Origin of the sequence: Paenibacillus sp. FSL P2-0121, from assembly GCF_037975345.1 — a bacterium.
Taxonomy (GTDB): domain Bacteria; phylum Bacillota; class Bacilli; order Paenibacillales; family Paenibacillaceae; genus Paenibacillus_AQ; species Paenibacillus_AQ odorifer.
Map to the genome: position 1 here is coordinate 2,076,176 of NZ_CP150245.1, position 230,686 is coordinate 2,306,861.

194 protein-coding genes and 3 pseudogenes (2 of these 197 cut by a window edge) are annotated in these 230,686 nt (G+C 44.3%); 134 read left to right on the forward strand and 63 right to left on the reverse strand.

What is annotated here, in order from left to right:
- From serC to MKY54_RS09060, 3 genes are all read left to right on the forward strand, one after another.
- Positions 1-308 carry the final stretch of a 3-phosphoserine/phosphohydroxythreonine transaminase gene (gene serC / locus MKY54_RS09050; protein ID WP_036684441.1) on the forward strand. The gene continues 781 nt to the left of window position 1, outside the view, so 308 of the gene's 1,089 nt are visible here — the last part of the coding sequence; the start codon falls outside the window, past its left edge; it ends in the stop codon at positions 306-308.
- Between the two features lie 124 nt (positions 309-432).
- Entirely contained in the window at positions 433-897 is a 465-nt protein-coding gene (gene trmL / locus MKY54_RS09055) for a tRNA (uridine(34)/cytosine(34)/5-carboxymethylaminomethyluridine(34)-2'-O)-methyltransferase TrmL (protein WP_076218323.1), read from the forward strand.
- Between the two features lie 126 nt (positions 898-1,023).
- The gene (locus MKY54_RS09060; RefSeq protein WP_036684437.1) at positions 1,024-1,278 is read left to right on the forward strand and encodes an AbrB/MazE/SpoVT family DNA-binding domain-containing protein; all 255 of its coding nucleotides are present in this window, start codon (positions 1,024-1,026) and stop codon (positions 1,276-1,278) included.
- A 347-nt stretch (positions 1,279-1,625) separates the two neighbouring features.
- Here the strand turns inward: MKY54_RS09060 and MKY54_RS09065 are convergent, their stop codons facing one another.
- A complete protein-coding gene (locus MKY54_RS09065; protein ID WP_339190253.1) occupies positions 1,626-2,690 on the reverse strand; it encodes a phosphodiester glycosidase family protein in 1,065 nt (354 codons plus the stop codon).
- Positions 2,687-3,094 carry a hypothetical protein gene (locus MKY54_RS09070; RefSeq protein WP_036684435.1) on the reverse strand — a complete coding sequence of 136 codons (408 nt, stop codon included), beginning with the start codon at positions 3,092-3,094 and terminating at the stop codon, positions 2,687-2,689. The genes MKY54_RS09065 and MKY54_RS09070 overlap by 4 nt, the downstream gene beginning before the upstream one ends.
- Before the next feature lie 284 nt (positions 3,095-3,378).
- Between MKY54_RS09070 and MKY54_RS09075 the strand changes: the two genes are divergently transcribed.
- A complete protein-coding gene (locus MKY54_RS09075) occupies positions 3,379-4,035 on the forward strand; it encodes a response regulator transcription factor (RefSeq protein ID WP_036684433.1) in 657 nt (218 codons plus the stop codon).
- A 144-nt stretch (positions 4,036-4,179) separates the two neighbouring features.
- Positions 4,180-5,397 carry a PLP-dependent aminotransferase family protein gene (locus tag MKY54_RS09080; protein ID WP_036684431.1) on the forward strand — a complete coding sequence of 406 codons (1,218 nt, stop codon included), beginning with the start codon at positions 4,180-4,182 and terminating at the stop codon, positions 5,395-5,397.
- A gap of 971 nt (positions 5,398-6,368) precedes the next feature.
- Here the strand turns inward: MKY54_RS09080 and MKY54_RS09085 are convergent.
- Entirely contained in the window at positions 6,369-7,343 is a 975-nt protein-coding gene (locus tag MKY54_RS09085; protein ID WP_339190254.1) for a DUF2161 family putative PD-(D/E)XK-type phosphodiesterase, read from the reverse strand.
- Positions 7,344-7,537: 194 nt separating this feature from the next.
- Between MKY54_RS09085 and MKY54_RS09090 the strand changes: the two genes are divergently transcribed.
- The 3 genes from MKY54_RS09090 (at position 7,538) to MKY54_RS09100 (ending at position 11,701) form a co-directional block, all read left to right on the forward strand.
- A complete protein-coding gene (locus MKY54_RS09090; RefSeq protein ID WP_036684429.1) occupies positions 7,538-9,433 on the forward strand; it encodes a PrkA family serine protein kinase in 1,896 nt (631 codons plus the stop codon).
- 554 nt (positions 9,434-9,987) lie between these two features.
- Positions 9,988-10,914, forward strand: a complete 927-nt coding sequence (locus MKY54_RS09095; RefSeq protein ID WP_248547664.1) for an AraC family transcriptional regulator — start codon at positions 9,988-9,990, stop codon at positions 10,912-10,914.
- 346 nt (positions 10,915-11,260) lie between these two features.
- Entirely contained in the window at positions 11,261-11,701 is a 441-nt protein-coding gene (locus MKY54_RS09100) for a GNAT family N-acetyltransferase (protein ID WP_339190256.1), read from the forward strand.
- 62 nt (positions 11,702-11,763) lie between these two features.
- Here the strand turns inward: MKY54_RS09100 and MKY54_RS09105 are convergent, their stop codons facing one another.
- The 3 genes from MKY54_RS09105 to MKY54_RS09115 form a co-directional block, all read right to left on the reverse strand.
- Positions 11,764-13,155, reverse strand: a complete 1,392-nt coding sequence (locus MKY54_RS09105) for a SpoVR family protein (RefSeq protein WP_339190258.1) — start codon at positions 13,153-13,155, stop codon at positions 11,764-11,766.
- 626 nt (positions 13,156-13,781) lie between these two features.
- The gene (locus MKY54_RS09110; protein WP_339190259.1) at positions 13,782-14,795 is read right to left on the reverse strand and encodes a bifunctional glycosyltransferase family 2/GtrA family protein; all 1,014 of its coding nucleotides are present in this window, start codon (positions 14,793-14,795) and stop codon (positions 13,782-13,784) included.
- On the reverse strand, positions 14,792-15,763 hold the full coding sequence (locus MKY54_RS09115; RefSeq protein ID WP_339190261.1) for a phosphodiester glycosidase family protein: 972 nt from the start codon (positions 15,761-15,763) through the stop codon (positions 14,792-14,794). The genes MKY54_RS09110 and MKY54_RS09115 overlap by 4 nt, the downstream gene beginning before the upstream one ends.
- A 158-nt stretch (positions 15,764-15,921) precedes the next feature.
- Here MKY54_RS09115 and MKY54_RS09120 point away from each other — a divergent pair, with 158 nt between their 5' ends.
- From MKY54_RS09120 to MKY54_RS09140, 5 genes are all read left to right on the forward strand, one after another.
- Positions 15,922-16,638 (forward strand): response regulator transcription factor, encoded by a 717-nt coding sequence (locus tag MKY54_RS09120; RefSeq protein WP_036684414.1) that lies wholly within the window; start codon positions 15,922-15,924, stop codon positions 16,636-16,638.
- A complete protein-coding gene (locus tag MKY54_RS09125) occupies positions 16,638-17,573 on the forward strand; it encodes a sensor histidine kinase (protein ID WP_339190262.1) in 936 nt (311 codons plus the stop codon). The genes MKY54_RS09120 and MKY54_RS09125 overlap by 1 nt, the downstream gene beginning before the upstream one ends.
- A gap of 117 nt (positions 17,574-17,690) precedes the next feature.
- The gene (locus MKY54_RS09130) at positions 17,691-18,611 is read left to right on the forward strand and encodes an ABC transporter ATP-binding protein (RefSeq protein WP_076126453.1); all 921 of its coding nucleotides are present in this window, start codon (positions 17,691-17,693) and stop codon (positions 18,609-18,611) included.
- On the forward strand, positions 18,595-19,296 hold the full coding sequence (locus MKY54_RS09135; RefSeq protein ID WP_339190264.1) for an ABC transporter permease: 702 nt from the start codon (positions 18,595-18,597) through the stop codon (positions 19,294-19,296). Before MKY54_RS09130 ends, MKY54_RS09135 begins: the two co-directional genes overlap by 17 nt.
- Before the next feature lie 209 nt (positions 19,297-19,505).
- A complete protein-coding gene (locus MKY54_RS09140; RefSeq protein WP_076281056.1) occupies positions 19,506-21,143 on the forward strand; it encodes an ATP-binding protein in 1,638 nt (545 codons plus the stop codon).
- Between the two features lie 64 nt (positions 21,144-21,207).
- Here MKY54_RS09140 and MKY54_RS09145 read toward each other — a convergent pair whose 3' ends face one another.
- The 6 genes from MKY54_RS09145 to MKY54_RS09170 all read right to left on the reverse strand — a co-directional run bounded on the left by MKY54_RS09145 (position 21,208) and on the right by MKY54_RS09170 (position 29,561).
- Entirely contained in the window at positions 21,208-22,059 is an 852-nt protein-coding gene (locus MKY54_RS09145) for a DegV family protein (RefSeq protein WP_076126458.1), read from the reverse strand.
- Positions 22,060-22,217: 158 nt separating this feature from the next.
- Positions 22,218-23,081, reverse strand: coding sequence for an AraC family transcriptional regulator (locus MKY54_RS09150; RefSeq protein WP_175618914.1), 864 nt, complete (start codon positions 23,079-23,081; stop codon positions 22,218-22,220).
- Between the two features lie 145 nt (positions 23,082-23,226).
- Positions 23,227-24,909 (reverse strand): alpha-glucosidase, encoded by a 1,683-nt coding sequence (locus MKY54_RS09155; protein ID WP_036684397.1) that lies wholly within the window; start codon positions 24,907-24,909, stop codon positions 23,227-23,229.
- Positions 24,910-24,997: 88 nt separating this feature from the next.
- Complete coding sequence (locus MKY54_RS09160; RefSeq protein WP_076184663.1) at positions 24,998-27,316, reverse strand: glycoside hydrolase family 65 protein; 2,319 nt, start codon at positions 27,314-27,316, stop codon at positions 24,998-25,000.
- Positions 27,317-27,635: 319 nt separating this feature from the next.
- Positions 27,636-28,292, reverse strand: coding sequence for a beta-phosphoglucomutase (pgmB, locus tag MKY54_RS09165; protein WP_076279393.1), 657 nt, complete (start codon positions 28,290-28,292; stop codon positions 27,636-27,638).
- 222 nt (positions 28,293-28,514) lie between these two features.
- A complete protein-coding gene (locus MKY54_RS09170; RefSeq protein ID WP_076195090.1) occupies positions 28,515-29,561 on the reverse strand; it encodes a LacI family DNA-binding transcriptional regulator in 1,047 nt (348 codons plus the stop codon).
- Between the two features lie 688 nt (positions 29,562-30,249).
- Here MKY54_RS09170 and MKY54_RS09175 point away from each other — a divergent pair.
- Positions 30,250-38,103 (forward strand): pullulanase, encoded by a 7,854-nt coding sequence (locus MKY54_RS09175; protein WP_339190267.1) that lies wholly within the window; start codon positions 30,250-30,252, stop codon positions 38,101-38,103.
- 163 nt (positions 38,104-38,266) lie between these two features.
- On the opposite strand, the gene MKY54_RS09180 is transcribed toward MKY54_RS09175, so the two are convergent.
- Complete coding sequence (locus tag MKY54_RS09180) at positions 38,267-40,012, reverse strand: alpha-glycosidase (protein WP_076126468.1); 1,746 nt, start codon at positions 40,010-40,012, stop codon at positions 38,267-38,269.
- Positions 40,013-40,891: 879 nt separating this feature from the next.
- Between MKY54_RS09180 and MKY54_RS09185 the strand changes: the two genes are divergently transcribed.
- The 6 genes from MKY54_RS09185 (at position 40,892) to MKY54_RS09210 (ending at position 49,344) form a co-directional block, all read left to right on the forward strand.
- A complete protein-coding gene (locus MKY54_RS09185; protein WP_076126469.1) occupies positions 40,892-42,223 on the forward strand; it encodes a maltose ABC transporter substrate-binding protein in 1,332 nt (443 codons plus the stop codon).
- Between the two features lie 107 nt (positions 42,224-42,330).
- Positions 42,331-43,644 carry a sugar ABC transporter permease gene (locus MKY54_RS09190; RefSeq protein ID WP_036684375.1) on the forward strand — a complete coding sequence of 438 codons (1,314 nt, stop codon included), beginning with the start codon at positions 42,331-42,333 and terminating at the stop codon, positions 43,642-43,644.
- Positions 43,641-44,483, forward strand: coding sequence for a sugar ABC transporter permease (locus MKY54_RS09195; RefSeq protein WP_076126471.1), 843 nt, complete (start codon positions 43,641-43,643; stop codon positions 44,481-44,483). Before MKY54_RS09190 ends, MKY54_RS09195 begins: the two co-directional genes overlap by 4 nt.
- Positions 44,484-44,580: 97 nt before the next feature.
- Positions 44,581-46,635: a methyl-accepting chemotaxis protein gene (locus MKY54_RS09200; protein WP_081390573.1), complete on the forward strand. Its 2,055-nt coding sequence runs from the start codon at positions 44,581-44,583 to the stop codon at positions 46,633-46,635.
- A 167-nt stretch (positions 46,636-46,802) separates the two neighbouring features.
- On the forward strand, positions 46,803-47,720 hold the full coding sequence (locus MKY54_RS09205; protein WP_076279416.1) for an AraC family transcriptional regulator: 918 nt from the start codon (positions 46,803-46,805) through the stop codon (positions 47,718-47,720).
- 118 nt (positions 47,721-47,838) lie between these two features.
- Positions 47,839-49,344 carry an alpha-glucosidase/alpha-galactosidase gene (locus MKY54_RS09210; RefSeq protein ID WP_280752681.1) on the forward strand — a complete coding sequence of 502 codons (1,506 nt, stop codon included), beginning with the start codon at positions 47,839-47,841 and terminating at the stop codon, positions 49,342-49,344.
- A gap of 1,184 nt (positions 49,345-50,528) precedes the next feature.
- On the opposite strand, the gene MKY54_RS09215 is transcribed toward MKY54_RS09210, so the two are convergent.
- The 7 genes from MKY54_RS09215 to MKY54_RS09245 all read right to left on the reverse strand — a co-directional run bounded on the left by MKY54_RS09215 (position 50,529) and on the right by MKY54_RS09245 (position 62,659).
- A complete protein-coding gene (locus tag MKY54_RS09215; RefSeq protein WP_339190268.1) occupies positions 50,529-51,161 on the reverse strand; it encodes an IS3 family transposase in 633 nt (210 codons plus the stop codon).
- 6 nt (positions 51,162-51,167) lie between these two features.
- Complete coding sequence (locus MKY54_RS09220) at positions 51,168-51,350, reverse strand: IS3 family transposase (RefSeq protein WP_339190269.1); 183 nt, start codon at positions 51,348-51,350, stop codon at positions 51,168-51,170.
- 53 nt (positions 51,351-51,403) lie between these two features.
- On the reverse strand, positions 51,404-51,721 hold the full coding sequence (locus MKY54_RS09225; RefSeq protein WP_036683594.1) for a transposase: 318 nt from the start codon (positions 51,719-51,721) through the stop codon (positions 51,404-51,406).
- 418 nt (positions 51,722-52,139) lie between these two features.
- Positions 52,140-53,303: a sporulation protein YhbH gene (yhbH, locus tag MKY54_RS09230; RefSeq protein ID WP_036684553.1), complete on the reverse strand. Its 1,164-nt coding sequence runs from the start codon at positions 53,301-53,303 to the stop codon at positions 52,140-52,142.
- A 173-nt stretch (positions 53,304-53,476) separates the two neighbouring features.
- On the reverse strand, positions 53,477-55,162 hold the full coding sequence (locus MKY54_RS09235) for a hypothetical protein (protein WP_339172642.1): 1,686 nt from the start codon (positions 55,160-55,162) through the stop codon (positions 53,477-53,479).
- Positions 55,159-61,896 (reverse strand): hypothetical protein, encoded by a 6,738-nt coding sequence (locus MKY54_RS09240; protein ID WP_339190270.1) that lies wholly within the window; start codon positions 61,894-61,896, stop codon positions 55,159-55,161. Before MKY54_RS09240 ends, MKY54_RS09235 begins: the two co-directional genes overlap by 4 nt.
- Before the next feature lie 118 nt (positions 61,897-62,014).
- Positions 62,015-62,659, reverse strand: a complete 645-nt coding sequence (locus MKY54_RS09245; RefSeq protein WP_076126477.1) for a methyltransferase domain-containing protein — start codon at positions 62,657-62,659, stop codon at positions 62,015-62,017.
- A 200-nt stretch (positions 62,660-62,859) separates the two neighbouring features.
- Between MKY54_RS09245 and MKY54_RS09250 the strand changes: the two genes are divergently transcribed.
- Positions 62,860-63,348 carry a hypothetical protein gene (locus MKY54_RS09250; RefSeq protein ID WP_036684361.1) on the forward strand — a complete coding sequence of 163 codons (489 nt, stop codon included), beginning with the start codon at positions 62,860-62,862 and terminating at the stop codon, positions 63,346-63,348.
- Between the two features lie 1,191 nt (positions 63,349-64,539).
- Here MKY54_RS09250 and MKY54_RS09255 read toward each other — a convergent pair.
- Positions 64,540-65,001, reverse strand: coding sequence for a hypothetical protein (locus MKY54_RS09255; protein ID WP_076124771.1), 462 nt, complete (start codon positions 64,999-65,001; stop codon positions 64,540-64,542).
- A 170-nt stretch (positions 65,002-65,171) separates the two neighbouring features.
- Here MKY54_RS09255 and MKY54_RS09260 point away from each other — a divergent pair, with 170 nt between their 5' ends.
- The gene (locus MKY54_RS09260) at positions 65,172-65,555 is read left to right on the forward strand and encodes a DUF423 domain-containing protein (RefSeq protein WP_076305977.1); all 384 of its coding nucleotides are present in this window, start codon (positions 65,172-65,174) and stop codon (positions 65,553-65,555) included.
- Between the two features lie 77 nt (positions 65,556-65,632).
- Here MKY54_RS09260 and MKY54_RS09265 read toward each other — a convergent pair whose 3' ends face one another.
- A complete protein-coding gene (locus MKY54_RS09265) occupies positions 65,633-66,160 on the reverse strand; it encodes a hypothetical protein (protein ID WP_036684355.1) in 528 nt (175 codons plus the stop codon).
- Positions 66,161-66,374: 214 nt separating this feature from the next.
- On the opposite strand from MKY54_RS09265, the gene MKY54_RS09270 reads away from it, so the two are divergent.
- From MKY54_RS09270 to sufB, 7 genes are all read left to right on the forward strand, one after another.
- Entirely contained in the window at positions 66,375-66,677 is a 303-nt protein-coding gene (locus MKY54_RS09270) for a DUF1805 domain-containing protein (RefSeq protein WP_036684352.1), read from the forward strand.
- 239 nt (positions 66,678-66,916) lie between these two features.
- On the forward strand, positions 66,917-67,378 hold the full coding sequence (locus MKY54_RS09275; protein ID WP_036684350.1) for a Dps family protein: 462 nt from the start codon (positions 66,917-66,919) through the stop codon (positions 67,376-67,378).
- A 279-nt stretch (positions 67,379-67,657) separates the two neighbouring features.
- Positions 67,658-68,440 (forward strand): Fe-S cluster assembly ATPase SufC, encoded by a 783-nt coding sequence (gene sufC / locus MKY54_RS09280; protein ID WP_036684347.1) that lies wholly within the window; start codon positions 67,658-67,660, stop codon positions 68,438-68,440.
- Between the two features lie 26 nt (positions 68,441-68,466).
- The gene (gene sufD, locus MKY54_RS09285; protein WP_036684344.1) at positions 68,467-69,768 is read left to right on the forward strand and encodes a Fe-S cluster assembly protein SufD; all 1,302 of its coding nucleotides are present in this window, start codon (positions 68,467-68,469) and stop codon (positions 69,766-69,768) included.
- The gene (locus tag MKY54_RS09290) at positions 69,765-70,991 is read left to right on the forward strand and encodes a cysteine desulfurase (protein ID WP_076191063.1); all 1,227 of its coding nucleotides are present in this window, start codon (positions 69,765-69,767) and stop codon (positions 70,989-70,991) included. Before sufD ends, MKY54_RS09290 begins: the two co-directional genes overlap by 4 nt.
- Positions 70,978-71,409, forward strand: coding sequence for a Fe-S cluster assembly sulfur transfer protein SufU (sufU, locus tag MKY54_RS09295; protein WP_036684339.1), 432 nt, complete (start codon positions 70,978-70,980; stop codon positions 71,407-71,409). The genes MKY54_RS09290 and sufU overlap by 14 nt, the downstream gene beginning before the upstream one ends.
- A 24-nt stretch (positions 71,410-71,433) precedes the next feature.
- Positions 71,434-72,831, forward strand: coding sequence for a Fe-S cluster assembly protein SufB (sufB, locus tag MKY54_RS09300; RefSeq protein ID WP_036684335.1), 1,398 nt, complete (start codon positions 71,434-71,436; stop codon positions 72,829-72,831).
- Positions 72,832-72,976: 145 nt separating this feature from the next.
- On the opposite strand, the gene MKY54_RS09305 is transcribed toward sufB, so the two are convergent.
- Together MKY54_RS09305 and MKY54_RS09310 are read right to left on the reverse strand one after the other, a co-directional pair.
- A complete protein-coding gene (locus tag MKY54_RS09305; RefSeq protein WP_076191066.1) occupies positions 72,977-73,417 on the reverse strand; it encodes a hypothetical protein in 441 nt (146 codons plus the stop codon).
- A gap of 168 nt (positions 73,418-73,585) precedes the next feature.
- Positions 73,586-74,131: a hypothetical protein gene (locus MKY54_RS09310; RefSeq protein ID WP_076277536.1), complete on the reverse strand. Its 546-nt coding sequence runs from the start codon at positions 74,129-74,131 to the stop codon at positions 73,586-73,588.
- 452 nt (positions 74,132-74,583) lie between these two features.
- Here MKY54_RS09310 and MKY54_RS09315 point away from each other — a divergent pair, with 452 nt between their 5' ends.
- From MKY54_RS09315 to MKY54_RS09325, 3 genes are all read left to right on the forward strand, one after another.
- A complete protein-coding gene (locus tag MKY54_RS09315) occupies positions 74,584-76,344 on the forward strand; it encodes an ABC transporter ATP-binding protein (protein ID WP_036684103.1) in 1,761 nt (586 codons plus the stop codon).
- Positions 76,345-76,370: 26 nt separating this feature from the next.
- The gene (locus MKY54_RS09320; RefSeq protein ID WP_339191144.1) at positions 76,371-78,209 is read left to right on the forward strand and encodes an ABC transporter ATP-binding protein; all 1,839 of its coding nucleotides are present in this window, start codon (positions 76,371-76,373) and stop codon (positions 78,207-78,209) included.
- Between the two features lie 153 nt (positions 78,210-78,362).
- The gene (locus tag MKY54_RS09325; RefSeq protein WP_339190272.1) at positions 78,363-78,674 is read left to right on the forward strand and encodes a hypothetical protein; all 312 of its coding nucleotides are present in this window, start codon (positions 78,363-78,365) and stop codon (positions 78,672-78,674) included.
- Between the two features lie 97 nt (positions 78,675-78,771).
- Here the strand turns inward: MKY54_RS09325 and MKY54_RS09330 are convergent, their stop codons facing one another.
- The gene (locus MKY54_RS09330; protein ID WP_076309107.1) at positions 78,772-79,020 is read right to left on the reverse strand and encodes a hypothetical protein; all 249 of its coding nucleotides are present in this window, start codon (positions 79,018-79,020) and stop codon (positions 78,772-78,774) included.
- A gap of 369 nt (positions 79,021-79,389) precedes the next feature.
- On the opposite strand from MKY54_RS09330, the gene MKY54_RS09335 reads away from it, so the two are divergent.
- Positions 79,390-79,623 carry a hypothetical protein gene (locus MKY54_RS09335; protein ID WP_143765066.1) on the forward strand — a complete coding sequence of 78 codons (234 nt, stop codon included), beginning with the start codon at positions 79,390-79,392 and terminating at the stop codon, positions 79,621-79,623.
- 37 nt (positions 79,624-79,660) lie between these two features.
- On the opposite strand, the gene MKY54_RS09340 is transcribed toward MKY54_RS09335, so the two are convergent.
- Positions 79,661-80,701, reverse strand: coding sequence for an HD-GYP domain-containing protein (locus tag MKY54_RS09340; protein ID WP_076219643.1), 1,041 nt, complete (start codon positions 80,699-80,701; stop codon positions 79,661-79,663).
- 77 nt (positions 80,702-80,778) lie between these two features.
- Positions 80,779-81,492, reverse strand: a complete 714-nt coding sequence (locus MKY54_RS09345) for a molybdenum cofactor biosynthesis protein MoaE (protein WP_339190273.1) — start codon at positions 81,490-81,492, stop codon at positions 80,779-80,781.
- A gap of 137 nt (positions 81,493-81,629) precedes the next feature.
- On the opposite strand from MKY54_RS09345, the gene MKY54_RS09350 reads away from it, so the two are divergent.
- From MKY54_RS09350 to MKY54_RS09410, 13 genes are all read left to right on the forward strand, one after another.
- Positions 81,630-83,069, forward strand: coding sequence for a bifunctional UDP-sugar hydrolase/5'-nucleotidase (locus MKY54_RS09350; RefSeq protein WP_339190275.1), 1,440 nt, complete (start codon positions 81,630-81,632; stop codon positions 83,067-83,069).
- A gap of 73 nt (positions 83,070-83,142) precedes the next feature.
- On the forward strand, positions 83,143-83,970 hold the full coding sequence (locus tag MKY54_RS09355) for an undecaprenyl-diphosphate phosphatase (protein ID WP_076124791.1): 828 nt from the start codon (positions 83,143-83,145) through the stop codon (positions 83,968-83,970).
- A 144-nt stretch (positions 83,971-84,114) separates the two neighbouring features.
- On the forward strand, positions 84,115-85,227 hold the full coding sequence (locus MKY54_RS09360; RefSeq protein WP_076187093.1) for an HD-GYP domain-containing protein: 1,113 nt from the start codon (positions 84,115-84,117) through the stop codon (positions 85,225-85,227).
- A gap of 221 nt (positions 85,228-85,448) precedes the next feature.
- Complete coding sequence (yfkAB, locus tag MKY54_RS09365; protein ID WP_036684078.1) at positions 85,449-86,585, forward strand: radical SAM/CxCxxxxC motif protein YfkAB; 1,137 nt, start codon at positions 85,449-85,451, stop codon at positions 86,583-86,585.
- Between the two features lie 20 nt (positions 86,586-86,605).
- Complete coding sequence (locus tag MKY54_RS09370) at positions 86,606-87,964, forward strand: hemolysin family protein (protein WP_339191146.1); 1,359 nt, start codon at positions 86,606-86,608, stop codon at positions 87,962-87,964.
- A gap of 164 nt (positions 87,965-88,128) precedes the next feature.
- The gene (locus tag MKY54_RS09375; RefSeq protein ID WP_076191082.1) at positions 88,129-88,809 is read left to right on the forward strand and encodes a response regulator transcription factor; all 681 of its coding nucleotides are present in this window, start codon (positions 88,129-88,131) and stop codon (positions 88,807-88,809) included.
- Complete coding sequence (locus tag MKY54_RS09380) at positions 88,806-90,560, forward strand: HAMP domain-containing sensor histidine kinase (RefSeq protein WP_339190276.1); 1,755 nt, start codon at positions 88,806-88,808, stop codon at positions 90,558-90,560. Before MKY54_RS09375 ends, MKY54_RS09380 begins: the two co-directional genes overlap by 4 nt.
- Before the next feature lie 42 nt (positions 90,561-90,602).
- Positions 90,603-91,127 carry a CDP-diacylglycerol--serine O-phosphatidyltransferase gene (gene pssA, locus MKY54_RS09385; protein ID WP_076301334.1) on the forward strand — a complete coding sequence of 175 codons (525 nt, stop codon included), beginning with the start codon at positions 90,603-90,605 and terminating at the stop codon, positions 91,125-91,127.
- 7 nt (positions 91,128-91,134) lie between these two features.
- Entirely contained in the window at positions 91,135-91,629 is a 495-nt protein-coding gene (locus MKY54_RS09390; protein ID WP_076100017.1) for a DedA family protein, read from the forward strand.
- 47 nt (positions 91,630-91,676) lie between these two features.
- On the forward strand, positions 91,677-92,702 hold the full coding sequence (locus MKY54_RS09395) for an AI-2E family transporter (protein ID WP_339190278.1): 1,026 nt from the start codon (positions 91,677-91,679) through the stop codon (positions 92,700-92,702).
- Positions 92,703-92,910: 208 nt separating this feature from the next.
- Complete coding sequence (locus MKY54_RS09400) at positions 92,911-93,129, forward strand: spore coat associated protein CotJA (protein WP_036684070.1); 219 nt, start codon at positions 92,911-92,913, stop codon at positions 93,127-93,129.
- A gap of 3 nt (positions 93,130-93,132) precedes the next feature.
- Entirely contained in the window at positions 93,133-93,399 is a 267-nt protein-coding gene (locus MKY54_RS09405) for a spore coat protein CotJB (protein ID WP_036684069.1), read from the forward strand.
- Positions 93,400-93,449: 50 nt separating this feature from the next.
- Positions 93,450-94,019 (forward strand): manganese catalase family protein, encoded by a 570-nt coding sequence (locus MKY54_RS09410; protein ID WP_036684067.1) that lies wholly within the window; start codon positions 93,450-93,452, stop codon positions 94,017-94,019.
- 61 nt (positions 94,020-94,080) lie between these two features.
- Here MKY54_RS09410 and MKY54_RS09415 read toward each other — a convergent pair whose 3' ends face one another.
- Complete coding sequence (locus MKY54_RS09415; protein WP_248547645.1) at positions 94,081-94,710, reverse strand: LysE family transporter; 630 nt, start codon at positions 94,708-94,710, stop codon at positions 94,081-94,083.
- A gap of 352 nt (positions 94,711-95,062) precedes the next feature.
- Positions 95,063-95,398: a potassium channel family protein gene (locus MKY54_RS09420; RefSeq protein WP_076124810.1), complete on the reverse strand. Its 336-nt coding sequence runs from the start codon at positions 95,396-95,398 to the stop codon at positions 95,063-95,065.
- 582 nt (positions 95,399-95,980) lie between these two features.
- Here MKY54_RS09420 and essC point away from each other — a divergent pair.
- From essC to MKY54_RS09590, 34 genes and pseudogenes are all read left to right on the forward strand, one after another.
- Positions 95,981-99,967: a type VII secretion protein EssC gene (essC, locus tag MKY54_RS09425; protein WP_339190280.1), complete on the forward strand. Its 3,987-nt coding sequence runs from the start codon at positions 95,981-95,983 to the stop codon at positions 99,965-99,967.
- Positions 99,968-99,987: 20 nt separating this feature from the next.
- A complete protein-coding gene (locus MKY54_RS09430; protein ID WP_076219072.1) occupies positions 99,988-100,695 on the forward strand; it encodes a hypothetical protein in 708 nt (235 codons plus the stop codon).
- A 20-nt stretch (positions 100,696-100,715) separates the two neighbouring features.
- Entirely contained in the window at positions 100,716-100,967 is a 252-nt protein-coding gene (locus MKY54_RS09435) for a hypothetical protein (protein ID WP_076104573.1), read from the forward strand.
- A 27-nt stretch (positions 100,968-100,994) separates the two neighbouring features.
- Positions 100,995-102,455, forward strand: a complete 1,461-nt coding sequence (locus MKY54_RS09440) for a hypothetical protein (protein WP_076219073.1) — start codon at positions 100,995-100,997, stop codon at positions 102,453-102,455.
- A 21-nt stretch (positions 102,456-102,476) separates the two neighbouring features.
- The gene (locus tag MKY54_RS09445; protein ID WP_076219074.1) at positions 102,477-102,836 is read left to right on the forward strand and encodes a hypothetical protein; all 360 of its coding nucleotides are present in this window, start codon (positions 102,477-102,479) and stop codon (positions 102,834-102,836) included.
- Positions 102,837-102,857: 21 nt separating this feature from the next.
- Complete coding sequence (locus MKY54_RS09450; RefSeq protein ID WP_339190281.1) at positions 102,858-103,907, forward strand: SAF domain-containing protein; 1,050 nt, start codon at positions 102,858-102,860, stop codon at positions 103,905-103,907.
- A gap of 5 nt (positions 103,908-103,912) precedes the next feature.
- Positions 103,913-104,482 (forward strand): hypothetical protein, encoded by a 570-nt coding sequence (locus tag MKY54_RS09455; protein WP_339190283.1) that lies wholly within the window; start codon positions 103,913-103,915, stop codon positions 104,480-104,482.
- Positions 104,483-104,488: 6 nt separating this feature from the next.
- Positions 104,489-105,322, forward strand: a complete 834-nt coding sequence (locus MKY54_RS09460; protein WP_339190285.1) for a hypothetical protein — start codon at positions 104,489-104,491, stop codon at positions 105,320-105,322.
- Positions 105,315-107,162 carry an ATPase, T2SS/T4P/T4SS family gene (locus tag MKY54_RS09465; protein ID WP_081387195.1) on the forward strand — a complete coding sequence of 616 codons (1,848 nt, stop codon included), beginning with the start codon at positions 105,315-105,317 and terminating at the stop codon, positions 107,160-107,162. Before MKY54_RS09460 ends, MKY54_RS09465 begins: the two co-directional genes overlap by 8 nt.
- Positions 107,159-109,240 (forward strand): hypothetical protein, encoded by a 2,082-nt coding sequence (locus tag MKY54_RS09470; protein ID WP_076279378.1) that lies wholly within the window; start codon positions 107,159-107,161, stop codon positions 109,238-109,240. Before MKY54_RS09465 ends, MKY54_RS09470 begins: the two co-directional genes overlap by 4 nt.
- Before the next feature lie 13 nt (positions 109,241-109,253).
- Positions 109,254-109,757 carry a hypothetical protein gene (locus MKY54_RS09475; RefSeq protein ID WP_076219079.1) on the forward strand — a complete coding sequence of 168 codons (504 nt, stop codon included), beginning with the start codon at positions 109,254-109,256 and terminating at the stop codon, positions 109,755-109,757.
- Positions 109,758-109,814: 57 nt separating this feature from the next.
- Positions 109,815-110,336, forward strand: coding sequence for a hypothetical protein (locus MKY54_RS09480; RefSeq protein ID WP_076279377.1), 522 nt, complete (start codon positions 109,815-109,817; stop codon positions 110,334-110,336).
- Between the two features lie 27 nt (positions 110,337-110,363).
- Positions 110,364-110,906: a hypothetical protein gene (locus MKY54_RS09485; RefSeq protein WP_076279376.1), complete on the forward strand. Its 543-nt coding sequence runs from the start codon at positions 110,364-110,366 to the stop codon at positions 110,904-110,906.
- A complete protein-coding gene (locus MKY54_RS09490) occupies positions 110,903-111,265 on the forward strand; it encodes a hypothetical protein (RefSeq protein ID WP_076279375.1) in 363 nt (120 codons plus the stop codon). The genes MKY54_RS09485 and MKY54_RS09490 overlap by 4 nt, the downstream gene beginning before the upstream one ends.
- Before the next feature lie 14 nt (positions 111,266-111,279).
- Complete coding sequence (locus tag MKY54_RS09495) at positions 111,280-111,831, forward strand: hypothetical protein (protein WP_076279374.1); 552 nt, start codon at positions 111,280-111,282, stop codon at positions 111,829-111,831.
- Entirely contained in the window at positions 111,818-112,798 is a 981-nt protein-coding gene (locus MKY54_RS09500; protein ID WP_076279373.1) for a hypothetical protein, read from the forward strand. The genes MKY54_RS09495 and MKY54_RS09500 overlap by 14 nt, the downstream gene beginning before the upstream one ends.
- Before the next feature lie 81 nt (positions 112,799-112,879).
- Positions 112,880-114,055 carry a copper amine oxidase N-terminal domain-containing protein gene (locus MKY54_RS09505; RefSeq protein WP_081387194.1) on the forward strand — a complete coding sequence of 392 codons (1,176 nt, stop codon included), beginning with the start codon at positions 112,880-112,882 and terminating at the stop codon, positions 114,053-114,055.
- 96 nt (positions 114,056-114,151) lie between these two features.
- Positions 114,152-117,379, forward strand: coding sequence for a DUF5704 domain-containing protein (locus MKY54_RS09510; RefSeq protein WP_081387193.1), 3,228 nt, complete (start codon positions 114,152-114,154; stop codon positions 117,377-117,379).
- 196 nt (positions 117,380-117,575) lie between these two features.
- Positions 117,576-117,872, forward strand: coding sequence for a WXG100 family type VII secretion target (locus MKY54_RS09515; protein ID WP_076104587.1), 297 nt, complete (start codon positions 117,576-117,578; stop codon positions 117,870-117,872).
- Positions 117,873-117,980: 108 nt separating this feature from the next.
- Positions 117,981-120,038: a hypothetical protein gene (locus MKY54_RS09520; protein ID WP_339190289.1), complete on the forward strand. Its 2,058-nt coding sequence runs from the start codon at positions 117,981-117,983 to the stop codon at positions 120,036-120,038.
- Between the two features lie 2 nt (positions 120,039-120,040).
- Positions 120,041-120,290, forward strand: a pseudogene (locus MKY54_RS09525) (hypothetical protein).
- A 264-nt stretch (positions 120,291-120,554) separates the two neighbouring features.
- Positions 120,555-120,911, forward strand: coding sequence for a hypothetical protein (locus MKY54_RS09530; RefSeq protein WP_076309320.1), 357 nt, complete (start codon positions 120,555-120,557; stop codon positions 120,909-120,911).
- A 188-nt stretch (positions 120,912-121,099) separates the two neighbouring features.
- A complete protein-coding gene (locus tag MKY54_RS09535; protein WP_076309321.1) occupies positions 121,100-121,381 on the forward strand; it encodes a hypothetical protein in 282 nt (93 codons plus the stop codon).
- 645 nt (positions 121,382-122,026) lie between these two features.
- Entirely contained in the window at positions 122,027-123,037 is a 1,011-nt protein-coding gene (locus tag MKY54_RS09540) for a hypothetical protein (protein WP_339190291.1), read from the forward strand.
- Between the two features lie 15 nt (positions 123,038-123,052).
- The gene (locus MKY54_RS09545) at positions 123,053-123,541 is read left to right on the forward strand and encodes a SitI3 family protein (protein WP_076220186.1); all 489 of its coding nucleotides are present in this window, start codon (positions 123,053-123,055) and stop codon (positions 123,539-123,541) included.
- Between the two features lie 667 nt (positions 123,542-124,208).
- Positions 124,209-124,671 (forward strand): annotated as a pseudogene (locus tag MKY54_RS09550) (SMI1/KNR4 family protein).
- A gap of 415 nt (positions 124,672-125,086) precedes the next feature.
- The gene (locus tag MKY54_RS09555) at positions 125,087-127,192 is read left to right on the forward strand and encodes an EndoU domain-containing protein (protein ID WP_339190292.1); all 2,106 of its coding nucleotides are present in this window, start codon (positions 125,087-125,089) and stop codon (positions 127,190-127,192) included.
- A gap of 29 nt (positions 127,193-127,221) precedes the next feature.
- Complete coding sequence (locus tag MKY54_RS09560; protein ID WP_076305700.1) at positions 127,222-127,635, forward strand: hypothetical protein; 414 nt, start codon at positions 127,222-127,224, stop codon at positions 127,633-127,635.
- A 1,241-nt stretch (positions 127,636-128,876) separates the two neighbouring features.
- Positions 128,877-129,083: a hypothetical protein gene (locus MKY54_RS09565; RefSeq protein ID WP_081388438.1), complete on the forward strand. Its 207-nt coding sequence runs from the start codon at positions 128,877-128,879 to the stop codon at positions 129,081-129,083.
- A gap of 56 nt (positions 129,084-129,139) precedes the next feature.
- Positions 129,140-129,433 (forward strand): hypothetical protein, encoded by a 294-nt coding sequence (locus MKY54_RS09570; protein ID WP_339190295.1) that lies wholly within the window; start codon positions 129,140-129,142, stop codon positions 129,431-129,433.
- A gap of 161 nt (positions 129,434-129,594) precedes the next feature.
- A complete protein-coding gene (locus tag MKY54_RS09575) occupies positions 129,595-129,843 on the forward strand; it encodes a hypothetical protein (RefSeq protein WP_339190297.1) in 249 nt (82 codons plus the stop codon).
- A gap of 221 nt (positions 129,844-130,064) precedes the next feature.
- Positions 130,065-130,271 (forward strand): annotated as a pseudogene (locus MKY54_RS09580) (zincin-like metallopeptidase toxin domain-containing protein); the annotation flags it as partial.
- Positions 130,271-130,624, forward strand: a complete 354-nt coding sequence (locus MKY54_RS09585) for a hypothetical protein (protein WP_339190298.1) — start codon at positions 130,271-130,273, stop codon at positions 130,622-130,624. The pseudogene MKY54_RS09580 and the gene MKY54_RS09585, both read left to right, overlap by 1 nt.
- 394 nt (positions 130,625-131,018) lie before the next feature.
- A complete protein-coding gene (locus tag MKY54_RS09590) occupies positions 131,019-131,357 on the forward strand; it encodes a hypothetical protein (protein WP_076281043.1) in 339 nt (112 codons plus the stop codon).
- 16 nt (positions 131,358-131,373) lie between these two features.
- Here MKY54_RS09590 and MKY54_RS09595 read toward each other — a convergent pair whose 3' ends face one another.
- Positions 131,374-132,063 (reverse strand): Crp/Fnr family transcriptional regulator, encoded by a 690-nt coding sequence (locus MKY54_RS09595; RefSeq protein WP_339190300.1) that lies wholly within the window; start codon positions 132,061-132,063, stop codon positions 131,374-131,376.
- A gap of 80 nt (positions 132,064-132,143) precedes the next feature.
- Here MKY54_RS09595 and MKY54_RS09600 point away from each other — a divergent pair, with 80 nt between their 5' ends.
- A complete protein-coding gene (locus MKY54_RS09600) occupies positions 132,144-132,896 on the forward strand; it encodes an HAD-IIB family hydrolase (protein ID WP_339190302.1) in 753 nt (250 codons plus the stop codon).
- A 311-nt stretch (positions 132,897-133,207) separates the two neighbouring features.
- Here the strand turns inward: MKY54_RS09600 and MKY54_RS09605 are convergent, their stop codons facing one another.
- The 3 genes from MKY54_RS09605 to MKY54_RS09615 form a co-directional block, all read right to left on the reverse strand.
- Complete coding sequence (locus MKY54_RS09605; RefSeq protein ID WP_076125131.1) at positions 133,208-134,407, reverse strand: MFS transporter; 1,200 nt, start codon at positions 134,405-134,407, stop codon at positions 133,208-133,210.
- A gap of 66 nt (positions 134,408-134,473) precedes the next feature.
- On the reverse strand, positions 134,474-135,091 hold the full coding sequence (locus MKY54_RS09610) for a sugar O-acetyltransferase (protein WP_076124819.1): 618 nt from the start codon (positions 135,089-135,091) through the stop codon (positions 134,474-134,476).
- 36 nt (positions 135,092-135,127) lie between these two features.
- The gene (locus MKY54_RS09615) at positions 135,128-136,036 is read right to left on the reverse strand and encodes an ROK family protein (RefSeq protein WP_076125133.1); all 909 of its coding nucleotides are present in this window, start codon (positions 136,034-136,036) and stop codon (positions 135,128-135,130) included.
- Positions 136,037-136,655: 619 nt separating this feature from the next.
- Here MKY54_RS09615 and MKY54_RS09620 point away from each other — a divergent pair.
- The 7 genes from MKY54_RS09620 (at position 136,656) to MKY54_RS09650 (ending at position 143,050) form a co-directional block, all read left to right on the forward strand.
- Positions 136,656-137,186 carry an RNA polymerase sigma factor gene (locus MKY54_RS09620; RefSeq protein WP_076187114.1) on the forward strand — a complete coding sequence of 177 codons (531 nt, stop codon included), beginning with the start codon at positions 136,656-136,658 and terminating at the stop codon, positions 137,184-137,186.
- Positions 137,183-138,007 carry a hypothetical protein gene (locus MKY54_RS09625; RefSeq protein WP_076187116.1) on the forward strand — a complete coding sequence of 275 codons (825 nt, stop codon included), beginning with the start codon at positions 137,183-137,185 and terminating at the stop codon, positions 138,005-138,007. Before MKY54_RS09620 ends, MKY54_RS09625 begins: the two co-directional genes overlap by 4 nt.
- Positions 137,997-138,860 (forward strand): ABC transporter ATP-binding protein, encoded by an 864-nt coding sequence (locus MKY54_RS09630; RefSeq protein ID WP_076187118.1) that lies wholly within the window; start codon positions 137,997-137,999, stop codon positions 138,858-138,860. The genes MKY54_RS09625 and MKY54_RS09630 overlap by 11 nt, the downstream gene beginning before the upstream one ends.
- A gap of 5 nt (positions 138,861-138,865) precedes the next feature.
- On the forward strand, positions 138,866-140,002 hold the full coding sequence (locus MKY54_RS09635) for an ABC transporter permease subunit (protein ID WP_076305664.1): 1,137 nt from the start codon (positions 138,866-138,868) through the stop codon (positions 140,000-140,002).
- A 254-nt stretch (positions 140,003-140,256) separates the two neighbouring features.
- Positions 140,257-141,417: an S-layer homology domain-containing protein gene (locus MKY54_RS09640; RefSeq protein ID WP_339190304.1), complete on the forward strand. Its 1,161-nt coding sequence runs from the start codon at positions 140,257-140,259 to the stop codon at positions 141,415-141,417.
- A gap of 143 nt (positions 141,418-141,560) precedes the next feature.
- Positions 141,561-142,052, forward strand: coding sequence for an RNA polymerase sigma factor (locus MKY54_RS09645; RefSeq protein ID WP_036684055.1), 492 nt, complete (start codon positions 141,561-141,563; stop codon positions 142,050-142,052).
- Complete coding sequence (locus tag MKY54_RS09650; protein WP_076309816.1) at positions 142,049-143,050, forward strand: anti sigma factor C-terminal domain-containing protein; 1,002 nt, start codon at positions 142,049-142,051, stop codon at positions 143,048-143,050. The genes MKY54_RS09645 and MKY54_RS09650 overlap by 4 nt, the downstream gene beginning before the upstream one ends.
- 657 nt (positions 143,051-143,707) lie before the next feature.
- Here MKY54_RS09650 and MKY54_RS09655 read toward each other — a convergent pair.
- The gene (locus MKY54_RS09655; RefSeq protein WP_036684053.1) at positions 143,708-144,052 is read right to left on the reverse strand and encodes a helix-turn-helix domain-containing protein; all 345 of its coding nucleotides are present in this window, start codon (positions 144,050-144,052) and stop codon (positions 143,708-143,710) included.
- 174 nt (positions 144,053-144,226) lie between these two features.
- Here MKY54_RS09655 and MKY54_RS09660 point away from each other — a divergent pair, with 174 nt between their 5' ends.
- The 6 genes from MKY54_RS09660 (at position 144,227) to MKY54_RS09685 (ending at position 150,117) form a co-directional block, all read left to right on the forward strand.
- Complete coding sequence (locus MKY54_RS09660; protein ID WP_038569620.1) at positions 144,227-145,159, forward strand: aldo/keto reductase family protein; 933 nt, start codon at positions 144,227-144,229, stop codon at positions 145,157-145,159.
- 31 nt (positions 145,160-145,190) lie between these two features.
- Positions 145,191-146,039 carry an NAD(P)-dependent oxidoreductase gene (locus tag MKY54_RS09665; protein ID WP_076278563.1) on the forward strand — a complete coding sequence of 283 codons (849 nt, stop codon included), beginning with the start codon at positions 145,191-145,193 and terminating at the stop codon, positions 146,037-146,039.
- Positions 146,040-146,074: 35 nt separating this feature from the next.
- On the forward strand, positions 146,075-147,097 hold the full coding sequence (locus tag MKY54_RS09670; RefSeq protein ID WP_339190306.1) for an SDR family oxidoreductase: 1,023 nt from the start codon (positions 146,075-146,077) through the stop codon (positions 147,095-147,097).
- A gap of 152 nt (positions 147,098-147,249) precedes the next feature.
- A complete protein-coding gene (locus MKY54_RS09675) occupies positions 147,250-147,909 on the forward strand; it encodes a class I SAM-dependent methyltransferase (RefSeq protein ID WP_076187130.1) in 660 nt (219 codons plus the stop codon).
- An 84-nt stretch (positions 147,910-147,993) separates the two neighbouring features.
- Entirely contained in the window at positions 147,994-149,046 is a 1,053-nt protein-coding gene (locus MKY54_RS09680; RefSeq protein ID WP_339190307.1) for a CapA family protein, read from the forward strand.
- Between the two features lie 816 nt (positions 149,047-149,862).
- Entirely contained in the window at positions 149,863-150,117 is a 255-nt protein-coding gene (locus tag MKY54_RS09685; protein WP_339190308.1) for a hypothetical protein, read from the forward strand.
- Here the strand turns inward: MKY54_RS09685 and MKY54_RS09690 are convergent, their stop codons facing one another.
- Together MKY54_RS09690 and MKY54_RS09695 are read right to left on the reverse strand one after the other, a co-directional pair.
- On the reverse strand, positions 150,118-150,951 hold the full coding sequence (locus MKY54_RS09690; protein WP_036684045.1) for a carbohydrate ABC transporter permease: 834 nt from the start codon (positions 150,949-150,951) through the stop codon (positions 150,118-150,120).
- Positions 150,951-151,841: a sugar ABC transporter permease gene (locus MKY54_RS09695; protein ID WP_036684044.1), complete on the reverse strand. Its 891-nt coding sequence runs from the start codon at positions 151,839-151,841 to the stop codon at positions 150,951-150,953. Before MKY54_RS09695 ends, MKY54_RS09690 begins: the two co-directional genes overlap by 1 nt.
- 197 nt (positions 151,842-152,038) lie before the next feature.
- Here MKY54_RS09695 and MKY54_RS09700 point away from each other — a divergent pair, with 197 nt between their 5' ends.
- The 4 genes from MKY54_RS09700 to MKY54_RS09715 all read left to right on the forward strand — a co-directional run bounded on the left by MKY54_RS09700 (position 152,039) and on the right by MKY54_RS09715 (position 159,185).
- The gene (locus MKY54_RS09700) at positions 152,039-153,901 is read left to right on the forward strand and encodes a histidine kinase (RefSeq protein WP_076184355.1); all 1,863 of its coding nucleotides are present in this window, start codon (positions 152,039-152,041) and stop codon (positions 153,899-153,901) included.
- Entirely contained in the window at positions 153,894-155,537 is a 1,644-nt protein-coding gene (locus MKY54_RS09705) for a response regulator (RefSeq protein ID WP_339190310.1), read from the forward strand. Before MKY54_RS09700 ends, MKY54_RS09705 begins: the two co-directional genes overlap by 8 nt.
- Before the next feature lie 125 nt (positions 155,538-155,662).
- Complete coding sequence (locus tag MKY54_RS09710; protein WP_076179646.1) at positions 155,663-156,973, forward strand: extracellular solute-binding protein; 1,311 nt, start codon at positions 155,663-155,665, stop codon at positions 156,971-156,973.
- Between the two features lie 130 nt (positions 156,974-157,103).
- Positions 157,104-159,185, forward strand: a complete 2,082-nt coding sequence (locus tag MKY54_RS09715) for a glycoside hydrolase family 36 protein (protein WP_339191149.1) — start codon at positions 157,104-157,106, stop codon at positions 159,183-159,185.
- A gap of 77 nt (positions 159,186-159,262) precedes the next feature.
- Here MKY54_RS09715 and MKY54_RS09720 read toward each other — a convergent pair whose 3' ends face one another.
- Both MKY54_RS09720 and MKY54_RS09725 read right to left on the reverse strand, forming a co-directional pair.
- On the reverse strand, positions 159,263-160,027 hold the full coding sequence (locus tag MKY54_RS09720; protein ID WP_339190311.1) for a GHKL domain-containing protein: 765 nt from the start codon (positions 160,025-160,027) through the stop codon (positions 159,263-159,265).
- Positions 160,028-160,053: 26 nt separating this feature from the next.
- The gene (locus MKY54_RS09725; RefSeq protein ID WP_076184252.1) at positions 160,054-160,803 is read right to left on the reverse strand and encodes a LytTR family DNA-binding domain-containing protein; all 750 of its coding nucleotides are present in this window, start codon (positions 160,801-160,803) and stop codon (positions 160,054-160,056) included.
- 182 nt (positions 160,804-160,985) lie between these two features.
- On the opposite strand from MKY54_RS09725, the gene MKY54_RS09730 reads away from it, so the two are divergent.
- From MKY54_RS09730 to MKY54_RS09765, 8 genes are all read left to right on the forward strand, one after another.
- On the forward strand, positions 160,986-162,713 hold the full coding sequence (locus MKY54_RS09730) for an ABC transporter ATP-binding protein (protein ID WP_076179649.1): 1,728 nt from the start codon (positions 160,986-160,988) through the stop codon (positions 162,711-162,713).
- Between the two features lie 77 nt (positions 162,714-162,790).
- Complete coding sequence (locus MKY54_RS09735; protein WP_036684027.1) at positions 162,791-162,970, forward strand: CLI_3235 family bacteriocin precursor; 180 nt, start codon at positions 162,791-162,793, stop codon at positions 162,968-162,970.
- Positions 162,971-163,010: 40 nt separating this feature from the next.
- Positions 163,011-164,468 carry a Cys-rich peptide radical SAM maturase CcpM gene (gene ccpM, locus MKY54_RS09740; protein ID WP_217904434.1) on the forward strand — a complete coding sequence of 486 codons (1,458 nt, stop codon included), beginning with the start codon at positions 163,011-163,013 and terminating at the stop codon, positions 164,466-164,468.
- 14 nt (positions 164,469-164,482) lie between these two features.
- Positions 164,483-165,589 carry a TIGR04066 family peptide maturation system protein gene (locus tag MKY54_RS09745; RefSeq protein ID WP_339190314.1) on the forward strand — a complete coding sequence of 369 codons (1,107 nt, stop codon included), beginning with the start codon at positions 164,483-164,485 and terminating at the stop codon, positions 165,587-165,589.
- A 16-nt stretch (positions 165,590-165,605) separates the two neighbouring features.
- Positions 165,606-165,890 (forward strand): hypothetical protein, encoded by a 285-nt coding sequence (locus MKY54_RS09750; protein WP_036684022.1) that lies wholly within the window; start codon positions 165,606-165,608, stop codon positions 165,888-165,890.
- Position 165,891: 1 nt separating this feature from the next.
- A complete protein-coding gene (locus tag MKY54_RS09755) occupies positions 165,892-166,527 on the forward strand; it encodes a DUF6033 family protein (RefSeq protein WP_076184254.1) in 636 nt (211 codons plus the stop codon).
- Between the two features lie 93 nt (positions 166,528-166,620).
- Positions 166,621-168,141: a S8 family serine peptidase gene (locus MKY54_RS09760; RefSeq protein WP_081387797.1), complete on the forward strand. Its 1,521-nt coding sequence runs from the start codon at positions 166,621-166,623 to the stop codon at positions 168,139-168,141.
- A gap of 604 nt (positions 168,142-168,745) precedes the next feature.
- Positions 168,746-169,003, forward strand: a complete 258-nt coding sequence (locus MKY54_RS09765; RefSeq protein ID WP_036684015.1) for an AbrB/MazE/SpoVT family DNA-binding domain-containing protein — start codon at positions 168,746-168,748, stop codon at positions 169,001-169,003.
- 104 nt (positions 169,004-169,107) lie between these two features.
- Here the strand turns inward: MKY54_RS09765 and MKY54_RS09770 are convergent, their stop codons facing one another.
- Both MKY54_RS09770 and MKY54_RS09775 read right to left on the reverse strand, forming a co-directional pair.
- Complete coding sequence (locus tag MKY54_RS09770) at positions 169,108-169,617, reverse strand: PadR family transcriptional regulator (protein WP_036684013.1); 510 nt, start codon at positions 169,615-169,617, stop codon at positions 169,108-169,110.
- Between the two features lie 96 nt (positions 169,618-169,713).
- Complete coding sequence (locus MKY54_RS09775) at positions 169,714-170,877, reverse strand: ABC transporter permease (protein ID WP_076124849.1); 1,164 nt, start codon at positions 170,875-170,877, stop codon at positions 169,714-169,716.
- A gap of 193 nt (positions 170,878-171,070) precedes the next feature.
- Between MKY54_RS09775 and MKY54_RS09780 the strand changes: the two genes are divergently transcribed.
- Complete coding sequence (locus MKY54_RS09780) at positions 171,071-171,796, forward strand: HAD hydrolase-like protein (protein ID WP_076184256.1); 726 nt, start codon at positions 171,071-171,073, stop codon at positions 171,794-171,796.
- A gap of 714 nt (positions 171,797-172,510) precedes the next feature.
- Here MKY54_RS09780 and MKY54_RS09785 read toward each other — a convergent pair.
- The 5 genes from MKY54_RS09785 to MKY54_RS09805 form a co-directional block, all read right to left on the reverse strand.
- The gene (locus MKY54_RS09785) at positions 172,511-173,062 is read right to left on the reverse strand and encodes a glutathione peroxidase (protein ID WP_076124855.1); all 552 of its coding nucleotides are present in this window, start codon (positions 173,060-173,062) and stop codon (positions 172,511-172,513) included.
- A gap of 389 nt (positions 173,063-173,451) precedes the next feature.
- On the reverse strand, positions 173,452-174,984 hold the full coding sequence (locus MKY54_RS09790) for a DUF3502 domain-containing protein (protein ID WP_076184258.1): 1,533 nt from the start codon (positions 174,982-174,984) through the stop codon (positions 173,452-173,454).
- 141 nt (positions 174,985-175,125) lie between these two features.
- The gene (locus MKY54_RS09795) at positions 175,126-176,010 is read right to left on the reverse strand and encodes a carbohydrate ABC transporter permease (protein ID WP_076191122.1); all 885 of its coding nucleotides are present in this window, start codon (positions 176,008-176,010) and stop codon (positions 175,126-175,128) included.
- Positions 176,011-176,022: 12 nt separating this feature from the next.
- The gene (locus MKY54_RS09800) at positions 176,023-177,003 is read right to left on the reverse strand and encodes an ABC transporter permease subunit (protein ID WP_051491306.1); all 981 of its coding nucleotides are present in this window, start codon (positions 177,001-177,003) and stop codon (positions 176,023-176,025) included.
- A gap of 321 nt (positions 177,004-177,324) precedes the next feature.
- Complete coding sequence (locus MKY54_RS09805; protein ID WP_339190318.1) at positions 177,325-179,532, reverse strand: helix-turn-helix domain-containing protein; 2,208 nt, start codon at positions 179,530-179,532, stop codon at positions 177,325-177,327.
- A 238-nt stretch (positions 179,533-179,770) separates the two neighbouring features.
- Between MKY54_RS09805 and MKY54_RS09810 the strand changes: the two genes are divergently transcribed.
- Positions 179,771-181,336, forward strand: coding sequence for a glycoside hydrolase family 43 protein (locus MKY54_RS09810; protein ID WP_076191126.1), 1,566 nt, complete (start codon positions 179,771-179,773; stop codon positions 181,334-181,336).
- A gap of 19 nt (positions 181,337-181,355) precedes the next feature.
- The gene (locus MKY54_RS09815) at positions 181,356-182,810 is read left to right on the forward strand and encodes a glycoside hydrolase family 28 protein (protein ID WP_339190319.1); all 1,455 of its coding nucleotides are present in this window, start codon (positions 181,356-181,358) and stop codon (positions 182,808-182,810) included.
- A gap of 6 nt (positions 182,811-182,816) precedes the next feature.
- Here MKY54_RS09815 and MKY54_RS09820 read toward each other — a convergent pair whose 3' ends face one another.
- Positions 182,817-183,698, reverse strand: coding sequence for an AraC family transcriptional regulator (locus MKY54_RS09820; RefSeq protein ID WP_076179655.1), 882 nt, complete (start codon positions 183,696-183,698; stop codon positions 182,817-182,819).
- A 73-nt stretch (positions 183,699-183,771) separates the two neighbouring features.
- On the opposite strand from MKY54_RS09820, the gene MKY54_RS09825 reads away from it, so the two are divergent.
- From MKY54_RS09825 to MKY54_RS09835, 3 genes are read left to right on the forward strand one after another with little or no spacing between them, the layout of a single operon-like run.
- A complete protein-coding gene (locus tag MKY54_RS09825) occupies positions 183,772-184,662 on the forward strand; it encodes a pectinesterase family protein (protein ID WP_076191130.1) in 891 nt (296 codons plus the stop codon).
- A complete protein-coding gene (locus MKY54_RS09830) occupies positions 184,637-185,701 on the forward strand; it encodes an alpha/beta hydrolase family protein (protein WP_248547632.1) in 1,065 nt (354 codons plus the stop codon). Before MKY54_RS09825 ends, MKY54_RS09830 begins: the two co-directional genes overlap by 26 nt.
- A 47-nt stretch (positions 185,702-185,748) precedes the next feature.
- Positions 185,749-186,876: a glycoside hydrolase family 88 protein gene (locus MKY54_RS09835; RefSeq protein WP_339190321.1), complete on the forward strand. Its 1,128-nt coding sequence runs from the start codon at positions 185,749-185,751 to the stop codon at positions 186,874-186,876.
- 67 nt (positions 186,877-186,943) lie between these two features.
- Here the strand turns inward: MKY54_RS09835 and MKY54_RS09840 are convergent, their stop codons facing one another.
- Positions 186,944-187,264 carry a cupin domain-containing protein gene (locus MKY54_RS09840; RefSeq protein WP_036683993.1) on the reverse strand — a complete coding sequence of 107 codons (321 nt, stop codon included), beginning with the start codon at positions 187,262-187,264 and terminating at the stop codon, positions 186,944-186,946.
- A 26-nt stretch (positions 187,265-187,290) separates the two neighbouring features.
- Positions 187,291-189,831 (reverse strand): heparinase II/III family protein, encoded by a 2,541-nt coding sequence (locus MKY54_RS09845; protein WP_339190323.1) that lies wholly within the window; start codon positions 189,829-189,831, stop codon positions 187,291-187,293.
- 236 nt (positions 189,832-190,067) lie between these two features.
- Here MKY54_RS09845 and MKY54_RS09850 point away from each other — a divergent pair, with 236 nt between their 5' ends.
- From MKY54_RS09850 to MKY54_RS09870, 5 genes are all read left to right on the forward strand, one after another.
- Entirely contained in the window at positions 190,068-190,964 is an 897-nt protein-coding gene (locus tag MKY54_RS09850; RefSeq protein WP_248547629.1) for a sugar ABC transporter permease, read from the forward strand.
- Between the two features lie 87 nt (positions 190,965-191,051).
- Positions 191,052-191,873, forward strand: a complete 822-nt coding sequence (locus MKY54_RS09855) for a carbohydrate ABC transporter permease (RefSeq protein WP_232061512.1) — start codon at positions 191,052-191,054, stop codon at positions 191,871-191,873.
- Between the two features lie 45 nt (positions 191,874-191,918).
- Positions 191,919-193,688 carry a sensor histidine kinase gene (locus MKY54_RS09860; RefSeq protein ID WP_248547628.1) on the forward strand — a complete coding sequence of 590 codons (1,770 nt, stop codon included), beginning with the start codon at positions 191,919-191,921 and terminating at the stop codon, positions 193,686-193,688.
- Between the two features lie 7 nt (positions 193,689-193,695).
- Positions 193,696-195,312 carry a response regulator gene (locus tag MKY54_RS09865; protein WP_339191152.1) on the forward strand — a complete coding sequence of 539 codons (1,617 nt, stop codon included), beginning with the start codon at positions 193,696-193,698 and terminating at the stop codon, positions 195,310-195,312.
- Positions 195,313-195,405: 93 nt separating this feature from the next.
- On the forward strand, positions 195,406-196,791 hold the full coding sequence (locus tag MKY54_RS09870; protein WP_076191140.1) for a sugar ABC transporter substrate-binding protein: 1,386 nt from the start codon (positions 195,406-195,408) through the stop codon (positions 196,789-196,791).
- A 77-nt stretch (positions 196,792-196,868) separates the two neighbouring features.
- On the opposite strand, the gene MKY54_RS09875 is transcribed toward MKY54_RS09870, so the two are convergent.
- Genes MKY54_RS09875 through MKY54_RS09900 form a run of 6 tightly spaced genes read right to left on the reverse strand, consistent with a single transcriptional unit; the run spans position 196,869 to position 203,553 of the window.
- Positions 196,869-197,999: a YheC/YheD family protein gene (locus tag MKY54_RS09875; RefSeq protein ID WP_076184268.1), complete on the reverse strand. Its 1,131-nt coding sequence runs from the start codon at positions 197,997-197,999 to the stop codon at positions 196,869-196,871.
- On the reverse strand, positions 197,981-198,499 hold the full coding sequence (locus MKY54_RS09880) for a GNAT family N-acetyltransferase (RefSeq protein ID WP_076124882.1): 519 nt from the start codon (positions 198,497-198,499) through the stop codon (positions 197,981-197,983). Before MKY54_RS09880 ends, MKY54_RS09875 begins: the two co-directional genes overlap by 19 nt.
- 26 nt (positions 198,500-198,525) lie before the next feature.
- A complete protein-coding gene (locus tag MKY54_RS09885; RefSeq protein ID WP_036683979.1) occupies positions 198,526-199,638 on the reverse strand; it encodes a YheC/YheD family protein in 1,113 nt (370 codons plus the stop codon).
- On the reverse strand, positions 199,635-201,008 hold the full coding sequence (locus MKY54_RS09890; protein ID WP_036683976.1) for a YheC/YheD family protein: 1,374 nt from the start codon (positions 201,006-201,008) through the stop codon (positions 199,635-199,637). The genes MKY54_RS09885 and MKY54_RS09890 overlap by 4 nt, the downstream gene beginning before the upstream one ends.
- On the reverse strand, positions 201,009-202,175 hold the full coding sequence (locus tag MKY54_RS09895) for a YheC/YheD family protein (protein ID WP_076278574.1): 1,167 nt from the start codon (positions 202,173-202,175) through the stop codon (positions 201,009-201,011).
- A gap of 10 nt (positions 202,176-202,185) precedes the next feature.
- The gene (locus MKY54_RS09900; RefSeq protein WP_076124889.1) at positions 202,186-203,553 is read right to left on the reverse strand and encodes a YheC/YheD family protein; all 1,368 of its coding nucleotides are present in this window, start codon (positions 203,551-203,553) and stop codon (positions 202,186-202,188) included.
- Between the two features lie 435 nt (positions 203,554-203,988).
- Between MKY54_RS09900 and MKY54_RS09905 the strand changes: the two genes are divergently transcribed.
- Entirely contained in the window at positions 203,989-204,327 is a 339-nt protein-coding gene (locus MKY54_RS09905; RefSeq protein ID WP_036683973.1) for a YlbF family regulator, read from the forward strand.
- Positions 204,328-204,445: 118 nt separating this feature from the next.
- On the opposite strand, the gene MKY54_RS09910 is transcribed toward MKY54_RS09905, so the two are convergent.
- Positions 204,446-205,021 carry a hypothetical protein gene (locus tag MKY54_RS09910; protein WP_076124891.1) on the reverse strand — a complete coding sequence of 192 codons (576 nt, stop codon included), beginning with the start codon at positions 205,019-205,021 and terminating at the stop codon, positions 204,446-204,448.
- 195 nt (positions 205,022-205,216) lie between these two features.
- Here MKY54_RS09910 and MKY54_RS09915 point away from each other — a divergent pair, with 195 nt between their 5' ends.
- Complete coding sequence (locus tag MKY54_RS09915; RefSeq protein ID WP_076202990.1) at positions 205,217-205,498, forward strand: hypothetical protein; 282 nt, start codon at positions 205,217-205,219, stop codon at positions 205,496-205,498.
- A gap of 851 nt (positions 205,499-206,349) precedes the next feature.
- On the opposite strand, the gene MKY54_RS09920 is transcribed toward MKY54_RS09915, so the two are convergent.
- On the reverse strand, positions 206,350-206,490 hold the full coding sequence (locus MKY54_RS09920; protein ID WP_175617313.1) for a hypothetical protein: 141 nt from the start codon (positions 206,488-206,490) through the stop codon (positions 206,350-206,352).
- A 130-nt stretch (positions 206,491-206,620) separates the two neighbouring features.
- Positions 206,621-207,451 carry a hypothetical protein gene (locus MKY54_RS09925; RefSeq protein WP_339190328.1) on the reverse strand — a complete coding sequence of 277 codons (831 nt, stop codon included), beginning with the start codon at positions 207,449-207,451 and terminating at the stop codon, positions 206,621-206,623.
- A 300-nt stretch (positions 207,452-207,751) separates the two neighbouring features.
- Between MKY54_RS09925 and MKY54_RS09930 the strand changes: the two genes are divergently transcribed.
- Positions 207,752-209,086, forward strand: coding sequence for a DRTGG domain-containing protein (locus MKY54_RS09930; protein WP_076124897.1), 1,335 nt, complete (start codon positions 207,752-207,754; stop codon positions 209,084-209,086).
- A 134-nt stretch (positions 209,087-209,220) separates the two neighbouring features.
- On the opposite strand, the gene MKY54_RS09935 is transcribed toward MKY54_RS09930, so the two are convergent.
- The 3 genes from MKY54_RS09935 to MKY54_RS09945 all read right to left on the reverse strand — a co-directional run bounded on the left by MKY54_RS09935 (position 209,221) and on the right by MKY54_RS09945 (position 210,448).
- Positions 209,221-209,535, reverse strand: coding sequence for a YtpI family protein (locus tag MKY54_RS09935; protein WP_076124899.1), 315 nt, complete (start codon positions 209,533-209,535; stop codon positions 209,221-209,223).
- Positions 209,536-209,618: 83 nt separating this feature from the next.
- Positions 209,619-210,119 (reverse strand): DUF4044 domain-containing protein, encoded by a 501-nt coding sequence (locus MKY54_RS09940; RefSeq protein WP_038569663.1) that lies wholly within the window; start codon positions 210,117-210,119, stop codon positions 209,619-209,621.
- A gap of 5 nt (positions 210,120-210,124) precedes the next feature.
- Positions 210,125-210,448: a YtrH family sporulation protein gene (locus MKY54_RS09945; protein WP_036678886.1), complete on the reverse strand. Its 324-nt coding sequence runs from the start codon at positions 210,446-210,448 to the stop codon at positions 210,125-210,127.
- 141 nt (positions 210,449-210,589) lie between these two features.
- On the opposite strand from MKY54_RS09945, the gene MKY54_RS09950 reads away from it, so the two are divergent.
- The 6 genes from MKY54_RS09950 (at position 210,590) to pyk (ending at position 218,859) form a co-directional block, all read left to right on the forward strand.
- On the forward strand, positions 210,590-214,231 hold the full coding sequence (locus MKY54_RS09950) for a DNA polymerase III subunit alpha (protein WP_339190330.1): 3,642 nt from the start codon (positions 210,590-210,592) through the stop codon (positions 214,229-214,231).
- 74 nt (positions 214,232-214,305) lie between these two features.
- Positions 214,306-214,806 carry a phosphatidylglycerophosphatase A gene (locus MKY54_RS09955; RefSeq protein ID WP_036678892.1) on the forward strand — a complete coding sequence of 167 codons (501 nt, stop codon included), beginning with the start codon at positions 214,306-214,308 and terminating at the stop codon, positions 214,804-214,806.
- Between the two features lie 146 nt (positions 214,807-214,952).
- Positions 214,953-215,141 carry a hypothetical protein gene (locus tag MKY54_RS09960; protein WP_036678895.1) on the forward strand — a complete coding sequence of 63 codons (189 nt, stop codon included), beginning with the start codon at positions 214,953-214,955 and terminating at the stop codon, positions 215,139-215,141.
- A gap of 72 nt (positions 215,142-215,213) precedes the next feature.
- The gene (gene accD / locus MKY54_RS09965; RefSeq protein ID WP_076124903.1) at positions 215,214-216,107 is read left to right on the forward strand and encodes an acetyl-CoA carboxylase, carboxyltransferase subunit beta; all 894 of its coding nucleotides are present in this window, start codon (positions 215,214-215,216) and stop codon (positions 216,105-216,107) included.
- Position 216,108: 1 nt separating this feature from the next.
- The gene (locus MKY54_RS09970) at positions 216,109-217,110 is read left to right on the forward strand and encodes an acetyl-CoA carboxylase carboxyltransferase subunit alpha (RefSeq protein ID WP_036678900.1); all 1,002 of its coding nucleotides are present in this window, start codon (positions 216,109-216,111) and stop codon (positions 217,108-217,110) included.
- 330 nt (positions 217,111-217,440) lie between these two features.
- A complete protein-coding gene (gene pyk, locus MKY54_RS09975; RefSeq protein ID WP_038569666.1) occupies positions 217,441-218,859 on the forward strand; it encodes a pyruvate kinase in 1,419 nt (472 codons plus the stop codon).
- Positions 218,860-219,045: 186 nt separating this feature from the next.
- Here the strand turns inward: pyk and MKY54_RS09980 are convergent, their stop codons facing one another.
- On the reverse strand, positions 219,046-219,747 hold the full coding sequence (locus MKY54_RS09980) for a G1 family glutamic endopeptidase (protein WP_339190331.1): 702 nt from the start codon (positions 219,745-219,747) through the stop codon (positions 219,046-219,048).
- Positions 219,748-219,875: 128 nt separating this feature from the next.
- On the opposite strand from MKY54_RS09980, the gene MKY54_RS09985 reads away from it, so the two are divergent.
- Genes MKY54_RS09985 through MKY54_RS09995 form a run of 3 tightly spaced genes read left to right on the forward strand, consistent with a single transcriptional unit; the run spans position 219,876 to position 222,021 of the window.
- On the forward strand, positions 219,876-221,060 hold the full coding sequence (locus MKY54_RS09985; protein ID WP_036678905.1) for an MFS transporter: 1,185 nt from the start codon (positions 219,876-219,878) through the stop codon (positions 221,058-221,060).
- 38 nt (positions 221,061-221,098) lie between these two features.
- Positions 221,099-221,626, forward strand: a complete 528-nt coding sequence (locus MKY54_RS09990; protein ID WP_038569667.1) for a thioesterase family protein — start codon at positions 221,099-221,101, stop codon at positions 221,624-221,626.
- Positions 221,623-222,021 (forward strand): FxsA family protein, encoded by a 399-nt coding sequence (locus MKY54_RS09995; protein WP_076124906.1) that lies wholly within the window; start codon positions 221,623-221,625, stop codon positions 222,019-222,021. The genes MKY54_RS09990 and MKY54_RS09995 overlap by 4 nt, the downstream gene beginning before the upstream one ends.
- Before the next feature lie 89 nt (positions 222,022-222,110).
- On the opposite strand, the gene ytvI is transcribed toward MKY54_RS09995, so the two are convergent.
- Positions 222,111-223,226 carry a sporulation integral membrane protein YtvI gene (gene ytvI, locus MKY54_RS10000; RefSeq protein ID WP_339172757.1) on the reverse strand — a complete coding sequence of 372 codons (1,116 nt, stop codon included), beginning with the start codon at positions 223,224-223,226 and terminating at the stop codon, positions 222,111-222,113.
- Positions 223,227-223,623: 397 nt separating this feature from the next.
- Between ytvI and citZ the strand changes: the two genes are divergently transcribed.
- The 4 genes from citZ to MKY54_RS10020 all read left to right on the forward strand — a co-directional run bounded on the left by citZ (position 223,624) and on the right by MKY54_RS10020 (position 227,757).
- Entirely contained in the window at positions 223,624-224,736 is a 1,113-nt protein-coding gene (gene citZ, locus MKY54_RS10005) for a citrate synthase (protein WP_036678915.1), read from the forward strand.
- A 147-nt stretch (positions 224,737-224,883) separates the two neighbouring features.
- Positions 224,884-226,179 carry an NADP-dependent isocitrate dehydrogenase gene (gene icd, locus MKY54_RS10010; protein ID WP_036678918.1) on the forward strand — a complete coding sequence of 432 codons (1,296 nt, stop codon included), beginning with the start codon at positions 224,884-224,886 and terminating at the stop codon, positions 226,177-226,179.
- 80 nt (positions 226,180-226,259) lie between these two features.
- The gene (gene mdh, locus MKY54_RS10015; RefSeq protein WP_076100099.1) at positions 226,260-227,201 is read left to right on the forward strand and encodes a malate dehydrogenase; all 942 of its coding nucleotides are present in this window, start codon (positions 226,260-226,262) and stop codon (positions 227,199-227,201) included.
- A gap of 127 nt (positions 227,202-227,328) precedes the next feature.
- Positions 227,329-227,757, forward strand: coding sequence for a hypothetical protein (locus tag MKY54_RS10020; RefSeq protein ID WP_036678923.1), 429 nt, complete (start codon positions 227,329-227,331; stop codon positions 227,755-227,757).
- Positions 227,758-227,832: 75 nt separating this feature from the next.
- Here MKY54_RS10020 and MKY54_RS10025 read toward each other — a convergent pair whose 3' ends face one another.
- Positions 227,833-228,717, reverse strand: coding sequence for an AraC family transcriptional regulator (locus MKY54_RS10025; RefSeq protein WP_339190333.1), 885 nt, complete (start codon positions 228,715-228,717; stop codon positions 227,833-227,835).
- 293 nt (positions 228,718-229,010) lie between these two features.
- Here MKY54_RS10025 and MKY54_RS10030 point away from each other — a divergent pair, with 293 nt between their 5' ends.
- On the forward strand, positions 229,011-230,686 hold the 5' portion of the coding sequence (locus tag MKY54_RS10030; protein WP_339190335.1) for a GDSL-type esterase/lipase family protein. Its footprint extends 391 nt past the window's final position; only the first 1,676 of its 2,067 coding nucleotides appear in the window; its start codon is at positions 229,011-229,013; its stop codon lies off the right edge, out of view.

A 230,686-nucleotide genomic window follows, 5' to 3' on the forward strand; every position in this document is an offset into this window, starting at 1 on the left:
TAGCTGGCATCCATTCCAAGAACCTTGAAAAATCGGGTCTGTTATATGATCACATCGATGGAAGTGACGGTTTCTACCGTGGTGTTGCAGAACAAGGCAGCCGCTCTATTATGAACGTTACTTTCCGGATGCAATCAGAAGAACTCGAAAAGCAGTTTGTCAAAGCTGCTGAACTGGAAGGTTTTGTCGGCTTAAAGGGTCACCGCAGTGTTGGGGGCTTGCGTGCTTCCATCTACAATGCAGTTCCTTACGAAAGTGTAAAAGCACTATCCGATTTCATGAACCATTTCCGGCAAACTCAAGGTTAATGAATTCTATCTATAACCTTCCGCCTTCTTGGTGGAAGGTTTTCAGTTTGTTTGGAGAAGCTATGGTTAGGCACTAGAGTAAAACATCTGGCTATTAAGCCTTTAGAGAGGAAGGAACCATATAATGGCACTCCATATCGTATTAGTCGAGCCGGAAATTCCGGCCAATACTGGCAACATTGCGCGTACTTGCGCCGCTACCGGCACTCATCTTCACTTGGTTCGTCCACTCGGATTCCGTACAGACGATGCTACATTAAAAAGAGCAGGATTAGACTATTGGCATGCTGTTACTATTGAATATCACGACTCCTTTGCTGAGGTTTTGGAGAAATATAGCGAGGGGCGTTTCTTTTACGCAACGACGAAAGCAGAGAAAAGATACAGCGACTTTAAGTTCCAAGATGGCGATTTTTTTGTTTTTGGCAAGGAAACGAAGGGGCTTTCTGCAGAGATTCTAGAAGCAGGTAAAGAAACAAAAATGCGCATGCCAATGAGTGATGCTGTGAGATCTCTGAATTTATCCAATTCGGCAGCTATTATTGTGTACGAGGCGCTTCGACAATTGGATTTCCCTAATCTTATTTAAAAAAAGACAAATTTTTTATTTTTTTCAGCAGGATTCGACAATTAGGTAACGAAATATATTGAAAGAGCCGAAATAAGTAGTAGCTACTAAATAATTTTTCTTGAACAGGAGAGGTGTACGTTAGTTATGAAACCTGCTGGTGTAGTTCGCAAAGTGGATCAGTTGGGTAGAATTGTTCTGCCTAAGTCCCTGCGTAAAAGGTATCAGATGAATGAAGGCGACCCGGTTGAAATTTTGGTACAGGGTGACCATATCATCTTGGAGCGTTACCGTCCAAAATGTGTTTTCTGTGGATCGATGGATGGTGTAAGCGAATATAAAGATCGTTATATTTGTTCTGCATGCCTTTCGGAAATGACTCAATTGCCAAGACATGCCTAAGAAGTACATATTTTGAATTTTGACAGCCAAGAGCTTATAAAAAAACTGTCCTCTTCGTAGAACTCTTCTACTTGGGGGGCAGTTTTTTTATGTATACGAAAAATGCCCCCGCACCAAGTGGCTGCAGGGACATATCGGCTTTATAGGCCTTTTGTTTTGTCGTCGTTGTAAGATGAGGTAAGGATGCCGACCGTAAATAACACAAATACGAACATTACGATCCAAAAGGTTAATGAGAACGACATACTGGCACCTCCAATAGCGAATGTATTCGTTATCAAGATTATAACCTGCAATTTAATAAAAATAAACGCAAATGTGATATGTTACATAGACAATTTACTATATTATTTAAAAAACAGAAAATTCGTTGGCACAGCTCTTAGATTTCCATCGGATGGTTTATTGATAACTCTTCCGTTAAAGATCAATGAGGAAGAGCCACCACCATCTAAATTATAAGCATCTACGAGACCCATATTCGATAATTTGTTCTGAATCTCCTCCAGCTGTGCACCAGAGCTGCCATACTCATTATATCCATCCGCTACAAAAAGCAGGATCTGATCATCTTTATATTTGCCGATCACGGTACGTGGTGCCCGATTAGGGGATGTTTTCCACTTTTCGGGTATGGGTGTTTTGATGTTGTTTTTAAGGAGGACAGGCACAAAGGTGGCGCCGAATACCGGATCTAGCTGATCTAATTGTGCGCGACTGTAGAATTTCCCGCCGATTAATTGCCCGGATTTGTTCAGCCCAACAAAACTTAGGTCCTTGTACGTGGGCTCAAAACCGTATAAATACTTTCCATCCACTACAGTTGTGCTTAAGGGATAACGTTTTCCGGATTGATCTGCAAAGCCGCCCGCATTAATACCAGCAATGGCACCATTACGCTGTACGGCATGCATAGTAGTTTCCGCACCGGAGGCTGTCTCCGCCAAGCTCATCTTCATAGCGGTCGGGTCCTTCAATTTGATTTTCAACGCATAAGCTTTGTAGTTTCCTGGATTCAATCGATATAACTCAACTCTTATACGGTCGCTGGTAACGATCTCTGAAGGTATACCAAGCTTGGCTGAAATCCTGCGGTTATAGATCAGTTCAGGCCGGTTCGCCTGAGTCTTTGCTGTTTCGACCAGCTTATTCATCGTAGTGGTAGTCTCTTTATATAGCTTGGCACTAACGCTGACAGCATCAATGGTGTAAGCTGCGGAGGCCTCTGCCAGCGTCAGCTCTTTTTTTAAGGAAGCTGTTTCATTCACTGGTCCAGCGCTTGGTGTGAATTGTCCTACATCAAGATCTAGCTGTAGCGGTGGTCGATACCACGACATACATATAAACAAGCCTATGAACGGTGCAGTTAGAAGCATGAAGAAGCGGTTTACTCTTTTGACTGGCGTCATCATTTGATCAGATCCATTTCTTTCTTCAAAGCTTCTAACTGTTTGCTTACCTCACTCAATTGCGTATATAGCTTGTTGCTGTTATCTGTCTTGGCACTAGCATTATCTTTAGTGAAGGTTAATAGTTCGTTAAAGCTTTGCACTGTATTCTGCAATTCCTTCACTTCTTCAGAGAGAACGGCAATTTTTGCTTCATAGTCGGTCTTCAAAACGGTAAGCTGCTGCTGGCTCTGAGTACTAAGTTCGGTTAGCACCTGTTGCTTCAGATGGTTCGTGTAGCTGTATACAGCATATACGCCGAGTCCGATCATCATAATCCAGAACAGTAAAAACCATTTTACGGAAGGGCCGTTTCTCGCAGTAGTAGAGCGCGAGCGTACCGGGGACGTTTCCGCTAGCGGTTGCATTTTATCACCTCGGGTTGGTCTTTTTTTCAAGTCCCCATTCTATCAGACTTTGACAAGATTCGCAAAAATGTAAGAGAGTATGAAAACTAGAAAAAGTAATTGCATCCTATTAAACTACTGCGATACAATTTCTATAGATTGGAATTCTGATAGACGTACACAAGGTAACCAGCTAGAGATTATACAGACAAGTCATCATACAGCCTTGCTTGCGTTTTAACCGGAAACGCTGCGGCGCTTTCCTTTCTAGATGATTATATATAGAGCAGGGGGTCAGGGCATTAATGATGAAGGTTTGGCAGGTGGTCATTGTGGGGTGTCATCCTACAAGTATGCTGGGGACAAAATTGATTTTGGAAGAGGAAGAGGGGCTTAAGGTTCTGGGAATGTATTCCACTTGGGACGAAGGCGCTACCATCGTAAGGGAAAAAAATCCCGAGCTAGTGCTAGTAGATTATCATATGCCTGAGGGGAATATTGAGAGTGTGCTGTTAAATATGAAAAAAAGCTCACCAAACTCACATTTTGTCGTGATGACAGACGAAGACGGGCGAGAACTGCTTCAGCCCCTCGTAGAACTAGGAGCCAGCGGGATATTCTCGAAGGGAGCTTCTCCCCGTCAGCTTTTACAGCTGATCCTGGGTTTACGGGAGGGTTTTCTTTCAATGCCGTTGGAATGGATTGAAAAAGGAGCTTGGCCGATTTCGACATTTAAAGGATTAGATGATGTTCTGCAACTGACGGAGACAGAGATGTTTATCATGGAGCGAATCGTTCAAGGGATTACCTACGATAAAATTGCGCTTGAAATTGCGGTAAGCCGTCGGTCCATTGATAATTATTTGCGCAAAATCTATGTAAAGCTAGATGTTTCGACCCGGGCACAAGCGATTGAGAAATTCGCGCTCTTCTCAAGACAAAACAGGCAAATCTACGCCTAACCCACGCTTTACGACATAATGACGTATGGGGTGGAATATTCTTGGAGTAGAAGTAAGGATATCATGTTGAATGGGTAACCATCCCATCCTTGGATGAGGATGACGAAGCCGTTTCTACTTGGTAACAGGGAAGGGGGATTTCGCATGATTTACGAATTTTCTGCTCGCGCACACACATTGTTGTCGTCATCGCTTCTTAGTATCCGCACCCAAACACGGAGAAGCTCCATGATATCGCTAGCTGAAGAATTACCAGCGGAAGAACTATTCCCATTGTCACTGCTTGCTGAAGCAGCATCTACGGTGATTTCAGCAGATGCGGGAGCACTGCAATATGGTGATCCTGCAGGGTACGGACCGCTTCGGGAGTGGCTTGCAGGGGATTGGCTTAAAGAAAAAGGGGTAAATGTTGTTGAAGGTGGAGTTCTGCTAACAACGGGTAGCCAGCAAGCCATTGATTTGTTGTCGCGGGTGTATATTGATCCAGGAGATCGTGTATTAGTAGAAAATCCGACCTCTCCAGGATTTTTGCAGACTCTTCGGATGCAGGGGGCCGTTATTATTCCTGTACAGGGTGATTTGGACGGGCTTGATCCGGAGCATTTGCGGAGCCAGATCGAGCTGCATAAGCCGAAAATGCTGTTCGCAACCCCTAGCTTTACCAATCCAAGCGGCATTTTATGGAGTTTGGAGAGACGCCGCGCAGTATTGGATTTATGTATCGCATATAACATCTTGATTGTGGAAGATGATTCTTATGGGGATTTGCACTTCCAGAAGCAGGGTGAACACAAGGCTAAAAGATATCCGTCTTTGTATGCACTGGAAAATATCAGCGATGGCGGACACGTGCTTTATATCGGTTCGTTCAGCAAGACCGTTGCGCCCGCGCTGCGGACGGGCTGGGCGGCAGGCAGCCGAGTCTTGATCAGAATGATGTCTGCGGCTAAGCAGATGGCCGATTGGCAGTCGAGCGCATTAAATCAGCGGCTGCTGCATCATTTATTGGATGTGTCTGCGTTTGATCTGCGTGAGCATATCGCGCAGCTGAATCGAGAGTATAACACCCGTCTGAAGCTTATGGTGGAACTGCTCAAGCGGCCTGCTTGGAAGGGCAGCTCCTATGACCTTCCATCAGGAGGCATGTTCCTGTGGGTCGCACCACCAGAGGGAATGGATGTTATGGCGTTGCTCAAATGTGCGCTGGGTAAGGGAGTGGCTTTTTTGCCAGGTCCGTTATGTAGTGTAGATGGAGTCAGCAATCACCTTCGCCTTAACTTTAGCCATCCCGGGCGGGATGAGCTGCTGCTTGGCATGAATCTGATGAGCGAAGCGGTTAAGGAGTTCACAGCACGGAGTTAGGTAGTGGAATGAAAGTTGTGAATGAAATGATTGAAATGATGAAAACACAACACAAGACACTTTTAGAGCTAAAACAAGGACAGAATTACAAGTCGGGCAAGACGAAGTTCGTGATGTGAGATTAATTAGGGAAATCCTCCCTAAAACTGGTCGATTTGAACTCTAAAATGGACTGTTTAGGGAATTTCTCCCTAAAAAATCAAGGGATTCCCCGTTTTAGGGGTAAATCTGGCGAAAATCAGGGAGGAATTCCCTAAAATGCAGTTTTTAGCGTGTGAATCGAAGAATATTGGGGAGGATTTCCCTAATAACTGAGTGTGCCCTTTTCGGAATGGTGTTTTTAAAGTTTATTTTGCTTTGAATGATTCAGCAAGAGTAGCTTGTTAAAGCAAGAGTAGAGAAAATAGTAATTAGTAAATAGCGCTCGTGTTCGAAGATTGTAAATAAGTTAGTTAAGTACAGTCAAGTAGAGCTGGATGAGGTACGCATGAGACATGAACGTGGTAAGAGTGAGATATGAACGTGGTACGAAAGAGTTACTAATGTGATGAGAATGATTTACGAATGTGGGAAGAGCGAGTTAAACACGCGGTAAGAATGCAATTCGAATGTGGTATGTATGAGATACTCATGAGATATGAGTGAAATAAGACATGACACGTATGAGATACTAGTGTATTAAAAATGTAATCTAAATGTGATATGAGTGTAGTAAGAGCGTGGTACGCACCAGATAATAATATGTTAAGTGTAAGTTAAGAACATGGAATGCACAGAGATAGGATTTAAATAAGATAAGACATACGAAAAAGCATCCCGTAGTTGGGATGCTTTTTGGCGTTATTTACACATGTTATGTGTGCATCAGAATAATAAGTTTAAAGTCTGAGTAAATGATTAGAACCGAGCTAAAAGAATAAGACCCGACTAAAAAGAAATAGTCGATAGAAGTACTGTCCAGGCTAGGTTAGCTAATTAATGGGATGATTGCTGTTATTGGGTACGCCGCTTGTTATCGCGGCATATTCCACCAGCGCCGCATGACCGGCTGGGGTTAGGGTGTAACGCCCACGGCTTACCCGGTGAAACCAGCCGTAGTAGTTATTCTGAAGCATAGCGGCGGCGGTGGGTACGCCGCTACGCTTCCGCAGCTCGGCCGGAGTGATACCGGCCGAGCGGGGAGCGCTTCCTGCGGCCAATACGGCCGCTGGAAGCGTGCTTGAGGCAGCGCTAGGGGCACCGCTTCGCGTGCCTGCCGCCGCTGCCTCCCGTGCTGCCGCGTCCCCGGCAGCACGGCTCTCCGGCGCTGAGCTCAGCGCCGGAACCTGTTCAGCGGTGCCCGCCGCTGAACGTTTGGCTGCTGCAGGCGAAGCCTTCGCAGCTGCCTTCTCTGCAGCGGCGGCGGCGTCCGCCTCCGCTGCTTGCAGAGAAAGCGCGACACGCAGCGCTTTCTCGCGATAGGCTGTCACGAGCTTGACGCGCGTGCTGCCGCCGGTGTTGTAGTCTCCGCTGCGCTCGCGGAACTCATAGAGCAGGCGTTCGCGCCGCCGCTTATTGCTGCGCTGCGCAGGCGGCTTCTCGTCTGGCTCTACGAGCACCTCGACCAGCGGTGCTTTGGTCTTATAAAAGATAACAGTGATCAGCCCAAGACCGAGCCGGCGGCATAATCCGCTAAGCTCGCCCCAGCGCTGGTTCACCGCTCCTTTTTTATCACGGACACGTTCCACTGCGAGATAGACGGTGGGACTGAGCTTCAACCGTTCTACCCCTTGCAGCAGTAAGGCGAGATTGAATGATTTTTTCATCTCCACGATCAGAGGCTGTTCAACGTCCTCCCGAATCCCCACCAAATCGCAGGTCCGAACCTCACCTTTGATGCTGTAACCCTGCTTTTCAAAAAAAATCTTCAAAGGAGCATATAGCTCCGTTTCATGTCGTACCGCCATCTTGTCACTCCCGTAGGCCTTTATTTTCGGGTTTCCCAATAAGGTTTTACAGCCATTTTCTGATTCTCTATTATAGCACAGTAAAAAAGAGGTCAACTATTCCGCGCTTGCCGCATAGGTATGTAATACACTTTTTAACGCTATAGGAGAGCAAGTAGAAGAGCAAGTAGGAGCGCAAGAGGAGGCAGCGAGCAATGGACATTTTTGAGCGTATAGCTTCGTATCGGGCTGAGAACGACCGGTTGGCGTGGAGCGGCACCTTCAAGCAGTATATAGAACTGTTGAGAAAAGACCCCTCTCCCGCAAAAACCGCTCACTCCCGCGTTTATGACATGATTAAGTCGCACGGCGTAGAGGACATAAACGGACGCAAACGGTATAAGTTTTTTGAACAGGAGATTTTTGGACTTGATCGTGCAGTCGAAAAGTTGGTCGAGGAATATTTTCACTCTGCAGCACGTCGGCTTGATGTTCGCAAACGGATTTTGTTATTGATGGGACCTGTCAGTGGGGGGAAATCGACCCTGGTCACGCTGCTTAAACGTGGTTTGGAACAGTACTCGCGGACAGATGCGGGTGCGGTATACGCAATAGAAGGCTGCCCGATGCATGAGGACCCGCTGCATTTGATCCCGCTGGAGCTCCGTCCGGAGATTGAGAAGGAACTTGGTGTACGTATTGAGGGCAACTTGTGCCCATCCTGCCAGATGCGTCTAAGAAATGATTATGCTGGTGACATTGAGCAGGTTAAGGTGACGCGTGTTATTCTGTCAGAAGAAGAGCGGGTAGGGATTGGTACTTTTAGTCCCTCTGATCCGAAGTCTCAGGATATCGCCGATTTGACAGGAAGTATTGATTTTTCGACCATTACTGAATTTGGTTCGGAATCTGATCCGCGTGCCTACCGTTTTGATGGGGAGTTGAACAAAGCTAACCGTGGGCTGATGGAATTTCAGGAAATGCTCAAATGCGACGAAAAGTTTTTATGGAACCTGCTGTCACTGACGCAAGAAGGCAATTTCAAGGCTGGCCGCTTCGCGTTGATAAGTGCGGACGAAATGATAATTGCTCATACAAATGAAACCGAGTATAAGTCGTTTATTTCTAATAAAAAGAATGAAGCGCTCCAATCCCGTATGATTGTTATGCCTGTTCCGTATAACCTCAGAGTTTCGGAAGAGGAAAAAATCTACGCGAAGCTGATCGCCCAGAGTGATATGAGTCATGTGCATATTGCACCACATGCGCTGCGTGCCGCCGCTATTTTTTCTATCCTAACCCGTCTTAAAGAAAGCAAAAAACAAGGTATGGATCTGATCAAAAAGCTGCGGATGTACGATGGCGAAGAGGTCGAAGGCTATAAAGAGGCCGATCTTAAAGAGATGCAAACGGAGTATTTAGATGAGGGCATGTCCGGAATTGATCCGCGTTATGTTATCAACCGCATTTCCAGCGCTCTGATCAAAGGAGATCTGCAGTGCATGAACGCACTGGATGTCCTGCGGGCGATAAAGGATGGCCTGGATCAGCATCCGTCGATTACAAAAGAGGAGCGGGAGCGTTATCTGAACTTCATCTCCATTGCCCGCAAGGAATATGATATTTTAGCGAAAAGTGAAGTACAAAAGGCATTTGTCTACTCCTTTGAGGAATCTGCGAAGACACTTTTCGAGAATTATCTAGATAATATCGAAGCTTTCTGCAACTGGTCGAAAATTCGTGATCCGCTGACGGATGAGGAAATGGAGCCGGATGAACGGTTAATGCGTTCGATTGAAGAGCAAATTGGAATCTCTGAGAATGCAAAAAAAGCGTTCCGTGAAGAGATCCTGATCCGGATTTCTGCGTATTCACGCAAAGGGAAGAAATTCGAGTACAACAACCACGACCGCCTGCGGGAAGCGATTGAGAAAAAGCTGTTCACAGATCTCAAAGATATTGTCAAAATCACCACCTCGTCCAAAACACCTGATGAAAGTCAGCTCAAACGAATTAACGAGGTATGCGCCAGACTTATTGATGGACATCACTACTGCCCAATTTGCGCCAACGAGCTGCTGAAATACGTGGGAAGTCTGCTTAACCGTTAAAAAAGAGTTCATTTATGCGGGGTGTTCCAAAAGCCATGAAAATGGCTGTGGAGCACTCTTTTTTTGCCCTCCCATGTTGTATTTTCTTCCTTTTACCCTCCTAATGTTAATCTAAACGCCGCAACCCGTCTGACTAATTTGGCTGTTGTGCGTAAGAAGTTGCTAAAGGACACAGGTGACCCTAAACGTAGATTTTGAGCATATTTCGCAGGCTATCGGACCCCATGGTCGCTATTAGCAGGAAAAACCCTAAATATGAGCCGTTTTTGACTAATAGCTGCACTGGAGTCCGAAACTCCGCTCAAAAGGCGATGTTTTTGCAATTAACGTCATCTGGGTCCTTTAGTCAGTCGTTGGGAGCAACAGAACTGAAGAGTAAGTAGTTACGTGGATCCAGCGTTGTCTACTTCGAGGCATACCCAAAATGATGGTGACTAAGAATACGCAGAGTTGTGATCCTTTTGTAAATGGAGGATCACTGCTCTGTTTTTCTATACAGGCAATAATGCAGCTCAGCAAAACAGGAACAGTCCATTTCCAGCGCAGTTGATATAATGAAATCACCGTACGGGGAAAGGCTGGTGCTGCACTTGAATTACAGTAAAGATATAGAAAAATGTGTTGAATATATAGAAGCTCATATTAAAGAAAATATAACGGTTGAAGAAATAGCGACGGAGGTCGGATATTCGGTGTATCATTTTTGCCGAGTGTTTAGCTTGTGCAAAGAAATGTCTGTGATGGAGTATGTGCGGAGCCGAAAATTATCCTTAGCCTCAATTGAATTATTTGCTGGAAAAAAGATCATTGATATTGCGCTGGACTATGGTTTTGAAACACAAAGTGGCTTTACTAAAGCTTTTCGCAAAACCTTTGGTTATAGTCCGACACAATATGCGGCACGGATGGATGGGTTTAGTAAAGGAAATTCAATATTTGATATCGGAGGTTATATTATGAATCCTGTTTTTGTTCGTAAGCCTGCTTTTAAGGTGGCTGGTTATGGTATCCAAACTAATGTTGCGGGTAGTATGTACACTAAGGATATTGCTTCTTTTTGGAGCCATTATGAGGGTGAAAACCTGGAGTCCAAAATGTATAAAATACTAAACCCGCCTAAACACGGAGAAGTTGGTTTATGTATTCCGTCTTCAGATAATGGCAATGCCACCTATCTTTTGGGTGTTATTGTTGAGGACTACTCCAAGGTGGAAGCTGATATGTTGACGATGGATGTGCCAGAAGCCGAATATGCCGTGTTTACAACACCTCCAGTGGATACTTCAACGGATACAGAGCAAATAGAGTTTGCCCAAGTCATAAAAAGCAGCTGGAAGTACATCTTCGAAGAATGGTTTAAGGACAGTGGTTACGTTTATGACGAGACTAAGCTGGATTTTGAGTTTTACGATGAACGCTGCCATTCGCGGCCAGATACAGTGATGGAGATTTACGTTCCTGTGAAAAAGTTGACTGAATAGTCGATAAGGGCAAAGACCGCGCGGTGATAATTGTAATTTCAGAAATGTTTGGACTTTAGGTCGCTGACAAAGGCGAACGCTACGCGCCTACATTTTCAAACTTCCTTACGTTACGTTCACCTGAGCATTTGCCATGTGCAGTTATTAAGTTGATATGAGGGTGTCGATGGAGGTCCGCAGCGTGTTACCGCTGTGGGTCTTCTTTTTTAGGAACTCCCAAATGGAAACCAATGATACTTTTGGGGTGTTTTTTTATCTAATCAGTTTATGTTTGACGAGTATGTTCTTCCGTAGTGTAATAGAGTCAATTAGAAAGGTAATTTGAAAATAACGGGGAGTGGGGCAGATGATTAGAGAAGCGAGAGCTGATGACTGGAAAGACATAGCGGAATTATTAGAACAGTTGGGATATCCGGATACAGAAGTGTTCATGCAAGAAAAAATAGAAAAGCTAATCCTACATCCGGACGAGGAATTATTGGTTTTTGAGGAAGATGATCAAGTGGTAGCTTGTATTTCCATGCATTACATATCCCAATTAGGTCTGGTAGGAGATACTGCAATTATAAGTTATCTTGTGGTGAGTAATTCCATTAGGAGCAAAGGAATTGGACGAAAGCTTGAGGAGTATTGCGCTGATTTAGCTAGAAAAAGAAACTGTGATAAAATTCAGGTTCATTGTCATTCCAGAAGAACTGATGCGCATAGATTTTATGCTCGACAAGGATTTGTTGAGGCTCCAAAATATTTCTCGAAGTCGTTAAAAGAATCTGAATCCTCATTTTAGTCATAGCAAAAAGCGGCAGACCAGGGTGTTAATACCCGTTTAGGTCTGCCGCTTTTTTTAGTTTAAATAAACTTCCGCTGCACCTTTTTGCCATCGTATGAAAAACGCGCCTTTTTGTCTTCCACAACCGTCTGTAGATGAACCGTCCGCCCCCATAAAGAGTAGATGTGAGGGAGTGTGCGCTCCAGATACTTCAGATCCAGCTCGATGCTTTCATAGCGATGAGTTATAAATAATTCACCATTCTTCTCGAAGTCTGCGTCCTCAATGACCAAGTAAGGAGACCCGCCATTGACCCGGGCGAGCACCAGTTGATCTCGTACATTTTCCCATGCTTTATCGGTGATTTTCCATTCGGGGCCTTTTTTCTCAAAAACATAAAGATCGAGGTCGTTCACCAATTCCTTCGACAGATAGCTGCGGATAAAGGAGGTATCGGATTCCAACTCACGTACTTCAAAGATTTTCTCACGGTCCCAGCGGCGTTCGATGTCTTCAAAGATTTTCAGCCCCAGATAGTAAGGATTCAGGCTTTGCCGTGAGGGCTGCACGACGGATGAATTCAATTTTGCGTATTCCACAGTTTCCTCTTCGGTCAGATCTAGTTCGCGAACGATGCGCTGATGCCAGTAGGAAGCCCAGCCTTCGTTCATGATTTTTGTCTCCATCTGTGGCCAGAAGTAGAGCATTTCGTCATGGAGCATCGTCATAATGTCACGCTGCCAATCCTCCAAAACAGTGGAATATTGCTGGATAAACCAGACCATATCTTTTTCTGGCTCCGGGGGGAAAGCACGGTTTCCAGAGGGTGCATCCTGTGGCCCGGTATTGCTTTTATCTAAATTCCATAATTCGTCATAAGGATTGGATGATTTCGAGCCGCCTGGAGGGGCGTCTTTGAGCTCCTTCATCTTAGCTTCCAGTAGGTGAGTTTTGCCCAGCTTGCGTGGCTGGATCAGACTGGGGTCTATATGCTCCTGGATAGCCAGCACTGAATCGATGAAGCTCTCCACAGCATCAGTTCCGTAAGTTACAGAATAACCGGCAATCCGATCTGCTGTAGCTGACATGCTCTCGACCATATCTCGGTTGGACATGGAGAAACGCATATTATTTTTGAAAAAATCACAGTGCGCTAGCACATGGGCAACGATCAGCTTATTCTGAATCAGTGAATTTCCATCCAGCAGGAAGGCATAACAAGGGTTGGAGTTAATAACGAGCTCGTATATTTTGCTCAGTCCGAAATCGTATTGGGATTTCATTTTATGAAAGGTTTTTCCAAAACTCCAGTGTCCAAATCGTGTAGGCATTCCATAAGCGCCGAATGTATAAATAATATCTGCGGGGCAAATTTCATAACGCATGGGATAAAAATCTAAACCGAAGCCAGTGGCTATTTCCGTAATCTCGGCAATGGCCCGCTCTAGCGCATTAATTTCTTCGCTTGGCATGAATCTTTCTCTCCCTCCAGCTTGGGCTTATGCTGCAACCTATTCTGACAAGGCTGCAAAGGTTCCGCGACAACGTCCGGGACTGTTCCATTTATATATATGGGGGAGAAGATGAGTGTATGACGTTCTGAATTTTTGAGCAAAGATAATGTGATTTTGCATACATTATTGGAAGGAAGCACTAGCTTTTTTGTATGCGAATTCTATCAACGGTATCCTTCTCGGTGAATTCGGACTCAGATGACGTTATTTGCAAATTTCCAGCCTTTTGAGCAGGGTTTCGGACCCCACAGACGCTATCCCACAAAACGAGGCTCATATGTGGTGTCTTTCTTACCAATAGCGGCTATGGGGTCCGTTAGCATACCAAAAGTGGAATAATACTGCGATTAGTGTCATCTGTGTCCGATAGGTGCCCAATAGGTGCCTAATAGATGCTCCATATGTGTTCGAGGAGCAGTTCCATAGGTGCCCGATAGAAGCTCCACAAGTATCCGATTAGTACTCCATAAGTGTTCGAAAAGTGCTCCACAAGTGTCCAATTAGTGCTTCACAAATTCCCAATTGCTCACCACACGAGCATAAGCAGTCGAGAGAACGTAACCTTCCCCATAGTTCCCAAACCCTCAGTACACAAACCTCCGTTGCGCCCAATAGCTGAATAGGAAGATTGAAGCCTCGGTCAGTAGCTTGGCGGCGACAAGCGGAATAATCAGCTTTTCATTATAGAAATAGAGTAGCCCATAGTTGAACAACAATACGAGGATCACCAGCGCAAAATATTTGGGAAGCGAAGCCTGAATCTTGGAGCGTTTGCCGCCTGTGAAGACGTATTTTCGGTTCATAGAATAGTTGAAGACAGAGCTGCACAATCTCGCGGCCGCGACGGACAGGAATAGGTTATGGCTGAGCCTCTGAAACAGGAATAAGAGTGTGAAGTCGAGCAGGGCTGACAGCAGCGAAGAAGTGCTGAATATCAGTATCGGCAGATAAATCCGGAAGGAGTCCATCAGAGGCCGGAAATGGGATGATTTATTATCGTCCAGATAGACGGTATCGATGTACTCTTCCGTAATGGTGTATCCCTCTTTATGGGCAGTCAGCAGCATGTTCATTTCATATTCAAACCGTTCGCCGGGAATCTGGCATAGCCAATCAAGCATTGATAGGGGGTAGCCGCGCAGCCCAGTTTGTGTATCATAAATCTTAGTACCTGTAGTTAAGGAAAAGACCGTCCGGGTTACAGAGTTGCCGAAGCGGCTGCGCAGAGGAATGGTTCCGGTGAACCGGCGGCTGCCGAGTACGATTCCCGGAGTAGTCTGGTTCCGCAGAGATTCAACGATCCGGTTAATATCATAAGGCAGATGTTGGCCGTCGCTATCCGCGCAGACTACATAATCCGGCAGACCGGCCTCCTGAATATACTGGAACCCTGTCTTCAGAGCACGTCCTTTTCCGAGGTTGACTTCATGGGTTAGGACAGTGCAGCCGAATGCTTCGGCCATATCGAAGATTCCACGGTAGTGCGGGCCGCTGCCGTCATCCACAAGAACAATAGGTTCAAGCTGGAAATTATGCAGCTGTAAAATCAAATCGAGCAGTCGTTCATCGGGCTCATAGGCTGGGATCAGTATAGTCATGATGTTGCATCCTCCTTGATATAAAGAATGTCGCTGACGCCCCGCTCCTTGTTTTTGCCCTGCGGATTATTTACGACCCGTCCCATGAAGTACATAGTGGATGAACCACCGCCGTCCAGATTGTAGGCTTCTGTGGCGCCAAGGTCGGACATTACATCAGCTAGCTCAGTAAGGGTCATCCCACGGCTGTACCCTTCATTGCGCCCGTCAACTACGACAAACACATAATGGTTTGGTGCGATCATACCAACTGCGGTGCGGGGATTCGCGTTCTGGATGGAATGGTTGCCGAAGTTGGTATCGATTTTGACATTGCTGAAATCACTGGCAATCTCCCCGTCCTGAATCAGAATCGGACCAAAGGAAAGGGTATCGGTGGCCCCTTGCGCCAGCAGTTCAGAGGAAGAAATCTCTTCCTCGTTATAGGTTTGCATTGTCCCATCATCGAACAGCGCCATTGCATCCCGCACAGGATCATCACGATACACCGTGCCGTTACGGATTATCACTCCGTCATTGCGGAAGCCATAGTAATCACCATTGATGGCAAAAATCGCATGGTTCGCGGAAGCAATGTCCGAGGTATCCTCAGTGATGTTTGTTCCAAAGCTGTTGTCGGCAAAAGCAGTGCGCAGACTGCTCGCTTCCTTGAGGACGATATCAGCGACAAAATAAGTGATCTGGTCTGAACCGGAACCGGTCTGCACTTTGTCGATCTGGATCTGAATATCATCGCTGGAGTAATTCCAGTCGTCAGAGGTTGCGTTAACTTCGGCAGTTGTAACGGCTGTAGCTCCTGAGCTGCTAGTTGTAGCTGCATCATCCGCAACTACGACTTCGACATGTTCGATTAAGTAACGATCTGCCAGACTATATATCACTGTGCCGAGAAGCAGGAGGACAATGATCATCACGATCAGCAGCTTTCGTTTGAAGCTCCAGGCTTGCTTACTTCTCTTGTTCAACATTGAAGCATCACCTCATTTTGTAAGTTGTTAAGGCCATAATACCTGGGCTACCTTTAATGAAACTGAAATAAAAGCTGAAATAAAAACCGAAATAGTAAGAGCTCCGGGAAATTGGTATAATTTAACGAAGAGGTTTTCGACTACGGGGAGGTTTGGACATGCCACAGCGTGTGCTGCTGATTGAGGACGACGAAGCAATCAGTGAAATGGTCAGGTCTTATTTGGTAAAAGAAGGTTATGAGATTGAAGCTGTATTTGACGGTGAAGTAGCGGAGAGAACATTTCGGACCGGTGGTCCATTTGATCTTGTACTGTTAGACCTTATGCTGCCGAAGCGTAGCGGGACTGACATTCTTCAGACTATTCGTGCGGGGAGTCTGGTTCCAGTGTTGATCATGTCCGCCAAAGACAGTGATGTAGATAAAGCGCTTGGGTTAGGCTTTGGGGCGGATGATTATATTACGAAGCCCTTTTCTATGATTGAGCTAGCGGCTAGGGTGAAGGCAGCGATCCGTCGTGCAGGTTATGCATCTCCCAGTATCCAAGTGGAAGATCAAGCTCCGGTGAAGCAAATGATCTCCATTGGCCGATTGACTGTAGATTTAGATAACTTCTCTGCGTTGAAGAACGGGGAAGAAGTAAAGCTAACGTCGAAGGAATTTCATATTCTTAAGCTGTTTGTGACGCATCCGGGCCGAGTATTTACCAAAGCGCAGATTTATGCGAGCGTATGGGAGGATGATTATTTCGGGGATGAGAACGTCATTAATGTACATATGAGAAGATTGCGTGAAAAAATAGAAGACGATCCCTCCCATCCCGAATACATTAAGACGTTATGGGGCATCGGGTATAAGCTGGGAGAACAGCTATAATGATTGCGGTGCTAGGTGTTGTCATTGTGCTCTTACTCGCCGTCATTGTGTGGCAATATCAGAATTCGTGTAAAGCTTCTAATGATTTGCGATATATGCATGACAAGTTAAGCAGCATTATGGAGGAAGGCTCACATGAAAGATTGCTGCTGTTCAGCGGTAATTTGGAGCTGCAGAGCGTGCTGATTGACCTGAACCGGCTGCTGGATATCAATCATAAAGGAAGCATTGAGCGCGTAAGGCTGGAGAAATCCATGCGTAATATGCTGTCTAATATTTCTCATGATCTTAAGACTCCGCTAACGGTTGTGCTTGGTTATATTGAGACCATTCAACAGGATGAGCATTTGCCGGCCGGGGAACGGGAACGGATGATGAAGATGATTCATCAAAAAGCCCATGAAGTGATCCAGCTGATGAACAAGTTTTTTGATTTGTCCAAGCTGGAATCTGGGGATCGGGAAATTGCGCTTTCACGAGTTGAGGCAGGTGAAGTATGCAGACGCAACATCCTTTCTTTCTATGATATCCTCAGCGCTAAGGGCAGTGAGGTAGAGATTGAGATTCCGGATGAGGCTGTTTACTTCATGGGAAATGAAGAGGCTCTTGATCGAATATTGTCCAATCTGTTGTCGAACGCAATTTCTTATGGCGACGCTGGGAGCGTATTAGGATTAAAGCTCTATAGTGATGAGAACAAAGTATACATAGAGGTGTGGGACCGGGGAAAAGGCATCAGTGAAGTACACCAGGATAAAGTATTTGAGCGTCTGTATACGCTGGAAGACTCAAGAAATCGGGCTTATCAAGGCAGCGGTCTAGGTCTGACGATCACCAAAAGATTAACGGAGCAAATGAATGGAACGATTACATTGGTTAGTCAGCCGTATGTGAGAACGGTGTTTACCCTTACTTTTCGCAGATTACGCTTCTAAGGAATAGAATTGTGCGCAGCTTAAGATTTTCGTAAGAAACGAGTAATAAAAAAGAAAATTCTGCTGTGTACAATAAGAACTAAGGAAGACGAGACGAAAACAAAGGGGAGCGCGGAATTGACTACAATACTTCGGACAAGAAATTTAACGAAAACCTATCAAGGTAAAGAAGTCGTCAGCAATGTGAATATGAATATTAAGCAAGGTGAAATTTACGGGTTTCTTGGACCCAATGGTGCTGGCAAAACTACCGTGATGAAAATGGTCACGAACCTCGTTAAACCTACGAGTGGAGAAATTGAATTTTTTAATGAAAAAATGACTGAGCATTCTTACGAAATGCTGAAGCGGATGGGCTGCATCATTGAATATCCAGTGTTTTATGATAAATTGACAGCCAAAGAAAATCTGATTTTGCACGGGGAGTACATGGGCTATTATGATCCGCAAGCGATTGGTGAAGCGCTGGAGCTGGTAAAGCTCACAGGTGTCGATAAAAAGCCGGTGAAGCAATTTTCACTTGGGATGAAGCAACGTCTGGGTATTGCCAGAGCCTTCATGACGAAACCTGAGCTGCTCATTTTGGATGAGCCGATTAATGGGCTAGATCCTGTGGGAATCAAGGAGATGCGTGAAGTGTTCCGGATGCTTAGCCGTGAATATGGAATGACGTTACTTGTATCTAGTCATATTCTGGGGGAAATAGAGCAGATTGCTGATACGATCGGTGTGATCCGGCAGGGTGCTCTGGTAGAAGAAGTGGCGATGGATTCCATTCGTGGCCAAAATACTGAATATATCGAAGTGGTTACGAATGAGATTAATAAAGCAGTGTATGTGTTGGAGCATAAGCTTGGGCTTAATAATTTCAAAGTGCTGGACCATATTACAGTTAGAATATATGACGGTGGAATCTCACAACGTGATCTGAATAAGGCGTTAGTGCTAGCAGATGTGGAAATTGAAAGTATCAGCAAAAAACAACATACGCTGGAAGATCATTTTCTGCAATTGATTGGGGGTGAAGGCATTGCTTAAATTAATATCTTTGGAGATTCGGAAGAATAAGCTAAAAACGCTTCTTACAGGTGCAGTAATCGTCAATCTTGCGATTCTTGCGTTTATGATTATGGTTTTATTCGTTGATCAAAATGAGAGCGAACCGTCATTTGCTTCTTATGCAGAGTTGTTTGAGGGCGTGTTCGTTTTTGTAAAGGCTGCTTATATTATTTTCGCTTCGGTTATTATTAGCAAGCTGGTGATTGATGAGTATAAGAACAACACCATTACTCTTCTCTTCATGTATCCTATCTCACGTAAAAAGCTGATGACTGCGAAAATATTGATAGTGTTCGCCTTCACATTTGTTGCCATAATCGTGGCAGACATTGTAGTCGGCGCTATCCTAATAGGATTCAATTCCTTTGCAGGGCTTATTCCGGGTGAACTGACCCTTCATATAATCACTTCAGAGCTGATTAAGTTAGGCGCAAACGCTTTTTACGCAGCGGGTATTGCTCTAATCCCATTGTACTTTGGAATGAAGAAAAAATCGGTCCCTGCCACCATCGTCTCAGCTGTGTTAGTTACCTCCTTAATTTCTGGGGGATTTGATCAAGCTCGCTTAGGTAATTTAGCGGCGGTGTCGATCTCACTTGGATTGCTAGGAGCAGGTATTGCCTATATGGCTATTCGCAACATTGAACATAAAGATATAGCCTAATAGATTCGGAATTCACCCCCTTTTATAACCCTTTTGTAACGATGAAAAAGCATCGTGATTGGGGTTATAAAGGGGGGATTTGACGTTTATCTACGACTGATTTCCGTAATTTTGATATAATAGATATGAAATATATTTTAAATTTTAGATGAACATTGCTCGTTTAGGGGTAATGATAATGGATGAGAGAGCCTGAGGGGATGTGAACTGTGGATAAAGACTGGACGTCCATTCTGAGACGGTTGCTTTCGGAAGAGAGCGCTTATAAATCGTTATATGACCAACATCCTGATTTGATATTCGTTCTGGATAGACAAGGTCGCTGCGTAGGAACCAACCGAACTTTTCATCTAGGCTTGAGCGCAGAAGCGAAGTTGCAAAATACAAGTCCGATATCAGCAAAGAGAAAAAATCTTGGCAATATTGCTAGTTTTGAGGCTGCTCTGCAGGGGAACTCCTCAAGCTTTGAGCTACAAGATTTAGAGAATCCCAAAAAAGGCTCGGATTGCGTAGGCGTTAAACTTTTACCCATCAGAACGGAAGAAGGGATCGCCGGGGTATTCGCAATTACCCAAGTGGCTAACGGAAGCGCTCTTTTACATGCGGAATTGTTACAAGACTGGCTAGATGAATTAGCGGACACCTTAGATACTGAATTACCTATCACGGGCGAAGTGGAGATAAGCTCCAAAGATAGCTCAATAGTAGCTGTGAAGGATCAACAATCGAGCCTCATTCTGAATTCCGTCTCCGCGGGAATCTTTGTGCTGGATACAACGGGGCGTGCTCTATTTATTAACCGTGAGGCAGCGGATATGTTAGGCTACCAACCAACAGAATTGATGGGTCTGAAGCTTATGGATTATATCCATCATATCCAAGGTGATGGTTCACGTTATTCGACACCTGATTGCCAGATTAGTCTTACGATAGAGGATGGAATCATCCGCAAGAAAGATGATGAGATCTTCTGGCGTAAGGATGGCACCAGTTTTTTTGTTAATTATCGGGTAGCACCTCTTATTGATGAAGGGCTGATCGCAGGTGCGGTTATTGCCTTCAGTGATATTACGAATGAGCGAGAAATCATTCGTGCGAAAGAATCAGCAGAGCAGGCAGCGCAAGCCAAATCTGATTTCTTAATGATGATGAGCCATGAAATTCGGACGCCGATGAACGGGATGATCGGAATGGCTGATCTATTGTTGGATACTGAACTTGGAGAAGAGCAGCGAGGTTATGCTGAGATTTTACGCAGCAGTAGTTATACGTTATTACAGATCTTGAATGACATTCTTGATTTCAGCAAAATGGAAGCAGGTAAAATGTCACTGCAATCCGAGAAGTTTGATCTCCGCGAGATGATCTCAGACGTCATTGATTTATTTGCACCGAAAGCGGAAGAGAAGAAGCTGGCATTACGTTGGTGGATGGATACTAGCGTTCCAACCATAATCATTGCTGATCCGATCCGCTTGCGGCAGATTGTCGTGAATCTGGTAGGCAATGCGCTGAAATTCACGGAACGTGGGAGCGTGACCCTATCGGTGAAGAACATTCCACTATCTGATGAACAAGAATTTTTGTTGGAATTTTCAGTGCGGGATACAGGTGTAGGAATTGCCGGTAACAAACTCAATCTATTGTTTCAATCTTTCTCACAGCTGCATCCGTCCATAAACCGTAAATATGGAGGCACAGGCTTGGGACTGGCGATTTGCAAGCAGCTTGTGGAGCTGATGGGTGGGACGATCTTTGTAGAAAGTGAAGAGAATCACGGTTCTACGTTTCGTTTTATGTTGCCTTGCAGAGCAGAAGATATAGAGCTGGAAGTAACTTCAAACTAGGGGGGTTACACACAAATCTCCGGTCCATTTGCTTAAGAAGCAATGGCCGGAGATTTGTGTGTTATTAGTCCTGAAGCATATACATGAGACCTACAGTATGCGGCCCACAATGGCTGCCAATTACACAACCCGCATGGAGGATTGCTATTTCATTAACTTGAGTTTTCTCTCGTAGTGCTGCCTCCAGATAGAGCGCATCTTCTTCCGCCAAGGTATGGACCACGATGAGCAACTCATTATCCATTCGATCGACATGAACCAAAGCGTTCTGGAGCATTTGTTCCACAGCTTTTTCTTTTTTGCCACGGATTTTGCTGGTAGGTATGATGCTTCCATCTACCAGTCTAAGAACAGGACGGATTTTGAGCAGACTACCGATGAAGTTCTGCATGCCTGAACAGCGTCCACCCATATATAAGTAATCTAGCGTATCCACAACGAATTCAGTTTCCACAAGGCTGCGGCTGTGCTCCAGCATGGCTGCAATCTCTACGGCAGAGTGGCCCTTTTCAGCAGCTCTGACAGCCTTCATAACAAGGAGGGCAATGCCTCCGCACAAGGTTTGTGAATCTATAACCTGTACGCGTCCCTCAGGAAATTCCCCGGCAGCCAAAAGTGCATTCTGATATGTAGAGGATAGTGAGGAGGAGAGACTGATATATACAATATCTTGTCCGCTGCTAATCACGGGTTGAAATGCAGCAATGAAATCTGCTGGCGAAGGTGCTGCCGTTTTCGGCAATACTCCACTAGCGGCTACACGGCGATACACTTCCTCGGGTGTAATATCTTCACCATCTTTGTAGGTACCTTCTTCAAATACAACATAAAGAGGAACGATGCCGATGTCATAAGTATCCTTCCAGTTTTGAGGTAAATCGGAAGTGCTGTCTGAAAATATTTTTACAGTAGACATGAAATTCTCCTTCACCGATAATTCGGATGACAATAATCAATAATCATTATAGAACTACATAATCTATTTATTATACCAAGACTATGCCAATTCTCAAAATGAAATAGTAGGCAATCACAAGAAAAAAGACTATCGGGATTTCGATAGTCTTTTTAGTTCTATTCTTTTTTCGTAACAGGGATCCATATCTCACAACGATAGTCCTCTGCGTCTGGTCTCCCTGGAAGATATAGCTCAAACTCAGGTCCGCCTGTGTGCTCGTAGCCTGTGGAAGGGAACCACTCCTGGAAAATGCGTGCCCATACCTGCTGGATCGCATCAGGCATTGGCCCTACTGAGGTGAACACAGCCCAACTTGCAGCTGGGATTGTTGTAGAAGCAAAGCCCTGTGCATCAGTCTCTGGAGTAGCTTCGACAGCGATCCAATAGGAGAAGGTTTCTTTATCATGGTTCATGTCAGAGCAGATGCCTAATAAATCCTTATCTTCACCGAGCTCAATCAGCTTATCTGACGTACCATTTTCATTAGCTTCTATCCACAACTGAGGGATGCGGCGCAGATTCTCCCCATCCTTCGTTGTCATTTCCTCTACTAGTCCGATAACATTAAAAGCGTCTCTTTTCTCAATTCTGTAGTCCATTTCTTTATCTCCCTTCAGTGATAGATGGAAGGAGAGTCTAGGGAAAGCCTTGAGCTGTACCCCTGACTCCCGCGCAGCAGAAGGAGTAATTCCATGTGCCTTGCGGAATGCTTTGGCAAACGACTCGGGCGAGTCATATCCGTATTTCAGTGCAACATCCAGCACTTTAACTTTAGAAATAGCAAGCTCCTGTGCAGCCAGAGTTAATCTGCGCTTACGGATATAGTCTTTAATAGATACTCCGGTAAGCATATTGAACATGCGCTGGAAATGAAAGGGGGAGGAGTAAGCAACCTTGGCGATTTCTTCAATGGTCACAGATTCCTCCATCTTGCTCTCCATATAATCTAAAGCTTCTTTCATGCGGATAAGCCATTCCAAGTCCGTCATCTCCCTTTAAGTTCATACTATCAGGCTGCATTTGCAAAATCCTGTTATTCCGTGCTCTCTAATGACAGGTAGCAGGCAGAAGGATAATCTCATAAAAAATCATCCTAAATAGTATAACTCAGGAAGATAGACAAAGTTAGTCTTTCAATCGATACACTCTTGCTTCATAAGGTCGTAATAATTCCCGTGTGGGTGCATCATCAGGGTAATTTCCAATAATAAGTTCCGTAGCCTTACTTAGCTCTGCGGAAAGATCAACAGTCTGTGGAACCTCATTGAAATTGAGCAGCACCAGCCACTTCTCGTCATCCAGAGTACGCGTATAGGCATAAATATCCTCATGCTCTGGCAAAAGTAGCTTGTATTCGCCATAAGCCATGATCGGATTTTTTTTGCGCAAAGCAAGCAGCCTTTGGTAATAATAGAAGATGGAATCCGAATCCGCCAGGGCCTGCTCCACGTTAATTTCCTTGTAGTTCGGATTAACTTTGAGCCACGGCTCCCCTTCAGTAAAGCCGGCATTCGCAGAATCATCCCATTGCATCGGAGTGCGCGCATTATCACGGCCTTTGATATGAATAGCGTTTAGCACGCTGTTAGGATCAGCGCCGCCTTCGGTAACCTTTTCGCGATACATATTGAGGATTTCAATGTCTTTATAATGTTCAATGGCTGTGAACTTTACATTAGTCATCCCGATTTCTTCGCCTTGATAAATATAGGGCGTTCCTTTCAGCGTGTGCAGTAAGGTAGCGAGCATTTTGGCAGAGATCACACGATACTTACCGTCATCCCCGAATCTTGAGACCATACGTGGCTGGTCATGATTGTTAAGATAAAGACTATTCCAACCCTTATCCGCCAGACCCACTTGCCATTTATGAAGAATATCGCGCAGCTTCGACAACGTCCACGGGGCTACGTCCCATTTGCCGTCAGGACCCGAGTCCACATCCATATGCTCGAACTGGAATACCATTTGCAGCTCTTTGCGTTCCTCGTCCGTGTAAAGGATGGCATCTTCAACTGTAGCACCAGGAGTTTCGCCGACAGTCATAATGTTATAGTTGGATAACACTTTGTCATTCATTTCATGTAAAAACTCATGAACACGTGGTCCATTCATATAATATTCGCCACCCCAAGCAAGTTCCCCGGGAGCAAGGCCGTCTCTATGAGAGGAAGGGAGACCTTCCACTTTGGAAATCATATTGATTACATCCATTCGTAGACCATCCACACCCTTGTCGAGCCAGAAGGTGATCATCTTGTATAACTCCTCACGCAGCTGCGGATTCTCCCAGTTGAGATCCGGTTGCTTGCGCGAAAACAGATGCAGATAGTATTCACCAGTGGTTTCATCCAGTTCCCAAGCCGGGCCGCTGAATACAGAACTCCAATTGTTGGGGCGCTCACCATCTGGTCCACCCGGACGCCAAATGTAGTAATCGCGATATGGATTATCTTTTGAAGAACGGGATTCTACGAACCAAGGATGCTCATCTGAGGAATGATTGATTACAAGGTCCATCATTAGTTTTATGCCACGGGCGTGCAATCCAGTCAGTAATTCTTCCCAATCCTGCAATGTGCCGAACTCATCCATAATATCTTGATAATCGCTGATGTCATAACCGTTATCGTCATTTGGTGATTTATATACAGGTGACAGCCAAACTACGTCGACACCTAGCTTTTGCAAATAATCCAGACGTGAAATGATTCCTTGCAGATCTCCAATCCCGTCACCATTGCTATCTTGAAAGCTGCGGGGATAGATTTGGTAGACAACGGCTTCTTTCCAAAAGGTTCTGTTCATTCAAAATCACTCCTTATATAAGTTATCTTCCTAAAAAATAAAGAGACCCCAAAAGCATTAAGCTTCAAGGGTCTCTTGGGTGTAAGTTTTATACTGTGACGGAATTGCTATCAGCAGTGATGCTGCTTAGTCCGTTTACGGTATATTCTTTGTCGTAGATAGTAATAGAAGCAGGGATATCAGTTTCATTCGTAACAGTAACTTGTGCATCCGTAACGCTTACTTTCAGACGGGAGCCGCGGAACATGATTTTAAAAGAGTAAGCGGTCCAGTGACCTGGGTTAGATGGGCTCAGTGTCAGTCTGCCGTCATGCACGCGGAGTCCGCCGAAACCATGTACGATTGACATCCAAGTACCAGCCATGCTAGTGCTGTGCAAGCCGTCTTCTGTATCATTGTTATAGTTATCAAGATCCAGTCTTGAAGTACGCAAGTACATTTCATAGGCCTTATCCTTATATCCCAGCTCACTGGCTAGAATGGAGTGGATACAAGGGGAAAGGGAGGACTCATGAACAGTGATCGGTTCATAAAAGTCGAAGTTACGTTTTTTGGTATCGAGATCGTAACGGTCACCCAGGAAATATAATCCCTGCAGAACGTCTGCTTGTTTAATGAAGCAAGAACGCAGGATACGGTCCCATGACCATTTTTGGTTGAGTGGCAGATGCTCACGTTCCAGATCTTTGACTTGAATGATCTCTTTGTCCAGGAAGCCATCTTGTTGTAAGAAGATACCCAGCTCTTCATCCGCAGGATAATACATCTTAGCAATGATGTCTTTCCATTTTGTAGTTTCGCTCTCTTGCAGCCCTAGTTTGTCAACTAGCTCAGCATAACGAGTAGGCTCATTTTCTTGCAAGTATGCCAGTGCTTCCATGGTATATTCCATAGTCCACGAAGCCATACGGTTCGTATACCAGTTATTATTAACGTTATTCTCATATTCATTCGGGCCCGTTACGCCGAGCATTACGTATTTGTCTTTGCGTGATGCATAGTGAACACGTTCTTCCCAGAAGCGGGAGATTTCCACGAGAACCTCAAGGCCATATTGTCCCAGATAGGCTTTGTCTCCGGTGTAGTTTACATAGTTGTAAATAGCGTAGGCAATGGCACCATTCCGGTGAATTTCTTCAAATGTAATTTCCCACTCGTTGTGGCATTCTTCACCGTTCATCGTAACCATTGGGTATAGCGCACCTTTTTTGAATCCAAGCTTACGGGCATTTTCTTTAGCTTTCTCTAAGTGCTTGTAACGGTAGATCAACAAATTGCGGGCAATGGAGGAGTCCGCCGTACTGAGATAGAAGGGAACGCAATACGCCTCTGTATCCCAGTAAGTGCTGCCGCCGTATTTTTCACCGGTAAAGCCTTTCGGGCCAATGTTCAGGCGGTCATCTTCACCATTATAGGTTTGATTGAGTTGGAAAATATTAAAGCGAATCGCTTGCTGAGCCGAAACGTCACCTTCAATGATGATGTCGCTTTCTTTCCATTTTTCTCTCCAAGCTTCAATTTGTTCGGTCAAAAGAGTTACAAATCCGGCTTCCTTAGCAGCTTGCAGAGCAGTTTGGGCGGCGTCGACCAATTGTCCCAGACCGTGATTCCGAGAAGTAACATTGGCTACATATTTATAAATGACGATTTGATTGCCTGCTTGTGCGGTTACGTCCAGTTTGCTGGCTACATATTTCTCTTGTTCGATGACTTCGGCTTCGGCAGTTACCTTCTCACCATTGACAAGGATATCAAAAGCCATAGCAGAGGTGACATGGAAGTCGAGTTTCTTAGTCTTAAGAGTGAGATGTCCATGATCAGGTCCCGCTTGTTTCTCAACTTCATTCCAGAATTTCTCGTCATAGTTGGAATCCTTGTTCTTCACATCACCATCAAGATAAGGAGTAATCGTAATCTTGCCTGAGAAATTAACAGGAATGATGGAATAGCGAATCGCGCCGATTTCTTGACGAGTCATGCTTACGAACCGGATACTTTCTACTTTAACTTCCTTACCATCTTCGAGAGTGGCAGTGAAGCTACGGGAGAGCGTTCCTTCTTTCATATTAAGTACACGGCGGAATTCGGAAACGGTGCACTTTGCCAGATCAAGGGGGGTACCCTCGATATCAATGTTAATACCGATCCAGTTCGTGCTGTTAAGTACTTTGGCAAAATATTCAGGATAGCCGTTTTTCCACCAGCCGACACGTGTTTTGTCAGGGTAGTAGACGCCCGCCATGTAGCTGCCTTGCAGGCTGTTGCCGCTATATTGCTCTTCGAAATTAGCCCGGCCACCCATAAATCCGTTACCAAGACTAAATACGCTTTCAGAAATTTCTTGCGTCTGTGGATCAAAGGATTCCTCAATAATGGACCATTCATCAATTGTTAAATATTGTTTCACGATAACCGCTCCTTTAAATATGTTAGGGGGATATATAAAATGAACAAATCTTTTGTTAAACTTCCGGTGATATAAAAGTGACTGCGATGAATCTTTGGACTTTCCATCGCTGTTATAATCAGATTTCTATATTTAAACCACATTTTGCGGATGAAATCTGATTATAAAGGCGAACGCTATGCTTCTACAGTTCCAAAATTCCTCTCCGTCACTTCATCACCAGAAAGTTAACGATTAATTATTAGTTCATTTAATCTCTGGTAGGAATGTCCATAACAACTCAAATCAGTACTATTTGAGTTCATTATGTTCACTATATTTATGCAAAAGATTCTTTGAGCATGGACACACTCATATGAGCGAGCGATGGAACCACAATATTGGCTGCACTGAGGGTTTCCGGCGAACCAATGCCAACACTGAACATACCGGCCCGGGTAGCGGCCTCAATTCCCGCTTCTGCATCTTCGAAGACTACACAATGTTCAGGTGCGGCATCCAGTGCTTTGGCTCCTAACAGGAACACTTCCGGATCTGGTTTAGCAGCACTAGTATGAGTTCCATCGATGATTGCATCAAAGTAAGGGGTTAATCCGGTATTATTCAAGATCGTCATAGCGTTTTTACTGGCAGAACCGAGAGCGACTTTGATGCCATTCGTACGGCACTCTTTTAGGAAATCAAGCGCACCTGGCAGAATCTCAGAACTGTCCATTTTCGCAATATATTCGACATAACGATTATTTTTCTGTTCCGCAAGCTTAGCTTTCTCTTCTTCAGCAATCGTTAGTCCACCGATTTCCAGCAAAATATTTAGTGAAGCCGTTCTGCTGACTCCCTTAAGGCGTTCGTTATCTTGTTCTGTGAAAAGAAACCCCAGTCCATCTGCAAGCTCTTTCCAAGCGATATAATGGTATTTGGCTGTATCGACGATTACTCCGTCCAAGTCGAACAAGCAGGCTTTAATTTCCGACATTGTAGTACCTCCTAAAAGTTTTGACAGCGTCGTGATCCAGCGGATGCCGTATTAGAATCTTATTAAACCGTTTAAACTTTGATTAAGATGTGTAAGTTTATCCTAACCTAAGATCCTAGAAATCACCCATAAAGAACTGGATCATTAAGTATTGTATGATTTAGCGCAAACGTTTGTACAGATTTTCAAAAAATAAATGAAGCGATTAAACGCTTCACTTATTCATTCGGTTTTATGCTTTGCCTGAGAGTGCATGGATGACTCTCTCACGATCAGACGATGGGGAATGACAAATCGGTTGGTATGACCTGAACCGTTATCCGGACTCTTGATATTTTGGATAAGTACTTGTGATGCGGTGTAGCCAAGATGATAAATTCCTATATCAATACTGCTGATCGGAGGACTAGATAATTCAGATAATGGAATATTGTTAAAGCTTACAATGGCGAGATCGTCTGGAACCTTGTATTTCAGTTCATTCAACCCGCGCAAAATTCCGAACGATACCATGTCATCCACCGCTACCAGCGCAGTGGGTCGATTCGGCAAATTCATGAAAAAGGACATCGCTCTATAGCCGCTATCCTGTAGAAATTCACCCTCTACAATCCATTCATCCCGCATTTCTAAACCGCTATTCTGCAATGCTTTACGATATCCGGCGAGACGGTCACGAGAAACGATTAGATTAGGTGGTCCACTTACGAAGCCAATACGTTTATGCCCCATGGAAATGAGGTGGTTCGTAGCATCGTATGCTGCCATCACATTATCATTATCGACTGATAAAATATTCTCATATTTATCACTCCGGCCAACAAGCACGAATGGATAATCGTTGCTCTCTAGAAAATCAATAACGGCATCATCCGTACGAGAGTAAAGCAGAATAACGCCGTCAACACGGCGACCCTTCAGAAGTCGTGAAACGGCTTCCAGTTCTTCTTTCTCGTTCGCTCCGGAGCTTATCAGCACATCATAACCGGAACGGCTGGCTTGTGTAACGATCCCGCGAATTAATTCCATAAAAAATAGATTAGAGAACAGCTCTTCAGCAGGTTTAGGAAGACTGAAGCAGATGCTGTTAGTAGTTTTCGACACCAAGCTCTTAGCCATCATGTTAGGGGTATAGCCCATATCCTCCATAATAGCTTTAACTTTGCGGGAAGTTTCCAGGCTGATTCTGGGATGGTTGGACAATACCCGGGATACCGTGGAGGGAGATACTCCCGCTTTCTTGGCCACATCCTTAATGGTAACTGTCATTGAAACCTCCTTATGGAACCGTTTGCTTTACACAGTAATATTAATCTAAGAGTTCTAAATTGTAAATAGATAAAGTCATTCAAAAGGAGGAAATTGCTACTTTTGGAAGGAACACAAGAAATTTCAATGCAATATTGTTGCTTTTCACCAAAAAAGTATGAATGATTCGGGAATTTTGATCTTAATATGTATAAATGCGGTCTGAATTTTGTGAAAAGAGCATTCGCTGAATGCAAACGTATGGCTTAAAGGATGCAAGAACTTAGCTGAAAGGAAGGGAAGAACAAGTTTCGTTTTTATTGCGGCTTTAAATTGAGCTTTTATTTTAGAAAATACTGGTTGACAATACCGTAAATTCGGCATTAGTATGTAAATCAAAATACAGCAAGCGTTTTCATTGGGTATTTTTAGGCTGTAATCAGTTGCACTAACGATCGGGTTTTATGGACTAGTGTTTGTGCATAGCTTTTTGCAAACGATTGCACTAATTTCGACATGATGTATCAAGCTTTTACTTTGATAGAAGGATGGTGACAGCGTTGAATTGGCTTGACGAGCCCTACATATAGACCTTCTTCACCTTCAGAAGGAATTCGCATGATTTATAATCTCATAAATTGGTGGGGTTTGTGAAATCATGTATCCGCTTGCAAAAAGGGAATTCATAATTATGGGAGGTTTTGCAAAAATGAAAATAACTTTATGGGGGAAGAGGGCATTTGCGATCTTTATGATCATTGCTCTCGTGTTCTCTGGTCTTGGACTACATCCTGTTAATGTTACAGCAGCAACGACGAAGGTTGTGTTGGTTGGGGATCTGCAGTCTAAATTTACATCGACAGATGCGGAAGCGCCGGGTAAGGATTGGGATGAGACATCGGTAGTTACCCAAATGACCTATTCAGATAATGGCCTATATTCTTTTACAGGCACACTGCCGGCAGGAGAATATAACTACAAGGTTACTCTAAATGATTTATGGGATGAGAACTATGGATTCACAAGTTACACCAATCCTCAGGGGAGCAATGATGGGGAGAATATTCATATCAAGCTAGAAACAGAGACTGCCGTGACCTTTTATTATAATGACTTAACTCATAAAATAGCCGATTCCACGTATTACACACCGATTGCTTCCGCTAAACTACCAAGATTGACAGGAAACCTGCCGGCAGAAGCACTTACCACATTATCTGATCCTGATTTTGATGATGTTTACAGTACGGTGGCCACCCTTCCTAAGGGAGATTACACCTACCAAGTTTCTGTTCCAGGAGACGGTGAAGCCGGGGATCAATTGTATCGCGAAACTGCTAATAATCTGAGTCTTCCTTCCGATCTGCCGGTTACCTTTAAATTTAATCCACTGGATGGCAGTGTGACAGCTGAATATAAAATTCCTTCTGAACCTGTTGAGGTTACCCCTGTTCCGGCTGGACACATCCGTATTCACTACAATCGGACAGCTGGTGACTATGAAAATCAGGGATTATGGACATGGGATGATGTTCAATCCCCTTCCGCAAATTGGCCAACAGGGGCAACTTCATTTCCTGAAGGGCAAATCGATTCTTATGGTGCTTATGTTGACGTGCCAGTGAAGGATGGAGCCAAGAAAATTTCGTTCCTTGTGGTAAACCGAGTCACTCAGGCTAAGGATGAAGGCGATAAACTCTTTGCCATTAACACGCCTGAGACGAATGAAATTTGGATCAAGCAAGGGTCAAATGATGTAACACCGTATGAACCAGTTGCACTTGCTCCTAATACAGTGCGAATTCACTATACCAGAGCTGATACAAATCATGATCAATACGGACTGTGGCTGTGGGATGACGTCGTAGCCCCATCCGAAAATTGGCCGTCTGGTGCCACTCCTTTTGTGGCAGATCAAACAGATCGTTATGGTGCATATGTTGATGTTCCGCTTATTGAGAACGCGAAGAAAATTGGCTTTATTGTGATGAAACCTTCGAACGGTGATAAGGACGGTGACAATAAAACCTTTAGCCTGCTGGATCGATACAATCAGCTATGGGTTAAAGAAGGAGACAACAATGTTTATGTTTCTCCGTTTGGAGAGACACCAATTGGCTTAGTATCCGCAGAGGTGTTGTCGACGAGCAAAATCCTTCTCGGCTTCACACTGACTGACGGTTTGGATCCAGCAGCCTTAAAGTCAGCAATTACAGTTAAGGATAAAGAGGGTGCTGCAGTCCCGATTACTGCGGTAACCCTTACAAGCAAAACTTCAATCGAAGTGGATACAGAAGCTTTTGATTTGGAAAAAGTTCCGCTTAGCGTTACTTATTCAGGTAAAACAGTCTCCGCCGCAAGTGGCTGGAGAATGCTTGATGAAATGTACAATTATACCGGAGACGATCTTGGAGCTACGTATAATGCTGACAAAACAGCCACATTGAAATTATGGGCACCTAAAGCAAGCGGAGTCGTTGTAAATCTTTACGATAAGAATGACTCTAACGTGCAAGTGGGTAGTGTTGCTTTAACACTCGGCGAGCAAGGGGTTTGGTCAGTCCAGCTGAAGCCAGCTGATTTGACAGGCACAACGGCAACAGATGTAAGGGGCTTCTTTTATCAATACGAAGTAACGAATGACGGTGTAACCCATAAGGTCCTTGATCCTTATGCTAAATCAATGGCGGTATTCACTGTGGATACCACAGGTGCTGCTGGTGCCGGCGGGGATACAGTGGGCAAAGCGGCTATCGTTGATTTAAGCCAGACGAACCCTGATACCTTTGGGTATGCTGATATAAAAGGCTACGAAAAACGTGAGGACGCCATCATCTACGAAGTCCACGTGAGAGATTTTACATCGGATGTATCGATCGAGGATAGTCTGAGTGGGGAAAGATGGGGTTCTTATAGCGCTTTTGAAAAGAAACTTGATTATATTAAATCTCTTGGTGTAACGCATGTTCAGTTGCTTCCTGTGATGGCTTGGTATTACGGGGATGAGACGAAGATGGGGACTAGAGAGCCAGATTATTCCGCAAAAAACAATGAATACAACTGGGGGTATGATCCTCATAGCTATTTCTCTCCGGACGGGGCTTATTCACAGAATCCTGCCGATCCAGAAGAGCGGATTAAAGAACTAAAAGGTTTGATTGATGCCGTGCATGAAGCTGGAATGGGTGTCGTTCTGGACGTAGTGTATACTCACATGGCTAAAAAAGAATTTTTAAACGACATCGTACCTAATTACTATGCCTTCCAAGATGCAAACGGCAACTTTATCGGGGGGTTCGGCAACAATTTAGCCACCAACCATAAAATGGCTGAGAAGCTGATGGTTGATTCGGTAAAATACTGGTTTGAAGAGTATAAGATTGATGGAATGCGCTGGGATATGATGGGCGATGCGACAGCTGATGCTGTTCAGCATGCTTATGATGCCGCGGCAGCAGTGAATCCGAAGGCACTCTTTATTGGTGAAGGCTGGAGAACATTCGGCGGCGCTGCGGCTGATCCTTCTCTCGCTGGGCAAGGTGCAGATCAGGATTGGATGGACAAAACGGATAGTGTCGGTGTTTTCTCCGATGAATTCCGTAATGAATTGAAGTCTGGTTATGGTTCCGAAGGTCAGCCTAGATTTATTACCGGTGGAGCACGTCCGATCGCTACAATCCTGGACAATATTAAAGCTCAACCTTCGAATACACCAGCAGATGATCCGGGTGATATCGTCCCATACATCGAAGCTCATGATAATCTGACACTTCATGATGTCATAGCACAATCGATCAAGAAGGATCCGGATATTGCTGAGAATGAGCTTGAAATTCAGCAGCGGATCAGATTAGGAAATATGCTCGTATTAACTTCTCAAGGTACAGCCTTCATCCATGCCGGTCAGGAATATGGGCGGACTAAGCAGTGGAAGGGCACAACGGATCCTGAGGATAAATTCACAGAGATGTTCGACAATAACAACCAATCGTTTGGCTATTTCATTCATGATTCTTACGATTCATCGGATGCAGTTAACATGTTTGATTGGACCAAAGCAACGGATGAATCTAAGTTCCCAGTACAGAACACGACAAGAAAATATACGTCGGGTCTGATGGAGCTAAGAAAATCAACGGATGCCTTCCGATTGGGCGATAAGGATTTGGTTGACTCTAACATTAACCTGATCCCTGCTCCAGAAATGAAGGATAACGATCTTGTCATCGGTTATTCCAACAAAGCAACAGATGGTACTGGCATCTATTATGTCTTCATGAATGGTGACAGCACAACTAGAAAACTGACCTTATCTGAGGATTTGACGGGTGGTCAAGTGCTTGTGGACAACGATGAAGCTGGTGTTACAGCGATACCGGCTGCGCAGCAGACAGGTTTTATTTTGACAGCAAATTCAATTACATTAGAGCCTTTGACGGCTGTGATTATTCAAAAGGAAGCTGCACCAGTTACGCTTACCTCTTTGGAAACAGATAGTGCAAGCTACACGCTGGCAGCAGGAAATACGCATCAAACCGCTGTTTTTGCGAAATATGATGACAATAGCAGAAGTAATGTTACTAAGAAGGCTACTTACCTTTCCAATAAACCTGAAGTGGCTACAGTAACTGATAAAGGTCTAGTCAAAGCGGTTGGGCTAGGAACGGCAACCCTTACTATCTCTTATGAGGGTGTTTCCACAACCGTCACCGTTAAAGTTACTGACAAACGATATGTTCAATTCACTTATACCCGTAGCGATAAGGACTATAAGGATTGGAATATCTGGGTTTGGAACACTGGAGCTAAAAATGACCAGATTGATTTCACAACCTTTAAGAATGGCACAGCGAGCGTTCTGATTGAGGTTGCGGAGAATGCAACAAGCGTTGGATTTGTCCTGCGCAAAGGTACGGATTGGAACACGGGAAAACAAGACTACCCGGACGATCGTGTCATACCGTTGACCCCTGGTGAACCGTTCACTAAGGTGTATGTAACCAGTATGGTTAAAGAGCTTGATATCAAACCAAGTATTAGCGGCCCCATTTTAAAAGATGGAACGATTACTTTCAGATACCGCGACGACGCTTTGTTCCGTAATGGAAATATGGACGCAATAACAGCTGCTAAAGTAAAAGTGAACGGCACTTCGTATCCAATGATCTATGATCCGGCTAACGAGTGGTTCACTTATACACTGGCTGATTTAAAAGAAGGTATGTATAAATATACTTTCTTGATTACTAAAGACGGCGTCACTACCGAAATTACAGATCCAAAGAATACGGTGAATGATGAATCTGTTATTGATTATCATCAACCTGTCGTTACGATTACGGCATCCGTAAGTCCAGAGGCAGTCACATCCAATCAGAATGCTGTTGTAAGCATCAACGCTTCCTCTTCGGAAAAAGTAACTTACTCTGAAGCATATATGGATTTAACCAATCTTGGAGGACCTAGCAAAGTTAAGCTGGATACGGAACTCTTGAGACAAACGGTTGCTGTGAAAGACACGGTGTCAGCGGGCATCAAGGATATTCCGATTACGCTCGTAGACCAATACGGCAATGCACATAAGGAAAAGGCTACACTTGAGGTGAAAGCAAGAACCTATACAGGGGATAAGCTGGATTTTGATTGGGATGAGGCCCGGATTTATTTCGCGCTTACAGACCGGTTTAAAGACGGTGACCCAACGAATAATGAGAATGTAAATAAAGATCATCTGGAAGCTTATCATGGTGGAGATTTCCGGGGGATGATCGACAATCTCGATTATTTGCAAGAGCTAGGAATTAACACGTTATGGATCACGCCAATCGTAGATAATATTGATTTTAACAAAGGCGTTGATTTTGGCAGCGAACAATATGGATACCATGGGTATTGGGCAAAAGATTTTACCAAGCTCGACGAGCATCTTGGCGATATGGCAACCTTCAAGGAGCTGATCGAAAAGGCGCATGACAAAGGGATCAAGATCATGGTTGACGTTGTACTCAATCATACGGGTTACGGTCTGAAAGCTGAGGATACCTATCCGACAATTACAGCTGAGGATAAAGCACGTTTCGAAGGGATGCTGCGCACGGATGGTGTATCCGCAGATACAGATCCAATTAAGGGTGAGCTTGCTTTTCTGCCAGATTTCAAGACGGAAGATCCAGCCGTTCGTGAAAAAATTATCGCTTGGCAAACAGGCTGGTTAGACAACGCACGTACGGAACGTGGAGACACGATTGATTATTTCCGTGTGGATACAGTCAAGCACGTGGACGATACGACTTGGAAAGCCTTTAAAAATGCACTGACAGCGATTGATCCAAACTTCAAAATGACCGGCGAATACTTCGGTGGAACCATTGATAACAATGGTGGTATGCTCGAAACTAGCCAGATGGATGGTCTGCTTGATTTTGGATTTAAAGATGCAGCCAGAGATTTTGCAAATGGTAAGGTAAACAGTGTGGATGCTTATCTGCAGGAACGTGAATTAAAGATCGATAATACGAAGATGATGGCTCAATTCCTGAGCAGTCACGATGAGAATGGTTTCTTGTCTGATTATGTGGGAGGCGATAAAGGCAAGCTGAAGATTGCTGCAGCTCTGCAAATTACCGCCAAAGGACAGCCGGTAATATACTACGGAGAAGAACTGGGGAATTCCGGCAGCAATGCTGGAAATATGTCTGAAGGTCAATTCAGTGAGAACCGTAAGGATATGCCTTGGGATCAATTGACGGCAGAGAAGCCACTACATGACCATTATCAAAAGCTGTTGAATATCCGTGCGAAGTACTCCAAAGTGTATTCCAAAGGTGCGCGCACGAAGCTCGCAGGTTCAGATGATTCAGGTTATTTAGCTTTCAACAAATCTTATGAAGATGAGAACGTAGTGACGGTAATCAATACTAAAACTAGTGGGAATTCTGTAACGATTCCAGTACCGTTTGCTGCCAATTCATCGGTAACCGATGAATACAGCGGTAAAACATACATGGTTTCCGAAGATCAAAAGGTAAATATTGATCTGCCAGGCAGAGATGATGGAGGCACGGTTATTTTGGCGGAGGTATCGGATGTTATACCGACACCAACGCCGACACCAACGCCGACGCCGACACCAACGCCGACGCCAACGCCAACGCCGACGCCGACACCAACGCCAACGCCGACGCCAACGCCAACGCCGACGCCGACGCCGACGCCGACACCATCGTCGACGCCAACGTCGACGCCAACACCAACACCAACATCGACGCCGACGCCGACACCAACATCGACGCCAACGCCGACACCAACAACGACACCAACGCCGACACCAACAACGACACCAACGCCGACTCCAGAAGTAACACCGTCGCCTGAGGTGACACCAACACCAACGCCAGAAGCCACAGCGGCACCAACCTCTGGAGTTGTTGTTAACCCTAGCCCTACGCCGCCAGCGGATACTCAGGTTGTGAATGAGGATAGCTTGAAGAATGGTAAAGACGGCAAGGTGCAAATTGATGTTGCTGCCGGTAAGACAGCGGTACGCTTACCTTTACAAGCTGCACAAATACTAGGAACTAATGATCTTGTGTTTAAAATGGGAGATCTGTTAGTTACTATCCCTAGCCAGCTTTTAAGTACAATGCCAAGTTTAGCTTCAGGTATTGATGGGGTAGGTGCCCAAATCTTGCTTGAACTGAACCCACTGGCGCAGTCTGCTGCGAAAGCCATAGTAGACGGTATAAACAAAGATAGTGCTCATATTAGCTCTCTTTCCGATGTATTTGAATTCAGACTTAGCGTGCTGATGAAAGACGGTACTCGGATTGTAATTAAGCAGTTCGATGAGCCGATTACGATCTCATTCAAGATTAAAGGGCAATTCAACAAAGACTTAATCGGAATCTATTATTTAAGTGATAATGGCGGGTTAGAGTACGTGGGAGGACAGCTGAATGGAGATGTGATCACGGCACAAGTCACACACTTCAGTAAGTATGCTGTGCTTGAAATCGATAAGTCGTTCAAAGATGTTCCTGCAACCTATTGGGCATTTAAGGCGATTCAATCACTTGCCGCCAAACAAATTGTGTCAGGGGTCACTACCTCTGAGTTTGATCCAAAAAGTAATGTTAGCCGTGCGGAATTTACAGCACTACTAGTACGTGCACTTGGCTTAAAAGCGGCGGAAGGGCAGGTCCTGTTTACTGACATCAGGTCAGATGCATGGTATGCCTCATATGTAGCCACAGCTACTAAGCTGGGTATTGTTAGTGGACGGAGTAATAATAGTTTTGCGCCGAATGCATCAATTACCCGTGAGGAAATGGCTGTTATGGCGATCCGCGCACTTGAAGTGAAGTCTGGTAAGAAGCTTGAACCTGTAGCAGTCTCTACGGCATTTACTGACGCTTCAAGTATTAGCAAGTGGGCGGAAGCCTATGTGAAGACTGCAGCAGACTTAGGACTCCTGCAAGGCCGAGAGAACAAACGATTCGCTCCAAAAGCATGGATGACCCGCGCAGAAAGCGCACAGGTTATTTATATGCTGCTGAGCAAGTAGGCTAAACTAAGGTGTGCTGAATTCTGGCACCCCTTAGTTTGAGCAGCGGTTAGCATTTTAGTATGCTCCAAAAGAAAACAGGGTATCCCGAAGCGATTATCGCTTGCGAGATACCCTGTTTTGTTATGCTGTATGGCTGGGCAGTGGGAAGAAAAGAAATCTTTTAGATGATTGCCTTTAGGATAGCGAATCCATAGGCTGGCATTTTCACGATCAGCTTGCTGCGTTCTGTGCGCATTGTTTCGCCTGTAAACAAGTTCTCCCAATCCCGCTCGTCTACGTCAATACGGAAGGTCTGTGCGGTCTCTTCACTGTTGATTAGTACCACAATCGTCTGCAGATCCAGCCGGCGCTCATAGGCTAGCTTGCTGCCTTGTTGTCCTGCCTCAAGGAAGGTAAATGTACCTGTGCGGAGAGCAGGGTGGTCATTGCGTATTTTAATAAGCTGACGATAGAACTCGAAGAGCTCTCGATCCTGCTTTTCAGGGTTCCACTCCATGCATTTGCGGCAACCAGGGTCACCTTCACCGTCCATGCCGATCTCGTCACCGTAATAGATGCAGGGAGTGCCCATAAAGGTGAATTGGAACAGTGCCGCTAATCGCATCTTGTTTTTGTCTCCAGCAGCCAGCGTAAGCAGTCGTGGAGTATCGTGGCTATCCAGCAGATTAAAAGCAACTTCACTAGCCTGCAGCGGGTAGCGTGATAACTGTTTACCAATGGAATTGGCGAATCCTTCAGCATCAAGAGTGCCATGCACAAAGAAGTCAAGGACGGCGTCAGTGAAAGGATAGTTCATAACGGCATCAAATTTATCGCCTTCCAGCCAAGGTGCAGATTCATGCCAGATTTCCCCCAATATGTAGGCCTCAGGATTAGCACGTTTAACCACCTTGCGGAATTCCCGCCAGAAATCATGATCCACTTCATTGGCAACGTCCAGACGCCAGCCATCGATCCCGACTTCTTTGATCCAGTATTCTGCGACTTTCAGTAAGTATTGTTTAACTTCAGGGTGTTCTGTGTTTAGCTTTGGCATTAGCGGTTCAAAAGCAAAGGTGTCATAAGTAGGGACACCGTTTTCAATCTGAAGCGGAAACTTGCGAATATGGAACCAATCTTTAAAGGCGGAAGCCTCTCCTTTTTCTTGAACATCTACAAAAGGAGCAAAGGTTTTGCCAGAATGATTGAATACGGCATCTAGCAGGACACGAATCCCACGTTTATGGCAGCTATCGACGAGCTTTTTTAAAGTCTCAATATCTCCAAAATGCGGATCGACTTTCATATAGTCTTCTGTATCGTATTTATGATTAGTAGTTGCATCAAAGATAGGTGTGAAATAAATAGCAGTGATCCCAAGCTCGTTAAGATGATCTAAATGATCAATAACCCCTTGCAGGTCGCCGCCAAAAAAATTGGTTGGTGTTGGTTCGGAGCCCCATGGCTGAACATTTTCCGGATCAAGGCTCGGGTCACCATTTGCAAAGCGTTCTGGGAAGATCTGATAAAAAACAGCGTCCTTTACCCAGGCAGGCGGAGCAAATACATCAACGCGGTTAATGAAGGGGAATTCGAACAGCTTGTTTGGGTTTTCCGGCCGCACCGTTTGAAAGTCACTTTCGGTCATCCAAATTCGTTCGTTATCTTTTTGAAGTAAGAAGCCGTATTTCAAGCGGCGGTAGAGAGGTACTGAAGCACATTCCCAATAGTCAAACATAGCATCGGAGGTGAAGAGGGTCATGGGAATTAGCTCTTTTGTGGTATCCCAAGCATATTTATCTCCAGCAAAGGCGAACACTTCGGTTAAATCCCCTTTTTTAGCGCGTAGACGCAGGTGAATCGTACTTTCATTATAGGCATAAGACCAATTTAACCGCGGACGATGATACACTGCTTCCAGTAACATGATAAATCCTCCTAAAGTTTTGTTAGCGTTACTTCCTCGGATACTTCGGCAAAACCACATCGAAAGCATAGGCTAAGTTTTGTTAGCGTTACTTCCTCGGATACTTCGGCAAAACCACATCGAAAGCATAGGCTAAGTTTTGTTAGCGCTACTTTCTCGAAAGCATAAACTATTCCCGGACGATACTCCACAGAGCGCGTGGAATGTAGAATGTCGCTATTGTTATTGGTTGCACAGTTTTTTATGCAACATGCACTAAATCAGTAGCAGAGTAGCACATAACAAAGAGGCACAACCACCGCGAAGTAGCTTGCCCGAGGTTGTACCTTTGATAAGTAACATTGCCTTTTAATTATATAGAACAGGAGGCAGACAAGGGATGTTGTGCTTCATGCTGGACAGCCTCTTAACGTTTTGGATTATAGCATGGAATAAAAGGGCTTTCAATACTCTTGTTCAAACCATTGCACTAAATTTCACTAAAGTAAACGAGCATTGTGAAGGGCAATTTATGAGAAATCTCTTGAAATAGAGAAAATGTGGCATATTAGGGGCAAATAAAATAGATATTCCAATAATAAACACATGAATTATCGACTAATTAAAAGATATCATGTGAAAAATGGAGATATATGCCTATAATGTATATCAAATAATGGAAAATGACCCAATACAGTATATGCAAACGTTTTTAAAAACAATCGTTACTGTTGTATGATGTACTCATGAATGAAGCGCTTTCTTACCTGTGAAATGCAGATACAGAAGGAGCAAGCTAAAAGAAGAACTTTTTTTTTAGCCTTTCTGAAATCGTTTGCGCAGATTGCAGCACTACTATTTTCCATCTTACGTTTTTAAAAATTGGGAGGGGTTAAAGTAATGAAATTGAAAAAAATGATGGTTATCACCGCAGCTTTCTCAATGGCTCTGTCCGTTACAGCATGCGGTTCCAACAACAACAGTACGAATAACGGGGGCAACAACGCAGCAAAAGCTACTAATAATGCTACTACAGAGACTGCAGCGCCAGAGAGCACAGATGCAGCAGCAACAGATGAAATTGTACCTGAAGATGGCGCAACTCTAGTGGTATGGGAAAGTAAAGAAGAAAGACCTTTTGCAGATGAGATTGCTAAACAGTTCACAGCAAAATATAACGTTCCAGTCAAGGTTGAAGAATTGGCACCACCAGATCAAGTAACTAAACTTACTCAAGATGGTCCTTCAGGATTAGCGGCAGACGTTATTCTTATCCCTCACGATAACTTAGGTAAAGCGGCAAGCGCGAGCTTGGTTCTTCCTAACGATGTCTTCGGTGAAGAAACAAAAGCTAACAATACTGAAGCTTCGATTATCGGATCTTCGTACGAAGGCGAATTGTATGGTTACCCAAGAGCAGCAGAAACTTATGCATTGTTCTACAATAAATCGCTTGTTAAAGAAGCACCTAAATCATTTGATGATGTTCTTGCATTCAGCAAAACATTCACGGATAAATCGAAAAATAGATATGGGATTATGTGGGAAGTAGGAAACTTGTACTTCAACTACATGTTTATCGCTTCCGATGGCGGATACCTCTTCGGTAAGGATGGTACGGATAAAGATGATATCGGTCTTGCTAACGATGGTGCAATTGCAGGACTTAAAGAATTTGTGAAACTGAAGGAAGCATTGCCAATTAAGAGTGGTGATATCAACAGTGATATCAAACGCAGCTTGTTCAACTCTGGTGATGTAGCTATGGATATCACAGGTCCATGGGAGCTTGGAGGATACAAAGAAGCTCTTGGTGACAACCTTGGTATTGCTCCAATCCCTACAGTGAATGGCAAAACAGCAATTACATTCTCTGGTATTAAAATTTTCGCAGTTAACTCGTTTACTCAATATCCGAATGCTGCTAAATTGTATGCGAATTTTGCTTCAAGCAAAGACGCTCAGCTGTTACTGAACAAAACGATTGGTTCGGTTCCTACAAACAACGAGGCGCTTCTTGATCCACAGATCTCTAGCGATCCATATGTCTCTGTTTTTGCAGAACAAGCTAAGAACTCCCAACCGATGCCTTCTATTCCTGAAATGGGTAACGTATGGAGCCCAGTGAATGCTGCCCTTCCAGAAATTTGGGATAAAAATGGGGATCCAAAAGCAGCAATGGACAAAGCTGTACAACAAATCAAAGATTTGAATAACAGTGCATCCCAATAAGGATCATAATTCACTGTCTTAACAGCATACAGTGAATCAAGCTGCCCGCCGCATGTTTAGCGGCTGGCAGCTTCTTATTTTCACTCGGAGAGGAGAACGGAAGCGAAATGCAACGACATCGCACGAGGGCCGCAATACTGTCGACGATTTTTATGGGATTGGGACAAATATATAACCGCCAATTCGTTAAAGGAATATTATATTTAGCCGTAGAAGCTGTAGCCGTTTTTTATTTTATTGAGAACCTTGCCAACTCTTTATGGGGCATCGTAACACTAGGAGAGAATCCGAGTCGTCTGGTTAAAGTGAAGGGGATCGCCAAGATGGTTACCGGTGATCACTCGATTTATATCATGATCCAAAGCTTGATCACCATCCTTATTCTTATTCTATTGATTATCGCCTGGTATTTGAATATCAGAGATGCTTACAAGATTGGAGAAAAACGTGATAACGGTCTTCAGGCAAACACTTTTAAACAAAGTGTTCGTTATATCCTGGATTACAAGTTTGCTCAAGCGTTTCTAGTCTTGCCGGGCATTGGTGTTCTATTCTTTACGATTATGCCAATTATCTTCATGATCCTGTTGGCCTTTACGAACTATTCCGCACCTGATCATCTTCCACCCGCCAAATTGGTGGACTGGGTTGGATTTCAGACCTTTCGTAATTTATTGGTCCTTAAGACATGGAGCCACACTTTTTATGGTGTATTAACATGGACAATTATATGGGCAGTTCTTTCAACCATTACTACATACTTCGGAGGACTGTTGGTCGCTTTGCTGGTGAGTCAGAAGGGCATTCGCTTCAAAGGAATGTGGAGAGTAATTCTGATTGTGCCTTACGCGGTGCCACAGTTAATCTCGCTTCTGCTCATGCGCAACTTATTTAACGGTCAATTCGGGCCTATCAATCAATACATGGGGTATTTTGGATTGGATGGTTTACCGTGGCTGACTGACCCATTCTGGGCTAAGGTTACCGTAATTATCGTTAATATGTGGGTAGGTATTCCTGTTTCTATGCTGCTTATCATGGGCGTTCTGACTACTATCCCACGGGATATGTATGAAGCTGCTGAGGTGGATGGAGCATCGGGTTATCAGAAGTTCCGTATCGTAACGTTGCCGATGGTATTGTTCTCTACAGCACCGACCTTGATTACGCAGTTTGCAGGTAACATCAACAACTTTAACGCGATCTTCCTATTAACTGGTGGTAGTCCCGTAAATGGTGACTATCAATATGCCGGTTCTACGGACTTGCTAGTAACCTGGTTATACAAATTAACGCTAGATCAGAATAAAAACAACATGGCTTCGGCAATAGGGATTATTATCTTTATCATTGTCGCTTCATTCTCCCTGTACAATTACCGCCGGACGAAGTCATTTAAAGAGGAGGATATGATCCAATGAGCAGAAAAGTCGCGAACTTTATTCGCTTAGCAGGTAGTTATATTATCTTGATTGCTTTGTCGATAGCTGCACTCTATCCTGCCCTTTGGATTCTTTTAGCTTCTTTCCGACCTGGTAAATCATTGTACAGCAAAACGTTTATTCCCGAGCAATTCACTTTATCACATTACAGAGAATTGTTCACATCACCCAGCTATATGTTTGGGACTTGGTATGCCAATACCTTGAAAATAGCTGTGTTCTCGATGCTTATCGGGGTAGTTCTTACTTTGTTAACCAGTTATGCCGTATCCAGATTCCGGTTTAAAGCGCGTAAAACAGCGTTATCCACCGTATTGATTCTTGGTATGTTCCCTGGTTTTATGAGTATGATCGCTATTTATATGCTGCTTAAAGAGTTTAATTTGCTGGATACACATATTGCGTTAATTATCGTTTATGCGGCCGGGGCGCCGCTGGGAGGGACCTTTATCGCCAAAGGTTTCCTCGATACGATTCCTCGTTCCTTGGATGAGGCCGCTCGTATTGACGGGGCGAGCAATTTCGGAATATTTATGCGAATCATCTTACCTTTGTCACGTCCTATGATCACATATATGGCGCTGACTCAGTTTGTTGGACCATGGGTGGACTTCATTTTTGCGAGACTCATTCTGCGGACTAAGGAGAACTGGACAGTGGCAGTGGGGATGTGGGATATGGTTAACACCAATCAAAACACTAACTTTACCTTGTTCTCTGCGGGTGCGGTTTTGATCTCCATTCCAATTATGATTTTGTTTGTATTCTTGCAACGTCTGCTAGTAGATGGCTTGACAGCAGGAGCTAGTAAGGGGTAAACCCATTCGCTCGCTTCATGCTAATAAATGATCAGGGTACAGCCTTTATACAGAAATGGAGGGCTGTACCCTTATTTCGTCATGGGGAGTGAACTTAATGAAAAAGTCCTGGACTCTATATTTTAAATCTGTTGGAGTTAAACTGTTCGTTATTTTATTTAGTTCTATAGTTCTCTTATCCTCCGTGCTAGGATTGACTTCCTATTTTGCCGCTAAAAATATCATTACGAATGAGGTTGCTGCAGCCTCCACACAATCTGTAGTTCAGGCAGCGGACAAGCTGGATTTTGTGCTGGCAGAGTATGAGGCACTATCAAGGCAGTTTGCACTCGACTCTGTGTTAAAGGGTGATTTAGAAAAAATAAATAGTGGCGAGCTTACAACTGTGGCCAAAGCCGGTGCTGAAGATCGGATTCGCAGAAAGCTGGACTTGGTAAAAGGCTCTGATGAGCGGATGTATGGCGTCAGGCTGGTATCCAAGAGCTTGGTAGACTCAGAATCTTATAAGTCTGCTGGCATAAGTGGGATTCGTAGTGATGAAGGCATTTCCGCAAGATTAGAGCAAATTGCCGCAGCTAAAGGAGAGCCAGTCTGGTTTCCCGTTCGTGAGAAAGGCTTTTTTGATGCTTATACTGAGCCATCCTTAACTATGGGGAGATTGCTACGTAATCTTTTACATCCCGAAGCGGAGTATTACATGCTAATCGAAGTGAAAGGGAAGGCCATGACTGAAATGCTGTCTAACCTTCAGATTGGGATGACCGGTGAAATTCGTATCTTGAGTGCGGATGGCAGCATTGTGTATGGTGCGGATCATGCCAAGCTGGGTCAACCCTCTTACATAAAAGTTTCAGAAGAACAAGGGAAAGAGCAAAATCATTCATTTACAGCGGAGGATGAGAACGGAAGTTCTCAGCTTGTTGTATACCAGCCCCTGGCGACTGCCAAGTGGATGCTTATGGGGTATGCTCCTGTCAGTGATTTTACTAAGTCTGCGGACAAGCTTTTATATATCACATTTTCTGTGGTGCTGGCGGCAGCCTTAATAGCACTACTAATTGGTTATATTCTTGTTCGATTGGTAGGGCGCCCGCTGGGTAAGCTGGCAATCTTGATGGAGGAAGGAGAGCGTGGGAACCTACAGGTACGAACCAATTTCAAGGGCAAAGATGAGATTGGCCGCTTGGGTCAAAGCTTCAACAAAATGATGGAGCAGATCTCCTTACTTGCAAGGCAGAGCGGGAATTCGGCAGATGAGGTCCTCCTTACTTCGGAACAATTAGTACAAGCATCAAGTACAATCTCCCTCCATGCCAGAGAGGTTGCGACCGCTACCGGTGAGATTGCAGCGGGGTCAGCCAGCCTCGCTGTTGAAGCCGAACGCAGTTATCACAATGTTGAGATTATCGGCAACAAAATGAGTGAAGTGACGGAAATAAATACAGTGATGGACCATTCAGCAGAACGGGTCATTGAGGTTAGCAATCAAGGTACAGAGCTGATGAAGCTGCTGGTAGAGCAGAGTGAGTCTACGGTAGAGGTGATCAATCGAATTCAAGATAATTCTACTAAGCTCAGAGAAAGCACTCATTTAATTCGCAGTATACTCAGCCCTATGATTGCTGTGAATAAGCAGACCAATATTTTGGCACTAAATGCTACCATAGAAGCAGTTAGAGCAGGTGCGGCAGGTAGAGGGTTCATAGTGATTGCTGATGAAATCAGGCAGCTCGCTAACCAGTCGAATGAATCGATTCAATCGGTCTCCAAGATCACGGAAGAGATTGGTCTACATATCGAGAACACCGTTAAGGATATCAATGAAGCCGCTCCTAAGTTCCGTGAACAAATCTCTTCTGTAAGAGAGTCGTCAACGATATTCGCGAGTGTCAAAGAGGAAATGGAACATTTCATGAAACATATTAGTGAATCTTCTGCTTCTGTCCTCGAACTGATTGAGTTCCAGCGTCAACTCGGTGAATCCATGGCCAGCGTAAGCTCCATCGTCCAGCAAACCACTGCTTCGACGGAGGAGGTAGCTTCTATGTCATCTCAGCAATTCACGGTTAGTGAGGAATTGGTTGCCCTATCGGAAAAGCTGGAGGGCTTGGCAGCCGATCTTAAGCACTCTTTGGTTTCTTTTCAAGTATGACAATATTATTCTAATAGAGACGGGCAATTTTCCAATATAATGGAGAGTTGCTCGTTTTTGTTGATTTGATTGCTATCGGACGTTATCTTGTCTTCGAAGTGGCTAAAGAGATACACTTGTATTAAGTAATAAATGAAGAAAGTAGTGATCCATTGACGAACTTAAATCTGAGCCCCAGCGGGAGTCTTTTTCAGCAGGTTTTAATCGAGGGAGATTATAGTCCTCATTTTTTTGCTTACTATTATAAACAGTGGAATAACTACAATATGTCTTACCATCAGCATAATTCAACGGAAATCATGTATTTGATCTCAGGAAGTTGTATCGTAGATGTCCGTCCAAGCTCAGGAGGAGAAGAGAGAGTTCGGCTGAAGCGGGGAGAATTGATCATTTTAGACGCGAATGTTCCGCATAGGCTGATTGTTGAAGAGGGGGCACCTTGTCGGATGCTAAATGTGGAATTTGGGTTCATGGAATATAGAGGGGTTGCACCCTCTGTCGGCAAGCTAGCCCGTGAAGAAACGGCGCTCGCAGAAATGCTGCAGCTTCCTTTTTCCAGTTTAGTAATGCCTGATCCGGAGGAAATCTATCATGTTCTAAAGGGACTTGTGTTAGAGCTTGATCAGAGCGGCGGAAAGGGTGGAAGTATGGTTGATTTATTATTTTGTGAGCTTCTGTTGCGGTTATCCAGACTTCGGCAAGAGCAGCTTCATACCAGCCAACAGCCCTCGCAGCTTTATGTGCGGCGGAGCATTGAATTCCTGCATCAGAACTATGACCAGAACATTCAGGTTAAGGACATCGCTGCCGCAGTTAATCTGCATCCCGGATATTTGCATCGAATTTTTAAGAGCCATACGGGTCGGACGCTCAGCGATTACTTGAATATGCTGCGAATGGAGAAAGCGAAGATGCTGCTTGGGCAGAGCGACATCCCGATTGCTGAAATTGCAGATTACGTAGGAATTAGCAGCAGGCAATATTTTCACCTTCTTTTTAAAAAATACGCCGATTGCACACCTGTAGAATTCCGCAATTCCATTGAGCGTCACGCCTGGAGTTATGAAGAGCATGATTTTCAGTAGATAGGTTAGGATTTTTGACACCTTCTTTCAAAAGAGGTCATGATATTGGTTACGCTTTCCTAAGGTCCCTTGCTACAATGGACAGGAACAACCAATTCATTACCGGAGGATGATAACCATGTCATTTAAAGTGTCTTTTATAGGGGCAGGCAGCATTGGATTTACCCGTGGATTGTTGCGGGACTTACTAACTGTACCGGAATTTAAAAATATCGAAGTCTCATTTATGGATATTAACAGCCACAATCTGGAGATGGTCACGGAGCTATGCCAGCGTGATATTAAGGAGAATGGTTTAAATATACAAATTCAGGCGACAACGGATCGCAGAGAAGCACTGAAGGATGCCAAGTACGTATTTTGTACTATTCGGATGGGTGGGCTTGAAGCCTTTGCTACGGATGTGGACATTCCCTTAAAATACGGAGTTGATCAGTGTGTGGGAGATACTCTGTGTGCGGGTGGCATCATGTACGGGCAACGCGGAATTGCGGAGATGCTGAATATTTGCCGTGATATTAGGGAGATGGCAGCACCGGATGTGCTTTTGCTTAACTATTCGAATCCGATGGCTATGCTGACCTGGGCCTGCAATAAATATGGTGGTGTTCGGACCATCGGTCTATGTCATGGTGTACAGCATGGGCACCAACAAATTGCGGATGTGTATGGTCTTAAGAAATCCGAAGTTGATATTATCTGTGCGGGCATCAATCACCAGACCTGGTATATTTCAGCAAGTCATGAGGGGAAGGATCTGACCGAAGGTCTTTTAGAGGCTTTTGAGAAACATCCGGAATTCAGCCGTACGGAAAAAGTGCGCATCGATATGCTTCGTCGCTTTGGATACTATAGTACAGAATCCAATGGACACTTAAGTGAGTACGTGCCATGGTATCGTAAACGCAGTGATGAAATTATGGATTGGATCGATCTGGGGAGCTGGATTAACGGAGAAACAGGCGGTTATCTGCGTGTCTGCACGGAAGGTCGGAATTGGTTCGAGACCGATTTTCCAAACTGGATGAAAGACCCGGCATTGGAGTATACGAAGGAGAATCGCGGGGAAGAGCACGGCTCTTATATTATAGAAGGATTGGAAACGGGACGAGTGTACCGGGGGCACTTTAATACAGTGAACAATGGCGTAATCTCTAATTTACCAGAGGACGCCATTATCGAAGCACCGGGATATGTAGACCGGAACGGGATCTCCATGCCATTGGTAGGTGAATTGCCGCTTGGGCCTGCCGCCGTATGTAACGTGAGCATTTCAGTGCAACGTCTGGCGGTTGAAGCAGCTGTACACGGCGATGATAAGCTGTTACGTCAGGCATTTATGATGGATCCACTCGTTGGTGCTGTATGTAATCCAAAAGAAATCTGGCAGATGGTCGATGAGATGCTCGTCGCAGGGGAACAGTGGCTGCCTCAATACAGCGAAGCTATTGCTAAAGCCAAGGAACGTTTGGCTTCAGGAGAGCTTATCCCAACGAACGCTAACAACGAGGGCGCTGCTCGCCTGAAGGTGAAGTCGGTGGATGAGATGATGCAGGACCGGGAAGCAGCGAACAAAAATGCTGGTGAGTCTGATAAAGGCAAGGATAGAGAGAAGGTTCAATAAGGTGTTGCATTGAAAGCTTTTTAACTATAAATAACCTCCAGATTCCATAGTTTGGGACTGGAGGTTTTTTTAGGATGGAAGTCTAAGAGGGGGAAAAACAAAACAGCAGTCATAGCTTACGAAAACAAGCTGACATGGGTGGGGAGTACAAGTTTATCGGTACCGATCCAAATTGTGAAATTAGGTTTATAGTAGGAGTTATTATGTAACTGAAAAAAGAAAGTTAGTTTAATTTCACTGGCTTATTTTTTTATCTATACCGTAGCGCCGAGCGCTACAGTAATTCCACACAGTTGCCCTACATACTATACTGACGCATTCCTCGATACTTACGGACTCAGATGAGCAATTTGCCCCTCCCCGATACTTGCGGACCCAGATGACGCTATTCGCCCATCCCCCGATACTTGCGGGCCTAGATGACGCTATTTGCCCATCCTCCGATACTTGCGGACCCAGATGACGCTATTTGCCCATCCCCCGATACTTGCGGACCTAGATGACGCTATTTAGCAATTTATCGCCTTTGGAGCGTATTATCGGACCCCAGTGCAGCTATTGCTCAGAATGAGGCTCGTTTTTGGTGTTTTTCATGCCTATAGCGGCTATGGGGTCCGATAGCAAGCCAAATATGCGATAAAGCTACGTATAAGGTCATCTGTGTCCGAAAGCGCCGATCCCCCAGTAATCCCTCAGTTGCCCTAATTGGATTTCCAGCGCATTCCCTGATACTTACGGACCTAGGTGACACTATTCGTTTATTCCCCGATACTTGCGGACCTAGATGACGCTATTCGCCCATCCCCCGATACTTTCGGACCCAGATGACGCTATTCGCCCATCCCCTGATCTTGCGGACCCAGATGACCCTATTTGCAAATTTATCGCCATTGGAGCGTATTATCGGACTCCAGTGCAGCTATTGCTCAGAAAGAGGCTCTTTTTTGGTGTTTTTCGTGCTAATAGTAGCTATGGGGTCCGATAGCAAGCCAAATATGCGCTAAAGCTACGTATAAGGTCATCTGTGTCCGAAAGCGCCGCCCCCCCCAGTAATCCTACAGTTGCCCTACATACTATTCTGACGCATCCCCGATACTTACGGACCCAGATGACCCTATTTGCAAATTTATCGCCATTGGAGCGTATTATCGGACTCCATGGACCTCTGTCAAGAAAGTGGACAGTCACGCAACAGACATTCTAGTCAATTGCTCAGCAAAACGAACTGGAGAAAGATAACCCAGCGCGCCATGCATTCGCTTGCGGTTATAGTAAAACTCAATATATTGAAAAAGTGTCTGGTAGGCTTGCTCCTTAGTTTTGAATCGCGGATTACAATAAATGAGCTCCTTTTTCAAAATGCTGTGCCACGACTCGATGCAGGCGTTATCATAACAGTTACCTCTGCGGCTCATGCTGGACTCCATGCCATACGCTTTCAACTGCTTCGTGTATTCATGAGAAGTATATTGAGAACCTCTATCGGAGTGATGTAATAGACCCTTTTCCGGTTGTTTAGCTTCGTAGGCATCTTGTAAAGCGCCCGAAATCAAGCTAGTTTCCATATGGTTCTCCAAACGCCACCCCACGATTTCGCGCGTGCAAAGGTCCATCACACTAGCCAGGTACAAGCGCCCTCCCCGGCAAGGAATGTACGTAATGTCGGTAACCCATACTGAATTGGGTTTGCGTATTTTAAATTGCTGGTTCAGCGTATTCGGGGCAATCGGATGGTCATGATTGGAGTCAGTGGTCTGTACCCGATACGTTTTGGAGACAATGGAGCGAAGCTTCATATGTCGCATGTACACACTCACCGTGCGTTAGGTAACGGTATAACCTTCTTGATGTAACAGGCGGGTGATCTTCGGACTCCCATACCGCTTTTGATGGTCTGTAAAATGATACTGAATTCGCTTCATTATCGCAGCCTTACGAAGCATATGCGTACTGGTTTTTTCTGTCCGCCACTTGTAGTACCCGCTCCGTGACACATGTAGGGTCATGCACATCTTCTCCAAGAGAAACTCGGAGCGATGTTTTTCAATAAACTGGAATCTCAGTTCCTTGGTTTGCTGAAGATGTGCACTGCTTTTTTTACGATCGCTAATTCCTCTTCCACATCGGCAATCTTGTTATCTTTTTCTTGAAGTTGACGGCTCATTTCTTTCAACTGTGCCTCGAGTTCTCGTACTCGATCCACGCTAGCTGCCGGTTCATTCTTTAATTCTCGATACTGGCTCATCCATTGATGCAGGGTACTTTTTGGGATGTTGAGCTCTTCCGCCAAGTCGCCCACTGTCTTTGTTTGCTCTTGAATGAACTGCACTGTCTGTTTTTTAAATTCTTCGTTATACCGTTGTCGATGTTCTCCCATGTGAACACACCTCCGTGGACTCATTATCGCCAGTCTGTTAACTACTGTCCACTTTTTATTCTAGCTTCACCAGTGCAGCTATTGCTCAGAATGAGGCTCGTTTTTGGTGTTTTTCATGCCTATAGCGGCTATGGGGTCCGATAGCAAGCCAAATATGCGATAAAGCTACGTATAAGGTCATCTGTGTCCGAAAGCGCCGATCTCCCAGAATCCCCAGTTGCCCTAATTGGATTTCCAGCGCATTCCCTGATACTTACGGACCCAGATGACGCTATTTGCCCCTCCCCTGATACTTGCGAACTTAGATGACGCAATTTACGAAGTTTGTTGTTTTGGTCAAGAAGGTGAGACGCCAAAAACGCGGATGTTCCATCAGCCATTTTTGGCTTTTGGGACATCCGCGTTTTGGAGTGGGGGATTAAGAATTAACCGTACCTTTTGGACTAAAGAAGGTCTTCAGCGCCTGATACACTTCTTTTTTGTCTTTAATGACGTAATGCATGAATTGTTCATGTTTCAGATGGCGATAAGCTGACATCAAGGTACTGCTACGATTGTATTGGTTCACCTCACCGTAGCCGAACATATTGCTTCGTTTCAGCAGTTCTCCGATCAGCTTCACGCAACGTTCGTTGTCGGAGGTGAGATTATCACCATCGGAGAAGTGAAATGGATAAATGTTGTACTGCGCAGGCGGGTAGCGGCTATCGATAATTTCAATCGCTCGCTGATATGCTGAGGAACAAATCGTTCCCCCGCTTTCGCCACGGGTGAAGAAATCATGCTCACTGACTTCCTTAGCCTCCGTATGGTGGGCGAGAAAAACAATCTCTACCTTCTCATACTGGCGGCGCAGAAAACGGGTCATCCAGAAGAAGAAGCTGCGGGCGCAGTATTTTTCAAATGAACCCATCGAACCTGACGTATCCATCATCGCAATAATGACCGCATTGGAATGAGGTGTTCTAATATCATCCCATGTTTTGTAGCGCAGATCATCTGGGCTGATACTGTGAATGCCGGGATTTCCGCTGCTTGCATTGCGTCGGAGATTTTCCAGCAGCGTACGTTTCTTATCGATGTTGGACATCATCCCTTTTTTACGAATATCGTTAAAAATAATGGATTTGACCTCGATCTCTTCCTTATTCTTAGGCTTCAGATGAGGCAATTCCATATCCTGAAACAGAATGTCCTCCAGATCTTCCAGATTGACCTCTGCTTCCACGGTATCTTGACCGGGCTGATCGCCTGCTTTTTCTCCTTTACCGGGCTGTGCCGATTGTGAATCGCGCCCAAGGACATCACCGACCTGACTTTCCCCGTCCCCCTGTCCTACATGCTTCTGTTTACGGAAGTTATAAATAATCCGGTATTCATCCAGACTGCGAATCGGAACCTTCACAATCTGCTTACCGCCTGACAAAATAATATTTTCTTCGGTAACGAGGTCAGGCAAATTATCCTTGATGGCTTCTCTGACCTTTTGCTGATGGCGTTCCTGATCCTGATGACCTTTACGATGAAGGGACCAGTCTTCTTTTGAGACTACGAAGGAAAAGGGACCGGATGATTGCGACAGGATGACCACCTCCCATGGAATATGAATGTTAATTGAGGGAATTTTTTGCAAAGTATATATTTGGATCCCCCGCAAAGTACCTGAGTACGCATAGAAAGCAAAGCTTCACTTTGTGGGGATGTTTTGGGGTTGTAACTAAAGTATATTCATGGGGATGAGGGATATGTGATTTCTTATTCACTGATCTCATCTACGGTTAGCACATAGCTGTTAGATTGGCTTTCGCCAGAGTAGTTACGTCCATCCATATTGAAAGAGTATTGAGCATTTACGGAGCCCTTAAGGAAACGACCCATTACCTGTTCACTCACCTGGACAAAATAATGAATGTTAACCATAGATGCAGCATTAACTACCCCCAGCGGCAAGGTGCCGGCAAATGAAGATTGTGGATTCGGAACTCCATCAATCACAATGCTGTTGGGATCAAGAAAACATTTTTCCGGGGTTAGCCGATTCAGAGATATTTCCGCAGGCCAATTTCCGCTATTGGTTAGTGAGATCCAGCATTGAACTCGCTCTCCTGCTTCTACGATAGTTGGTTTTGCATGGACTACGAGTGAAATGACAGGTGTGACTACTAGGGTGGTAACTGTATTGGAACGAGAGGTTTGTCGTACGGTCCGTCCGTCTGGAAGCACAAAGGTATACTGAACACTACCATGGTTTTGTACGGCTGCGATTTCATGAATGTTAATGGCTGCAGGTATACTCACTTGAAAAACTACAACTGCTGTAGTTCCGCCTCTTAAAGTACCTAACTGAATGCCTTCCGCTGGTCGTGCGCCTTTCTGCAACACACCATTTAAGAGAACACTATCCCATACGAAAAGAGTACCTGAAGGTATGGCATCTGTTAGGACTGCATTTACAGCCAGATTCCCGTTGTTCGTTACCGTAAGCTCATATCTCAAATTATCGCCCGGAGCTGCTGTAACATGATCTACTTTTTTGCTAATGGTGACCCCCGCTTGGACAAGTGAGACGACCGCAGTGTTACTTTCGGTCGTAATTGTATGCTCATCGACTGTATAGGTGACAACCGCGCTGTTGGTTAAGGCCAAAGAGGGAGAAAACTCTGTTACTCGGACACGAAAAGTAATATCAACGCTTAGGTCTGTGTCCAGCGAACCGAGTAATATCCCCTGCGCCGGGTCCGATTCTGGGTAATAAATCCCACCTGCAATGACACTCCCCGGTATAAACACCGCCCCGTCCGGAATAGAAATTATTGCGTTGATTTGAGTTAAAAGGCTGTTGCCTTCATTTGTAAGCCGCAAGGTGTAAGTGACTACATCCCCTATAAAAGAAGTCGGAGTACTTGCAGACAAAGAGGTCGAGAGCTGGTAGGAGCGTAAAGAAACCTGTACGGAATTTGAAAATAGATCTCCTTTAACGATTCTTCCCTCCGGTGTGGAAAAAGAAAAACGGCCCAGCGCTTTATTTTGCAGCACTAGGGAAGACGGCAGGGAAATGATGACGACTTGAAAGGCGATGCTCACTTGACTCTGCGGTGCAATAGAACCAAGGGGGATGCCTGAAGACGGTGTAGCCCCCGGAAGAGGCACACCGTCTCTGAGCACACTGTTGGAAATAAAGGATACACCTTCTGGAAGAATGTCAAACACCGTCAAAAAAGCATCTGTATTTCCATTATTACTGGCTTTAAAGGTATACACCAAAGTGTCGCCTAAAGAGGCGTGGAGTTTATCTGTACTCTTCAGCAATGAAAGCACGGGGCCCACGACCGGGGTGTTAACGGTATTGGAATAGACAATTCCGTCAACACCCGCTGCCGAGTTGAAGAGTACCATGGACTGATTGGTTACGACAGGTTGGGTACGTGAGCCGGGAATCATAACGCTACTACCTGAACCTGGAAGGTAATGGTTGAAGAAGCACCTGCAGCAATTGTACCAATTGCGATTCCCGAAGCCGGACTGCCACTAGGACGTGGGGCTCCATCTACGGTAATGCTTCCCGTTACGAACTGGCTGCCAGCTGGAATAGGGTCAACCATGATGACATTATTAACTGGTGAAATCCCTAAGTTGGTGACAACAATCGTATAGGTGATGATATCGCCCACAACCGCATCAATAGAAGTAGTGCTCTTAACCACACTTACGTCTGGTGAAGATACAGGGATAATTAGGACGTTTGAGACAGAGGATCCCGTGAGTGAACGTCCATCTGGTGGTGTGAATGTGAAATTTGCTGTAGCTTGATTGACTAACTGTTGTGGCGAAGGGAGGGAAGCAATAGTAACCTGCAACGTAATGGTTACTGTTACTGTACTTCCCGGAGCTACCGACCCAATACTTAAGCCAGTAGCCGGATCTGATCCTGGTTGTGGTACCCCATTCACGAGCACGCTGTTTGGAACAAAGACAGCTCCGTTCGGAATGGTATCGGTAATAACTACATTTGCTATGAGGTTACCAGTATTCGTCACATTTAAGGAGTAAGTAATCGTATCTCCGACAGTTGCGGCGGTTCTGTCCGCCCCTTTGACAACTACAATGATAGGTTGATATACCGGAATAACAAGTGTATTTGAGAATGAAGATCCTGAGAATGCGCCGGAGGTGAAACTGACGGAAGCTTGATTACTAAGTGTTGCAGGATTAGGCAGCACATTGACAATCGTGTTGAACGAGACTTGAAAAGATGCTCCCGGTGCAAGTGTACCGAGCGAGATCCCGTTCGCTGGGTTGGCGCTAGGGCGTGGAGTGCCATCTACGGTCACACTGCCAGCGACAAAGCTAGAGCCTGCAGGTATTGGATCACTGAGGTTAACGTTACTGATATTTGCTATTCCGCTGTTGGTAACAGTGAAGTTATAAGTGATGGTATCCCCAACAACGGCATCGGTAGCTGTCGAAGATTTAGTGACGATAACGTTCGGTGAGGATACTGAGATTGTTGTTGTATTGGAATTGATCGAATTGTTAAATGTCCGTCCATCTGGAAGTGTGTATGCAAACGCGACGGAAGCTTGATTGAGCAGCTGTTGGCTTGCCGGCAATGTTGTGATAAGCACTGAGAACATTACAGATAGGCTTCCATTCGCGGAGATTACCCCCAGTGGGATCCCGGCAGCTGGGTCTGCTCCTGGAGCAGGAGCGCCTTGAATGAGTACACTATTTGGAATAAACGTTGTACCCGCTGGAATGGTATCACTCAGGGTTGCTAAAGCTCCGTAGTTACCTGTGTTGGTCACATTTATAGTATAAGTAATCGTATCCCCAACGGTAGCATTGACTGAATTAGAGCTTTTTGCTGCTGCAAGAATAGGCAGATAGACAGGCGTCGTGACGATATTTGAGAAGGCTACATTTGAGACAACACCTGAGGTGAAGCTGACTGTTGACTGATTATTTAACAATCCGGTAGGCGGCAGTGAAACTACATTTACGGTAAAAGCAACAGTTACGGTTACACCAGGTGCTATGCTGCCTAGGGTTACTCCAGTAGCTGGGCTGACTCCTGTACGAGGCACACCGTCCACAAGCACGCTGCCTGTCACAAAGGTGGTACCGGCAGGAAGGGCGTCTGTGAAGACCACATTATTTACAGTGGCAATCCCGTTATTAGTTAAAGCTATGGAATAAGTGATCGTGTCACCGACTGTAGTTGATGTTGTGGTTGTAGTTTTAACTACAGCAATATTAGGTGAGGAGACCGGAATAGTGACGGTGTTAGAGAGTGCAGACCCATTAAGTGTACGTCCGTCGGGTAAGGTGAAGCTATATGCTGCGGTTCCTTGATTGACCAGTTGCTGAGGACTAGGCAATGAAGTGATGTCAACCGTGAAAATGACTACGGTCGTTCCTCCAGGCTGTATTAATCCAGCTGCAATTCCGGTGGAAGGATCCGCTTGCGCTAAAGGGAGGCCGTTGATGAGCACACTATTCGGAACGAAAGTCGTACCTGCGGGAATATTATCCGTCAGTATTAAATTAGCAGCATAGTTTCCTGTGTTACTCACTGTCAGTGTGTAGCTAACGGAATCGCCAACCGTGGCATTGGCTGTACTAGCACTCTTGACTACGGCAATGTTCGGCTGGAACACAGGGACTGTAACGGTATTAGAAAAAGTGGAGCTTGAAATAACGCCTGAAGTGAAGGTAACGGATGCCTGATTGATGAGTGAAGCTGTAGGAGGGACGGAGGTAACAGTAACACTGTAAGTAACCAGCGCTGATGCACCAGCTGCTAGAGTGCCGATAGATATCCCCGAAGCGGGGTTCGAATTCGGGAATGGGACTCCGTTGACAGACACGCTGCCTGTTACAAAAGTACTTCCTACCGGTGTAGGATCATTGAGCAAGACGCTAGTAACAGATTCTATACCATTATTAGTTATATTGACGGTGTATGTGACTGTTTCACCAACAGCAACTGATGTTGAAGTAGTGCTCTTGGTAGCGACAATGTTAGGAGCAGAGACTTGCAGTGTGACAGTGTTAGACACAGCAGTCCCAGATAACGGTCTACCGTCAGGCGGAGTAAAGGTAAAGCTTGCAGAAGCCTGATTACTAATCTGCTGCGGTGTTGGCAGGGAGATGATATCAACGGTAAAGCTGACTGCAATACTGGCACCAGGAGCCACATTTCCTACAGCTATCCCTGTATCTGGGGCTGAGCCGGGTTGAGGCATACCACCTACAATGACACTATTAGGAACAAAAACTGTACCTGCTGGAATGTTATCAGTTAGCGTAAGATTTGCAGCCAGATTACCTGTGTTGCTAACAATCACTGTGTAGATGACAGAATCACCGACGACTAAAGCATCGAAATCGCCGTCTCCATCAGCGGCACTTTTTACTAAGGAGATTTGGGGCTGAATAACTGGTGTAGTTGTGATATTAGATGAAGAAGAACCGGAGAATACACCGGATGTAAAACTGACAGATGACTGATTGTTAATCTGTGATGGTATCGGCATCGTTATCCTCACCTCGAATGTTACGGTAGCTGTGGCGCCAGGGCTCAAACTACCGATTGGAATGCCGGCGAACGGAACTGCTAGCGGCAGGGGAGTGCCACTTACAATTACGGTTCCGGGAATAAAAGCGACATTCTCAGGCAGAGGATCACTGAGAATGATATTGCTTACTGTTGCAATACTATTGTTGGTCAATACAGAGGTAAAGGTAAGGATATCACCAGTAACAGCAGTAGCAGCGTTTACGCTTTTTACAACACTGACGTTAGGGGCAGATACTGGGACAGAGAGCGTATTGGACACTACATTTCCTCCGAGCTGACGCCCGTCTGGAAGAGTAAAGCTATATGTCGCTGAAGCAGAGTTTAGCAATACTTGTGATGGAGGTAGGGCTGTGATTGTGACCAGAAAACTTACGGTGACACTATCACCAGGAGCGAGCGGTCCAACTGGAATGCCAGTTGCCGGATTATATCCGGGCAAAGGTGTTCCTCCAATAATGACACTATTCGTGTCAAACACGGCTTGGGGTGGCAGGATATCAGTTACTAATAGAGTAGCTGCAATATTCCCGGTGTTGCTGATCAGGATGGAGTATGAGAGAGATCCCCCTACAGATGCCTGTGCTGCATTGGCGCTTTTGACCATATTAAGGATGGGCTGAAATACAGGTGTTACTATCGTGTTTGAGAGCGAAGAACCGGTGAACGCCCCAGAGGTGAAGGAGGCACTGGCTCTGTTTGTAAACTGTGCTGGACTTGGCAAGGAAGCAACATTCACTCTAAAAGACACCGTGACAGAGCTGCCCGCGGCGATACTTCCGATTGCTATCCCTGTACTTGGGTTAGCCGCTGCAACCGTCGAACCGTTGACAGTCACACTGCCTGCTACAAAAGCTCCCCCCGTAGGAATAGGGTCAGAGACAACAACATTAGTGACAGTGACGCTGCTTGGGTTGGACACTATGACTGAATAAGTAAGATTTTCTCCAACCGCTACATTAGTTAGATTTGCAGTTTTGGTTAGTGTAATGTTTGGAGCGGAGACCGGAATGGTTAGGGTATTGGATAGACTGGTCCCGGAGAATGATCTTCCACTTGGCAGTTGGTAGGTGTAATTGCTACTGCCTTGATTATTCAGAACAGGTGGAGCAGGCAGAGATTGTACAGAGACAAGAAAGGTCACAGGAACAGCTGCCCCTGAAGCTAAAGTGCCTAAGTTAATTCCTGTAAGTGGAGAGTCAGCAGGTCTAGCAACACCGTTAACAGTTACACTTCCCGAGACAAAGGCGCTTCCTGAAGGAATATTGTCGCTCAGGGTTACAGCCGCCCCGATATTTCCAGAATTCTGAACATTTAACGTATAAAGAATATTGCTCCCTACAGTTGCACTGGATACGTTCGAGCTTTTTGCAATTTGGATTACAGGCTGATACACGGGAGTTGTAGTCGTGTTTGAGACTGAAATGCCAGTAAAAGCACCCGAGCTAAAAGAGGCACTAGATTTATTCAATAGCTGAGCGGGATTTGGTAATGAGATAACGTTGACTTGAAAAGTGACGGCGACGGAGCTTCCGGGAGCGATGGTACCGACAGCAATCCCTGTTCCAGGATTAGCTGAGGGTTGTGATACACCGGCGACGGTGACACTTCCGGGAACCAGCGATGTACCCGCAGGTATGGTATCTGAGAGTGAAACGTTGGTAACTGCTGCAATTCCGTTGTTACTGATTACTGAGGTGTAGAGCAGTATATCTCCGACAGTTACGTCGGTGAATCCAGCGCTTTTGACTACGGTAACATTGGGTGTTGTAACGGGAATAGACAAAGTGTTGGACGAGGCCGAACCAGCTACCGTTCGCCCATCTGGAACTTGAAACGTATAAGCGGCGCTTGCTTGGTCAACCAACTGCGGCGGTGAGGGAAGACTATTCACGATGACCCGAAATTGAACAGTAGAACTGCCACCGGCGGCAACCGTACCGATAGCAATCCCTGTGGCAGGGTTACCAGCGACAGGATTTCCATTGACGGTGAAGCTGCCTGCGACATAAGAGCTGCCTGAAGGAATATTATCCGTAAGTGTTGTTACCGCGCCGATATTTCCTGTGTTCGTGATTTGAAGAGTATAGGTAATTTGATCTCCAACCGTAGCATTGGTGGTATTGGCTGATTTCACAATGTTAAGGACGGGTGAATATACAGGTAAGGTTACTGTATTAGATGGAATGACCCCCGTCATGATAGGGCCTCCGGCTACACTTTGAAACGTAAAGGCAGCGTTGGCAGTATTTGCGATATTTTGTGGACTTGGCGGCAATGAAGTGACTTTGGCTTGATATGTAACCGTTATTGAACTGCTTAAAGCTAATGAGCCTAATGGGATTCCTGCTGTAATATCAAAAGTAGGCCTTACGACGCCAGCAACGACTACGCTTCCAGTTACAAAAGTGGATCCTGCCGGCAGCGCATCTGATAAAACGACACTTGCTGCTCCCGCTGTTCCTGTATTACTGACAGTCACCGTATAAGTTACCGTATCACCGACTATGGGGCCGGCTACATTAGCGCTTTTAGTGAGGTTTATTTTAGGAGCATTGATATCAACCTGTATGGCATTACCGTTGAGTACATAAGCATCGCCTGAGGTGGTTAATTGTAATACGGCTGAAGATTGATTGTTTATCAGCCGTGCGGAGACGTCAACATTGGTAATGTCCCAGCCTTGACGGCCACCGATAATGTTGGTCCCTGGGTTTCCGTTTATTTGATTGCGGTTTCCAAAGGTACCTGTTGTGTTTAGATTACCTGCATCATTGTTAATCTGTGACGCAAAAAAGTTGTTGGCAAAGTTATTAGGTCCCGATAAAGCAACAAGTGTAGCTGAGGTTGGACCAAATAACGCTTGATCCCCCGAACGGTTGGCATCCCCCTCCTGTGCGCTGAATAACGCTCTGCCGCCAAGCGCACCTGTAATTGGTGTTGCGAAGCCTGTGATCGTAGTTGAAACTGGGGCTGAGTTTGCCTGTACAAGTATTGCACCTGCCCGTAGGGACATATTGCGAAAAGGTAAGGCTGTATTTTGGTAGATTACGCCTAATGTCCAGCCAGCATGGTTGGCCGTGGAATCACTAGGGATAACAATCGTACCCACTACACCGCCAGTGGTGTAGGTGCCGGCGCCGCCTTGTTGGATAATGCTGGTCACGTTGGCGGAACGAACATATGCTGATGCACCACCTCCCAAATCGACTACGTTGCTCGTTGCTGAATCGGGAGTAACGCTGAATGTAGTGCCAGCAGGAGTTATGAAGGAGACAGGGTTGTTAATGGCCGAACTGAGGTTAACGGTTCCGTTAATATAGGTACCGCCCCATATCAGTTCTGCATACAGCACTGTGCTGCCAGATGGTAGGACTAGTATGGCTGCTGAACTGTTGCTTGTATAAAGACTAGTAGTTCCGCTAGGATAGGAACCAAATGTCGATGAAGTATTAACAGTAGTAAAGCCACCGATGCTGTCTAATGTCCCTGGCACTCCGATCGTATCGGAGCGGCTAAGTCCAAGCGTGTTGCCGGTAAATGTGATAGCACCGGTCGCATTGATCGTTGCCCGTACGACTAGTGGAATGATTCTCACCTCCTTCGAGGTTGATTTTGGCCAAAAGTGAACCGTCCTATAGTTAGGACGGCACAGTTAATACCTGTATGTTAGCCTATGATACAAAATGGGTATTAGTGTATGTCCCATCTTAAAATTATAGAAAAAAATGTCTGTTTTGTGATTTAAGTCTTCGTTCGACAAGAACATGAGGTTCAGGATAATGACTTCTGCTCATCAGCTCCAGCTCCTGATCAGTGATATTGTGCTTGACTACGACAAAATGGTACATGATTTCATGCACTACATTTGCTTGAAGGGTCTTTAGTATTTCTAGTTCTTCAGTTTCGTAAAGCGGATCTTCATAAGGGTGTTGATAGAATAACTCCATCCGCAGCAACCGATAATCGAAGGGTGGTGCGGGTACAGGGTAGTCTGGAATAGCTGGGCATACTGGACCGGATGGGGGTTGGAAGAAGGATCCCGTAAAATGCCGGGGGGTATATTCGTCAAACTTCTGCTTAAAGGAAGGATTGGACATATGGGCAAAGCTGTGGGCATAGGGTGCTAGAATGCAAACAACTGCTTTATGGATGCTAATTCTGTGAATTTCCGCCATGGCTGCGAATAAATTGTCCACATAAGGCAGGACACGGCTAGCCATAACAAATTCAGCACTATTGTCAGGGAGAGGAATCTCTTGGCAAATATCACAGACAATATCTACAACAGGACCCGCGATCCGATCGATCCCGAGATAACCTGCTTCCTTATTAGATCCACAGCCGATATCGATTTTCAAGGGGCTCACTCCTTTGGGATAAATCAGGCTCACACTATTGTATTAATAACGCTGTAGCCTGCATCCGACGGATGCCTAATAGAGGCTGGAAGTTATCTAAAATTACTTCATATGAAACTTTCATAGAGTGGTTAACGTTATAAGAGTATACTTATGAAAATGACTTTGAAAATAATCGCCACATAGAGGAGGCACTCAACATGAAAAAACAACGTTCATTACCCGCCATAGCAGCGATTGCTGCCTTAACATTTGCCTTAACCGCTTGCGGTGGGAATAATTCGGCACAGACTTCAGGAGAACCGACTGCAACACCTTCTCCAACACCAACCGAGAGCGCAAGCACTGCTGAGCCTACTGAAGCTCCAAGCACTCCCGTACCCACTGAGAACCCAAGTACAGCCACACCAACCGAAAATCCGAGCACAGCTAAACCTAGTTCTACTCCAAAAGCAGAAGGTAAAACAATAAAAATGACGGCCGTTTATATCGGACAAATAGATAGTCATTCCGTTGAGATTGCGACAAAAGAAGGCCCAACCGCTTTTGAGATTTCAGCTGGAATGGAGAGTATACTTGATACTTTGAATTCAGATGATTCCGTAGTTATTGAATACGTGGAAAAAGCAGTGGAGGGCGATCCGTCCGTCAAGCAACGTGTGCTAACAAAGCTGGCTCTAGCAAAATAATTGAAGGTATTGATTTGTAAATAGAGGGTGTCTCAGCAATCATATAGTGGTTGCTGGGACACCCTCGTATTTTTTAAGCATAGTTCTTGCTCAAAACACTAAACTTTGTTTGATCGATCACAGTCCGCATACCTAGCTGCATCATTATGGATCTAGCAGCACCACTATGGATCTAGCAGCCCCACTATTGGATCTAGCAGCACACTAACGGATCTAGCAGCACCACTATGGATCTAGCAGCACCACTATGGATCTAGCAGCCCCACTAACGGATCTAGTAGCCCCACTATGGATCTAGCAGCCCCACTATTGGATCTAGCAGCACCACTATGGATCTAGTAGCCCCACTAACGGATCTAGTAACCCCTATATTGGACTCAGCATTATCGGACCCAGCAGCCCTAAAACGCAGCTTTTCCCCACATTTGGTTCGCTATCGGACCCCATCGCAGCTATTGCCATAAAAAACGCCCAATAGGATCCTTTTTCGATGCAATAGCGTCACTGGGGTCCGAAACTGTGCTCCAAAGGGCGAAAATCCGTAAATAACGTCATCTGAGTCCGTGAGCCGCGGATGAGGGATAGAATCCAGCATTATCGGAATTATCATCATCGGAATTAGTATCATCGCAATCATTATTATCGGACCCAGCAGCCCTAAAACGCAGCTTTTCCCCACATTTGATTCGCTATCGGACCCCATAGCAGCTATTGCCATAAAAACCGCCCAATAGGATCCTTTTTCGATGCAATAGCGTCACTGGGGTCCGAAACTGTGCTCCAAAGGCGAAAAAAACGTAAATAACGTCATCTGAGTCCGCAAGCCGCGGATGAGGGATAGGATCCAGCATTATCGGAATTATCATCATCGGAATCAGTATTATCGGACCCAGCAGCTCTTAAACGCAGCTTTTATTCACATTTGATTCGCTATCGGACCCCATAGCAGCTATTGCCATAAAAATCGCTCAATATGATCCTTTTTCGATGCAATAGCGTCACTGGGGTCCGAAACTATGCTCCAAAGGGCGAAAATCCGTAAATAACGTCATCTGAGTCCGTGAGCCGCGGATGAAGATGAGGACTCCCCAATGCAGATTTTGGATTCATACATAAATAAAGGTATCCTCACAACCCGCTCAAAGTTGTTGGGATACCCTTTTTAATGAAGTTAGCATGTTTAAAAGAAGCTTAAAGCGTTCCAGCATTGACTAGGAAGGTTGTAATAAGCAGCATAAAGAGTAAGATAATAACACCATTGACTATTGTGCCAATAATGCCAAACACCTTGCGGCGTTTCCGAATGGAAAGCCCAATGATGCCGATGACTACACCGATTACATTAAGAGCAGCCAGAATAATAACCGTTAATCCTAGAAGCATTATGAATTGCGAGGACTGGCTTAATAGTTCGGAATTCTCATTAACCAATGAAGAAGACTTCATTATAATAGAGATAAAGATGGCTGCATATCCGATGATCGACACGAGACAGATAATGAACGAAGCAATACCAGGTCCAGAATGTTGAAGATCATGTTCTACTTTTTGATGCGTAGATGATAAATCAGCGCTTGGGTAATCCGGATGAGGGTTGGGATTTCCCACCTCTGCCGCAGGTACGTCTGATTTTGACAGAGAATTTAAGTCCATGGTTTGCACTCCTTGAGAGATTAGAATGAAAATGTTGTTAATATCCACTTTTTCATATTGATGCTAAAAAAGCAACCCCTGAATGAGGCAAAATAAAAAATGACTGCTGGAAATAGGAACTGGCATTACGTTATGATAGAATGAGTCTAAAATTAAGGGGGTGTAATCATTTGCAACGGAAATTTATGGCCTGGGGGGCTGTGCTAGCAATGCTGGCAGTAGGAATTGGTGCTTTCGGTGCCCATCTACTAAAACCAGTGATCAGTGAAGACTATATGAAGGTATATGAGACTGGTGTGCAGTATCACTTGGTACATGCGCTGGGGGTAATTCTCATCGCACTGGCTGTGGGCCAATGGGGCGAAAGTGCCCGATTACGTTGGGCGGGCCGATTGTTAATTGCAGGTACCATTTTGTTCTCTGGCAGTTTGTATGTTCTGAGTATCTCCGGAATTAAGGTGCTAGGAGCGATTACACCTATCGGTGGGGTATGCTTTATAATTGGCTGGTTATGCCTTGCGATAGAGGGATTTTCACGTAAAAAGTCGTCTTAGTTGTTAAAAAAAAGAAAGACCAATAAGCACCTGTTCCCCAAAGAGGGAGGGTGCTTATTGGCTTGTAACGCATGCGCTTACAGAAACTCGTCGATTTCATTTAGATTAAAGCTGTACACCTGCTTCTCATCCACATGGTAGACACTTATAGAGTTGGCTGCTTCATCAAAGTTTAAAATACGACAGGGCATGGACACTTGTTTCCCGTACCGGTTCGCTCGTAAACGTACCAATTGATTATTCTGAATATACTGACGAATCTTCCCGTATGCATCAGCTGGCGTCTCAATGGCCGTTTGCTGTGCAGGCGTTTCTGCCTGTTTTTTTATCGGTGTATCCAGCTGCTTCTTCGTAGATTTTGGAGGCAGCTTTAATGAAATGGGAGGAGCAGAGTTTTGATTCAAAGCTAGTTTAGCGGAGCGTAGCAAGCTGTCAATGGTTCTCCCTAATTCAAGACCGGAGTTAATGTTGAAATCTGTGATATGGTCATTATTGTTCAACATTTCGAGCAGAAATTGCAGTGCAAGCGGGTTGGTACGGGCATTAATCAGGATGTCGACGTTAAATAAATAATTGCCGTCTGTGCGTTGTAGTTTCTCGTCCATAAATCCCCCAGCTTTTCGTTTAGAACATCTCTGAATGGTTACAGGAATGTAATTAACTATAACATTAAACATGCAATATTCATATACCCAGGACTACTGGAATAGGGACTATTATACTGCATTTTATACTAGGCATAGGACTACCGTCAGCACACCCACAGGAAAATTAGCATACATATACAACGTGGATAGTGAAAAAAAGGAGGTGCTGCTATTGGTTACTATGGAGCCTATTACAGTAGGTGAACATACGCTGATCGGGGTAGAGGTTAAGCTTCCCAAAACTACACTGCTCTCCATCAGCACGAACCGAGGTTATATTATGTGCGGTGCACTGGATGTCGGTCTCCTCAATGAAACACTTAGTGATCGGCATATCATCGCAGCTCGTGCGGTGGGTGTACGGACGCTTGCCCAGCTTTTAGCTGCCCCGTTGGAGTCTGTAACGATAGAAGCAGAGAGTCTTGGCATCGTACCAGGTATGACGGGTGCGGAAGCGTTACTTCTTATGGTCTGACCGGAAAATTTAACAATTCCAAACAAACGGGGCTTAGGCCCTTTTTGTTTGTGTGCAAGTATTCACATTTAAGCATAATCGGGTGTGTCTTTGCTAATGCTAGAACAAATAAAGGTGTTATGGAAGGCTTCTCCTTGTTTCGTATTACAGGTAAAAGGGTAAATTAAGAATAGACAAGTTACTACCGGACGAAGGAAATAGTAACCGGTAAATATAATGGATAAGGTAGGGATCATCTCATGGCTAAAGCATCGAATAAAGTAAATACAACTTCACTGGAACAGATCATGAATCGTCAGGTTGCTAACTTAAATGTCCTGTACGTAAAAATTCATAACTTTCATTGGTATGTCAAAGGAGAACAGTTCTTCTCCCTTCATGTGAAATTTGAGGAATTATATAATGAAGTAACCCTTCACATGGATGAAGTAGCAGAACGCTTGCTAACCATCAAAGGCAGTCCGGCAGCAACATTGAAAGAATATTTGGAATTAGCTACAATTCAAGAAGCTACAGGTAAGGAAGATACACGGGGAATGGTTCAGTCTCTGATTGAAGACTTCGCCACCATCTCTGAAGAGCTGACAGAAGGCATCGAGCTTGCCGAAGAAACCAAGGATCAGCCAACCTCAGATATGTTCATTAAAATCCGTAGTGATCTGGAGAAACACCAATGGATGCTACGTTCGTTTCTTAGCTAATCATTAAGCAGTTTGAATAAGGCTTCCTGCGGGAAGTCTTATTTTTGCGTAGTCTTATGTTTAATGAAAATCTTCTCTGAGTCACAAGTGATTAGCTAAAGAGAAATTTGTAAAAAAACAAGGTTTGATATAAAATTAGTGAGAATCATTGATAATCATTGTGATTCAATTTATAATAATTATAATGTGATAGAAAATCTAATTGTGCTGGGAATCAGGATTATCCTGTTTCAATACAACTTTTGATTTCGCAAATCGATCAATGGAGGGAATAATATTATGGCAGCAGAATTTGTCATTGAGGGTCTTAAAGCGACGATTGAGGGAAAAGAAATTTTGAAGGGGATTAACCTTCAAATGAAAGGTGGCGAAATTCACGCCATCATGGGACCAAACGGTACAGGTAAAAGTACTTTGGCTTCGGCGCTAATGGGTCATCCTAAATACGAAGTAACTGATGGAACTGCAACTCTTGATGGTGAAGATCTTCTGGAGATGGCTGTTGATGAACGCGCACGTGCAGGTCTTTTCCTTGCAATGCAATATCCAAGCGAAATCTCTGGAGTAACTAACTCCGACTTCTTGCGTTCTGCCATTAATTCCCGTCGTGAAGAGGGAAGCGAAATCTCGTTGATTCGTTTTATTCGCCAAATGGAAGCAAAGATGAAAGAACTAGATATGAACCCTGAGTTTTTACACCGTTACTTGAACGAGGGCTTCTCCGGTGGTGAGAAGAAACGTAATGAAATTCTACAAATGATGATGCTGGATCCAAAAATCGTGATCTTGGACGAAATTGACTCCGGTCTTGATATTGATGCTTTGAAAATTGTAGCTGAAGGCGTAAACTCCATGCGGAGCGAAGAACGCGGCTTCTTAGTTATTACCCACTATCAACGTCTTTTGAACTACATCAAACCTGATTATGTTCACGTTATGATGCAAGGTAGAATCGTGAAATCCGGTGGTCCAGAGCTTGCACAGCGTCTGGAAGCAGAGGGTTATGAATGGATTAAAGAAGAACTTGGAATTGAAGATGAAACTGTAGGGCAAGAAGCGTAAGAAACGCCAGGAAGGAGGAGACCACTATGACGACACAGACCATTCTTCCGGTGGATGCCGAACGCTTGAGCGAATTATCGCACAGCAGCGGCGAACCGGGTTGGCTGAAAGAAAGCCGCTTGAAGGCACTAGAATTGGCAGCTACTCTGACACTGCCTAAATTAGAGAAGACACGGATTGATCGTTGGAATGTCAATAATTATGGTAGCTATAAAGCAAGTGAACCTTTTGCTTCGCTAAGTGATGCACCTGCATCTATTTCTTCCTTGATCAAGGATCAGGAGGAAGGCAGCCTGATTATTCAACGCAACTCCGGTGCAGTATATACACGTATCGCTCCTGAGCTTGCAGAACAGGGTGTTATTTTTACAGATCTACAGACAGCTGTTAAAGAACACGGAGATTTGGTTCAACGTTACTTGCATAAAGCCATTCAGCCAGACGAACATTCTATCGCAGCGCTTCATGCTGCATTGTGGAATGGTGGAGTATTCCTCTATGTTCCTAAGAATGTTGTTATTGAAACTCCGCTTCAAGCAGTGCTGTTAACGGATGATGCGGAAGCTACTTTTGTTCCACACATTCTGGTCGTAGCTGATACTAACAGTTCCGTAACCTATGTAGACAACTACGTATCGGATAAAGAAGAAGCTGGACTACACAATGGTGCGGTAGAGGTATTCGTGGGCGCTGGCGCTAAAGTTCGTTATGCTACAGTGCATCAGCTTGGTGTAGATACTACAGATGTAACTTATCGCCGGGCGGTTGTTGAGAATGACGGAGTCATCGAATGGATCGTTGGTGAGATGAACTACGGAGATACTGCGAGTGATACCAAGTCTGTGCTTAAAGGCAACGGTTCTAGCTCCGATGCTAAAGTAATTGCAGTAGGTACGGGATCACAGAAACTGAATTACACCACTCAAGCTCAGCATTTTGGCAAAAGCACACCAAGTGACATGATCACTCGTGCAGTTATGCGTGATTCTGCTACTTCTATCATCAACGGAATCACCAAGATTGAGAAAGGTGCTACTAGAGCGGACGGCCAGCAAACGGAAAAAGTATTGATGCTGAGTCCAAAAGCCCGTGGTGACGCCAATCCGATCCTGCTTATTGATGAAGATGATGTTACAGCCGGCCATGCCGCTTCCGTAGGTCAGGTCAATCACGAGCAAGTCTTTTACCTAATGTCCCGCGGAATTACACGGCATGATGCAGAGACTCTGATCATCTACGGCTTCTTGGCTCCTGTTGTGTCACAAATTCCACTGGAGGGACTGCGCAATCAGCTCCAATCTCTTGTGGAAAGGAAGTTAGTGCAATGATTAGCAACGCCATCCGGGAGCAATTTCCCATACTGAACCAGAATGTGAACGGACATCCACTGGTCTATCTGGACAGTGCTGCTACTTCACAGAAGCCTCGGAAAGTAATTGAGGCGGTCAAGTCGTATTATGAGTGGGATAACGCCAACGTACACCGTGGCGTCCATACTTTAGGCAGCCGAGCAACCGATGCCTACGAGGGAGCCCGGGAGAAGCTAGCTAAGTTTATTAACGCCCGCAGCACTAAAGAAATTATCTTTACACGCGGAACAACTACAGCCTTAAATCTTGTGGCCTCTTCTTACGGACCCTCTGCTGTGGGTGAAGGCGACGAAATCGTCATCACCTTAATGGAGCATCATAGTAATCTGATTCCATGGCAGCAGCTCGCTAAGAAGACAGGTGCTACATTAAAATATATACCGTTGCAACCTGATGGAACGGTTACGTTGGAAGCTGCCGAGCAGACGATTACGGATAAAACCAAAATCGTTGCTATCGCTTATGTATCCAACGTTATGGGAGTAACTCATCCTATTAAAGAGCTTGCGGCTATTGCTCATCGTCATGGTGCAGTAATTGTCGTAGATGGTGCACAAAGCACACCACATATGAAGGTCGATGTGCAGGATCTGGATTGTGATTTCTATGCACTATCTGGTCATAAAATGCTCGCACCCACCGGAATTGGCGCTTTGTATGGCAAGAGAGCACTTCTCGAAGCCATGGAGCCCGTCGAATTCGGTGGCGAGATGATCGATGATGTGGGTCTTTATGAATCCACATGGAAAGAACTGCCTTGGAAGTTTGAAGGCGGTACGCCGATCATAGCTGGTGCTGTTGGTCTAGGTGCAGCCATTGATTTCTTACAAGAAATCGGTTTGGATGAGATACACCGCCATGAGAAAGCTCTTGCAGCGTATGCAGAGCAACGTCTGTCAGAGATCGAGGGTCTGAACATTTATGGCCCTCGAAATCGAGAAGTCGGCGTTGTCACCTTTAATCTGGGTGACGTTCACCCGCATGATGTCGCTACAGTGCTAGATGCGGAAGGCATTGCCATCCGCGCCGGGCATCACTGCTGTCAGCCGCTGATGCGCTGGCTGGAAGCCAGCTCTACAGCACGTGCAAGCTTTTATCTGTATAATAACGAGCAGGATGTAGATCAACTGGTGGACGCTTTAATCAAGACAAAGGAGTACTTCAGCTATGAACTTGGATGACTTATACAGACGCGTAATTATGGATCATTATAAAAGTCCTCGAAATCGCGGTTCATTTGAAGATGATGCTCTAAAAATTGAACTGAATAACCCAACCTGTGGTGACCGGATTACTCTTCAGCTTAAGGTAGAGGATGGAATCGTAAAGGATGCCCGTTATAATGGTGAAGGCTGTTCGATCAGTATGTCATCGGCTTCGATGATGACTGAGGCGATCAAAGGACAAACGGTTGAACGTGCGCTTGAACTGGCTGATAACTTCTCCTTACTGATGAAGGGTGAAGACGTGGATTTTGGAGATTACGAAGACATTGAAGCCCTTTCGGGTGTGAATAAATTCCCTGCGCGGATCAAATGCGCAACACTGGCTTGGAACGCACTTCGTAAAGGAATTGACGAAGAAGAGCAACATAAATAACAGTAGAACAAGGAGGCTGACACCATGGCTAAGAAAGCGCCTGATATGGAAGAATACCAGTACGGGTTCCGTGATGAGCATAAATCGATATTCCAGTCTGGTAAAGGTTTGACGGCCGAAATTGTTAAAGAAATTTCAGCAATCAAAAATGAACCACAGTGGATGCTTGACTTCCGCTTGAAATCTTTGGAGCAGTTCCGTAAAATGCCAATGCCAACATGGGGCGGCAATATGGATGATTTGGACTTCGAGGATATTCAATACTATGTAAGACCTTCAGAGAAGCAAGGGAAGACTTGGGAAGAAGTTCCTTCCGAAATCAAAGAAACCTTTGATAAGCTGGGGATTCCGGAAGCGGAACAGAAGTTCCTCGCCGGCGTTTCGGCACAATATGAATCTGAGGTAGTCTATCACAGCATGCAGAAGAGCCTTGAAGATCAAGGGGTTATTTTTACAGATACCGACACTGCATTGCGTGAGCACCCAGAGCTTCTGAAAAAATATTTCGGGACGATCATCCCTCCAACCGATAATAAGTTTGCCGCACTTAACAGTGCAGTTTGGTCAGGCGGCAGCTTCATCTATGTTCCTAAAGGTGTGAAATGTGAAGTTCCTTTGCAGGCTTACTTCCGTATTAACTCTGAGAACATGGGACAATTCGAACGTACTTTGATCCTTGCTGATGAAGACAGCTTCGTGCACTACGTAGAAGGATGTACTGCTCCAATCTATAGCACGAACTCTCTGCACAGTGCGGTTGTTGAAATCTTGTGTATGAAGAACGCTCGCGTTCGTTATACCACAATCCAGAACTGGGCTCCAAACATCTACAACCTCGTTACGAAACGTGCGGTTGCAGAAGAGAATGCTACTATGGAATGGGTCGATGGTAACATCGGTTCCAAGCTGACCATGAAATACCCTGCGGTTGTTCTTAAAGGCCGTGGTGCTAAAGGTTCAGTACTATCCATCGCGGTAGCAGGTAAAGACCAGCATCAGGATGCGGGTGCCAAGATGATCCATTTGGCTCCAGATACAACATCCACCATTGTATCGAAATCCATCAGTAAACATGGCGGTAAAGTAACTTACCGTGGTCTAGCTTCCTTCGGCCGTCAAGCAGAAGGTGCGAAATCGAACATTAAATGTGATACGCTGATTTTGGATAATGAGTCCACTTCGGATACTATTCCTTACAATGAAATCATGAACGATAACATCGTTCTTGAGCATGAAGCAACCGTGTCTAAAGTTTCTGAGGAGCAACTGTTCTACCTGATGAGCCGTGGCCTCACTGAAGCAGAAGCGACTCAAATGATCATCATGGGCTTCATCGAGCCGTTCACAAAAGAACTGCCGATGGAATATGCGGTCGAAATGAACCGTCTGATCAAGTTCGAAATGGAAGGTTCAATCGGTTAATAAGAGCGCTTATGAATGGAGGCTTGTCCTCCCAACGCTTATATTTCTTCAAAGCATCCGTAGATATTTTTCTGCGGATGCTTTTTTATTGGCACAATTGAAAAAATCCCCGAATGCTCCGGGGACACACCTTTAATATTTTTTATTATCCATTTCCGGCAACGGCAATTCCACTGAAGGATCTGGCTCCCAGAGATGCCGTTCTAATCGCTGATGCTACAATGGTGTATTGGATCTGGCCGGTAAGCACATCGGTTGAAGGCGGATAGTCGACAGCGGTGATTCCAACCATTTCATATTGGGTCGTTGTATTATTAATGTTTCCGGGGTAGGTTGTACTAAAAATTAATATATTATTGCGGTAAATACTAAAAGTAACATCATTCTGAACTATAATGCTGACATCAACACTAAGTCTGGCAAAAGCATTCAATGTGACTCTCACTAAGCCTGCATTTGCAGGTGTAACATTTACTGTCTGAAGTCCAATGTCACCGAAAATTGCACTTGAACGAACTAAATTAAGACTTTGTGCATCCATAGTGCTGCCCTGTGAAATTCGCATATCAAGAAACTGTATACTCATCCTATTCACCTAACCTCTCATTGTAGATTTTATATTTTATGAGAGAAAGAATAGAATGGTGTGTAAGATACAAACAGATAGCGGGTTGATTATATGAAACGCTGCTAAAACCCAATTATAAACAGAACCCCCGCCAATCACTTGGCGGGGGTTTTTATATGGTATAGGTTACTGTTTTGCCAGATCATTCACTTCTTTACTAAAAGCCTCTGAATATTGATTAAATTTACCTGCATCAAGTTTTAAGCTGTTATCGTTTGCTTTTGGAGGTGTCTCCTGGATCTGTTTATATAAAAGATCAATTTCTGGGGAAAGCTTGGCCCATATTTTTTTTATAGAATCATACTTAATATCTAACTCGTTCATATATGTATCGTATTCTTTTTTCTCTTCCATGGCTTTGCCAAGCTGTTCGATCGTAAAGTCAATGTCCATGCTCGCTCCTGTACTGCTTGTACCACTTCTAGTGTATGAGATAACATCTACAAACCCAACATTCCAAATGTCAGCAATAACAAAATTGCTTATTTCTCTTAGCATTTTTTCAGGTGAGGGTGCTGTATCAGTTTTTGAGGAGATTTCCCCGAAATTAAACAAGTTTTTAGATTCGTTGATCGCTGTGTTTGCGTCCGTAGGGTTATTGTTATTTGTATTGCTACACCCTGAAAGAAGGATAATGGCGATAATACAAGATAAAACAAGCTGCTTTTTCAATATAGTTCCCCTCCATAATATAAGTAAAAAGTGTTGTATTACTATATTACGGTAAATTGTGGTAAAAGTTTTACATCTGAAGCAAATTTAAGACGGCGAAAAAGTGAACTCTTCGTATCCCGGAATAAATTCCAATAATTATGCAAAAAACCGAATAAAGGTCCTCCTAATATTACACGATGATTACAATAATCATGTAGATTCTTAATTCATCAGGATTAAGGAGGAAACACGAGCATTTTAAGATAACGAGGGTCCTTTATATCATGTAGATGCTGCTTTTTTCCGAAATAACCGCAAAAACGCGCAATTCTCCCCTTTGCCGCATTAAATTATGGATGATACACTGCTTAAAGTCACTAAATTGTAAGCGCTAAAAAAAGCTAGCTTACGATGTAACATTTGCTTTATACAAAAAATTGCTTACTAAGTAAGCCTTAAGGAGGAGAGATATGGATGTTCTCAGGCAACTGCGCGGTTATTATCGGGAGAAGCTGCATTTTCTGATTCTTTCGATTATATGTTTGGCCGCTGCAACTGCAGTGGGGCTGATTACCCCCAATTTGTTAAGAAAGCTGATCGATGATGTTATTGTGCCACTTAAGTTTACAGAGGTGCCAGTGCTCGCATTGAGCGTGTTAGCTGTAGTAATAGTAAAAGCATGCCTGCAGTTTGCACATGGATTTTTTGGAGGACGGCTAGGTAACTTTCTTGCATACCGGCTGCGTAATGCTTGTTATGAGAAGCTACAATTCCTATCTTTCCGTTATTATGATACCGCGAAAACGGGAGATTTGATGTCCCGGCTAACCGGAGATTTGGAAGCGATTCGTAACTTTATCGGTTTCGGTTTTGCTCAGCTGCTGAATGTCTTTTTTATGGTCATTTTTGGTTCGATTATGATGTTCTCACTCAATTGGCAGCTTACTCTAGTAACTCTGATTACGATGCCCATCCTGGCGTTTATTGCGCTAAAATTCGAGTCTAAGATTCACCCGGCCTTTCAAGAGATGCGTCTTGCACTCAGTTCTCTGACAACGGCTGTACAGGAGAATATCACGGGTGTGCGCACCGTCAAATCATTTGCGAGAGAGGCTCATGAAGTAGAGAAATTCTCACACCGCAACGAACGTTATAAGAATAACCAAATTTTTGCCGCTGAGCTATGGAGTAAGTTTTTTCCGGCGATGGAGTTTTTAGCATCGATCAGTGCAGCTATTCTGCTTGGAGTAGGTGGAACGTTAGTTATTAAGGGGAAAATGTCACTAGGCGAACTGGTTGCTTTTTTCAGCTTAATTTGGTACATCATTGGTCCGATTTGGGGTCTTGGATTCCATATTAATAACTATACACAGTCCAAAGCATCGGGAGAACGTGTATTGGAAGTACTTAATCAGAATATCGATGTGAAGGATAAAGAGAACGCCCGTGAACTGGTACCTTCTGAGGTTAAGGGAGATGTAGCGTTTAATCACGTCACATTTGCTTATGGGAACAAAATGCCTGCGGTTACAGACATTGATTTTGAGGCCAAATCTGGTGCGGTTATAGGGTTCCTTGGAGGTACGGGCTCTGGTAAATCGACCATTACACAGCTGATGATGCGTGCTTATGACGTTAATGAAGGTAGCATCACACTGGATGGGATGGACATCAGAGAATACAATGTTCGCAGCTTGCGTTCACAGATTGCAACGGTTTTTCAGGAGACCTTCCTGTTCTCCTCCTCAATTCGCAACAACATCTCCTATGGGTTGAAAAATGTAAGCATGGAAGAAATTATCCGAGCTGCACAACTTGCCAAAGCCCATGATTTCATCATGGAGATGGAAGACGGTTATGACACTGTGGTGGGTGAGCGCGGAATGGGTCTTTCCGGTGGACAAAAGCAACGGATTGCCATCGCTAGAGCCCTGCTTAAGAATCCGCGGATTCTTATCCTCGATGATGCGACCAGCGCTGTCGATATGGAGACGGAGCACGAGATTCAAGCCGGATTCCAAGAGGTCATGAAGGGGCGCACTACACTTATTATTGCCCATCGGATCTCCTCCTTGCGCCATGCGGATCAGATTATCGTCATGAACGAAGGTCATGTGCAGCAGCGTGGTACCCATAAAGAGCTAATTGAAGTGCCGGGTCCTTATCAGGATGTATACCGGATACAGTATGCTGATTATCTGGCCAGAGCGACCGGAAGAGGGGAGGAGTGAGGCATATGAAACTTGAAGCCAAACCAATGACCGCTACGGGAGCAAAAAATAAAGCAGCCGAGCAGCAAGAACTGGATGAACGTTTTGTATATAAAGATGATGATGTCATCGATAAGGCTTTTGACTGGAAGCAATTCACCAGACTGTTCGGGTACATGAAGCCTTATGCAAAGCAGATGCTTCCATTGGTGTCCATCATGATGATTCTGGGAACCATCACGAAGTTGACCGTCCCGTTCCTAACAAGTTTAGCGATTGACCGTGCGATTGCGCCAAAGGTGGGGAATCCCAGCTTATCACTGCTTTATTCGCTTACAGCAGGGGTAATCGTCTTATATCTGATTCAATGGATTGCGGGAGTGTACCGGATTAAATATACGAACATCATAGGCCAAAGAGTGATTTATGATTTGCGCTCAGATTTGTTCAAGCATATTCAGAAGCTCTCCTTTAACTTCTTTGATAAACGTCCGGCAGGCTCGGTATTAGTACGGGTAACCAATGATATCAACTCTCTGCAGGATCTGTTCACAAACGGGGTTGTCAATCTGATGATTGACTGCGTGCAGCTTATGGGGATTACCATTATTCTGCTAGTGATTAACTGGAAGCTAGGTCTTGCAGTAATGGTTACGGTTCCGATTATGTTCTTTGTTTCAACTAAGCTGCGCCAAAAGATTCGGATCGCTTGGCAGGATGTGCGGATGAAGAACTCCAGAATTAATTCTCATTTAAATGAATCGATTCAGGGAATCAGAGTCACACAAGCCTACACCCAAGAACAAGAAAATATGAATTATTTCGATGTTATGAATACCGACAGCAAAAAATCCTGGAACAAAGCCTCTGCGATGAACCAGGCGTTCGGTCCGATTATTGAGGTCACAGGTGGTTTTGGAACAATGATCCTCTTTTGGCTGGGGGCTTATCTGATCCAATCTGGAGAACTCACAGTAGGTATGCTGGTAGCATTCAGTTCTTATGTCAGCAACTTCTGGGACCCGATTAATCGCCTTGGGCAGATGTACAATCAGCTGCTTGTGGCAATGGCTTCCTCGGAACGGATCTTTGAATATTTGGATGAGCAACCGGCGGTGCAAGATAATCCTGGTGCTAAGCCAATGGGAACGATTCGTGGGGATATTAACTTTGAAAAGGTCATTTTTGAATATGAAAAAGGCCGGGCTGCATTAAAAGGTATTGATCTGGATGTAAAAGCAGGACAGTCGATCGCGCTCGTAGGTCATACAGGTTCTGGTAAAAGTACGATCATTAACCTGATTGGCCGGTTCTATGATATTAAGAGCGGCCGAATCACGATAGACGGTGAAGATATCCGCGGGGTTACGTTAGACAGCCTGCGAAGGCAGATCGGAATCGTGCTGCAAGATACCTTTATTTTCTCGGGAACGATTCGGGATAATATCCGTTTTGGCCGTCTGGAGGCTACAGATGAAGAAGTGGAAAATGCCGCAAAATCCGTGGATGCCCATGACTTTATCATGAAGCTGCCCGGAGGGTATGAGACTGAGGTGGAAGAGCGCGGCAGCGCGTTGTCGATGGGACAACGTCAGCTGCTCTCCTTCGCCCGGGCGCTTTTGGCAAATCCGCGGATACTAATCCTGGATGAGGCAACTGCCAGCATTGATACGGAGACGGAGCTGAAGATCCAGGAGGCACTCAAAATCCTGCTTCAAGGCCGAACCTCCTTTATCGTAGCGCACAGACTCTCTACCATCCGTCATGCGGATAAAATAGTCGTCCTCGATCACGGAGAGATTAAAGAAGAAGGAAACCATCATGAGTTGACTTCCCGTGATGGGGTATACAATGGTCTGATCGAAGCGCAATTCCGCTTCCTATAGACCGACAGAACGGAATAGAACAAAACAAAACAGAACAGAACAGTACAGAACAGAACAGAACAGTACAGAACAACAGCTCATTCCCGTTGCTTAGGCAACTGCGGGGTGGGCTGTTTTTTATAGGGATATAGTGATTAAGGTGGTCGAGGCTTGGTGGATCAGAGTAGAGTGGAATATGGCAGAGGTATTACGGAACAAGGCAACCGAAGAACGGAAGAACGGAAGAACGGCAGAACGGCAGAACGGCAGAACGGCAGAACGGCAGAACGGCAGAACAGCAGAATGGCAGAACAGCAGAATGGCAGAATGGCAGAACGGAAGAATGGAAGAACAGCAGAACGGCAGAACAGCAGGACGGCAGAATGGCAGAACGGAAGAATGGAAGAACAGCAGAACGGAAGCACGGAAGCACGGAAGCACGGAAGAACGGAAGAATGGAAGATTGGAAGAACGGTAGAACGGTAGAACGGCAGAATGTCAGAACGGAAGAACAGCAGAACAGCAGAATGGAAGAACAGCAGAACGGCAGAAAATAATATAGCAGGGTAATATTTCTATTCAGTTACTTTGGGCGTTTGGATACCCTGCCCGTCACATGCAGCTCAAACATTTGTGCACAAATATCTTGATGCCATTGTAGATCAGCTGTCTGTTCCGCTAATAGGATTTCATTTTGTAATCGGGCCATCTCATAGCAGTAGGTAGCGTTAATTTGCAGGCACTGCTGTTGCTCCGTTTCCTCAGCAGCAGTAAGCTGCCGTCTACGGCTCAGGGTGAACAACTCGGCAAGGCGTTCATGGACAGGAAGCATGCTTTTTTCCTCCTATAGCAATTTAAAACCACATATTAGTCTCGCCATTAGAAGAGGAATTCAAACGTTACGTCAGATAATTAAATTGAGGGGCATTACTATGTTGAGGGTAGGAGGAACTATCTTCGAAGTCAGAAGGAAACAATAGAGGTGAGAGAGGTGAGAGAGGTGAAAATCGAGGAATGTTTAGGAGTAATCTGGAAACCAATCTTTAGTTGCAGTTTGTACAATAGAAACCATCATTCTCGTTATAAAAATACTGTTAATTGCACTTTGTGCAGCTATTTTCGAGAAATGTGCTTATAAAGAGCATTTTCCTTAATTCTAGTTGCACAAAGTACAACTAAATCAGAATTTGGCTTGCTAGACGTGGATTTAGTTGCACAAAGTACAACTAAATCAGAAGTCAGCCTGGTAGACGTGGATTCTGTTGCACAAAATATAACAAAATCAGAAATCGGCTCGCTAGACATGGATTCTGTTGCACAAAGTACAACTAAATCAGAATTCATCCTGGTAGACATGGGTTCTGTTGCACAAAGTACAACTAAAAAATCCCCCGTAGTTAAACCGGGGGATTTAGTGTACAAACAGCAGCTCTGAACCTTCTGCTAAGCAACGCAGGACCTCAAGAAACGCCCTAGTCCATGTAGATTTCCACAATCGTAACGTTACGTTCGCGGGCTAGATCGACAAATAATCCATCGATCTTTACCAGCGGACGGAAAATATCAACTGGATTGTTCATGATAATCACACCTGTATCCCCCGTGTTCAGTAATACTCGCTTGCCGATAAAGTTGGGCATTAAATGCTGTATAAAGGCTTGAACCGTTCTGCCGTTCAGCTTACCAAAGCTGAGGTCATTTAGTTCACGTAGGACAGAAATAAGCTCTTGCTTGGACTGATAGACGCGTTTAGAAGTCATCGCACTATAGATGTCAGCTACAGCAGCAATTTGCGCATAAGGATGAATCTCGGATTTGGTTAGCTTATTAGGATAGCCAGAGCCGTCCTCACGTTCATGATGCTGTAGGGCTGCCAAAGCTGTATGTGAGTCATCCATCGAATTGCGGATAATTTCGTAGCCGTACTTAGTATGTAGTTTAACTTCTTCGAATTCTTCCGCCGTTAATTTTCCAGGCTTATTTAATAGAGCAGGTGAGATTCTACATTTTCCAATATCAATTAAATATCCAGCTCGTCCAATCTCATAGCATTCTTGTTTGGAATACCCAAGCCAGATTGCAATATAATAAGAGAGCATACCTACCTGCAAAGAGTGGTTGTAGGTATAATTATCTTCGCGATCGAGCAGAAGCAGCAGGGAGACTACATCCTTTTGCTTGTCCAACGATTGAAGCGAAGGCTGAAGAATGTCGTTAACCACGGATTGGTTAAAGCTTCCTTTTAATAGTGCTTCCATATAAAGATTCTCAAAGCCGTCAATCATGGTATCAAAACTAGTGGTCACCGTCTGAATAATTGAAGGTCTGCTTAATGGGGCAGGTTCTTCCACTAACGTCTGGATATCAACATAATCAACTCCATGCTGCATCAGCTTGGCGATATCATCTATCTGGAGCAGCGATCCCTTTGGTAATACATGCAGACCTCTTGAACTATAAGCGTCTGAGTTGAGGTGATTACCAGGTTTTAGATCCGAGACGTGTACTCTCAATGCCTATGCCACCTTTTATCCGATTTTATCCAGAATATCAACAAAGTGCAGATTTTTCAATGAAAAAGGAGTGAAGATTAATTGTGGAGGGAATCGGCAGCCTTTTGTTCAGAGCCTACCCAGTGCTGGCCTGATTCATTGATGTCTTTTTTCCAGATAGGGACGGTCTGTTTCAGCAGTTCAATGGCCAGACGACTAGCCTCGTAACAGGTATCGCGATGAGGGGTGGAGACAGCAATGATAACGCTCGCTTCCTTAAGACCAACAAGCCCAATGCGGTGGGAAATCGCGCAGCGTGCATTCCAGCGATTTTGCACCTTATCACCAATTTCCTTCAGCTTATTTAAGGCCATAGGAATATAGGCTTCATAGTCTAATGCTGTTGTGCGTTGTTCTCCGGTCATTTCGCGTGTAGTTCCTACAAATAATAGGGATGCTCCATGATTGGCATCGAGGACGGCATCCAGAAGCTTCTCAGCATTTAATGGCAGATCCGTTATGCTATAGAGGCCGTCAGGAGTGCTCTCATATAAAGAACCATTCTCTCCCCCGGAAACGGGAGGGATTAATGCAACTTCGGCAGACTCGGTGATGAGGGCTTCATCAGGTGCATATTCCCGGTCAATAGCGACCAAAGAAGTTCCAATTAGGGATGCTGCATCCGGATAAGAGGTTGTAAGGAGTTCTTTTAACTTCCCAGCGGTTAAGGGATTCTCCGTCGCATGAAAGGTCAGAGAAGATGAACCGATAATCTCAGCCAAACCCGCGAACAGGCGGATTGTGATATGCATACTTATTCACCTCTGAAATATGTTGTAATGTCTACAATATACCATAATGAGCCTGAAAATGTTATGCTAGGCTCTATAAGATCATGCATCGGCTGCTTCATTAAAGAGCGGCTCAACAGGTAGGAGGAATGTTGCTAATGGGGCATGTGCCGCAAAGACTGACCATACTTCATACCAATGATATACATAGCCATTTCGAAATGGTGAGTCCATTGGCAGCAGAAATCGGGAGACAAAGAGCTGCAGCGGGAGAAGCGCCTGTGCTGCTGCTGGATATTGGCGATCATATGGATCGTGCAGCCGTCGAGACAGAAGGAACTATGGGTCAGGCTAACATTGATGTACTTAATTTAACAGGATATGATGCTGTAACCATCGGTAATAATGAGGGGTTAACATTCTCACAGGAGATGTTATCCTCTATTTTCTCCGGGTTACAGTGTCCAGTGGTATGCTGTAATTTTGTGGAGACTGCAACAGGGGAACCTCCCCACTGGATGAAGCGTCATGCCATCTTGGAGAAGGACGGAATCAGAATAGGAGTGACTGGAGCGACAGCGGCATTTACTTCGTTTTATTCCTTGCTGGGCTGGGATGCTCTGGATCCCGAGACAACCCTTCGGGAACAATGCCTTCTTCTAGCTCCTCAGGTGGACATTCTAATCATCCTTTCTCATTTGGGGCTTCCCGCAGATCGAATTCTGGCAGAGCGGCTGGAAGGTGTGCATGCTATTCTAGGTGGACATACACATCATATGCTGGAAGAACCGCTCATGATTAACGGAACAGCTGTATGTGGAGCCGGGAAATTCGGGCGTTACCTCGGGCGGCTTCAATTTGAGCGGAGAGAGGGACAACCTGGATTTAGCCTAGTGGCGGGTGAATGTATTCCGATTGACCCAGGACTGAAGGAAGAGATTGTAGGTCCTGCCGCTACTATTCATTTGGAGCGTGGTCGTGAGGCTCTTCAGCAGACCGTTGTGATCACAGATCGTGAGCTTCCTTTGAATTTGCAGGGAGAATCCCCTTTTGGCAATCTTTTAGCCCAAGCTGTACGTAGATTTACAGGCACCAGTTTGTCGATAGTTAACACAGGTCAGCTTCTAGGACCTTTGCCTGAAGGGGAGGTTACAGCGGGAATGCTGCACGCCCTATGTCCTTCTCCCATTAACACCTGCGTAATCAAGCTGAAAGGCCTAGATATTCGCATAGCTTTGGAGCAGAGTCTTACTGAAGAATTTTATAATAAGGTGATTTTTGGGTATGGCTTTCGCGGGAATTATCTGGGCAGCTTAGCAGTAGATGGGATAAAAATCTTGTACGATCCGCAGAAGATACCGTATGATAACAATATTGCAGTTTTTGTCGAAGGAAACCCGCTGGAGGATGATAAAGAGTATAATGTTGGTACGCTGGACATGTTTACTTTCCGTGCAGGCTATGAGACGATCGCCAATGGGAAGGATCCTGTATTTTTGCTGCCTCATTTTTTACGCGACCTGCTTGGGATGGAATTGCAGCGTCCGGACAGTCTTGATGAATGTATGCTCACTCGGTGGGAGATCAAGTCTGAGTAAACCTGCAGCTCACAAGATATACTTTTTGATTCCATTTAAACAGTGCTAGATTCCCGAAAAATAGGAGGAGATTATGGACACGATTACAGCTATTATTTTAGCAATTGTCGAAGGGATCACTGAATTTATTCCTGTTTCTTCTACAGGACACATGATCTTGACCTCGAAGCTTCTGGGCTTTGATGAGCAGGATTCGATTATGAAGACTTATGAAATCGTTATTCAGCTAGGGGCAATATTGGCGATTGCGCTTGTTTACCGCGAGCGTGTGCTTAATTTGCTGGGCATTGGGCGTAAGAACTCAGGAAGAGGCGGTGTGATGCCGGCGTCTCGTTTGAACTTAATCCATGTAATACTTGGGATTGCCCCAGCACTAGCTGTGGCATTTTTTGCCCGCGATTTTATAAAAAGTCTCTTTGGAGCCACGACTGTTCTTTGGGCGCTTGTCGCCGGCGGGATTCTAATGATTATCGCAGAATGGGTAAACAGACGCAAAATTAGAATTACAGCGCATGAGCTGGACGATCTTTCTTACGGACAGGCGCTGGCTATCGGGATGTATCAGATTATTTCAGTGCTGTGGCCAGGATTTTCCCGTTCGGGATCTACGATCTCCGGAGGGATGTTAAGTGGGGTTAGTTATAAAGCGTCTGCGGATTTCTCCTTCCTTATAGCCATTCCTATTATGTGTGCGGCTTCCGGATATGAAATGTTGGATTCTTATAAGAACTTCACTAGTGAGACGATTGGCTATTTTGTAATTGGATTTCTGATTTCTTTTGTAGTGGCTTATGTAGTGGTTATTTTGTTTATGAAATTGATTCAAAAGATTAGATTGACGCATTTCGCGATCTACAGATTTATTCTTGCTGCTATATTCTGGTTGTTTATTATGCGTTAATGCCCATAGGCAAAGACCTAGACACACCCGATGTTCTTCATGGTGCACCTGTCTGATCTCTACATAAACGGTATAGACAAAGCGTGTGACCCAAGGATTTCAAAACAGAATAGCATTTTACCGTTAAAGGCAGGAGTGAGCTAAGTGCGTTTAGTATCCGTGAATCAGCTTCAAGCAGGCATGAAATTAGGTAAAAAAATATATAATGATGAAGGTCTAACTCTCCTCGCGGATGGGGTGGAGCTTACTGATGCATTGATCAAAAGGCTTTCAAGAATTGACATCGGTTATATTTACATAGAGGACTCTGTCACGGACGATGTTGAAATTATAGGTATGCTTCAAGATGAGACACGTAATCAGGCACTGAAGGTGATTCGTAATCAGTTTCAGCAAATGACAGGCGCTTCAGGAATAAGCAAGGGATTCTACCATCTGGATAAAAAATTCTCAAAGATCATGGATAGCATCCTGGATGATTTGTCTTTACAAGAAGATCCGATGATCATGCTGCTTGATATGCACACCGCTGATAACTACTTGTACGTCCATTCCCTGAATGTCTGCTTGTACACTTTGGTGCTTGGCATTGCGCATGGGTACAGCAAAGAGGAGCTTCGAGTGATTGGTCTGGGTGCGCTGCTGCATGATATTGGCAAGACCCAAGTCCCGATAAAAATCATTCAAAAACCCGGTAAGCTCAGTGAAGATGAATTTCGCCATATGCAGGCACACACCGAGATCGGGTATCAGATTCTCAAGGAAGAACCGAATATCCCGCTGCTCGCGGCTCATTGTGCGCTTCAGCATCATGAACGCATAGACGGATCCGGATATCCGCGGGGATTAAAAGGACCTCAAATTCATGAATATGCCAAATGGTTGGGCGTGGCTGATTCCTACGATGCCATGACCTCCAACCGGGTCTACAAAAAGGCTATGCTGCCACATCAAGCCGTTGAGGCGCTTTATGTAGGTTCTGGTACATTGTATGAGCAGAAGCAGCTAGAGTTATTTAGAGATCGTGTGGCTATCTATCCTCTTGGTCTTACGGTGAAGCTCAGTACGGGGGAAAGTGGAGTTGTTGTCAAAATAGACCCAAGTACGCCTCACAGACCGATTGTACGTGTGCTTACAGGGCCTGAAGGAGAGAAAGTCGTACCGTTCGAAAGGGATCTAGGAAAAGCCCTCTCCGTTGTTATCGTTGACGTCGCAGATCAAGGCGATTCTGTGGGAACGCCAAAATATTTATCATAGCAGCGAAGAGAGAAGATTAGGCTTGTCCGCATAACTCGCGGAAGCCTATTTTTCGTCTCGCTGCTATTATTTTTTACAGTGAAAAAGCTTGTAAGGACAGTCTGAAAGACATCCGAAGTGCAGTTTTTCTGACTAACGTGGTATGATATAGGATAAGACACCGTTCAATCTTCATGATTATGGGTTAATAATAGGAATAAGATTTAAAGGAGCTAGTACAAATGAATGTTTTAAGACCATTAACATCTTCACCGAAGGAGCTGTCGCCAAGCTACGATCCGTGGGATCCCATTACTTCTTTACGTAAGCATGGACGCCATGTGCTAACGAGTGTGGAATTCACAGTAACCAATTTATGTAATATGCGGTGTGAACACTGTGCGGTAGGTGATAGTTTAACCTCTAGAGAAGGGGATATGCTGCCGCTTAAAAATATGTTGGACCGTTTAGATGAAGTAGAGCATCTGGAGACGATTAGTATTACCGGCGGAGAGCCTATGTTCTTGGCTGGAACGGTGGATAATATCATAGTGCCGCTCTTAAAGTATGCCAAAGAGCGGGGGATTAGATCGCAAATTAATTCTAATCTGACGATGCCGTATGCTCGATATGAAAAGCTGCTTCCGTATTTGGACGTTATGCATATTTCTTTTAATTATGTGAACGGAGACGATTTTCATGAAGTTGGTTTTGCCAACAGCGGGCATGCAGTTTCAAAAGAAAGTGCATATCGGTTATATAATGCAATGATTGAGAATTCTCGACGGCTAAGTGAGGATGGTATGCTAATTTCTGCGGAAACTATGATTAATTACCGTACACATACTAAGCTGCCTGAAATTCATAAGTTGATTCTCGATATGGGCGCCAAACGGCATGAGGTACATCCTATGTACAACTCCAGTTTTGCTTCGGCTTTGCCAGTGTTGTCCTTGAATGAAATGCGGACGGCAATCCATAAACTACTGGATACCCGTGATCCGGAGATTTGGATGCTGTTTGGGACCCTTCCGTTTTTTGCTTGCAGCTTCCTGGAAGAAGATCAGAAGCTGATAAGCAGAATGCGCGCCGAGAAGAATGTTACCCTTCGCAATGATCCGGATGGCCGGAACCGAGTGAACGTAAACATGTTTACTGGCGATGTTTTTGTTACAGATTTCGCTGATATCGCAGCCTTTGGCAACATCGAGAACCAAAAGCTGGATGATATATTTATCGATTGGCAGACTAAACACCCGCTGAACCAAAAGGTGAACTGCCACTGCGATGCAGCAGGCTGCTGCGGACCTAATCTGTTAGTGGCTGATATGTATTATCCGGAAGTTGACTTCAAAACTAGAAAAGCGATCAATCTGTAGAAATGAGGCGTTGTTAAGTGGTGCATACGGAATTTGAAGTAGGGAGATTATTGCTTAATCTTTTGCTGGTTCTGGTGCTCGTATTATTGAACGGTATTTTTGTAGCAGCGGAATTTTCATTAGTTAAGGTCAGGCAGTCCCGCCTGACCCAACTTGTCAGTGAAGGTAATAAAATGGCTGGATATGCTCTGAAAGTAAATAAGAGACTGGATTCCTATTTATCCGCCACTCAGTTTGGGATAACACTTGCGTCGCTGGGCTTAGGTTGGGTTGGAGAGCCCGCGATTTCTGAGCTGTTGGTCGAACCTTTAATGTACCAGATGGGGATCACCGAGCATACCCTGATTTCTACCGTATCTGTGATTATTGGATTTTCGATCATTACATTTTTACATATTGTACTTGGGGAGCTTGCTCCTAAATCGCTCGCGATTCAAAGAACAGAAGGTTCGGCACTGTTGTTATCTGCACCCCTGATGTTCTTCTATAATGTGTTCATGCCTTTTATCTGGGTGCTGAACGCTTCAGCCAACGCGTTGCTTCGGTTGGTCGGTGTGGAGCCTGCAAATGAAAGTGAAGCAGCACACTCGGAAGAGGAAATACGTATTCTGATGAATCAGAGCGCCAAGAGTGGTGTCATTGACAAAGATGAAATGAAACTAATGGATAATATCTTTGAATTCTCAGATCTGCTTGCACGTGAAGTCATGCTGCCTCGTACAGATATGGATGTGCTTTACAGCAATCTTTCGTTAGAAGAAAATATGAAGATTATTACCGAAACGAGACATTCGCGTTATCCGGTTGCTCTGGAAGATAAGGACCGTATTATCGGTTTTATTCATATTACCGACCTGTTGTTTGCTCCACCGGAGCAGCAGAATGATCTTACAACTCTGGTTCGGCCTATCCTTAACGTTCCGGAATCGATGGAAATCAGCCATACTCTTCGTTTTATGCAGAAGAATAAGGCTCAGCTGACGTTAGTTGTCGATGAATATGGCGGCACAGCAGGTTTGCTGACAGCAGAAGAGATTCTGGAAGAAATCGTAGGCGATCTACATGACGAGTTCGAAGATGAGCGTCCAAGTGTGGAACATAACGGGGAGTACATCTCTGTTGAGGGCCGGATGCTGATTGAGGATGTCAACGATCTTACGGGTGTTGTGATTGAAGACGATGAGGTGGATTCCATCGGCGGCTGGTTGTTTAAGGAGCTGGAGGGTAATCCAACCAAAGGAAAACGTGTCAAAGTAGAAGATGTTATTTTTGAAGTCGAGGAATCGACAAGATTGCGTATCACTAGAATTAATATCCACCGGGAACCACGTGTGGAGGACGAAGAAACCTCATCAGAACCCAATGAGGATAAAGAATAACCTATTAAAAATTATAACGTATTGTTCCGGTTGATCAGGGATATAATGAACTCCTCCTGCAAGAGCTGTATGGCTCATGAAAGGGGGAGTTTTTTGTGGACACATAAAGGACATAACGCTCGTCTATGCTAATGTTTATTAATTGTTTGAAAGCGGGGTCTAGATTGAAAAAGAAACTTCTTCTCGTTGAGGATGAAATTCGTATTCGTGAACTGGTATCTGATTATTTCTTACAGAATGATTGGGAGGTACTTGAAGCGGATAATGGAAAAGATGCATTGGTTTGGTTTGATTCACTGCTGCCGGATCTGCTGATTCTGGATATCATGATGCCTGCTATGAATGGCTTCGAAGTGTGCCGTGAAGTTCGTGAGAAATCAGCGGTACCCATCATTTTGTTAACGGCCAAGTCTACAGATGATGACAAAATCTACGGTTTTGAATTAGGAGCCGATGATTATGTTACAAAACCATTTAGTCCAAAGGTGCTAGTAGCCCGGGCAAATGCACTTATGAAACGGGTTGAAGGCACCCATCAGCCTGAGTCTAGCATAATAAAATTTGGTTCCGCGATGTTCAATCCCTTGGCTCATCGGTTGGAGGTAGAAGATGCGGAAGTGGAGCTTACCCCTAAGGAATATGATCTTTTATGGCTTTTAATACGAAATAAAGGGATTGTTATTTCAAGGGATACGATCCTCAGTCGGATCTGGGGAATTGAATTTGAAGGAGATTCCAGAGTTGTGGACAGTCATATCAAAAAGCTGCGAAGTAAATTGGGTTATGAATCACGTTTTATTCGTACGGTAATTGGCACAGGATACATGTTCGAGGAAGAGGCATGAGAAGACGGGGAATTACTTTTAAACTGTTTGTGATGACCGTTATCTTTTTCCTTTGCTTCTATGGCATGGTGATTCTAAGCCAATTGCTGTTGTTTGACAATTTCTATCAGAAGCAAAAAGAGCACCGTGTGGAGAAACACCTTAAGAGTTTTGCGGCAAGATATATTAGCGAACCATGGGGAAGCACTAGAACCTCTCAGGAGCTTGTCCGGTTTATGCTGCGGAATAAAACACAAATGGTTATTTTGAAGCTGGATGGAAGGATGAATTCAGAAGATCCATTTCATATAAAGCTAATCGATGATGACGGGAAGAGTATGGTTGTTTCTTTATCCCTATTCATGAATCAGTACGGAGATTCACTGAGAGCAGCTAACATTAAAGTAGATGATCAGTTGAGCGTGGAAGGCGAACTTCTGGATGAAGACAGTGCTTCACCCGTTATACTCTACCCCATAAGCATTACAAAAAAAGGGGGCGGAACCATAGGGGAGACGGGAGAGACTGGGACGATTCATGCATCTGGTACTGTTGCAGAAGTTGTACTGCCTGATTTAAAAATATGGAATCCCCGCCAGGGAATATTGTTTGAGGCTCTTGAGGAATGGTTTCCTTTGACACCAGCGCAGATAGAAGACTTTAAAAATTTGAAAATACAGAAGCAAGACTGGGTTGCTCCCTGGAGTGGGAGTCGCAATTCTGTGGTTATTCTGCCCCTGAAGCAAAGTAACGGAGAAATTGAATTACTATTCACAGTCACTTCATTACAGGAAGTTAAGGATTCGAACGATGCCTTACGTTGGTTCTTTTTATATCTGGGAATGGGTGGCTTTGTCCTGATTCTGGTGCTTTCTCTCTTTTTCTCGAAAATGGTAACGCGTCCGCTAATTAAGTTAAACAAGATAGCAAAACGGATGGTTTCTCTGGACTTTACAGGGGACACATCGATTCGGCAGAAGGATGAGCTAGGCAGCCTTTCTAACAGCATGTTCACCTTATCACTAAGTCTGGACTCTGCTTTAGGGGAGTTAAGAGAGGCCAATCAGCAGCTAGTTGAGGATATGGAGCAGAAGCAAAGAATGGAGATCATGCAGCAGGACTTTTTTGCCAACGCCTCCCATGAATTGAAGACACCCCTCAGTATTATCAAAGGGTTTGCAGAAGGTTTGGAAGACGGCGTTAGTGCCGGCAAGCAGGATCACTACATTAAGGTGATTATTGAGGAAGCCGATAAAATGGAGTTTCTTGTTAAAAATATGCTAGATCTAGCGCGGTTGGAGTCGGGCACGATTAAACTACGGAAATCTTCCTTTATGTTAAGTGAACTGACGGAAAAGGTGACAGACAAGCTGGTCCACTTGCTGCGTGAAAAACATTTGGAGGTCATCATTATTCCTGCAAATGAATTACCGGTCTATGCGGATGTGAACTGGATCGAACAAGTTATGCTAAATTTTATGACCAATGCTATCAGGCATGCGGAAGAAAGAAGTTCTATCACTGTCAATATTGAGAGTCATGCCCAGACTATAGTATTCACTATTCAAAATATAGGAGAATCAATCCCTGAAGATCAGCTGGAGCAGATCTGGGAACGGTTCTATCGGTCGGAGCCATCCCGCAGTCGAATGACAGGCGGTACGGGTCTGGGGCTTTCCATTGCTAAGCGAATACTAGATATGCACGCTTGTCTTTATACAGTGAAAAATACGGAGAACGGTGTCAGCTTTACTGTGACCTTTGAAGGTTAAACCGAATCAACAGAAATACTGCTATGAAAGGGGTGAAATTGTATGAAATTGAACTGGTTGCCTTCAACGTGCACACTCGGAAACTTGGGACTAGGATCACTATCCTTGTATTTTACGATTCAAGAACGATATAGCCTAGCTTTATTAATGATATTGCTCGCGGCAATATGCGATGTACTGGATGGATTACTGGCAAGAATATTGCAATGTACTAGTGAATTCGGTAAACAATTGGACTCATTGGCGGATATTATATCATTTGGTTTAGCGCCTACCTTCCTTATCTTGTTGTATAGGTTAGAAGATGCCGACTGGATTGGACCTGCAGCTGCAGTTTTCTTTTTGATCTGTGGCGCACTTCGTTTGGCCAGATTTAATCTGTCGGCGCCTTCCAAAGGGTTCGTGGGGATGCCCATTACTGCTGCTGGAGTCATTCTGTCGATGATTTCTTTACTAGATGAACGGATGAAACCAGGACTGGTCATCGGATTAATGGCATTGCTGTCCGTAATGATGATCAGCCGTATCCCATTTCCGTCCCTTAAAAAATCCTTCAACAGGAAGTGATACACCCATGCCTTGGATTATAGAGTTCATTTCACAATACGGATATTTAGCCATATTTGGCCTTATGGCACTTGGGATTATCGGACTTCCTGTGCCTGATGAGGTGTTAATGCTGTTTGTAGGCTATTTATCCTCCGTTATGGTTTTGGATTTTTCTCTTTCTGTATTGGTTTGTTTTATGGGATCCATCACAGGAATGCTTATCAGCTATACCATTGGTTTAAGGCTAGGACAACCTGTGGTAGCAAAATTCGGCAAGTGGGTTGGCCTTACACCCAAGCGTTTTGCCAGTATGAAAAGATGGTTTTTGCGGTTCGGAAACTGGGCGATTTTCATTGCTTATTTTATTCCAGGTCTGAGGCATGTATCGAGCTATATCTCTGGAATCAGTGCTATGTCTTTCAAAAAGTATATACTCATAACGACTGCAGGAGCGCTAACCTGGTCACTTCTTTTTGTTTCCATCGGCTTTTTTGTGGGGGCTAAGTTTTCCTTTTTATAGCCATTGAAGCTTAACATTATTAATCGCAATTGAATGGAGCAAGATCAATGAATGTATTCAAGCGATTCTACGCGAATAGTACTACCAGACGCTTTTTTATTCTCGCACTTATCGGGTTGCTGCTGTACATGGTTCGAGGGATGCTTAATCTGGTACTGCTGACGTTTCTGATTGCTTTTGTCATGAACAGCTTTCAGATTGTGCTCAGTAAACGAATTGGTAAATTCATGAAGGTCAACAGTAAGGTGATTATTGTCATTTTATACCTTGCTTTAATCGCATTGATTGTACTGGCCCTTGCAAGATATCTTCCTAAAGTATTGGAGCAGATTAAGCAATTAGCTATCTTCCTCAGCAATCTCAAATCAGAGGATCTTCCGCAGAACAAGATTACATTATATTTGTATGATATGCTCAGGGACCTTAACTATCAGTCCTATATCAAAAGAGGCATCGATTATGTGCTGCAGGTTAGCAACTGGGGTGCAACTTTCTTTCTATCAACCATTTTAAGCTTTGTGTTTATTCTGGAGAAGAACCGGGTCGTCAGTTTCACTTCTAGGATGAGAGAGAGCAGGATTGCCTGGTTTTATATAGATCTGGAGTATTTCAGCCGAAAATTCATCGTTTCCTTTGGGAAAGTAATTGAAGCGCAAATTCTCATTGCCATGTTCAATACCTGTCTTACTGTTATTGGCTTGTGGCTGCTTAACTTCCCGTATTTATTTGCCCTAGCGATTTTGATTTTTCTGCTCAGTCTCATTCCGGTAGTTGGTTTTTTGATTTCGCTCATTCAGCTTTTAATAATTGGTTACAACATCGGCGGTCTGATAACAGTTACTTATGTGCTGGCGATTATTGCGGTGTTGCATTTTATCGAAGGCTATTTCTTGAATCCTAAGTTGATGTCCACAAAAATGAATTTGCCGATGTTTTTCACCTTAAGCGTGTTGTTGTTCTCTGAGCATTATATGGGTGTCTGGGGACTTATTCTTGGTATTCCTATCTTTGTATTTATGTTGGATATCCTTGAGATTACCCACGAAGATTCGTTCAAAAGAGCGAAGCCCTAAGCTGAATACTAAAAAACCCAAGTTATAAGCTGTTTTCGGTACTTTTCCGGAGACAGCTTATTTGTCATACACATTGCACAAAAAAAATTGCTAATGGGCTTTTTTTGTGAATAACGTTTTATATTGTGTCCTGCTGTCATAAGTTAGCTAAGGGAGTAATGTTCAGAGTCTTTAAAGAAGGAACAGGAACAAAGGAGGTACAAAAAAGATGGAATCACAGCTGCGGAGGTATACCCCCTTTAGGGGCCCGTTTGATCCTTGCCCACCGGTGCCGTTCAAGACGTATGTAGTTCCACCCAATCAATTTATCACCTTTCAGCCGCCCGATTTGCCACAGTTTAGTTTGCAGGAGGCTCTGAAGTATGGAACGCTCTGGCCAGCACTATTTAGTCCGTATGAATCCAAGTGCAAAGGAGGAGGGAAATAGACTATGGAGGCAAATCCTTGCGACCAACGTTATTATGAATTGCTTGAACAGTTGCAGACCCTTGATTTTGCCTTAGTGGAGTTGAACTTATACCTAAATACGCATCCTGACGATCTGAGAAGTATTGAACAATTTAATCAGCTTACGCTGGAACGAACTAAGCTAGCGAATCATTTTCAGGAGTTATATGGCCCGCTGCAGAATTTTGGCCGCGCATATTCTAAATGTCCATGGGAATGGAATCAACCCCCTTGGCCTTGGCAGGTGTAAGAGGAGTATAACCGTAAGGAACTATTTTTCTAGAGGAGGGAAGTTCCCGAATGTGGATATACGAAAAAAAACTGCAATATCCGGTACGGGTGGGTAAATGTGATGTCCGGATGGCGCGTTATTTGAGTGAGCAATACGGAGGCGCAGATGGCGAGCTCGCCGCTGCACTACGCTATATGAATCAAAGATACACGATTCCAGATAAAGTTATTGGCGTGTTGAACGATATTTCTACTGAGGAATTCGCTCACCTTGAGATGATTGCCACGATGATCTACAAGCTGACGAAGGATGCTTCGGTATGTGAATTAGAGGAAGCGGGATTAGGGCCACATTTTGTAGCGCATGATCATGCCCTGTTCTACACGGATGCTAGTGGAGTTCCATTCACCGCAGCCTATATTCAAGCTAAGGGAGATCCGCTGGCAGATCTTTATGAAGACATTGCGGCTGAGGAAAAAGCCCGGGCTACATATCAGTGGCTGATTGACATGACGGATGACGTGGATCTGCAGGATAGCCTTAAGTTCCTGCGGGAGCGGGAGATTGTGCATGCATTACGGTTTAAGGAAGCGGTGCAGATTATTATTGATGATCGGAATCAGAAGCGGGTGTTCTAAGGATTTCTGTGAGAATAACATAAAAAGCCGTTCTCTTTTATAAGAGAACGGCTTTTTTACGTTATAAAATGTGGAGGCTCCGCAGGAATTGATAGAAGAAATACCCCCCAAAGCCGATTAATACAACACCTGCGCTGATAGTCACCCATTTAATAGCCGTCCGGTTCATTGCTTTTCGTGTGGTGGATACAATCGTCATCAGGCCAATATCATGGAGCAGGATACCAATCAGGATACCTAATCCCACTAGCAAAAAGCTGCCCGTATTAGTACGGTCAAAGGAGTCGGACAATACGGTACCAAAGACACTAACCCAAAATACCAGGTTTCCTGGTGAGATCGCCACTAGCAAACCATTTTTGTAAGAAGAGAACAGCGATTTGGACGTCTTCTCTCCTCCAAGGGAAATATCATGATCTGCATTCTTGATGCTGTCATATCCAACGTAGCATAGGAAGAGAGCTCCAACTAACCACATGATTACTTGTATGATAGGCATGGAAAGAATAGAGGCTAGACCCAGGTATAAGCCTAGAATTAGGAAGAGGTCGATAGTCATTCCCCCGAGGCCAACAATCCAACCATGCATAAAGCCATTTTTTAAGCCTTGTTTGGTCATTTCAATGGTAATGGTACCTACAGGTAGAGCGATGGAAAAGCCGAGCAAAACGTATGTAAGAAATAAAGTCATTAAAATTTAAAGCCCCCTTTATCAAATTAAACGAAAGTATATTTTACACCATGAAGTAATAGGGGGCAATTCTTTTGAGTGAATTTATCTATTACAAATTTGCTCTAAAATTTTCGACCGCTCTAATAGAGACGGTCTTTTTTATTTATTTGAGGATCGCCAGAGATGAATATTAATGGTCTCGATTTTCTTTACTGATGAATTATTGCTCGAAAATTAAAGGGTGACATGAGATGAAAAATGTGATTTAGTTAGGTGAAAGTTAGTATATAAGCGATTATTTGAAAAAAAGAGCCTCATTAGCTTCGGCTAACAAGGCTCTTGATACTGTCACGAGTTTGGATTCCATTATTTAATTGTTATCTTTATCGGTTTGTTTGATCAGTTCATAAGCGATATACCCGATCATTCCCAAGAACAACCCTGTGCCTGCAATAATGTAAACGATCGTAAATATTTTTCCGAGTGCTGTCTGGGGAACAAATGTTGGATGACCTAATGTACTAAGCGTTGCAACGCAGAAATAAATAGCATCCAGGACAGACAAACCTTCCTGTTTGACATAAAAAATGGTTCCGGACAACAACGTCATCAAAACTAATAAGAATAATGCTTGGAAATTTTTACGTTTGAGCGCTTTCCATAAGCCCGAGAATAAACGTTTTAAAGTTAGTAAAAATGATAACATGCAGCTCCACCCTTCATTTATATTAGAGCATACATAACAAATCGTAGTCAAACTATTGAAACTAAGCAGCCTCTTATGAGGTTGCTTATTTGTTTTGAGAAATAGTTAGAGTCAGCAGTAACTTCCTGGTTCTCTCCCAAGTTAAATTCCTTCTTAGAGCATAAGTTTCCTTCAATTTGATAGAAATATTCTGATTCATAGGATCTATTATAGAATGTTGATTTCAAAGTAAAGCTTTGAATTCTTCTATTTGGCAATGGAAGCGGATAGGAGTAATGAATAACCTTGAAAAAGTAAATGTGCCAAATGTCTTAAATTGAACTAAAAGAAAAGTATAATGAGGTGACCTTAGAACTGGATCTATATACACTAGTAATTTTACTATTATGAAAATAATGGTTATTTATTGGGGATCTTTGAACCATTTTAACAAAAAATGTTATGGAAAATATAAACTATTCAGTCTTCAAACCGATAATGCAGTATGTATATCCTAAAATGGAAAAAAATTTATATTTTATTTAAAATTTACACTAATGATTCTTGTTAATCCAAAATTCCTATCCAGTGGTGATGAAAAAGATGAGTACTCAAGAAATGCTAACCAATCAGGTACAAAGAACCCCTCGAATTAAACCAAATTACCCGGAAGGTGAAATGGTTTTGGAGGATCCTGCCCGGCCATCGGGAAAACCAACCTTCTCATGGTTGACGATTATAGTCCCCCCCATCGGGATGTTAGTCATCTCTATATTTATGTCAACATTGACCAGGTCATTTACCATGCTGATATCAACCATGGGTATGACTCTTCTGACGGTCATGGTTTCAATTTTAAATTATAAATCTAGTGTGAAAAAACATCATGAACAGAACAAAAAACTTGAAAAGAAATATCTCAACTACTTATTTCAGGTTCGTAATGATTTACAAAGTGCCGCGAGTACGCAGCGAGAAGCCTATACATATATCCATCCAAGTATTCAATCTTGTGTTGAAATCGTACGGGGGAGAAGCAAGCAGCTATGGGAAAAAACAGGAATTGAAGATGATTTTCTGAATCTCCGGGTTGGTGCTGGAATCCAGCCGATTGCTCTGGTGCCAACATATAGCTCAAAAGCGAAAGCAATTGATGACGACAACCCACTTGAAGAAATCGCCTGTAAAATATGCGAAGAGATGTATTTTGTACGAGACATTCCAGTCTACATACCGTTAAGGAATATTAATACGCTCGGAATATACGGCAAACAGCAGGAGGTTCGTGATTTCCTCAATGCTATCCTGGTTCATTTAACAACACACCAAGGCTACGATGATGTAAGGGTAATATGCGTGATGCAGCCTGATGATCTGGAACACTGGGAATGGTTAAAATGGCTGCCCCATACATGGAATAAAGATCGAAGCCAGAGAAGTTTGGCTACAACATCCTTTGATGCCTCTAATATTGCGGATGAATTACTTCCGGAGCTTAGAAAAAGAGAAGAAAACAGCAAGAATGGTTATGGACTACAGCCAATGCAGGCCCCACATTATGTTTTTCTGGTTTTTGCTCCTGAACTGTGGGACAGCACGGATATGATGAAGTATTTGCTCTCGGGCAATGCTTCACTTGGAGTGACCAGCATTTTTACATCAGAGAAGATTGATGTTGCGCTGCCGCTGAATTGCCAGGCTATTCTGGAAATTAAGGACGGTAAGGGGATGGTTCGCAAAGATACTAATCAGCTGTTAAGTTATTTAGCTGATTATTTTTCTGCCGATTCTCTGGATAAAAAAAATTCGGAGTTTTTTGCCCGTACTTTGTCTCCGCTCAGAATTAAAGAAGGTCAAAATAACAGCTATATCCCGCCAATGGTTACTTTTCTGGAGAGCTTTGAGGTTGAGCAGGTAGAGTCTCTAAACGTAATGGAGCGCTGGTCAAAAAACCAGGCTAACCTTACCTTGTCCATTCCTCTGGGGCTCGGGGCAGGTGGTAAATTTCTTTTGTTCGATATGCACGAAAAAAGCTATGGCCCACATGGTCTAGTAGCCGGCACCACCGGATCGGGGAAAAGTGAGCTGCTTCAGTCACTACTTTTGGGTCTGGCGGTAAATTATCATCCGCATGAGATTGCTTTTGTACTGATTGACTATAAGGGTGGAGGGATGGCTAACGCTTTTCTTGGGCTTCCACATCTGGTGGGAACAATCACCAATCTTGGTGGTAATCAGATCAATCGGGCTCTTGCCTCCATCAAAAGTGAGCTTTTGCGGAGACAGCGACTGTTCAGTGAAGCCGGAGTGACCAGCATTGATAATTACATCGTTCTTTACCGCAATAAGGAAGTTAACCTTCCCTTGCCGCATTTGATCATAGTGGTGGATGAGTTCGCAGAACTTAAATCAGATCAACCGGAATTTATGAAAGAGCTGGTCAGTGCGGCACGGGTCGGAAGAAGCTTGGGGATTCACTTAATATTGGCAACACAAAAACCTTCTGGCGTAGTCGATGACCAGATCTGGAGTAACTCCAGATTCAAATTATGCCTGAAGGTCCAGACACCTTCGGATAGTCAGGAGATGCTAAAACGCACGGAGGCAGCAGAGATCAAAGAAAAAGGCCGTGGGTATTTGCAAGTTGGTAATAATGAAGTATTCACTTTGTTCCAATCCTCCTGGAGCGGAGCGCCTTATCAAGCTGGGGAGACAGATCAGGATGGAAGTCCCAAGATGGATATCGTTTCACTAAGTGGTGAACGCAGAGCCCTGTTTCCGAAGGGGAAAAACAGTGATGATGTCTCAAAACTGAGTGAGCTGCAGGCTGTGGTTAATCATATAGCTGCCATTTCTGCTGAGCAATCGATCGGAGAGGCCTTTCAGCTGTGGCTGCCTCCACTTCCGGAGACCATGACTTTAGCAGATGTTATGGATCAGAATCAGATCTGGGATGGGCATTCATGGAAGCAGCCAGATCAGAATCTTATTGCCACCGTTGGACGAATTGATAATCCGTCAGATCAGGAGCAATACAATCTGGATATTAATTTTAATCAGGACGGACATTTACTGGTTTATGGAGCACCGAGCAGTGGTAAGACAACACTGTTAAAGACAATTATCATGTCCCTCGCCTTGAAATATGAACCTGATTACGTTCATTTCTATATATTGGATTTTGGTACACGTACCTTGGGAGTATTCCACGAGCTTCCACATGTAGGGGATATTATTTTTCCAGAGGACGAACAAAAGCTTGGAAAACTGATCAGTTGGTTGTTGTCCCAACTGGATGAACGCAAACGTAAGTTTTCTCAGCTTGGAATCAGCAATTTGGTCTCTTACAGTGCGGCCACTGGAGAGAAGGTTCCTTACATTGTTATTCTGCTCGATAATTACACAGGATTCTCAGAAGCATATGATGACTTTATCTTAGAGCTTTCCAAGTTGGTGCGTGAAGGTGGTAATTACGGGATATACTTCGTGTTCGCTGCCAATGCTGTAACCTCTTATCCTTACCGAATCAGCCAGAATATTAAGCAGGCTCTAGTATATCAAATGTCTGATAGATTGGATTATTCCAGTATTCTGGGCAGAACAGAAGGGATGGAGCCAACGAATACCGTAGGCCGCGGACTGCTCAAAGATAACCGGATTTTGGAATTTCATACCGCGCTTCCTGTGGATGGCAGCTCGGATGATCAGATTGCTGCCTCTCTCCGCCGGATTAGTTCGGAGATGAAAGCAGTGGCAGGTGTGAATAATCCTGTAGGAATTTCAGTGATCCCGGACAAGCTTTCACTGGCAGAGCTTTTGGAACGTGTGCATAAGGAACAACCGCAAGGGAATTATCTGGTACCGCTTGGGCTGGATTGGGATACTACACTTCCGGTAGAGATTAATGTAAAGCAGGTTAGCAATTTTGTAGTGTCTTACACCACTCAAAAGTATGTGGACTTTAGATTTAACGCCTTAATACAAGTTCTTGATAAATCGGCAGGCGAAATAAACATGGAATTCCATCTGTTTGACAGTGGTGTTGTCAGTATACCAAGCCTGAAAGCTAGTTCAACGATTACCCGCTATATGAGTACAGCTGAGGAGTTTTTACAGCTCACACAATCCTTGGTGAATCAGCTGCAACTAAGGAAAAATGATGCCCGGCAAGCTTTTGCAGATGTCCAAAACCGTGAAGAATTTGACGAGGCTGAGTATATTCTGTCTAAGTACCCGCTTCTTGTCATTGTAATGCCTCATCTTAAGTCTGCTTTTGATCTGATGGAGAATGATTCACTGGATCATTTGGAGCGGATAGCGAGGTTTGGCGGTGGACTTGGTGTAATGCTGCTGGTCGGCAGCGATTCGTTTGAACTGAGTCAAATGCAATTGGTCACTGATTTTGCCGGTGAACTGATTAACAGTGGACATGCATTGTTGTCCGATGGAAGACCCAACGATCATTTGTCTTATGCACCACTACTCGAGGGTTTGGAATACCATGAGCTGAACGAGGTGTTGGACAATACTGAAGCGATGCTGCTAACAGAGGGATCCATTTCACGCCTCAAAATGATTACAGAACTATAGATAAGCAGGTGAAGAAAGCGATGAAGCCGGCTCGTGAAATATTTGAATTGCATCCTTTAGAAATTATCTATTTAACTGCTTTAATAGGAGGAACCAGTTTTCCAGGTCTGGAAATCGATCTTAAAGGTGAATCGGAGCGCAATTTACGCTCCCTAATGGATACACAGATGAGGTCGCTGGAAGTGAAGGGATATTTAGAGGTTGATTTTGTGGGGCTCGCCAAAGTGAATGAAGTGCTTCATAGAGGTATCGCTGTTGCATCCAGTTGCAAATCTTATTATTGCCAGCTTATGCATACAAATCAGCAGACTTGCAAGGTCTTCTATTTTGTTCAGGATGAAGTTTGGTTTGAACTTGAGCATCAGCCGGAAAGTAACACCTATAAGCTTCAGGAGATTTATGCACTACATGAGCTGATGTATCAGGTCATTGAAAGAATCCCTTTAGTGTGGGAATTGAGCGATAAAGAAAAATTACAAAAAGCGATAAATAAAGAAGTAGATCTTGAAACGTGGATGGGGAAATCTCTTCAAGCAGGTGCATTCATAACTTCCTTGGCAGAAATCCAATGCATTACTGAGGAGGCACAGGTGATTCGCGAACTGAACCTGTTGATTCATGAAGAACAAATGTGGCTGCTGCGTGGGGTGGAAGAAGACGTCAGTCAAACCACGCAATCCTTGCCTGCAGTAGTTAATGAGTTATGTAATTGGCTGCAAGAAGCTTAACAAATCTGGGGGATCAGACTATGTCAACTGCACTGACTACTTTTGTATTTAAAGGTGAAAGAGAGAAGTATTTGGATTTGGAAGTCTCTCTTTCTATTTCTACAGGGCAATGTATCGAGCTACTTAAGCAAGCCAACTGGCTTCCGGATAACTGGGAATTTAAATGTGAAGCCAGCCGTACGGGCGAAGAATGGATGGAGTTGGGGCCGCATGCTGTTCTCGCAGAGATTATACAAGGGGACGGAGCCATAGTTCGTATTTTACCCTATTGAGCTGGGAGATCGTAAAGGAGGATTCCTATGAAAAGCGTACACTTAGTCTGCTCGCCTGAACTTATAATGCTGCTATCCAGGTCGCTGGAACATGAGGGTTATGTAATTTCCGGTAAACATTCTACATTACATAGTTTTATAAGTGGTTTCAGTAGCAAGGAAGTTGATCCTTCATCCATTGTAATTATGGAGGGCGGCGCGGGTCTGGGCACACCGGTCAAGGCTGCGGATATTATCAGTTTCATGACACTGATCCGCAAATATCTTAAACATACGCGGCTGATTGTTCAGTTAGACCCGGTGCTGCAAACGGATATTGAATTTATACGGACCCTTGTAAATATGAATATACATGATCTTCAGTTCACTACGGAATTCCAGGGCGATGATCTTCTAAACTGGATCAAAGAGAAAAAAACTACAAGGGATTATTATCATATCCTGGGGAAAAAGAAAGGCCTTTTTGCATCGTTTAAAGGCTCATCATCAAGAGCAGCTTCTGACGCGGCAGTGGAAGAGGCACCGTCTGCTCCTCCGAGACCGGTGGAGTCGCTTACCCGTCCACAGCCAGTGGCGGCCGGTTCCAGAACTGTAGCAGATGCCGCCAACAGGAGACCTTCCGTTGCTCCTCGCTCTTCAGCAGGATCAACCCCGCCTAGACTGGGGCCTCCGGCCAGAAAGGAGACCCCGTCATTAGCCGAAGCGGAAACGCTGGAGAGTCTGGAACAATCTATTCCGGTAGAAGAAGAGTCGATGCCAGCAGCAAGTACGAGAATTCTGGGCAGCAATGTACCACTTGTCATCGGAGTTTGTGGTGTCGGAGGGGAAGAAGATGTAGGTGCGGCGGCATTTCTGCTGGCTGCGGGTCTGGCAGAACTGGGCTGGAAGCCTCTGGTATGCGGAGATGACAGGCCCGAAATCAGTTCGCTTGAACAGATTGTTTTTAAGGGGGAGAAAGAAGATTCGGTTTCTACCATGTTCGAATATGAAGGAGTCACTTTCTACCGCAGAGGGTATTCGTGGGATATTTCGGAGCTTTTGGCCAGTGAGTTCACGCATATCATTCTATGGGTAGATATCCATCGGGAGCGGAAGGGCACCAGCGGACTCGAGCTGTGGTGGAACTCGCAAATTCCTATTTTGATAGGCAACGGGGCTATGTGGAAGTATGAACTGCTGAAAGAGAAGCTGAACACCCTTAATCCTTATGAGCGCAAGCGGTGCAGGTTACTGCTGGAAAATGGACATCAGGAAGTATTACAAATGTTGAAAAAGGATTTTGCAGAAATTCAAACGACTCTGATGCCTGCACATCAAGATCCTTTGTATCCAGATAAAGCGGCTGTTGAATGGGTAATGAAGCTGCTGACCGTTCAGAAAAAGCTCTTTCGCAAGCAAACGTTGCTCTGGGGAATTGTTGGGATGGTCTTATTTGTGACCTTGTTATTAATAGGCATAGGATTTTCATTCGTTCCGGAGAGCCGATAATTATAAATCAGGAGGCTGGGTATGAATTCAGGTATGGTTAGGGGCATTGCTTTTGATTGCCATCGACTTCTCTCCCCTGCCCAGGAGTGCAGCGATAAGATGAGAGCGGCAATCACAGGAGTGTCTGGTTATTGGGTAGATTTGGGTGGGGAAGAGTTTAAGCAGCATTGTGAGGAATGGATTAAGAAAATGAACGAATTTAAAGCTGCCATAGCCCAAATTGAAGCAAATATGATGAACTATGCAGATAAATTGCAGGTGGAGGAAGAGAGAGCAGAGGCAGCCAGAATTAAGGAAGCTGAAAGACAAGCCTCCGAACGGGCAGCAGCGGCAGCGGCGGCCGCAGCCGCAGCCGCAAAATCTACAGGGAAAATTAAATAGGGATGGAAATGAGGTCTTGAAGTGGCAATACGTAAGCGGAAAAAAATACTGAGATATACGATCCTATCAGGTTGTCTTGTTGCCGTTGCCACATCCGGGGTATGGTTTGCAACTTATCGCCATTATAACGTTAAGCTGATCGATGAGCGGGCAGCTTACGAAGAACAGCTGAATGATAAAGATGAAGTCTTGCAGCGCTATATGGACCAATCCCAGACAGCCTATGTATTGATATCTCCAAAGCTAGCTGGAGAGGTGATTACTGCTGAGGATGTAATGGAAGAGAAGCTACCCAAATTCTCCTCACCGGATAATCTGATCAGCGAGTCTAAAGCAATTGTTGGTAAGTACTTGAAGATTGATGCATTATCAGGCACAGCGGTAACTACTGAAATGATACGTGATGAAGCGAGATTGGAGCCTTCAGAACGAAAAGAAGAGACTGAATATATTAAACTGCCGCTTCGGTTAACGAAAAAAGATGTCGTAGATATTCGGATAGTTTTTCCAAATGGCGAGGATTACATAGTAGTAGGAAAGAAGTCGCTGAAGGACGTAGATTTAGCGAATCAATATACATTTTTTAATGACAATGAAGAAGAAGCACAGCTCCTGCAAGCTGCCCTGGTGGATGCATACATAAATAACGCAGAGCTGTATATGAAACAGTACGTAGAACCGGAGCTTCAGCCTGAACCTGTAGTCAATTATGTCCCTAATCTGGATGTACTTGGAGTAATTAAGGATAATCCTTTCATTATAGATCAGGCCAAGTGGAGTCTTGCTGCCAATCTTCGTAAGGAACTGGAGAAACGTCTCGAAGTTATGGAGGATGAAGATAGAATTCGTGTGGGAGCACAGGCACCAAGCGGCAGTGGTGTGATCCAGAGAAAGGCTGTGCAGGGAGCGGCGGCAGCAGAGGAGGCTGCAAAAGTTGATGACAGCCAATCCGTGAACGGAGTGATAGATCGGACCAATCAAGCGCCGATCGATTCAAGTGCAGACCAGAGTTCAACGGGTGTGACGAATAAAGAAGCAGCCACAGATGACAGTCTGCTGGAAGGAGAGTGACCGATTTGCACATTGTTGTTGCAGGGGATTGCGAGAAGCATGATTTCATACTGGCAGCGGCTATTCTGTTGAGAAATTATTTCAACAACGATGTCATGATTATTTCGGATAACAGCAGGAATTATCAGTATTTTGAAGGCGAAGTGTCTGGTATAAAGATTGCAGATTCAACCGTAGCTGACAAACCGGATATCGTTCTGTATGACTGGCATAATGGGTATCCTGAGGGTCTTAAGGAGGAGATTATTGTCTTCGCGACTACCTATGACCGTCAGTCTATGGAGAACGTAGATAAGTTGCTGGATCAGAAACGGATGCCTACTGTACTGCTTGTCATAGAAGAAGAATGCGGACTTGGGCTGAAGTATGTGGATAAATATTATCCAGTGATTACTTCGAAAATCAGTTACATCAGTAGTCCGGAGCGAAGAATTAATTGGGTCCATGATGGAAGGGTGGATCTTAAGGTAGATAAGGATTTTGCCGAAGCTGTAAATGACTTTTTGATTGGAATTTGCGATGTTCCAAAGCAAGACATCAAGAAGCTGTGGCAGTATGCAAGGAAACGGGGGTAGGTAATTGTGCTAGTGGCTTTCTGGGGACCTGCTCAAGGGCAGGGGAGAACAACTTCGAATATGGCAGCTATTGCGGCTACCATAGCGCTAGATCATCATATCCGCGTGTTAATGACACATACGCATTTGGAGCAAGGTGTGCTTGAGCATTTGTTCTCACAGACAAGAACAACGCTTCAATCTGCGAAGACCACAGGTGGAATGGATGCGATTGAGAGATTAGTGCAGTGTGGAATGCTTACACCTGAAGGAATTAGAGATCATGCGGAGTCCATTCTTAAAGATCGGTTGGAACTGCTTAGTGGATCTATGAGTGCTGAGAAACATGAGTCAAAGCTCTTGCTTCCGCATATCTTCAAGGATTATCGCAGGTTTTATGATTTGTTATTTGTGGACCTCTCCTCCGAAGATGATCCGGAGGTCGTATCTCTGGTTATGGAACAGGCAGATTTGATTGTGGTTAACCTAAATCAGAATCAGGTAAGTCTGGATTCCTATTTTTTGAACAAAAACAAAGCTCCTGTGCCGAGTCATAAGTCAGTCCTCTATTGTATTGGGGCTTATGAGCGCAGCTCCAGGTTCAATAAAGAGAGAATTATTAAGCTGTATGAATTGAAGAAAAAAGCAGTAGGTGTTATCCCACATCATATTGGTTATATGGATGCTCAAAATGAACGGCGTTTTGTTCAGTTTCTATTGAAGGCAAGAGAAGCTAAATCCCGTTTTCTGGAGTTTAGTGAGGACGGAAACTTCACTGAGGCGGTACGACATATGGGACAGCTTATTCTCCGGATGCTGGAGATTTCTCCAGTATCGGAAGTGGATGCTGCGAATGATTAATCTGATTCTGATCTTTGTAGTCCTGATAGCTATTGGAGTGTTCCTGTACTTATGGCTGGGCAGACGTAAGGATGCTGCTCCACCTTCCGTCCAACTGAAATATGATATGAATGAAATCGTGCAGTTTCTGAGAAGGGCTTTTGAGGAGATTATAGCGGCGTCTCTTTATGAAGGTAGCCCAAGTGAGGAGGAATACAACCGTCGGAAGGCGCGGAGAAGGGAATTGCAGAAAGCGCTCCGAAGTTGCATGCACGGTGATCTTTCCGCTAAGAAATATGTGAAGCTTTATATGAAGGATCTATTAGTTCAGACCTACGGTCTGGATGAAGGAAATGTAGATAAGATTATCAGCTTCGGCCATACGAATCGATTGACTTCACAGGATTGCTTCGATATCTTGCTTTATGTTTTCAAAAAAGATCATGGTCAGAATGCATTTAATGTAATAGTAAGCAAATATAGCCTGGACACATTGCAAAAGCTGCCTGATGGATCTAAGGGGTATAAGATCACCGAAGAACAGATTCGCCATATCTATCAGTCAGAGCAGCCGAGATTGTCTATCCAGGACAAGATTGAAATTATTGTTCAGAGAGCTTATCAAATTTATAAGGGGCTCGGCGTTATTGATGAGCTTCGAGATCAGAACATCGACGGAGTTAATGGAGGAACAAGTGGCATGCCTCCTGATGTCGTGCAGACTACAGATTTTCTGGAATATACGAAGCAGCAGCATTTTATTCCACAATCCTATGATGCGGTATGGACATTCTACCGCGGAAAATCGCTTCACCTGGAATTCTTAAGTTTTGGTTCTGAGAAGGAGCTTAAGCGGGTTTGCCAAAATATCTATGGGTTTGGTAATCCTGGGCAATTAAATGAATCCAAGGGTTATATCATCAACGATATGGCTGATGGCAGCCGGGTCGTGGTTGTGCGGCCCAAAATGGCTGAAAGCTGGGCTTTTTTTGTCCGCAAATTTAACGATTCGCTCGTGGAATTGGATCAGCAGATCCAAGATCAAGGGGCACAGCTTGCGATTGATATGCTTATTTTTCTCATCTTGGGCCATCAGGTCACCGCCATCACTGGCAGACAGGGCTCGGGGAAAACAACGCTGCTTAAGGCACTGATCAAATATATTGATGCGAAGAATATCCGGATTCAGGAGACTTCCTTCGAGATCTGGGCGAGAAAAATGTATCCGGGTAAAAATATTTTATCCTTTAGAGAAACCCCCTCCGTTAGTGGGCAGGATGGGCTGGATGTGCAGAAAAAAACGGATGGCGCTGTGAATATCGTCGGTGAGGCGGCTACTCATAGTGTGGTCAGTTATGTGATTCAGGCAGCCCAGGTAGCTTCTGAATATACATTGTTTACACACCACGGCAAAACACTGCCCAATTTGGTCAGCGCTTTGCGCAACAGTCTTATTGCATCGGGAGCTTTCAGTAATGAGAAAATTGCTGAGGTTCAGGTTGTTGAGGCGCTTGGTTTCAACGTTCATCTGGTACTACGTGCTGGGAAAAGATATATCGAACGGATTACAGAGATTATTCCGGCAGATCCCCAGTTCGAATATCCTCAGAACTACAAGGATCCTGAGAATATTACGGACAAGCTGGATGCTTTTATGGATACCGTGACCGAATACTTTGGCCGGATGACAGATCGGCGTTCCTATGATTATAAGGATGTCATTGTGTGGGAAGCCGGAGAATACGTGACCAAGCATCCGATCAGCAGCCGTAAAATCGATGAAATGCGCAAAAATATGGATGAAGAGGATGCACTAGAATTCGCTGCATTTCTTGAGAAGTATTGGGGGCAATCCGCATGAATCTGCAAAACCTATTATTGATTATTTTGGGAACCTCGGGAGTGCTACTGGTTGTCCTGCTTGTGCTGCTTAACATAGTGCAGCGTAAATTGAAGGGAACACAATATCAAGAGCAAAGGCGGCTAAAGGCTCTCCTGCCAACGAGAACAAAGGAAAAAAGATGGTTGGAGCAGGCCCATAAAACTTATCCGGTACTTGATGAACTGCCATTAGTGAAGAAACTTCTTCACCGGATGCGCTCGCGTCTGACCTTGGTTCATGCAGGCAATGAAATCATGATCAGAAGTCGCGCGGCTGCGCTGACGCTAATGATTGTTGCTTGTATTCTGATCATTTCGTTGAGTTCATTCCTCTGGACTTCATCGTGGGTAAGCCGTGCGACTATTATGCTAGTCTCAGTTTATCTTGGAGGTGTCCTTAGTGATCTCTTCATTGGGCGTTTAGTAAAGCAGATGTTATATGACCAATCGTCCATGATTCTGGATATTCGCCATGAATATCATCAGACACATATGGTGCAAGTCAGCTTGGAGAATTCTGCGGAACGTTCGAAACCAATGGTAGCCGTGCATGCCCGGCAGATTGCCGGGATTCTGGCAGCGGTGGACCCGGAAGATGAACTACAGAAATATTATGAGATTGCACCTAACCGTTATATGAAGCAACTAGCTGGGGTGAGTTACAAAATAGGTGAATATGGCGATGCGGATATCCATAAAGGGGAGCGTTCGATTTATCTATCGATGCTTGGCAATATCAGAGAAGAGATTCATATGGATATTAATCGGCGTGAACGAATCGATCGTTTGTTATATGGTATCGTTTTTGTAGCCATTTCACCCGTATTCATGCTGGATCCAATCCGCAATTGGGCGGAGGGAATGTTTCCTATTGTATCTAATTACTACAATTCGGCCTGGGGGTTATATTCTTTAATCTTACTTTATATCACGTTCATAATATCGTTTATTGCCTTGCGGATTCTCAAGGGTGTGGATGAAGATACACAATCTATCAAAGATGAGGGTAAGTGGTTAAAACGGATTCTGAAGAAAAAATGGATCTTTAAATTGGTGGATCGAATCACGCCGGCAGAACATGAGCCTCTTCATTTCAAGGTAGCCGGCAAATTGAAGGATGCTAACTCCGGATTGTCGCAACAGGCCTTCTTTTTGCAGAAAACATTAGCGGCAGTAGTTATCTTTATGCTGATCGTATCGCTTCAATTTTCCATCCATGCCAATATCAAGCACAACATTTTGCACCCCAATAAGCAGATTACAACAGGGGGCAATCAGACAGAATCTCAGAAGCTGCTGAGCGAGGAACGGTACGCTTTTGAGCAGACTTTAATTGGAGAACTGGTAGCGAAGGATATTACACCGGATCAGATGTTGCCCTACATTCAGGAGAAAGCGGAGAATAAGTCTTTCCTTCAGAACAATCTGAACCAGAATGCCTATGCTGCACAGTTAATGAACAGGGTAGAGCAATATCATGAGGAGTACTACAAATGGTATGAACTTTTGCTGGCTTTTGGGCTGGCGGTGGCAGGGTTTTATCTTCCGGATGCTTACTTAATCATTCGTACTCAGCTGCGAAAGTGGGAAATGCAGAATGAGGTGGATGGCTTCAATACACTTTCCATGATGCTGTCTCAATTTCCAAATATCAGCGTGTACGAAATGATAGAGTGGCTGCATCGTTACAGCTATATTTTTGAGCGGCAGCTGCTGCGCTGCATGCTGGATTATGAGGCTGGAGGCTGGAGTGCCATTGAGAATCTGAAGGAGGACGCACGTTTCGTTCCCCTCGAACGGCTCGCAGACCGCTTGCAGGTTGCAGCCGATCTGATCCCAGTGAAGAAGGCGTTTGATGATATGGATGCGGAGAGGGCATTCGCGATGGATCAACGCAAGGAGCACTATGAGAAGGTCATCAGCAGGAAAAGTACACTGGGTAAAATGTTTGGGTTCTTGCCGATGCAGGCAACGTTCACCTTATATTTACTGCTTCCCTTCGTCTATATGGCCTTCCAGCAGCTGGGTGACCTGACTGTTGTAACTGGCAAAATGTGAAGGAGATACAGGCATGGAGAATATAGCAAGCTTTTTGAAAACAACAATATCGATTCTGATCACACTGGCCATTATATCATCCGGTCTGTTCTTGTGGGGGAAGACACAGCCAGTTGTCGAATTGGCGAATAGCCAGGCGGCGGCACAGGCCAGGGAGCTTTCGGAGCAGCAATATTCCGCATTTGACAATCAGATTGTCAGCGGCTCCCAGATTCTCACAGCTTATCGGAGGTACGAGTCGCAGCAAGGCTTCTGCCTATACGTTGAGAAACCATATGCTAATGGTCAGAATGAGGCAGAAAGAAGATTTAGCATGAATCCAAGTGGAGAAGGTTATTGCCGTGCGTTTGATTATTCCGGAGCGAAGTTCAAGGAGGGAAGCGAAAGTGGTGTAGATGAAGAAGAAATCTCGAATGCTTCAGGACAATATTATATCAGTCCACAAGCTAGATATAGGGCGAGGCTGATAAAAGATAATAATGAGCGCATTGCAGCTATTTTTTTCGTAGCGGAGTAGATGCGTTAAGAGCAATAAAATAAAAATTAGCTCCAAATAAGGTGAGGAGGAAACATCATGGAGAATATCTCGACCGGACTTAAATGGGTGATTGGCATTATTGTTACCATTCTGATTATTGCCGCAGGTGTAAGTATTTATCTGGTTATCAACAACTACTTCATCCGCGCACAGGAACAGACTCTGGCCCAGACCCAGATGATTAATCAAGCGGAATTCAACAGCTATGATAACAAGGATGTATCCGGCCAGGATGTGATTAATGCGGCAATGCGGTATAAGGGACGTCCGCAGTTCGCGATTAAGATTAAAACAGGGGAAAATACAGAAGGGTTCTACGCGCAGAATACTTATGGGGCTAGCTACGAAGAACCTAAAGACACTACTAATCCGGTAGTTGATTTATCTACTACTAGTAATCTTCAAGGTGATGTCAGTGTTTCGACGATGCTTGATCAGACAAATTCAGATTCATATAACAGTGATAATTATTTAGTAAATACACTCTCCGTCTTTAAAGCGGTTGTTTATAAGGACAGCAATGAGGAGGTTCGCTTAATAGTTTTTACCCAGAAATAAAAACGATATAGAAAAGGGTGGGTATAGATGGAGAATATTTCTACGGGACTTAAATGGGTGATTGGCATTATTGTCACCATTCTGATTATTGCCGCAGGTGTCAGTATATATCTTGTCATTAATAATTATTTCATCCGTGCCCAGGAGCAGACCTTGGCCCAGACTCAGATGATCAATCAAGCGGAGTTCAATTCTTATGATAACAAGGATGTATCTGGTCAGGATGTTATTAACGCGGCAATGAGATATAAGGGACGTCCGCAATTTTCCATTCTGATAAAGACTGGAGTAAATAAAACTGGTTTTTATGCGAAAAACACATATGAAACTTATTATGAGCCTGCGAAAGCGGCCAGTGGCGGAAACCCGGCATCAGAGCTTGATCTTGGAGACAAGAACAGTGGTGCTGATAACTTTAGTGTATCAGCAATGCTCGACCAGAGCTCTAACCAAGATAACAGTAAAAACTGTAATGTCAATACGCTTTCTATTTTTAGAGCTACCTTACATAAGGACAAAAATGATGAGGTTCGAATTATTGAATTTAATCAGAATCCGGATCATAAATGAAAACTAGCACTCAATTTCTACTAACCCTCTTTGCTTGGATCTTGTTTGCTGTCGGCGGATTTACGTTTTTGCGGCTGGAGATGGAGAGTTCTGTTCCAAACAGGCACTATGAGCTGCCGACAGTTGCATCGGCACCTTACAAAGGGATAGGTGATTTGAACAAAATTAGCGGTGAGCAGGTCATTGGTATGATCTCTCCAGCACTGGAGGGGGAATATATTTTATATATCGATGGCATTGCAATTAATGAGGAAACGGACCTTACAGCAGTGGATTTGCGTGGAGTGCCTGATGCTGCTTATCAGTTAAGAGTCACGCGAACCGATGAGATGATTACGCAAATCTCCGCCACCCGCTAGAAAGGAGGAGCCGCATGGCAGACGCGCTGAAAGGTGTAATTATTATTATTTTGCTGGCATTTGTGTTCGGAGTCTATCCGGCATTCCGTCAATCCGAAGTTGTAGAAAGGAATACTAAGCTCGCCGCCAATGCGGCTGTGGTGGAATTCGTGGATACCGTTCGTGCTAAAGGATACTTGGATACTTCCGATTATGAGCTGTTTCTTCATTCGTTGGATGCTTCATATGGTGTTTTCAAAGTGCAAATGGAGTATTACAAAAAGAATTTACAGCCCTTATATACGAATCCTGATGATTATTCTACATTCCAGAACAGCTTTAGTGTCCGATATGACGGATATTTCAGCAAGGATATTTTGGAAATCTTATATCCGCATTCAGGAACTTTACTGGCTGCAGATGATCCAGGTAGAAGGTTTACCATGCATGTAGGCGATCTGTTCAATGTCCGGTTAGAATCTGAAGGGACGACACTTGCCTCACGGATGCGATCGCTCTTGTTTCATAGTGAAATGATTCCGGTCAATTTGAAGTATGGGGGGATGGTCCGAAGTGAAGCCCCTTAGTGTTGTGCTTGTTTTTCTAATTCTGGTCATTCCTCTTGTTCTTATGGGCGACACTCGAGAAGATCTTCAGGTCTTCAATCAGGACATGTATAAACGCTATTCGGATGATTTTCAAGCCGCAGTGGATGATGCTGGTGATTATCTGTCACGACTGGAACAGCAGCCTACTACCACAGCAGTGCACTATGGGCGGGAACGCCAACTGCAACTGGATCAGGATGTGCTAAGTGTTTTTTACAGTGATTTAGCTTTGAAATTTGGGCTGGAGAACAACCAGACTGAAATGAACAATTTAAAAATGCATATACCCGCACTGGTGATGTTTGGATATAGCGGCTATACGTTGGTTACTTTGGACGACACGGCTAGTAATAGCGGGAAGGATGAACTTAAGCCTGTGAGTTGGCCTGAGCGTCCATATTATTACAAGCTTCAGAACGGCAATTTGCTTTATTTCACTTTGGACGATAATGCGCGGGTGTATGATACTACCTCTAATGAATTCTATGAGGGGGAGTATACAACCCTAGCGGCTGAGACCAATCTTAATCCTCTGACCTCTATAGAACTATTTCACGAAATCCGGCAGAGTACGATCACATCACTCGTTGAAAAAGACTTGGCAACAGCCATTAACAGACATTTGGAGCTAGTGAAACGAATGGGCTTGTCGATTCAGTTCACCCTTCCCCGCGGCTTGCAGGAGCAATCCATACAGGATGTAGGGATTATGGCTTTTATTCAAGGTTATCCACTTCCTGGGGGAGAACTGCTGGATGCATATTCCTTAGGTAGTGGGGCAGTAATGCGACGAAAGGTTCTGATAGGTACCCGGAATTCAGCAGGGAGACATATTGCTTATGGAGAAAGCTGTGTACCCCCGGGGGTTACTGTTATAGAAAGTCTGTTCGATCCAGAGGAGGCTGCGCGAAAAGGGTATTTTATTGAGGATTGTGCGGTTAGGTGATAGATGTGGGAGTAAAAGATTTGGTATGGAGAAATAGGGTCATCGGATTAAAAAAAAGTTTCATTGTGGAGGAGTGAGAACATGAGGAATTTTAAGTTTAATAGTCTATCAGCAATTATTAGATCAAAGAAGGCAAGAAGAGGCATGACTATAGTCATTTGTGTGTTCGCAAGCTTAGTGTTGTTAATTACTACAGCGGGAGCGGCAGGAACAGCTGCCAAAGCAGTGAACGTCATCATGGACGGCATTAAATATCCACTGACAAAGGGACATCCTTATTCAGAAAATGGGACGACAATGATCCCATTCCGCATGATTTCAGGAAAACTCGGCACACAAGCTAACTGGAATGCAGCAAACAAAACGTTAACTCTGCAGCAAAAAGAAAACAAAATTGTACTGACAGTAGGTTCTTCTTTTGCGAAAGTGAACGGGCAACCAGTAGCGCTTGGTGCTATGGTTGTACAAAAAGATGGAATGACGATGATTCCATTAACCGTTGTCTCTGATCTGTTATCCGCAGAAGTGGAGGTGGACGAATTTTCTCAAAGTGTGCACATTCACACGCCGGGTAAAGATTTAGGGGAACTTGATTATTTTGGAAGGAAAATACGTACGACAAACCTACCTAAGAACTATAAAGATTATCCATATATTCTGGAAGACATCCCGAATGAAATGTACGAAATGAGGCATACCATAAACTACTCTGCTGGGAATGCTGAGACTGGAGCGCAGGTGTTTAGCAAAAAAGAGTTAACGAGTGAAGATATGGCCAAAATCATTAAACGTATGAAAATTGGGTTTGATCTACGGTTGAATGTGGATTATAAAACGATTAATCCGGCAAGTTATGCGAAAGAATCCTTTAAGTACGAGAATCAATCGTCTTCTATCCGGGAAAAGGAAATTGAAGAATATGCCGAATGGGTGAAGAAAAATAAGATTCAAATTGAAGGGGCAATTGACCCTGAATCGTCCGTGTTGTATTACCCAGGAACCGGGGATTACCGCGTTCGATCCATGTTCCGATTCAGAATTAATAGTTTTACAGAGTATAAGGACTTATTTAATGACGTATACTTCAAACTTGCTGAATTCAGACTTCACGAGAAATTAAAAAAAGGGGTCTGGTATGAGGGTTATGCTGATTTAAGTATCTCTACGAATTACTATAATCCTATAGTAGGTGAGCATTTTAATATAGATGCACTCTCAAGCTTGTTTGAAAACACCACCCTTCATGAAGTGAAGTGATGAAAGATGCGGCGTAAATGCCTCGGTTGTCTATTGTTAATTCTAATAAATTCTTTATTGTTTTCTCCTTTTATAAGTCTTGTAGAGGCTGCCTTTATGGCCAAGTTTAAAGATGGGGCATTTCTTTATACAACAACTTCCAATGAAGCCTCTTCGAGTATAAGATTCCAGACGGTAGGTTGGTATATTCATACCCAACCAACGTGTGCATCCTCTGGAGCCTATGGAGGTGAAGTGCAATGCGACCCTACCTCATTGCCTTCTAATCAACGTATTAAATTACAAGATAATGGCGGAGGGCATGTGAAATCAGAAACTATTGTAGATGGGATAGTGACTACAAACTTCGAATGGACTAAAGCAGAAGTGCTCGCCGCTATTGGACAAGCTAAGGCGGAACAAGTCATCTCTGAAGGCACTCCATTATACGCTAGCGCCATAATGCGAGTAGTGACGGGGTCCAGAACGAACCCAATCCAAGTTTCCGGACCCTATCATACGTTGTATGATATTAAACACGCAGAGAGTTGGGCTCATCCAGAAGATTTGAGACAATATTTCGATGTCACAGTTCCCTTTCAGGGGGAAAATTATCCGGTTAATATGATTCTTAAACTTTCGAACGGAATCGTGGTGAGCGATCAATTAATTGGTAATTATAAGGCTGGTTATAACATTGTAAAGTCTTTTCCCCTGACCGTTCAATACGAGGGAGAGGAATATCAAATTAACCAATCTTGGCTTTCTCCGATTCTGAGGCCAAGCGATCAATTATATATTCAAAGCAAAGCTTCGAATGATCCCAGCTTAGTTCAGCGTAATTTTAAGGTTTATGTAGGTGGAGTCAAAATGGTGGCCAGTTACAAAAAAGTTGGTAGCCCTCCCACCGAGGGAGAAGGCTCAGGCGAATGTAAGTATACTATTGATCCACCAAACAAGATCGCTGCTCCGCAAACGTCATTTATGGAACCGGATGCGAACGGGGCAATTCTAGGTGATGATACAGCAAATGGACGCCATTTTGATGCACCGGTGGGAATCCCCACCTCTGAGAATTTATTTTCCAATGTGTGGGGAAAGAACTATTTGTTTGAACATACCTTCGCCAATATGGCAGGTCAGATTCGTTATTCCTGCAGTGTTAAAGTTACATATCCGACGAAGTGGGAGGAAGCGCAGCCGAATCTTCCAGGACCAAATGGAACATCGATTCCTCAAGCTCCGCTTCCTAAAACAGGGAAATTTGATAAGACCTATACCTTTGACTTGACTCCAAAAGAATATGCGTACTGGCAGGTAGATCAGTTAGCTGTTTATCAAATCGATCGTGCCCAGATGGAGAACTATGCGCTGCCTGGAGGAGAAGTCACTCTATATCCTAATAATTATGGTTCGCCGACGCTTGAGCTTACCAATAGTACAGAAGTAGAAGACCATGTTGTTCCCCAAGATACGGGAGGGATAGAATTCAAGCCAGAAGTGGTAGATGGTGGAGACCACGAACCGGGTCCTGAAGATGTTGAGGATACAGACGTGCTCACAGACCTTGCGGAAATGCAGACCAAAGATCCTGAGGTGCAGAATGACCGACTAGTATTTAACGGGGAAACGATTATGGATGATACCGTTGCTAACAAGACCGGGCCTACCCCAGGGAGGATTCCTGATCCGCAAATCATCGGAGACGAGGTGCTTTACGAGGGCCAGTTGATGATCAATAGCGGTTTACTCAATCGGCAGAATACAACCAGCACGGGTACCATTTATTATACAATGCTGTCGGAGAACGTAGAGGGAAACGGAGATCAGGAATTTTTGATCTCTCCGATTAACTCCGTTACCGTGCACACACCGGTCGTCAACTACTCGCTACTTCCAGACGATAACCGCCCATTCGATCAACGTATGACACCGGATATGACTAGGGCGGTGCTGATCTTGGATCGGCCGTTCACCATACATTTTACGGAGAGTGGCCAGCATCTCAATATCCCTGGGTACGGCAACCGGGATTATGCCAAATACACGAAAAACAAGCGGATTCAATTTCCGTTTGGTGTGTTTCAAGGCAGCCAGTATTACCCAGAGAATACCTGGATCTACATCCCTGTTGGAACACCGTCCATGACCTTTACTATGCCAACCTGGGTGAATGAAGGCGACTATACCATTTATACGCAGTCTTGGGCTATAAACGCCCCGTCAGATGGATTGGATCTTTGTGAGGAGAACTTGAACGGTAATTTGACGAATTACTGCGCTTCGGAGAGTTTTAATATTGGGGTCGTCGGTCGACTGTTCGATTTTCGGATTTGGGACATCGGTGATTTTCGGTTTGAAAAGGTGTTTCGAACTGGCGTGGGGACACTTGAGCATAGCAACACGATGTACTATACAGGAGGGAATGATGAGAATGGCATACCGACCGCTTTAAGCGGACAACCACAGTGGCAGCTGCCGATCCGCAAGGGTTCTCATCCTACGGAGCAACGGACGGTACCGCATAACGGCTATTCCTTCTTGTTTGACTTCCGGACCATCGGGAACCTGTGGCAGCCGGGCGAGGGTATCCGGATCGAGCCAAGCTTCTATTTTATTCCGAAAAACGGAGGTACAGCGACACCTGTCGATCTGTACTATGATATCTCCGGTTCGAATAATAAAATGATCGGAGTCGGCTCTTCCAAGGATAAGCTGAGTTATTCTCGGACCTACCGCTTGGCGGATGGCTTGCGAAATATATCGAGTGGTGAATTATCGACGGCAGCAAGCTATGAGTACAATTACATACTGTCCGAGGCGGAGCGGGAAAAGACCTCTTGGCTGAAGTTCTATCAGCAATATACAAAGCGCAAAACTAAAATCGCTACAGGCTATAACCTAGAGCTTCTACCTTATAAATCGAGAACCTTAGTAGGTCCGACCGATATCCCTAATGGAGTGAATCCGATAGCGGCGGTTCGGAGCGTTCAACACTGGTACGGAGAATACAACCTGCCGATAGCCCCTTACATCCTGCCTAAAGGAACAGACATTGTCACCCTGGCGAATCATTATGGAGGGGCACTAGATGGGCATGAGCAGGAGTTTATCACTGGCGGCTATATCCTGGTAAATTTCGAAATTTATACGGTTAAAAATGGGGATGCCGACACTCGTATTTTAGGCTACAAGGCACCTATTGCTAACATGTGGGCGATTGAAGGTCAGATGACTGGGAGCACAGATGAAATGGGGCAAACGTTCTCTTTTTCCTCTGGGGATATCATTCTGTTTGAATCAGATTACTCTGTACGAAATGATTATCAGGGGCAGGCAAAATAAACTTTAGAAAAAAATAACTTAAATGTTTTATTTATCTTTAAATGGATTTAAATATAAACTTTATATCATTGAAGACCGATAATTATATAAAGGAAACCGGAGCTATAATAATGAATTTGAAAGATCTTTTGGGGTGTTAAAAAGTATTTTTTAAGTTCATTTTTATATAAAAAATCATTTAAAGGAGAGGTTAATAATGGCAGAAAAAGTTACATTGAGTTACGAAGGATTAGCAGGGCAGGCAAGTACAGTTTTGAAACAAAAACTAGAGTACGATGCATTAATGAAAAAGATTATGACGACTGCAACGAATCTGAATAGTATTTGGGAGGATGCAGCAGCTAGAGACTTTGCTGAAAAGGTAAAAAGTATGCAGAAAACTTTCGATGCATTTGGTAAAGCGCTTGAGGATATTGGAACTCATATGAATAATGTATCTAAGAGTTATTCGCAATTATCTAGAGATATTAAGACTTCTCAAAAAGGTTTCTAGGAATCTTTAATATGATTTAGACAGCAAGAGCTCTAATACATAAGAATTCAATTAGCTATGCAGAGTGCTGCATAGCTAATTTTATTAGAAGCAAGCAGGGGGAATCACATGGCGTCAACGAAGCTTACATTTAACGTAGATGAAGTCGAGCGCCTGCAGACGAAAATAAGACAGGTAAGCCAGGACACCAACCGGCTGTACCTCCAGTTCAAAGGTCAAGCTAGTAACTGGAGTGGCGTCCCATTAGGATCAAACCAGGTGCAGGCGCAGATAATCATCAACGAACTGACGGTAGAAGCGGAAAAATTGGAAGACATCATTCGAGGCGCGATAAAAGGTGTTCAAGGCGCACAGGATGAGAATAAGCGGCAGGCAAATCAACTTTTTCAGCAGCTCGGTGTTCTTGAGGGGATGTTCGAAAGGTTTGGGAGCGGAAGTGCAATTGGGCAGTCTTCAATTCCGACGACGGCTCAGAAAGCGGTCACGAATCTGATCACCACAATTGCTACTCTGATGGGTTGGGATGAGTTGAATAGTGATCCTATGGTGCAGAAGCTCCAGGCAACTGTTAAAAAGTCAGGATTGGAAACGATCGACTCCATAGCCGCGCAAAGTAAACTGAAGGATATCTACCTGGCGCGGGATCAGATCGCGAAGGCGCAGACAGCCTATGAGGTATATCAGGCGTTTGGAAATCAGACTCAAATGGACGCAATGCATAAGTTAGCGGAAGACGCACGCAAGAAGCTGAAATCCTTGGGTATAGACGAGGTCCAGTACCAGGCGGGTAAGGATCTAAGCACTTATTTTAAGAAACCAGCGGTTAAGGCATGTGATTATGATCCGTCGATTACCAGTAGAAGCATACCACTAGTGCAGAATGAAACGTATCAGTTGCTACTACGGACGGCAATGGAAAAAGGGGAGAAGGGAGCCTGGGCAAAAGGGCAACTGGAAGGCGTTCAAACCACCATGGAACAGATGATTGCTACTGGAGTAAGTTTGGGTGTACACGTGATGACAAACCAAGGTGGAAAGGCTTGGGGAGATGTTATAAAATTGACTTCATCAGTCGCCCAACTGGATTCCTATAATCTGTTTAGAAAGAATAAAACGGAGGAACAAGCAAAACCCGAGGATTCTAAAAATGCCTTTTATAAATCAATAGACAGTTTTAAAGAAATTGGAAAGGGTTTTGTAGGGACATTAAGAACTCGTGCGGATAAGGCGACAGACTCCCCCTATGACTTTTTCAACTGGTTAACATTAGGCATAACAGGAGATATTCCGGTCGGGATATATGAAGCAGCCAAAGATCGATCAGAGCATATGTTTGATTCAAAGGAGAAGTTTGCGGATTGGTTAACACTGGGAACAGTGGAGATGGCGAAAGGAGCATTTGATCCAGACGAAGCATGGTCAGCGGATCATTGGCTCAATAGTCTGGGAATGGTAACGTTGTTGTATGGTCCGGTAGAAAAATCTTTGCTTCCTACAGGAGGCGGAGGTCTAAAGCCTCCAAAAGGGTTAGATTCTGTAAAAGGTATTGAGGTACAAAAACCGTTGCCGGCATTTAGCACAAATGAAGGTTTTCAATTCAAGATAAATAATCTAGATATAGATACGCCGGCACTTCCACAGACCCCGATGCAAATCAATTTTAAGAATGAAATGGACCGGATTTTAAGAGAGAAGATGGAAGGGAAAAGTGACAGTAATCATTCAATAAAGGATGTAGAAGTGAAGGCGGTTGAGGGGACGGGGAATGCTCAGACAGGTGGGAGAGAACTTTCAGTTGATGAATATCTAAAGCGTCTTGATATTTCTGATGCAATGTATGAATCCTTTAGGAAATCGAATGTAGATGTTCAGAGTATTGCAAAAAATACAGGTATGTCCGAGAATAGAATTCAAAGAATAAAAGACCATTTATTTTTTAAAGAACATATTAAAGAACATGGTGTTGGACGCTTTGAAGCAGATTATGAAATTGCACAAGCATGGGATAGACTTCAAAAAGGGACATTTAAACAACAAGATATTGACTTATTGAATCATGAACTTTTTGAATCTAAATTTGAAGGTATTTTTAAAACAGACTATAGGACTGCACACGATAAAACAGTTGATTCTGGTCGTCCGTGGTATCCACCTGAGGAGGAGTAAATTTGGCTTCGTACGTATTGCTTCTAAAAGAACAAGAAGATGATGAATCAGTTGTTTACAGATTTGGACCAAATGAAGATGTTATGGGTAAAATTGAATTGAATAAGATAACTAAGATGTTTTCTGAGTTAGAGTCTATACCTGACCCTAGTATTCCTAGCAAATTTTATTTTGATAGAGCTGCTCAAAGACTGGTGGTTTGCTTGGTTAGAGAGGGGGAAGTTCCCAGAAAGAACTGCATTTGAATCATGATTATCCTAGTCTTCAAGTGAAGGGTTTTACAAGTTGTGGGGGCTACCCAGTTCCGAGTGAATTCTTTATTAAACCAGTAACCAGAATTGGGAAGCGAGAATCGCCGATGAGATTAAAGCATACACTATTGAAATTGAAGAGGCTAAAAGGTTAGGACTGGATAATGTTGCAGAAAAACTTCAAAAGAACTTTGAAGCTGAGCAGCAATATATTATTGATAGATATGGTCCTATAGACGAATAAATTTTATGAAGGGAATATATTATGGCCTCAATAGTTGAATTAGCAGAAGAAATTAAGGCTGATACAATAAAAAATGAAGATTTAATAGTATGCTTGGAAGCTAAGAATTTAAAGGTTGTTGCTATGGCAACGTTTAAATTGATTGAGAGAAATTACTGTGATATAGGAATTGTAGAGAGACTTGCTGAACTAGGAAAACTCCTAACAGATAGTAAGTTTATTGGACCATGGCAATTCGGACATGTTGCAATAGCTACACTATCCCTTTTAAGTCATAAGGATGCAAAGATTAAGTTTAACGAGCTTTTTGAGGGACTTAGTGAGTCTGATAAATTTTTAGTGGATAATTTTATTAAATCAGAATCTTATAAAGCTTAGGGAATATGTTTAGAATTGTAAGATTGGAGTTTACAATTCCAACAACCAGATCGTACAATACAAACCAAACACTAACTGATTCAAACACTTGATAAACTTTCAAAGCTCTTTCCAACTTGTTTTATGAGTAGGAATGAGCTTTTTTACATGCTCAAAATCAAAATCAAAATCAAAGGAGAAATGAGAAAATGGCAAAACAAGTACAGGCAGTAGGAAACAAAACTGCGTTTTATTACTCAGGCACAAGCAGTGTATCAGGCAATCGTAAAAGAAATGAGAGGTTAATGCCAGAAAGCACGAGAGTTACGGCATCAGGTGAGTTGAGATACTCTAGCAGTTCCGATCCGCAAGTAGCAACAGAAATAAGTAAGCTACTGGAACAGGCTAATTATTATAACCATCTAGCAGATCAGAAGGATGAACAGCCCAGATTGGAAATTCTTCATCGCATAGTTAGCTTGGAAAGTTAAGAATCTAGATTATGGGGGAATGTCCAGCAAAATGAAAAATGTGTTAGCTCGTCAATAAATGGAACTGGAAGAAACAGAACGAGAAGCTGTATTAATGGTAACCCGAGCAAAGGGGAAAATACGGGAAACGGAACAGTATTGGAATGATAACGAACAAAGTTGACAGAATTGGAGGAGAATAGAGTTGAGTAGGAAGTTTATAAAAGAAATTGAACCATTAGAGGAAATTATTAAGCCGGTAAACGAAGATGGATTTATTGAGATGAGGATGTTATTGAACTAAAGATGGAGGGCTAGACGAATGGCGCAACTAAACCCGAAAGCATTAGAAGCAAGCCATAAGTAAGAAAGAGAGTTCGGAACAGGCGGCAAATGAGTTCATACAACCAAAGAGATTTTACCGCAGTAGGACGGAACCACGAGAGCAAACAAATACGAAAGCCACAGGAGGAAATAGCATAATGACGAAACATGAAGAGTTCTTATGGGAACTGGTGATTTACGAGATCGAAACTATAGCAGAGCTAATACTGATAACCTGTGATAACTAATCGTTATCACTCAAATAGGAAGTATTTCAGTTGCAGCAGCAGCAGAGGGGCAGAGAGTAGAAATTAGAAAGGAGCAATCAGCAGCTCGGTGTTCTTGGATGCGGATAAGGCGACAGACTCCCCCTATGACTTTTTTAACTGGTTAACATTAGGGATAACAGGAGATATTCCGGTCGGGATATATGAAGCAGCCAAAGATCGATCAGAGCATATGTTTGATTCAAAAGAGAAGTTTGCGGATTGGTTAACACTGGGAACAGTGGAAATGGCGAAAGGAGCATTTAATCCAGACGAAGCATGGTCAGCGGATCATTGGCTCAATAGTCTGGGAATGGTAACGTTGTTGTATGGTCCGGTAGAAAAATCTTTGCTTCCTACAGGAGGCGGAGGTCTAAAGCCTCCAAAAGGGTTAGATTCTGTAAAAGGTATTGAGGTACAAAAACCGTTGCCGGCATTTAGCACAAATGAAGGTTTTCAATTCAAGATAAATAATCTAGATATAGATACGCCGGCACTTCCACAGACCCCGATGCAAATCAATTTTAAGAATGAAATGGACCGGATTTTAAGAGAGAAGATGGAAGGGAAGGGTGACAGTAATCATTCAATAAAGGATGTAGAAGTGAAGGCGGTTGAGGGGACGGGTAATGGAGGTTCGGGTGGTAGAACAAATCCTAGTGGTATTCTTGATCCCAATGCGAGTCCCTCTGGTACTAAAACTAAGGTGAATTACAACGATCCAGACCCAGATAACATACGAGCTTTGGAACGTGAAAATGAAGCCGCAGAGATTTTGGCTAAAAATGGATACCACGTAGAGCAAAATCCGAATGTACCGAGTACAATAAAAAATCCAGACTATAGGATTGAGGGAGAAATTTTTGACTGTTACTCTCCAAAACCAAAAACCTCTCCAAGAAATATAGGTTCAAGTATACAAGCTAAGGTAGAAGCAGGTCAGACAGATAGAGTTGTTTTAAATCTCTCTGATTGGACAGGTGATATGAACGCATTGAAGAAACAATTAGCAGATTGGCCGATTACTGGACTAAAAGAATTAATTGCAATTGATGGTAGCGGTAATGCTATTCATCTATTACCATAATAAAGGAGTGGTCAAGTGGCTATTGAGTATTCTCTCAAAACAGAACAAAAAATATCTGAATCCTGTTTATTGCAAGAACTTGTATCAATGGGCTATACAGATATTGATGCAATAGACTTTCCAAAAGGAATTAGAATTAGTCAATTTGAAAAATCACTTGGTTTGACTGTTTACTTAACGGAGTCTGGCGAATATCCGTATAACGCTTATGACACTCAGTTTTTGAGAAGTGAGTTTGTGTATGAAAGTACATTAAGTATTCGCTTTATAAACAATTTATACAATGATGAATCCATTAAGTTTGTGCTATCTCTAGTGTTCAATTTGATGAAAAACAATAATTTAAATGCTTTATTTTTATCGAATGGTGATAATGAATTATCTTTCTTTACCAAAGGACATGTATATTTGGATAATTCATCACATGTCTGGGATAATGGTTGTTTTACTGAAATTCTTAAGGGACATAGATATAGTTATTATGAGGGGAGCTTTTTAGAATAAAGAAGGCACTACCCCTTACCGAATGAATTCATCAATCAACCAATAACACTTATAACCCATGTAAACTGCCACAATGCGAGCTAGCCGCCCGTGTTGTGGCAGTTTTTTGCTCATGGCACTGTAGCGGCGGCTATTTGGTACAGACCCCACCCATTGCCGAATGAACCCATCATTCAACCAATAACACATATAACCCATGTAATACCCGTATAAAGATTTCGCCATTTCGTTTGTACGCACGTAAATGCTTTAATTTTATCACCCAAATAACGCTATTCTGTTACATAAAACAGGTCGATTATGGTCAGATACCACCATGATTGGCCTGTTTTTTGTTGTCTTCGTTTTCTTGCGGTTTTTCAAAATTTACGCAACTGTAAAATGCGCCGCCCCGATAGATAAGCTGTCTAAACCATCGCACCTTCTAGGATGGATAGCCCGACCATTAATATTGTCAGGACTTATCTGCATATTGTCCACAACGAACAACGAATGGACTACTTGCCGGGATGGTTGTCGTGAATAAACAAATCTGGTGACGACCAGTTGACATAGACAGGTAAGGAGACGTTTCGGGCTGAGGATACCCAAAGACAAGTGAATCTTTTAATTGAATTAAAACCTTTATTTCAATCATAATCATAAAGTGAAAATTGAGGGGGATAAAATGAAGGTTGATCCAAACACAATAATACTACCCTTACCAACGGAAGATCTGTTTAGAAGAAAAGAAGGATTCTGGAGAATTAAGTTACCAAATGATTTTGTTTCATTTTAGAAGTGAATAACGGTGGTAGACCAATAAATAGTAGTTTTAAATGTAATAATCATGACTATGCTATAGACAGATTTCTATGCTTATTAAAAACACCCAGAGATAATCATATGATATTGATGTAACACTAACTCAAATTGAAGATAGGCTTACCGATAATGAGGATTTGATTGGAGTTGATATTTTACCAATAGCGATTCTATTTGCTGGTGATTTTCTATGTTTAGATTTTTGTGAATCTAGAAATAATCCAAAGGTTTGTGTGTGGGATCATGAAAATTCTGGTGAACTTGATCCAATCAGCTATCATGTGGCAGACAGTTTCGAGGGATTTCTAACAATGTTATCTGAATAGAAAGCATGAAGGGCTATCAAGAAGTGTCGAATAAACCTATGATTTAACCAGTAACAACACATAAAACCCATGTAATACTTCTATAAAGATTTAGGCATTTCGTTTGTTCGTGCAGTAATGCTCGAAAAGTATAACGTAAATAACGCTATAGCGTTCAGTTAACAGGTGATTATAGGGAGCTACTACTATAATCAACCTGTTTTTTTTGCTGTCTACTTATTCGTACAGCAGTGATTAGAATTAAAAAATAAAAAGAAAGGATTTAAAGTAAAATAATGGGAAGTTACGCCGATATATAGGTTAGGTGTGCGCTCCAAATACTTAAGTTTTTAAATATGAAGTAGTACATAAAGACCTGAGGGGTCGAAAAAAGTAGTGCATTGGATGGTCTAAGTGTAAGAACTGGAGGTCATAAATGGCATTGGACAAAATGGTATTTAAAGAAGATGAAGTCGAGCGCCTGCAGACGAAAATAAGACTGGTAAGCCAAGATACTAACCGGCTGTACTTGCAGCTGAGAGGTCAGACCAATAACTGGGGTGGGATTCCGCTGGGTTCAGATTTGATACGAGCTCAGATGCTTATCAACGAACTGACGGTAGAAGCGGAAAAATTGGAAGACATCATTCGAGGCGCGATAAAAGGTGTTCAAGGCGCACAGGATGAGAATAAGCGGCAGGTAAATCAACTTTTTCAGCAGCTCGGTGTTCTTGAGGGGATGTTCGAAAGGTTTGGGAGCGGAAGTGCAATTGGGCAGTCTTCAATTCCGACGACGGCTCAGAAAGCGGTCACGAATCTGATCACCACAATTGCTACTCTGATGGGTTGGGATGAGTTGAATAGTGATCCTATGGTGCAGAAGCTCCAGGCAACTGTTAAAAAGTCAGGATTGGAAACGATCGACTCCATAGCCGCGCAAAGTAAACTGAAGGATATCTACCTGGCGCGGGATCAGATCGCAAAGGCGCAGACAGCCTATGAGGTATATCAGGCGTTTGGAAATCAGACTCAAATGGACGCAATGCATAAGTTAGCGGAAGACGCACGCAAGAAGCTGAAATCCTTGGGTATAGACGAGGTCCAGTACCAGGCGGGTAAGGATCTAAGCACTTATTTTAAGAAACCAGCGGTTAAGGCATGTGATTATGATCCGTCGATTACCAGTAGAAGCATACCACTAGTGCAGAATGAACCGTATCAGTTGCTACTACGGACGGCAATGGAAAAAGGGGAGAAGGGAGCCTGGGCAAAAGGGCAACTGGAAGGCGTTCAAACCACCATGGAACAGATGATTGCTACTGGAGTAAGTTTGGGTGTACACGTGATGACAAACCAAGGTGGAAAGGCTTGGGGAGATGTTATAAAATTGACTTCATCAGTCGCCCAACTGGATTCCTATAATCTGTTTAGAAAGAATAAAACGGAGGAACAAGCAAAACCCGAGGATTCTAAAAATGCCTTTTATAAATCGATAGACAGTTTTAAAGAGATTGGAACGGGTTTTGTAGGGACATTAAGAACTCGTGCGGATAAGGCGACAGACTCCCCCTATGACTTTTTTAACTGGTTAACATTAGGGATAACAGGAGATATTCCGGTCGGGATATATGAAGCAGCCAAAGATCGATCAGAGCATATGTTTGATTCAAAAGAGAAGTTTGCGGATTGGTTGACACTGGGAACAGTGGAAATGGCGAAAGGAGCATTTAATCCAGACGAAGCATGGTCAGCGGATCATTGGCTCAATAGTCTGGGAATGGTAACGTTGTTGTATGGTCCGGTAGAAAAATCTTTGCTTCCTACAGGAGGCGGAGGTCTAAAGCCTCCAAAAGGGTTAGATTCTGTAAAAGGTATTGAGGTACAAAAACCGTTGCCGGCATTTAGCACAAATGAAGGTTTTCAATTCAAGATAAATAATCTAGATATAGATACGCCGGCACTTCCACAGACCCCGATGCAAATCAATTTCCAGAATGAAATGGACCGGATTTTAAGAGAGAAGATGGAAGGGAAAAGTGACAGTAATCATTCAATAAAGGATGTAGAAGTGAAGGCGGTTGAGGGGACGGGAAATGTTCGTTCTTCTGTAATTAGTTCAGAAATGGAAAAGAAAATATTAGATGGGCAAAGAAAACTTCCTACGAAGAATGAGCTGATCGGTGGTCATTCTCCGCAAATCAACAATGTAAATCCTAATTATGCAGTTCAAGAAATAACAGTTAATGCAGATGGAACAAGAAAAGTTAAGTTTACTACTCAATTTCCTGATGGTAATTTATCTAATATTAAAACGAGCACTTTATTCCCGGATTCATGGAGTGATTCGCAAATTATTAATGGTATAAAAGATACTGGTAATACAGCATCCATTGGAGTTCGTGCCTCGGATGGTGCAACTCTTCATAGAGGAACTGTTAATGGTGTTCAAGTTGAAGTTATTAAAATAGGTGACAATGTTGTATCGGGCTATCCAACAGGTGGGGGAGCTACACAACTTCTAAGTGGTTTTACAGCACCTTAACTTGTAATCTGATCCAAAGGAGTTTTTTAATGTTTACAGAATTTGATGACTATCTTTCAGGATATTTCTCAGATGATTATTGGTATGATGAAGGTTTTTCAATTGCACAGGCGATGCTGTTAAAATTCTCCCCACGGGATTGGGAAGAATTATCAAACGGAGTGTTAAATAAGCCAATAGAGTGGCAAAGAAAATTAGCATATTGTTTGCATAATGAATCTAGCATGGATGAATTGAATATGTTGTTAAAACTGCTAAGTACTGAAGATGAAGAGTTATTCGAAATATGTATTGATGCATTAAGAAGTTTTACTAGTACTGAAAGTAAAAAACGGATATTAAAAAATCCTTCAATTCTACAGAGGATTTATGAGTTAATCCCAAATTCGGGGGACGCGACAAAAAAAGTATTTGAAGCTTTTCTGGAGAAGATACAAAGCTGACGATATTATTGGTGGGGCTACCCAGTGCCGAAAGAATCCATTATTTAATCAATAACACATTTAACCCATGTAATACCCGTATAAAGATTTCACCACTTTATTTGTACGCACATCAGATGCTTTAAAAGTATAACCTAAATAACGCTATTGCGTTACATTGAACAGGTCGATTATGGTCAGATACCACCATGATTGACCTATTTTTTGTTATCTTCGTTTTCTCTCGGTTTTCCAAATCAATTACATCTGATTACTTTGCTAATGGGTGGTGAAACATAGATCGCAACGAGCACGATAGATAGAATGACTACTGATAGTGAGGGGGCAGTAAAAAGTAGGATGTTGACCGCAACTTTACTGATCGTCGTTACGATAGCTATCTTGTAAATACAATCTGGTGACGACCAGTCAACATATACAGGTGAGGATATGTTTTAGGCTAGCCACCTTGCCCTCTAATATAGTCCGAAATTCGTTAAATAATTTCGGTTTGGGGGCTGAACATGGAAGGAGTACAAGTTTCAATTGACCGTATTGTAGTAGAGTTTACAGATGTATACTGGGATTTCTTTAATCCTTTTCGATTACGTCTTTGTGAGTATTTGAATGCTAAACTTCGATTAATGGAGAAGGGATTCAAGTATCATTTACATGTAAGAGATGATGAGCATTACCTGCATATCTCGTATCAATTGACCTTCGTTCCAAAGCCAAGAAAGAACATGTTAAGAATCGAGTTTCATCCCGATAGTTTAGTTCATTTCTATTCATGGCTAAAGCCAATAAAGGATTACGCCAGAGAAACCCTTTTTGTACGATGTGATGTGGCGTTTGACATTCCGTTACCTATATCAGAATTGTTCACAAGTAGCCGGATACAGTCGAGTTTACGACAAGAAACGTCCACTGATGAGTCAGCATAGGAAGGTCATTGAGAAGGAGTTAACGAGGTTTGAAATTGTTTATGTACCAGACGAGAAGAGACCACTTGAAGCTATCGTACAATTTCCACCCCAATTCAACAGACTTTACCTGTGTGCTCATTTGACTTGTACTGAACAACTAAAACCCAAGCTACACTGTTCAAAGGAACCCGATATTATAACGGCAAGGTTAATCTCTGCCGCAGAATACGATCCCTTATTACCGTAAGCAAATTCAGGGACAAATGAAAACTCAGGATGTTATTGACCTGAATGAAGTAGCGTCAGAGAAATGGCAGGAAGCGATAACTCTCCCCTGTGCCATTTTATCCGCTAAGGTTAGTCATCTTCCAATACAAGAAGTTCGTTCAAACTGATATTAAGTTACGGCATATCTGGTACAAGAAGGCGGAGCAGGGCGGCTATACCGGAAGGAGAGCCACCTTTGGCTACAAGGCAAAGAAACGTCAGAAGTACATCCAAGTGGATGAAAGACAAGCCTTAACCGTCCGCAGAGTATTTTAGGAACCATTAAGGCATGTGATTATGATCCGTCGATTACCAGTAGAAGCATACCACTAGTGCAGAATGAAACGTATCAGTTGCTACTACGGACGGCAATGGAAAAAGGGGAGAAGGGAGCCTGGGCAAAAGGCCAACTGGAAGGCATTCAAACCACCATGGAACAGATGATTGCTACTGGAGTAAGTTTGGGTGTACATGTGATGACAAACCAAGGTGGAAAGGCTTGGGGAGATGTTATGAAATTGACTTCATCAGTCGCCCAACTGGATTCCTATAATCTGTTTAGAAAGAATAAAACGGAGGAACAAGCAAAACCCGAGGATTCTAAAAATGCCTTTAATAATCGATAGACAGTTTTAAAGAGATTGGAACGGGTTTTGTAGGTACATTAAGAACTCGTGCGGATAAAGCGACAGACTCTCCCTATGACTTTTTCAACTGGTTAACATTAGGCATAACAGGAGATATTCCGGTCGGGATATATGAAGCAGCCAAAGATCGATCAGAGCATATGTTTGATTCAAAGGAGAAGTTTGCGGATTGGTTAATACTGGGAACAGTGGAGATGGCGAAAGGAGCATTTAATCCAGACGAAGCATGGTCAGCGGATCATTGGCTCAATAGTCTGGGAATGGTAACGTTGTTGTATGGTCCGGCAGAAAAATCTTTATTATCCACAGAAGGCGGATTGCTAAAGCCAAAGCTTCCAAAAGAAATAGATCTAGTGCAAGAGACTATTGATTTTAAATTATGGGAATAAATTCATGTTAGTGGACAAAATAAATTAACCACTGATGGATTAAGAATTATGAGTATCAGAGACATAAAGAAGTTTAAAAGCGAAATGAATTTAAATAATATAAAAGTTATTATGGATAAGAAGGGAACTTTCTACCTGAAAAGGCTGTGGGAGGTTTCAATCCAAATACTGGACAGATCGTATTAAGACCTGATGCTTCTTACTAAAGTGTAGTTCATGAATCTTATCACGCTAAGCACTTTGGAGAACTTGGAAAAGAAAATTATATGAAATTATCGACTTTAGAAAAGGAAGAGTATGTTTATAGAGAAATTATGAAAAATAAAGGTGAATTGAGTATTGAAGAAATATATGAAGCACAAAGATATATATTCAAACTAAGGAACGGACAATGGCCTTTATCGAATTGGAAAGGATTTGATGAATAATGCAAGAAAGAATAAATACTAATCTAACAGCTAACCAAGCTTTGGAGATAGCTCGAGATTATAAGGATAAGTTTAAACTGTATGGAGTTATACATGATGATATAGAAAAGTCTGTTAGATTTTATAATGAGTTTTATAGAATTAAGGGTTGTGTGTGGCTTGTTTTGGCGGATATAACTCCTAAAAATTATGAAGGTGATGACGAAATTACTTTCGTGGTTTCTGATGAAGACAGTGCTGTTGATCATGTGCTAGATCATAATGGGATACCTCAACGTTATCATATACCAAGCAATAGAAATTATAGCGATGAAGAGTTTGAAGCTATCTTTGATGAAGATCATGATGAGTAAAAGAGTCTAAACTCGAGGGGAATCAATCATTTGCCGACTCAATCCATCATTCGAACAATGACACATATATCTCATATATTACCTATATAAAGATTTTTACTATTTCGTTTGTACGCACAATAATGCTTGAGATTTTATAACCTAATTAACACTAAAGCGTTACATAGAACAGGTCGATTATGGTCAGATACCACCATGATTGGCTTGTTTTTTTATATTCATTTTCCGGTGTCGTAGCTTGCGGGTCCATCCAATATCCCTCACAAATAAAGATTTCAAAGGAGTAAAGCACCCCTAAAAGGCTTTACTCCTTTTTAACATTTAGTCTAAGCTATGTTATTATTACCTTATATTTTCCTATAAATAACAAATTATAGAGTTTGGAGGTTTAAGAATGAAAAGTAAGCGTAACTTGATAATGCTGTTATTGTTTGCTTTGACGATTATACTTTCAGGATGTAATGATAAAAAAGCTGCGATATTATCCATGGATGAAATACGAGATCTAGCTCAGCAAGGCGAGGCGTTGTCGTGGAAGGATTTTGAAGGTCATCCCTTTGAAGACGTTGGTTCAGGTTTGTACATCCGTAAATATGAAATTAATGAAAACTACCATGTGCTGGTGGGTGGCGGAAGTGTTAATGCAGCTCCTCTGTATATAAATCTTGTCAAAAGAAACGGAGAAAAGATCGATATCCGTTATGATGACATCGATCATTTTATCCTTAATTAAATGAGGGGTTTTTAGGCTATTCAAATCTTATTCCGTTAGATAATTCATCCAGACTCTCCCAGTCGAGTACAACAATTTCTTGCTTAACTTTATATAAAATTTCCATGTCGGTGAGCCGCTGAATGACACGGTTTAAATGGCGGGGAGTAGTCCCAATCAAAGAGGCTATATCTGGGATATAGGGTGTCTGAATTTCTTTTCCAAACTCACGTTGGAGTTGAATGGTCAATAAATAACTTGCAAACCTTTCTTCTACAGAGCCCAGCAAGTTCGTTCGGGATGCGGATGTGCAGGTTAGAAGCTTGTAGGAGAGATGTTTCAGCAACAAGTCTTTAAACCTGTGGTTATCCATTAGGTCAGACTCAACCTTTTGTTTCGGGATAAATAAGAGGCTGGTTTGTTGTACCGCTTCAACTTGGGATTGGATCACAACTTCCTGCACGTATTCAATATCCCCGAATAATGACAAGGGTGAGCAGAAACGTAATAACAAGGATTTTCCCGTCCCCACACTAGAAGAAACCTTGGTACGCCCCTCCACTTGAAAATAAATTCCGTCCAGCTCATCCCCCTCACGCAAAATGATTTCATCCTGCTCATAGACAAGTAACTGGATTAAAGCATGTGTTGACGTTGTGAATACTTGGTCTAGATTAAATTGTGTAATGTAATGTGATATCAGATTTGGATCGTGAATAGATTTCATCGTTTACTCCTTTTTGGACATCGGTCCTTTCCATTATATCTGAACTCGTTAATATAGAGAAAAAGGGGAGGTTATTAACTGTGAAATTTATTTTTGATTTAGATGGGACGATTTGTTTTAGCGGCAAACCTTTGAGTGGATTTATTGTACAAGCCTTGGATTCTCTAATTGAAAAAGGACATGAGGTTATTTTTGCGTCAGCCCGGCCTATTCGTGATTTATTGCCTGTGTTGCCTGCTCATATGCATCATTTTTCTATGGTTGGCGGGAATGGCGCGTTTATTGCAAAGGGTGGGGAGGTTATTTCGACGATACATTTTGACCCACAGACTGCGGATAACATCCTGAATTTGATTGAAGAATTTGATGCAACTTATTTGATTGATAGTCATTGGGACTATGCATATTCGGGTTCTGCGAACCATCCCATCCGGAGAAATGTAGATCCAGAACAACGCGCCAAAAATGTAACTCCATCAGAGCTGGATGAGATTGTGAAGGTAGTTATTTTGAGCAGTCTGAACGGGGAACAACTTATACATAAGCTGCAAAATCTGCCGATTGTGATCTACCAGCATGGACAAGAAGATATTATGGATATAAGTCCACAAGGTGTGAACAAATGGACAGGACTAAAGAGATTAGGCATAGAACCGCAGCAATTTATTGCTTTTGGTAACGATGCTAATGATATAGAAATGTTTAGACATTCCGCACATTCGGTTTGTGTTGGCGATCATATAACCTTGGGAGAAGTTGCAACGGAAAAGGTTAGTAGCGGTGAAGAGCAGATTGTTAGAAAAATAATGGAGCTGGTGCGAGGTCTGCGATAATTGTTGGGATGGTGATCACCAGCTCAGAGGTCATTGTTGCGGACTGTATAGTCGCTATTTCAGGATTTAGCTTCATTAGGCGGAGTGTTCGGACTCAGGAGGCGTTATCTAGTCAGAAGACAGCGGTTTTTGCACACAAACAACTCAATAACGACTCTGGGGTCCGAAAAACCTCATTTCTGTCTATTTCGAAGCCAATAAGGACATTTGAGTCCGATGGTAGGAGGTTGGTCGCTATTTGCAACAAAAAACCTGCCAAAAAATCAGCAAGTTTTTTGCATGGATGAGCAGAAATAAGTGTGATAACTATTCTAGATAAGTTCTTGGCGGTGATTTAAATAACGATATAAAACACAACCGGATATCGCGCATATAGCTGCACATAAGCCGATAAAACCATACCCAGCTTGAAGACCACGTAGCAAACCAGTTTGTGTTTCTGCTCCGTAAAGCCGCTTCACACCTTCGATCACTGCACCTATGGCATAGTTGCCAATCACGCTACCGACTCCCATTAGTGTAACTGTAAAGGTGATGGCAGTGTCACTGCCATGCGGATACCTTTTTGCGATAAATGCCATAACGGTCGGATAAATCATAGCGATACCTATGCCTGCTGCTGCGAATAGAAACGCGAGCTGTTCCCCACCTAAAATAGCAGCAAACGTACATAAGGCAGAGAAGGCTGAAAAGATAATAAGCGATAGATTGAAACCAATCTTATCTGTAACCGGCCCCAGCAGGAGCCTTGCTAGCGAGAAGCAGAGAAAAAAGGTGGACAACATACCAGAAGCTGTAACTGTATCCCACAAGTATGCTTTTTCCAAAAAATTCACTAGCCATCCACCTACTGCAAGCTCTGACACTACACCGAAAGAAAGAATAAGCACCATCAGCCATAAAGCGGGATCGCGGACCAACGTTTTTAAAGAGATCCGGTCCTCTTGCGGAAGATCATCACCCGGAAATGTACTGCGCAAGGCAGATAGAATAGGCAGTAAAGATAAGCTTAGCATAATCAGATACATTCCGCGCCAGTCGAGTGGATGGCCAAATATACTTACCGACATGAGTCCTGTTGCCAGCAGTGGAGCTAAGGTTGAACTAAATCCGTAGAAAAAATGGGATAAGTTCATCATCGTCCCGGTATTTTTTACGAAGATGCGTGCTCCCAAAATGGCAAGACCAATCTCGAGCATTCCGTTTCCGATGTACATCAGGAAATAAGAAGCTGAGAAGAAGGGATAGCTGTGGGAGATATAGATTAACACTCCTGAGAATATCATGGATGCAAAAGCAATAATACTGACAGCCTTGATCCCCCACTTCCGAACCAATACAGCTGTAAAGGAGCAGGCGATCAAATAACCTAATGCATTTAGGGATAAAAGGGTGCCGAGCTGTTTCTCGTCCAGATTAAAGTCGAATTGGATTCGCGGAATGGCAGGTCCTTTAATATTTTCCGATATGCCAAACACTATAAATCCTAAAAAGATGGTTGCCAATTGCATGGCGTAAATCTTGTTAAATCCCCCGAAGCGCTTTTTCAAATTGAGATCCTCCCAGAACGGGTTACTTTATTGCTCAATGTCTCTGTAATACTCTTCTTTAAGTTTTTCCCAGTGTTGCTTATCGTCGTCGGTGATTGCTCTTAATACCTTGCATGGGTTCCCCACCGCAATTACATTGTCAGGGATATCCTTAGTCACGACTGAACCTGCACCGATGATTACATTGTTGCCGATTTTTACCCCAGGATTAATTACTGCGTTTCCACCAACCCACACGTTGTTTCCAATGGTAATCGGTGTACCGAATTCAAGCATACTGATACGCACGTCCGCATCTATGGGGTGACCAGCAGTATATACGCCTACCCTAGGTCCAAAGAGAACATTGTTACCAATCGTTACTTTAGCTACATCAAGGATAATGCAGTCAAAATTAGCGTAGAAGTTATTGCCAACGGTAATATTACTGCCGTAATCACAACGGAAAGGAGGTTCAACATATAATGACTCTCCTGTAGACTCAAATAATTGCTTGAGTAGTTCTACTCTATATTCACCTTGTTCTTCCGTCGTATTGTTAAATAAACGAGTGAGCATTCTGGATCTTTTGTTATCCTTTGCTAATTCTTTACCGCCTGCCATATATAGCTTTCCTGCAATCATGTTTTCTTTGTTTGTTGCCATTTGTAGTTCCTCCTGAAGTATATGTTAGTTTTATGTTTACCGGCGCTTCTCAACCAGCTGCAACGAATAGGTTAAGCTTTCCAGTGTGATCGCAATTAATCCGTTCATGTAATGATCATCAGGTTGATCCAGCACAATTAAGTGAGGCATATGCTCCTCTGGAATCACTTCCAGACAACGTTGATAAATCGGCCGTACATTCTCTTGTTTGACTTGCTCTCCTGTGAGAGCTATGGTCTCTGGATTAATAATTGCAATCAGGGACGATATAGTGTGAGCCGCCAAAGGGATGAAGGTATCCGTGTGGTCCAAGCTACTCAATTGCTGTTCACGCGAGATTCCAAACGGTAAAAAAGAGACTTCACCAGCAAATCTGGTATTACCTTTGTGGATATGCCCGTCGATCATCATCCCGGCGCCTGGAAAAGCTCCTTTAATAAAGGTTACCACGACAATGGTTTTATCCTCTTCATAATCCTGCTGTTTATAGAACCCGTAAACGGTCAGATTCATATCATTTTCAATCGTGACTTCAAGCTCGTATTTTTCTCTGAGTAGTGATTCTAAGGGAGCATTAATTAACTCTTTAATGTCACAGATATTAATGACACCTTGGTGAGCAAGGCCGGGAATCCCAATCCCTACTGCCTTGATGTTGTTATATTGTTGGATAAGCGTATCCAGCAGATGGTCGATGGCTTCAGTATCTATGTACTCTAATTCCATCCATCCATGATCCACACGATCACCAACTGAATTGGTCACCGCATAGGTTATGGATTTCTGGCCATCCTCAATTTTGGCATAGATACATGCAATATAGGAAAAATCAGCGTTATAGATAAATCGTCTGGCCGGTCGGCCTCCATTTGAAGCCTCCAGTTCAGTCTCAATGACTTCACCAGTCTCGAGAAGTTCATTCAGGATATTTCCGCAGGTAGCAATACTTAATCCGGTGGCACTTGCAATCGTGGATTTGGTTCCTTCCTTCATCGATTTCAAGGCCTGCTTGATAAGCTCCTGATTTATCTTTTTAACACGAATAGAATTGTTTGCGATTTGGTTTATTTTATTCACCTCTAGACTTTTGAAAATGGTTATTAAAAGTATTATCAATACTATAACTTGGCTCTATATAATTGTCTAGCAATCGACAGTTTTTTATTATGGATTTTTTTGACCGGACATGTGGCTTTTAATCAACCTGCGGTGTCTAATTAAATGTAAGGTCAAGAGGAGGTTCACCATTTACGAAGATTTTCACAAAAAGACCACTTGTAATGAGTGTGCACCATGGAAATTAATAGAATCAATGTTATATAATTCACTAAGATACAAGCTAAAAATGTTCACTCACAATTTGAACCGGGGACATAATCTAGGGAAAATTTATATTCGGCCAGCCAGAACCTTCTGGTTGGTCTTTTTAATGTGATGCGTCTACTTCGTAGGCGATTTCGTTATATTTAGTAGATTGGTAGATTGGTAGATTGGTAGATTGGAGGGGAATTAAATCGGGGAGGACAAATGGGTCACAGAAGCGCAGCAGGGCAATGAGGCAGCGGTGGAATTATTAATTCGGCATACCTATAGTGATATTTATCGATTCATCAGATGGAAAATACATAATGACGAATTGGCCTGGGATCTTGCACAGACGGTGTATGAAAAAGCATGGGCCAAGCTTGACAGCTATCAAAATAAACAGGGGAGTTTTCGAGCTTGGTTGATGGCGATCGCGCAAAATGTCTGCATTGACTATTTTCGCAGCAAAGGTGCTCGGCAAGCAGAGTTGAATCAAAGCTTATCTGATGAAATCACAGTCGAAGGAGATTTTCTTGAAGGAATATTAATTCGTGAAGAGGTTAAGCAGGTATACGCCGCGATTTACTCACTGCCAGAGGAACAGAGGGATGCGCTCTTGTTAAGGTATAAATATGAATTTACGTTTACAGAAATAGCTGCCGTAACTGATGAACCTGAATCTACTGTGAAGTCAAGGGTAAGCCGATCGCTGATTAAATTACGTGATTTACTAAGCTATTCCAAGCAAGAGGACATATCCCAACCCCTAAAGAAAGGAGCAGGAAAATGAGGGTTAAACGTAACCATCAAGATTACCTCAATCTGAATTTACAGGATGAGATGACAGCAGAGTCTGTAGAGGAGATCGTGAATTATATCAGGTGCATTCCTGAACCGCCACGCCTTGACGGTTTTGCAGAAGAAGCCATGAGCAGGTGGAGAAAATCCAAGCGGGCTTTACCTGCGCCAGTACCACCCGTTCCTCTATTTGCACGGCAACAGCTGAGGATTCTTTTTTCACAGGGATGGTGGAAAGAGGTTGTGCTTGGTGTGATCTTGTTTGTAGTAGGATATTTGGTGCTGAGTGTTATGGAGATTGTTAGCCCTATGTTCATTCTGTCCATCGTGGGTTGTATTCCTTTACTGGTGGTCGTCTCTCATACGGCTCGGAATACGCTCTGTGGAATGGGAGAACTCGCACGTAGTTTTAGAATTCCGTTGCATCGGTATGTGCAAGCTCGGTTCCTTATGGCAGGGGTGATCTCACTACTGATTAACGTTAGTGTAACTGCTATGGTAACCCCGGTAGGGGGAACGGAGTTTATGCTGCGTATGACCCTGCTATGGTGCATCCCGATCCTAAACAATGCGGCGGTAGCGTTAGTATTATCCACGCTGATACGTAATTTTAGACAATTAACGACCGTACTCTTCATGTTGCCTCTCTTTTGGATGATTTTATTTTCCGGAGAATTTGCAGTGAGATGGACGATGTCGGTCGAGTTATTTTGGTTAATGGGACTGGGCGTTCTGTCGGCAGTGGTATTTAGCCTAGCCATGAGGTTTCAATCCAGAATATTGAGCAGGGGAGGGTTTCTGATTGGAGCTTAAACTATGTAATATTGTACATGATTTCGGCAAAAAGCGAATTTTAAATACGATCAACCTTTCTATGTCACCTGGTGTGTATGGTCTTCTAGGACCTAACGGAACAGGAAAAACGACATTGATGCGTATTGTTGCAGATATTCTGTATCCGACTCGTGGAAATGTACTTTTAGATGGACAAAACAAGGATGATATGGGGGATCAGTACCGGGCTCAGATAGGTTATTTACCGCAGGAACTGGGGATGTACAATCATTTTTCAGCTCGCGATTTCTTGTATTATGTTGCTGCCCTAAAGGGGTTGACCAAGAAGGAGGCGAGTGATCGTATAGAGGTTCTTGCTCAAATGGTTAATCTATCCGGAGAAATGGATAAAAAATGTGGTAAGTATTCCGGCGGAATGAAACGTAGACTCGGTATCGCTCAAGCATTGCTTAATAATCCGGGCATCCTCATTCTGGATGAGCCCACAGCAGGACTTGACCCCTCGGAACGCGTAAGATTTCGAAATTTAATTTCTGAAATATCAAATGAGCGCATCGTTATTTTGTCTACTCATATCGTTTCTGATGTTGATCATATAGCTAAACAGGTGCTACTGATGGGGCGAGGAGAGTTACTTCGTCAAGGAACAATTAAGGAGTTGACCAATGAATTGCAAGGAGAGGTTTGGGAGGCACATGTCCCCGGGCGGTTGCTGGCTCAAATCGAAGAGAATGGAACTGTAGTGAATGTGCAGCAGACAGATACTGGACTAGTGGTTCGGGTAGTCAGCAAGACTTTGCCAGTTGAGAATGCACTGATGGTGAATCCTTCATTAGAAGATGTATATATGCATTATTTTCGGAGGGGATGACACACATGAAACGTCTGGTGATGTTTGAATTACGTAAAATTATGATTCCCAGAGTCTGGATTTCTATAGCTGGAAGTATTGCATTAGCCATTTTTTGTTTTGTTAGTTTCTACCCATCCGGTACGGATAGTCTATTGGTTGTAAACAAGGAAAAGCCTGAAGCTATCGCCGCTCATCTAGGACCGATTCAACCAGATTTAGCTTTGAAATACGCACCTAGACTCAAAGAAGAATATGCTGAAGACAGCGCTTGGCCCAAAGAGGAGAAGATGAAACGAATTCTGGAGCAACACTATGCTGGTACAGCTTATATGGTAGATCAATTCAACAGAAATTTAACAGAGCTGAGAGAGCAGAAGGTTTTAATGGAGAGGCAAGAACCAGGATCTTATGCGCTAAGAGATGTTACTAAAAAGCTCTCCATGCTGGAGGAGGGAAAACCACGGGGGTTTTATGTAACTGAGGACTGGGACTTATTACATATATTTTTTTCGAGCTCGCCTGGCGTCGGGGATCTTTTGATCGGTCTTATTCTAGTATTTGCACTGGCCTCCCTGTTCTCCGGCGAGGAAAACTATAGAATGGATGCACTTATTCTATCTAGTAAATACGGAAGGTTGAAGATTGTTGCGGCAAAACTATTAGCTGGATTTATAGTTACGTTTAGCTGGGTTACTCTTTTTTACGGGATTTGCACATTGCTGGCCTGTTTACCGTTCGGCTTCGTGGGCTGGAATGCCCCGCTGAATAGTTACTTTTATTTTGATGAGACTCCATATGCCTTAACCCAGCTGCAGGGATTTGCCGTGAAATATGCTGTAACCTTGCTGGCTGCATGTGGTCTTTTGTTATTGACAGCGCTGATATCCGCTTTGTGTCGGAGTAGCTTAAGCAGTCTTGGACTGGCAGCATTCTTAGTTATTCTTCCCCTTTTCTCTTTGCCTGGAATGTTGGGCAAAATAATCTCTTTTTTGCCGTCAGGTGTAATGGTTAGCAGATCCTTAATCGAAAAATATGTATCCTATAACATTTTTGGCATCCCTATATTACATCTACCCTTGTCAATCCTTTCGGTGATAATTATAGGTATAATTGCTATAATGCTTATCCCCAAAGCTTTCGAACGTCGATTAAAGGTCTAAGTAGTAGGTAGGTTAAGATCGTTCCCGCTATGAAGGGGAGCGATCTTTTTTGGCTTTTCTTGTGAAAAAGGAGAGCAGTATATTTACGAATCAGACTTTTTACCCGATAGTTAAGATAAAGGGTTAATCACGATAAACCTGACAAAGAGAGCAGGAACCCCTTACCGATAAGAACGAAAGGGATTATTAAATTGAAGATAATGAAGCTATTGGTACTAGGTCTTATCTCAGGGACAATTGTAACATGCGGCAACGTGAGTTATAGAGTTCATGCTGACACGACAACGTACGAGAATACAGGGACATATGAAGAAGTGGAAGAGGACGGTGAGGAGGATCCGGCATATTCACTGTTCACTGACATTCAAGGTCACTGGTCCGAGCCTTGGGTGCGCTGGGCGTTGGGCAACCAATTGATGGTTGGTTATGATGATGGGAGCTTTCGACCGGATCAGCCGATTACGGAAGCAGAATTTTTGAAATTATTTTATCTTTCTTTCGGCTATCCAAAGGCTACTAGCATAGGCGAAGAATGGACAGCAGCACCGTATAGAATGGCTAAGTGGTGGAATCATCCAGTTACTGGACTACAATATCCAGTGGCAAGATCGGCTCCAATCACCAGAATGGCCGCCGCAAGGTTAGTTGTATCTGGTCTAGGGATGAATTACAACGACACGGATTCCGTGGTTTATTTGCTGGGTAACTCTCTACTTCCACTTCCCGGAGAGCCAACGCTAGTAGGTTTCAAAGGAAATCTCCCGCTTACAAGAGCAGAGGCTATACAATGGATGAGAATGCTCAAGCTTAAGGGAATATATACTGTAATTTCTCGTCCAGAAGAACGATCGGATCGGAGTCTATTACCGTCATTACCGGAACAGGGTACAGGCTTGAAGGATTTTATAGCGGTTCCGGTAACTGATCGTGATTTCGGAATAGCGGATAGTGGACGTAATCTTTTTATTGATTTTGGGAGTTCAAGAATGTTAGTAGAGGAACATTACGGGGATTCAACAGGTCAAGATGTATTCAATAATGAAATGTATAAAGAAGTATCTGTACATTATGATACCGAAGGTCGGCTGAACGCTTGGAAAATAGACAAAGATAATGAGCGCATTGATCCAATCCACATAGGTACATTGAACAATATTCGACCTGGGGTAAGTACATTGGAAGATGTGCTAAAGGCATACGGTACATACGTTGCAGTGGATAACGAATACGGGATTATAGTGAGTTACTGGTTTGAGAACAAGGGTGGAGTGTATGAGCCCCGATTGTCACCTTTTGAAATGGATAATATGGAGGGTGGGTTCTATATAGGCTTCATTATTGACAAACAATCTCTGAAAGTTCAAACCATACTCATATCTACAGCTCAGCAGGCAATGAATCCTACGGATAAATAGGAATTGTACTGGAACCTTATTCATTCTTTGAAATGTGACGGCATGTCTTTTTGAGGCAGCCGTCTTTTGTTTTATAATTTTTTTCACCTCATAAGCTAACATTCCGAGAACTTTATCGTTATACATACGAAGGGAGGTGCAGGATGAAGCCCGGGCAGCTACATCAGATACTTCAACCTAAAATGTTAGAAATTCAAAAATACTTGATTCGTCTCGGGGCACCTGCAGCCGACGCTGAAGATATCGTACAGGATACGGTGTATAAGGCTCTTTTGTATATTGATTCCATTGATGAGAACAAATTCAGTGCATGGTTATATAAAGTAGCGATCAATCGCTACTATGATCTGTGCCGCCGCCGCAAGCGGATAGTCATTCCTATTGACTATGTAGATGTGCCGGATATGGAATTGCCAGAGGATCATGTGCTGTTAAAAGAGAAACGGGAAGACATCGAAAGAGTGTTGGATGAGCTTCTACCGCTCCATAAACAACTCATTATTATGAAGTATGAGCTGGAGCTGTCCTATCAGGAGATAGCTGAGCTTCTGGGAATTACGACAGATACAGTCAAATCGGCATTGTTTCGTGCCCGCAAGCAATTTCAAAAAAAGTATAGAGGTGAAGCGGAATGACAGCTCCATGGGAACAAAAGGATGATCAGAACCTTTCAAAAGTAATTAAGAAGGCAAAACGAAAAACAATGATTCGAAACACAATCATTTCTCTAGTGGTGACGGTTATAGTATTATTCGGCGGGATGCTGGGTAACGCCCATCTGACAAGCTGGTTGGCGATGCGTGGTTTGGATGAAGAGAGGATCATGATGAAGATTAGCAGTCCTAACCTTCAGGAGTTGAGAACTGAGCTTGATTTAGGGTTTCTATCGGGTAAAGTTGAACTGAGCACTTACAAAGTTGTTGAGGGTGTGCCCATCGTATGGGATACTAAAAAACTGTATTTCGATATGGGCAGCCGGTTTTCTCTGCTTAATAGGGGATACTCTAGTATAAATGTTCCTGACCCGGTAATGACACAGCAAAATTATGAATACTACCGAGGATATAACAGTCAAAATGGTCAGCGGGAAATGATGTTTTATGTGCCTGGAGTGAATTATAACGAAAAAGTGCTGAATGACCTGCCTTCACTCGAACAAATGGAACCTGGCAAGCTCGTAGAAATGGCTGTTTCTTTTGATAAAAGCTACACTCAGGTAGAGGTAGAGAAGATGCTGCCGGCGGGTTTGACACAGACTTGGTATTGGGTAGATACGTATGACAATAAAAAGAACCTTGAGTTTATTAGGAATGACAGCAGCCCGAATAAATATGCCTTACCGGAATCTGCTAGACAAGTATATGGCTACGGTGGGGAATGGGAAGGGTTATTTAAGCCGAAACCAGAGGATTTTTTACAATCCTTAACCTATGGGCTTCAGATGAAGGGCAAGCATTACGGAGAGTTTGAGCGAATCTCGAATTACTTGAAAAAGGATAAAGCGGCGCCGGACGCCAGTGATGTACAGCTATTGGGAGTTGTCGTTACTGGAACTGCGAAAGAGCTCCAAAGCCTCAAAGGAAAACCCTATGTAAATACGGCAGTTCTCGGCGCGATTGTGGATAAATATTAGATCAATATAGTAAAAATGCTGGAGGGGTTATTCTATATGTGGATTTTCTACGAAAAGAGACGATCTCTCCTTCATTTTCAAAAATGCAAGGGAAAGAGCAGCGATTCATCCTCCTATTGGATCTTCGCTGCTCTGCGTTTTTGATTATCCGCGATCTGCTTCAGTAGGAGATTGAAGGCAAGGCAAAGCCTGCTGACCTCAAGTGGTAATTTGTCTATGACGTGATCGCAGAAATCGCTGATATCTCCGGTTGTTTTTAGTTAACCAAATCCGTATTCCGACTCTATAATTAGGGAATTTCTCCCTATAATTCTTAGATATTTGGTCATCTAACTTATAATTAGGGAAAACCTCCCTGTGATTTACCTGATTTGGTGAAAAATAAAGGAATTACCTCGATTTTTAGGGAGAAATTCCCTCATAATGCTCTTTTTTAGCGAATTTCGGCTATTTTTCGGGAGTTTTTCCCCAATTACACTAAAGCGTACATCATACATCGCACACCGCACACCGCACATCGCACGCCGCACATATCCCATGGGTTAAAGTAACAATCCATCCATTGTATAGCCTATTTATAAAAAAGAAGCTGCCCTATAAGTAGAATTCTCTACTTTTTGGACAGCTTCTTTTTTCATCAGTCACAATCTGCTCAAGCTAAGTCCATTTCGCGGACCACAGCTTCATTTCCTTCAAAATTTGATGTAAATCCTCACCTTTGGGAGTAAGCGAATATTCTACCGTAACAGGAACAGTCGGAAATACGTGACGTTCAAGCACACCATGCTCCTCCAGATGGCGCAACGTAGTGGTTAGTGCGCGGGGAGAAACATTAGTGATTTTTCGTTGCAGTGCCCCAAAACGCTGCGTGCCGTCGAATAGCTCTCTGAGGACAAGAAAGGCCCATTTTCCACCTAATACTTCAAGTGTTTTTTCAACATTACATTCAATAGTAACAGGGGTTTTGGGGATATAATTATTAGTAGATTTAGCTGTCTTCAAGGTATCTCCTCCTGTTTGTGAAGCTACTATACTCTAGTATAGTAACTACACTAGAGATCATATAATAAACTAATTTTCACTTCTTTCTATTATATACAAACTATTCTAGAATGAATATGAGTGCTAAGCAACCTGCCAAAATCAAACACGGAACTATGGAGAGGAGCAGTTATTATGAAATATCGCAGATTAGGTGGAACCGGTTTAAAAGTCAGTGAGATTAGTTTGGGAAGCTGGCTGACATACGGAGGCTATGTGGAAAGAGATAATGCTGTTAATGCCATTGAAACCGCTTACGACTTAGGCGTAAATTTTTTTGATACTGCAAATGTTTATGAAAAAGGTGCTGCCGAGAAAGTACTAGGTGAGACTTTACGTAACTACTCTCGTGAGTCCTATGTATTAGCTACTAAAGTATACGGGGAAATGGGCTCGGGACCTAACGACCGTGGACTATCCCGCAAACATATCACGGAACAGTGTCATGCTAGCTTGAAACGTCTCGGAGTAGAATACGTGGATATTATGTATTGCCACCGTTTTGATCCGGAAACTCCAATTGAAGAGACCTTACGTGCGCTAGATGATCTGGTTCGGCAAGGCAAGGTATATTATGTCGGTGTTAGTGAGTGGACGGCGGCGCAAATGACCGATGCGTTAGCTGTAGCAGACCGCTATTTGCTAGATCATATTGTTGTTAATCAGCCGATTTATAATATGTTTAACCGTTATATTGAGAAAGAGATTATTCCGCTTGGCGAGCGCCGTGGGATTGGACAGGTAGTATTTTCTCCACTGGCTCAAGGGCTGTTAACTGGAAAGTATAACACGGACATCCCTGAGGATAGCCGTGCTGCTAAGCTGGATCGATTAAAAGATTCGATTACAGAAGAAAAGATTGAAAAAGTCCGCCAATTGAGTGGGATCGCCACGGAGCTGAATATTTCTGTTGGGAATTTGGCTTTGGCTTGGATTTTGCGTCAACCTAATGTAGCTAGTGCGCTGGTGGGTGCCAGCCGTCCGCAGCAGGTCGAAGAGAATGTTAAGGCTTCAGGTATTGAGCTTTCGGAAGAGATTTTGAAGCAGATTGAGGAGATTCTGGAGTAGTTGTTAGCTTCATAAAAAAGGAGACACACTCATGGCGAAAGTAGTTGTTACAGGCGGCAGTGGGATGTTGGGCAGATGGGTGGTCCGGCATTTTGTAGAGCAAGGGTATGAGGTTGTGAATGTAGATACGCAAAAATCCGCAGATTCTTTGTGCCAAACGATGATTGCTGATTTGAATAATTTGGGTGAAGTATATGGTGTGCTCGCAGGCGCTGATGCAGTTGTACATTTGGCTGCAATCCCAGCTGCAAATATAAAGACAAGTGAGGTTACCTTTCAAAATAATGTAGTATCTACCTATAACATTTTGGAGGCTGCAGCGGGTCTCGGGATTCGGAAAGCAGTGATTGCTTCCAGTGAATCCTCTTACGGAATCTGTTTTGCGGTTAATCCTTTGGGGCCGAAGTATGTGCCTATGGATGAGGAGCATCCACAGTTACCTGAAGACAGCTACGGTCTGTCTAAGGTTGTGAATGAGCAAACCGCTGAGATGTTCTATCGCAGAAAGGGTATACAGGTCGTTTCCCTAAGAATCGGAAATGTTATTGATCCATCGGCGTATGAACGTTTCCCTTCCTTCATTCATGATCCAGCGCAGCGCGATCGGATTCTATGGAGTTATATAGATACACGGGATGTAGCAACAGCTTGCCAATTGGCAATCGAAACGGATGGATTGGGAGCGGTTGCTCTTAATATATGTGCAGATGAGACCAGCATGGCTGTTCCTAGCAGAGAGCTAATGGCCGCACGTTATCCAGAGGTGACGGATTTCCGCCAGCCGCTGGAGGGTCACGAGTCGCTACTTAGTAATGAGAAGGCCAAAAAGCTGCTAAATTGGCAGCCGAAGCACGTATGGCGAGATTTTGTTAACCAGTAAATAACGAGCCGGATTCACTATAAGGAGCGTGCAAAATGAAGGTCTTATTTATCGGAGGTACGGGATTAATTAGTCAGGCTGTATCCCCGTTGGCTGTAGATCAAGGAATCGAGCTGTATTTGTTCAACAGAGGACAGCGGGATGAATTCGTTCCAGAAGGTGCAAAAGTAATTAAAGGAGACATTCGTAATCCGGCAGAAGCCGCATTAGTATTACGAGATTACGAATTTGATGTAGTGGTAGACTGGATTGCTTTTACACCGGAACATGTGCAGGCAGACATTGACCTGTTCACAGGTAAAACGAAGCAGTACATTTTTATCAGCTCAGCCTCTGCTTATCAGAAACCGCAGCGTAATTATGTAATCACAGAAGAGACACCGCTGGAGAATCCTTATTGGGAGTACTCGAGGAATAAAATTGCGTGTGAGCAGCTGTTGATGGGAGCTTACAAGGCGAACGGATTCCCGGTTACGATTGTTCGTCCTTCCCATACCTATGGAAATACAGCCATCCCTGCGGCACTCACGAGTGGCCAGCATCCTTGGTCACTGATCGATCGTATCCGCCGTGGCTTACCTTTAGTCATACATGGAGATGGAACCTCTTTGTGGACACTGACACATAATTCGGATTTTGCCAAAGGTTTCGTTGGATTGCTTGGACATCCGGAAGCGATAGGCGAGGCCATTCATATAACTTCCGACGAGGTATTAAATTGGAATCAGATCTATGCGGCCATCGGACAAGCGGCAGGTGTGGAACCTAAAGTGGTGCATATCTCCACAGACTTTATCACAGCCTTTTCCCCTCCAGGGACAGCGGATGGCTTGATCGGTGATCAAGCGGTAAGCAGTGTTTTTGATAATAGCAAAATCAAACGTTTCGTACCTGACTTCCAGGCTACTGTGCCTTTCTCCGAAGGGATCAAGCAGTCGGTTGCTTGGTTCGAGGCTCATCCTGAGCAATGTACGGTCGATGCGGAATGGTCTGCGTTACTTGATAAGTTGATCGAGAGACATGGAATTGAGGCCAAACCTCTTTCATTCTACGCATAAGGTTTATACAGTTATATTTAAAGACGGTCTGTTCCTAAGGGAGCAGCCGTTTTTTTGGGTTTGTCTCGTTCAATGTAAGGTTATGGAATGAATCAGCAAATCATGAATATACTCTCACTACCTAAAATTCCGTTGAAAAAGGAGTCCTGGCCATGCCAACCCATCCCTTTGTCTCGCGTTTTTTCGTAAATTCAGATGCACGTCGTGAGAAGTTAATTTATGATCTGCCGGAATCATGGTGGAGCCGTCCCTTTGAATATGAGTGGTGTATTAACTTTATTTCTCCGCATGGTGTTGTGCTGGATGCAGCCTGTGGGATTCCTCATCCCTTGAAGTTTTATTTGGCAGGGGTTTGTGCAGAGGTCTATGCCTGCGATATGGACAGTAGGGTTATTTACCCAAAAGCTATCCAAGAATGTATTGAGAGTGAGATTGGGGAAAAAGCGGCGAAGCAGGTTATCGCTAGAAGAACAAACAACCTGCATTTCGCTCAAGCTAATCTGACGGATCTGCCTTATGAGGATGAAAGCTTTGACACTGTTTTTTGCATATCGGTATTGGAGCATTTGAGCTTTGAGGATACGGTCGGTACTTTACGGGAATTTCACCGGACGTTGAACGAAGAAGGATTATTGGTATTGACATTTGATTATCCAACGGTAAATCTGAGTCTTATGAATGACCTGCTGCTACAAACTGGATTTCAGTATTGGGGGGAGACAGATTTTGAATTGCCTGCGGATGCTGTGCATACGGATGCATGGGGTGGATTAAATTGTTTTAGAGCCGTTCTGAAAAAAGCAAAGGAATAACAGGTCTTTCTACTCTTAATTTAGTAACCTCTTTCCAGTATGCTAGGATCATAGCTAACAAAAGATGAGAGGAGGCTGTATTTTTTGAGATTAGGATCGAAGGTTTTGCGTAGAATAGCACTCATTACACTTATGTTATCACTAATAGTTCCTGTGACATCTGCTTCCAGTGCAGCTTCACTATCTTCAGATCCTATAAAGCTTGCTTTTGCGGGTGATATCCTTTTGGACGGTTTTGTTGGCGATCAGATTGCTAAATATGGGGTGAACTTTCCGTTTGTAAAGGTCGCACCTACTCTGCAAAAGGCTGACATCGCCTTCGCCAATCTGGAGACGCCTGTGTCTATCCGAGGGAAAGCGGCAGAGAAAACCTTTGCCTTCAGATCCAAACCAGCAACGTTGGGCGGCTTAACCTATGCAGGGATTGATGGAGTGTCCTTGGCGAATAATCATATTTTGGATTATGGAAAAGACGCTATGCTCGACACGCTGATCCATTTGGATCGAAACAAGATTGGCCATACAGGTGCTGGCAAAGATGAAGACGAAGCGTTCAAGCCTTATACTAAGACGGTAAAAGGGAAAAAGATCGCCATCCTTGGTGTTAGCCGTGTGCTTTCAAATCCTTCATGGTATGCCGGCAAAAACAAACCGGGAGCCGCTTCAGCTTACACCTCGCAGCCTATGCTTAGCGCCATTCAGAAGATGTCCAAGGAGAATGATTTCACGATCGTATATATTCACTGGAATGAAGAGTTTAAGGATTTCCCTGAAAAGTACGCTCGCACACTAGCTAAACAGATGATTGATAGCGGGGCGGATTTAATCCTTGGCGCACACAGTCACTGCCTTATGGGCATCGAATACTATAAGCACAAGCCCATTTATTATTCACTTGGGAATTTTGTGTTTAATCGCTCCACACGTGGTGGGGAAAAAACACTTAATTCTATGCTATTGAACGTTGAGATTAAGGACTCCAAGATGACCAGCAAGATTACCCCTGTCAAAATCATTGGCGGACAGCCCAATTTTATGGATGATTCCTACAATAGGAAAACGATTAAGATCCTGAACACCCTATCTTTTAATGCCAACATAGATGCTAACGGCAGGGTCACGGAGAAAGAGCTTTAATAAATACAAACTCTGATTAGCTATTCACGGATCGCGCTCGATCTCGTTAGAATGTGAAATGTGTGGAGTACGTATGGAGTATGTATGATGTGGCATGAAGTACGTATGGAGTATGTATGGGGTGGGATGAAGTACGTATGATGTACGTATGATGTGGCGTATGGAGTACCTATGGAGTGCCTATAAAGTATCACCGTTGTGTTTGTGAAATAACTGTATTCTATACACCTATTTTATATGTAAAACGGACCATTTTGCTTTTAAGTGTATTCTATACAACTAAAAACTAGAGAATCGACCTAGAGGGCAATAAATCAACAAAATAGTTGCACGAAATACAGCTATATCCATCGGCCGAGCGAGTTGCAGAATTATAGTTGTACAAAATACAGTTAAACTACTAGTTAGTATTGGAATGTCTGCATCAAAAGCTGACCGCAGCAGTATGTAGAGTATTGGAACGTCTGCATCAAAAGCAGACTGCAGCAGTATGTAGAGTATTGGAGCGTCTGCATCAAAAGCTGACTGTAGCAGTATGCAGAGAGTACCAATGGAGTACCAATGGAGTCCGTATGGAGTGCCTATAAAGTATCACCGTTGTGTTTGTGAAATAACTGTATTCTATACACCTATTTTATATATAAAACGGACCATTCTGCTTTTAAGTGTATTCTATACAACTAAAAACTAGAGAATCGACCTAGAGGGCAATATATCAACAGAATAGTTGTACGAAATACAGCTATATCCATCGGCCGAGCGAGTTGCAGAGTTATAGTTGTACAAAATACAGTTAAACTACTAGTTAGTGTTGGAATGTCTGCATCAAAAGCTGACCGCAGCAGTATGCAGAGAGTATTGGAACGTCTGCATCAAAAGCTGACCGCAGCAGTATGCAAAGTATTGGAATGTCTGCATCAAAAGCAGACTGCAGCAGTATGTAGAGTATTGGAACGTCTGCATCAAAAGCTGACCGCAGCAGTATGCAAAGTATTGGAATGTCTGCAAAAAGGGGGAGATCCATATGGATCTCCCCCTTTTTATGCAGAAGCTAAGTTTGGAATTAGATAATCAGCCCTTCACCGCCCCCGCAACAACACCCTTAACGATGTACTTTTGCAAGAAGATGAATACCACGATCGATGGCAGCACCGCCATGACCATAGCTGTCATCGCATATTGCCAATCTGAGGTATATTGGCCCACGAAGGTGTAGGCAGCCAGTGTCAGCGTTTTGGTATCTGGGGAGCCGTTGACCATGAGCAGCGGGAGCAGGAAGTCATTCCAGATCCACATTACGTCGATAATGACAATGGTTGTTGTGACTGATTTCAGGAGTGGGAAGATGACACTGAAGAACAGGCGGAAGCCGGATGCTCCATCAATCGTGGCACTCTCATCAATTTCAACCGGAATACCCTTGACGAATCCATGGTAGATAAACACGGCGAGTGGAGCACCGAAACCCCAATATAACAACCCAAGTCCCCAAGTACTCTCAGAGAGATTTAAAGTCTTAGCCGTTTGCAGAACGGTCAGCATGATCGATTGGAACGGAATCAGCATCGGCATAATGCAGAGGAAATAAATCACCCCGCTCAGTCTGGATTTCGTCCGTGCCAGCTTGTAGGCTGCTATGGATGAAATGAACACAATACCCAGAAGACCTACACCGGTAATGACAAAGTTGTTCAGGAACAGCTTCGGATAGTTGATAAACTTCCACACGTAGGAATAGTTGCCGAAGACCAGATGTTTCGGCAGGGCGATGACATCCGTCATGACTTCGCTAAAGCTTTTTAACGAGTTGATAATCGTCAGAAATAGCGGATATAGAAATAGAAGAGAGAGGATGACCATAACAACCTCTAGAATGATTCGTCCTGCTTTGCGGTTTGTATTCATTATGCCTCAACCTCTCTTCGTTTGAAGAATGCTAACTGGAGAATGGTTACCACCAAGACGGCTAGGAACAGGATAAGCGCTTTCGCTGTACCGTATCCATACAGATTGTTCTGGAAGGTATCCCGGTAGATATCGTAAGCGATACTGTAGGTAGTTCCGCCAGGTCCGCCCCCGGTTAATGACAGGATGACATCGAACACCTTGATCGAATTGGTCAGTGCCATGAACACAGAAATCGTAATGGATGGAGCGAGCAGCGGCAGTGTAATACTGAAGAATTTTCTCATGGGACCAGCGCCGTCAACTGTGGCTGCTTCTTTGAGATCCTCAGGTACAGATTGCAGACCGGCAATATAAATGACCAGATAAAAACCAATCGACTGCCAGATGGAGACGGCCAGTATGGAGACGAAAGCAAGTCCCGGCGTCCCTAGCCAGCTTAGACCAAATATGGACCAGCCTGTACTTTCTCCGAGTGAGTTGAAACCTTGCATAAAGATAAATTTCCAGATAAAACCGACAATGACAAGACTGAGGATATAAGGAATAAAGAAAGCGGCTCTCAGCCAAGGGGTGCTCTTCAGCTTCATGTCCAGAACCAGTGCGAGCAGAATGGCCAGCACGTTAACGAGAACAATGTACAGAATCGCATACTTTATGGTGAACCAGGCTGAATTGGCGAAGTTGGTGTCGCCCATAAAGATTTGTTTGAAATTATCTAGTCCGACAAACTTAGGGTGTTTCGAAATTCCGTTCCATTTGGTCATCGAATAGCGGATAGTCATGGCAAACGGAATGTAGAATGCTACAGCGATACAGATGAGGACTGGGAGAGTGAATAATCCGAATTCTGTTTTCTCGCGCCATCTTTTGCCGAGTGATTTTAACATGGATGCACCTCTTCTTGATTTGTTGGGTGGTAATATCGACTAGGCTTGCCACACATAACCATTCCGGTTAGTCTATATTGTGTATTATAGAGCAGTACCCTATACTCAAAAATGGATTTAAGAGTACAGTTAGGGGTAAAAAGGTGAACTGAAATATTTATAATTAAGCCTGTAAATCGTGGGGGAGGTTGCCGGTTATTATTAAAAAGTGGATCATAAAGCGGTTTGAACCCGTGCTGGAGCTTGTCTCACGCAGGTTGGCGAACAAGCTTATTTTGCTGTTTACAATCATCATTATTTTGGTGGTGACCTCACTGACGTTCATTTCATACGGCATGCTGCGAAAAGAATCGGTGGATAACAGCATCGCCAGTACGAGCAACAATCTGTTGCTTGTCGGCCGGAATCTGGAGAGTTATTTGGACGGCATCGAGCAATTATCCCTGCCGCAAATATCTTATGACGAGATCACCTATGCGATTTTGCATGAATCGGAGGATTATGCCTCGAAGATGTATGTGGAGGACTACTTGAAGAACCTTTACTTCTCCCGCAATGATCTGGAAGCTATCTACCTGTATGTGATCAAGGAGCACAAGTATTATTATGTCACCAAAGAGAACTACAATATTACCGTGCGGGTCGCCGAGCATCCGTCGATTGAGAATCTTTCCTGGTATAAAAAAGCGCTGGCCAGCCCGTTTAACCGTTCTTACCAGTCTTTTGTAAAAAACCAATCCTCGATGATCAATAGCTCCGACTACCCCATAAATAAGGATAAAAGCTTCATGGGCTACCATCGATTGCTGCGCTCCATAGTCTCCAGGGAGCCGCAGGCGGTACTCTCCCTTTATTTCAACTCCTCGGTTACGGACGAGATTATGAAGGATATTCCCTTCAGTAAAGGGCAGCACCTAATGTATGTCAGTCCCGATAATGAACCTTTTGTGGTGGATGACCCCGGGTTTTATCAACAGAGCGAACAAGCGGGACTGCTTAAGGAGCTGACACCAGCCTCAGGAGGACGCGTGACGTGGTCGGATAAAGAAGAGAAGTATCTAGTGATTTATGACATCAGCAAAAAAGAAGGCTGGAAGCTGATTAAGCCGATTCCCTACAAAGAAATTTATGAAGCGGCCACAACAACACGCAAATTGAACTATTTCATAGGACTGTTATTTTTAATCGTTTCGGTCATCTTGGTCAGCTTTATTTCGAACAAAATAACAAACCCGCTAAAGAATCTGTCGCTGCAGATGAAGCGGTTCAGTACAGGCAGCTTTGACGCTGAAGCACAGGTTGAAGGAAAGGATGAAATTGCCTATCTGTCTCGCCACTTCAATAAGATGGTGGAAAAGACGAATGAGCTGATCAATGAACGGTACAAAATGAAAATTGTCGAGAAAAATGCTGTACTCAAAGCACTGGAAGCTGAGATCAATCCGCATTTCTTATATAATGCCCTGCAAGCCATTTCCACCAAGGCGCTGAAAAACAACAATGATGATATTGTTGATATGGTCGATAATCTTGCTATGACGCTGAGATACTGCATTAGTGGCAAAGATGTGGTCCATGCCAGAGAGGAATTAAAGCATATTGAACGTTATTTAGCGCTGCAGAAGGCCCGTTTCGGAAATAGAATGCAGGTGGCCTACCAGTGGGAAGACCCTTTGCTGGAGCTGGAGATTCCGAAGCTGTCCATTCAGACCTTGGTAGAAAACTGCATCAAGCATGCGCTGGAAAAAGTATCCACAACGATCACAATTACCATTGAAGCGCATGTGACGCCTAGCCATACTGTTATTTCAGTGACGGATGATGGACCGGGGTTTAGCGGGGAGCGGCTGGAGCAAGTGAGAAATTCTCTTCAAATCCAGTGGGAGGATCAGGGCGGAGAAGACGCTGTAGAAAGTGACACGGAAAGCATTGGACTGAAAAATTTGAACACGCGGCTGAAGCTTTTGTATGGTGAGGCTGCGGGTTTGGCCATTACCAGTGATGCTGGCGGAACAAAGATGGACATGCGGTTACCGCGGGGAGGGATTAACCATGTATAAAGTACTGATTATAGATGATGAGGAACCGTTGCGTGAGGCGATCAACATCCTGGGAGACTGGAAAGGACTAGGTGTCGATCAGGTACTGGAGGCTACGGATGGAAGTATGGGGCTAGCCATGCTGCGTGAGCAAAAGATCGATCTCGTATTGGTCGACATGAAGATGCCGGAGCTGAACGGAAGTGAGCTGCTGCAGATCGTGGAGAAGGAGTTCCCGGAACTGCTGACGATTGTAATCAGCGGCTACAATGATTTTGAATATACCCGCCAGGCTATCCGTTCTAAGGTAGTTGATTATTTATTAAAGCCGGTCAACCGGGGGGATTTGAATGCGGCCTTACGTAAAGCTATCGATGTGCTGGAGGCTAAACGCAAGAAAGAAAGCGAGTTCATCAACAGGAACATTACGCTCAACATGTCTCTGCCGAAGCTAAAGGAGAAAATCTATCTGTCGATCATTGAGCGCAGCTTCAAAAATCAGTCCAACGAGGCTTTTCTGCCGTTGATCGGCGCCGATACGACCGGAAACTATTTTGCTGCGGGTGTACTGCGGGTGCTCAATTTGGAACAAGTGCGTCGTAATCGCTTCCATGAGGACCGGGATTTGCTGCATTTTGCCGTCACAAATGTGATTAATGAGAATAGCGATGAGCATTTTCAGGCTTTCAGCTTCGCCAGCCATAAGGGAGAACGCGAGTTTATCGCCATCTTCACGATGAAAGGCGGCTATGAGGAGGACGCAACTTTCCGCTCTTTACATCATATGAAGAAGTTAGTCTCGACGCTGAAAGAGCTGTTCGGAATTGTTGTTGCCGGAGGAATCGGACAGCCCTATGGTGACATCATGGCGCTTGCTCAATCCTATGAGACTGCCAAAGCCTCTCTCGACGGGATTGACCTCCTGACGCTGAAGGGAGCGATTGTCACAAATAGCAGCAACGATACTTGCCAGGGGAAAGATAATCCTTCCTTGACGGGACGTATGCCCTTGATTCGCAACGCACTGGAGAGCGGGAACATCAATCATGCCAAAAGTATTTTAAGCGAATTCACGAAGAAATGGGAGGCTTCCGGACGTTTTAATCTGGGCGAGGCGGACCGGCAGATAGAGGAATTTATTATTTTACTGAACGATATTGCGACGGAGCTGGATGCGGTCCCCGAACGTATCCGTGGCGGTAAAGATAAAGGATTGCGTGGGCTAGGCATCGGGAGCGATTTTGCTTCCTTTGGCGAATTTGAGCGGGTGCTGAGCGGGATTCTAGATTGCTATGGCAATGAAATCAGCAAAAGCCTTGCTGGCAATCGCCCCAGCGTACTGGAAAATATTAAAGCATACATTGATAATCACTATTTTGAGAATATTAAAATATCGATGTTCACGGATAAATATTTCCTGAGCAGAGAATACTTGATGAAACTTTTTAAAGGGCAATATGGTTATGGCATACATGAGTATGTACAAAAGGTAAGAATGGACAAGGCAAAGGAGCTGCTATCCACCCCCGATTTGAAAATCCAAGACATTTCCGAGATGTTGGGGTACAAGGACAAAAATTATTTCAGCAAGGCGTTCCGTAATTATTATGACTGTTCACCTTCTGAATATCGGGTTCTGCTATTGAACGGGGAGTAGTGAAGCGGTTACATGAACACACTTTTTTACCCTAATAAGTTCACTTATGTACATTCTTATCCTTTTTCTTTTTCTTTAGAATTGTCTCAAGACCACTAGATGCATGAGGAAAAGGGGGCAACATCATGTTAAAAAGATTTATGGCTTTATCTGCGAGTCTGCTGCTCGTCGGCGGATTACTGGCGGGTTGCGGCGGAAACAACAATGCCGCTAACAATAGCGGAACAGGGAATACTCCTGCCACAGATTCTGGCAAGCCGGTCACGATTAATATGTTCACCGCATCACCCGAGTACACTGATGCTTTTAACGCTTATATTGCCGAGTACAAGAAAGTTAAACCGAATGTGACGATTAATCTGGAGATTATGCAGGCTGACTACAATACGGTGCTCAAATCGAAGATTGCTGCGGGAAGTACACCTGACGTATTCCAGACCACAGCGGGCGGAGACATTGATACCTTTGCGGAGTATAGTGCTGACCTAACTAATGAGCCACTGGCTGCGGCGATGACCGATGCAGTGCGTTCTAACATGAGTTCTTCGGACGGTAAAGTGCTCGGTCTTCCGGTAAAAGGAAATCTATTCGTCCTGATGTACAATAAGAAACTGTTGGCTGATGCTGGGATTACAGAAGTTCCTAAGACAACAGCCCAAATGGACGATGCGATTACTAAGCTTGAAGCTAAAGGCATTACTCCTTTTGCCAACGCCTATAAAGAGTGGTGGGTATGGAAACATATCTTCCAACACTTCGTAGATGCGGCAGCCCAAGATGCAGGTACGGATGCTAAGACACTAGTAAATGATTTTATTGCCGGAAAAACCACGATCAAGGATCACCCGGTGCTGTACAATAACTTCTTCAGCTTCGTTGATACCACTGTTAAACATGGCACAGACAAACCGCTTGAACGGGACAGCAATGCTGAAGTCAGCGACTTTGCATCCGGCAAAACAGCGTTCATGACGGGTAAAGGCGCATGGGATGAAGAAGCCATTAAGAAAATTACACCGGACTTCGACCTGGGTATTATGGGTTACCCAGTCAGCGACAAGGCTGAACAGTCCCAGATTATTACTGGTGCGGATCAAGCCCTGCGTATCAATAAGGATTCTGCTGTAGCTGGTGAGACTATTGAATTCTTCAACTGGCTGTATACTTCTGAATACGGTAAGAACTGGTTCTCTACAGTAGCTAAGGTTATTCCTCCAATTAAGGATGCTCCAATGCCTGACCTGCAAATGCCAAAAGAAATGGAAGAAATCCTCAAAACAGAGAAATCCGGCGACCTGTCCGTGAACTACTCTCTGGATACCTTCCACCAAAAGTTTGGTGAGCTCATGCAGGCTTACATCGGCGGCAGCAAAACTAAGGATCAAGCCATCGATGAAATTCAAAAAGCTTGGATTCAATTCGGATCGGCAGAATAATTAGGTTCAGATCAGGGGCGGGCTCCAAGGTAAGATTCACTTACTGGAGAACCGTCCCTTTTTTACATGTTATATAATCATAAGAAGATACTGAGACAAAGTCAGGAGGTACATTATTGTGAATAGCAAAATGATTGAAATCATTGAAAATGGACTATATCTTACGATTGAAGTTACGGAAGATCAGGATGTTCGGCTGTTGCATTTTGGAGCGGCACCTTTGGAAGCAGCCATAGCGGATAAGAACAAGCAAGGCTTCCGGCTGCTGGAGCTGCAATTATCGGGCGAAGACCGCGCCGAATATCACGGGCGCACACACCGAGCATCCTATCCGGGTCTTCGGATGGTATATGCGGGGCACAGCGATAAAGTGAATGCGCTCGGACGTAAACTGGAGTTTAGCTTGGCTGATCCGATTTCGGGAATCCAGGCAGTGCAGCATTTTCAGTTCTACAAGGGTGTGCAAATCGTTCGAAGCTGGACAGTGCTAAAGAATGCTGGAGAAGCTGAGGTGGCAGTGGAATACATCTCCTCCTTTGCTCTTACAGGTGTAGACAAAGAGGGGGGCGGGGAGCGCAATGATAAGATTGAAGTATCCCTTGCTCACAGCGGATGGCAGAGTGAACTTCAGTGGCGGACCTACCGCCTGCCTGAGCTCGGAATGTATCATTTGGCAGACCGTGGCTCCAAACGAATTGCCGCAAGCAATACAGGCTCTTGGTCAGCAGCGGAACTTCTGCCGATGGCGGTTTTGCATAATAAGGAGAGCGGGACAAGCCTGTTCTGGCAGATTGAGCATAACGGCTCCTGGCATTGGGAGCTGACGGATCAATACGATCAGCTTACACTGCTGGTCAGCGGACCTACAGAACATGACAACCATTGGTGGCTGAAGCTAGCTCCCGGTGAAGAGTTTACTTCAGTACCAGCAGCTGTAGGTGCAGTGCGGGGAGGATTTCAGGGCGCGGCAGAACAGCTTACGGTATATCGCCGGATGATCCGCAGACCTAATGAGGATAATGAGCTGCTGCGGATTATTTTTAATGACTATATGAATTGCCTATGGGGAAGCCCAACGACTGAGAAGCTACTGCCTTTAATTGATGCTGCCGCAGAAGTAGGTTGTGAATATTTCTGTATTGATGCTGGCTGGTATGCACCCGGAGAGTGGTGGGATGGCGTAGGCCAGTGGGAGCCTTCCAGCGAACGGTTTCCGGAAGGGATTAAATATGTGCTCGACTATATCCGCAGTAAAGGGATGATTCCCGGACTATGGCTTGAGCTGGAGGTTATGGGCATCAACAGCCCGAAGCTTGCGGAGACTGATGACAGCTGGTTTTTCATGCGGCATGGTAAAAGGGTTAAGGACCGTAGCCGCTATCAGCTAGATTACCGCAACCCGAAAGTCATTGATCATGCAAACGGTGTTATTGCGCGTCTGGTTGAGCAGTACGGTGTAGGATACATTAAAATGGATTACAACATCAATGCAGGCATTGGGACAGAAACGGATGCGGACAGCTTCGGAGATGGGCTGCTACAGCATAACCGCGCTTATCTGGCTTGGTTGGACAGCATCTTTGTTCGTTATCCGAAGCTTGTAATCGAGAACTGTTCCAGCGGGGGAATGCGCATGGATTATGCGATGCTCAGCCGACACAGCATCCAGTCTACTAGCGACCAGGAGGATTATGTACAGTATGCGGCCATTGCCGCAGGTTCTCCGGCAGCGCTGACACCGGAGCAGTCCGCAGTTTGGTCTTATCCGCTGCGCGAGGGGGACGATGAGGAAGTCATCTTCAATATGGTTAATGCGTTGTTGCTTCGTGTACACCAGAGCGGTCATTTGGCGGAGCTTGAACCCCACCGCAGAAGTCTAGTTAAAGAAGCGCTGGATTATTACAAAACCATTCGCAGTGATATCCCACACGCCACACCTTTCTGGCCACTCGGCCTGCCGGACAGTGAGGGCGAATGGGTCAGCCTTGGCCTGCGGCGCGGCGAACGACGGTATGTCGCGGTATGGCGGATTGCCGGAGAAGCTGCGAATGTCCAATTGCCGATAGAAGAACTGAAGGGACTTGAACCAGCGATCGCCTGTGCCTATCCTCAGCAGCATAGCTCAACCTGGAATTGGGATAAATCGGCAGGGGTTTTGACGGTGGCGCTCCCACCAGGAAAAACAGCGAGATTGTTTGAGATTACTTCGTAAAGCTTGCGGCGGGCCTGCTCTCCTTCAATCTGATGTTTGGGGAGCGGTCGCTGTAGCTTGCTAGGGAAATAGTTTATTCACTGCCTTTCTAATTCGGTCAGGATTGGCGTATCTGCTGAAAGTATGTTTAGAAAAGGCAGTACAATGATCGTTTCGAATTCATTATTTTCAGCGTTAGTAACCAGATGACCTCCGTATTTTTCGGTGACACTTTGAATATTTGTTAAGCCGAATCCATGAAAAGCGGGATTCTCTTTAAAATTATGCTGTACTATAGTGCTAGAATCGTTCCGTGAGTTGGTGACTTGGATAAACAATGAAGTATCAGTAGTGAAAATTAGCAGCAGAATAAATCTATCTTCTTTTTTGGGAACTCTTGCAGCGGCGTTTAGAGCATTATCCAGCACGTTCCCGATCACGGTACATAAGTCAAACCGATCAATATCAATAGCTTCGGCGTGTATATGAATATCATAATTCATAGCAATTTTGTGTTCACAAGCAATATTTAGCGCGTTACCAATTAAAGAATCAATTACCAAATTACCTGTTGATAGTTTTAGAGAAGGCTGATGAATTTGACCGAGCATTGAATTAATATGATGGATAGATTCCTGAATCTCATTCTTCTGAATACAAGTCCGGACATATACCAATTGCTTGTTCGTATCATGGATAACTTGTTTGATGCTTGTAAGGGAATGTGCGGTTTTTTCATAGCTGTTGTGTTGATAATCCATCTGTTTATGTAATTGCAGATTTTCTTTAGTCAGTTTGGCATTTTCATTAATTTTACCGAATAAAAGGATGGTTTCTCTGATTAGCAGAATAAGCAACATCATGATTACCATTGATAGATAAAGAGTCGTCATCCTCGTTCTTTGAATTGTGCAATCATATAATAGGCGTAGGCTTCTTTAACCTCTTTTGCCTGAGTACGGCCAATAGGAAACTGCTCTTGATTGTGCATGATTACGGAAGTAGCTGTAAACTTATGGACATGTTCCAGATTAACAATAACGGAACGATGAATAAGCATAAACGGACGGTTTAGTTTACTTATATATTCTGAAATTGTACCTGAAATTATGTAATGCTGCATTGAGGTAATGATCTTTAGCCGGTTTTTAGCCAAGGAATGTTTGATTTTAACAATCGCAATAACGTCAGAATTTTTGATCACGATATGTCCATCTTCAGTTTTAATCATTAGAAACCTATTTACAGAAGAAATGATATAGTTACATAGCTTTATTATCTTTGCCTCAAAATACTCATAGTCTACCGGTTTAATCAAATAATGGAAGGGTTGCACATCAAAGCTGTTCATTACGTACTGCGGATAGTTAGTCAAAAAAATAATTTGAACCTCTCGATCCGGAAGTGCACGGATTTTTTTTGCAACCTCGATTCCATTTAATCCTCTCAGTTCAATATCCATTAGAAGTATATGAAAAGGATAACTACTCTGTTGATTATAATAGTGAAGCAATTCCTCACCACAGGTAAAATATTGAATCTCGAAAGAGTAAGCCGTGCTTTTCATAAGTCTTGGGAGATATTCCTTTAGCAACTCGTGTTCCTTTTTCTCGTCATCACATACGGCTATGCGTAACAAAGTCATTCCCCCCATAATTAAATTTGTTAATCTTCAGAGATACAAAAACCTGACACAAAACGTCATTCAGCCTCCTATTTCAACCATTAGCTACCAAATTACCCCAAATATTCTTTTATATGATATATTGATAGCGTTCTCAATGTCAAACCGAAGCTTGAAAGTAGAAGAGGATATATTCTATGAATGATAAGAATACCCTTAAAAAACTTATCAGATTATTCAAACCGCATAAAAAGAATTTATGTTTTATTTTTCTGCTCTTAATATTTTCTACTTTGATTAGTTCCATTTTGCCGATGTTCAACAAAATCATTATTGATGAAGGATTTATGAAATCAGATGTTAGAACCATTATTTTAACGGCAATCTACATTTTTCTTTTGTCAATGTCTAGTAGCTTTTTAGATTTGCTCAAAGAAAAACAAAGAATAAAAATAGCTTCAAATATTATCTACTCCTTGCATAAAGCTGCATTTGATCTACTTATGAAAGTGAAAGTGAAATATTTCACTGATAAAAACTGCAGTGAAATTTTAAATCGCGTTAGTACCGATATATCGAATATTTCGCAAATAACGGATGGTAGCATGCTTTTTATTGTTAGTCAGTGTTTTAGTTTGGTAGGAGGAGTTATTGGACTTTTTATCATAAGTTGGGAACTTACACTCATTGTGCTTATTTTAATCCCTATAGAATATTTTATTTTGAAATCGTTTGCTAAAAAAAGAAAGATGCTTGCGGAAAAATACATCACGAAAGATGGAGAATATTCGCATTGGTTTGAGGATAGTTTGAACGGTGTGAAGGAGACAAGGCTTTTTAATTTATTCGTTTTCAAAGAAAAAGAATTTGCGGACAAGCAGAATCAAGTAATAACCTCCCATATGGGAATCAGTTTATTGGACAATTGGCGGATTACTGTGGAGAGATTTCTAATTGGAGGACTAGTTCTTCTTATATATGCTTCTGGATCGACGATGATATTAGATTCAAAGCTTTCGGTAGGAAGCATATTTGCTTTTATTACCTACAGCGCTTATGTAACCACTCCTATCTCATCGATGTTGAATATTGGATACTTATTGTCGGGAATAATGCCTTCTGCCCGAAGGTATTATTCGTTGCTCGAGGAAGAAATCGAAGCTTGTGATGTAGAATCCGACAACATTGGTATGAAGCGACTCAATCCTTTTGGGAGCATTCAGTTTGAAAATGTAAGCTTTGCTTATGATACTGAACTGATCTTGTCAAATGTGAATTTCACGATTGGCAGCCATGAGAAAGTGGCCATTGTAGGAATGAATGGTTCGGGGAAGTCTACAATCCTAAATTTAATCCAGAGGTTTTACGAACCACTTGCAGGACGAATTTTATTCGATGGAGTGGATATTAAGGCTATTAATTTGAATGAATATCGGGAATTAATTTCGACCGTTAGTCAAGAGGTATATCTTTTTGACACAACCATCGAAAATAACATAAAACTTTACAGTGAAACCCATGAGGAGCAGTATAGACAGGCTATTGAGGCTACCCAATTATTAGAGAAGAATACAAGCCAGTTTAAGAATTATGTCGTAGGTTCTAATGGGAACAAGTTGTCCGGTGGGCAAAAACAAAAAATCGCGATAGCCAGAGCATTAGTAAAAAGCAGGCCCATGGTGATTTTTGATGAAGCGACCTCCAACCTTGATCTTCACTCTGAACAAGCAATTAACCATCTATTAGATACAGTACTCAGTAACAATACAGTGATTATAGTCAGTCATAGGCCGGAAATTCTGAAGCATGTGGATAGAGTAATCTTTTTAGAAAAAGGTCGGGTATCCGATATTGGACTTCATGAGGAGTTGTCCTATACAAATGAAAGGTATCGGCTCATCACTCAACAGCATCAATTCGTTTAATGGGTTTACCCTTCGAGTGATTTAAATATCAAATATTGATATTTAGATAAATACGATTTGAAAGGAGGAATAGGCATATGAAACAACTTGTAAAAAGAACAAATGCAAATTATGAAACGTTGGAGGCATATGCAGCTTGCAGTGCATGTCCTTGTTATGCATGTACATGCAATGCCAGCGGATCAAACAAAGCAGCCATGAAACAAGTAACCTATACTGGTAACTCCATGAAGATGACTGCTATTGGAATCGGGTAGTAAGTGCAATCTTAAGTATAGCTAAGAGCAGGATGGCTAAATGGCTTTATTAAAAAAGCTGTCCTGCTTCACTTTTAGAGTGGGGGGAGTTCAGGTGCCAGTATTTCATTTATTTGAAACGGTAACGGGAAAATATATGTTCGATGCGAATGCAAATACATTTCTTAAATTAAATGAAAGATCTTATCAGGCTTTGTTGAACTATAGAAATTCAAACTTTGAACAAGTGGAACCGGAGATTCAAAACTTATTTGATTCCGGTTTTTTGGCGGAGAAACAGGATTTTGAGATGATTCATCCCATGAGCGACTCTTTGCAGCACAATTTAAGCAGAAGCGTTGGCTCGATAACTTTGCAGGTCACGCAAAACTGTAATTTAAGATGCAGCTATTGCGCGTATTCAGGGAGCTACTTACACAGAGTACATACCAATAAGAGAATGAAAAAAGAGGTTGCTTTGAAAGCAATTAAGTTTTTGATTGAGCACTCCGTTGATTCTCCAATTATTAATATTGGATTTTATGGAGGAGAGCCCTTACTGGAAATGGACTTAATAAAAGCTTGTGTTGCTTATGCCAGAGAACAAAGTGCGGGCAAAGAACTAACGTTTAACCTTACTACAAATGCAACTTTAATTACCGACGAAACCTTAGAGTTCTTATCTTCTAATGATTTTAATTTAACGATCAGCCTGGACGGCGATGAAGTCGCGCATGATAGAAACCGAGTTTTTGCGGTAAATAATAAAGGTAGTTTTCAGACTATTATGGATAATATTGAAAATATCAAAAACAAAACGCCAGACTATGTTGATAAAGTGATGTTCAATGCAGTAATTGATCCAAATTCAGATTTTAGCTGTTCCACAAACTTTTTTTCAAACTATGAGACCGTAAAAGACTTTGCTGTTATGGCAAGTGATATAGCAAGTAGCTACAAAAAAAGTGAGTCCTTAATCAATGACAGTTTTATCAAGATGTATAATTACGAAGTTTTCAAATTATTTCTTTATAAATTTGATAGGCTTAAGAAAAATGATGTATCCAAGCTGGTGATGGAAAGCTTTGATCAAATCCAGGAGAATGTCCATAACAGGCTTAGAATCTCTTTCTATGATGTAAAAAAAGACCATCATTCCGGACCGTGTGTTCCAGGAGTACAACGATTGTTTGTGAATGCTGACGGTGCTCTGTATCCCTGTGAAAGAGTTAGTGAAGCATCTAGTGTAATGAGGATTGGGCATATAGATACAGGCTTTGAATTGGATAATATCCGGAACATACTAAACATTGGAACAATAACGGAGAAAGAATGCAAAGAGTGCTGGGCCTTTAGATATTGCACTTCTTGTGCAATGGCCGCCGATGATATCAGTGAGTTTTCTGCTGCCAAAAAATTAAGTATCTGCAATAAAGTTAAAGAAAACACTGAGAGTTTGTTTAAAGATTATTGCGTACTAAGAGAGTTAGGCTACGACTTTGATAAAGAAAAAGTGTAATGGGGGAGACAATGGTGAAAAAAAGAGCAATTGTTTATCCATATCATGCAGATTTCGGTCCGGTCGTCAGATTCTCCAATTTACTGGGCAACTATGAGCTTGTTTCATTAATGGCACCTTTAGGTTTTGGACTGAATGAAAAAGATGCAGCGTACAGCTATTATGGTGAGGATGTGGGTATAAAAGTTAAAGATTCTTTTTCAGATGATGAATTTGATGTGTTAATGATTTGTGAATTTGAATGCAGTTTTGAAAAAGTGGTGTTCCCGACAATTATCAACGCCGCAGAGATGGGAAAAGATATTGTTCTGCTTAACAGATGTGCTGATCATGAAGTTGAAATGGTAAAGAAGGTATGCCTGAAAAATAATGTGGAACTCACAAGTTTTTTTGGAATTGACATTGACAGAACGAAAGTAGAACTCGTTGAGAAAATACTGCTGGATATTAATGTTCCGATAATCTGCGTGGCGAGTCTTATGGAAAAATCCAATAAATTTGATGTTCAGCTTAGCCTAAGGGATTATTTCTTGAAAGAAGGGTACAAAGTAAGTCAAATTGGGACAAAATCTTATTGTGAGATTATGGGATTTCATTCTTTTCCTGATTTTATGTTTAATCATAAAGAAGCGGAGATAGATAAAATATTTCTTTTTAATCACTTCTGTAAATATATTGAATTGAACGAACGACCTGATGTAATGATTATCGGAATTCCAGGCGGGACAATGGTATATAATAATCTGTTTACCAATAGATTTGGTATTACTGCATTCGAGGCGGCTAGTGCAATCCATCCGGATGTCGGTATTATGAACTTGACCTATGATGATTTTAATGGAGAGTTTCTCGATAAGATATGTGTGTCAACAAAGCATAAATTAGGTTTTGATATTGATTGTTTTAATATGTCAAATCATAAATTTGATACGGGCAGAAGCAAACAGGATAAAGAATTGAAGTTTTTTACGGTTGATTCTAAGTTGGTTGATGAAAAAATTGCAAAAATATCGCTAGAGTCAGTGGTTCCTCTGTTTAATTCGTTAAATGGGACAGACACTTTGAAATTAGCAGAATGCTGTGAAGCTCTATTGTTACAGGAAAATATGCAAATCGTATAAAAGAAGGGTGATATTTATGGATCTGGATCAAGTGCGTGAACAGATAAACGAAATATTATTCGACGTAATGGGAATGGACAAGATCAAGCTTAATGAAAACTACTTCTATGAAGATTTATTGGGCGAGGCGATGCAGTTCTCACCACGGGATTTGTTGGTTCTATTTGTACATATTGAGGAAAAACTAAAAATACAAATTCCGGAAACCGATATATTAAATGGATGCTTCAACAGCCTAGATCGAATTAATAATACAGTTTGCCGCATTCTACAGGAAAAAAGAATAAGGGAGTTGGTTTAAGTTGTTGAATGTAGCTTCACTCAGTAGCCTGAATCGTGCGGGGGCTGCAATGGTAATCCAGAAAAATAAGAGTTCAGAGATTTCATTTCAAGACGCGCTATCGACATCGAGTTCGGAAGCGGTTTTGATGGAATTGGAAAAAAAATTCGACATTAAAATCAACGTTCAAGCCATACCAAAGAACAATGAAGCAGTGAAAAGTGTATACTCTGGTAGTGTTGGCAAAGGGAATGTAACCATTGCTCCAAATATACTGAATCAGTCGGCAACAGATCCACAAATGCAAAAAAGGGTAGAAGCAATTATTCAGGATCATTTTGATTCCAGCGCTAATGATAAACCCGGTGATGCCAGTGGCGTCATTATACATCCGGATGGAACAGCTACTTTTTGGGTGATTGGTGATTATTTAACACCTGCCGAGCGGGAGAAGATTAATAAAGAAGTAGAGGCAGATAAAAAGAAAAAGGCGGAGCAGTTAGACTCGTTGAGTAAATTAAGTAGCAGCTCTAGCCTATCACAATTCGGGTTATTTATTGACAACTCCAATAATGGTGAAGAAGATAGCATGTATTTAAATAGTGTGCTACAAGCTAGTCTGGATTCGATGCTGCGGAAAAAGAACCTGTTTAATTAAATGATTAATCACTTTTTTAATCATGACTACCGCCTGGGTCAATGGATTTGTGACCAATGAGGCGGTTTTATTTTTGTCGATCTGTAAAAGGAGATGATGAACATCGAAGCTAAAGTGAAAATTGCCGTGATTGATGATGGTATCAACGAATATTTGCTAGGTGAACCGGTTGTTCAACAGTTGATCTTCAATGAAGATTTCACAATAGACGCTTATACAATAGACAGTCCCGAAAGAATAACTCACGGCACCATCTGCGCAGGCATAATTAAGCACTATTATCCGGAAATCTATATGTATAGCTTGAAGATATTGTCTTCTACCTTAAGGGGAAATATCCAGAAGTTGTATAGTGCACTAGAATGGTGCGTTCAAAATGATATCCAAGTTGTAAATATCAGCTTGGGAAGCCATTGCTCAGCGGATTTATTAGAAACGCAGAGAGTTATAAACAAGGTTGCTGGTCAAGGCTTAGTTATTGTAAGTGCCGCAAGTAATCATAATTATATTACATATCCAGCTTCTTTTTCAAACGTTATAGGCGTTAAGAGAGAGGTAAGCAACACGCTGCACGAAGGGGAGTTTTATCTCAATGATAATATCATCGACGGTATAGAATTTACGGCTTTTGCTAGACATCATTTGAATGGTAAAGAGTGCAGCAACTCGAACAGCTTTGCCGCGCCCATGATTACAGCCAAAGTATGTGAACTCATTGGTAAATCTCACCTAACTAACTTGCAGCAAATAAAACTCATGTTGTCGAAAATGGCAAATAACTATAGGGACGATAAACACTTGTTTATTTGCTATGCTGACCCTGATTGGATAAGTGATATATTAGTATGCTATGTGAACGGAAAATGCAAATTGGACAATCTGAATCTTTGCGTTAACATACACGGTGAAATTGTCGTTCCCGCTGAGTCGGTTTATGATGCTGTTGATGCAGCCCTATTGGCTTACAATGAAAATATTGAGACTCTCGTTGTGATCAGCAGAGATCTTTACCCTGATGCTTATGTTGAATTACAGTGGATTGCTTCGAAATACAATAAAAATGTAGTGTTTATTGACAATTACCAAGGAAAAGATATGAACAAGATAGTTAACAATCAGTGTACTAACATTAAGTTATGGCATAGCTTATTCAAAATACACAACATTTACACACTTAACAGCACCCCGTTGCTGATCGAAGAGCCAATGGTTTCTATTTACATCCCTGCTGACACTGACTTTGAAGTTATTCTCTGGTTAAAAGGGCAATTTAAAAATAATAACTATAACAGTTATTTTGCATCGAATCACCCTATCGGAGTTTTATACGGAATAGACTATGTTCCTGAGACAAACTCAGCGCAGACATCTTCCTATTTTTCCTTAATTCTGAATAAGAAATCTTACGATATCGCGATATATGTCTTATATGGCTATGATATTTCGGATAAAATAGAAACGGATATTGAAATAGACATTGAACCATTAAACGGTTACTTTCAAGCAACTTTTGCTGTAAATGGCTTATGCCAGGAACGTATTATCAATATTAAACAGATTGATGAAACCTTTATCAGAGAACTATATAATTCTATAATTTATTTACTCTCTTAATGGGGGACAAAAATCATCAAACACTTAGAATACTCTCCATTAATAACTTCTTTGCTAGCCCCTCGTTAGTCGACTTCCGGATTCATCGTATTTACACTACAGTGATATCATCAGCCTTGTATTTACATGAGGATTCGATACACACACTACTCATAGCGAATTTATTATTCCAATGATAGATCCTATTTAAGTTTGACTTACTAAACATCTGGGTAAATGACGGAGTAGCGTTCTTGCTAGTTTTCGACAATTTCCTACTTACTGTGATTGCGGATAAGCGGAGTGACAAGATTTACAAATAGATTAACGAAGGTATTTTAGGGTAGAATTGTCATCAAGTAGGGTTACATTCTGGGTGAATTTCGACATTCCAGAGAAGCCCCTATTTTTTTGTGTTCTGACATGGCTTCAAATCTTGGTGCTCAACAGATATCATACATTGTCGAAATTTTGTCGAATAATATCATATAATGTAGAAAAATAATTGACAGGAAATGAATAGAACTTTAGAATTAGGTAGTAGCGTAATCATTACTATCATATAGAAGCGTACATAGCTTTTAGCAAGAATGATTATAAATGTGACTTCAAGGGAGGATGTACGATGATGAAAGCAACAGGCATAGTAAGAAAAGTGGATGAATTGGGACGTATCGTAATTCCTATTGAACTGCGTAGAACAATGGGAATCGACATAAAAGACCCGCTCGAGATTTTTGTAGACGCTGAAAAGATTATCCTTAGAAAATATGAGCCAACTTGTATCTTCTCCGGAAGCTCAGAAAACCTGATCAATTTCAAAGGTAAAATGGTAAGCAAAGATGTTCTTGATGAACTTATTGCAAGCTTTGATAGAGCATAATCCATATACCACATATGATTTCAAAAAAAAGAACCGGTATTACAAGCACAAGATGTGCATGTAATACTGGTTCTTTTTTTATGGTGTACTTTCGAAAGCGGGTTTTATTTAGACTCTAGCACACTTTGGATTTTTTTGATAAAAGCATCATATTGTACGAGGCCTAGCTCCATGCACAACTTCTGGTAGGAAGATAACTTGTAATCTAGCTGGTTCAACTTCTGTTCCAGATCGTCGTACATTGCCTGCTTTTCTATCAATGCTTGCCGAAGCAGATTATCTATGTTCTCTTTGTCCGTCTTTTCCCCAAAATACAGGTGCATAAAAAAGTCAGAACGCAGAACATCTTTTTCGGCTGGTGATTGTAGATAAGCGTGGAACTGATCCAAGCCGGCAGAGGTAATGGTGAATACATTTTTGTCGGGTTTGCCTTCCTGTCGCACAGATTCTTTAGTGATCAGATTCAGCTTTTCCATCTTGCTTAGGGTAGGATAGATCGTGCCATAGCTGGCATCGAAGAAAAATGAGAAGTATTCCTCGAAATGTCGTTTTATCTCGTAACCAGAATGAGGTTTTTCGCTTAAAATCCCCAGAATAACATCTTGTATGTTCATAAATCATTGCCGCTCCTTTCTTTCACTTCCTACCATATCACAACTGCATATCGCTCTCAATTTGAAATGGCATAGCCGGAGTGGCAAACTGTATAATTACGCATTTACTGGCACGGGCTCTTGTTCTCGTGAGATCCGAGTTTCTTTACGGAGGAAAGTGACAAGTACGCTTAATACAGCAATTGTTGCCCCAATACAGAGTAAATAGAACATATCCTTCCATACCCCGTTACCCCCGATAACCAGGTCGAGCATACCATTAACTGCATAGTAAGCGGGCGAAAAGGGACCGATCCAGTTATAAAAAGGTGAAAGCACATCGCGTGGAATAGTTGCTCCGGACGCTAACATTTGCATGGAGAGAAGCGCAATATTTAGCCAGCCGCCAGCATCCCCGAGGAGCAGCAGACTAAACTGAGCAAGGATCATACAGGAGAGAATTACCGTGAACTCGAACAGCCACATAAGCAGAAAGCCACGATTAGAGTGGATACCGAGTGAGTTAACCATGATAGTTCCCACTAGTGAGATAAGCACAGCCGTTCCACCCATTATGACAAATCGGGCTGCAAAGCGATTCCATTTACTGAATTGTCCAGACAAGTTGGAGGAAGCTTTATGGAGATTCATCGCGAGTAACATAGCACCGGTAAATGAGGCGGTAACGATCATTAAGGGTACCATAGTTTGTGCAAAATTAGTTGTAGGGTTAATGATTTCGACGTTGGCGGAAATGCGGCTGCTTGCAGCACTTTTGATGATCTCCGCTTGTGCCTGCGGCAGATTCATAGCATCCAAGGTGTGGCTTAGTGCTGAATTACTGCTTTGAGTGTTCATTGCAGCCGTGACTTTAAGTGCTACCGACTGCATCACATTGCTGACCATCTGCGGATTAGATTCATTTAAGAAGTAGTGGAGTTCAGTCTTTGCAGATGGATTACTGATCTGTCCAGTGAACCCTTGGGGAATATTGATAATCATGCGGATTTCTCTATGCTCAAGTGCTTCTTTTGCATTTTCTAGTTGGAGATCCTGTCTGGTTACGAACTGAAGTGATCCTGCAATCCCATCGACTATAGGCTGGGCATTTGTACCATCCTCATTAACAATAGCAATGGGCAGCTGATCTACCCGATCCGTTACATGATCGTACCCTGTAATCCAAATTAAGCTGAAAAAAACTTGGAACAACAGTGCAGTTATAATTCCAATGATGGTAGCAGGCTGCTTGAGGAAGCGCATGATTAATTGATTTGACATGGTTATTTCTCCTTTATATTTCAAGTTGTAATATTACAGATTGAAATATAGCATAACGAAATATAAACTGCAACAGAAAAAGTTAAGAGCATGGACATTACAAAGCGATTTCATATATCATAGGGCTTGTACTGGAAATATCGCACAGATGAATGTCTTACCTGAAGCAGAACAGAATGGGGAGGAACAACAGATGAGTAACGAAGTACATGGAACGGAACAAAACGTGGTTCATGCGAAACTGAACAAGCCAGAAGCGATTGTATTTGATATGGATGGAACATTGTTCCAGACTGAAAGTCTTTTATTGCCTGCATATCATAAAATGTTCGATATTTTGCGGGAAGAGGGACTATACGTAGGACCTACACCACCAGAAGAACGTATTCTAGGCTGCTTAGGGATGTTGCTGGCAGACATTTGGAAGAATGTTATGCCTGAAGCAGATGAAGCCGTGCACCGCCGGGCGGATGAATTGCTCCTGCAGCTGGAGATTGAAGGGCTTGAAGCCGGAGGCACACTACTGTATCCACAGGTGGTTGAGACACTGACAGCGCTTAAAGAGCGCGGAGTGAAGCTGTTTGTGGCTAGCAACGGGCTGGAGGATTACATTCACAGCATCGTTGTGGTGCATGAGCTTAAGGCGTTGTTCGAAGGCTTGTATAGTGCGGGAGGTCAAGGCACTGCGACTAAGACCGAGCTGCTACGTATTCTTTTGGATAATCATGGTATCAGCAGTGCCTGGATGGTTGGGGATCGTTCTTCTGATGTTCAGGCAGGTAAAGGAAATGGCCAGACCGTAATCGGCTGCGCCTATGCAGGCTTCGGACGTCAGGATGAGCTGAAGGGCTCTGATGTCATTATTACCTCCTTCGACGAATTGGTTGACTTATACGATAACGCAGCGATTAGTGAATAAGAACTTACGATGGGGAGTTTGCTTAGCTTACAAGCAAGCGCTTGATCAAAAAAAGGCATCCTTGAAGAAGGGTGCCTTTTTATTTTCAATACTCCAAATGCAGGTGCAGGAGCGGTCAGTCTAATGTCAAAGATATACATAAATAAAGGGAGTAATCCGATAAAAAGTGGAGAGGAAAAATGTAGAAACCGAGAAGCGAGAAGTGGGCCAAGGGAGCATAAATATGATAATGAGTTTCTTTTTTATTGCTTTAAGTGCTGCGATTGGAGTGGGGATGTGGTTTTTAGTTATAGGTATAGTCTTTTCTATTGGTGGAGGGAGCCTATTTGTAACTCATTATGATTCCTTGTTTTTTTATAGTGCTGTTCTTTTGTTGTGCATTGTAAGTTATCTATGGTTTATAAAACATCTATTTGAAAAAAATTGGAACTATTACTCCTTATCTGTGTGGGTACCACAATGCTCTTTTTTTTCCTTACAGGTTGGCTTAACTAATCATATGGGGGGGAGGACAGGCAATTCTTTATGTATTACTGGTTATTGGCTTATATTTTATCTTATTAATACAATTTATTCTGACTTTATATTATTTAATCAAAGTAAGAAAAGATATTTAAATAACATAAAGGGTTCTATATGTTTTGCATGCCTAATATGTAAACCCTTTATGTTAAACTATCGTTCTCTGTTGGTTAAATTACCAATCGGATTCATTTACTTTAAAAGAAGTGATTCAATAAATGGCTCTATGTCAAAGGGTTCAGTCGTTGTTTCGTATCTACCGTATACATGACCGTTTCTATCGATTAAAAACTTTGAAAAATTCCACTTAACCCCATCTCCGGCATATATGTCCGGATACTTTTCCTGCAGAAAATCCTGCATCCATTTACCGCCTGATGTCTCAGTATCGAATCCTTGAAATGGTGCTTGCTGTGTTAGATATTGAAATAAAGGATGGGCAGAGGGACCCCTAACCTCAACTTTTTCAAATAACGGAAACTTAACTCCAAAGTTGCTCTCACAATATTTATGTACTTCCGAGTTGCTTTCTGGCTCCTTCTCGTTGAATTGGTTACAAGGAAAACCAAGTATTTCAAACCCTTGCTCATGGTGAATTTCGTAAAGTTTTTGAAGATCAGGTAATTGGCGAGAATAGCTGCACCTACTGGCAGTGTTCAGAATAAGCAGAACTTTTCCACGATAAATGGACAATTCAACAGGCTCACCATGAATTGACTTTGCTATAAAATCATAAATAGACATCAGACCATCCCTCCACGTTATTATTATAAATCACATAATAGCGCTATAGGCATTTATTGGTCTAATATATAATAGGAATAATATTTATAGTATTAACCTATAACGAGTATATCTCCAGTATAAAATGCCGCTTAAATTTTTATTTTTGCGCTTTTAACCAATGAGCAGTTTCCCTCTTATCCTTCAAGTTACTTTGAAAATAATTCTAAGAGTATCAGCAACGAAAATTCCCCAAACGTAATCATTTTGATTGAATTATCCTGTTCGCGTCGTATTGATTCAAGGTTGGCCATTATACCGCTTTCACTACGGTGTTCGAAGGCCAAAAGAAGCGTGCTCCTTAATGGAGACACGCTTCTTGAGCTGTATGATAATTGCCGCGGCGGTGCTTACTGCTGCTTAGCGTACCATTCGGAAAATTGTTTTTGGTATTCAGCGATATATTTGTCTATTCCCGCTGCTTTTAGTCTGTCTAGCGCTTTGGGAAAGGCGGTGTCATAATCACTGAAGCCACTGCCGATCGGAGCGAGGTATTCAGTGAATACGCCGTTCAGCTTCGTTTCTTCATTCTTGACGGGTGTATTGTCAAAGTTGAAGCCGGCACCTTTGGAAATGATGGCTCCATCGTCCCAAGCTTTATATTCTGCAATAAACTCATCCGGTACCGTGTTGTCGAAACGCATGAAGTTTTTGTTCATCAGCAGCCAGTCGGGGATCAGCGAATCAGTGGTTATTTTGGTCAAACGCCCGTTTTCATCCAGCGTATAGTCTGTTCCTTCTATCCCGTAGGCGAACAAGTCGTACAGCTCCTGGTTTTTTTGCAGCAGATTGAAGAACATAATATAACGTTCAGGGTCTTTAGCTGCGGTGGAGACAAAAAAGGCGGTGCTGTAAGTGCCGCGGCTGATTTTTGGACGACCGCTGCCGAGGAAATAGTTGACCAGTTTGGCATCAGGCACTGCTTGTGAGATGGTTGCTGCACCTTCGAATGGACGTGCTGCTGTGCCGGCCCAGAACATCGCTTTACCAGAGTTCCAGTCAGACTGCAGCTGTGGAACATTAGTGGCGGCATATTTCGGAATGATTCCTTTTTCATACCAGCCGTGCATAAGGTTCGCATAACTCTTGAACTCTTCGGTTTCAAACCAGCTAATAATTTGATCATCCTTCACAGACTCATCCAGGGCAATAAAATCATTTTGCCAATAGAGGTTTTTGTCCGTGTAATCATATTGTAGGAGTCTGCGTGCATCGGTGTTAGCGTACCCGATCAGTTCGGGATGAATGGCATGGACCTTATCATAGAACTGCTCTAGTTCTCCCAGTGAAGTGACCTGTGTCATGCCGGCTTCTTCAAGCAAATCCTGTCTAACTAGCGCACTGTAGAATTCCGCAGAATTCGGTTTGTTGCCGACGGGGATCGCATACTGCTTGCCTTCCAGCTGAAAGGCTTTGAAGGAGGCCTCGTCCACATTTTTACTCAAATCAGCGGCTGCATCGGCATACGGAGTGAGGTCGGCATAAAGCCCCTTTGCCACAGACTTTACCATGTAATTGGCATCTGTATAAGTTGCGAAGTCTTCTCCCGTAGACAGCATTAAATCAGTTTTACCGCCGCCATATTCGGTCCAAGGAAGAAACTGAAATTCAACCTCAGCATTGATTTCTTTCTTAATAGTGTCGTAGAACGATGTCTTCGCTAGTTCCTTCATCCGGTTGGACTCATCCCCGTACAGCACAATTTTCAATTTGGCAGGAGCCAAGGCGCTGCCGTCTTTACTACCGCTATCCGTAGAGGAAGAGGTACCTTCATTTCCAGTCCCAGAACTAGGGGGAGCGCTTTCATTGTTGCCCTGAGCACAGCCACTTACCAAGAACACCGCAGCGAGGAGCAAACTTAACCAACCTTTTTTCTTTTTCATGATGAACCCTCCTGAAATAGAATCATAATGTTTGAGGCATCTATTGCAAAGGCCGTGCTCCCTTAAGTCCCATTGTACATCAAGAAGTAGGGGAGCATAAACCCGGTGCAACCGAACATAATATGACATCCTTGCTGGAAATTAGCCTTTGACTGAACCTACGATAATGCCTTTGACAAAAAAGCGCTGGAGAAAAGGATATAATATGGCGATTGGCAAAACGGTCAGACAGGTCATTGCCATTTTGGCTGTCTCCAGTGGCGGTGCGATGATAGCTCCACCAACTTGAGCAGCATTGCCGGAAGCCAGGAACTGAATGTTCGCCATCATGTTGTACATCAAATATTGGATCGTATAGAGATCCTGATCGGATACCAGCATTAGTGGTAAATAGAAGTCATTCCAGAATTGCAGTGCGTAAAAGAGCGAAATGGTGACCAGTCCGACGCGGCCCAGCGGAATCATAATGCTGAAGAAGATCCGCAGATGTCCGGCACCATCGATTTGCGCAGATTCCACGATTTCATGCGGGATGCTGCGGAAATAGTTAGCCATGAGAAACATCAGAAAGACGCTTAGCACATAAGGGATGAACAGGCCGATGAGCGTATCGCCCAAATGATAATATTTGGTGCTAAGCAGATACCATGGCAGCGTTCCTCCGCTGAACAGCATTGTAAAATAGGCGAAGAAGGCGAAGAAATTTTTGAGCCGGAAGCTTTTAACGGAAATGACATAAGCGTAAGCGGTGGTCACCAATACGGCCGATATGGTACCCAGCACCGTAACGATCACCGACATGGAATACGCCCGCAGAATCTGCTGTGCCTTCGAGCCAAACAGGAATTCGTAGGTTTCAAAGGTAAAGCCTCTGGGCCAGAACGAATAGCCTTCCGCGGCGATTCTGGATTCGGTAGATAATGAGCCGGATACTGCCAGAATAAACGGCGCTAGACAGATTACTGAAAATACGGCAATACAGATGTAAAAGAAAATGAGCAGGCCTTTGTTTTCGGTAGTTTGCATCTTATCAGTCTCCTAAAATAGTTTGCTGTCTTTGTCATACCAGCCGGCTAATTTGTTGGCCACCAGCACCAGAATGAAACCAAAGACGGATTGATAGAGCGTGATGGCTGAAGCAAAGCCGAATTCTCCGGAACGGATGGCTGTGCGGTATACATACACATCGATAATGTCGGTAGTCGGCAGAAGCAACGGATTCAGGAACGTTACCCCCATAATCATACTGAGATCGCCTTTCAGCATGCCCCCGATGCCCAGCAGCGTCATCAGAATGATCGACGGAATCAGCATGGGCACCGTAATTTTGGTGATAATCTGCCATCTGGAGGCACCATCGATTCTTGCAGCTTCATAATAGGAAGTGTCGATGCCTTGCAGCACCGCATAATAGATGATGGCACCGTAACCAGCGCTTTTCCAGATATTCGCTAGCACGAGAATGATTACGAACAGCCAAGGGCTGGAATACCAGTCAACCTGGGAGAAGCCGAATGTCTGGAGCAACTGGTTCATAATGCCTTTGTCGTAATCCAGCAGGGAGAACAGAATGGCTCCGATAATAATCCAGGAAATAAAATACGGGAAAAACATGACGCTCTGCGTGATTTTGATAAACCATTTGCTGCGCAGCTCATTTAGAATAATGGCGATGGCCACTGAAAAAAACGTGCCGGTTAGCATATACAGCGCATTTAACATCACCGTGTTGCGTGTAGCCCTAAGAGAATCTTCCATACTAGAGAAGAAAAACTCGAAATTAGAGAAGCCGGCCCACGGGCTGCCGAAGATTCCGTCGTTGAAGTTGTAATTTTTAAAGACGAGAATCAGACCACTCATCGGCAGATAAGCAAAAAGAATTAGAATGACGATTCCCGGAAGAGCGAGCAAATAAAGCGAGCTGTCCTTCCTTAGGGATTTACGGAAGCTCTTGGCTTTGGCCGTCCTGATTCCCGGACTTGGCATTCCTTGTGTCTCCGATGTAGCCTCTTGCATCATTAACAGTCCACTCCTTTATACTAGCGTTGTCATTTCCGTCCCTTGTTTTAGGAGAACGCTTTACATGAAAATCATAAATCCACCCGGAATGTAAACGCTATCATAATAAACGGAAAAAAGTTAAAAAAAGCGGAAAAGGGCAGCTTAAAAAAACGAAAAAGACAGAACTTTTTTGTTTTTAGGGTGCTCAAAAGCCTGATTTAAAGGGGGATTTTATAGTATAGGCCGGCGCGAGGGTTATTCATTGAAAGTCAAAAAGGGGATGTCTCCGGCTATGAAAATGCTGCCGGGACATCCCCTTTGTTCCTTACTTTTAGCGGGTCAATCAGGAAGATTCTGTTTCTGTAGAATATGATTCATTCTCCATTTAGAAGGTGTAACCCCATAACGCTTTTTGAACTGGGTTGTAAAATAGGTGCTGCTGTTGTAGCCCACTTTCTCGGCAATTTCCCGGATATCCAAGTCAAGCTCAGTGACTAATAACATCTGCGCCTGCTCCAGACGCAGCAGGTTAACGAAATCGGGAAAGCTGCAGTTTACTTCGTCGGCAATAAGTCTACTGAGATAAGCGGGACTTAGCGATAGCTTGTCAGCAAGGGCATTAAGGGAGAGCCTGGAGTCATCATAATGATCTCTGATATAACAAATGGCTTCACCAGCAATGCTCTTGGTCTGTACAGCGCTCATGCTGGCAATACGCTCGTGGGCGGTATAACAGCTGTCTACAATCCAATTCCATAGCTTGTCATAGCTTTGGATCTGCCAGATATGCTGGTAATTATCTAGAAAGCCGGAATGCTGGACGTCTGCATTAAGCTCAGCCGTGCGACTGAGTTCAAAGACCAGTCTCGATAAAGCGATGGTGGCAGGCTCGACGCGGTAACTGCAGGCTACTGCCAGCAATCTCTCCACTGCCTGCGGAATATGGTTCGAGAGTTCCGTCTGCTTAACGGCTTGCAGTACCGGTTCAAGGGCACTGTCGGGCATTGGGCTGCTGTTCAGGTGGATCGTATCATCGGCAAAGATGATGTTCTGCTGCACATGAAATTTAATATATTGCAGACTGTCCGCAGCCTCATTGTATTTAGCCCTCAGTAGGTTTAAATCATCCGTCAGCCCGCTGATTCCGAAGGCGCAGCAGGCTCCGGAAAGCTGTAGCTGAGCGGCGGTTTCTTCCCATTTGCCGCGGTACAAAGCGTAATCGCCGAAGCTGCCGCTGTGAAGCTCGCTCAGAATAAGTACAGCAGTGCCTTGATGCGGGCGGAAGGATTGAATGGCTGCAAGTTCACAGAAGGCATGTTCAATCTGTTGTATGTTTTCCTCAAAAGTATGCCGGAAGTCGGAGTCTTCAGGTTGTTCGGGCTCCAGAGCGGTCAGCACGCATACACAATATGCTCCCCCAGAAGCGGCTATGCTCATCAGGGGTGTCCCGCTGTTCTCTGGTGTTCTCTGCGGGGAAAGCAACCACCGCATCAAGGCGCTATCATCGCTTTCTTTTTTTAGCTGCTCCAGCTTAACGCCAATCTGTTCGAGCTCCTGGCTTACGGTATCGAAATCGCCACCGGTTTTCAGCGCTTCTTCATTGCCAGATAGATGAGCGATATTGCCGAAGAGCCGGCCGATTGGCTTATACATCCGCCGCGAGATCAGGTTGGCGGTTATAGATGCGGCGGCAATCAAGGCCAAGCACAGGCCAGTCATCAGATTACGGGCATTGGAGATATCACGGATGCTATCCTTGTAGGAAGTCTCCGACACAAACCACAGCTTGTCCGCTGCAGAATATACATAGGTAATCAGCTGTGGCTCTTCACCTCCCTTATAGACAAAAGAGCCTCTTTCTGAGGTGGAGGACACCACCTGCTTTAACATGCCCTCTTCCAGAGGGATGTCAGATAATGCACTGTGCATGAGCACAGATGCTTTTCCGTCAAGCACAGCGTAACGGGTGGCTTCGCCTTCTTTTTGCGTAAACAGATTATTCTGCAGCTTTCCCAAATTGACGGTCAGTGCTACCGCACCATTATATTCGCTATCCGCAAACGCCCGGTCATTATAAAACACGGTGAGCAGGGTAATGGGGGTACCGTTATTCAAGGTTGCCTCCCACAGAAACGGTGATTCAACAATGATGTTATCCCGCATTCTCGAGAATAGCTCCAGCTTGGATTCAGGGCTTAGCGGAAGGTTTTCGAACATGGCAACAGGCTCATCCACTCCCATGATGTAGGCGTTCTCCATATATTGGTTCACAACCAATGCTCCGCGGATTTGGCTTAAGGCACTGTACAACTGGTCGCTCCAGCTGGTATCGCCATTCATCATGAGCGCGTTGATGTTTGGATTCCTATAGAAGTCCATAGCGTAGTTCTGGACGATCTCTTCATAGTTTGTAAAAACGGTTTCAGTATTCACCAGTACATTTTGGTTCGCCTTGTTGACATTATCTATCGTAATATTCCGGTACCAATAAAAGATCACTACAGCCAGTACTAGAATACAGCAAACTGAAATCGCGGTTAGGCTCATAAAAAAGCGGGAGTACAATTTCTTTCTTTTTCCCAAGCTGCTCACCCCTTCAGGTAAATCCTATTACACCCATTCTAGAGGGAAAGGCTATTCGCTGACAAGGAGTGAAATATGGGCAATATAGCATGAAAGTATAAAAATGAAGAAATAGAACATAGAAAATACAAGAAAGTTAAACTTATACGAACTATAATTGGTGGTGCTTACATTTGAATTGTTTTGAGGAGGATTACTTTTAATGAGAACATTCCGCAATCCAGTGCTGCCGGGATTTTATCCTGACCCTTCCGCTATCCGTGTTGGTGAAGATTATTATCTTGTGACTTCAAGCTTTGAATTTTTCCCAGGCGTTCCTATCTTCCACAGCAAGGATCTGGTCAATTGGCGCCAGCTTGGCCATGTACTGGACCGCCCGTCCCAGCTCAATCTGGATCACTCGATTCCCTCCATGGGCATTTGGGCACCGACGCTCCGCTATCATGAGGGAGTTTTCTATATGATTACCACTTTTATTGACAATGACAAGAACCAGCATAATTTTTATGTAACAACAACCGATCCGGCCGGAGACTGGTCTGACCCTGTATGGCTGGAGGATGCACCCGGTATTGACTCCTCTTTGTTCTTCGATGAAGACGGCAAGGTGTATTATACCGGCAACCGTGTTCCGCCGGAAGGGCAGGCTTATCCGAAGCATATGGATATCTGGCTGCAGGAGATTGATCTCAGCCAAGGGAAGCTAATCGGCCCGAAGCAGAGTATTTGGCAAGGCGCACTCAAGGTAGCTCATGCGCAAGAGGGACCGCATATTTATAAGATCGGCGCTTGGTATTACGTGCTGATTGCCGAGGGCGGAACCGGGCATACTCATGCGATTACGATTGCCAGAAGCAAGAGTGTGACCGGTCCTTATGAGGGCCATAAAGCCAATCCGATTCTGACGCATCGCCATCTTGGCAGAGCGTATCCTATTGTTAATGTGGGTCATGGAGAGCTAGTGGAGACTCAGCATGGTGACTGGTGGATGTTCTGCTTGGCTTCACGAACCAGCGGTGGTTATTACCGCAATCTGGGACGTGAAACCTTCCTGACACCGGTAATCTGGGAGAATGAATGGCCTGTGGTCAATCCGGGCAAAGGAGTGCTGGAATTTGAGACGGAGGCTCCGGATTTGCCAGAGACAAAATGGCCGGAATTGCCTGCGCGCGATGAGTTTATAGGTAATGAGCTGGCACCGATCTGGAATTTCCTGCGGACACCGCGGGGTGAATTCTGGAGTCTTACCGACAAGTCTGGAGTTCTGCGGCTTCGCCTGAAGCCAGAACGGCTCTCGGAGATTGCCAATCCATCTTATATCGGTAGACGCCAGCAGCATTTGAGCTTCAGAGCGGCGACTGACATGACGTTTAGTCCCGCTGCAGAAGGGGAAGTAGCTGGTCTTGTTCTCCTCCAAAATGCGGATCACCACTTCCGTTATGAACTGGGGCTAGAGGCAGGCGAACGTGTATTACAGCTGATTCATCGGATGGGTGGCAGCGAGCAGCTGCTGGCGTCAGTGCCCTATCTACAGGATCAGGTACAGCTTAAGGTGGAAGCCAGAGGACAAGAGTATAGCTTCTATTACAGAGCTTCTGAAGCCGCCAAGTGGACAGCCTTCTGTGAACGGACGGATGGCAGAGTGCTCAGCACCGATCTGGCCGGAGGATTCACAGGAGCATACCTCGGGATGTACACAAGCTCTCAAGGCGCAAAGAGCGAAAGCTATGCCGATTTCGACTGGTTTAGCTATGAAGGACTTGAATAATAGGAGGAGGTGAAATTCAATGAGCAGCAATCTTGTAACTAACACGTATCCGATTCCCGAGCTTCCCCAGATTCCCGAACGGACTTTTGCAATCACGGATTATGGGGCAGAAGAGGGGGGATTAACGCTATGTACCTCTGCTATTCAGGCTGCACTGGATGCCTGCACTGCGGCGGGAGGCGGAAAAGTTGTTATTCCCGCTGGCATCTGGCGTACAGGACCCCTTACTTTACGTAGTCGAATTAATCTGTATGTAGACAAGGGAGCGTTGGTGCAGTTTGACCCTGATCATACCTTGTATCCGTTACTTTCTTCCCATTATGAGGGGAATGCCGGCTGGCGCTGTCAGGCTCCGCTCGATGGAGAAGGTTTAAGCGATGTGGCAATAACCGGTGAGGGAATATTCGACGGCAGTGGCGAAGGCTGGCGCCCAGTGAAGCGGTTTAAGATGACCGAGAAGCAATGGGAGCGTTTGATCGAATCTGGAGGAGTGCTTGATCCGCAGGGCGAAGTATGGTGGCCTTCCCGGGAAGCCATGGAAGGTGAGGACTTCTGCCGGAAGCTGTGGGACAAGGGAGAAACTAGTATGGAGGCTTATCTGCCTGCTCGTACGTATCTTCGTCCGACGTTGCTTAGCCTGCGCAATTGCCGGCGGGTGCTGCTGGAAGGGCCGACCTTCCAGAATTCACCTGCTTGGTGTCTTCATCCCATTGGCTGCGAGCAGATTACCGTACGAAATGTTCAGGTACGTAATCCTTGGTATTCGCAGAACGGGGATGGCCTTGATTTGGAATCCTGCACGCATGCTCTAGTTGAGTACAGCAGCTTTGATGTGGGTGATGACGCCATCTGTCTCAAGTCAGGCAAGGATGAGGAAGGCCGTAAGTGGGGAATGCCCTGCCAGTATATTACCATCCGGAATTGCACGGTATATCACGGACATGGAGGCGTTGTGATCGGCAGCGAGATGTCCGGAGGTGTACATGCAGTTCGAGTTAGTGACTGCCTGTTCATCGGCACGGACATCGGCCTGCGGTTCAAAAGCACCCGGGGAAGAGGCGGTGTGGTGGAGGATATTGTAATGGAGAATATCAACATGACCGGCATCATCCACGAGGCTGTATCCTTTCATATGTTCTATGCAGGGGTTGAAGGATCGGAAGGGTATGACGAGCAGTTATTTTCGGTTACAGAGGAAACTCCGCAATTTCGGAAGATTACCCTGAAGAATATTGTGTGCCATGGTGCGGCAACCGCTCTACTGGTTAACGGGCTGCCGGAGATGCCGCTTGCTGATCTAACCATCGAAAAATTCCACGCAGTGAGTGATCGGGGAATTGTGCTGCGGCATGCCACGGGGCTCACGTTGGATCGTATCCGGTTGCAGACTTCGCAAATGCCGAAGATAACAGCGCATAGATGCAGCCACGTCACGCTCACTCATTCCGAAGATTTGACGATTACAGATAGATAAAAAATTCTATGGATGATGGAAATCCGTCTTGAACTTCCGTGGGTGTGACCTTGCTTCTTTTCGGTATTGGAGCGGGGTCAGACCGGTTGATTTTTTGAATGTTTTATTGAAATGGGAAAGATGTTCAAATCCGACAGCGGAGGCGATCTCCTGGATTTTGCCTGTAGATCCGACAAGCAGCCGTTCGGCTTCCCTTACGCGGACATGAACGATGTATTCCCGAAAGTGAAAACCCGTCAATCGGTGAAATACCCGGCTCAAGTATGAAGGACTAATGTAAAAATTACTCGCAGTCTCTTCCAGAGTAAGGGCCTCACGGTAGTGATCACGGATATAGGTGGCTACATCCGTTACTAGATGATGGAGCGGATGTTTCGTCCCTCCAGCTTGTGAGATACTCTCTGAACGCTGGAGGAGAATCATCAGCTCGGAGAATAAAGCGATTACGCTGGTTTCGTAATACGGGCGCTGCAACCGGCATTCTTCCAGCATCCGGTTCATTAGGATTTCCGCTTCGTCCTGCTCGCGCAGGGTCAGCTTGAACAAGCGGTACCCGCGGTCATGAAACCAGATGGCTTCATTCTGCAGGGATGGCGGTAGAAGAGCAGGATCATAGTTGATCAGAATCCGCTCGAACTCGGCTACTTCCGAGCTTGCTGTGGAATGAAGCTCCCGGCCGGAGATAAGAATAAGCTCACCCTTATGAACCGTAATGACTCGGTCGTCCACAAAGTATACCCGCTCCCCTTGTATCAGATAGTACAGCTCGGCTAAGTCATGGCTGTGGGGACGTGGCATAGCAGTGATGCCTTTACGTTTCATATGCTGGATGCTGTAGCGGTCTTCTTCAATATGATATTTGTGATTGGGGCTAGTCAGGCTAGTCATAATTCTCCTCTTCTCTTACGAAGCGTTACGGTTATTATAGAATAAACTCAGGTTGATAGGAAAGGAGCCGCAGATGTTAATTACAGTCTCTAAGAGTGTCGACGAAGGATTCAGTAGTCTACAGGCAGCGTTGGATTCAATTCCACAGGAACACAAGGAAGAAGTGACGATTCGTATCAAACCCGGCATTTACGAGGAAAAAATTACAGTGAAACAGGGAACGCCTCCGGTTCTGCTACTGGGGGAAGACACGAATTCCACCATCATTACCTGGTCAGACAACGCGCACACTTTAGGTCCGGACGGAGAGCCGATTGGCACGTTCAAATCCGGTACCCTGAATGTATTCGCTGAGCATTTCACCGCTGAAAATCTGACCATTCGAAATGCATCAGGTCCCGGCACTGGTCAGGCGGTGGCTGCTTTTGTTGATGCTGGTCATGCTGTATTCCGGCGTGTACGCCTGCTGGGTGATCAGGATACTTTGTATACAGGGCAAGGAAAGCAATATTATAACGAATGTTACATTGAAGGCGATGTGGATTATATTTTTGGCGCGGCTACGGCTTTGTTTGAACGTTGCCGGCTGCATAACAAACGTTCCAGAGGATATATTACAGCCGCATCAACGCCTGAAGGCGCACCGTTTGGTTATGTATTCCTCGATTGTGAAATTACTGGCGGTCAAGGTGTAAGTGAAGTGTATCTTGGCCGACCTTGGCGCCCTTATGCACATGTGGCTTTTATCCGCACGGTCATAGACAGTTCGATTATCGGCGAAGGCTGGCATAATTGGGGGCAGCCGGACAGGGAGGAAACTAGCCGCTATGAAGAATATGGCAGCAGTGGACCGGGAGCCAATCCCGAAGCCAGAGCTGCATGGTCGCGGCAGCTGATTCCACAGGAAGCTGCGGAGTATAGGGTGCTGACCGTGCTTGATGGCTGGCATCCTGAAGGATATTAAGGAAGGAGCACTTCGGATGGAGCCTCTGGAACAATACATGAAAGAACTAGCTGGTTCAGCACAACGTAACTCGGCTTTCAGCAAAGACATACCCTTTCAGCAATGGCGTGATGAGCTTAGCGCAGCATTTACGAAGCGGTTAGGTGGCTTTCCAGAAATAGCTGAGGAGCTGCAACCGGTTCTGCTGGAACGAACCGTCTGCTCCGGGTATACCCGTGAACGTATAGAGATAACTACCTATGAAGGGTTGCGCATGCCGCTGTATCTTCTGATCCCGGATCAGCCGTTCTCTACCCCTGTTCCTGCCGTTCTTGCCATTCATGGACATGGCTATGGAAGCCGGGAGATCGTAGGCTTGAACCCGGACGGATCGGATCGGCAGGGAGATCCCGGGCTGCACAAAGACTTCGCTGTTTCACTGGTAAAACAGGGCTTTGTAGTGGCAGCCCCGGAGCTGCTCGGCTTTGGGGACAGACGATTGGAAGAAGACCTAACAAGCGGGGAGCCTGGACGTAATTCCTGCTTCCGCCTGTCATCCGCATTGTTGATGGTTGGGAAGACGATGGCCGGCTACCGTATCTACGAAACCATGCGGGCACTGGATTATTTGCAGACAAGAAAAGAAGTTAAGGATGAACGAATTGGAATTATGGGTATTTCCGGCGGGGGACTGGTGGCTGGCTTCACAGCTGCACTTGACGAACGAATCGCTTGTGCGGTCGTAAGCGGGTATGCCAATACTTTCGCAGACAGTATTCTGACACGCAATCATTGCCTTGATAATTATATTCCAGGGATTTTGCTGGAAGCGGAGATGCCTGACCTACTGGGCCTCATTGCCCCTCGTGGCCTGTTCCTCGAATCGGGAGATGCCGATCATCTGTTTGGCCCGCGCGGAACAAAATTAGCTTTAACCCAGTTGCAGACGATTTACAGGTCGGCGAATCATATCGGACAGGTAGAAGCGGACTTCTTCACCGGAGGTCATGAGATTCATGGTGAACCAGCCTTTGCCTGGCTGCGCAAGCAGCTCACTTGAGCATAAGATTAGACTTCATATGGATGACAAACGAAGGAGGAATAAGGATGTCTATAACTGAAGCAACAACCGTTCACTTGTCCAGTAAAATCGCGAGTACGATTCTTGGAGGGTGCAACAAGCAGGGAGAGCATGAATATGTGCTGGAAAGATGGGCTTATGTTCCGGGCATGCTGCTGATGGCAATGGCCCGGGCGGGTGTTCAGCTCGACCAGCCTGAGTATGTCTCCTTTATGGAGCGGCATATGGACACATTTATTGGAGAGGATGGTTCCATCCGTACCTACAGGCTGGAAGAATACAATCTGGACCAGATTAACGAGGGGAAAAACCTGTTCTTGCTATACCAGAAAACCGGAGAAGAACGGTATGCTGAAGCAGCCCATTTGCTGGCCGCACAGCTTATTGGACATCCCCGCACCTCCGAAGGGGGATTCTGGCATAAGAAGGTATACCCTTTCCAGATGTGGCTGGACGGGCTGTACATGGCATCGCCATTCCTAGCGGAATACGGCAAGGTTTTTCAACGACCTGAACTGATTGACGAAGCGGCGCATCAGCTGCTGCTGGTTGAGCGGCGGACCCGTGATCCACGGACCGGTTTGCTCTATCATGGCTGGGATGAATCCAAAGAGCAGGAATGGGCTGACTCTTCTACCGGATTGTCCTCTCATTTTTGGAGCCGGGCGATGGGCTGGTATGCGATGGCTGTGGTTGATTGCCTGGAGCATTTTCCGCTCACTCATCCGCAGCGGGGGACGATCATTGGCATTTTCCAGCGGATGTGCGGCGCGCTTCTGGAGGTTCAAGACAAGCAGACTGGCCTCTGGTACCAGGTGTTAGATCAAGCGGGGAGAAAAGGCAATTATCTTGAAGCTTCCGGCTCGTGCATGTTTGTTTATGCGATGGCTAAGGGACTAAGATTAGGTTATCTGGAATCCTCTTTTATAGAGGCGATGTTGCAAGGGTATGAAGGCATTTTGACGCATTTGACTGAAGAGGATGAACAAGGTGTGCACCTGCACCAGATCTGTCATGGAGCGGGTCTGAGCAAAGACCGTAATGGCTCATACGATTACTATATCTCTGAGGACGTATTGTCGGATGTGCCTATGGGCGTCGCTCCATTGTTATTAGCATCACTTGAGGTGGAACGGTACCAAGCTGAAAAATAACAGAAGCCCAATCATTCCCTCTGAAATGGAATGATTGGGCCTTTTTTTGCTGCCAGATATATATTTATTAGCGTTTCAGCAGATCCTCGCGGATAGGTGTGAAGACATCGAGCAGCGCAGAATCTGCTTCCAATGCGGTTACACCGTGCTTTGCATCTGGCGGTATGGCAATACTTTGCCCCGCGGTTACCTTATGCTTCTCGCCGTCAATACGAAATTCAAAGCTTCCACGCAGACAGTAGCTCATCTGCTCGTGAGGATGGCTATGCTCATAGCCCTCGGCTCCCTTTTCGAAATGAACCTCCATCATCATCAGACTGGCTGCAGCGTTCAAGATACAGCGTTTAACTCCCGGTTCTGCTGGTTCCCATACTCCAAGATTGCTCATGTTCTAATCTTCCTCCTTGTATATAGTTATCGGGGCATGGCGATGTGAATTCTGCCTGCCTCAATTCTTAATTGGGTTGCTTCAGGTTGCCCGGATGTTGACTCAGGTTCTCCGAGCAGCCTAAGCGGTCCGAGACCCGGAACAGTAACAAGGTGTTCCTCCTTGGTGCCGTTGATGGCGGCGATAAACCATTTCCCATCCGTACGGGATATTCTGTACAAGCGTACTCCTTCGACAGCCTCTTCAAAATCAAGCTGTTCAAGCTGTAGTGAAGAAGCATCTTCTGTCCGGGGATGAAGCAGAATGACGTAATCGCTTTTACCACCATAAACACGAAAATGTTGCTGCTCTGCCAGCGGATAATTCCCGGCTACAGCGCCTTCTCCCATTGTAATCACTGGAAGTTCTGGTTCGGCGATATAAGCGCTTAGGTGCTTGCCGTTCAGGCAAGCTGCATCAATGGATTGCTCCATTATACTTGCATCAGTACTGAGTGTATGCAGATTCCAGACGCTGTTCGATGCTCCCTCAATTCGATCCCATATCAAGTAGACGTTAAAGCCTGCTTTAATGAACAAGAAATTCCGCTCATATTCCCTGGCGTTAGCCTCTGGAATAAGACTGCTGGCATGATCTAACTCTTCTGAAAAGCGTACTTCCTTGCATGTGCTTTGCAGTGGCCCATTGGCAAAATTTCCGAATGAATCGGTAAATTGAACAACATTATGAGCTGCGCTGGACACATACCAATGCCGATCCCCGTTATAATAACCTCCCGTTCCAGAATCAAGGGTTACTGGAACACCATCTGCCCAGATGGAGAAGTGCCCTTCATCATGATGAGCGTGATAAGTCAGCGGAGACGCCTCGTAGATTGCATAATGCTGAAGGTTCTGTTCTCCGTTGCGGAAGATGACATAACCGATATCGGGATAATGTACGGAGTCGAGTGCAGGCCTTTGTTCTGCTAAATCGGGCTGTGGATATAACAGCGCGACCAGAGGCAGAGGAAATGCGCCACTATCCTCAATCGGTTCTCCGCCGTGCTTCCACGTCCAGAGCATTTCCCCGGCAAGCTGGGGGTCTTCGTCCATATAGAATGGGGCCGCATATCCAAGCAGGCGAAACCATTTTTCCTGCACATTGGCATCGCCGACCGCTGGTGTAAGCAGGATGGGGGAGCCAGAAGAGCCGCCTTGAATAATATCTGGTGCAGTCACTGTTCCGATTAGGAAACGGTACATGCCCTTTACCTTCTCATGCTTGAAATAATCAATGCCCTTCAAACGCTTTAATAGGACGAAGAAGAGAAAATAGCGATGCAATACTGCGCCATGGTAGCGAATATTTTCTGGCCATGCGCCGTCTGAATCAACCACTTCTGCCAGCTGCCAGTTGATGACAGAGAGGGCATGATCAAGATATGCCTCACTTTGTTTTTCATTGGGAAAGAGGAGGGCATATACACCCAGTCCGGTTGCCCGGTCGGCATTCCAATTACTGCGTTTTCCTCCCTTTTCATCTGGGAAGGTCTCTAGATCAAACCGGTAGTAGTGGGTATCCATCATCATGTCTGCGATATAGCGGAAATGAGCGAGAAGTTCGGTTTCTTCTCCAGTGAGGAATACACTGCTGCCAGCAATCTGATCGTAGATTACCGAAGCAGCAGCGAGCCCCCTCCCGATATGCACCGCGCCGTAAGTATCATCGTCATGCCAGCCGTCTCTACGGAAAATATCCATGCCTACCCGTATATCGGCAAGCATGTACTGGAGCTTTTGCTTGGCTCGAACCGCAAATTCACTTTCACCCGTGATCATATACATATTGGCGTCCGCTCCCGTAGCCTCCAGCAGGTAGGCCCAATTGGTAAGTGTCGGCCGATTAAAAAGCGGGGAGAGCAGCTCAGTTCCTAACGGCTGCCCCGCAGCATTTAGAAAATGGACCCCGATGCAGATTCCTTCGCCTAGAGGAGCTTCCAGACTGAGCGCCGTCTGCACGCTGTAATGATCACCTTCATATACAGGTATGGTCTCTCCATAATGAAGGATTGTCAATCCTTTCACTTCCTCATTACTGATGCAGATACATTGCAAATCGTCTGCCAGACTAGCGCCAGATGGGGTTACACCAGATGGCTGGAGACCCTGCTGCCAGCTGGCCAATTTCTCTAGATATACTGTGCTTCCGTTTTCTCGGTCTTGACTCCACCCCAGCATCCCAGATTCTAGACCGCCATTCGCTAGTTCAACCGGCAAGCCAAGCTGCGAATGAGTCAGACGCAAGCCCCCGATGCACGCCGTGCCCTTTCCCCGAATCTGTACAGAAAGCTTGAGGAAGGCCGTTCTGGGAGGGGTTTTAAAAACAAAGGGTTCTACCCGGAACACCCCGAGTTTATGGAGGGGCGCAGCAGCTTCTCGGCTGGCAAATTGTTCAGACAGCTGTTGTTGTCTTTCGTACTCTTGCCGGACCTTGGGAAGCTGTTCGATTCTAAGGCGTATGCCCTCAAGCTCTCCTTCGGTATAACATCCGAAGGGGCGTGTACCGCCACCATATGCTGAAATCATCGGTAGTTCTAACCTCCTTGTAAAGTAGTCATGGTTCGTGGGTGAGCTTTCTCTTAATTAGTATAAACGTGGCTTTACGAAGGACGGGATAGATAAACAAATGAAGGAAAGGGGACAAAGCAACTGAAAAAGTGAAATTCTCCCCCAAGCGCAGTCGCTTTCTCCCTAACCGTTACGAACGGATAGAATTATCATTAAGGACATAAGCTTAGTCCAATGGACAGGAGGAACAATAAATGAATTTATCAAAACGTCAAATTAACGCCTGGACCTTCGTTGCTCCCAGTTTGATTCTGACGCTGGTTTTTGGAGTATATCCGATCTTTTGGGCTCTGAAGTACATGTTCTATGATTACCAGGGTTTCGGCGAACCCATGTTTATCGGACTGGAGAATTTCGAGCGCTTATTAAGGGATAAGGAATTCTGGAAGTCAGTGGTCAACACCTTTATCTACGCTGGAGGCAAGCTGCTCATCACCTTGCCATTATCATTTTTACTGGCGGTTGTCCTCAATCGTGCTTTGAAAGGGCGGCAGCTGCTAAGAGCGATTTACTTTATGCCGACCGTAATCAGTGCTTCGGTTATGGCCATCGTATTCTACGTTATCTTTAATTCATACAACGGGATGGTTAACCAGCTATTGGTCGGCTCTGGAATTATTTCCGCTCCGATAGATTGGTTAGGGCCGAAATATGCCTTACTAACCGCTATTATGATTGCGATATGGGGGGCTATCGGTAACTATATGCTGCTCTTTATCGCTGGTTTACAGAACATTCCTGAGGATCTCTATGAGGCGGCATCTATAGATGGAGCTGGACCTTTCAGAAAAATGTGGAACATCACCGTTCCCATGCTCGGACCTGTATTGCAAATGATCATTATGCTCGCTATTACCGCCTCCCTAAAAGGCTACGAGAGTATTATGGTGCTTACCGAAGGCGGTCCTTATGGCAAGACGGAAGTTATGTACCTGTACCTGTATAAGCTGTTCTTCCCTGTATCCAGTGGAGGTACAAGCATTCAGCAATTTGGCTACGGTAGTGCGGTTGGTTTTGCCACAGCAGTTATTGTAGGTCTGATTACCTTAGTCTACTTTTATGTATCTAAAAAGCTAAATGATATCTATTAAAAGAGAGGAGAATGAACAGTGAGTACATTACATGCGGAGACGAAGAACACTTCGGTCCAGCCTGTCCGGTCCTTCAAGACCCGAGCGGTGCTGTCCCGGACCTTGCTGTGGATTTTTCTACTTATAGTGGCGGCTTTTGCGTTGTTTCCGATTATTCTGGCTTTTTTCGGATCCCTTAAGACCAATCTGGAGTTGACGACAGGAACCACCTTGCTGCCTAAGTCATGGCAGATTGGAAACTACGCGCAGGCTTGGAATTCGGCTAACTTTGCCCGCTTTACATGGAACAGTGTGTTTATCAGTATCTTTACCACCTTAGGCACTCTATTAATTGGAACGATGGCCGCATATGCGGTAGCGAGAGTCGATTTTTACGGGAAACGTATATATGTTGTAATTCAGTCCTGCACGCTGTTCATCTCGATCGGTGCTGTGGTGCTTCGGCCGCAATTTGACCTTATGGTAGCGCTTAATCTACAGAAATCGTTATGGGGTGTCATTATTATTCTGATTAGTGCGCATGCCACGGCATTTTTTATGTTGATTGGTTTTGTACGAGCGATTCCGAAGGATCTGGATGAGGCTGCTTTTATTGACGGCTGTAATTTCTATAGCGTATACTTTCGAGTTATCTTACCGCTTCTGACACCCGCCCTTGGAGTCACGGCGCTCTGGACCTTCCGCGGAGCATGGAACGAATATATTCTGCCGCTGGTTTTTACCATGACACAGCCAAAATTACAGACACTCACCGTAGGATTGGCGGGGCTAAAATATGGTATCGGCGATGCGGCGCAACCTCAATTGATGCTCGCGGGTGCATGTCTGTCCATGTTGCCAATGATTGTTGTCTATATTTTCGCTAATAAATCGTTCATGCAGATGACAGCTGGCTCTGTAAAGGGCTAAATTCGGGGCGGGCTTCGGACAGTTATTCAAGAAGGATGTGAATACATGCTGAAGGCCTGGGTTTATCGTACCTCTTTGAAGAAAAGAATATGGCTATCCTTTACCGCACTTACGGTATTCTGTATTTCTGTCACTGGTTTATTGGCTTACTCCATCGCTTCTCGGGCGATGGAGCGTAACTCTGTCGAGTTAAATCAAAATGTGCTGAATCAGTCAATCAATGTCCTGGACCAGAAGTTAAAGCAAATCATTGTGGCTTCCTCCACGATGATGTTGAGCGAAGCTTATCAGCAGACCATCCGGGATATTAAAGCTCATAATATGGAACGTTTTTTTGCCAATTTTTCTATGCTGCAAGCGCCCTTCACGCAGGTAGAGTTGACGGAAAACTCCATTGAATCTATCTTGATCAGTACGCCGGACGGGGATTTCTACTCTACCAGCAATCAGCGCAGAACCTTGACCCCATTTCTAGAATCTTCGCTGTATCAACGGATTAAGGAGAAACCTGAAACCAATTGGGTGGAGAGTCATCGGGACGAGCTATTTGCCGGGAAACACCATGTTATTTCCCTAGTCTTGCAGCCGCTTACAGACAATTATGTCCCTGATCTATTTTTGATCGTTAATGTAAAAGAGGACATTCTTGAAGATACTGTAAGTGGAGGCGGGAGTCTTGGCTCCGCACGTTTTTTACTGATCAATAAAGAGGGAACAAGCGTCTTCGGAGACGGGAGACGTCCGGAATGGTCTCGGGACTCTGTGTTTTTGGACAAACTGAGGGAAGCAGACCGGGGTAATTTTGAATATTCTGCTGGGGATGGGCCAATGCTGCTCAGCTATGCCAGTTCAGGGTACGCAAAAGACTGGGTGTTGGTCAGCTACCTGTCCAAAAAGGAACTGCTGCAACCTGTTCGGAGTATTCAATGGCTGGTGTTGATGATCATGGCGGCATGTATCGTCATCGCGCTTTTCCTTGCAAGGTATCTGTCCGCTTTGCTACTGGGACCGCTGCTGAAACTGCAACGGACGATGTCTCGTGTTGAGCAAGAGGATCTCAGTGCACGCTTCCAGAGTCCTTTCCAGGATGAGATTGGGGAGGCGGGACGCAAATTTAACCAGATGTTGGACCGGATTGGTGAGTTGATTGCTGAAGTCAAGGATACAGAAAAAGAAAAGAGAAAAGCGGAGATCAAGGCGCTTCAGGCGCAGATCGAGCCTCATTTTTTATATAACACATTAAACACGATTTTCTGGAAATGTGAGATGGATGAATATGAAGATGTGAAACAGATGGTCATTTCGCTGTCTGCACTGTTTCAGCTGGGACTGAACAACGGGCAGGAAATTACGACCTTAGGCAAGGAACTGGAACATGTCCGCCAGTATCTAAACCTTCAGCAGCAATGTTATGAAGGGTTGTTTGACTATACAATTGATGCCGGAGTGGAACTGCTGGAGCTTCCTGTATTGAAAATTATTATTCAGCCCTTGGTGGAGAACTCAATCCTGCACGGCCTTAAGGAATTAAGGGGAGGGGGAGTGATCCGGATCTCTGTAGAAGTAGCCAAAAACACACTGCTCATCCGGGTTACCGATAACGGAACCGGCATGAATGCGGAGAAACTCAATGCCTGGCTGAAGGAGCCGAACGGCAGTGGAGGTTATGCTCTGTCTAATATATGTAGCCGACTGCAGCTGTACTACGGCAAAGAAGCCGGATTGGTTTTTCGAAGCAGTCCGCGTGTTGAAACCGAAGCTGTTCTATCCATTCCTGTGGAAGGGGGAATAAATCCTGAGCGCCCATTCAATTAAAATATGTATTGTTGATGATATTCCTGCAGTGGTCCGCGGATTGTCGCAGCGGATTCCTTGGGAGGAACATGGGATTGTGATCGCGGCCACCGCGGCAGACGGGGAAGAAGGTCTGGAGCAGATCCGCAAGCATCGTCCTGACATTGTATTGACGGATATCCGAATGCCTTTTAAGGATGGTTTAGAGATGATGCGGAGCATCCAAGCCGAGCAGCCAGGCATCAAACTGATTTTTTTGACGGGTTATTCTGATTTCACCTATGCCCAGGAAGCAGTTAAGCTGGGTGCCTTTGATCTGATTGTAAAACCGTATACCAAGGTTCAAGTGCTTGAATCCGTGTTGAAGGCCAAAGAAGTGTTGGAGCGGGAACGCAGTCAAGCTGAGCAGATGATGGGCATGGAACAAAAGCTGCGCGAGAGCTTACCTTATTTGCGTCAGGAATATATGCGTCTGCTCATCCGTTACGGAACTAGGCAGCAGCACTTGAGCCAGCAGTGGGATTTTTACAATATCGAGATGAATAACCATAACTTTTGCGTGATGGTAGCGGAAGTGGATTTTTTTGTGGAACGTACATCAGAACTTACGGTTTCCGAGGTGGAATTAATCCGCTTTGCCGTACAGAATATTTTGGAAAATACAATATCCGAATACACTCGGGGCATTGTGTTCCGGGAAAATGTGAATCAGTTCGTTATTGTGATGAACCCTCTGGCGGAGCCGAATATGGAGCAACTTGCAGAGAAATGCCGGGAAAATGTACATCGGTATACGTACCAGACGGTATCCATTGGACTGGGTGGAGAGGTGGAGGAGGTAGGGCAGCTTTCTGCTTCCTATGCGCAGGCGCTGTCTGCACTTGCGAACACCTTTCTGAACGGTGGGAACAGCGTGTACACCTATGTTGAAGATGCAGTCGTGAATGCCGCGCTACCCAGATACTCATATGACAAGGAGAAAGAATTGCTTTATTGTCTGCGTTCGGCGAATTTGTCCAAAGCAGAGGAGCAGCTGGATCATATTTGGCATGATTGGATTACTGCACCGGCAACGCCTAACCCGTCCATCGTTAAGACGCTATGTCTTGAACTGGCTCATTCTATCCATCGGATTTTTTCGGAAAAAGCAACGGATTCGGAAGTTAAAACTCTGGAAAATAAGCTTGCAGACATGAGCAGTGCAGTCTCTTTTGAAGATCTTAGCCGCCAGATTCGGGAATTTTGCCGTTTGGGCTGTACGTATTTGCAACAACGCCAATGCAGTGACGCGCGTATGCTTGTGGATCGGGCCATCACTCATATCAATGGAAATCTGCAGCGAAATCTATCCGTCGCCGACTGTGCACGGGAGGTGCATCTTAGTCCTAGCTACTTCTCCAATCTTTTTAAAAAGGAGACGGGGATGACACTCGCCCAATATATTATCGGAAGACGAATGGACAAAGCCAAGGAGCTAGTGTTGGAAGGCATACAGGTTCAGGATATTGCCATCTCTTTGGGCTATGAGGATCGACCCTATTTTACAGAGCAGTTCAAAAAATACACCGGAATGACGCCGACTGACTTTCGTGCAAAATATAGCTTGCCTAAAGTGGAGGGAAACAGTGATTTCGTCTCCCATTGACAGTTGTTTTCTCCTTCACTGATAAAAGGGCAGTGGAATTATAATTTTCTTAAGAAATGAATGCGATTTCAAAAGAAAAGGGAGGCATTTTAGATGAAAAGAAATAAATGGATATTAGCTGGGGTTTCGCTGATGCTGGCTGGCTCGTTGGCCGCCTGTTCATCATCCGAATCTAATACGGAGGTAAGCAGCAGCAATACAAACTCCGAAAAAACAAAATTGGTCTACTGGACCATTGATCGTCATGATTCTGATTTTATTGAGCAAAAGATCAGTGAGTATGAAGGTCTTAATCCCAATATCGAGATTGAAATGAAGGTTATGGCAGAGAACTATACCCAGTCGGTGGATATTGCCTTCTCCAGCATGCAGGCGCCTGATATTCTCCGGGTGGATACTTATAACGTGCCAACATGGGTCAAAAGAGGGTATCTGGAATCTTTTGATAGCTACATTTCACCAGAGATGAAGAGCCGGTTCGAGAACGTACTTATCAACGAGAAAAATACCGTTGACGGCAAAATATATAGCCTTCCCAATATCGGTCAGTTCTGGCGCCTCATCTATAACGTAGATTTGTTCGAGAAGGCTGGCATTACAGAGCCGCCTACCACACTCGCAGAGATGGTCGAGGATGCCAAGAAAATTACGGCAGCGGGAAAAGATATAGGCGCTTACGGCTTCGCGGGTAATTTCAAAAGTACCAGCGGATTTGAGCGTATCGCTTATCCAATAACAACACTTAGCAAGACTAAGGGCACAGAGGGCTTCGACTTCCAGACCGGGCAATTTGATTTTAGCGTCTATAAAGAGGTTGCTGAGGCGCTGCGGCAGATTAAGGTGGATGGAAGCATGATGCCAGGATCGGAATCGCTTGATATCGACCCGCTGCGTGCGCAATTTGCTCAAGGCAAGATCGGTATGTATTTCAACCATTCCGTTGAGCCGACGGTCTACAAAACCCAATTCCCAACTGAAATTCGCTGGGCAGCTGCGATTCCTCCAACCATTGACGGGGAGCAGAAGGGTGTCAGCCAAGTTATTGCAGGAAGTTATTTGGCTATGAGCAAGGATTCGAAGCATAAGGAAGAAGCTTGGAAGTTTATTGAATGGATGTACAGTGATGATGTGCAGATTGCTTACCAGGAAGCAGGGTATGGGGTTTCGGTTATCCCATCGGTTGCTACTGTTGCCAAGGCACCAGACATTGCAGGAATTGAAGATTTTCTGCCTACGAAGTTAGACGGGATTTATCCAGCGACTCCGATGGTTATCAGTGAGGGACGTCTGGAAGGACTAAAGAAGGTTGATGTCTTCAATAGATACATTTTTGGTGGTGGAGATTTAGATAAAGAGCTTCAGGACTTGAATACTCGCTATAATGCGGCACTTGAAAAAGCCAAAGCCGCAGGTGACACCGATATCGAAGCACAGCCGGACTTCAATGCAGGTTCCCTGCAGGGATCATTGGCCAAATAAATCGAAAAAGACGCCTCTTAGGCTCCGTATTAATACGAGCTAGTGGCGTCTTTTTTTGATGACTACTATGATAATTTTTATTCCTCAGTCGTTTTAGCTGTGCTCGGGGTTCCTTTGTTATTGTAGAGCCACAGCGCGTATTCTAGAGGGCGAATCAGGGCTTTGCGGTATGTGGTTCCGTCACCTGATCTTGCGAACACTTCACGGGCGGGCTTGGGATTAACCTCCAGCACGTAAATTTTACCTTCGCGATCAATGGCGAGGTCCAATGCAAGCTCACATAAGGCTCCGTAACTTTCTTCCAAGAAGGCTGCGGCATCAAGGCCCAACCTCTCGGCAGTCTTCATGACCTTATCGGTTTTATCCTGACTGCCCAGCCATTCCTTCAGCAGCGTTTCCGCTCGAACGGCATGACCACCGCCATGAAGATTGGAGGTTACACTCCGCGCTGCACCGACCCGTGCTGCCATACCTGTCAGTTCCCAGACACCTTGCCCATTCTTTTGAACGAGCATCCGGTAATCATGGAAACGTCCGCCCGGCAGACGTAATGGGATCCCCTGTTGGATAAGGAAACGTCCGCCGATACACCATTGCCGTACGATGGAATCCAGCCGAGTAGAAGAGACTTTACGGGTGGGAATGATTCGGCGATCCTGGCGACGGCCTTGAATATCATATACCCCACGCCCATCCTTCATTCTCTCAATTCTGAGGATGCCACGTCCGCCTGTGCCGTTTGCCGGCTTGATATAGACTACTGAATTGGTTTTCAGCATCCGGCGCAGGTCGGCAGAGGACTGATAGAGTAAAGTTTCTGGCATATGCTGCCGGAAACGGCTTTTTTGTGAAAATGTTTGGTGAATGGTCCATTTGTTGCGCAGTGGACGATTCAGAAATAACAGATGATTGTAGCGTTCTCGGAAACGAAGCAGTTGCTGAAAGCGTGAGCTGCGCTGAATACGGCAACGGTCATAAATCATATTCGGAAAAGAACGCCATTTGCGTGACCATTTTCCGCTCTTGGGATCAAAGACAAGGGCATGGATCTGCTCTTTGCTGGGATGAACATCCATGGGGGTAAACACAAAGACATCCAAGCCAATTCGTTTGCCCTCGACGATCATTCTCCGGTACACGGCCTTTTCTTCAAGCTGCTTAGCTTCGTTAATATATAAAGTAAGAATGCCTAAGACGGGCTCTGGCACAGGAGTTCACCTTCTTGTGGAGAAATAGTAGTGCTGCCGGTATGATGGGGTGACCGGAGCAGTAATGTTGGCTTGCCGGTAGGACCAGTGGTAAGTGTGTCGGCAGCAAGGCCGATATTGAAGCACATCTTTAGGCTAGCAGTATTGTCGCAGGCAACACTGCATTGCAGATGCCCGAGGCGTTTCAGCTGGGCAGCCATTAAGGCAGTGCCGGTATGTCTATTCCGGTAGAAGGGGTGCACAGCGACAAGACAGGCTTCTGCACCGAATCCGGATACGAAGCTGACTCCTGCGAGCTGGCGCCCATTCTGACCGCGTACGGTGGCGACAAGCAGCGAGATACCCGGCTCTGACAACTGATCCGGTGTTAATCGGGCCAGTACTTTGCAAGCTTGGTTTGTGATTCGCTTCTCCCCATGCGCTCTTATAAACTCAAGCAGTCCAGCCAGCCGTGATTTCCACTGTTTGGCATTTGTGTCATAGATGGAGGATATCTGCATGCTGTGTCACATCCTTTTAATGATTTCTATTTAAACTGGCGCGCTAAATGCTGGCCGTAGTGAAAGATTCGCTCTAGGGACAGCTTGCGGATCGCGGGTTCATCAAATTTCATCGGCCGGGAGTTGGCCTCAAAGAACCAGAGTCCCCCATTCTCATCTACACCCAGATCCATCGACATCTCTCCGAGCATAGAATCAGAAGCTCTTTCAATTTGTCTAGCGATAAGAAGGGCGGTTGTAGGCACACTCTTCAGGATCATGGCTGCTCTTTCGGTTCCAAATGTACTTTCCAGCATGCTGGCAGGCTCTTCAATACTACCGCCGCGTGGTACATGTGTCGTTATACTTCGGGCACCGGCGAGGCGTGCACCTATTCCGGTGACTCCCCAGCCGCCTCTGCTGTTTTTTTGCAGCAGCACCCGCAGATCAAACGGTCTTCCCCGATGAGTCGCCAGTTCAATAGCCTGCTGCACAATATAACGAGAGATTCCTTTTTCTTTTCCGATTCTTGCCCAGAGCCGGTCCATGGAAGCTGCTTTGTACGTCACATTTTTTTTGCCGCTTTGAATTTGGAGCCGGTAAGGCAAAGCGGTATCTGCACGATATTTTAGGCGCATAATTCCTTTTCCTGCTTTGCCATTCTCTGGTTTAAGGTAGAGGCTGGTATGCTGGTTCAGCATGGCAGTAAGGGTGTTTGCACTGCGTAATCGTCTCGTTTTTGGAACATGCTTTGAGGTGGAGTGCGAACCCCTCAACCATTCGAAGAGACTCCATTTATTGAAAAAATATGGATTATATAGCTTAATGCCTGGATGTTCCAGGCATTGAGCTATTTTACGTACCACAGCAGGTTTTTCCTCATCCTCACGGGTGGGAATTCGGTTATAAATGATTTGTGGAAGAGGTACAGGAATGCTGTACCAGATTTTACCGCTGGACGATGGGACATATCCGTTCACCATCCGTTCCTCAAGCTTGAGGTCACGGACAGTGACGACGTAGACAAGAAATCCCATTTCTTTGCCTGTGCGAATAATGTCCCGGAAGTTGCTGCGGTTGCCATTAAATTGCCGTACTTTATCGCTGGTTGTCAGTATGGCAATAACAGGTTTTGTATCTTCCGGATTATGGGTGCTCACATCTCATCCCTCCTGCGGAATTTGCTGAGGTATAGACAATGCTCCAGAATGTGCTCGATGGAAGCTTTGCCCTCAGCGCGCAGGGAAGGGTGACGGAAGATGGAACGACCTGGTTTGGCGTTGGCCTCGAACATCCAGATGTCTTCATCCTGATCAATTCCGAGATCAAAGCCAATTTCACCGAGCAAATGACGATGCTGGACTTCTAGTGATTCTGCCAGCTTGATGGCTGTAGTCTTTGCACGCTGCAGTACTTCGTCAGCTCTTGCGCCGAATACACGTCCGAGTGCTTGCTGAGGTGTAAGCAATGCTCCTCCATTTTTAAGGTGAGTGGTGACACTGCCACGGCCGGCTTTTTTAGCGCCTATGCCGACTACAATCCACTGATTACTGCCGTTTTTATGCATATGGAACCGGAAATCAATCGGGCAGCCATCTATTTCGATGAGACGTATTCCCTGCTGAACTATATAATTTTGCAGATTTTGACCGTGACGCGAACGAAGCATACGCATAAGGGCTTCAAAGGTGGTAAAGCGTAAAAGAACGTTTTTTCCACCGCGGCGGTAGCGGGCAAAATACCCCTTTTTCGGGAGATAGGTAAGCCGATAAATGCCGTGACCCAGACTTCCCGCAGAAGGTTTATAGTATACAAAATGATGGTGATCCAGCATTTCTCTCATTTTTTCCGTGGACGGATTGCTGTGGGTTTCAGGTACATAACGATTTGCCGCCCCATCATTTTCTAAAAGCTTATAGATATCGGATTTATTGAAAAAGCTCCAGTTAAAGTATGGAATTCTTTTCCGCATAAATCGTTCGCGAAGTTGGTTGATATAGGGTGAGGTCTCAGCTCTCCGACTGGGCAATCGATTATAGACAACATCAGGTAGAGGGACCATTTTTCGTTCAAACTTACCGCTTGAAGTCAAAAAATATCCATAGACCTGTTCCTGTTGCCAGTTGATGTCACGCGGCATAAAGGCAAATATATAACATTTGTTGCTGCCTTCCCGCAGTAATTGCTTGATGAACCCTGTGCGAGAACCGAAGGGCTGAGACGAGGAAGCAGGACCATCGGATAATATGCCAACTAAAGGTCCTAGCTGCACCTCGTCATTCTGTAGATTGCGTAAATAGACACCACCTGATTTCGGAACCTTGATAGCGCTTTTTACGCCTGAGGCGAGATATAGGTGATTTCCGGCGCGCTTGATGGGCTTGATCATGGTCGGGGTGGCATCTTTACCGAGCCTTAAGCGTATATTTTTTTTCCCCGTTAACTTCAAGCTTTTCATCAGTGCACCTGATACATATACAACTCTTTGGGGCTGCTTAGTGAAATGCACATTGCAAAAAGTGAGACTCATTTATGAATCCTCCTTAGGAACCATTGTTATCATTCTCCCGTTTGTAACGGAGCTGCCCGTAGATAGGGATGGTATCCGTCGTTGTGTGAGCAGTAGATGGCGCGCATAAGACAGTGGATTCTCGGCGGCGAGCTTAGCAGCCCGGCGGTCGCCCGTCAGCCGGAATACCGTGCGCCCTGGCTTGGAATTTGCTTCTAGTAAATGAATCCGACCGCTCGAATCAATACCGAAATCAAGGCCGAGTTCTCCAAGCCTGCCGCATGCAGCCTCCAGTAGGGGAGGCAAGTATGCACCTTCTGCAGCAAGCTCACGCATGATGTCTTTTCCACCCTGACCATATTCAGCAAGCAAAAAAGGCAGGGGAGAAACAGCTGTTCCGCCGCCATGCAGGTTCGAAGTCAGCGAACCTTGGTTACCCAGCCGTACGGCCATGCCGGTAAGAGTCCAGCGGCCAAGGCCATTCTTTTGCATCAATACACGCACATCGAACGGTTGCCCCTTACTATTCGTTAGGTGCAGGAAAGGCTGTATAATATAGCGGCGTGAGCCGATAAATTCATGAATCCAGTTCAGTCCTTCAGCCTGTGAGTCGAAAACATATTGAAAGGGTGTATTTGTTCCGTCACGCCCTCGTACTCTCATCCCTCTGTTCTGCAGTATGGCATGTAATGTACGTTTGCCATGGGTGCCGGCCTTGGGCTTTAGAAAGACTCCATATTCTCTTTCAGCAAGCATTGTACTTAACCTGCGGGTACCGGTATAGAGTACAGTTTCCGGCAGTATTGCCGCTGCTCTCCGGTCGCGCTTCAATATCTCATGTACACCCCATTTATCTGGCAAACCTCGAGACCAAGGCAGGGAACGATGAAGAGTAGAGAGAGCAGCGGAAGCTTCTTTTCTTTCTTTAGGACCTTCGTAAAAGCAGCGATTATAGACAATATCTGGCGGTGAAGAAGTAGTATTCTGCCAGCTTCCATCTTTCCAGGTATAGCCGGTAATGGAGGAACCGTCTGCCGCTACTCCGTCTGGATGAAATACGAGGACTTTTAGGCTGTATAGAGGAGCTGCCCGGCATAAATGACTGCAAAACTCTGGCTCGGCGATCGGTGGATTCCCGTTGCGGCGGCCTGTCATAATGCCGAGGAACCCCACTTCTGTTTCAGTCATCGTGTCCTCCTTATAAACCGGCCAAGTAGCGGCAATATAAAATCATTTGCTTGACGGACGGTCTTATTTTTTGATCGTTTAACGGTGTATTATCGTTCTTGGAGGGCTTGGAGTTAACCTCTAAGAGCCATATTCGTCCTGATTGATCCAGTGCCAGATCGATTCCGAGCTCTCCGAAATGAGCGGGGATAAAGGTTTCGACCCCTCTTGCAATGGCAAGTGCTGCTCTGGGCAGCTGAAGCTGAACGTTTTCTTTTGCGCCCGGAGGAAGACTGCTCTTGCTAACCGCTTCTTTTACAGTGCTGAGACTGCCACCTCTAGCTAAATTAGACACGAAGTGATTGCTTCCGGCGGTGCGGGCGACAATGGAGGTAACCCCCCATTTTCCGCTGCCATTCTTCTGAACAAGTGCCCGGAAATCTACAGGCCGCCTTCCTAGCTCCATCAAAGGCAATCCCTGCTGAATCTGGTATCGAGTAGTCTTCATTTTGGGAGCGATGGACTGGTACAATTTAGCGAGAGTGGTGTAGCTTTGCTTGCGTGTACCTATGGAGGTAGTAGACAACAGACGGTAACCTCCGCCTTCTTCTTTAGAGATACGAAGTATGCCTTTGCCGAGACTGCCTCGTACAGGTTTCAAAAATACACTTGGGTAATGGCTGCACATCTTCTTCATTACGGCAAAGCCGTTCAACGCATGCGACTCAGGTAAATACCGCTGCAGGGAAGGGTCTTGCGCTAAAGCTTCAAATACCTCTGTCTTGTCAAGAAATTTTTCGTTGAAGAAATGCGTTCCATATCGTGATTTTACATCCGCCAAAAAATGCTGTACGCTAGGTTTATTCTCCACCTTTCGCGTCGTTAACCGATTGTTGATTACATCGGCAATGGGCAGACTCATTTTTCTCCAACCCTCGTTGTATACCCAGCCCTGAATGGAAGAACTGCGTGTTTCCAGCGCTTCCGGGGTAAAGAAATATACATAGGCGCCTTGTGTGTGGCAGGCATTTGTCAATTCCCGGCAGAACATGGTAATGGGTCCAAACAACCTGTCGAGATTATCTGGATGGTCACGACTGACGAGCACGCCGATCAACGGTCCAAGCCGCAAGGTGCGGCTTACAGAGCTGTAAGAAACGTTGAGGGTTTGTCGGTGTTTCCATCCGGTCCGCTGCGCCAGTCCTTCGCTTACACGCAGGATGTCGGATTTGGGAGCCGAGATAATGGTAACCTCCTGCCGGAAAGAGCCGAATGCCAGCTGGAGTGTTCCGTGAGACGGGATTTTGAGTCTTTTCATGGATTTTTCGCCAAGCATTATAGCGTTTTCCTGCAGGATGCCCGAGTTGACCGTATGGACCGGGATCTTGAATTGGGACATCGTGGATCTCCTTCCGGTAGGCAGCATGATGCCGGCAATTTGGTAGCTAAGGGTTACATATCATTCATCATATGGAGACAGATGACCCTTGGTGATTGACCTAACCGCTAAAAACCTTGCCCAGTCATTTCATAAGCTCGGCCCAAGAAGCGAAACAAGTATGGAATGAGCGAATATTGGAAACTAAAGCAGCGTGAATTCAGGAAGCAGCTGCTAACAAAACTTAAGCGTATGTTTTCGGAGTGAGTTTTTAGAGCAGAGTAGATTCAGGAAGCAGCAGCTAACAAAACCTAAGCGTAAGCTTTCGAAGTGAGTTTTGTACGAAGACGATAGGAAGTGTACGCTAACAAAACTTAAGCGTATGCTTTCGAAGTGAGTTTTGTACGAAGACGATCTGAGGAGTGTACGCTAACAAAACTTTTAGGAGGAATCATAATGAGCATTCACGACAAAGCACATGAACTGGCGAAAGCCATTAAAGAGAGCAGCGAGGTATCGGATATCAGAAATGCCATGAAGGTCGTAGAAACAGATCCTGAAGCGAAAGCGATGCTGGACAATTTCCGCCAAGGTCAGATGGAGCTGCAACAACGGATGATGAGCGGAGAAATGCCTCCACAAGAAGAAATGGAAAAGATGGAGAAGCTGTTCGAGGTGCTTAACTTGAATCTTGGCATTCGTCGTCTGTTCGATGCGGAACGCCGTCTGAGCGTTGTAATCGAGGATGTAAATAAAATTATCACCGAGAGTTTGTCTCAATTGTACGGCGAATAAATTTTAGCAATGAAAATCAAAAGAGGGTGTTCCCGAAGCCGGTGGCTCTGGAAACACCCTCTTTCTTGTGGCTGTGACTATAGGGCTAGCCTAAGTTCAAGCTCGACCCAATCTCAACCTAATCTTGTTTACCTTCGACTGCGCAGAGAAGAATACCAGCTGCCAAACCTAAGCGGCGATCAAGCTTGCCTTTTCGATCCTCCGAGAAGTCAGCCATAATTTTGGTGACAAATGGATTGAAATTTTGCTTGAATGCAGGGATCGTAGTATCATCCATCTCGATATTATATTTCTGCGGAATAATAGCGATGAAGCGGCGCAGTAGAGCCATCGCGGTGCTGTCTTCCTTGATTTTTCCGATTTCCTGATCATGACGGTCAAGAATAATCCATTCATCCTTCAAAATAGATTTGAGACCCTTACGTCGAAAAGCACCAATATGCTCACCGGACTCTGTATCGTGTACATCATAAGTAGCACTAAAATCGACCACGTTGCGGGCTTTTATGCGCAGAAGCTCCTTCTGCATGGACTCATCCGTATAAAGTGCAATGTCTTCTTTAAGCTTGAACGCTTTCATTTGCGAATAGAGCACAAGCTGCTCAGAGCTATCAAAAATATGAAGTTTCGCACCCATGATCGAAAATACTTTTTTGCGAATTATGTATTCGGTATGATTATAAGCTGCATTCAATTCAAAAACGCCTCCCTAAATGAAATCATCATCTCATATATAAGCATCTCTTGCTATATAAATGCTAACCTTTTATACATAATTTTGAAAAGGTATATATTTTTTAATGGACTTGTCTCATATTACGGGCCTCATGTTCATAGAGTAGAGATATAGATTTAATCGAATATCCTGTCTACGAAGGAGCTGTTATTAATGAGAAAAAGAAACAAGTTCAAACATGGTATCTATTTGTTGCTGGCGTTGGCCATGCTTTTGTATGCACTGCCGAAGCTTTCGCTTGCGAATGGACCGAGCTGGGTGTTTGGTTTTGGAGTCGTCTGGTCACTTTTTGCGTTTATGGTCATTGCGGCACATTTGCATTTTATTATCGGGGTTGATGAAGAAAAGACCAAACGTTTGGAAGCTGTGCGAAAAGCAAAGCTGGAGCAATGGCAGACAAAGTGGAATGAAGAAACTAGAGTTTCGCAAAGATAATAGAGTTGGCATCGGATACTAAAAAGCTAGATTAGCTTCAGGTCTCTCGAATAAGCGCGGCAGTCGTGCAAAGAGAGGCAAAAATGACTTAGAATGTTGCGGAAAGCGCAGAAGTAGTGCAAAGAGAGGCAAAAATGCCTCAGAATGCTGCGGAAAGCGCGGCAATGGTGCGAAGAGGGGCGGAAATGCCTTAGAATGTTGCGGAAAGCGCGGCAATGGTGCAAAGAGAGGCATAAATACCGTAGAATGTCGCACAAAACGCGCAAGTAGCCAAAAGAAAGGTATAAATACCGTAGAATGCCGCACAAAACGCGCAAGTAGCCAAAAGAAAGGTATAAATACCGTAGTATGCCGCGCAAAACGCGCAAGTAGCCAAAAGAAAGGTATAAATACCGTAGAATGTCGCACAAAACGCGCAAGTAGCCAAAAGAGAGGCATAAATACCGTAGAATGCCGCGCAAAACGCGCAAGTAGCCAAAAGAGAGGCATAAGTGCCTCAGAAAGTTGCGGAAAGCGCGGCAATGGTGCGAAGAGAGGCAAAAATGCCTTAGAATGCTGCGGAAAGCACAGAAGTGGCGAAAAGAGAGGCATAAGTGCCTTAGAATGCCGCGAAAAGCGCAGAAGTAGCGAAAAGAGAGGCATAAGTGCCTCAGAATGTTGCGGAAAGCGCGGCAATGGTGCGAAGAGAGGCAAAAATGCTTTAGAATGCTGCGGAAAGCACAGAAGTGGCGAAAAGAGAGACACAAATAACGTAGACTGCCGCGCCAAAAGACACACTCATACGAAAAAGCCCACTAGCCTAAGCCAGTGGGCTTTAATATGTTCCTGCATTGCTAGCAGGGGGCTAAATGTTATTTTCCACCCGTAAAAGGATTGATCTCATTCGTGAGATCTCTTCCAGCCTTCTTTTCTTCTGCAGATATCCGTTTACCGAGAGCCGCGTAATACCACACTGCAGGAACGAGAACCGCGAGTATAACAAGAAATTGCATAAGCTCAGCTCCTTTCACGTCGATAGTATAAACTTTTTTCCTGATCGTAGAAAGGATGGATATGATCCTACCATCCTACCATCCTACCATCCTACCATCATCCCACCCACTTGTTGCAAAAACAATCCGACTACTTTTTACTGACCGAGCATTCTACTTCAAATACATAACTGGCGCTTCCCTGAGGCCATCTTGCATGGATGATATACAGATGTCTGCCGCTACCTGCTGCGAGTTGAAAACTATTTTTGTCCACAGAAAGGGTTTCGTCCGGTCGTTCCTCACGAGGAAATGAAGCCATAACCTCTATCTCTTTGGGTGCATATGAGAACTCGAGTTCTACCCGATCACCGCTGATGGCTTTAGGATGTACCTTTTGTTTGGAAACCAATTCATCGTAAGAAGCCATATCCACACATACGCCTTTGCCATTGTCGTTCCAGCAATAAGAGCCTTGAATAGCCTCGAACCGCTCACCGCCAACAGTAACTTGAACGCTTGGGGGCTGTGGGTTAGCAGTGTCTTCTGTTGAAATCTTATCTTTAAAAGTTGATTGAAACAAGTCCAATAGATCTTTTTTGCTGGTATCTGACAGACGATAGTGGCCCATTTGTCCGGATTTAATGAGTAACCCACTGTTACTTCCGCCGATCCAAAAAGAGAACTCATAACTTATGCCATCCTTCATGTTCACAGTGGTGCTGTAATCGCTGGAAGCAATATCTAGTTGTCCTCTATCATATTCAGCAGTAGTTATGGCTTGAACAAAACGTTCAAACGAGGATGGATCCGAAATAGTGGCCATGGGCTGTTTTTTTTCAATTAAGTTAATAGACACTATATTATTTGCATCCAACTCAATCTGGCCTGCTTGTTTTACTTCGTTTCCCGTATTTCCACAGCCGACCAGTCCTATAAAAAGCAAAGTAATAGTAAGTAGTAATAAAGCGGTCTTGTTCATCTCTTCAATGCTCCTTTACACATTCTTTAATTCTCAGACTATAAAAAAGAGGAAAAGGTTGCTAAATAAAGGCAGCGAATGTTTAAGGTCAGCTTAAAACGCATCAGAGATATTCAGTTTCAAAAAATTCGATTTTAAGGTGGTTTTCAAACTCACTATGTGGCAATACCTACCTTAATCGTAGATTGTGTAAGGAGAGTGAAATTCGAATTCGAAGCTTATGAATCGGTTGTACTGAGCCATTCTATCCGTGTATAATAGGTACAGTATAGTACAGATTGGAGCATGGGGGTGTAACAGTTGGAAGGTCAAGGCGATGCGATTACTAAACACGAGCAACTGCTGCAGCATATTGAAGGTCTTAAGGTAGGCACCAAAATATCTGTTCGCAAGCTCGCCAAAGAAATGTTAGTCAGCGAAGGGACTGCTTACCGTGCAGTGAAGGAAGCTGAGAATCTCGGGATAGTCATCACGAAGGAACGGATTGGTACAGTTCGTGTAGAAAAGAAACCTCGGAACATTTCAGAACAGCTGACGTTTGGCGATGTAGTTGATATTGTTGAAGGGCATGTGCTCGGCGGAGCAAGTGGACTAAATAAACATCTGCATAAATACGTGATCGGGGCGATGAAGGTCGATGCGATGATCCGTTATATAGATGCTGACAGTCTGTTGATTGTAGGTAACCGTGATGATGTTCACTCTCTAGCGCTGGAGCAGGGCGCGGGGGTTCTGGTGACAGGGGGCTTTGGGACGAGCCGTGAAGTGAAGGCCTTGGCAGACGAGCTGGATCTTCCCATTATTTCTTCGAGACATGACACGTTTACCGTCGCTTCAATGATTAACCGTGCTATTTTTGATAGATTGATTAAGAAAAAAATTATGCTGGTAGAGGATATTATCGACAGCAAACCGCGCCTGAATACGTTAAAAATCTCTAGTACCGTCGGCGAGCTACGACAGGTTTCTGAGGAAACTGGAGAGCAGCGCTTTCCCGTTACGGATGAATGGAACCGAGTCATCGGCATTATCGGTCGCCGCGATGTAGAGGAATTGACGGAAGGCCAGATCATTGAAAAAGCGATGATCCGCAGTCCGGTTACGGCTGCACTGCAAACCTCACTAGCCTCCGCGGCCCAGATCATGATGTGGGAAGGCGTGGATTTTCTGCCCATAGTGGACCGTAACCGTAAACTGGTAGGCTCCCTAACCCGTAAAGAAGTACTGCAAAGCTTACGCGATGTCCGGAATCAACCTCAGCTGGGAGAGACTTTTGATCATCTCATTTGGAATGGTTTTGCGGATGAGCGGGACGAAGAGGGACGATTGTTCTTCCATGGCTTTATTACGCCGCAGATGGCTACGGATCTTGGGACGATTTCTGAAGGAATATTGTCTACGCTTATGACGCTCTCGGCATTTAAAGCAGCTAAGGACATCACAGGAAATGATTATGTACTAGATAATATGTCCACTTATTTTATCCGACCGGTACAGATCGAGCATGCGATCATTGTAATGCCGAGACTGCTCGAAATCAGCCGCCGTACCTGTAAGCTTGAAATTGAGATCAGCCACTCGGATACTCTGGTAGCCAAAGCTGTTCTGATGCTGCAATCCATTGATCATGGCTAAAAAATGGTTTGCTAGCTGGATAGCATACGGTAAATAGGATCGTATACATGCTAAATAGACTGCCCTCATCATTGAAAGAGAGGGGAGTCTATTTTATTCTTTCTATTCCGTCAGAACAGCAGCTAAGCTTTCGACTAGTGTTGTTCCTGGCTACGGCTGCGACTACGGCTGTAAAAACTATAGCTGCGTAGCCCCGAGAAGATGTTGAACGCACCAATCAGCAGAAAGGCAGCTTCAACAATGATATTAACGGTAGAGCCGCGAAACAAAAACATGGATATCAAGGACAGCGTTACGAGCATAGCACCGAGCATCACATTCATGACGGAGCGTTTCAGCCCTTTATCTTGGGGATTTAAGGCACGGCGGGAGGATATGCTGAACACAGCGGCACCGATTACAAAGATCACCAGCAGGATAAACAATAAATACTTGATAAATAAAACCATGGACAGCCAGCTCCTTTATCGTGTCTTGCAGTAGCCAAGAAGTAATTTCCACGTCTGTCCATTATTGTATCACACGATGGCTGTCAGCTGCGCTTAAAAGGACTGATTTCTACCCAGATTTGCAGGACGCCTTCCATGACGAGCATGGTTCGGATTTTGACAGAGTATTCCTTGTCACGCACAATGTATAGCTTGCCATCCAACAGCAGTCTAACAAGTTTGCTGTCTGTATCAATATCGAACATGCTGCGGCCGCGCATCGGTTCCAGATCTGAGCCCATTTGGCTTATGATTAATTTTACAGTTACGGGGTCAAGTGGGGTATCTTCTTTGGATTTGCTTTCCTCCGATCGAATTTTGATTTCTCTGATCACGGTTGAGGTATTATTGTATTTTTTGAGTGTCTGAATATCTTTTTGATATTGCTCGATCTGTACACGCAGATCTTGATTATGCAGCCATAATACGTTATATCCTACATGGTAAATAGCATTGTATATGACAGCTCCTACGACGATCCCTAGCATGAATATAGCGGAGATCTGGGTGAATCTGCGAAAACGACTGAATGGTGGAACTCTCACTGGCGTTACCCCCTGCCGCACACCCATTTTACTAGCTCACTGCCCATATGGGCTCCTAGAAAAGCGAAGGCAAGATACATGATTTGTTTGATGGCGGGGGAGAGGTTGCCTCCAATCATGTTGCTTTCAATGACCCGTAAGGGGTCCATAGTACCTCCTACAGCGGCTGCTAGTGCCCATATTTTAATCCGATCTGCCACATCCAGCATCGTTTGCGTCGGCGGTTGCAGGGATACAACGGCGCCGATTCCGCCGAGCATAGCTCCGCCAAGCACGATGCCGAAGGCGATAAAGAAGTCGAGGATAGCTTTGCTCATAAAAATGCTCATACAGGCCCCTTCCCGGACGAGGCATTTACAAGCTTTGCCTGTCCTTATGCTCTTAATCCATTCTATGGGCGGGTCCCCCTTTAATATGATAAAATAGTTTCATCTTATGTTTGATTTTTGCAGTAGAGAGGAAGTGGGGTTATGAGCCCTTTCGTGCATTTGCATGTGCACAGCGAATACAGTTTACTGGACGGGGCGGCGCGCATTACCGATCTCGTGCGCCGGGCCGGCGAATACGGCATGAAGTCGCTGGCGCTTACGGATCATGGAGTGATGTACGGGGCCATCCCCTTTTATAAAGCGTGTAAAGAGAATGGAATCAAGCCGATTATTGGCTGTGAAGCTTATTTAACCGCGGGTTCACGCCGTGAGCGGGGCAGTCGAAAAGATCAACCGATCTACCACTTGATTCTGCTCGTCAAGAATGAAACCGGCTACAAGAACCTGATGAAGCTGATCTCTATCGGCCATCTGGAAGGCCATCATTATAAACCACGAATTGATATGGAAGTGCTGGCAGCTCATTCAGAGGGGATTATCTGCCTAAGTGCTTGTCTGGGCGGAGAAGTGCCGCAGCATCTGATGCATGGACGTGATGAGGAGGCGCGCAAGGCTGCGCTGCGATATAAGGCGATTTTTGGCGAAGATTTCTATCTGGAGCTGCAAGACCACGGGATCTCCGAGCAAAAGAGAGTCAATCCCAAGCTGATCGCCCTTGCCGAGGACTGTGAAATTCCACTTGTGGTGACGAATGATGTCCATTATTTAGCGAAGGAAGATGCTGAGGTTCAGGATGTGCTGATCTGCATCGGAACAGGCAAAACGGTGGATGATGAGGAACGTCTCAAGATCGGAACAGATCAGCTGTTTCTAAAAAGCAGCGAGCAAATGGCGGCATTGTTTCCGCATGTGCCGCAGGCTATCGCCAATACCTTATTGATCGCAGAAAAATGTAATTTGGAGCTGACCTTCGGCAATCATATTCTGCCTGCCTATTCTCCGCTCCCTGAAGGCATGGATTCCGCTGCTTATTTGCGTGAGCTGTGCTGGAAGGGGATGGAGGAACGATATATAGATACACCGCAATGGACTACACCTGAGCAAAGAGAGACGGCTGAGAAGCGTCTGACCTATGAACTGGGCGTTATCGAGAGTATGGGCTTCAGCGATTATTTTCTAATTGTGTGGGATTTTATTGCTTATTGTCATCGTCAGGGAATTGCTACGGGACCCGGACGGGGATCTTCCGCGGGTAGTCTCACCGCATACTCTTTGCGAATCACCGATGTGGACCCATTGAAATATAACTTGCTCTTTGAACGTTTTCTAAATCCAGAACGGATCACCATGCCGGATATTGATATCGATTTTAGCGATGAACGGCGTGATGAGGTTATTGGTTATGTAGTGGAGAAATACGGCAAAGAACATGTGGCGCAAATTATTACTTTCGGAACTATGGCTGCACGGGCTGCCGTTCGTGATGTAGGCAGGGTGCTGAACTTGCCTTATAACGAGGTAGACAAAGCTGCCAAGCTTATACCTGGTCAACTAGGGATCAGCCTTGCCAGAGCGCTGGAGAGTACACCAGATCTTAAAGCACTGTATGATAGCAATCCAAAGATTAAAGGGTTGCTGGATATGGCTATGAAGGTGGAGGGCATGCCCCGCCATGCTTCGACACATGCTGCTGGGGTTGTTATCTCGAAAGGTCCGTTGACCGATGCAGTCCCACTTCAGGAAGGTAACGAAAGTACGGCGTTAACCCAATACTCTATGGAGCATTTGGAGAGTGTCGGGCTGTTGAAAATGGATTTTCTGGGTTTGCGCACGTTGTCGATTATCGAACGCTGCATGAATTCGATTAAAGAAATGAGCGGAAGTGTTCCGGATTTCCGTGTCATCCCAGATCATGATCCAGCTACGTATGAAATGCTTGGGGCTGGTGAGACAACAGGGGTCTTCCAGCTGGAGTCGGCGGGCGTTAGACGAGTACTTAAAGATCTGAAGCCTAACGGCTTTGAAGATATTGTATCGGTTCTAGCGCTGTATCGTCCCGGTCCGATGGAATTTATCCCGAAATATATAGCAGGCAAACACGGTGAGATTGAAGTAGAGTATCCACATTCTGATTTGAAGGCTATTTTAGCGGACACCTATGGGATCATTGTGTATCAGGAACAGATCATGCAGATTGCTTCTCTGATGGCGGGCTTCTCGTTAGGAGAAGCGGATCTGCTCCGTCGAGCGGTCTCAAAGAAAAAACGTGAGACGCTGGATAAGGAACGGAGCCATTTTGTTCAAGGCAGCTTGCAGCAGGGGTATAATGAAACGGATGCGAATGCTGTTTATGACATGATCGTGCGCTTTGCTGATTACGGCTTCCCGCGGGCTCATGCCGCGGCTTATGGAGTATTGGCTTTCCAGACAGCCTATCTCAAGGCACATTATCCGGTGCAGTTTATGGCGTCTATGTTGACCGCTGTAATGGGCACTCACCGCAAGGTAGCGGAGTATGTGCTGGACTGCCGCCGCACAGGCATCGGCGTGTTGCCGCCGGATGTGAACGAGAGCGGCGTATTGTTTACTCCGGTTCCTGGCGAAGGAACCGGAACCGGGCATATCCGCTTTGGACTTGCAGCCATTAAGAACGTCGGCACGCTGGCAGTGGAGAACATTATGGCAGTCCGCAAGGAGCGGCCGTTCGACAGTCTGCTAGATTTCTGTCGACGTGTGGACCTGCGGGTCTGCAATAAGCGGGTAGTGGAATCTTTGCTGCAGGCGGGAGCTTTTGACTGTCTGCCGGGTCACCGCGCCCAGCTGCTGGCTATGCTGGACGAGACGGTTGACGCTGCGCTGAAATGGCGCAAGGAGCGGGATGAACTGCAAATCCAGCTGTTCGACGATTTGGTGGAGACACCGAACTGGGAAATCCGCTATCCGGATATCCCTAAGTTCACCATTGGCCAGCAACTGGAGATGGAACGTGAGCTGCTGGGGTTATATCTTTCGGGCCATCCGCTTGATGATAGCGCGGAACTGCTTGAGGAGCCCGGCATGCAGCGGCTGATGGATCTTGGTGAAGCCGCGGATGAGAGCCAGACGGTTACGGCCGGAATGGTAGTATCCGTTAAGGAAATTACGACGAAGCAAGGAAAATCGATGGCCTTCGTCGAATGGGAAGATCAGATCGAGCGCTGCGAGGTCGTACTCTTCCCTGAGGTGTGGAAGCGAAGCCGCAGCTTGATTGCCAAGGGCGCGCTGCTGGCCTTGCGCGCTAAGGTTCAGCAGGAAGACGAAGGCTTCAAGCTGCTGGCCGAGGAAGTGGCGCTGCTGTCTGCGGAGGCTCTCCGCGGGCTGTTGCAGCGCCGCAGTGCCGCCGCGTCCCGCTCGTACAGCGCGGGACGCTCGGCCTCGGCAGGAGCGCCGCCACGCGGCGCAGCTCCTGCTTCCCGGACCAGCGGTGCCGCCACTGGTCCGGCTGCCAGGCCAGCAGGCGGCACAACGCCGCCTGCAACACCTGCACAGGCCGCGCCAGCAACAGCGGCGACCTCAGGCCAGCGTGTCTTTATCAAGATCACGCCGGCCTCAGAGAATGCAGCGTTGCTGTCGCGCCTGAAAGAGCTGCTGCAGAATCATCCCGGTCCTGCTGCGACGCTTCTGTTTTATGAACAGGATCAGAAGCTCCTAGCTCTTAGCGATAATTATCGAATTAAGCCGTCCGAGGAACTTTTCGCGGCGATCGAGGTTATGCTGGGTGCAGGTACGGTAAGAATAAAATAAGAACAATTCTCCCCTTTTCCGCATACATTAGGAAACCACAGGGCACATCCCTGTACGGAAAGGGGAGTCGCAGCATGTCCTATCAAATGGCAGTAGATCTGTTGGAACGCAGAGGTGTATCACTTTCCTCCATTGCTGAAATTGTATATATTTTACAATCGGTTTATTATCCTGGTTTAACCAAGGATGAATGTCTGTCCAGCGTCAAGTCTGTTTTGGGCAAAAGAGAAGTGCAGTATACTTTAATGACAGGTGTTGCTCTTGATGAATTAGCCGAGAAAAAACTGCTTCCACAGCCGCTGCAGGCGGTAATGGAGGCTGATGAATCCCTCTACGGAGCGGACGAGACTCTGGCGCTTGGTATTACAGGGGTATATGGGATGATCGGACTGACAGGTTTTGGGTATTTGGACAAAATAAAGCTTGGAATCATTGGTGAACTGAACGATGATAAAGGTAGGATTCATGTATTCTTGGATGACCTTGTTGCCGGCATTGCTGCCGCCGCTTCCGCCAGAATTGCTCATCGGCATGAAGGGGCAAAAGTATATCCTTTAGGCACGGACAAGGAATAATTGAGCCCCTTTATTTCGTTTGAACAAGTTCCTCAGTCTTGCTTCCTATGCCCTACTCCTGTTGCGGGAAAAAAGAAAACTGTGTTATCATAATTCCATTATACGGGATACGGCTGGGAATTAAGATTGGGGAGGCCTTGCAGGGCATGTGGACGGTAATATATATCGCGCCGACCGCCAGAGTGGCGGATATGATTAAGAGTAAGCTGACAGAAGAAGGTTTTTTGGTAGAATGCCGTCCAATCAATATGTCCAAGCAGCAGTTTGAGATATTGGTTCCTTCAGGTGAGCTGGAGGAAGTACAGGAAGTCCTTAATCTTATTCTGCATCCCTGAGTTTCTTACAAGACAAAAGTCATGACAGCGGCAAGCTGCATAACGCAAATAAACGGCTGAAGAGGTGCGGGTGTGTTCAAAGATTTATTTCAGAAGAAACGGAAGTACGCGACTATTCCTTCAGAACGTCTGGAGCGGAGCGGCGGGCCTGCGGAAGGCGAACGCCCCAAACGTGAAATCCCTGAAGGATTAATGAGCAAATGTAATAAATGCGGAACGATCCAGTATAGTAAGGAATTAGAGAAGAACCTAAAGGTATGTCCTAATTGTGGTCACCACTTGCGCCTAAATGCTGTGGAGCGCATTGCAATGACATTAGACCCTGAGGGCTTTATTGAGTTTGACAGTGAAATGTATTCTATCGACCCGCTGAAATTTCCGGGTTACGCTTCCAAAGTGGAGCAACAGCAGCTGAAATCTGGACAAACTGAAGCCGTAATTACGGGTCAGGGTTCCATTGGTGGCCATCCGGTCATCGTAGCTGTGATGAATTTTGAATTTTTCTCAGGCAGCATGGGCTCTGTAGTAGGGGAGAAGATCACCCGTGCGATAGAAGAGGCCACAGAGCAACAGCTTCCACTCCTTATTTTCTCTACTTCAGGTGGAGCGAGAATGCAGGAGAGTATTCTTAGTCTAATGCAAATGGCGAAGACCAGCGCTGCGCTGGCTCGTTTTAACGAGGTTGGAGGTCTTTACATCTCGATAATTACGGATCCTACTACCGGTGGAGTATCTGCGAGTTTTGCCAGCCTTGGTGATATAATTATTGCAGAGCCTGGAGCGGTATTTGGTTTCGCAGGACGTATAGTCATTGAGCAGACCATTCGCCAGAAGCTTCCGGATGATTTCCAGACCGCTGAATTTAATCTTCAGCATGGGTTGCTTGATATGGTCGTGCACCGCAAAGAAATGCGCGCTACATTGACTAAAATTTTGGAGCTGCATGACGTGAAAGGGGGATTTTAGGTTGGCAGGAGAGTTGCCTTTTGAAATGCCTCTGGTAGAAATGCGCAAGAAGATTGCTGAACTGAAGCAGTTTGGCGAAGAGAAGGGTATTGATTTTACGGACGAGGTAGCTAGGCTGGAAGAACGATACCGTGTGCTGGAGGAAGAGATATATTCTAATATTTCTCCTTCGCAAAAAATGCATTTGGCTAGACATCAAGGACGTCCGACTTCCCTTGATCTTATGGGGCAGATCTTCACTGATTTTATTGAACTCCACGGTGATCGGATGTTTGGGGATGATCTTGCTATTGTAGGTGGCATCGGTAAACTAAATGGGTTGCCGGTTACAGTTATTGGCCAGCAGCGCGGTAAAGACACCAAAGAGAATATTTTACGATTCTTCGGCAGTGCACACCCTGAGGGCTTCCGTAAAGCGCTGCGTCTGATGCAGCAAGCGGACAAGTTCAAACGTCCCATTATTACCTTCGTGGATACGAAAGGTGCATACCCAGGCAACACAGCCGAGGAAAGAGGTCAATCCGAAGCGATTGCCCGTAATTTACGCGAGATGTCTCAGTTTGGTGTTCCTGTAATCTGTGTGGTCATCGGTGAAGGCGGAAGCGGTGGCGCCCTGGCATTGGCGGTTGGGAATAGAGTGCTCATGCTGGAACATGCCATTTATTCGGCGATATCTCCTAACGGAGCGGCCTCTATTCTGTGGAAGGATGCTTCGAAGGCTGATCAAGCGGCAGAAGCCATGAAGATAACGGCTGCTGATCTGCTTGAGATGGAAGTTATAGAAGAGATCGTACCAGAGCCTAAAGGCGGCGCTCATCGGGATTACGAAGCAACAGCAGCGGCGATTAAGGATGCATTATGGCGGCATCTGCAGGAGCTAACCCAGATGAACTCAGTGGAATTGAAGGATGATCGATACCGTAAATTCCGTAAAATTGGTGAGTTTGCAGAGGCTCAGCAGGAACAAATTTTTATTGAAGAAGAAGTGAAGTCAGAAGTGTAAAAGTGCAAAATCATTTGCACTTTAAGACATATAGCTATACTTAGTGGGTCTTTTGGATATAGTGTAAAATATACAATTTATTGGAATTAAAATAATCTCGATCCACTAACGGGATTATTTTAATTTTTTTTATGTTTACAGAAAATTCGACTTAAAGTTACACCCAAAAGTGCCTACAACATTGATTTTGTGTCTGGTTTGCAGTAATATTCATAAGGGCGTACTTAAAGGCACATGTGACAAAGTTCCTATTTTATTAGTTAGCCTTGTAGTAGATTTTGTAGTTGGAAAAAGTGAGACAGAGAGAACGAAAAAACGGAGGAAAACCTAATGCGGAAAAGTAAAATTGTATGTACGATCGGACCTGCGAGTGAATCGTTGGAGAATATCAAAAAATTGATTTTGGCTGGTATGAATGTGGCCCGTCTGAATTTCTCCCACGGCGATTTCGAAGAGCACGGTGCTCGGATCAATACGATCCGTCAAGCATCTAAGGAACTGAACAAAACAGTTGCTATCCTGCTCGATACTAAAGGACCGGAGATTCGCACAGGCAAGCTGGAAGTAGAACCGATTGAACTTGTTCAGGACGAGTACCTGACACTGACTACGGAAGAGATCCTTGGTAATCAAGATCGTATTTCCATCACGTACAGCGAACTTCCTAACGATGTTCAAGTAGGATCCACAATCCTTATTGATGACGGTCTGATTGGTTTGACAGTTGTCGACATTCAAGGTACAGAAATCAAGACCCGTATTGTAAACGGTGGTACGATTAAGAGCAAGAAAGGCGTTAACGTACCAGGAGTAAACATCTCCTTGCCGGGTATTACGGAAAAAGACACCAACGATATTCTTTTTGGTATCGAACAGGACATCGATTTTATCGCCGCTTCCTTCGTTCGCAAAGCTAGCGACGTTCAGGAAATTCGTGAGCTGCTTGAGAAAAACAACGCTTCTCACATCCAAATCATTTCCAAAATCGAAAACCAACAAGGTGTTGACAACCTTGATGAAATTTTAGAAGCTTCTGACGGCCTGATGGTTGCTCGTGGTGACCTTGGTGTTGAAATCCCAGCTGAAGATGTACCTTTGGCTCAAAAATTGATGATTCAAAAATGTAACGTTGCTGGTAAACCAGTAATCACAGCTACACAAATGTTGGATTCCATGCAACGCAACCCACGTCCTACTCGCGCTGAAGCAAGTGACGTAGCAAACGCTATTTTAGATGGTACAGATGCAATCATGCTTTCCGGAGAAACTGCTGCTGGTAAATATCCAGTAGAATCCGTACTTACAATGTCCCGCATTGCTGAGAAAGCGGAATCCGCTCTGAACCACCATGAAATCTTCATGAAACAACAAACTGCACAAGAAACTACAGTTACAGAAGCAATCAGTCAATCCGTTGCAATTTCTGCTTTGGATCTGAACGCTAAGGCTATCATTTCTTCGACTGTAACAGGTCATACTGCACGCGTTGTTTCCAAATACCGTCCTAAAGCACCAATCATTGCCGTTACAACACAAGAAAGAACTATGCGTCAATTGTCTCTCGTTTGGGGCGTAACGCCAGTGTTCGGACAAGTTGCATCTTCCACAGATGAGCTGCTGGAAACAGCAATCAAAGGTGGTAAGGATTCCGGTCTGGTTCAAACTGGTGACCTAGTTGTGATTACTGCAGGAATTCCACTTGGACGTTCTGGTTCCACTAACTTGGTAAAAGTAAGCACAATCGAGTAGTTCTCGATTGGCTTCACCTGTTTAGCAGGTTCCATAAAGCTTAATTAAAGGGTTGTCTCAACTGTAGTGAAAATCTACAAGCGAGGCAGCCCTTTTTTTCGTGTTTATCAACATATTCGATTGAAGATTATGTTAAATCCATTTATGCTGTTAGTAACAAATCTTGAATGATAGGTTCGAGTATTTTTATTTGGGGTATGTTCGTTTGACAGTAAAAGAATCCCCACGATGGTTTGGACAAGAAGGAACGGCGATAGTAGCGTTATTTTGCACCATGATTCCTCCCATATTGAGAGTGAGCTTTGGACTTTTGCCATTAATTCGACAGCAATAGAAGCAAGTAGGGGAGACACGCGCCAGCTTTGCAATTGAGCCGTCTACCTCGGGAGCCTCCATAATCCATTCGCCAGAGGTTTGTGGTCCGGTATATCGCTGTAATGTTCGAAAAATCCAATTTCGGCTCAAATTGCGGAGCGTAATCGTCCATTTGTTGCGGCCTACCTTCGTGATGTTCGCTTTTATATGGTCTCCAGGGCTCACTGGAAGGGGAATTACCGTTTCGACATCAGGTAGGATTTCCCACCAAGCGTAATACCGGGCACGGCCATTTACGAATTCATGGCCTGTACCCGTTTGGATCAGGCTGCTGTTCTTGAAACCGTCAATACCAATCCAAGCAGAGGAATAGGAAGGTTTAGAGGTTGGTTTTACATATGGAACGATCCATTCACCGGCAATGCGGTTAAAAGCCCCCTTTTTTCCAGTGATCGTATATCCGCTCCAGTTTGTTGAAGACCAGCCGAAGCCGGAGCTTTGAAATTTGTTCGCATTAGATTTGTCTTTTAGACATGGATGATTGACCCGATTAGAATTTTGCTTATCATTCAACTTGTCCACCGCCTTTATAGTACTGCTATATTAAATGCGGTGATTACATAGGAAGTACGGGTGTTCTGCTAAAATATAAGAGAGTGCAATGCTTGATTTAAGAAGCTGGAGAGGATTTGTAGCTTAAAATGGAAAAATTATCGAAGCTGCGTGGCTTTTATCTGTTTTTAGGATTGGCCGGCGGTTCATTTGGCTCATATCTAACGCTGCTGCTTGTCCACAATGGACTTGATAGCGGGCAGATAGGTATACTAATGGCAACAGGCACGCTAATTGCGATCACGATTCAGCCAATATGGGGAATTGTCTCGGATCGGTATAATCAGACGCGTTTGGTACTAATCCTAAGTGTGGCGATACCGGCTTTATTAGCCGTCTTTTACCGTTCGGAATATTTTATAGTGTTACTGCTGGTGTATACCCTCTCCACAATCTTTTCCTCGACACAGGCGCCTATAGCCGATTCTTACGCGATTTCAGCGGCGAAGAGGGCTGGGGCTACTTATGGCAGTATAAGGCTTATGATGAGCATTGGAGCGGCTGTGGGCGCCTATTTAGGCGGATTGTATGTATCGTCCTTCTCTGTATCCACGATATGGCTGCCCTTTCTTATGTTTAATCTGATTGCTGTTCTTATTGCATTGACGCTGCCGAAGCAGGCAGAAGAGAATCATATGATGCGGCAATCGTTTTCTCAGGGGGTTAAAAAGCTGCTGGGGAATCGGGTGTTCCTAGCGTTTTTGGGTGGCAGTTTTCTTGTGAACCAGACGATGACTGCTTTTGGAACCTACTTCGTCATTGCGTTTCAGTCGGTTGGAGGTTCAACTCGTTATGCAGGAATTGCGCTTTTCCTCGCATCTGTAACGAACGTGCCCTCCATGCTGTTTGCTTCCAAGGTAATCAAAAAGCTGGGGCGCGAGCGGACGCTGCTCCTTGGCGCACTTATTTATGTCTTGCGGTGGGGTATTCAGGTGGCTTTCCCTTATCCATCCGTAATGATTGGAGTGCAGGTACTGCATGGTCTGTCATTCGGGTTCTTTTATATTGCTGCCGTTGAATATGTATCTCAGATCACCTCTAACGAGATGCAGGCGACTGGGCAAAGTGTTTTTAATATGGTGTTCTCGGGTTTTGCCGGTGTTGTTGGCAATTTATTAAATGGATTCTTGCTCAATCAAGGCGGCGTAGAAGTGATGAACCTGTCTTGTATGTTGAGTTCAATTGCAGGAGCGATGCTGTTATTTTATGTCGCCAGAAGCTCCCGAAGCAAACTATCGACGACAAAGCTATCTTCAGACGGGGCCCGGGCCTAAGCTCTCCCTGCTGCCTATGCCGAAAGGAGTATTTATAAATGGAATTACAGCAAGACGGCTTGCGAAGCCGATGGTATGAGTCTACCCTGCGTGTTCGATACCAGGAAAGTGATCAGATGGGCGTAGTGTATCATGCGAATTATTTGAACTGGTTTGAGTCTGGCCGTACGGAGTTGTTACGTCAGCTTGGCTTTACTTATCGTGAGCTTGAGAATCAGGGAGTGCTGCTGCCTGTTACCTCAGCCGATTTGCAATTTAAAAGTCCGGCGCGATATGATGATCTTATCTCCGTGTATGCGCGAATGACTACCTTTTCGGCGTTAAGAGTCGCATTTGAGTATCAGGTGCGGAGGCTCTCGGAAGCAGAAGGTAGGAATTTAGAGGGTTCAGCGGCTACTTTGGGACAATTGCGGTCGATGGACCTCCCTGGGGAACTGCTGGTTACCGGCTCGACAAATCATGTTTGGGTGAATCGAGAATGGAAGCCTGCCAGGCTGGATAGAGCCCTTCCGGAGCTGTTTCACGCGATTAAAGGAGCGCTGCGGGAAGAAAGGGGTTCTGTATGATTAGAAGCAAATGGTTGTGGGCTGCATTATTTATCATTCCTGCCGTGGAATTATTCGGCTTTATCTTTGTAGCAGATCAACTTGGAGCATTCAAAACGCTGCTGCTTATGTTGACGACCTCGGTTATCGGACTATTGATGATGCGTTTCGAAGGGAATAAAGTGCTGCAAGACAGCAGAACACATATGCAGGAGGGACGCGTTCCTGGCCGGACGATGCTGGATGGCCTATGCATTTTTTTCGGTGGCTTACTGCTGATCTTACCTGGCTTCATAACGGATATTGTAGGTTTCTCCTTGGTGTTTCCGTTGACTCGGCCTTTGTATCGTATATTTTTGCTGAAGTGGATTGAGAAAAAGATGAAAAACGGCACCTTCACCTTTTACCGCCGCTAGTCATAATCAAAACAAAAACAGAGCGGGCCCCTGTCATTGATAGGAGCCCGCTCTGTTTTGCTATTCCAAGAATTGTAGGGTATTGTTTATTATCTTAGTCTTCCGCTGACAATATAGCTGTGTAATGCGTGAAATACACCTGCTCGGTTAAAGGCTACAAGAATAACTAGAATAACGGGACCGATGATCAGCCCAAGCATACCGAACAGCTGCAAACCTGCAAACATACCGACCAGCATAGCAAGGGGATCAAGCCCAATGCTGCTGGCGAGCACTTTCGGCTCAAGCACTTGGCGGGTTACAAGGATAACGGCATATAGGATAGTAAGTCCGATCCCCAGTGCCAGATTGTCTGTCATGTAAGAGTATAACGCCCAAGGAATCATTACGATTCCAACCCCTAAATAAGGCAACAGATCCACAAAACCAATCATTAAGCCAATAGCGAAAGCAGATTTTACACCCAAGAGCAGCAACCCGATCACGACAATGACCGCTGTAATGGAGATCAGGATTAGCTGAGCCCGGAGATAGCCGAAGAGAGCTTTTCGCAGATCCCGCCAGATACCCGATACCGGCTTTAAGAATGGGGCTGGCAGCCAGCCTGTGAGTTTGGCATTATGTCTTTCCCAGCTAGTACTAATAAAAAAGGCAGCGAGAACGACCACGATAAGAATTGTACCCATACTGGGTAGAGCGGAGATCAGCTTTAAAATCACATTAAAAAATCCGGTCACCACTTGCGTAACTGCGTAACCAACGGTTTCCGTTGTTCTGCTGATATTGCTGTCAATGGTGGCGTGATAGTCAGGATTGTCGCGGTAGAACTGATTTATCTGGTTAATGATATTCTGTATGCTTGCATTCTGGCTCAAGGACAGCAGAAGCTCTCTCCATTGGTCCGTATGAAGATTAAAGGTCTGCAGCAGCACGATCAATTCTTTCACTAGCCTTGTAATCATCGCGGTCAGTACAAGTGCGGTTCCGCCTATGTAAAATAGCAGCGAGAGCGACACCGCCAGCCACGCTGGGAGCTTAAGGCCTTTAAGAATCAACACTAGTGGATGCATGATATAAGCGAGCAACCAAGCGAGCAGGAGGGGGTATAACAGCGGAAGCAATAAATAGATTGCCAGCAGGAGGATAGAGGTAGCCAGAACGACCCACAGGCCGCGCAGCAGTCTTTTAAATGCTAATCGGTCCATACGAAGATCTACACCTCCTTCATTCCTGCGGATGCAGGGGAATAAAAGCTCGTCTTCATATATATTCATAGAACCTATTTAAAGACTAGGAAACGGGATAAATATTGGGCTGAACCGGATGCTATAAACTAAAATCTCAACTGTGAATCAAGGGTTTAGAAGTTTTTTTCTATCTCTGTGATAAAATCATTTGATGCGCTGCAAAGCTTCCACATTGTTCACATAACCGACAAAATCCAGTATGATGAATAAAGATTCGATTACGAAAGTCAGACAACATCCTCGCCGGATATGTCCTTGAACTGCACTCCTTAGATTTTTCAATGCTTTAAATTGGAAATGTTTACATGAAACCGAGAATGCTTTTTATACCTTGTTGGCAAAGGAGAGATATGCTATGACAGCTACCAAAGGCTTGGAAGGTATCGTTGCAACAACTTCATCCATTAGCTCTATTGTGGATGGGGTACTCACTTACCGTGGTTATGATATTGATGATCTCGCAGAAAATGCTACCTTCGAAGAAACCGCTTATTTATTGTGGTTTGGCAGTCTACCAACAACACCAGAGCTGGAAGCGCTCAAACGGGATTTCAGTGCTTTCGCACGGATTCCTGAGCCAGTCATCGAGCAAATGAAGCTCTATCCAAAAGACACCAACACCATGGCAGCATTGCGGACTGCTGTATCAAGCCTTGCTCTCTATGATGAAGCGGCTGACGATATGAGTAGAGAAGCTAACGAGATTAAAGCAGTAAAACTACAGGCACAGCTCCCGACGGTTGTGGCGGCCCTATCGCGTATTCGTAAAGGTCTGGAACCTGTGGCTCCTAAAGAAGGCGTCTCGATTGCCGAGAACTTCCTGTATATGTTATGGGGAAAAGAGCCTGACAGTGTATCTGTTAAAGCGCTTGATACCGCACTTGTGCTTCATGCGGACCATGAGCTGAATGCTTCAACTTTTGCAGGCAGAGTTACGGTTGCAACCTTGTCCGATATTTATTCCGGCGTGACCTCTGCTATCGGCGCACTAAAGGGTCCACTTCACGGTGGGGCGAATGAAGCCGTTATGAAGATGCTTGAAGAGATCGGAAGTTTGGAAGCGGTTGAACCTTATATTCGTAAGAAGCTGGATAACCGCGAGAAGATCATGGGCTTCGGCCATAGAGTATACAAAAATGGTGATCCACGTGCTAAACACCTGATGAAAATGTCACTTGAACTTGGCACAATGAAAAATGATACTACGCTGTATGATATGTCCGTAAATATCGAGGAATTGATTACCGGACAAAAGGGACTTAAACCGAATGTTGATTTCTATTCGGCATCAGTTTATACACAGCTGGGTATTGAACGTGAGCTGTTCACTCCTATCTTTGCAATTAGCCGGACTTCAGGCTGGACTGCACATATTCTGGAGCAATATACAGATAACCGTATTATCCGGCCACGTGCAGAATACACAGGTATGATTGAACAGAAATACGTTCCAGTAGACGAAAGATAGAAGGGCAGCCTTGCGGGCTGCTCCTAAAGTTTAGTAGAATGAACCCTAGAATATATGCAATAATGCATATTCATACGTAGAGAGTTTTGTTCGAGGCTTGTCCATGAGAAATTAAATCCCACAAAACTTTAGGAGGAATACACTCAAATGTTGAAACTAGAAAAATTCGATCTGCCAACAGAAGGCGAACAAATCACAATTAAAGATGGTAAACTGCAGGTTCCTAATCATCCAATTATTCCTTTTATCGAGGGTGACGGCACAGGCCGTGATATTTGGAAGGCTTCCAAACGCGTACTTGATGCAGCAGTAACTAAAGCTTATGGCGGCACAAAGCAAATCGCTTGGTACGAAGTTTTTGCTGGCGAAAAAGCCTTCAATACATATGGCGAATGGCTGCCAAATGATACTTTGGAGGCAATCCGTGAATATTTTGTAGCTATTAAAGGTCCACTTACGACTCCAATCGGAGGCGGTATTCGTTCATTGAACGTAGCTTTGCGTCAAGAGTTGGATTTGTACGTATGTCTGCGTCCAGTTCGTTATTTCGAAGGGGTTCCTTCTCCTGTTAAACGTCCTGAGCTGGTGGATATGGTTATTTTCCGTGAGAATACGGAGGATATTTATGCAGGGATTGAATATCAAGAAGGTTCTGCTGAAGTGAAAAAAGTCATCGAATTCCTGCAAAAAGAGATGGGAGTTAACAAAATCCGTTTCCCTGAAACTTCTGGTATTGGTATCAAACCAGTATCCTCCGAAGGTTCAAAACGTTTGGTACGCGCTGCTATTGAATATGCGATCAAACACGGACGCAAGAGCGTAACGCTTGTGCACAAAGGAAACATCATGAAGTTCACTGAAGGTGCCTTCAAAAACTGGGGTTATGAAGTTGCTGAGCAAGAGTTCGGAGATAAGGTCTTCACTTGGAATCAATACGATGTGATTAAAGAACGTGAAGGTGAAGCTGCTGCCAATGCTGCTCAGAAGGATGCTGAAGCTGCGGGCAAAATTATCATCAAGGATGCCATTGCCGATATCGCATTGCAACAAGTTCTGACTCGTCCGACTGATTTTGATGTTATTGCTACCTTGAACCTGAACGGGGATTACCTGTCTGACGCGCTTGCTGCGCAAATCGGCGGTATCGGTATCGCTCCTGGAGCGAACATTAACTATATTTCTGGACATGCGATTTTTGAAGCCACTCATGGCACCGCACCTAAATATGCAGACAAAGATGTTGTGAACCCTGGTTCCGTGATTCTGTCCGGCGTAATGTTGCTGGAGCATCTGGGTTGGCAGGAAGCAGCAGATCTGATTTATAAAGGTATGGAAACAGCTATTAATAACAAAACCGTGACTTATGACTTTGCCCGCCTGATGGAAGGCGCAACTGAACTGAAATGCTCTGCATTTGCCGACGAGATTATTAATCACCTCTAAGATAGGCTGGCTCAACCAACTGAATATATTGAAGTTTAGCTAATACAAGCTATACCGACACCGTTCTAGGAGGAGAATCCTTGGCAATCAAACGTTATAAAATTACAGTTGTAGGTGCCGGTTTTACTGGGGCTACTACAGCTCTTATGCTTGCTCAAAAGGAGCTTGGTGACGTTGTGCTGCTTGATATCCCACAAATGGAGAACACAACCAAGGGGAAGGCACTAGATATGCTGGAAGCAGGTCCTGTACAGAAATTTGACAGTCAAATTACAGGAACCTCAAGCTATGAAGATGCTGCGGATTCAGATATTGTAATCATCACTGCAGGGATTGCCCGTAAACCTGGAATGAGTCGCGATGATCTCGTGAACACCAATGCAGGTATTGTGAAGTCGGTATGCGAGAACATAAAACGTGTAGCACCAGATTCCATCGTAATCATTCTGAGTAATCCAGTTGACGCTATGACCTATGCGGCATTTAATGCGCTGGGTTTTCCGAAGAGTCGCGTAATTGGACAATCCGGAGTGCTGGATACAGCCCGTTATAACACGTTTATTGCACAAGAGCTGAAGGTATCTGTTGAAGATGTACGTGGTTTCGTATTAGGCGGACACGGCGATGATATGGTACCGCTCGTAAGGTATTCCAGTGTCGGTGGCATTCCAATTGATACATTGATATCTGCGGAGCGTATTGATGAGATTGTGCAACGTACACGTGTGGGTGGCGGAGAGATTGTTAACCTCTTAGGGAATGGTAGTGCTTATTATGCACCAGCGGCTTCTTTAGTTCAGATGGCGGAAGCTATCTTGAAGGACAAAAAACGGATCATTCCGGTTATCGCTTTGCTCGAAGGAGAATATGGCTACGATAACCTGTTCATGGGTGTTCCGGCGTTACTTGGTGCCAATGGTATCGAGAAAATTTTTGAACTGGAGCTTACAGCTGAGGAAAAAGCGGCTTTAGATAAGTCTGCTGAATCCGTGCGTAGCGTAACAGCTGTGCTAACTGTATAGATTGTGACAGAGGTATGAAGAAACCCCCATTTTGTTCACTTAAAATGGGGGTTTCCTTTTCTTCTTAAGCAATAATGGGTATAATTAAATGTAACTATTATCACAGTTAAATCGGAGGAGATATGTTATGGATTGGAACGTTTTGTTTTTCTTACATATGATCGGAACCTTGGCACTTGGCTTCTACCTTGTGCTACCCTTCATCCTAGGACGTGCAGAGAAACTGTCGTCTGGGGCTAAAGAAGGAACGTTAAGTGCAGTAACCGGATTTAATCGTTTTGCGCAGTATGGATTGGTGATCCAACTCCTTACAGGCGGTTACATGATGACCAAAGGTGATTATTCAGTAGCGTGGATGATTATTGTTGTTGTGTTACTGCTAGCGATGTTTGCGCTTGGCGGTATTATGAGCAAGCCTTTGCGTCTTGCAGCAGCTGGAATTCGTGAGAACCGCGACGTTAGCGCAGAGACTGGCAAATTGCGCACACTTAGTGCACTACTTACGGTGTCATTGCTATTGATGGTATTCTTTATGGTGTTTAACGACATAGTTTAATTTACAGCGAATTATACCCGCCTCCGTAATGGAGAGCGGGTTTTTCGTATGTTCCGGTAATTTATCTTCATTCCGTTAATCCCTGATAGGATCCGTATAAGACTTCGGCCGGTAATTTAACGGAGAAACACCCGTCCATCGTTTGAATTGTCGGCTGAAGTGGCTCTGGGAAGCAAACCCGAGTTGTTCAGAAATCATCTGTATTTTTAAATCGGTATGAAGCAGCAAATGTTTTGACTTCTTTAATCTTAGATTAGTTATGTACTGCCTAGGAGATATCTTATATACCTTTGTAAACAACTTATGGCACTGCACCCGACTTAAGCAAAGCTGCTCAGTAATCAAATTAACCGTGAGCTCCGGCAAATGAATATTGGCTGCAATATATTTTTCGATCTGATGAGCAGTTTCCACCTCGTACAAAGAGTTTGCTTGTCGCGCTGCGTTGGAATTCTCCGAATTCGAGAGCTGTACATCAATGAGTTCAGTCAAAATCATCAGGATGATCGCTTGCAAACGAAGCCTTTCTTTTACAAGAATCATTTCTTCAATTTCCTCGGGAAATCCAGTGGAGGCCGTCGTGGCGAGAATATTGTTCTTAATAAATTCATCCAAATGTTCCAGTTGGTGATTTAATCCCGAATGCTGCATTTGCTGGTTATTCCATTTCTGTACAGCTTGAGACTGAAACCAATCACGAAACTTTAAATCGTCAATATCGAAATGAAAGGAGAGGTAGATATAGTTGCTCAGGCCAGAATTAACTACATAATGACGTAAGCCAGGTGGAATAATTAACCAATCTCCTTTACCAAAGGCAATGGAACTTCCTTCTACATATTGATGGGAGTTGCCGTCGTAGCAATACAATAGTTCGAAGATTTTGTGATGATGATCAGGGTATGCCCACCCAGGTTCTGCTACACGATAATGAACACCGATCAGCTGCAGTGTACTCATAATGTTCGGAAAGCTGACTTTGTAAGCGATAGGAGTTCTCCTCCTTAGGATCAATAGGGATGTTCTTAATTATATCAAGGATACCTATACATATGACCGTTTTGCAGTGCGAGCCGTTGATCATTCCATAGTTTTCTTTACAAAAGGTCAAAAAAAAGAATGAAATCATCATTTGAATCACTTTAGAGAACAGGGATAATGGAGGAACCTAGGGAAGTATTTCGAGAAACGGAAGGAAGTGTAATGAAGTGGGAAAGTTGTGTAGGAATATACTAATCTTATCTTCTTTACTAATGGCTTCATTGACTCTTACTCACGGTACAACAGAGGCAGCCTTTATAAAAGATGGGGCAGAGAGGCAACCTCCAACCCAAATTGCAAGCGTATACAAGTTCAATTTTACAAACCAAGTTAAAACAGGATATCAATCCGTTAGGTATGATCCTAATCGCGGTGCACAATTGTATGACTCATCTTTAGGTTATGGTTTTGTTCAAGAGACCAACGCTTTACCCGCCAGAGAAGTGCACACCGACTCAATTACATCCGATGGAACAGGTTTTTTCATCACAGAACCTATTTTTTTTGCTGAACCTAAATCTGAGAAAGATAATTATAACAACTACGGAATGGCGTTTCGAATGGATGCTCCCCCTGGAACCTACAACGTATATGTAAAAACGACTTCTGACGCAGAGGATGGGATCGTGTCAGTATCCGGAATGCAGACCAGCCGCTTGTTGAAAAGTGGACATTGGGACGCTGCAAAGCTTGTACCCGTCAAGCATACGGCTGTAGCCAAAGGGAAAGAGTGGACTTATACGTATGTAAACGGCCGTGACCATATAGATATTGAGATCGAACCGAACAAAGTGAACACAGCTGTGGGGATTGAGGAGATCATACTGGAACCGATTTTGCCTCAGCATAGAGCAGTTGGAGCTCTTCCGAATTTATTTATACTTGGAGATTCTACGGTCAAGTCCTACACCTTCGACGAAGCACCAATGAGTGGTTGGGGCCAGATTATTGGCAGTATGTTTAATCAACATAAATTGAGTGTAACTAACTATTCCATGGGGGGACGCTCGTTTAAAAATGCCTATACAGAAGGTCGACTGAACGACATTTTACTGAATGGCAGCATTGGGGATTATGTGTTTATTCAATTCGGACACAATGATGAGAGCGCAGATGAGTTCAGACGTTACGGCAGAGGTTCGACAGAAGCAATGTATGAAAATTACCTTAAAGCAGTCTATCTCCCTGCGATTCAAGCCCGGGGTATGATACCAGTACTGGTAACCCCAATGTCCAGAATTAAAGGGAATGCAAGTCCGGGATATATCTATGAAAATTCTTTTAAATCAAGAAAGTTTGTAGATATTCTTAAACGGGTCGCAGATGAATCTGGAGTTACACTTATTGACCTTAACTCGGAAAGTCTGAAATATTATAACGAGATCGGTGTAGAAGCAATAACATCCCTCTTCATGTCAATTGAAGCCGGAGAAACGCCAGGCAAAACAAATGACGGAAGTTACGCTAACGGGCATCCTTCAAAGAAAGTCGATGGGACTCATTTTAAAGAAGCGCTCTCCAAACAATTTTCGCGGATGATTGTTACGGAGCTTGTAGAGAAAGGTGCTACTGGCGATTCTACTGCTGCCTCCATTACTGCTTACCTTAAAGGGAACGTTAAGCATGCGGCACTAACAGGGAACTGGGGTAAGATTTTTCCGGAAATAACGAATGATACGACGACTGGGGAAGCTGCTTATTACCGTAATCAAATTGAGAAATTAATCCAGCTGGGAGTAATGGGCAAAGACCGTCAAGGAAATTTTAATCCGGATACGGTGATGACAGTTGCTGAATTCACACGCAGTATTTCTAAGTTAATGAAAGTGGAAAGATCAGATCTTGCCTATTATCCGAAAGGTAAGCTGTCACGTGAAACGATGGGTGC

Bases quoted from the DNA above. Each gene is read 5' to 3' on its own strand.
- MKY54_RS09750 (WP_036684022.1), top strand. From the start codon at position 165,606: ATGGATCTGGATCAAGTGCGTGAACAGATAAACGAAATATTATTCGAC.
- MKY54_RS09505 (WP_081387194.1), top strand. From the start codon at position 112,880: ATGAGGAATTTTAAGTTTAATAGTCTATCAGCAATTATTAGATCAAAG.
- MKY54_RS09850 (WP_248547629.1), top strand. From the start codon at position 190,068: ATGAATTTATCAAAACGTCAAATTAACGCCTGGACCTTCGTTGCTCCC.
- MKY54_RS09485 (WP_076279376.1), top strand. From the start codon at position 110,364: ATGGAGAATATTTCTACGGGACTTAAATGGGTGATTGGCATTATTGTC.
- MKY54_RS09290 (WP_076191063.1), top strand. From the start codon at position 69,765: ATGATTAGCAACGCCATCCGGGAGCAATTTCCCATACTGAACCAGAAT.
- MKY54_RS09535 (WP_076309321.1), top strand. From the start codon at position 121,100: ATGGCAAAACAAGTACAGGCAGTAGGAAACAAAACTGCGTTTTATTAC.
- MKY54_RS09530 (WP_076309320.1), top strand. From the start codon at position 120,555: ATGGCCTCAATAGTTGAATTAGCAGAAGAAATTAAGGCTGATACAATA.
- MKY54_RS09220 (WP_339190269.1), bottom strand. From the start codon at position 51,350: ATGACCCTACATGTGTCACGGAGCGGGTACTACAAGTGGCGGACAGAA.
- MKY54_RS09445 (WP_076219074.1), top strand. From the start codon at position 102,477: ATGAATTCAGGTATGGTTAGGGGCATTGCTTTTGATTGCCATCGACTT.
- sufC (WP_036684347.1), top strand. From the start codon at position 67,658: ATGGCAGCAGAATTTGTCATTGAGGGTCTTAAAGCGACGATTGAGGGA.
- MKY54_RS09350 (WP_339190275.1), top strand. From the start codon at position 81,630: ATGGGGCATGTGCCGCAAAGACTGACCATACTTCATACCAATGATATA.
- MKY54_RS09985 (WP_036678905.1), top strand. From the start codon at position 219,876: ATGGAAAAATTATCGAAGCTGCGTGGCTTTTATCTGTTTTTAGGATTG.
- MKY54_RS09125 (WP_339190262.1), top strand. From the start codon at position 16,638: ATGATTGCGGTGCTAGGTGTTGTCATTGTGCTCTTACTCGCCGTCATT.
- MKY54_RS09935 (WP_076124899.1), bottom strand. From the start codon at position 209,535: ATGGTTTTATTTATCAAGTATTTATTGTTTATCCTGCTGGTGATCTTT.
- MKY54_RS09250 (WP_036684361.1), top strand. From the start codon at position 62,860: ATGAAAAAACAACGTTCATTACCCGCCATAGCAGCGATTGCTGCCTTA.
- MKY54_RS09610 (WP_076124819.1), bottom strand. From the start codon at position 135,091: ATGGCAACAAACAAAGAAAACATGATTGCAGGAAAGCTATATATGGCA.
- MKY54_RS09735 (WP_036684027.1), top strand. From the start codon at position 162,791: ATGAAACAACTTGTAAAAAGAACAAATGCAAATTATGAAACGTTGGAG.
- sufD (WP_036684344.1), top strand. From the start codon at position 68,467: ATGACGACACAGACCATTCTTCCGGTGGATGCCGAACGCTTGAGCGAA.
- MKY54_RS09955 (WP_036678892.1), top strand. From the start codon at position 214,306: ATGTCCTATCAAATGGCAGTAGATCTGTTGGAACGCAGAGGTGTATCA.
- MKY54_RS09670 (WP_339190306.1), top strand. From the start codon at position 146,075: ATGAAGGTCTTATTTATCGGAGGTACGGGATTAATTAGTCAGGCTGTA.
- MKY54_RS09835 (WP_339190321.1), top strand. From the start codon at position 185,749: ATGTCTATAACTGAAGCAACAACCGTTCACTTGTCCAGTAAAATCGCG.
- MKY54_RS09590 (WP_076281043.1), top strand. From the start codon at position 131,019: ATGAAAAGTAAGCGTAACTTGATAATGCTGTTATTGTTTGCTTTGACG.
- sufU (WP_036684339.1), top strand. From the start codon at position 70,978: ATGAACTTGGATGACTTATACAGACGCGTAATTATGGATCATTATAAA.
- MKY54_RS09420 (WP_076124810.1), bottom strand. From the start codon at position 95,398: ATGTTATCATTTTTACTAACTTTAAAACGTTTATTCTCGGGCTTATGG.
- MKY54_RS09650 (WP_076309816.1), top strand. From the start codon at position 142,049: ATGACAGCTCCATGGGAACAAAAGGATGATCAGAACCTTTCAAAAGTA.
- MKY54_RS09085 (WP_339190254.1), bottom strand. From the start codon at position 7,343: ATGGCGGTACGACATGAAACGGAGCTATATGCTCCTTTGAAGATTTTT.
- MKY54_RS09675 (WP_076187130.1), top strand. From the start codon at position 147,250: ATGCCAACCCATCCCTTTGTCTCGCGTTTTTTCGTAAATTCAGATGCA.
- MKY54_RS09815 (WP_339190319.1), top strand. From the start codon at position 181,356: ATGAGCAGCAATCTTGTAACTAACACGTATCCGATTCCCGAGCTTCCC.
- MKY54_RS09100 (WP_339190256.1), top strand. From the start codon at position 11,261: ATGATTAGAGAAGCGAGAGCTGATGACTGGAAAGACATAGCGGAATTA.
- MKY54_RS09900 (WP_076124889.1), bottom strand. From the start codon at position 203,553: ATGTCCCAATTCAAGATCCCGGTCCATACGGTCAACTCGGGCATCCTG.
- MKY54_RS09810 (WP_076191126.1), top strand. From the start codon at position 179,771: ATGAGAACATTCCGCAATCCAGTGCTGCCGGGATTTTATCCTGACCCT.
- MKY54_RS09905 (WP_036683973.1), top strand. From the start codon at position 203,989: ATGAGCATTCACGACAAAGCACATGAACTGGCGAAAGCCATTAAAGAG.
- MKY54_RS09515 (WP_076104587.1), top strand. From the start codon at position 117,576: ATGGCAGAAAAAGTTACATTGAGTTACGAAGGATTAGCAGGGCAGGCA.
- MKY54_RS09605 (WP_076125131.1), bottom strand. From the start codon at position 134,407: ATGCAATTGGCAACCATCTTTTTAGGATTTATAGTGTTTGGCATATCG.
- MKY54_RS09710 (WP_076179646.1), top strand. From the start codon at position 155,663: ATGTTAAAAAGATTTATGGCTTTATCTGCGAGTCTGCTGCTCGTCGGC.
- MKY54_RS09830 (WP_248547632.1), top strand. From the start codon at position 184,637: ATGGCTGGCATCCTGAAGGATATTAAGGAAGGAGCACTTCGGATGGAG.
- MKY54_RS09320 (WP_339191144.1), top strand. From the start codon at position 76,371: ATGACCGCTACGGGAGCAAAAAATAAAGCAGCCGAGCAGCAAGAACTG.
- MKY54_RS09770 (WP_036684013.1), bottom strand. From the start codon at position 169,617: ATGAACATACAAGATGTTATTCTGGGGATTTTAAGCGAAAAACCTCAT.
- pyk (WP_038569666.1), top strand. From the start codon at position 217,441: ATGCGGAAAAGTAAAATTGTATGTACGATCGGACCTGCGAGTGAATCG.
- MKY54_RS09405 (WP_036684069.1), top strand. From the start codon at position 93,133: ATGGAGGCAAATCCTTGCGACCAACGTTATTATGAATTGCTTGAACAG.
- MKY54_RS09760 (WP_081387797.1), top strand. From the start codon at position 166,621: ATGATGAACATCGAAGCTAAAGTGAAAATTGCCGTGATTGATGATGGT.
- MKY54_RS09595 (WP_339190300.1), bottom strand. From the start codon at position 132,063: ATGAAATCTATTCACGATCCAAATCTGATATCACATTACATTACACAA.
- MKY54_RS09355 (WP_076124791.1), top strand. From the start codon at position 83,143: ATGGACACGATTACAGCTATTATTTTAGCAATTGTCGAAGGGATCACT.
- MKY54_RS09720 (WP_339190311.1), bottom strand. From the start codon at position 160,027: ATGATGTTGCTTATTCTGCTAATCAGAGAAACCATCCTTTTATTCGGT.
- MKY54_RS09190 (WP_036684375.1), top strand. From the start codon at position 42,331: ATGCAACGACATCGCACGAGGGCCGCAATACTGTCGACGATTTTTATG.
- MKY54_RS09120 (WP_036684414.1), top strand. From the start codon at position 15,922: ATGCCACAGCGTGTGCTGCTGATTGAGGACGACGAAGCAATCAGTGAA.
- ytvI (WP_339172757.1), bottom strand. From the start codon at position 223,226: ATGGACCGATTAGCATTTAAAAGACTGCTGCGCGGCCTGTGGGTCGTT.
- MKY54_RS09660 (WP_038569620.1), top strand. From the start codon at position 144,227: ATGAAATATCGCAGATTAGGTGGAACCGGTTTAAAAGTCAGTGAGATT.
- MKY54_RS09115 (WP_339190261.1), bottom strand. From the start codon at position 15,763: ATGTTGAACAAGAGAAGTAAGCAAGCCTGGAGCTTCAAACGAAAGCTG.
- MKY54_RS09645 (WP_036684055.1), top strand. From the start codon at position 141,561: ATGAAGCCCGGGCAGCTACATCAGATACTTCAACCTAAAATGTTAGAA.
- MKY54_RS09435 (WP_076104573.1), top strand. From the start codon at position 100,716: ATGTCAACTGCACTGACTACTTTTGTATTTAAAGGTGAAAGAGAGAAG.
- MKY54_RS09265 (WP_036684355.1), bottom strand. From the start codon at position 66,160: ATGGACGAGAAACTACAACGCACAGACGGCAATTATTTATTTAACGTC.
- MKY54_RS09275 (WP_036684350.1), top strand. From the start codon at position 66,917: ATGGCTAAAGCATCGAATAAAGTAAATACAACTTCACTGGAACAGATC.
- pssA (WP_076301334.1), top strand. From the start codon at position 90,603: ATGAAATTGAACTGGTTGCCTTCAACGTGCACACTCGGAAACTTGGGA.
- MKY54_RS09480 (WP_076279377.1), top strand. From the start codon at position 109,815: ATGGAGAATATCTCGACCGGACTTAAATGGGTGATTGGCATTATTGTT.
- MKY54_RS09400 (WP_036684070.1), top strand. From the start codon at position 92,911: ATGGAATCACAGCTGCGGAGGTATACCCCCTTTAGGGGCCCGTTTGAT.
- MKY54_RS09915 (WP_076202990.1), top strand. From the start codon at position 205,217: ATGAGAAAAAGAAACAAGTTCAAACATGGTATCTATTTGTTGCTGGCG.
- MKY54_RS09470 (WP_076279378.1), top strand. From the start codon at position 107,159: ATGAATCTGCAAAACCTATTATTGATTATTTTGGGAACCTCGGGAGTG.
- trmL (WP_076218323.1), top strand. From the start codon at position 433: ATGGCACTCCATATCGTATTAGTCGAGCCGGAAATTCCGGCCAATACT.
- MKY54_RS09475 (WP_076219079.1), top strand. From the start codon at position 109,254: ATGGAGAATATAGCAAGCTTTTTGAAAACAACAATATCGATTCTGATC.
- MKY54_RS09860 (WP_248547628.1), top strand. From the start codon at position 191,919: ATGCTGAAGGCCTGGGTTTATCGTACCTCTTTGAAGAAAAGAATATGG.
- MKY54_RS09235 (WP_339172642.1), bottom strand. From the start codon at position 55,162: ATGATTCCCGGCTCACGTACCCAACCTGTCGTAACCAATCAGTCCATG.
- MKY54_RS09490 (WP_076279375.1), top strand. From the start codon at position 110,903: ATGAAAACTAGCACTCAATTTCTACTAACCCTCTTTGCTTGGATCTTG.
- MKY54_RS10025 (WP_339190333.1), bottom strand. From the start codon at position 228,717: ATGAGTACACTGCAGCTGATCGGTGTTCATTATCGTGTAGCAGAACCT.
- essC (WP_339190280.1), top strand. From the start codon at position 95,981: ATGAGTACTCAAGAAATGCTAACCAATCAGGTACAAAGAACCCCTCGA.
- MKY54_RS09180 (WP_076126468.1), bottom strand. From the start codon at position 40,012: ATGTTACTGGAAGCAGTGTATCATCGTCCGCGGTTAAATTGGTCTTAT.
- MKY54_RS09195 (WP_076126471.1), top strand. From the start codon at position 43,641: ATGAGCAGAAAAGTCGCGAACTTTATTCGCTTAGCAGGTAGTTATATT.
- MKY54_RS09520 (WP_339190289.1), top strand. From the start codon at position 117,981: ATGGCGTCAACGAAGCTTACATTTAACGTAGATGAAGTCGAGCGCCTG.
- MKY54_RS09995 (WP_076124906.1), top strand. From the start codon at position 221,623: ATGATTAGAAGCAAATGGTTGTGGGCTGCATTATTTATCATTCCTGCC.
- MKY54_RS09785 (WP_076124855.1), bottom strand. From the start codon at position 173,062: ATGTCTATTTATGATTTTATAGCAAAGTCAATTCATGGTGAGCCTGTT.
- MKY54_RS09790 (WP_076184258.1), bottom strand. From the start codon at position 174,984: ATGAAAAAGAAAAAAGGTTGGTTAAGTTTGCTCCTCGCTGCGGTGTTC.
- MKY54_RS09105 (WP_339190258.1), bottom strand. From the start codon at position 13,155: ATGCCAAGCGAAGAAATTAATGCGCTAGAGCGGGCCATTGCCGAGATT.
- MKY54_RS09775 (WP_076124849.1), bottom strand. From the start codon at position 170,877: ATGTCAAATCAATTAATCATGCGCTTCCTCAAGCAGCCTGCTACCATC.
- MKY54_RS09185 (WP_076126469.1), top strand. From the start codon at position 40,892: ATGAAATTGAAAAAAATGATGGTTATCACCGCAGCTTTCTCAATGGCT.
- MKY54_RS09315 (WP_036684103.1), top strand. From the start codon at position 74,584: ATGGATGTTCTCAGGCAACTGCGCGGTTATTATCGGGAGAAGCTGCAT.
- MKY54_RS09255 (WP_076124771.1), bottom strand. From the start codon at position 65,001: ATGGACTTAAATTCTCTGTCAAAATCAGACGTACCTGCGGCAGAGGTG.
- MKY54_RS10020 (WP_036678923.1), top strand. From the start codon at position 227,329: ATGGATTGGAACGTTTTGTTTTTCTTACATATGATCGGAACCTTGGCA.
- MKY54_RS09870 (WP_076191140.1), top strand. From the start codon at position 195,406: ATGAAAAGAAATAAATGGATATTAGCTGGGGTTTCGCTGATGCTGGCT.
- MKY54_RS09090 (WP_036684429.1), top strand. From the start codon at position 7,538: ATGGACATTTTTGAGCGTATAGCTTCGTATCGGGCTGAGAACGACCGG.
- citZ (WP_036678915.1), top strand. From the start codon at position 223,624: ATGACAGCTACCAAAGGCTTGGAAGGTATCGTTGCAACAACTTCATCC.
- MKY54_RS09795 (WP_076191122.1), bottom strand. From the start codon at position 176,010: ATGCAAACTACCGAAAACAAAGGCCTGCTCATTTTCTTTTACATCTGT.
- MKY54_RS09920 (WP_175617313.1), bottom strand. From the start codon at position 206,490: ATGCAATTTCTTGTTATACTCGCGGTTCTCGTTCCTGCAGTGTGGTAT.
- icd (WP_036678918.1), top strand. From the start codon at position 224,884: ATGTTGAAACTAGAAAAATTCGATCTGCCAACAGAAGGCGAACAAATC.
- MKY54_RS09840 (WP_036683993.1), bottom strand. From the start codon at position 187,264: ATGAGCAATCTTGGAGTATGGGAACCAGCAGAACCGGGAGTTAAACGC.
- MKY54_RS09695 (WP_036684044.1), bottom strand. From the start codon at position 151,841: ATGTTAAAATCACTCGGCAAAAGATGGCGCGAGAAAACAGAATTCGGA.
- MKY54_RS09465 (WP_081387195.1), top strand. From the start codon at position 105,315: ATGATTAATCTGATTCTGATCTTTGTAGTCCTGATAGCTATTGGAGTG.
- MKY54_RS09825 (WP_076191130.1), top strand. From the start codon at position 183,772: ATGTTAATTACAGTCTCTAAGAGTGTCGACGAAGGATTCAGTAGTCTA.
- MKY54_RS09820 (WP_076179655.1), bottom strand. From the start codon at position 183,698: ATGACTAGCCTGACTAGCCCCAATCACAAATATCATATTGAAGAAGAC.
- MKY54_RS09495 (WP_076279374.1), top strand. From the start codon at position 111,280: ATGGCAGACGCGCTGAAAGGTGTAATTATTATTATTTTGCTGGCATTT.
- MKY54_RS09555 (WP_339190292.1), top strand. From the start codon at position 125,087: ATGGCATTGGACAAAATGGTATTTAAAGAAGATGAAGTCGAGCGCCTG.
- MKY54_RS09925 (WP_339190328.1), bottom strand. From the start codon at position 207,451: ATGAACAAGACCGCTTTATTACTACTTACTATTACTTTGCTTTTTATA.
- MKY54_RS09390 (WP_076100017.1), top strand. From the start codon at position 91,135: ATGCCTTGGATTATAGAGTTCATTTCACAATACGGATATTTAGCCATA.
- MKY54_RS09070 (WP_036684435.1), bottom strand. From the start codon at position 3,094: ATGCAACCGCTAGCGGAAACGTCCCCGGTACGCTCGCGCTCTACTACT.
- MKY54_RS09225 (WP_036683594.1), bottom strand. From the start codon at position 51,721: ATGGGAGAACATCGACAACGGTATAACGAAGAATTTAAAAAACAGACA.
- MKY54_RS09175 (WP_339190267.1), top strand. From the start codon at position 30,250: ATGAAAATAACTTTATGGGGGAAGAGGGCATTTGCGATCTTTATGATC.
- MKY54_RS09210 (WP_280752681.1), top strand. From the start codon at position 47,839: ATGTCATTTAAAGTGTCTTTTATAGGGGCAGGCAGCATTGGATTTACC.
- MKY54_RS09395 (WP_339190278.1), top strand. From the start codon at position 91,677: ATGAATGTATTCAAGCGATTCTACGCGAATAGTACTACCAGACGCTTT.
- yfkAB (WP_036684078.1), top strand. From the start codon at position 85,449: ATGAATGTTTTAAGACCATTAACATCTTCACCGAAGGAGCTGTCGCCA.
- MKY54_RS09715 (WP_339191149.1), top strand. From the start codon at position 157,104: ATGATTGAAATCATTGAAAATGGACTATATCTTACGATTGAAGTTACG.
- MKY54_RS09705 (WP_339190310.1), top strand. From the start codon at position 153,894: ATGTATAAAGTACTGATTATAGATGATGAGGAACCGTTGCGTGAGGCG.
- MKY54_RS09800 (WP_051491306.1), bottom strand. From the start codon at position 177,003: ATGATGCAAGAGGCTACATCGGAGACACAAGGAATGCCAAGTCCGGGA.
- MKY54_RS09635 (WP_076305664.1), top strand. From the start codon at position 138,866: ATGAAACGTCTGGTGATGTTTGAATTACGTAAAATTATGATTCCCAGA.
- MKY54_RS09155 (WP_036684397.1), bottom strand. From the start codon at position 24,909: ATGAACAGAACCTTTTGGAAAGAAGCCGTTGTCTACCAAATCTATCCC.
- MKY54_RS09690 (WP_036684045.1), bottom strand. From the start codon at position 150,951: ATGAATACAAACCGCAAAGCAGGACGAATCATTCTAGAGGTTGTTATG.
- MKY54_RS09880 (WP_076124882.1), bottom strand. From the start codon at position 198,499: ATGCAGATATCCTCCATCTATGACACAAATGCCAAACAGTGGAAATCA.
- MKY54_RS09430 (WP_076219072.1), top strand. From the start codon at position 99,988: ATGAAGCCGGCTCGTGAAATATTTGAATTGCATCCTTTAGAAATTATC.
- sufB (WP_036684335.1), top strand. From the start codon at position 71,434: ATGGCTAAGAAAGCGCCTGATATGGAAGAATACCAGTACGGGTTCCGT.
- MKY54_RS09845 (WP_339190323.1), bottom strand. From the start codon at position 189,831: ATGATTTCAGCATATGGTGGCGGTACACGCCCCTTCGGATGTTATACC.
- MKY54_RS09950 (WP_339190330.1), top strand. From the start codon at position 210,590: ATGAGCCCTTTCGTGCATTTGCATGTGCACAGCGAATACAGTTTACTG.
- MKY54_RS09330 (WP_076309107.1), bottom strand. From the start codon at position 79,020: ATGCTTCCTGTCCATGAACGCCTTGCCGAGTTGTTCACCCTGAGCCGT.
- ccpM (WP_217904434.1), top strand. From the start codon at position 163,011: ATGGCTTTATTAAAAAAGCTGTCCTGCTTCACTTTTAGAGTGGGGGGA.
- MKY54_RS09410 (WP_036684067.1), top strand. From the start codon at position 93,450: ATGTGGATATACGAAAAAAAACTGCAATATCCGGTACGGGTGGGTAAA.
- MKY54_RS09960 (WP_036678895.1), top strand. From the start codon at position 214,953: ATGTGGACGGTAATATATATCGCGCCGACCGCCAGAGTGGCGGATATG.
- MKY54_RS09440 (WP_076219073.1), top strand. From the start codon at position 100,995: ATGAAAAGCGTACACTTAGTCTGCTCGCCTGAACTTATAATGCTGCTA.
- MKY54_RS09170 (WP_076195090.1), bottom strand. From the start codon at position 29,561: ATGACAGTTACCATTAAGGATGTGGCCAAGAAAGCGGGAGTATCTCCC.
- MKY54_RS09945 (WP_036678886.1), bottom strand. From the start codon at position 210,448: ATGAGCATTTTTATGAGCAAAGCTATCCTCGACTTCTTTATCGCCTTC.
- MKY54_RS09145 (WP_076126458.1), bottom strand. From the start codon at position 22,059: ATGTCTACTGTAAAAATATTTTCAGACAGCACTTCCGATTTACCTCAA.
- MKY54_RS09060 (WP_036684437.1), top strand. From the start codon at position 1,024: ATGAAACCTGCTGGTGTAGTTCGCAAAGTGGATCAGTTGGGTAGAATT.
- MKY54_RS09730 (WP_076179649.1), top strand. From the start codon at position 160,986: ATGAATGATAAGAATACCCTTAAAAAACTTATCAGATTATTCAAACCG.
- MKY54_RS09585 (WP_339190298.1), top strand. From the start codon at position 130,271: ATGCAAGAAAGAATAAATACTAATCTAACAGCTAACCAAGCTTTGGAG.
- MKY54_RS09890 (WP_036683976.1), bottom strand. From the start codon at position 201,008: ATGAGTCTCACTTTTTGCAATGTGCATTTCACTAAGCAGCCCCAAAGA.
- MKY54_RS09415 (WP_248547645.1), bottom strand. From the start codon at position 94,710: ATGACTTTATTTCTTACATACGTTTTGCTCGGCTTTTCCATCGCTCTA.
- MKY54_RS09665 (WP_076278563.1), top strand. From the start codon at position 145,191: ATGGCGAAAGTAGTTGTTACAGGCGGCAGTGGGATGTTGGGCAGATGG.
- MKY54_RS09065 (WP_339190253.1), bottom strand. From the start codon at position 2,690: ATGATGACGCCAGTCAAAAGAGTAAACCGCTTCTTCATGCTTCTAACT.
- MKY54_RS09625 (WP_076187116.1), top strand. From the start codon at position 137,183: ATGAGGGTTAAACGTAACCATCAAGATTACCTCAATCTGAATTTACAG.
- MKY54_RS09990 (WP_038569667.1), top strand. From the start codon at position 221,099: ATGGAATTACAGCAAGACGGCTTGCGAAGCCGATGGTATGAGTCTACC.
- MKY54_RS09805 (WP_339190318.1), bottom strand. From the start codon at position 179,532: ATGAGCCTAACCGCGATTTCAGTTTGCTGTATTCTAGTACTGGCTGTA.
- MKY54_RS09380 (WP_339190276.1), top strand. From the start codon at position 88,806: ATGAGAAGACGGGGAATTACTTTTAAACTGTTTGTGATGACCGTTATC.
- MKY54_RS09080 (WP_036684431.1), top strand. From the start codon at position 4,180: ATGATTTACGAATTTTCTGCTCGCGCACACACATTGTTGTCGTCATCG.
- MKY54_RS09110 (WP_339190259.1), bottom strand. From the start codon at position 14,795: ATGACTATACTGATCCCAGCCTATGAGCCCGATGAACGACTGCTCGAT.
- MKY54_RS09765 (WP_036684015.1), top strand. From the start codon at position 168,746: ATGATGAAAGCAACAGGCATAGTAAGAAAAGTGGATGAATTGGGACGT.
- MKY54_RS09685 (WP_339190308.1), top strand. From the start codon at position 149,863: ATGTCTGCATCAAAAGCTGACCGCAGCAGTATGCAGAGAGTATTGGAA.
- MKY54_RS09200 (WP_081390573.1), top strand. From the start codon at position 44,581: ATGAAAAAGTCCTGGACTCTATATTTTAAATCTGTTGGAGTTAAACTG.
- MKY54_RS09305 (WP_076191066.1), bottom strand. From the start codon at position 73,417: ATGAGTATACAGTTTCTTGATATGCGAATTTCACAGGGCAGCACTATG.
- MKY54_RS09560 (WP_076305700.1), top strand. From the start codon at position 127,222: ATGTTTACAGAATTTGATGACTATCTTTCAGGATATTTCTCAGATGAT.
- MKY54_RS09780 (WP_076184256.1), top strand. From the start codon at position 171,071: ATGAGTAACGAAGTACATGGAACGGAACAAAACGTGGTTCATGCGAAA.
- MKY54_RS09575 (WP_339190297.1), top strand. From the start codon at position 129,595: ATGTTTGATTCAAAGGAGAAGTTTGCGGATTGGTTAATACTGGGAACA.
- pgmB (WP_076279393.1), bottom strand. From the start codon at position 28,292: ATGTCGGAAATTAAAGCCTGCTTGTTCGACTTGGACGGAGTAATCGTC.
- MKY54_RS09075 (WP_036684433.1), top strand. From the start codon at position 3,379: ATGATGAAGGTTTGGCAGGTGGTCATTGTGGGGTGTCATCCTACAAGT.
- MKY54_RS09095 (WP_248547664.1), top strand. From the start codon at position 9,988: ATGAAATCACCGTACGGGGAAAGGCTGGTGCTGCACTTGAATTACAGT.
- MKY54_RS09895 (WP_076278574.1), bottom strand. From the start codon at position 202,175: ATGACTGAAACAGAAGTGGGGTTCCTCGGCATTATGACAGGCCGCCGC.
- MKY54_RS09510 (WP_081387193.1), top strand. From the start codon at position 114,152: ATGGCCAAGTTTAAAGATGGGGCATTTCTTTATACAACAACTTCCAAT.
- MKY54_RS09345 (WP_339190273.1), bottom strand. From the start codon at position 81,492: ATGCATATCACAATCCGCCTGTTCGCGGGTTTGGCTGAGATTATCGGT.